The organism is Streptomyces sp. CNB091 (assembly GCF_000377965.1).
On the sequence record NZ_KB898994.1, the window covers coordinates 1 to 230,686 of the forward strand.

General features: G+C 72.0%; 185 protein-coding genes, 10 tRNA genes, 1 other RNA gene and 2 riboswitches (1 of these 198 cut by a window edge). Of the genes, 99 read left to right on the plus strand and 97 right to left on the minus strand.

Features of this window, described 5'->3' with window-relative positions:
* Positions 1-400: 400 nt before the first annotated feature.
* A complete protein-coding gene (locus tag D581_RS0109965) occupies positions 401-958 on the minus strand; it encodes a MarR family transcriptional regulator (protein WP_018957099.1) in 558 nt (185 codons plus the stop codon).
* Between the two features lie 165 nt (positions 959-1,123).
* On the opposite strand from D581_RS0109965, the gene D581_RS01000000137065 reads away from it, so the two are divergent.
* Positions 1,124-2,530, plus strand: a complete 1,407-nt coding sequence (locus D581_RS01000000137065) for an MFS transporter (RefSeq protein WP_018957100.1) — start codon at positions 1,124-1,126, stop codon at positions 2,528-2,530.
* A gap of 13 nt (positions 2,531-2,543) precedes the next feature.
* On the opposite strand, the gene D581_RS0109975 is transcribed toward D581_RS01000000137065, so the two are convergent.
* Together D581_RS0109975 and D581_RS0109980 are read right to left on the minus strand one after the other, a co-directional pair.
* Positions 2,544-4,331, minus strand: coding sequence for an ATP-binding SpoIIE family protein phosphatase (locus D581_RS0109975; RefSeq protein ID WP_026290375.1), 1,788 nt, complete (start codon positions 4,329-4,331; stop codon positions 2,544-2,546).
* A 359-nt stretch (positions 4,332-4,690) separates the two neighbouring features.
* On the minus strand, positions 4,691-6,076 hold the full coding sequence (locus tag D581_RS0109980; RefSeq protein WP_032752658.1) for an NAD(P)/FAD-dependent oxidoreductase: 1,386 nt from the start codon (positions 6,074-6,076) through the stop codon (positions 4,691-4,693).
* A gap of 497 nt (positions 6,077-6,573) precedes the next feature.
* On the opposite strand from D581_RS0109980, the gene D581_RS0109985 reads away from it, so the two are divergent.
* Both D581_RS0109985 and D581_RS0109990 read left to right on the plus strand, forming a co-directional pair.
* Positions 6,574-7,449, plus strand: coding sequence for a TetR/AcrR family transcriptional regulator (locus tag D581_RS0109985; protein WP_018957103.1), 876 nt, complete (start codon positions 6,574-6,576; stop codon positions 7,447-7,449).
* A gap of 411 nt (positions 7,450-7,860) precedes the next feature.
* The gene (locus tag D581_RS0109990) at positions 7,861-9,855 is read left to right on the plus strand and encodes a sigma-70 family RNA polymerase sigma factor (RefSeq protein WP_018957104.1); all 1,995 of its coding nucleotides are present in this window, start codon (positions 7,861-7,863) and stop codon (positions 9,853-9,855) included.
* A gap of 106 nt (positions 9,856-9,961) precedes the next feature.
* On the opposite strand, the gene D581_RS0109995 is transcribed toward D581_RS0109990, so the two are convergent.
* Positions 9,962-12,073, minus strand: a complete 2,112-nt coding sequence (locus D581_RS0109995; RefSeq protein ID WP_106434373.1) for an asparagine synthase-related protein — start codon at positions 12,071-12,073, stop codon at positions 9,962-9,964.
* An 853-nt stretch (positions 12,074-12,926) separates the two neighbouring features.
* Between D581_RS0109995 and D581_RS0110000 the strand changes: the two genes are divergently transcribed.
* The 4 genes from D581_RS0110000 to D581_RS0110015 all read left to right on the plus strand — a co-directional run bounded on the left by D581_RS0110000 (position 12,927) and on the right by D581_RS0110015 (position 18,640).
* Positions 12,927-14,516 (plus strand): NsdA family TPR-like regulatory protein, encoded by a 1,590-nt coding sequence (locus D581_RS0110000; RefSeq protein WP_018957106.1) that lies wholly within the window; start codon positions 12,927-12,929, stop codon positions 14,514-14,516.
* Positions 14,517-14,780: 264 nt separating this feature from the next.
* Positions 14,781-16,037, plus strand: a complete 1,257-nt coding sequence (gene lhgO / locus D581_RS0110005; protein ID WP_018957107.1) for an L-2-hydroxyglutarate oxidase — start codon at positions 14,781-14,783, stop codon at positions 16,035-16,037.
* Positions 16,030-17,028 carry a tRNA (guanosine(46)-N7)-methyltransferase TrmB gene (gene trmB, locus D581_RS0110010; protein ID WP_026290377.1) on the plus strand — a complete coding sequence of 333 codons (999 nt, stop codon included), beginning with the start codon at positions 16,030-16,032 and terminating at the stop codon, positions 17,026-17,028. Before lhgO ends, trmB begins: the two co-directional genes overlap by 8 nt.
* A 73-nt stretch (positions 17,029-17,101) precedes the next feature.
* Positions 17,102-18,640: a PrsW family intramembrane metalloprotease gene (locus D581_RS0110015; RefSeq protein ID WP_018957108.1), complete on the plus strand. Its 1,539-nt coding sequence runs from the start codon at positions 17,102-17,104 to the stop codon at positions 18,638-18,640.
* A gap of 90 nt (positions 18,641-18,730) precedes the next feature.
* On the opposite strand, the gene D581_RS0110020 is transcribed toward D581_RS0110015, so the two are convergent.
* The 5 genes from D581_RS0110020 to D581_RS0110040 all read right to left on the minus strand — a co-directional run bounded on the left by D581_RS0110020 (position 18,731) and on the right by D581_RS0110040 (position 23,614).
* On the minus strand, positions 18,731-19,675 hold the full coding sequence (locus D581_RS0110020; RefSeq protein WP_018957109.1) for an aldo/keto reductase: 945 nt from the start codon (positions 19,673-19,675) through the stop codon (positions 18,731-18,733).
* Positions 19,676-19,847: 172 nt separating this feature from the next.
* Complete coding sequence (locus D581_RS0110025; protein ID WP_018957110.1) at positions 19,848-20,879, minus strand: M23 family metallopeptidase; 1,032 nt, start codon at positions 20,877-20,879, stop codon at positions 19,848-19,850.
* A gap of 11 nt (positions 20,880-20,890) precedes the next feature.
* Positions 20,891-21,043: riboswitch (cyclic di-AMP (ydaO/yuaA leader) on the minus strand.
* Between the two features lie 279 nt (positions 21,044-21,322).
* Positions 21,323-22,543 (minus strand): PP2C family protein-serine/threonine phosphatase, encoded by a 1,221-nt coding sequence (locus D581_RS0110030; protein ID WP_018957111.1) that lies wholly within the window; start codon positions 22,541-22,543, stop codon positions 21,323-21,325.
* 141 nt (positions 22,544-22,684) lie between these two features.
* On the minus strand, positions 22,685-23,431 hold the full coding sequence (locus D581_RS0110035; RefSeq protein WP_018957112.1) for a MerR family transcriptional regulator: 747 nt from the start codon (positions 23,429-23,431) through the stop codon (positions 22,685-22,687).
* Between the two features lie 109 nt (positions 23,432-23,540).
* A tRNA-Met gene (locus tag D581_RS0110040) sits at positions 23,541-23,614 on the minus strand.
* 233 nt (positions 23,615-23,847) lie between these two features.
* Between D581_RS0110040 and D581_RS0110045 the strand changes: the two genes are divergently transcribed.
* The 3 genes from D581_RS0110045 to D581_RS0110055 all read left to right on the plus strand — a co-directional run bounded on the left by D581_RS0110045 (position 23,848) and on the right by D581_RS0110055 (position 26,472).
* The gene (locus tag D581_RS0110045; RefSeq protein WP_018957113.1) at positions 23,848-24,639 is read left to right on the plus strand and encodes a CPBP family glutamic-type intramembrane protease; all 792 of its coding nucleotides are present in this window, start codon (positions 23,848-23,850) and stop codon (positions 24,637-24,639) included.
* Between the two features lie 140 nt (positions 24,640-24,779).
* Positions 24,780-25,604 (plus strand): hypothetical protein, encoded by an 825-nt coding sequence (locus D581_RS0110050; protein WP_018957114.1) that lies wholly within the window; start codon positions 24,780-24,782, stop codon positions 25,602-25,604.
* Positions 25,605-25,740: 136 nt separating this feature from the next.
* Positions 25,741-26,472 (plus strand): class F sortase, encoded by a 732-nt coding sequence (locus D581_RS0110055; RefSeq protein ID WP_018957115.1) that lies wholly within the window; start codon positions 25,741-25,743, stop codon positions 26,470-26,472.
* Between the two features lie 60 nt (positions 26,473-26,532).
* Here the strand turns inward: D581_RS0110055 and D581_RS0110060 are convergent, their stop codons facing one another.
* Both D581_RS0110060 and D581_RS0110065 read right to left on the minus strand, forming a co-directional pair.
* The gene (locus D581_RS0110060) at positions 26,533-27,018 is read right to left on the minus strand and encodes a hypothetical protein (RefSeq protein ID WP_018957116.1); all 486 of its coding nucleotides are present in this window, start codon (positions 27,016-27,018) and stop codon (positions 26,533-26,535) included.
* 11 nt (positions 27,019-27,029) lie between these two features.
* On the minus strand, positions 27,030-28,487 hold the full coding sequence (locus D581_RS0110065) for an NsdA family TPR-like regulatory protein (protein ID WP_018957117.1): 1,458 nt from the start codon (positions 28,485-28,487) through the stop codon (positions 27,030-27,032).
* Between the two features lie 159 nt (positions 28,488-28,646).
* Here D581_RS0110065 and D581_RS1000000141600 point away from each other — a divergent pair, with 159 nt between their 5' ends.
* From D581_RS1000000141600 to D581_RS1000000141605, 3 genes are all read left to right on the plus strand, one after another.
* Complete coding sequence (locus D581_RS1000000141600; protein WP_018957118.1) at positions 28,647-28,799, plus strand: hypothetical protein; 153 nt, start codon at positions 28,647-28,649, stop codon at positions 28,797-28,799.
* Positions 28,800-28,986: 187 nt separating this feature from the next.
* The gene (locus D581_RS0110075; RefSeq protein ID WP_018957119.1) at positions 28,987-29,463 is read left to right on the plus strand and encodes a hypothetical protein; all 477 of its coding nucleotides are present in this window, start codon (positions 28,987-28,989) and stop codon (positions 29,461-29,463) included.
* 22 nt (positions 29,464-29,485) lie between these two features.
* Positions 29,486-29,623 carry a hypothetical protein gene (locus D581_RS1000000141605; protein WP_018957120.1) on the plus strand — a complete coding sequence of 46 codons (138 nt, stop codon included), beginning with the start codon at positions 29,486-29,488 and terminating at the stop codon, positions 29,621-29,623.
* A gap of 163 nt (positions 29,624-29,786) precedes the next feature.
* On the opposite strand, the gene D581_RS0110085 is transcribed toward D581_RS1000000141605, so the two are convergent.
* From D581_RS0110085 to D581_RS0110115, 7 genes are all read right to left on the minus strand, one after another.
* A tRNA-Lys gene (locus D581_RS0110085) sits at positions 29,787-29,860 on the minus strand.
* 170 nt (positions 29,861-30,030) lie between these two features.
* Positions 30,031-33,186: an FG-GAP repeat domain-containing protein gene (locus D581_RS0110090; protein ID WP_018957121.1), complete on the minus strand. Its 3,156-nt coding sequence runs from the start codon at positions 33,184-33,186 to the stop codon at positions 30,031-30,033.
* A gap of 319 nt (positions 33,187-33,505) precedes the next feature.
* On the minus strand, positions 33,506-35,758 hold the full coding sequence (locus D581_RS0110095) for a DEAD/DEAH box helicase (RefSeq protein WP_018957122.1): 2,253 nt from the start codon (positions 35,756-35,758) through the stop codon (positions 33,506-33,508).
* Positions 35,759-35,997: 239 nt separating this feature from the next.
* Positions 35,998-36,582 (minus strand): hypothetical protein, encoded by a 585-nt coding sequence (locus D581_RS0110100; protein WP_018957123.1) that lies wholly within the window; start codon positions 36,580-36,582, stop codon positions 35,998-36,000.
* A gap of 342 nt (positions 36,583-36,924) precedes the next feature.
* Positions 36,925-37,299, minus strand: coding sequence for a fluoride efflux transporter FluC (locus D581_RS0110105; RefSeq protein WP_018957124.1), 375 nt, complete (start codon positions 37,297-37,299; stop codon positions 36,925-36,927).
* Positions 37,296-37,841, minus strand: coding sequence for a FluC/FEX family fluoride channel (locus D581_RS0110110; protein WP_018957125.1), 546 nt, complete (start codon positions 37,839-37,841; stop codon positions 37,296-37,298). The genes D581_RS0110105 and D581_RS0110110 overlap by 4 nt, the downstream gene beginning before the upstream one ends.
* A complete protein-coding gene (locus D581_RS0110115) occupies positions 37,838-38,188 on the minus strand; it encodes a metallopeptidase family protein (protein ID WP_012380216.1) in 351 nt (116 codons plus the stop codon). The genes D581_RS0110110 and D581_RS0110115 overlap by 4 nt, the downstream gene beginning before the upstream one ends.
* 112 nt (positions 38,189-38,300) lie before the next feature.
* On the opposite strand from D581_RS0110115, the gene D581_RS0110120 reads away from it, so the two are divergent.
* The 4 genes from D581_RS0110120 to D581_RS0110135 all read left to right on the plus strand — a co-directional run bounded on the left by D581_RS0110120 (position 38,301) and on the right by D581_RS0110135 (position 40,333).
* Complete coding sequence (locus tag D581_RS0110120; RefSeq protein WP_018957126.1) at positions 38,301-39,968, plus strand: metallophosphoesterase; 1,668 nt, start codon at positions 38,301-38,303, stop codon at positions 39,966-39,968.
* Positions 39,969-40,048: 80 nt separating this feature from the next.
* A tRNA-Glu gene (locus D581_RS0110125) sits at positions 40,049-40,121 on the plus strand.
* A 38-nt stretch (positions 40,122-40,159) separates the two neighbouring features.
* Positions 40,160-40,234: transfer RNA gene (locus tag D581_RS0110130), tRNA-Asp, on the plus strand.
* Between the two features lie 22 nt (positions 40,235-40,256).
* A tRNA-Phe gene (locus tag D581_RS0110135) sits at positions 40,257-40,333 on the plus strand.
* 300 nt (positions 40,334-40,633) lie between these two features.
* Here D581_RS0110135 and D581_RS01000000137070 read toward each other — a convergent pair.
* The 3 genes from D581_RS01000000137070 to D581_RS0110150 form a co-directional block, all read right to left on the minus strand.
* Complete coding sequence (locus tag D581_RS01000000137070) at positions 40,634-41,605, minus strand: hypothetical protein (protein ID WP_018957127.1); 972 nt, start codon at positions 41,603-41,605, stop codon at positions 40,634-40,636.
* Positions 41,605-42,174, minus strand: a complete 570-nt coding sequence (locus tag D581_RS0110145; RefSeq protein WP_018957128.1) for a DUF6932 family protein — start codon at positions 42,172-42,174, stop codon at positions 41,605-41,607. Before D581_RS0110145 ends, D581_RS01000000137070 begins: the two co-directional genes overlap by 1 nt.
* A gap of 150 nt (positions 42,175-42,324) precedes the next feature.
* A complete protein-coding gene (locus tag D581_RS0110150) occupies positions 42,325-43,236 on the minus strand; it encodes an NmrA family NAD(P)-binding protein (protein ID WP_018957129.1) in 912 nt (303 codons plus the stop codon).
* A gap of 202 nt (positions 43,237-43,438) precedes the next feature.
* On the opposite strand from D581_RS0110150, the gene D581_RS0110155 reads away from it, so the two are divergent.
* Complete coding sequence (locus tag D581_RS0110155; protein WP_018957130.1) at positions 43,439-44,026, plus strand: TetR/AcrR family transcriptional regulator; 588 nt, start codon at positions 43,439-43,441, stop codon at positions 44,024-44,026.
* Positions 44,027-44,067: 41 nt separating this feature from the next.
* Here D581_RS0110155 and D581_RS0110160 read toward each other — a convergent pair whose 3' ends face one another.
* The 3 genes from D581_RS0110160 to D581_RS1000000142020 form a co-directional block, all read right to left on the minus strand.
* A complete protein-coding gene (locus tag D581_RS0110160) occupies positions 44,068-44,940 on the minus strand; it encodes a cytochrome c biogenesis CcdA family protein (RefSeq protein WP_018957131.1) in 873 nt (290 codons plus the stop codon).
* Positions 44,937-45,755 (minus strand): DsbA family protein, encoded by an 819-nt coding sequence (locus D581_RS0110165; protein WP_018957132.1) that lies wholly within the window; start codon positions 45,753-45,755, stop codon positions 44,937-44,939. Before D581_RS0110165 ends, D581_RS0110160 begins: the two co-directional genes overlap by 4 nt.
* A 65-nt stretch (positions 45,756-45,820) precedes the next feature.
* A complete protein-coding gene (locus D581_RS1000000142020) occupies positions 45,821-46,123 on the minus strand; it encodes a hypothetical protein (RefSeq protein WP_486585825.1) in 303 nt (100 codons plus the stop codon).
* 336 nt (positions 46,124-46,459) lie between these two features.
* Here D581_RS1000000142020 and hrpA point away from each other — a divergent pair, with 336 nt between their 5' ends.
* From hrpA to D581_RS0110185, 3 genes are all read left to right on the plus strand, one after another.
* Positions 46,460-50,416, plus strand: a complete 3,957-nt coding sequence (hrpA, locus tag D581_RS0110175) for an ATP-dependent RNA helicase HrpA (RefSeq protein ID WP_018957134.1) — start codon at positions 46,460-46,462, stop codon at positions 50,414-50,416.
* Between the two features lie 127 nt (positions 50,417-50,543).
* Positions 50,544-50,618 (plus strand) — tRNA-Asp (locus D581_RS0110180).
* A gap of 175 nt (positions 50,619-50,793) precedes the next feature.
* Positions 50,794-51,066 (plus strand): DUF6274 family protein, encoded by a 273-nt coding sequence (locus tag D581_RS0110185; RefSeq protein ID WP_018957135.1) that lies wholly within the window; start codon positions 50,794-50,796, stop codon positions 51,064-51,066.
* A 572-nt stretch (positions 51,067-51,638) separates the two neighbouring features.
* On the opposite strand, the gene bldC is transcribed toward D581_RS0110185, so the two are convergent.
* Both bldC and D581_RS0110195 read right to left on the minus strand, forming a co-directional pair.
* Positions 51,639-51,845 carry a developmental transcriptional regulator BldC gene (bldC, locus tag D581_RS0110190; RefSeq protein ID WP_003949541.1) on the minus strand — a complete coding sequence of 69 codons (207 nt, stop codon included), beginning with the start codon at positions 51,843-51,845 and terminating at the stop codon, positions 51,639-51,641.
* 677 nt (positions 51,846-52,522) lie between these two features.
* The gene (locus D581_RS0110195) at positions 52,523-53,368 is read right to left on the minus strand and encodes a DUF8083 family protein (RefSeq protein WP_026290381.1); all 846 of its coding nucleotides are present in this window, start codon (positions 53,366-53,368) and stop codon (positions 52,523-52,525) included.
* A 412-nt stretch (positions 53,369-53,780) separates the two neighbouring features.
* Here D581_RS0110195 and D581_RS0110200 point away from each other — a divergent pair, with 412 nt between their 5' ends.
* Positions 53,781-54,863 carry a Leu/Phe/Val dehydrogenase gene (locus tag D581_RS0110200; RefSeq protein WP_018957137.1) on the plus strand — a complete coding sequence of 361 codons (1,083 nt, stop codon included), beginning with the start codon at positions 53,781-53,783 and terminating at the stop codon, positions 54,861-54,863.
* 325 nt (positions 54,864-55,188) lie between these two features.
* Entirely contained in the window at positions 55,189-55,446 is a 258-nt protein-coding gene (locus D581_RS0110205) for a DUF3073 domain-containing protein (RefSeq protein ID WP_007447468.1), read from the plus strand.
* 136 nt (positions 55,447-55,582) lie between these two features.
* Here D581_RS0110205 and purM read toward each other — a convergent pair whose 3' ends face one another.
* Positions 55,583-56,656, minus strand: a complete 1,074-nt coding sequence (gene purM, locus D581_RS0110210; protein WP_018957138.1) for a phosphoribosylformylglycinamidine cyclo-ligase — start codon at positions 56,654-56,656, stop codon at positions 55,583-55,585.
* A 60-nt stretch (positions 56,657-56,716) separates the two neighbouring features.
* The gene (gene purF / locus D581_RS0110215) at positions 56,717-58,243 is read right to left on the minus strand and encodes an amidophosphoribosyltransferase (protein ID WP_026290382.1); all 1,527 of its coding nucleotides are present in this window, start codon (positions 58,241-58,243) and stop codon (positions 56,717-56,719) included.
* 542 nt (positions 58,244-58,785) lie between these two features.
* Here purF and D581_RS1000000142025 point away from each other — a divergent pair.
* Positions 58,786-58,878, plus strand: a complete 93-nt coding sequence (locus D581_RS1000000142025) for a putative leader peptide (protein WP_350797605.1) — start codon at positions 58,786-58,788, stop codon at positions 58,876-58,878.
* Between the two features lie 194 nt (positions 58,879-59,072).
* The gene (locus D581_RS0110220) at positions 59,073-60,536 is read left to right on the plus strand and encodes a sulfatase-like hydrolase/transferase (protein WP_018957140.1); all 1,464 of its coding nucleotides are present in this window, start codon (positions 59,073-59,075) and stop codon (positions 60,534-60,536) included.
* A 174-nt stretch (positions 60,537-60,710) separates the two neighbouring features.
* On the opposite strand, the gene D581_RS0110225 is transcribed toward D581_RS0110220, so the two are convergent.
* The 7 genes from D581_RS0110225 to purS all read right to left on the minus strand — a co-directional run bounded on the left by D581_RS0110225 (position 60,711) and on the right by purS (position 67,171).
* Positions 60,711-61,565: an META domain-containing protein gene (locus D581_RS0110225; RefSeq protein WP_018957141.1), complete on the minus strand. Its 855-nt coding sequence runs from the start codon at positions 61,563-61,565 to the stop codon at positions 60,711-60,713.
* Positions 61,566-61,627: 62 nt separating this feature from the next.
* Positions 61,628-62,431, minus strand: coding sequence for a maleylpyruvate isomerase family mycothiol-dependent enzyme (locus D581_RS0110230; RefSeq protein ID WP_026290383.1), 804 nt, complete (start codon positions 62,429-62,431; stop codon positions 61,628-61,630).
* Between the two features lie 10 nt (positions 62,432-62,441).
* The gene (locus D581_RS0110235; RefSeq protein WP_032752661.1) at positions 62,442-63,344 is read right to left on the minus strand and encodes a M23 family metallopeptidase; all 903 of its coding nucleotides are present in this window, start codon (positions 63,342-63,344) and stop codon (positions 62,442-62,444) included.
* Positions 63,345-63,376: 32 nt separating this feature from the next.
* Positions 63,377-63,883 carry an ArsR/SmtB family transcription factor gene (locus tag D581_RS0110240; protein WP_018957144.1) on the minus strand — a complete coding sequence of 169 codons (507 nt, stop codon included), beginning with the start codon at positions 63,881-63,883 and terminating at the stop codon, positions 63,377-63,379.
* Between the two features lie 113 nt (positions 63,884-63,996).
* Positions 63,997-66,246 (minus strand): phosphoribosylformylglycinamidine synthase subunit PurL, encoded by a 2,250-nt coding sequence (gene purL / locus D581_RS0110245; RefSeq protein WP_018957145.1) that lies wholly within the window; start codon positions 66,244-66,246, stop codon positions 63,997-63,999.
* On the minus strand, positions 66,243-66,923 hold the full coding sequence (gene purQ / locus D581_RS0110250) for a phosphoribosylformylglycinamidine synthase subunit PurQ (RefSeq protein ID WP_018957146.1): 681 nt from the start codon (positions 66,921-66,923) through the stop codon (positions 66,243-66,245). Before purQ ends, purL begins: the two co-directional genes overlap by 4 nt.
* Positions 66,920-67,171, minus strand: coding sequence for a phosphoribosylformylglycinamidine synthase subunit PurS (gene purS / locus D581_RS0110255; RefSeq protein ID WP_003968034.1), 252 nt, complete (start codon positions 67,169-67,171; stop codon positions 66,920-66,922). Before purS ends, purQ begins: the two co-directional genes overlap by 4 nt.
* A 420-nt stretch (positions 67,172-67,591) precedes the next feature.
* On the opposite strand from purS, the gene D581_RS0110260 reads away from it, so the two are divergent.
* The 8 genes from D581_RS0110260 to D581_RS0110295 all read left to right on the plus strand — a co-directional run bounded on the left by D581_RS0110260 (position 67,592) and on the right by D581_RS0110295 (position 72,496).
* Positions 67,592-67,927, plus strand: a complete 336-nt coding sequence (locus D581_RS0110260) for a histone-like nucleoid-structuring protein Lsr2 (RefSeq protein WP_026290384.1) — start codon at positions 67,592-67,594, stop codon at positions 67,925-67,927.
* Positions 67,928-68,195: 268 nt separating this feature from the next.
* Positions 68,196-68,267 (plus strand) — tRNA-Gly (locus D581_RS0110265).
* A 79-nt stretch (positions 68,268-68,346) separates the two neighbouring features.
* Positions 68,347-68,419 (plus strand) — tRNA-Gly (locus D581_RS0110270).
* A gap of 145 nt (positions 68,420-68,564) precedes the next feature.
* A complete protein-coding gene (locus tag D581_RS0110275) occupies positions 68,565-69,590 on the plus strand; it encodes an ABC transporter ATP-binding protein (protein ID WP_018957148.1) in 1,026 nt (341 codons plus the stop codon).
* Positions 69,587-70,408 carry an ABC transporter permease gene (locus tag D581_RS0110280; RefSeq protein WP_018957149.1) on the plus strand — a complete coding sequence of 274 codons (822 nt, stop codon included), beginning with the start codon at positions 69,587-69,589 and terminating at the stop codon, positions 70,406-70,408. The genes D581_RS0110275 and D581_RS0110280 overlap by 4 nt, the downstream gene beginning before the upstream one ends.
* Before the next feature lies 1 nt (position 70,409).
* Positions 70,410-71,783 carry a histidine kinase gene (locus D581_RS0110285; protein WP_026290385.1) on the plus strand — a complete coding sequence of 458 codons (1,374 nt, stop codon included), beginning with the start codon at positions 70,410-70,412 and terminating at the stop codon, positions 71,781-71,783.
* The gene (locus D581_RS0110290; RefSeq protein WP_018957151.1) at positions 71,780-72,400 is read left to right on the plus strand and encodes a response regulator transcription factor; all 621 of its coding nucleotides are present in this window, start codon (positions 71,780-71,782) and stop codon (positions 72,398-72,400) included. The genes D581_RS0110285 and D581_RS0110290 overlap by 4 nt, the downstream gene beginning before the upstream one ends.
* A gap of 23 nt (positions 72,401-72,423) precedes the next feature.
* A tRNA-Gly gene (locus D581_RS0110295) sits at positions 72,424-72,496 on the plus strand.
* Positions 72,497-72,656: 160 nt separating this feature from the next.
* On the opposite strand, the gene D581_RS0110300 is transcribed toward D581_RS0110295, so the two are convergent.
* The 6 genes from D581_RS0110300 to ffs all read right to left on the minus strand — a co-directional run bounded on the left by D581_RS0110300 (position 72,657) and on the right by ffs (position 81,579).
* The gene (locus D581_RS0110300) at positions 72,657-73,571 is read right to left on the minus strand and encodes a phosphoribosylaminoimidazolesuccinocarboxamide synthase (RefSeq protein ID WP_018957152.1); all 915 of its coding nucleotides are present in this window, start codon (positions 73,569-73,571) and stop codon (positions 72,657-72,659) included.
* 107 nt (positions 73,572-73,678) lie between these two features.
* Entirely contained in the window at positions 73,679-75,133 is a 1,455-nt protein-coding gene (locus D581_RS0110305; protein ID WP_018957153.1) for a N,N-dimethylformamidase beta subunit family domain-containing protein, read from the minus strand.
* Between the two features lie 442 nt (positions 75,134-75,575).
* The gene (locus tag D581_RS0110310) at positions 75,576-77,282 is read right to left on the minus strand and encodes a hypothetical protein (RefSeq protein WP_026290386.1); all 1,707 of its coding nucleotides are present in this window, start codon (positions 77,280-77,282) and stop codon (positions 75,576-75,578) included.
* A 341-nt stretch (positions 77,283-77,623) separates the two neighbouring features.
* On the minus strand, positions 77,624-78,874 hold the full coding sequence (gene purD, locus D581_RS0110315) for a phosphoribosylamine--glycine ligase (protein WP_018957155.1): 1,251 nt from the start codon (positions 78,872-78,874) through the stop codon (positions 77,624-77,626).
* 279 nt (positions 78,875-79,153) lie between these two features.
* Entirely contained in the window at positions 79,154-81,406 is a 2,253-nt protein-coding gene (locus tag D581_RS0110320) for a DNA polymerase III subunit gamma and tau (RefSeq protein ID WP_018957156.1), read from the minus strand.
* A gap of 78 nt (positions 81,407-81,484) precedes the next feature.
* An RNA gene (gene ffs / locus D581_RS1000000139115) (signal recognition particle sRNA small type) lies at positions 81,485-81,579 on the minus strand.
* A gap of 144 nt (positions 81,580-81,723) precedes the next feature.
* Here ffs and D581_RS0110325 point away from each other — a divergent pair.
* Positions 81,724-81,811, plus strand: a tRNA-Ser gene (locus D581_RS0110325).
* A gap of 63 nt (positions 81,812-81,874) precedes the next feature.
* On the opposite strand, the gene D581_RS01000000137075 is transcribed toward D581_RS0110325, so the two are convergent.
* From D581_RS01000000137075 to D581_RS0110340, 5 genes are all read right to left on the minus strand, one after another.
* On the minus strand, positions 81,875-83,062 hold the full coding sequence (locus D581_RS01000000137075) for a hypothetical protein (RefSeq protein WP_018957157.1): 1,188 nt from the start codon (positions 83,060-83,062) through the stop codon (positions 81,875-81,877).
* A complete protein-coding gene (locus tag D581_RS0110335) occupies positions 83,059-83,364 on the minus strand; it encodes a helix-turn-helix domain-containing protein (protein WP_018957158.1) in 306 nt (101 codons plus the stop codon). The genes D581_RS01000000137075 and D581_RS0110335 overlap by 4 nt, the downstream gene beginning before the upstream one ends.
* Positions 83,354-84,088: a hypothetical protein gene (locus tag D581_RS1000000141255; protein WP_158688592.1), complete on the minus strand. Its 735-nt coding sequence runs from the start codon at positions 84,086-84,088 to the stop codon at positions 83,354-83,356. The genes D581_RS0110335 and D581_RS1000000141255 overlap by 11 nt, the downstream gene beginning before the upstream one ends.
* A gap of 370 nt (positions 84,089-84,458) precedes the next feature.
* Positions 84,459-85,262, minus strand: a complete 804-nt coding sequence (locus tag D581_RS1000000141260; protein ID WP_158688593.1) for a hypothetical protein — start codon at positions 85,260-85,262, stop codon at positions 84,459-84,461.
* Between the two features lie 143 nt (positions 85,263-85,405).
* Positions 85,406-86,032, minus strand: coding sequence for a Crp/Fnr family transcriptional regulator (locus D581_RS0110340; RefSeq protein ID WP_018957159.1), 627 nt, complete (start codon positions 86,030-86,032; stop codon positions 85,406-85,408).
* A 440-nt stretch (positions 86,033-86,472) separates the two neighbouring features.
* On the opposite strand from D581_RS0110340, the gene D581_RS01000000137080 reads away from it, so the two are divergent.
* The gene (locus D581_RS01000000137080) at positions 86,473-87,432 is read left to right on the plus strand and encodes a HEPN domain-containing protein (protein ID WP_199787785.1); all 960 of its coding nucleotides are present in this window, start codon (positions 86,473-86,475) and stop codon (positions 87,430-87,432) included.
* A 90-nt stretch (positions 87,433-87,522) separates the two neighbouring features.
* On the opposite strand, the gene D581_RS1000000139530 is transcribed toward D581_RS01000000137080, so the two are convergent.
* Both D581_RS1000000139530 and D581_RS0110350 read right to left on the minus strand, forming a co-directional pair.
* Entirely contained in the window at positions 87,523-88,218 is a 696-nt protein-coding gene (locus D581_RS1000000139530; RefSeq protein ID WP_078625746.1) for a class I SAM-dependent methyltransferase, read from the minus strand.
* 203 nt (positions 88,219-88,421) lie between these two features.
* A complete protein-coding gene (locus D581_RS0110350) occupies positions 88,422-89,240 on the minus strand; it encodes a hypothetical protein (protein WP_018957161.1) in 819 nt (272 codons plus the stop codon).
* A 595-nt stretch (positions 89,241-89,835) separates the two neighbouring features.
* Here D581_RS0110350 and D581_RS0110355 point away from each other — a divergent pair.
* The 3 genes from D581_RS0110355 (at position 89,836) to D581_RS0110365 (ending at position 93,175) form a co-directional block, all read left to right on the plus strand.
* Positions 89,836-91,116, plus strand: a complete 1,281-nt coding sequence (locus D581_RS0110355) for a hypothetical protein (protein WP_051114576.1) — start codon at positions 89,836-89,838, stop codon at positions 91,114-91,116.
* Positions 91,113-92,426: a hypothetical protein gene (locus D581_RS0110360; RefSeq protein WP_018957163.1), complete on the plus strand. Its 1,314-nt coding sequence runs from the start codon at positions 91,113-91,115 to the stop codon at positions 92,424-92,426. The genes D581_RS0110355 and D581_RS0110360 overlap by 4 nt, the downstream gene beginning before the upstream one ends.
* Positions 92,427-92,620: 194 nt before the next feature.
* A complete protein-coding gene (locus D581_RS0110365; protein ID WP_018957164.1) occupies positions 92,621-93,175 on the plus strand; it encodes a hypothetical protein in 555 nt (184 codons plus the stop codon).
* 62 nt (positions 93,176-93,237) lie between these two features.
* Here D581_RS0110365 and D581_RS0110370 read toward each other — a convergent pair whose 3' ends face one another.
* On the minus strand, positions 93,238-94,344 hold the full coding sequence (locus D581_RS0110370) for a hypothetical protein (RefSeq protein ID WP_018957165.1): 1,107 nt from the start codon (positions 94,342-94,344) through the stop codon (positions 93,238-93,240).
* Positions 94,345-94,581: 237 nt separating this feature from the next.
* Here D581_RS0110370 and D581_RS0110375 point away from each other — a divergent pair, with 237 nt between their 5' ends.
* The 11 genes from D581_RS0110375 (at position 94,582) to D581_RS0110425 (ending at position 116,269) form a co-directional block, all read left to right on the plus strand.
* Positions 94,582-96,384, plus strand: coding sequence for a lysyl oxidase family protein (locus tag D581_RS0110375; protein ID WP_018957166.1), 1,803 nt, complete (start codon positions 94,582-94,584; stop codon positions 96,382-96,384).
* Between the two features lie 417 nt (positions 96,385-96,801).
* Entirely contained in the window at positions 96,802-97,512 is a 711-nt protein-coding gene (locus D581_RS0110380; RefSeq protein ID WP_018957167.1) for a Crp/Fnr family transcriptional regulator, read from the plus strand.
* 93 nt (positions 97,513-97,605) lie between these two features.
* A complete protein-coding gene (locus D581_RS0110385) occupies positions 97,606-98,514 on the plus strand; it encodes a hypothetical protein (protein WP_018957168.1) in 909 nt (302 codons plus the stop codon).
* Positions 98,515-98,516: 2 nt separating this feature from the next.
* The gene (locus D581_RS0110390; RefSeq protein ID WP_026290388.1) at positions 98,517-101,423 is read left to right on the plus strand and encodes a hypothetical protein; all 2,907 of its coding nucleotides are present in this window, start codon (positions 98,517-98,519) and stop codon (positions 101,421-101,423) included.
* A complete protein-coding gene (locus tag D581_RS0110395; protein ID WP_018957169.1) occupies positions 101,416-102,465 on the plus strand; it encodes a hypothetical protein in 1,050 nt (349 codons plus the stop codon). The genes D581_RS0110390 and D581_RS0110395 overlap by 8 nt, the downstream gene beginning before the upstream one ends.
* On the plus strand, positions 102,462-103,013 hold the full coding sequence (locus D581_RS0110400) for a Pycsar system effector family protein (protein WP_018957170.1): 552 nt from the start codon (positions 102,462-102,464) through the stop codon (positions 103,011-103,013). The genes D581_RS0110395 and D581_RS0110400 overlap by 4 nt, the downstream gene beginning before the upstream one ends.
* Before the next feature lie 86 nt (positions 103,014-103,099).
* Positions 103,100-105,373, plus strand: coding sequence for a VWA domain-containing protein (locus D581_RS0110405; protein WP_018957171.1), 2,274 nt, complete (start codon positions 103,100-103,102; stop codon positions 105,371-105,373).
* Positions 105,374-105,505: 132 nt separating this feature from the next.
* Positions 105,506-109,441: a tubulin-like doman-containing protein gene (locus tag D581_RS0110410; RefSeq protein WP_026290389.1), complete on the plus strand. Its 3,936-nt coding sequence runs from the start codon at positions 105,506-105,508 to the stop codon at positions 109,439-109,441.
* Positions 109,438-112,125, plus strand: a complete 2,688-nt coding sequence (locus D581_RS0110415; RefSeq protein ID WP_026290390.1) for a hypothetical protein — start codon at positions 109,438-109,440, stop codon at positions 112,123-112,125. The genes D581_RS0110410 and D581_RS0110415 overlap by 4 nt, the downstream gene beginning before the upstream one ends.
* A complete protein-coding gene (locus D581_RS0110420) occupies positions 112,119-114,176 on the plus strand; it encodes a hypothetical protein (RefSeq protein ID WP_026290391.1) in 2,058 nt (685 codons plus the stop codon). The genes D581_RS0110415 and D581_RS0110420 overlap by 7 nt, the downstream gene beginning before the upstream one ends.
* Positions 114,173-116,269 (plus strand): hypothetical protein, encoded by a 2,097-nt coding sequence (locus tag D581_RS0110425; protein ID WP_026290392.1) that lies wholly within the window; start codon positions 114,173-114,175, stop codon positions 116,267-116,269. The genes D581_RS0110420 and D581_RS0110425 overlap by 4 nt, the downstream gene beginning before the upstream one ends.
* Positions 116,270-116,295: 26 nt before the next feature.
* Here D581_RS0110425 and D581_RS0110430 read toward each other — a convergent pair whose 3' ends face one another.
* On the minus strand, positions 116,296-117,411 hold the full coding sequence (locus D581_RS0110430; protein ID WP_018957172.1) for a DUF4037 domain-containing protein: 1,116 nt from the start codon (positions 117,409-117,411) through the stop codon (positions 116,296-116,298).
* The gene (locus D581_RS01000000137085; protein ID WP_018957173.1) at positions 117,408-117,800 is read right to left on the minus strand and encodes a hypothetical protein; all 393 of its coding nucleotides are present in this window, start codon (positions 117,798-117,800) and stop codon (positions 117,408-117,410) included. The genes D581_RS0110430 and D581_RS01000000137085 overlap by 4 nt, the downstream gene beginning before the upstream one ends.
* Between D581_RS01000000137085 and D581_RS0110440 the strand changes: the two genes are divergently transcribed.
* Positions 117,793-118,992, plus strand: coding sequence for an ATP-binding protein (locus D581_RS0110440; protein WP_018957174.1), 1,200 nt, complete (start codon positions 117,793-117,795; stop codon positions 118,990-118,992). The two genes, D581_RS01000000137085 and D581_RS0110440, sit on opposite strands and share 8 nt — an antisense overlap.
* Positions 118,989-120,026, plus strand: coding sequence for an AAA family ATPase (locus tag D581_RS0110445; RefSeq protein ID WP_018957175.1), 1,038 nt, complete (start codon positions 118,989-118,991; stop codon positions 120,024-120,026). Before D581_RS0110440 ends, D581_RS0110445 begins: the two co-directional genes overlap by 4 nt.
* 157 nt (positions 120,027-120,183) lie before the next feature.
* Here D581_RS0110445 and D581_RS0110450 read toward each other — a convergent pair whose 3' ends face one another.
* Together D581_RS0110450 and cobN are read right to left on the minus strand one after the other, a co-directional pair.
* Complete coding sequence (locus D581_RS0110450; RefSeq protein ID WP_032752648.1) at positions 120,184-121,356, minus strand: hypothetical protein; 1,173 nt, start codon at positions 121,354-121,356, stop codon at positions 120,184-120,186.
* A gap of 63 nt (positions 121,357-121,419) precedes the next feature.
* On the minus strand, positions 121,420-125,025 hold the full coding sequence (gene cobN, locus D581_RS0110455) for a cobaltochelatase subunit CobN (RefSeq protein ID WP_018957177.1): 3,606 nt from the start codon (positions 125,023-125,025) through the stop codon (positions 121,420-121,422).
* Between the two features lie 117 nt (positions 125,026-125,142).
* A riboswitch (cobalamin riboswitch) is annotated at positions 125,143-125,222 on the minus strand.
* 406 nt (positions 125,223-125,628) lie between these two features.
* On the opposite strand from cobN, the gene D581_RS0110465 reads away from it, so the two are divergent.
* Genes D581_RS0110465 through D581_RS0110475 form a run of 3 tightly spaced genes read left to right on the plus strand, consistent with a single transcriptional unit; the run spans position 125,629 to position 129,243 of the window.
* Positions 125,629-127,041, plus strand: coding sequence for a cobalamin biosynthesis protein CobG (locus D581_RS0110465; protein WP_018957179.1), 1,413 nt, complete (start codon positions 125,629-125,631; stop codon positions 127,039-127,041).
* A 52-nt stretch (positions 127,042-127,093) separates the two neighbouring features.
* Positions 127,094-127,720 carry a precorrin-8X methylmutase gene (locus D581_RS0110470; protein WP_018957180.1) on the plus strand — a complete coding sequence of 209 codons (627 nt, stop codon included), beginning with the start codon at positions 127,094-127,096 and terminating at the stop codon, positions 127,718-127,720.
* Between the two features lie 11 nt (positions 127,721-127,731).
* Complete coding sequence (locus D581_RS0110475) at positions 127,732-129,243, plus strand: precorrin-2 C(20)-methyltransferase (RefSeq protein WP_018957181.1); 1,512 nt, start codon at positions 127,732-127,734, stop codon at positions 129,241-129,243.
* Here D581_RS0110475 and D581_RS0110480 read toward each other — a convergent pair.
* Complete coding sequence (locus D581_RS0110480; protein WP_051114569.1) at positions 129,228-130,013, minus strand: cobalt-precorrin-6A reductase; 786 nt, start codon at positions 130,011-130,013, stop codon at positions 129,228-129,230. The two genes, D581_RS0110475 and D581_RS0110480, sit on opposite strands and share 16 nt — an antisense overlap.
* Before the next feature lie 16 nt (positions 130,014-130,029).
* Between D581_RS0110480 and D581_RS0110485 the strand changes: the two genes are divergently transcribed.
* Positions 130,030-131,151: a cobalt-precorrin-5B (C(1))-methyltransferase gene (locus D581_RS0110485; RefSeq protein WP_018957183.1), complete on the plus strand. Its 1,122-nt coding sequence runs from the start codon at positions 130,030-130,032 to the stop codon at positions 131,149-131,151.
* 61 nt (positions 131,152-131,212) lie between these two features.
* On the opposite strand, the gene D581_RS0110490 is transcribed toward D581_RS0110485, so the two are convergent.
* The 6 genes from D581_RS0110490 to D581_RS0110520 form a co-directional block, all read right to left on the minus strand.
* Positions 131,213-131,572 (minus strand): hypothetical protein, encoded by a 360-nt coding sequence (locus D581_RS0110490; RefSeq protein WP_018957184.1) that lies wholly within the window; start codon positions 131,570-131,572, stop codon positions 131,213-131,215.
* Between the two features lie 753 nt (positions 131,573-132,325).
* A complete protein-coding gene (locus tag D581_RS0110500; RefSeq protein WP_018957185.1) occupies positions 132,326-132,733 on the minus strand; it encodes a hypothetical protein in 408 nt (135 codons plus the stop codon).
* Between the two features lie 50 nt (positions 132,734-132,783).
* Positions 132,784-132,942 carry a hypothetical protein gene (locus tag D581_RS1000000141610; protein WP_018957186.1) on the minus strand — a complete coding sequence of 53 codons (159 nt, stop codon included), beginning with the start codon at positions 132,940-132,942 and terminating at the stop codon, positions 132,784-132,786.
* Entirely contained in the window at positions 132,939-133,118 is a 180-nt protein-coding gene (locus D581_RS0110510) for a hypothetical protein (protein WP_158688595.1), read from the minus strand. Before D581_RS0110510 ends, D581_RS1000000141610 begins: the two co-directional genes overlap by 4 nt.
* Positions 133,119-133,427: 309 nt before the next feature.
* Positions 133,428-134,678: a helix-turn-helix domain-containing protein gene (locus D581_RS0110515; RefSeq protein ID WP_026290394.1), complete on the minus strand. Its 1,251-nt coding sequence runs from the start codon at positions 134,676-134,678 to the stop codon at positions 133,428-133,430.
* A gap of 142 nt (positions 134,679-134,820) precedes the next feature.
* Positions 134,821-135,912, minus strand: coding sequence for a hypothetical protein (locus D581_RS0110520; RefSeq protein ID WP_018957189.1), 1,092 nt, complete (start codon positions 135,910-135,912; stop codon positions 134,821-134,823).
* Between the two features lie 193 nt (positions 135,913-136,105).
* Here D581_RS0110520 and D581_RS0110525 point away from each other — a divergent pair, with 193 nt between their 5' ends.
* Positions 136,106-136,600, plus strand: coding sequence for an HAD domain-containing protein (locus D581_RS0110525; RefSeq protein WP_018957190.1), 495 nt, complete (start codon positions 136,106-136,108; stop codon positions 136,598-136,600).
* 70 nt (positions 136,601-136,670) lie between these two features.
* Positions 136,671-136,877 carry a hypothetical protein gene (locus D581_RS0110530; RefSeq protein ID WP_018957191.1) on the plus strand — a complete coding sequence of 69 codons (207 nt, stop codon included), beginning with the start codon at positions 136,671-136,673 and terminating at the stop codon, positions 136,875-136,877.
* 154 nt (positions 136,878-137,031) lie between these two features.
* On the opposite strand, the gene D581_RS0110535 is transcribed toward D581_RS0110530, so the two are convergent.
* A complete protein-coding gene (locus D581_RS0110535) occupies positions 137,032-137,517 on the minus strand; it encodes a hypothetical protein (RefSeq protein WP_018957192.1) in 486 nt (161 codons plus the stop codon).
* 238 nt (positions 137,518-137,755) lie between these two features.
* Positions 137,756-138,400, minus strand: a complete 645-nt coding sequence (locus D581_RS0110540) for a dihydrofolate reductase family protein (protein WP_026290396.1) — start codon at positions 138,398-138,400, stop codon at positions 137,756-137,758.
* A 159-nt stretch (positions 138,401-138,559) separates the two neighbouring features.
* Between D581_RS0110540 and D581_RS0110545 the strand changes: the two genes are divergently transcribed.
* From D581_RS0110545 to D581_RS0110570, 6 genes are all read left to right on the plus strand, one after another.
* Positions 138,560-139,114, plus strand: a complete 555-nt coding sequence (locus D581_RS0110545) for a flavoprotein (protein ID WP_018957194.1) — start codon at positions 138,560-138,562, stop codon at positions 139,112-139,114.
* Between the two features lie 126 nt (positions 139,115-139,240).
* On the plus strand, positions 139,241-139,816 hold the full coding sequence (locus D581_RS0110550; RefSeq protein WP_018957195.1) for a hypothetical protein: 576 nt from the start codon (positions 139,241-139,243) through the stop codon (positions 139,814-139,816).
* Positions 139,813-140,322 carry a winged helix-turn-helix domain-containing protein gene (locus tag D581_RS1000000142030; RefSeq protein WP_018957196.1) on the plus strand — a complete coding sequence of 170 codons (510 nt, stop codon included), beginning with the start codon at positions 139,813-139,815 and terminating at the stop codon, positions 140,320-140,322. The genes D581_RS0110550 and D581_RS1000000142030 overlap by 4 nt, the downstream gene beginning before the upstream one ends.
* A 218-nt stretch (positions 140,323-140,540) precedes the next feature.
* Positions 140,541-141,011 (plus strand): cation:proton antiporter regulatory subunit, encoded by a 471-nt coding sequence (locus D581_RS0110560; protein ID WP_026290397.1) that lies wholly within the window; start codon positions 140,541-140,543, stop codon positions 141,009-141,011.
* 2 nt (positions 141,012-141,013) lie between these two features.
* Positions 141,014-142,297: a cation:proton antiporter gene (locus D581_RS0110565; protein WP_026290398.1), complete on the plus strand. Its 1,284-nt coding sequence runs from the start codon at positions 141,014-141,016 to the stop codon at positions 142,295-142,297.
* A 191-nt stretch (positions 142,298-142,488) separates the two neighbouring features.
* Entirely contained in the window at positions 142,489-142,944 is a 456-nt protein-coding gene (locus D581_RS0110570) for a tellurite resistance TerB family protein (RefSeq protein WP_018957199.1), read from the plus strand.
* Positions 142,945-143,099: 155 nt separating this feature from the next.
* Here D581_RS0110570 and D581_RS0110575 read toward each other — a convergent pair whose 3' ends face one another.
* Positions 143,100-144,173, minus strand: coding sequence for a PucR family transcriptional regulator (locus D581_RS0110575; protein ID WP_018957200.1), 1,074 nt, complete (start codon positions 144,171-144,173; stop codon positions 143,100-143,102).
* 444 nt (positions 144,174-144,617) lie between these two features.
* Here D581_RS0110575 and D581_RS0110580 point away from each other — a divergent pair, with 444 nt between their 5' ends.
* From D581_RS0110580 to D581_RS0110595, 4 genes are all read left to right on the plus strand, one after another.
* Positions 144,618-145,304 (plus strand): hypothetical protein, encoded by a 687-nt coding sequence (locus D581_RS0110580; protein ID WP_026290399.1) that lies wholly within the window; start codon positions 144,618-144,620, stop codon positions 145,302-145,304.
* A gap of 201 nt (positions 145,305-145,505) precedes the next feature.
* Positions 145,506-147,653 carry a hypothetical protein gene (locus D581_RS0110585; RefSeq protein ID WP_018957202.1) on the plus strand — a complete coding sequence of 716 codons (2,148 nt, stop codon included), beginning with the start codon at positions 145,506-145,508 and terminating at the stop codon, positions 147,651-147,653.
* Between the two features lie 603 nt (positions 147,654-148,256).
* Positions 148,257-153,545 (plus strand): DNA repair ATPase, encoded by a 5,289-nt coding sequence (locus D581_RS0110590; protein WP_018957203.1) that lies wholly within the window; start codon positions 148,257-148,259, stop codon positions 153,543-153,545.
* Positions 153,546-153,575: 30 nt separating this feature from the next.
* A complete protein-coding gene (locus D581_RS0110595; RefSeq protein WP_018957204.1) occupies positions 153,576-155,645 on the plus strand; it encodes an NAD-binding protein in 2,070 nt (689 codons plus the stop codon).
* A 172-nt stretch (positions 155,646-155,817) separates the two neighbouring features.
* Here the strand turns inward: D581_RS0110595 and trpS are convergent, their stop codons facing one another.
* The gene (trpS, locus tag D581_RS0110600) at positions 155,818-156,903 is read right to left on the minus strand and encodes a tryptophan--tRNA ligase (protein WP_018957205.1); all 1,086 of its coding nucleotides are present in this window, start codon (positions 156,901-156,903) and stop codon (positions 155,818-155,820) included.
* A 371-nt stretch (positions 156,904-157,274) separates the two neighbouring features.
* On the opposite strand from trpS, the gene D581_RS0110605 reads away from it, so the two are divergent.
* From D581_RS0110605 to D581_RS0110620, 4 genes are all read left to right on the plus strand, one after another.
* Positions 157,275-158,366, plus strand: a complete 1,092-nt coding sequence (locus D581_RS0110605; RefSeq protein WP_018957206.1) for an LLM class flavin-dependent oxidoreductase — start codon at positions 157,275-157,277, stop codon at positions 158,364-158,366.
* A gap of 5 nt (positions 158,367-158,371) precedes the next feature.
* Entirely contained in the window at positions 158,372-159,031 is a 660-nt protein-coding gene (locus D581_RS0110610; RefSeq protein WP_018957207.1) for an FMN reductase, read from the plus strand.
* Positions 159,032-159,272: 241 nt separating this feature from the next.
* On the plus strand, positions 159,273-159,695 hold the full coding sequence (locus tag D581_RS0110615) for a universal stress protein (RefSeq protein ID WP_018957208.1): 423 nt from the start codon (positions 159,273-159,275) through the stop codon (positions 159,693-159,695).
* Between the two features lie 142 nt (positions 159,696-159,837).
* On the plus strand, positions 159,838-163,470 hold the full coding sequence (locus tag D581_RS0110620) for an AAA family ATPase (protein ID WP_032752668.1): 3,633 nt from the start codon (positions 159,838-159,840) through the stop codon (positions 163,468-163,470).
* Positions 163,471-163,479: 9 nt separating this feature from the next.
* Here the strand turns inward: D581_RS0110620 and D581_RS0110625 are convergent, their stop codons facing one another.
* The 5 genes from D581_RS0110625 to D581_RS0110645 form a co-directional block, all read right to left on the minus strand.
* Complete coding sequence (locus tag D581_RS0110625) at positions 163,480-164,754, minus strand: MerR family DNA-binding transcriptional regulator (protein WP_018957210.1); 1,275 nt, start codon at positions 164,752-164,754, stop codon at positions 163,480-163,482.
* 140 nt (positions 164,755-164,894) lie between these two features.
* Positions 164,895-165,752 (minus strand): ABC transporter permease, encoded by an 858-nt coding sequence (locus D581_RS0110630; protein ID WP_018957211.1) that lies wholly within the window; start codon positions 165,750-165,752, stop codon positions 164,895-164,897.
* The gene (locus D581_RS0110635; RefSeq protein ID WP_018957212.1) at positions 165,749-166,720 is read right to left on the minus strand and encodes a daunorubicin resistance protein DrrA family ABC transporter ATP-binding protein; all 972 of its coding nucleotides are present in this window, start codon (positions 166,718-166,720) and stop codon (positions 165,749-165,751) included. Before D581_RS0110635 ends, D581_RS0110630 begins: the two co-directional genes overlap by 4 nt.
* 58 nt (positions 166,721-166,778) lie before the next feature.
* A complete protein-coding gene (locus tag D581_RS0110640) occupies positions 166,779-167,405 on the minus strand; it encodes an NAD(P)H-dependent oxidoreductase (RefSeq protein ID WP_018957213.1) in 627 nt (208 codons plus the stop codon).
* A 183-nt stretch (positions 167,406-167,588) separates the two neighbouring features.
* Positions 167,589-167,996 (minus strand): hypothetical protein, encoded by a 408-nt coding sequence (locus tag D581_RS0110645; protein ID WP_018957214.1) that lies wholly within the window; start codon positions 167,994-167,996, stop codon positions 167,589-167,591.
* Between the two features lie 133 nt (positions 167,997-168,129).
* Between D581_RS0110645 and D581_RS0110650 the strand changes: the two genes are divergently transcribed.
* Positions 168,130-169,023, plus strand: a complete 894-nt coding sequence (locus D581_RS0110650; protein WP_018957215.1) for a hypothetical protein — start codon at positions 168,130-168,132, stop codon at positions 169,021-169,023.
* 167 nt (positions 169,024-169,190) lie between these two features.
* On the opposite strand, the gene D581_RS0110655 is transcribed toward D581_RS0110650, so the two are convergent.
* Complete coding sequence (locus tag D581_RS0110655) at positions 169,191-169,592, minus strand: RNA-binding S4 domain-containing protein (RefSeq protein ID WP_018957216.1); 402 nt, start codon at positions 169,590-169,592, stop codon at positions 169,191-169,193.
* Between the two features lie 64 nt (positions 169,593-169,656).
* On the minus strand, positions 169,657-171,726 hold the full coding sequence (locus D581_RS0110660; RefSeq protein ID WP_018957217.1) for a PhoX family protein: 2,070 nt from the start codon (positions 171,724-171,726) through the stop codon (positions 169,657-169,659).
* A gap of 293 nt (positions 171,727-172,019) precedes the next feature.
* On the opposite strand from D581_RS0110660, the gene D581_RS0110665 reads away from it, so the two are divergent.
* Positions 172,020-173,615, plus strand: coding sequence for a VWA domain-containing protein (locus D581_RS0110665; RefSeq protein ID WP_078625772.1), 1,596 nt, complete (start codon positions 172,020-172,022; stop codon positions 173,613-173,615).
* Here D581_RS0110665 and D581_RS0110670 read toward each other — a convergent pair.
* Both D581_RS0110670 and D581_RS0110675 read right to left on the minus strand, forming a co-directional pair.
* Positions 173,549-174,892, minus strand: coding sequence for an ATP-binding protein (locus D581_RS0110670; protein ID WP_018957219.1), 1,344 nt, complete (start codon positions 174,890-174,892; stop codon positions 173,549-173,551). The genes D581_RS0110665 and D581_RS0110670 overlap by 67 nt on opposite strands.
* The gene (locus D581_RS0110675; protein ID WP_032752670.1) at positions 174,889-175,542 is read right to left on the minus strand and encodes a response regulator transcription factor; all 654 of its coding nucleotides are present in this window, start codon (positions 175,540-175,542) and stop codon (positions 174,889-174,891) included. The genes D581_RS0110670 and D581_RS0110675 overlap by 4 nt, the downstream gene beginning before the upstream one ends.
* Positions 175,543-175,743: 201 nt before the next feature.
* Between D581_RS0110675 and metG the strand changes: the two genes are divergently transcribed.
* Positions 175,744-177,357 carry a methionine--tRNA ligase gene (gene metG / locus D581_RS0110680; protein WP_018957221.1) on the plus strand — a complete coding sequence of 538 codons (1,614 nt, stop codon included), beginning with the start codon at positions 175,744-175,746 and terminating at the stop codon, positions 177,355-177,357.
* A gap of 70 nt (positions 177,358-177,427) precedes the next feature.
* Here the strand turns inward: metG and D581_RS0110685 are convergent, their stop codons facing one another.
* The 3 genes from D581_RS0110685 to aspS form a co-directional block, all read right to left on the minus strand.
* Positions 177,428-178,003, minus strand: coding sequence for a Uma2 family endonuclease (locus tag D581_RS0110685; RefSeq protein WP_018957222.1), 576 nt, complete (start codon positions 178,001-178,003; stop codon positions 177,428-177,430).
* A gap of 96 nt (positions 178,004-178,099) precedes the next feature.
* Complete coding sequence (locus tag D581_RS0110690; protein ID WP_018957223.1) at positions 178,100-178,891, minus strand: L,D-transpeptidase family protein; 792 nt, start codon at positions 178,889-178,891, stop codon at positions 178,100-178,102.
* A 249-nt stretch (positions 178,892-179,140) separates the two neighbouring features.
* Positions 179,141-180,940 carry an aspartate--tRNA ligase gene (aspS, locus tag D581_RS0110695; protein ID WP_018957224.1) on the minus strand — a complete coding sequence of 600 codons (1,800 nt, stop codon included), beginning with the start codon at positions 180,938-180,940 and terminating at the stop codon, positions 179,141-179,143.
* Between the two features lie 166 nt (positions 180,941-181,106).
* Here aspS and D581_RS0110700 point away from each other — a divergent pair, with 166 nt between their 5' ends.
* Together D581_RS0110700 and D581_RS0110705 are read left to right on the plus strand one after the other, a co-directional pair.
* A complete protein-coding gene (locus tag D581_RS0110700; protein WP_018957225.1) occupies positions 181,107-183,221 on the plus strand; it encodes a SpoIIE family protein phosphatase in 2,115 nt (704 codons plus the stop codon).
* Positions 183,222-183,396: 175 nt separating this feature from the next.
* Positions 183,397-183,600, plus strand: coding sequence for a DUF5708 family protein (locus D581_RS0110705; protein WP_018957226.1), 204 nt, complete (start codon positions 183,397-183,399; stop codon positions 183,598-183,600).
* 127 nt (positions 183,601-183,727) lie between these two features.
* On the opposite strand, the gene D581_RS0110710 is transcribed toward D581_RS0110705, so the two are convergent.
* The 3 genes from D581_RS0110710 to D581_RS0110720 form a co-directional block, all read right to left on the minus strand.
* Positions 183,728-184,849 (minus strand): AI-2E family transporter, encoded by a 1,122-nt coding sequence (locus D581_RS0110710; RefSeq protein ID WP_018957227.1) that lies wholly within the window; start codon positions 184,847-184,849, stop codon positions 183,728-183,730.
* A gap of 91 nt (positions 184,850-184,940) precedes the next feature.
* Positions 184,941-185,897 carry a pirin family protein gene (locus tag D581_RS0110715; RefSeq protein ID WP_018957228.1) on the minus strand — a complete coding sequence of 319 codons (957 nt, stop codon included), beginning with the start codon at positions 185,895-185,897 and terminating at the stop codon, positions 184,941-184,943.
* 230 nt (positions 185,898-186,127) lie between these two features.
* Positions 186,128-186,604, minus strand: coding sequence for an SseB family protein (locus D581_RS0110720; protein ID WP_018957229.1), 477 nt, complete (start codon positions 186,602-186,604; stop codon positions 186,128-186,130).
* 167 nt (positions 186,605-186,771) lie between these two features.
* On the opposite strand from D581_RS0110720, the gene D581_RS0110725 reads away from it, so the two are divergent.
* From D581_RS0110725 to D581_RS0110750, 6 genes are all read left to right on the plus strand, one after another.
* Positions 186,772-188,598 carry an acyl-CoA dehydrogenase gene (locus tag D581_RS0110725; protein WP_018957230.1) on the plus strand — a complete coding sequence of 609 codons (1,827 nt, stop codon included), beginning with the start codon at positions 186,772-186,774 and terminating at the stop codon, positions 188,596-188,598.
* 109 nt (positions 188,599-188,707) lie between these two features.
* Positions 188,708-189,334, plus strand: coding sequence for a Uma2 family endonuclease (locus D581_RS0110730; protein ID WP_018957231.1), 627 nt, complete (start codon positions 188,708-188,710; stop codon positions 189,332-189,334).
* A gap of 60 nt (positions 189,335-189,394) precedes the next feature.
* A complete protein-coding gene (locus D581_RS0110735; protein ID WP_018957232.1) occupies positions 189,395-190,693 on the plus strand; it encodes a M18 family aminopeptidase in 1,299 nt (432 codons plus the stop codon).
* A 101-nt stretch (positions 190,694-190,794) separates the two neighbouring features.
* Positions 190,795-191,019 (plus strand): DUF6458 family protein, encoded by a 225-nt coding sequence (locus D581_RS0110740; RefSeq protein WP_018957233.1) that lies wholly within the window; start codon positions 190,795-190,797, stop codon positions 191,017-191,019.
* Between the two features lie 216 nt (positions 191,020-191,235).
* Positions 191,236-194,058, plus strand: coding sequence for a BTAD domain-containing putative transcriptional regulator (locus tag D581_RS0110745; protein WP_018957234.1), 2,823 nt, complete (start codon positions 191,236-191,238; stop codon positions 194,056-194,058).
* A 233-nt stretch (positions 194,059-194,291) separates the two neighbouring features.
* On the plus strand, positions 194,292-195,026 hold the full coding sequence (locus tag D581_RS0110750; RefSeq protein WP_018957235.1) for a DUF4232 domain-containing protein: 735 nt from the start codon (positions 194,292-194,294) through the stop codon (positions 195,024-195,026).
* 64 nt (positions 195,027-195,090) lie between these two features.
* On the opposite strand, the gene D581_RS0110755 is transcribed toward D581_RS0110750, so the two are convergent.
* The gene (locus D581_RS0110755) at positions 195,091-196,908 is read right to left on the minus strand and encodes an NHL domain-containing thioredoxin family protein (RefSeq protein ID WP_018957236.1); all 1,818 of its coding nucleotides are present in this window, start codon (positions 196,906-196,908) and stop codon (positions 195,091-195,093) included.
* Between the two features lie 64 nt (positions 196,909-196,972).
* Here D581_RS0110755 and D581_RS0110760 point away from each other — a divergent pair, with 64 nt between their 5' ends.
* Entirely contained in the window at positions 196,973-197,464 is a 492-nt protein-coding gene (locus tag D581_RS0110760; RefSeq protein ID WP_018957237.1) for an LURP-one-related/scramblase family protein, read from the plus strand.
* Between the two features lie 87 nt (positions 197,465-197,551).
* Here D581_RS0110760 and D581_RS0110765 read toward each other — a convergent pair whose 3' ends face one another.
* Positions 197,552-197,947: a hypothetical protein gene (locus D581_RS0110765; RefSeq protein WP_469223247.1), complete on the minus strand. Its 396-nt coding sequence runs from the start codon at positions 197,945-197,947 to the stop codon at positions 197,552-197,554.
* A 74-nt stretch (positions 197,948-198,021) separates the two neighbouring features.
* Positions 198,022-198,813: a carbon-nitrogen family hydrolase gene (locus D581_RS0110770; RefSeq protein WP_026290401.1), complete on the minus strand. Its 792-nt coding sequence runs from the start codon at positions 198,811-198,813 to the stop codon at positions 198,022-198,024.
* Between the two features lie 219 nt (positions 198,814-199,032).
* Here D581_RS0110770 and D581_RS0110775 point away from each other — a divergent pair, with 219 nt between their 5' ends.
* Entirely contained in the window at positions 199,033-199,857 is an 825-nt protein-coding gene (locus D581_RS0110775) for a maleylpyruvate isomerase family mycothiol-dependent enzyme (RefSeq protein ID WP_018957240.1), read from the plus strand.
* 131 nt (positions 199,858-199,988) lie between these two features.
* Here the strand turns inward: D581_RS0110775 and D581_RS0110780 are convergent, their stop codons facing one another.
* Both D581_RS0110780 and D581_RS0110785 read right to left on the minus strand, forming a co-directional pair.
* A complete protein-coding gene (locus D581_RS0110780; RefSeq protein ID WP_018957241.1) occupies positions 199,989-201,296 on the minus strand; it encodes an MFS transporter in 1,308 nt (435 codons plus the stop codon).
* Positions 201,293-201,976 (minus strand): GntR family transcriptional regulator, encoded by a 684-nt coding sequence (locus tag D581_RS0110785; protein ID WP_018957242.1) that lies wholly within the window; start codon positions 201,974-201,976, stop codon positions 201,293-201,295. Before D581_RS0110785 ends, D581_RS0110780 begins: the two co-directional genes overlap by 4 nt.
* 59 nt (positions 201,977-202,035) lie before the next feature.
* Between D581_RS0110785 and D581_RS1000000139555 the strand changes: the two genes are divergently transcribed.
* From D581_RS1000000139555 to D581_RS0110805, 4 genes are all read left to right on the plus strand, one after another.
* Positions 202,036-202,197, plus strand: coding sequence for a hypothetical protein (locus tag D581_RS1000000139555; protein WP_018957243.1), 162 nt, complete (start codon positions 202,036-202,038; stop codon positions 202,195-202,197).
* A gap of 162 nt (positions 202,198-202,359) precedes the next feature.
* The gene (locus tag D581_RS0110795) at positions 202,360-202,695 is read left to right on the plus strand and encodes an ArsR/SmtB family transcription factor (RefSeq protein ID WP_018957244.1); all 336 of its coding nucleotides are present in this window, start codon (positions 202,360-202,362) and stop codon (positions 202,693-202,695) included.
* Entirely contained in the window at positions 202,695-203,369 is a 675-nt protein-coding gene (locus tag D581_RS0110800) for a cation efflux transmembrane domain-containing protein (RefSeq protein WP_018957245.1), read from the plus strand. The genes D581_RS0110795 and D581_RS0110800 overlap by 1 nt, the downstream gene beginning before the upstream one ends.
* Positions 203,370-203,453: 84 nt before the next feature.
* Positions 203,454-204,353, plus strand: coding sequence for a D-alanyl-D-alanine carboxypeptidase family protein (locus D581_RS0110805; RefSeq protein WP_018957246.1), 900 nt, complete (start codon positions 203,454-203,456; stop codon positions 204,351-204,353).
* Positions 204,354-204,434: 81 nt separating this feature from the next.
* On the opposite strand, the gene D581_RS0110810 is transcribed toward D581_RS0110805, so the two are convergent.
* Both D581_RS0110810 and D581_RS1000000142035 read right to left on the minus strand, forming a co-directional pair.
* Entirely contained in the window at positions 204,435-204,620 is a 186-nt protein-coding gene (locus D581_RS0110810) for a DUF397 domain-containing protein (RefSeq protein WP_018957247.1), read from the minus strand.
* Positions 204,617-204,865, minus strand: a complete 249-nt coding sequence (locus D581_RS1000000142035; RefSeq protein WP_018957248.1) for a Scr1 family TA system antitoxin-like transcriptional regulator — start codon at positions 204,863-204,865, stop codon at positions 204,617-204,619. The genes D581_RS0110810 and D581_RS1000000142035 overlap by 4 nt, the downstream gene beginning before the upstream one ends.
* A 4-nt stretch (positions 204,866-204,869) precedes the next feature.
* Between D581_RS1000000142035 and D581_RS0110820 the strand changes: the two genes are divergently transcribed.
* Positions 204,870-205,259, plus strand: coding sequence for an ATP-binding protein (locus tag D581_RS0110820; RefSeq protein ID WP_018957249.1), 390 nt, complete (start codon positions 204,870-204,872; stop codon positions 205,257-205,259).
* A gap of 59 nt (positions 205,260-205,318) precedes the next feature.
* Here D581_RS0110820 and D581_RS0110825 read toward each other — a convergent pair whose 3' ends face one another.
* The 3 genes from D581_RS0110825 to pdhA (D581_RS0110835) are packed head-to-tail and all read right to left on the minus strand — an operon-like array spanning position 205,319 to position 208,934.
* On the minus strand, positions 205,319-206,779 hold the full coding sequence (locus tag D581_RS0110825) for a dihydrolipoamide acetyltransferase family protein (RefSeq protein WP_018957250.1): 1,461 nt from the start codon (positions 206,777-206,779) through the stop codon (positions 205,319-205,321).
* Between the two features lie 11 nt (positions 206,780-206,790).
* Positions 206,791-207,771 (minus strand): alpha-ketoacid dehydrogenase subunit beta, encoded by a 981-nt coding sequence (locus D581_RS0110830; RefSeq protein WP_018957251.1) that lies wholly within the window; start codon positions 207,769-207,771, stop codon positions 206,791-206,793.
* Positions 207,772-207,773: 2 nt separating this feature from the next.
* Complete coding sequence (gene pdhA / locus D581_RS0110835; RefSeq protein ID WP_018957252.1) at positions 207,774-208,934, minus strand: pyruvate dehydrogenase (acetyl-transferring) E1 component subunit alpha; 1,161 nt, start codon at positions 208,932-208,934, stop codon at positions 207,774-207,776.
* A gap of 347 nt (positions 208,935-209,281) precedes the next feature.
* Here pdhA (D581_RS0110835) and D581_RS0110840 point away from each other — a divergent pair, with 347 nt between their 5' ends.
* The 3 genes from D581_RS0110840 to D581_RS0110850 all read left to right on the plus strand — a co-directional run bounded on the left by D581_RS0110840 (position 209,282) and on the right by D581_RS0110850 (position 211,751).
* Complete coding sequence (locus D581_RS0110840) at positions 209,282-209,941, plus strand: response regulator (RefSeq protein WP_007447175.1); 660 nt, start codon at positions 209,282-209,284, stop codon at positions 209,939-209,941.
* 109 nt (positions 209,942-210,050) lie between these two features.
* Positions 210,051-210,542, plus strand: a complete 492-nt coding sequence (locus D581_RS0110845) for a pyridoxamine 5'-phosphate oxidase family protein (protein ID WP_018957254.1) — start codon at positions 210,051-210,053, stop codon at positions 210,540-210,542.
* 177 nt (positions 210,543-210,719) lie between these two features.
* Complete coding sequence (locus D581_RS0110850) at positions 210,720-211,751, plus strand: phosphotransferase (protein ID WP_018957255.1); 1,032 nt, start codon at positions 210,720-210,722, stop codon at positions 211,749-211,751.
* Positions 211,752-211,828: 77 nt separating this feature from the next.
* Here D581_RS0110850 and D581_RS0110855 read toward each other — a convergent pair whose 3' ends face one another.
* Positions 211,829-213,433 (minus strand): protein kinase domain-containing protein, encoded by a 1,605-nt coding sequence (locus D581_RS0110855; RefSeq protein WP_026290402.1) that lies wholly within the window; start codon positions 213,431-213,433, stop codon positions 211,829-211,831.
* A gap of 353 nt (positions 213,434-213,786) precedes the next feature.
* Here D581_RS0110855 and D581_RS0110860 point away from each other — a divergent pair, with 353 nt between their 5' ends.
* The 6 genes from D581_RS0110860 (at position 213,787) to D581_RS0110885 (ending at position 221,578) form a co-directional block, all read left to right on the plus strand.
* The gene (locus tag D581_RS0110860; RefSeq protein WP_018957257.1) at positions 213,787-215,430 is read left to right on the plus strand and encodes a protein kinase domain-containing protein; all 1,644 of its coding nucleotides are present in this window, start codon (positions 213,787-213,789) and stop codon (positions 215,428-215,430) included.
* A 189-nt stretch (positions 215,431-215,619) separates the two neighbouring features.
* Positions 215,620-216,351: a hypothetical protein gene (locus D581_RS0110865; RefSeq protein ID WP_106434375.1), complete on the plus strand. Its 732-nt coding sequence runs from the start codon at positions 215,620-215,622 to the stop codon at positions 216,349-216,351.
* Between the two features lie 83 nt (positions 216,352-216,434).
* Positions 216,435-217,058: a PadR family transcriptional regulator gene (locus D581_RS0110870; RefSeq protein ID WP_018957259.1), complete on the plus strand. Its 624-nt coding sequence runs from the start codon at positions 216,435-216,437 to the stop codon at positions 217,056-217,058.
* Positions 217,059-217,272: 214 nt separating this feature from the next.
* Entirely contained in the window at positions 217,273-218,061 is a 789-nt protein-coding gene (locus D581_RS0110875) for an ABC transporter ATP-binding protein (RefSeq protein ID WP_018957260.1), read from the plus strand.
* On the plus strand, positions 218,058-220,919 hold the full coding sequence (locus tag D581_RS0110880) for an FtsX-like permease family protein (RefSeq protein WP_018957261.1): 2,862 nt from the start codon (positions 218,058-218,060) through the stop codon (positions 220,917-220,919). The genes D581_RS0110875 and D581_RS0110880 overlap by 4 nt, the downstream gene beginning before the upstream one ends.
* 110 nt (positions 220,920-221,029) lie before the next feature.
* Positions 221,030-221,578 carry a bacterial proteasome activator family protein gene (locus D581_RS0110885; RefSeq protein ID WP_026290403.1) on the plus strand — a complete coding sequence of 183 codons (549 nt, stop codon included), beginning with the start codon at positions 221,030-221,032 and terminating at the stop codon, positions 221,576-221,578.
* A 237-nt stretch (positions 221,579-221,815) separates the two neighbouring features.
* On the opposite strand, the gene D581_RS0110890 is transcribed toward D581_RS0110885, so the two are convergent.
* From D581_RS0110890 to pdhA (D581_RS0110920), 7 genes are all read right to left on the minus strand, one after another.
* Positions 221,816-222,808 (minus strand): NAD(P)H-quinone oxidoreductase, encoded by a 993-nt coding sequence (locus D581_RS0110890; protein ID WP_018957263.1) that lies wholly within the window; start codon positions 222,806-222,808, stop codon positions 221,816-221,818.
* 31 nt (positions 222,809-222,839) lie between these two features.
* Positions 222,840-223,976 carry a potassium channel family protein gene (locus D581_RS0110895; protein ID WP_018957264.1) on the minus strand — a complete coding sequence of 379 codons (1,137 nt, stop codon included), beginning with the start codon at positions 223,974-223,976 and terminating at the stop codon, positions 222,840-222,842.
* Positions 223,934-225,523, minus strand: coding sequence for a molybdopterin molybdotransferase MoeA (locus D581_RS0110900; RefSeq protein WP_018957265.1), 1,590 nt, complete (start codon positions 225,521-225,523; stop codon positions 223,934-223,936). Before D581_RS0110900 ends, D581_RS0110895 begins: the two co-directional genes overlap by 43 nt.
* Positions 225,520-226,452, minus strand: a complete 933-nt coding sequence (locus tag D581_RS0110905; protein WP_018957266.1) for a molybdenum cofactor guanylyltransferase — start codon at positions 226,450-226,452, stop codon at positions 225,520-225,522. Before D581_RS0110905 ends, D581_RS0110900 begins: the two co-directional genes overlap by 4 nt.
* Before the next feature lie 99 nt (positions 226,453-226,551).
* Complete coding sequence (locus D581_RS0110910) at positions 226,552-228,078, minus strand: dihydrolipoamide acetyltransferase family protein (RefSeq protein WP_026290404.1); 1,527 nt, start codon at positions 228,076-228,078, stop codon at positions 226,552-226,554.
* On the minus strand, positions 228,078-229,109 hold the full coding sequence (locus tag D581_RS0110915; RefSeq protein ID WP_018957268.1) for an alpha-ketoacid dehydrogenase subunit beta: 1,032 nt from the start codon (positions 229,107-229,109) through the stop codon (positions 228,078-228,080). The genes D581_RS0110910 and D581_RS0110915 overlap by 1 nt, the downstream gene beginning before the upstream one ends.
* Entirely contained in the window at positions 229,106-230,266 is a 1,161-nt protein-coding gene (pdhA, locus tag D581_RS0110920; RefSeq protein ID WP_018957269.1) for a pyruvate dehydrogenase (acetyl-transferring) E1 component subunit alpha, read from the minus strand. Before pdhA (D581_RS0110920) ends, D581_RS0110915 begins: the two co-directional genes overlap by 4 nt.
* Before the next feature lie 222 nt (positions 230,267-230,488).
* Here pdhA (D581_RS0110920) and D581_RS0110925 point away from each other — a divergent pair, with 222 nt between their 5' ends.
* Positions 230,489-230,686, plus strand: partial view of an Lrp/AsnC family transcriptional regulator gene (locus D581_RS0110925; RefSeq protein ID WP_486585826.1) — the 5' end (the start) only. Its footprint extends 453 nt past the window's final position; 198 of the gene's 651 nt are visible here — the first part of the coding sequence; the start codon lies at positions 230,489-230,491; its stop codon lies off the right edge, out of view.

The following is a 230,686-nucleotide window of genomic DNA, read 5'->3' on the forward strand; positions in this document are numbered from 1 at the left end:
TGTCCGATTCCCGGTCGAAGCGGGTCTCACATCTCGCTTTCCAGGTCCTCCGCTTTCGCGTTCTCCCTTTCCGGCGAGTCCGACTCTATCAGATCCTTTCGGGCCTGATTCCCAGTCAGCGGGGTTTGTCTTCCCGGCTGTTGGGCCGTTCCGACGCTCAAACTCTAGCGGATTCTCCCGGCGGCTCATAATCGGGCCTTCGTCATGAATTCCGGCATGCCGAAATCATCCCGAGTGGGAGATCGTGCTGAAGTTTGGTTGCCGCGTTCGCGGCGGGATCGGCTGCCTCGGAACCGTCCGGCTCCGTGACAACTCGGAGAACTTTACGGATCCACCAGGGGTGTGTCAACCCGCCCCCGGTGGCCTCGGCAGGGCGTCTCCTGGCCGCCGTGCCGACCGTTCACTCCAGGTCGGTGAGCCGGCCGCCGGCGTCCGGCTGGGCGTGTTCCACCCGGCGCAGCAGGCGGACCAGCAGCTCGCCGAGGACACCGCGCTCATCGCCGGAGAGGTCCTGGAGGAGGTCTTCCTCGAAGTCGCTCGCCATGCGCATCGCCTCGAGCCACTTCGTTCGGCCCTCGTCGGTCAGCTCGACGATGACGCGGACCCGGTTGTTCTCGTCGCGGTCGCGGGTGACCAGGCCCTCGCCGGCCATCCGGTCGATGCGATGCGTCATGGCGGCCGGGGTGAGGCCGAGGCGCTTCGCCAGTTCGCCAGGGCCCAGACGGTAGGGAGCGCCTGCCAGGACCAGGGTCTTGAGGACCTCCCACTCGGCGTTGCTGATGCCGAGCGCGGCGACTTGTCTCCCGTACGCGACGTTCATCCGGCGGTTCAGTCGGCCCAGTGCGGAGACGACCTGTTCGACCTGCGGGTCGAGGTCGCGGAACTCGCGCTGGTAGGCGGCGATCTGTTCGTCGAGGCTCGGCTCGCTGGGGCCGGGCTCCTCGGTGCTCTCAGACATGGCGGGCAGTATGGCACGCCCCCATCGCCTGAAGTCCTTCACTCTGTAGTTTTCACCTTCTAAGTTTAGTGCTAAAGTCTTCGAGTCTGATTTCTTCGTGCCAGGTCTCGACGCTCCGCGATCGAGGCCTTCGAGTTCTTGAGGTAGGTGAGTGTGACCAGGGAGATGGGCGCAGCGCTGCGGCGGATCCAGCTGGGCAGCGCGCTGAGCGCGTTCGGGCTCGGGTTCACCGTCCCGTATCTGTACGTCTACGTGGCGCAGGTGCGGGATCTGGGCGCCGGGACGGCGGGAGTCGTCCTGGCAGCCTTCGCGATGGCAGCGCTGGCCGTTCTGCCGTTCACCGGGCGTGCCATCGACCGGCGGGGCCCGTTGCCCGTGCTGGCGGTGGCCTCCGTTCTGGCCTCCGTGGGCGCGGTGGCCCTGGGGTTCGCGAGCAGTGTTCCGGCGGCCGTGCTGTCCGCCGCTGTCCTGGGCGCGGGCACCGCCGTCATGCAGCCGGCCCTCGCCACGATGCTCGTGTGGTGCTCCAGCGCCGCGACCCGTACGCGGGCCTTCGCCACGCAGTTCTTCCTGCAGAACCTGGGTCTCGGCCTCGGCGGGCTCGTCGGCGGGCAGCTGGTGGACGTGGACCGTCCGGCGAGCTTCACGATGCTGTTCCTGATCGAGGCCGTGATGTTCGTGGTGCTCGGCGTCGTGGTGACGACCGTGCGTCTGCCCCGTCCGGCCTCGCTCGGCGGGGCCCGTCCGGCGGACGGGTCCGCGGCGAAGGGCGGGCTGCGGGCGCTGCTCTCGCATCGGGCCATGGTGCAGCTGTGTGTGCTGGGGTTCGTCCTGTTCTTCGCCTGCTACGGGCAGTTCGAGTCCGGCCTGGCCGCGTACGGCACGGAGGCCGCCGGGATCGAGCCCTCCACCCTCGGTTTCGCCCTGGCCGCCAACACCGCGGTCATCGTCGTGGCGCAGTTCGTCGTGCTGCGGCTGGTGGAGCGGCGGCGGCGCAGCCGGGTCATCGCCGCGGTCGGCCTGATCTGGGCGTTCGCCTGGATCGTGGCGGGGTACGCGGGGCTGGGCCACGGCAGCCAGACCATGGCGACGGCCGCGTTCATCTCGACGTACGCGCTGTTCGGGCTGGGTGAGGCGATGCTCTCGCCGACCGTCGCCCCGCTGGTCGCCGATCTGGCGCCGGAGTCGATGGTCGGGCAGTACAACTCTGCGTTCGCCCTGTGCAAGCAGCTCGCGCTCGCGGTCGGTCCGGCCGTCGGCGGGCCCATGGGGGCGTCGCTGCACGGCCCGTACATCGTGACGTTCGTGCTGTTCTCGCTGGGCATCACCTGGCTCGCCCTGCGGCTGGGACGCCGACTCACCCCCGTACAGGACCAGCCGTCGCTCGCAGGCGTCCCGTCGCGGGTGGTGGCGGTGTCACTGCCCGAGGGCGGAGCCGGTGCGGAGACCGCGACCAGTGGATCCGCCGGCACCGGATCCGCCGGCACCGGGCCCGGGACCACCGGGGCCGGGACCACCGGGTCCGGGTCGCCCTCGGTTTCCGCCCCGGTGTCCGCGCCCGCCGGTCGCTGAAGGAGCGATCTGCTCACCGCGGCAGGGCGAACTCGCACCAGACCGCCTTGCCGCCGCCCGGCGTTCGCCGACTGCCCCACGAGGTGGCGATCGAGGCGATGATCGAGATGCCGCGCCCCGCCTCGTCCGCAGGTTCGGCCTGGCGGCGGCGCGGCAGGTGGTCGTCGCCGTCGGTGACCTCGATGATCAGTCGGCGGTCCGTACGGCGCAGTCCCAGGCGCATCGGCGGGGTGCCGTGCTGGAGGGAGTTCGCGACCAGTTCGCTGGTGGCGAGGACGCCCAGGTCGCGGAGCTCGACGGGGAAGCGCCAGGAGGTCAGGACCCCGGTGGCGAACGCGCGGGCGCGCGGGGCGGCCTCGACGCCGCCGAGGAGATCGAGCGCGGCGTTGTGGAACAGCTCCGCGTTCGCTCCCGTACGGGAGGGGTGCTGGACCACCAGGACCGCCACGTCGTCGTCGTGCTCGGCGGTCACGCCGAGGGAGCGGATCAGCCGGTCGCAGACCACTTGCGGTGATCCCTTGGCGCCGGAGAGGGCGCGGGCCAGTGAGGCGACGCCCTCGTCGATGTCCTCGCTGCGCCGTTCGACCAGGCCGTCCGTATAGAGGGCCGCGGTGGAACCGGGCGGCAGCGCGATGGTGCCGGAGGTGTGGACCCAGCCGCCGGTGCCGAGCGGGGGGCCGGTGGGGTCGGCGGCGCGGTGGACGGTGCCGTTCTCGTCGCGGACGAGGATCGGGAGGTGTCCGGCGGAGGCGTAGACGAGCTGCCCCTCGTTCGGATCGTGAACGGCGTAGACGCAGGTCGCGATCTGGCTGGCGTCGATCTCGGCGGCGAGGCCGTCCAGCAGCTGGATCACCTCGTGCGGCGGGAGATCGAGCCGGGCGTACGCGCGGACAGCGGTGCGGAGCTGGCCCATCACGGCTGCGGCCCTGACCCCTCGGCCCATCACGTCGCCGATGACCAGGGCGGTGCGGCCCGCGCCGAGGGTGATGACGTCGTACCAGTCACCGCCCACTGCGGCGTCGGTTCCGCCGGGCTGGTAGGTGGCGGCGATACGGAGGTCGTCGGGCTGTTCCAGCTCCTGCGGGAGCAGGGAGCGCTGGAGGGTGACGGCCGTTTCGCGGTGGCGGCGCTCGCTGGTGCGCAGGCGTTCGGCGGCTTCGGCGTGGTCGGTGACGTCGGCGGCGTACACGAGGACGCCGCCCGCTCCCTTGCCGTCGGCCCGGCCGTCGCGCTTGTCGCCTCCCTTCTCCCCCTTCTCTCCCTTCTCTGCCTTGTCTGCCTTCTCTGCCTTGCTTCCCCTGCCTCCCTCGTCCTCCGCGTTGCCCCAGGCGGCGACGGGGGTGCAGGTCACCGTGTACGAACCGCCCTCGGCGGTCCTGCGGGACTTGACCGTACGGGCGGTGCCGCTGCGCAGGACCTGGTCGAGCAGCGGAACCACGCTGAGCTGGGCGAGCTCGGGCATGGCCTCGGCCGCGGGAACGCCGCACGGGCGGGGGCCGAACGCGGCCTCGTACGCGTCGTTGACGTAGGCGATGCGGTGGTCCGGGCCGTGCAGCAGGGCGACGGGGGCGGGGAGCCGGCCGAGGATCTCGCGGGCGGAGAGGTCGTCGAGGGCGGGCCCGGGGAGGGCCTCCGTCGAGGCGGGGCCGGAAGGCGCCGGGGAGGCGTCGTCCGGCGGGGCGGGCGAGCCGTCCGCCCGGGCGTACTCGGCTCGGGCCGCCGGCACGGAACTACGGTCGTCCCGTGCGGCGGCTCGGCGCTGCGTTCCGGGAAGGCGGGCGCTCCAACGCGTGAAGTTCACGGTATTTCTGGCCTCGTGTGTCGGTCTGGTCCGCTCGGGCGGGCTGCTTCTTCTGCCGTGTTCGGGGGCACCGGGGGCCGTACCCCCGGGCAGGCGCAGCCGGGCCTCGTCGTTCTGGTGGTGCGTCGCTGCTGGTCACTGTTGGTCACTGCCGACCGGGTCACTCTGTGCAGGTGTGGGCCCACCTATGGTCACACGTCCAGTGTGACCGACCGTACTGACAGTCGTCGTCCCATCGCCGTCCCGACCCTCGATCAGTCCGGTGCCGGCCTCGGCCGGAGGTGCGGCCGGAGCCTTCGTCGGCTGCCCCGGCGGGGCAGCGCGGGGGCCGTCCGGCCGGCTGGCCCGTCAGCTGTCCGTCAGTCGTCCGTCCGGGGGTCGTTGTCCGCCCGGCGGTCGTCCGGCGGTTCTCCGGGCCCCTTCCGGCGGCCGGGGCCCGGGAGCCCCGGGGTGCCGGAGCCGCCGCCCGCCGCGAGTTCGAACTCGGCGCGGGGGTGCTCCAGCGAACCGAGGGAGACGATCTCGCGTTTGAAGAGCCCGGACAGGGTCCATTCGGCAAGGACGCGCGCCTTCCGGTTGAACGTCGGGACCCGGCTGAGGTGGTACGCACGGTGCATCAGCCAGGCGGGGTAGCCCTTGAGCTTGCGGCCGTAGACGTGGGCGACGCCCTTGTGGAGGCCGAGGGAGGCGACCGATCCGACATACGCGTGCCGGTACTCCTCGAGCGGCCGGCCGTCGATCGAGGCGAGGACGTTGTCGGCGAGGACCTTCGCCTGGCGCACCGCGTGCTGGGCGTTGGGGGCGGTCTCGCGCCCCGGTTCGGACGCGGTCAGGTCGGGTACGGCCGCGGCGTCGCCGGCTGCCCAGGCGTGCGGCATGTCCTCGACGCCGAGGGTGGCGGTGCAGCGGAGCCGGCCGCGTTCGGTGAGGGGCAGGTCGGTGGCGGCCAGCAGCGGGGCCGGTTTGACCCCCGCGGTCCACACGAGGGTGCGGGTGGGGAAGCGGGAGCCGTCGCTGAGGACGGCGACGCGGTCCTCGCAGCTGTCGAGGCGGGTTTCGAGGCGTACGTCGATGTTCCGGCCGCGCAGCTCCCCGATCGCGTACGTGCCCATGGTCTCGCCGACCTCGGGGAGGATCCGCCCCGAGGCCTCGACCAGGATCCATCTCAGGTCGGCCGGCTTGATGTTGTGGTAGTACCGCGCCGTGTAGCGGGCCATGTCCTCCAGTTCGGCCAGCGCCTCCACGCCCGCGTAGCCGCCGCCGACGAAGACGAAGGTGAGAGCGGCGTCGCGGATCGCGGGGTCCCGGGTCGCGGAGGCGATGTCCATCTGCTCGATGACGTGGTTGCGCAGCCCGATGGCCTCCTCGACGGTCTTGAAACCGATGCCGAATGCGGCCAGGCCGGGGACGGGCAGGGTGCGCGAGACGGACCCGGGGGCGATGACGATCTCGTCGTACGCGATCTCCAGCGCTCCGGTGCCGTCCTCACCGGTGGCGAGGGTGGTGACGGTCGCGGTCCGTTTGGCGTGGTCGACGCGCTGGGCCTCGCCGATGACGATCGTGCAGTCCTTCAGGACCCGGCGCAGCGGCACGACCACGTGGCGCGGCGAGATCGAGCCGGCGGCCGCTTCGGGGAGGAAGGGCTGGTACGTCATGTACGGCTCGGGCGTGACGACCACGATCTCGGCCTCGCCGCTCCTCAGTCTCTGCTTCAACTTCCGTTGGAGACGCAGCGCTGTGTACATCCCGACGTAGCCACCGCCGACGACGAGAATGCGCACACCTGGCCGGGTGCCGGGGGTCGTCCCCGGGGAATCTGGAGCCATCACCACCCCATGACGCAACGGAGTCAGTGGTTTGTCCACAGGCCCGGCAAATTGTGTGACCGGAGGTTCCTCGACGGCACTGGGGGCGCGAGGTCGGTGAGGGGCGACAGCCGCGCAGGTCAGGCAGGGCGCACGGGGTGAGTGGAGGGGCGATGTTCCGGTGTGGATCGGATCTTGGTCCGATCGGGGGGCGCTCCATGCGGAACTACCCCCTTCTGAATTGACGCAGGCTCAACTATGTTCGTAACCCGTCGGGGTGTCGGGTGCGGATTTCGTTGTGCTCCGCTCCCCGACCGAAAACGGCGGGAAGTCTCCGGGGGGAGACGTCATAACCGGGGGAAGTTATGCATATTCAGGATAAGCATGGCCAGACTGCGCTCTCTCGCGCGTCCGAGGACCAAGGACGCCTCGGCTCCGTGGGCGCGCTCGGCGTCATGAGCTCGGCGGACGCCGTTCGTTCCGCGGCGGCGGTGAGTGCCGCGGCGATGGGTTCGACCGCCGCGGGACACGCCCCGAGCGGGGCGACGACGTCGGGAACGGCGACGGTCGGAGCCGCGGGGACCGGGGGCACGCCGCGCTCGGCTCCGCTGCGCGTCGACGCGCAGCGGAATCTGGAGCATGTGCTGCGGGCGGCTCGCGAGGTGTTCGGGGAGCTGGGTTACGGCGCTCCGATGGAGGACGTGGCGCGTCGCGCGCGCGTCGGCGTGGGCACCGTCTACCGGCGGTTCCCGAGCAAGGACGTGCTGGTGCGCCGGATAGCCGAGGAGGAGACCTCCCGGCTGACCGAGCAGGCGCGTACGGCGCTGGGGCAGGAGGAGAAGCCCTGGTCGGCGCTCTCCCGCTTTCTGCGTACGTCCGTGGCGTCGGGCGCGGGCAGGCTGCTGCCGCCGCACGTGCTGCGGGTCGGCGTCGACGGGGAGGAGCCGGGCGTGCCGGCGGCTTCCGGGGCGACGTCGGCTCCGGGCGCGGTGGACGAGACCCGCGTTCCGCAGCAGCGGCAGGGAGTGGGCCAGGACGAGTCCCGCGTCGTCGTCGGCGGGCGCTCCGGGGGCGCCGGCGGGTTCGACGGGCTCGGTGAGGACACCGGCGCGGTCGAGCTGCTGGAGGTCGTGGGGCGGCTGGTCGACCGGGCGCGGGAATCCGGTGAGCTGCGCCGGGACGTGACGGTGGCCGATGTGCTGCTGGTCATCGCGACGGCGGCTCCTTCACTGCCGGACGCCGCTCAGCAGGCCGCGGCTTCGGCCCGGTTGCTGGACATCCTGCTGGAGGGTCTGAGGTCGCGCCCGGCGTGACGGTCCGCCCGCCCGCGCGCCCGCAGCCCCACGCGTTCCGCATCGGTCGTCCCGAGCGACGGTCGTTCCGAGTAGCGGTCGTCCCGCTCGACTGTTCCGTCCGCTCCGCCCGCATGCCGGGCGAGGCGGACGGGCGCGGGCGGGCGCGCGGCTGGTGAGGGCGGGCGCGCGGGCGGCGCGGGCGGGCGCGCGGCTGATGAGGGCGGGCGCGCGGCCGGTGGGGGTGGCCGCTGAGCGGGTTGGGGGGACGGATCAGCGGAGCATCATTCCCCGAAAGCAGGGCCTCTAGTACTCGCGTGCGAGAAGACGCCCCGGATGAGTGGTTGGCGGGGCTGAGAGGCCAGCGCGATTGAGCCATGTGGCAGTCTTGGCCGGTATTCGAGTCCGAGGGTGTATACGGGGGCTTCCGCGATGAGCGGTAACGAGCAGCAGGAAGAGCCGCTCGGTGAGATCGCAGCGGCCGAAAGGGACACGAAAGCGGACGGGCTGTCCGTCGGCCAGCTGCCGGCCCAGTCCGTGCGCGGCTCGTCGGACGAGGCGGTCGAGGGCGGCACCGTACTGCCCGGACCGTGGCCCGCCGTCGCCGAGGAGGATGTCTCCGGCGCGGCCGGCGCCCACGCGGTTCCGCAACAGCGTGCGGGCCGCAGTGGGGCCCCCGAAGTCGGGCTGTCCGACGCCCGGTTGATCGAGGACATGCGCGGCGGCGACGACCAGGCCTACGAGGAGCTGTTCCGGCGGCACGCGGCCGCCGTCCTGCGCTACGCCCGCAGCTGCTGCCGGGACGCGCACACCGCCGACGACCTGACGGCCGAGGTGTTCGCCCGTACGCTCCAGGCCGTACGGGGCGGAAAAGGCCCGACGGAAGCGGTCCGGGCCTATCTGATGACCGCCGTCCGCCATGTCGCCGCCGCCTGGACGAAGAGCGCGAAGCGTGAGCATCTGGTCGACGACTTCGCGGTGTTCGCCGCCCAGGCGTCCCGTTCCTCCGAGTTCTCCGACGACGACACCCTCGACCTCGGCGCCGACGTCCTCGCGATGCACGAGGCCGAGCAGACGATGGCCATGCAGGCGTTCCGGAGCCTCCCGGAGCGCTGGCAGGCGGTCCTGTGGCACACCACCGTGGAGGAGGAGTCGCCGAGCGAGATCGCCCCGCTGTTCGGCCTCACCGCCAACGCCACCGCCGTCCTGGCGAGCCGGGCCCGCGAAGGGCTCAAGCAGGCCTACCTCCAGGCCCACGTCAGCCAGGCGCTCACCACCGGCGGGGAGTGCGCGCAGTACGCCGACCGGCTGGGCGCCCACGCCCGGGGCGGCCTGCGGACCCGGGCCGAGCGCGGACTGCGCAAGCACCTCGACACCTGCGCCAAGTGCCGGGTGGCCGCGGGTGAGCTGGACCACGTGAACGCCGGGATTCCGGCGCTGCTGCCCGTCGCGGTCATCGGATGGTTCGCCGCCGGGTATGCGCTCAAGGCCGCGGGCATCGTGGCCGGCGGCGCTGCCGGGGCCGCCGGAGCGGGAGCCGCCGCGGCGGCCACCGGGTCCGGTTCCGCCGGTGGGGCCGCCGGGGGCGCCGCGGCCTCCGAGGGGCTCGGCGCACCCGCCAAGGCGGGGATCGCCGCCGCCGTGGCGGTGGCCGCAGCGGCCGGTCTGGTGTGGGCGCTCGTCGGCGACGGCCGGCCGAAGCCGGAGCCCAAGCCGGTCGCGAAGCCGCCGGTCGTGGCACCCGCCGTGCCCACGCCGCCTCCCCCGCCGTCCCCGAAGCCGAAGCCGAAGCCTCCGGCTGCCCCCGCGCCGCCCGCGCCCCCGGCCCCGCCCCAGCCGGCCCCGAAGCCGACGCCGAGCCCCACGCCCTCCCCCGAGCCGCCGCCGAAGCCCGCGCCCCCGGTGCCGAGCCCGCCTCCTCCTCCGCCCCCGTCCCCGTCCCCGAAGCCGACGCCGAAGCCGCCGAACCCCACGCCGCCCCCGCCCGCCCCGGAGGTGTACCAGGTCAGCGAGCTGGCGTACTCCGTGTTCGGCGACCGGAGCGAGCCGGAGGTCGTGATGGGGCAGAGCAGTTGGATCTGGCAGCGTTCGAACGTGTCCATCGCCTCCACCCGTTACGCGCACGGCGTGACCGTGCACGCCCGCTCCTCGGTGACCATCCAGCTGAACCGGCCCTGCACGCGCTACGAGGCCATGGTCGGCGTGGACGACCTGACCATGGGGCTCGGCGCGGTGCGCTTCTCCGTGTTCGGCGGGGACGGGGCCCGGCTGTGGCGCTCCCCGGTGCTGGAGGGCGGCGATCCGGCCGTTCCGGTGAGCGTGAGCATCGCCGGCCAGTCCTCGATCCGCCTCGTGGTGGAGCCGGAGACGCCGTTCGGTGGGGTGGCTCTGGCCGACTGGGCGGAGTCCCGGATCAGCTGCGCCTGAGCCGTACGCACGCCCCGGCCGGGCTTCCCGGCGTCGCTGTCGGGCGTCGCCTCCCGGTGCCGCTTCCCAGCAATCGCTTTTCGGCCAGGACTGGAGCCTGTTCCGGTCAGGGCTGGAGCGTGCGCCGGGCGGGGGCCACTCCGCCCGCGACCGCGCGCTGGCGCGGAGCGGCGGCGCCCGTCCAGCAGGTGCCGCGTCGGGTCACCAGACGGCGCAGCCACAGTTCGGTGGAGGCCAGGTCAGCCAGGCCGTCCAGGGGCAGCGGCTCGCCCTCGGAGGCGGCCCGCAGGGCCTTGCGGACCACCCTGGCCTCGACCAGGCCCGCGTCGGCCAGCAGCGGAGCGTCGAAGAGGGCCATCAGCTCCGGCAACGCGATGCGCAGGCCGGTGCGGGTGACGGCGGTGGAGGTGGCCTGGGAGGGCGTGCCCCAGCCCGGCGGCAGATCGTGGATGCCCGCCCCGCCGAGCACCCGGCGCAGGATCGCGGCCCGGGCGCCGGGCTGGACACGCAGCGACTCGGGCAGGGCGCGGGCCGCCCGCACGACCTGGTTGTCGAGGAACGGGGCGTGCAGCCGCTGGCTGCGGATCTCCGCGGCCTGTTCCAGGATCCGGTGGTCGGCGGCCCCCCGGGCGAGGGCGGCGCGGGCCCGGGCCTCACCGGGGCGCTGCACGGAGGCGGGCCGGATCGCCGCCTCCTGGAGACGAACCGATACTTCGGCCAGCGCCTCCCCGGTCAGCCAGCGCGCCGCCGGCCCCGGGCGCGACCAGGCGAGGGCGGCGAGCGAGGCGTCGGCGGGGGTGGCGAGGTCGGGGGCGTAACGGTTGGCGTCGGGGAGGAGCCCGGCGGCGGACTCCAGGCCGGTGCGGTACGACGTACGGGCCAGGCGGCGGGCGGCGCGGTAGACGGTCAGCGGGACGAACAGGGAGTGTGCCGTGGGGCCTTCGGCCTTGGTGAGGGCGGCGACGGGGCGCAGCAGATGGCGTCTGCGCCGGTCCATCAGGAGGTCGGCGAGGCGGGCCGGGTGGGCGTCCAAAACCTGTCGGGCCCCGTGTCCGACGAGGTGGTCGGCGCTGCCCGCGGAGAGCCGGCGGCGGTGGCGTTCGGCGAGGACGAGCGAGGGGGCCGGTTCGTCGGTGAGCGCGCCGACCTCCAACGAGGCGTACGGCAGGGCCTCTTCGCCCGCCGCGACGACCACGTGGTGCAGGCGCGGGTTGGCGGCGATGGCGCGGGCCCGCTCCAGCTCGTCCTCGTCGCCACGGGTGGTGAGGTCGTTGAAGGTGACGGCGAGCAGCCGCTCCCCCGCGCCGGTGCCGTGGCCGAGGAGGGTGCCGGGGAGCCCGGGCAGTCCGGAGGCGAGCAGGGCGAGGGTGGCGGAGGCGCTGCCTCCGGAGAGGTCGGCGCCGATGCCCGCCACGGGTCCGCCCCGGGCCGCGCGCCGGTCGGCGGGGCCCATGCCGGGGACGGGCCCCGGGTCCGGCGGCTGGGATTCCGGCGCGTGGCGCGGGGCCGTGAGCCGGGCGCGTACGGCTTCGACGAGCGCGTCCCGTACGCCCTCCACGGCGTGCACCGGGTCGGCCTGGGGGGCGGCGACGGCGAGCGAGGCGACGGCCTCGTATCCGGTGATCTCCCGCGAGCCCTCCCGCAGGATGAGCGCGTGGCCCGGCGGGACCCGCTTCACGCCCACGTAGGGCGTGCCGTCGCCGAGGGCCTCGGGGGTCTCCGGGCAGGCGAGCAGGGCGGCGAGGTGCCCGATGTCGAGCTGGGCCTCGATGAGATCGGCGAGCGGCAGGGCGGCGGTGGCGAAGGCGGTGCCGTTGGCCCAGGGGGTGTGGAAGACGGGCCGGGCCCCCGCCAGGTCGCCCGCGACGGTGACGCGGCGGCCGATCTGCACGACGGCGGTGTAACTGCCGGGCCAGGCGGTGAGATGGCGCATCGCGCCGCCGCGTGCGGCGAGCAGCCCGACGCGCAGCTGCTCGTCGGTGGCGCCGCAGCAGCCGAGGACCGCGAGGCGGGCGGTGGGCGCCCCTTCGGGGGTCGCGACGCCGATGACGCGGATCTCGTCGGGCCGCCAGTCGCCGACCGCCCAGAGCGGATCCGGGTCTCCCCACAGGAGTTGGGAGCCCACGGGGTGAACCGTGCGCCCCTCTCCGCCGTTTCCGACGGCGCCGACGGTGCCGAAGCTCGCGGCGATACTGCTCCATCCCACCAACCAACGCATCGCCGCCTCCACAGGCTGTGGACAAACGGCGCACTTGACGAGCGAAACGCCGCTGCGGGACATGCTGCCACGACAATGCCGCAGGAGAGGGTGTACGGGCGGCGCACACCGGAAGAGCATGCGCCCCTGGCAAACGCCCGGCGCGGTCTTCACCGCGACGACAGCAACGGAATTGCGGGTTCCGGGAGTTGCGGAGACGGGGCCGTCCGGTCTCCGCGCCGCCCCGGCCCGCCCCCGCGGAGGGGGAGGGGCCGGCGCCGCCCGGAAACAGCGCCGATATCCGGCCATAGTCGGACCGTTGGCCAGACCCTCACCGGACCGTCGCTATTCGGCCATTCTCTCGAAGCGCCACCCTGCGCGCATGTCGTGCCGCGCCCCCTGGCGGACCCTTCCACGCACAGTCCGGGAGGTGGGCCTCACCTCCCGGACCGGTCCACCGCCCGCGGGGAATGGAACGGCGGTTTCCCCCAGCCCACTGAGTCCAGTGCAGCGGGCCGACCCACGCAGGTCCCAGACAAGCGTTCCGGCGATCGCCGGGCCAGAGCGCACGGCCGGGCGCACGGCCACACGCCGGGGGCACGCCGCACCCCGGCCCGCGCGCCGCCGCCCGGGCGGCCCGGACCGCCCGCACGGACAACAATCCCGCCATCCGGACGTCTGCCCCTTAACGGTAGGGATAGGGAGAACTACGCTGTGTTTACTGGTGTTCTCAGCAGGGGGGCATATTCCTCGGGGCTCGGCCACATGCGTGTGCAGGCGGAGTACGGAGGTTCGAACCTGGGGAGGCATCGGTACGAATGCCGCGCGCCGTCCTCGGTGACGCGGCGGCTGTCTGTGTGTCGAGGGGTGGCGCATGTCCAGGGAGCAACGCGGGCCGAACGAGAAGCTCGGCACGGTTCTCGCCCTCGCGGGAATCAGTAACGCCGGGCTCGCCCGGCGGGTCAACGACCTCGGAGCACAGCGCGGTCTGACACTTCGCTACGACAAGACCTCGGTGGCCCGGTGGGTCGCCAAGGGAATGGTGCCGCAGGGCGCGGCGCCGCATCTCATCGCCGCGGCGATCGGGGCCAAGCTCGGCCGGCCGGTCCCGCTGCACGAGATCGGTCTCGCCGACGCGGACCCGGCCCCGGAGGTCGGCCTGGCCTTCCCCCGGGACGTGGGTGAGGCGGTCCGGTCGGCGACCGAGCTGTACCGGCTGGATCTGGCCGGGCGGCGCGGCGGCGGCGGGATCTGGCAGTCCCTGGCGGGATCGTTCTCCGTGAGCGCCTACGCGACGCCCGCCTCGCGCTGGCTGATAACCCCCGCCGATCCGTCGGTGGCCCGGGACCCGACGGCGGCGCGGGCCGCCGTCCTCGTGGCGCGCGGCGGCGGACCTGGGAGCCCCGGCGGGGCCGGCGCCCGGGGGCCGGGAGCCGCCCCTGACGCCCGGGGCGCACAGATCCTCCACACCGGCGGCTCCGCGCCCGGCGCGGCGGGCTCCGTCCCGCTCCAGCCCGGCCCGGAGTCCGTGGCGGACGCCTCACCGCTGCGGGTCGGGCACAGCGATGTGTCGAAGCTGCGCGAGGCGGCGCAGGACGCCCGGCGCTGGGACTCCAAGTACGGCGGGGGCGACTGGCGCTCCTCCATGGTTCCCGAGTGTTTACGCGTCGACGCCGCACCGCTGCTCCTCGGCTCGTACACCGACGAGGTCGGACGGGCCCTGTTCGGCGCGTCCGCCGAGCTGACCCGGCTGGCCGGCTGGATGGCCTTCGACACCGGCCAGCAGGAGGCCGCCCAGCGCTACTACATCCAGGCCCTGCGCCTGGCCCGGGCCGCCGCGGACGTCCCGCTCGGCGGCTATGTCCTCGCCTCGATGTCCCTCCAGGCGACCTACCGGGGCTTCGCCGACGAGGGAGTCGACCTCGCCCAGGCCGCCGTCGAGCGCAACCGCGGTCTCGCCACCGCCCGGACCATGAGCTTCTTCCGGCTGGTGGAGGCCCGTGCCCATGCGAAGGCCGGCGACGCGGCGGCAGCGGGTGCCGCGCTCAAGGGCGCGGAGAGCTGGCTGGAGCGGTCCCGGGCGGGCGACTCCGATCCGCCCTGGCTCGGCTTCTACGGCTACGACCGGTTCGCCGCCGACGCCGCCGAGTGCTACCGCGACCTGAAGGCGCCCCGGCAGGTGCGGCGCTTCACCGAACAGGCGCTGTCCCGGCCGACCGAGGAGTTCGTCCGCAGCCACGGCCTGCGGCTCGTGGTCTCCGCCGTCGCCGAGCTGGAGTCGGGCAATCTGGACGCGGCCTGCGCGGCGGGCACCCGGGCGGTGGAGGTCGCCGGCCGGATCTCCTCGGCCCGCACCACGGAGTACGTGCGCGATCTGCTCCACCGCCTGGAGCCGTACGGGGACGAGCCCCGCGTCGCCGAGCTGCGGGAACGGGCCCGCCCGCTGCTGGTCACCCCGGGGTGACCAGCGCCCCGAGCCGGGCTGAACGGCGGGACCGGCGCAGAACCGGGGTGAGCAGGGCTCACCGGCGCAGAACCGGGCCGAACTGGGCTGAACCGGGCTGCCCAGCGTTGACCGGGCTGAACCGGGCCGAACCGGGCGACGGAGGCCGCCCGGCGGGACCCGCTCCGGGGGCCCGCCGGGCGGAGTGTGCGCCACGCCCTGCCCGGCTGGGGTTTGAGCCGGTTGTCAGTGGGTCAGTGCACTATCGGGGTGGGAGGTGGCGTGATGATGACGCACGCGGCGTACGACTGCGATGTGCTGGTGATCGGCGGCGGGATCGTCGGTCTGTCGACCGCGTACGCGCTTCTGCGGTCCGCGCCGGGCACCAGAGTGACGGTCCTGGAAAAGGAGCGCGGCCCGGCCCGCCACCAGACCGGCCGCAACAGCGGCGTGGTCCACAGCGGCATCTACTACCGCCCCGGTTCCCTCAAGGCCCGGTACGCGCTGCGCGGCTCAGCCGAGCTGGCGGACTTCTGCGCCGAGCACTCCATCGCCCACGCCACCACCGGCAAGCTCATCGTCGCCACCGAGCGCTCCGAGCTGCCCCGGCTGCACGGCCTGGTGCAGCGCGGCCGCGAGCACGGACTGCCCGTGCGGGAGCTGGGCCCCGCCCAGATCGCGGAGTACGAGCCGGAGATCCGGGGCCTCGCGGCGATCCGGGTCGGCACGACGGGCGTCTGCGACTTCACCGCCGTCGCCCGGCGCTTCGCCGCCGAGGTCACCGCCGCCGGCTCCATCGTGCGGTACGGCGCGGAGGTCACCGCGATAGACCGGCGCCCTTGGGGCGTCGCGGTGCGCACGGCGGACGGCACGGTCGTCCGGGCCAGGGTGCTGGTCAACTGCGCGGGCCTCCACAGCGACCGGGTGGCCGCTCTCGCCGGGGACGACCCGGGGGTGCGGATCGTGCCGTTCCGCGGCGAGTACTACACGCTGGCCCGCCCCGAGCTGGTGCGCGGCCTGGTCTACCCGGTGCCGGACCCGGCGTTCCCCTTCCTCGGCGTCCACCTCACCCGGGGCTTCGACGGCTCCGTCCACGTCGGGCCGAACGCGGTCCCCGCCCTGGCCCGGGAGGGATACACCTGGCCCCAGGTCCGCCCCGCCGAACTGCTGTCCACGCTGAGCTGGCCCGGCACCTGGCACATCGCCCGCAGACACTGGCGGTACGGGGCGGGCGAGGTGCACCGCTCGCTGTCCCGGTCCGCCTTCACCCGGGCCGTCCAGCGGCTGCTGCCCGCCGTCACCGAGGACGACCTGCGCCCGTCGCCCGCCGGGGTCCGCGCCCAGGCGGTGCTGAAGGACGGCACACTGGTCGACGACTTCCTGATCCGCGAGGCCCCGCACACCGTGCACGTGCTCAACGCTCCGTCGCCCGCCGCGACGGCGTGCCTGCCCATCGGCCGGGAGGTGGCACGGCTCGCGCTGCGCCGGGCTCAGGGGGCGGGGTGGAAGCCGCCCGCCGTAGAATCCGGTCATTGTGTCTGAGCAGCCCTTGAACCCCGCCCCCACCGAAGCGCCCGGCGACGACGCGCCCCACACGGCACCCACCGGCACCGTGCCGACCGGCTCCACGCGGGCCGGCTCCACGCGGGCCGGCTCCACGCGGGCCGGCTCCACGCGGGCCGGCTCCACCGCGGCCGACGCGCTCGCCGACGCCGCGACCGAAGCGCTCGCCGACGCCGCGACCGACGTCTCGGCCGACGAAGCCGCCGCGCTGCGGGCCGCCTCCTTCGAGCGCGCGCGCCGGCTGCGCCAGGAGCCCCGCTTCCCCGGCGGCCCCGCCGCCGACCCCGCCGGTTCGCACCACGAGCGCCGGATCCGCAGCTTCCAGCCGCGCCGCAGCCGCGTCACGACCGGCCAGCAGGACGCCCTGGAGCGGCTGTGGCCGCAGTGGGGCCTGGACATCGACGGGCAGCGCGTCCTGGACCTGGCCGAGATGTTCGACGGTCTGCCCGTCGTCCTGGAGATCGGCTTCGGCATGGGCGAGGCCACCGCGCAGATGGCGGCCGACGACCCGGGCACCGGCATCCTCGCGGTCGACGTCCACACCCCCGGCCAGGGCAATCTGCTGGGCCTCGCGGACAAGGCCGGCTCGACCAACGTACGGGTGGCCAACGGCGACGCGGTGATCCTGCTGCGCGAGATGCTGGCCCCCGAGTCGCTCGACGGCCTGCGGGTCTACTTCCCCGACCCCTGGCCCAAGGCCCGGCACCACAAGCGGCGCCTGATCCAGCCCGAGTTCCTGGACCTGGTGGCCCCGGTGCTGAAGCCCGGCGCCGTCGTCCACTGCGCGACCGACTGGGAGCCGTACGCCGAGCAGATGCTGGAGGTGCTCACCGCGCACCCCCGCTTCGCGAACACCGCGGCCGACGGCGGATACGCCCCGCGCCCCGCGTTCCGGCCGCTCACCCGCTTCGAGGGGCAGGGTCTGGACAAGGGGCACGTCGTCCACGACCTGCTGTTCGCCCGCGTCTGACACACCGTGTGCGGTCACGTCCTGGCCGGATGCGCCGTCGCCGGGTGTCAGTGCTCCTCGTTAGGGTCGAGAGGTGTCCGACCCCTCCGTGCAGCATCAGCAGGCGCGACCCGCCGTCCCGGTCCTCCATGAGCGGCGGCTCGACGAGGTCCTGGGCGCCGCACCGGAGCGCGGCCGAGCGCGCTATCGGCCGCGCCGCGTCGGCATGGTGTGGCGCAGCAAGGTGTTCCGCGCCGGGGCCGTGATCGTGGCGCTCGTGCTGTGCGGGCTGGTGATCCTCGCCCTCGTCCGCGAACAGACCGGCCCGGAGGGGTTCCTGGTCGGCCTCGGTCTGGCGGTGCTGCCGGTCCCGCTGCTGATGGCGGCGTTCCGCTGGCTGGACCGGGTCGAGCCGGGCCCCTGGCGGAATCTGATCTTCTCCTTCGCCTGGGGCGCCTGCGCCGCCGCACTCGTCGCGATCATCGCCAACTCGTTCGCCACGCGCTGGATAGCCACCGCGACGGCTGATCCGGCGAGCGCCGACACCCTGGGGGCGACGGTGATCGCCCCCGTGGTCGAGGAGAGCGCGAAGGCGGCGGCCGTGCTGCTGATCTTCCTGTTCCGCAGACGGGAGTTCAGCGGGGTGGTGGACGGCGTCGTCGTCGCCGGCTTCACCGCGACGGGCTTCGCGTTCACCGAGAACATCCTCTATCTGGGCAACGCCTTCGGCGAGGACCAGCAGCTGGGCAGCTCCGGGTTCGCCTCGGTGACGGCCGGGACGTTCTTCGTGCGGATCGTGATGTCGCCGTTCGCGCACCCCCTGTTCACGGTCCTCACCGGCCTCGGCTTCGGCTTCGCGGCCGTCAGCGCCCGCCGCCACCGGGTCCGCAGGATCGCCCTGCCGCTGCTCGGGCTGCTGCTGGCGATGGGTCTGCACGCCCTGTGGAACGGTTCGTCGTCCTTCGGCCCGTACGGCTTCTACGCGGTGTACGGGATCGTCATGGTCCCGGCGTTCGGCCTGGTGACCTGGCTGGCGATCTGGTCGCGCCAGCGGGAGCTGCGGGCTCTCGCGGCCGAGCTGCCCGCCTATGCGGCGGCCGGCTGGCTCACCCCCGCCGAGCCGTCGGCGCTCTCCTCCATGCGGGCCCGGGGCATGGCCCGCGACCTGGCCCGCCACTGGCAGCCGGACCGGACGCGGGGCCGGGCGGCGGCCCGCGCGGTCGCGGAGTACGAGTCGTTCGCGACCTCCCTGGCGGGGCTGCGCCGCCGGGCCCGCCACGGCGCGGTGGGCCCGGACTTCGGCGCTCGGGAGCGGGAGTTGCTCCACCACCTCTGGCAGCGCCGGGAGTTCGCGGCCCCGGCCCTCGCCCACGCGGCTCTCCTGACGGCCCGCCCGGGCGCCCACCGCGGCCACCACGGACACCCCATGCCGACGCCGTACGGAAACGGAAACGGAAACGGGTACGGGTACGGGTACGGGCACGGGCACGGGCACGGGCACGGGCACAGCCCCGGCCCCACGCCCGGATACGGGCAGCCGCACGGGCACACACCGGGATACGGCCCCGCCGCCTACCCGCCGCCCCAGCCGTACGGCAGCGCACCACCCAGCCACCGCCGCCCGCCGACGTAACCAGAGCCAGAGCCACGGCCACACCCACGGCTTCGGCCTCCGCGAACGGCGGCGGCGTCCGGCGGCGGCGTCCGGCGGCGGCCAGCTCCGTCAGGCCGACGCCTCGGTGAGCAGGGCGAGTTCGCCGTCGGTCAGCCGCAGGTCGGCGACCGCGACGAGGGCGGGAAGCTGCTCGACCGTACGGGCGGAGGCGATCGGGGCGGCGACGGTCGGCTGTGCGGCCAGCCAGGCGAGGGCGACCGTGGCGATCTCGGCGCCCCGTTCCCCGGCGACCCGGTCGAGAGCGGCGAGCACCTTGAGGCCCTGCTCCGACTCCAGATGGCCGCCCGCCTTTGCGGAGCGGGCGCTCTCCACGTTCGTGCCGGGGCGGTACTTGCCGGTGAGGAAGCCGGAGGCGAGCGCGTAGTACGGGACGGCGGCTAGGCCGGCGCGGGCCGCGGTGTCCTGGAGATCGCCCTCGTAGGTGTCGCGGGAGACCAGGTTGTAGTGCGGCTGGAGCGCGACGTACCGGGCGAGGCCCTCGCGCTCGGAGAAGTCGAGGGAGGCCCGCAGGCGCTCGGGGCTGATGTTGGAAGCGGCGATGTGCCGCACCTTGCCGTCCTTCACCAGTTGGTCGAGGGCGGCGATGATCTCCTCGACCGGGACGGTCTCGTCGTCGAAGTGCGTGTAGTAGAGGTCGATGTGGTCGGTCCCGAGGCGGCGCAGCGACGCCTCGGCCGCGCCCTTGAGGGTGCCGGCGGCCAGGCCGCGGTGGTCGGGGTGGGCGCCGGCCTTGGTGGCGACGACGATGTCGGACCGGTTGGAGCGGGAGGCGAGCCACTTGCCGATGACGGTCTCCGACTCCCCGCCCTCGTTGCCCTCGACCCAGGCCGAGTACGCGTCGGCGGTGTCGATGAAGTTGCCGCCGGCCGCGACGTACGCGTCCAGGACGGCGAAGGACTGGTCCTCGTCCGCCGTCCACCCGAAGACGTTGCCGCCGAGGGCGAGGGGGAAGACCTGGAGGTCGGAGGTGCCGAGAGTGCGCGGAGAAGTCATGTGGAGGTTCAACGGGCCGGGGCGGGGACGGTATTCCGTCGCCCGCCGGACCGTACCCTCCCCGGACCGTACGGTCCCGGACAGACCGGCAGCCCTGACGTCGGGGGGTGTGCGTCAGGGCTGCCGGGGTTGCGGGGCGGTGACGAAGGACGTCAGCCGCGGGGCCGGGAGGTCAGACGTTCAGGCCCTTGCTGTTGAGCCAGGCCATCGGGTCCATCGCGGAACCGCCCGCGGTGCGGACCTCCAGGTGGAGGTGGACACCGGTGACGTTGCCGCTGTCGCCCATGCGGCCGATGGTCTGGCCGGTGGTGACCTTCTGGCCGACGGAGACCTCGATCGAGGACTGGTGGGCGTACCAGATCTCCGTGCCGTCCTCGAGTTCGAGGACCGTGCGGTAGCCGTACGAGCCCGACCAGCCGGCCGACGTGATCGTGCCGCTGTGCACGGCCTTGAGCGGCGCACCGGCCGACCCGGCGAAGTCGAGGCCGGTGTGCTGGCCCGAGGACCAGAGCGCGCCGGACTGACCGTAGGTCGAGCTGATCGTGTACGAGGAGGTGGGGAGGGAGAAGCTGGCGGCGAGCTTGGCGAGCCGCTCGGCCTCCTTCTTCTTCTCCGCCGCTTCCTTCGCCGCCTTCTTCTTCGCGGCGGCCTCGGCCTCGGCCTCGTCCTGCTGCTTCTTGGCCTCGGCGGCGGCGCTCTCGGCCGCTGCCTTCTCGGCGGCGGCCTTGGCCTCGGCGTCGGCACTGGCCTGCTGCTGCTCGGCCTGCTGGAGGATCCGGGCGCGCAGCGCCTCGCCCGCGTCGGTGCCCTGCTCGGCCTCGGCGGTGGTGAGGCCGGCGGTGGTGAGCGGCGCGGAGGCGGCGACCGGGACGGGCTCCGCCTCGTCGGACATCAAAGACCCGACGCCGGGAAGGGACTTGGCGTCGGGGAGGTTGTCCACGATGGAATCGGGAAGAGAGATGGAGACCGGCGCCTTGTCCTGCGCGGTGGCCATGCCGCCGGCACCGACAGCCGCTATGACACCGACCCCGAGGACGGTGGAGCTACGGGCCAGACCACGCTGCTTGGCCACGCGGTGCTTGCCGCGCACGGGACGGATGGACTCCGCGGTGGGGTTCCATTCCTCCCAGGTGCGCTCCTCGCCACCGAAGGTGTCGGCACTGAAGGGTGACGGGGCCTCAGGGGCAGGCTTGTTGGACGCCACGTGGGCGCACTCCTTTCCTTCCTTCTCGCCTACCGGGTTAGCTGACGGGTTCGGAGCAGGAAGGTCTCCTACGGGCCCCTCCGTCTCTCACGAGACGCAGGCGTCCGATTCACCCCATGTAGGTGGTTCCCCGGTTCCCTTGCGGAATTCGGCGCTCGCGCGCGGCGCCGTCTCTGACGACGGCTGTGACGACCGCGCTGCGTTATCGAACGTTAATAGACGGACGGGCCCTATTCCAAGCTGTTCCTGTTGATCATTAACGAACATGGCGGGGATGTACGGGTGACAACCGGGCGCAATCGGGCGACTTGACCACCGCTCAGCCACACCACTTTTTCTGACGGTGTGTCAAATGTTATGCGGAGCGGTGCCCCTCGATTACGCACCGTGTCATCGCTCGGCGTCGTCGCCCGGCGTCATGATCCCGGCGTCATCGTCCGGCGTCATCGTCCGGCGTCGTCGACCCGGCCCACGATCTTCACCGTCGTCCGGGGCACGGGCTGCCCCTCCGCCGGCCGGCCGACCGCGATGAGCGCCATGTCGTCCGTGGTCCGCCCGCCGGTGTGCAGCCGTACGTCGTCCGTCAGCGCCGACAACAGCTCCTCCGGGCCGGGGAAGATCCGGCCGCGCAGCCGGGCCGCCGGATCGTAGAAGACCCCGTTCGGGTCCCGCGCCTCGGACAGGCCGTCCGTGAAGGCGAGGAGCGTCGCCCCGGCGGGCATCGCCCACTCGTCGGACCGGTCCGGCCACACCCCCAGGTCCATCCCCAGCGGCATGGCGGGCACCGAGGGCGCCAGCACCTCCAGGGCGCCGTCGGCGTGCAGCAGGATCGGCTCGGGGTGACCGCGGTTGACGATGCGCAACGAGGCCGAACCGGGCGGGATCTCGGCCAGCACGGCGGTGATGAACCCCTCCATCGCGTCCAGCCCGTACCGCCGCGTCCCCTCCCGGGCCAGCGCCCGCTCCAGCCGCTGCGCGACGCCCTCCAGCGAACGCTCCTGCTCGGCCGCCTCCCGGAACGCCCCGATGATCACCGCCACCGCCTCGACGGCGTCCAGCCCCTTGCCGCGTACGTCGCCGACGACCAGGCGCACTCCGTACGGGGTGTCCGCGACGGCGAACAGGTCGCCGCCCACGAACTCGTCCGCCTGGGCCGCCTCGTACCGCGCGGCCACCTGGAGTCCGCCGATCCGCTCGGCCGGGGTCGGCAGCACGGCCCGCATGGCGGTCTCCGCGATGACCCGGGCCGAGGCCAGCTGCTCGTTGCCGCGCCGCACGACGCCGTTGATGACGAGGGCCAGCACCGAGGCCGTGAGCACGGTGATCAGCTCGATGATCGGGACCACCTGGGTGGTCGTCCCGTCGGAGAGCCGCATCGCGATGACGGAGAGGACCGCGGCGATCCCCGTACGGACGGTCCGGGACTTCGAGAAGAACGGCGCGGCGATCAGCGGGGCCGCGACGAACAGCGGAACAGCGGTGAAGTTGGGCGGAGTCAGCGAGTCGAGCACCAGCCCGCCGAGGATCAGCAGGGCAGGCAGCAGCCGGACCAACCGCCCGGTGCGCCGCCCGTCGGACGTCAGCTGCCCCTCGCGGGACCCGAACACCACCCGGCCCACGGCGTCGAAACTCCCCGCCGTGGCACTGCGCCGTTCGTCGGCCATCCCCACCTGTGCACTCCTGCCCGGTCCACCCACGGCTGCGGACGGTACCGCGCCCCGCCCAGGCTTCCCGGAGCCGCGCCGAGCGGCTACTCCGCATCGGCCGAATAGGGGGAAGGCGGGCGGAGGTCCGGCCTTCCGTAGTCAGTCGGAGAGCCGGTGTTCCGCGTATACCGTCAGTGCGTCCCGTACGAAGGCGGCGGTGCCGTCCCCGTAGCGATCGTAGTTCTTTCCGAAGCGGGGGTCGGCGACATACATCTCGCCGAGCCCGATCACGTACGAACGGCTGGGCGCCTTGGCCGAGGACAGCCAGGCGCAGTGCCGCCGCGCGAGGTCCTGCGCCTCCGCCCCGTCGGCGGCGAGCCCCGACTCCCTGGCCCGGCCCCAGGCGCGCGCGATGGCCTCGTGCTCGTCCTGGAACGCCTTCTTCCGCTCGTCCCCGAGCGACCGCCACCAGCGGTCGCCCTCCTCGTACGCGTCCCGGCCCCAGCGCTCGGTGACTTCCTGCTCGTGGGCCTCGTGATCGAATCCGTCGAACACTTCATCGGCCATGAGTTCCATCCCCTCCTGTGTCTTGTGGAGAGTGGTCCGCACCGAGGCGATCTGCCGCCCGATGCGCGTCTGCTCCTGTTCGAGCAGCCGCAGATGCGCCCGCAGCGCCACCGCCGTGTCCCGCTGCCCCGCGAGCACGTCCTTGATGGCGGGCAGCGAGAGACCGAGCTCCCGCAGCAGCAGGATGCGCTGCAGCCGGACGAGGGCGTCCTGGTCGTAGTAGCGGTAGCCGTTGCTCCCGATCCGGCTCGGCGTGAGGAGACCGACGTCTCCGTAATGCCGGAGCGTGCGGCTCGTGGTGCCGGCCTGTCGGGCGATTTCCTGAATGGACCACTCCATGCCGGAAACGCTAGATCTTTACGCTGCGTCAAGGTCAAGCCGCACCATCACGGCGCCAGAAAAACGACTCGGGCCCGGCACGCTGTGCGTGCCGGGCCCGGGCCTTCAGTAGCGGGGACAGGATTTGAACCTGCGACCTCTGGGTTATGAGCCCAGCGAGCTACCGAGCTGCTCCACCCCGCGTCGGTAAACACAACTCTACGGCATTCCCGGCACGACTCTGACCAATTACGGCGGAGCTCCTCCGGGGTGGGGCCCGGGGCACCGCCCTCGGGGGGATCCACCATGGCTTTTGCCCTGTTCCGCATGGGATCTTTGCGTCAGTCCACAGCCGACCGGGTCGCTGGGACAGGCGGAGCGGCGGGGGTGCTCTCGCCATCGGAGAAGAGGGTGACGTGGTGCGGGACGGAACAGGCGTGACGGACGGGATACGGGGCGGTCGGCCGGGGCGAGGGCTGACGTGGCCGTGGTTCCTGGTGGTCGTCGTCGTGTACGCGGGCATCATTCAGGGCCTCGGATTGCTGATCGGCGTCGACACCAGCTCCTCCGACAGCACGTTCCCCACCACGGAGTCCTTGGTACGCAACGCGCTGATCCCGATCGGGGCGTCGATCGTGTTCGCCGCCGCCGTCGTGACCTGGCTCGGCTGGTGGGGCGAGGTGCTGCGCTACCGGGCACCCGTTCGCCGCTGGGTACGCTGGGTGCCGGTCTCCATGCTGGCCGTCGCCCTGCTCGGTCTGAACTACGGTCACCTCGGCGACCAGAGCGCCTCCCTGGTGGCTTCCCTGCTCCTGCTGGGCGTGTTCGTCGGCGTGGGCGAGGAGCTCATGTTCCGGGGCGTCGGCGTGCAGGTCCTCCGCCGGGCCGGGCTCACCGAGGGCAAGGTCGCCCTCTACTCCTCGCTCGTGTTCGGCCTCGTACACGTCAGCAACGCCATCGGGGCGGGGGCGCAGGCGATCCTCCAGGCCCTCGTCGTCTCCACGTCGGGCTACTTCTTCTACCTGTGCCTCCGCGTCGGCGGCGTCATCCTGCTGCCGATGCTCGTCCACGGGCTGTGGGACACCAGTCTCTTCTCCAACCTCGTCGGCGAGGAGCCCCAGGCGTCCCTGGGCATGGCGCTGATCATCGTCCTCCAGGTGGTCCTGATCGTCGTGCTGCTCGTCAAACGTCGCTCCATCGAGCCCAAGGCGGCGGAGGTCCCCGCCTGACCGGCCCCGCGGCGGACGGAGGCTGCGGATGTTTGTCGTGCCCGGGCCAATCCATCCGGGTCACGGCTCCGAATAGACGACATCAGCGACCGAACGTCGTTCCGGCCCGCGCCGGAACTTCCGGAAGGGGATGCGTCTTCGTGATAGCCCGCCGTACAACTCGCCTCGCCGCACTGCTCGTCCTGCCCACCGCGCTCACCCTCGGGGTGGCCGGGCCCGCCCTGGCGCACGAGGGGCACCCCGCCGGCACCACGAAGGCGGCCGAGGGCGACACGTACCAGATCGACCTGGAGCAGCTGAACGACTCCGGCGCCAGTGGCGCCGCCCTCGTCAGCCTGGAGGGCGACCAGCTGACCGTGAAGATCGACGCACAGGGGCTGGTCCCCGGTCAGCCGCACGCCCAGCACATCCACGGCTCCACCGACGGCCACGACTTCCGCTGCCCGGACAAGAGCGCGGACAAGGACGGCGACGGCATCGTCACCACCGCCGAGGGCCTGCCGATGTACGGGGACATCAACATCTCCCTGACGACGAAGGGCGATACGTCCAAGAAGAGCGGCCTCGCGGTGGACCGGATGCCCGTCGCCGACAAGGACGGCAAGCTGACCTACTCCCGCACGATCACCGTCCCGCAGGACGTGGCGGACCACCTCAAGGACCTGCACGTCGTGCAGCACGGCATCGACCGCAACGACGACGGGACGTACGACTTCGGCGCGGGCAAGAGCGAGCTCGACCCGAAGCTTCCCCAGGAGGCCACCGCTCCGGCCAACTGCGGCATGGTCAAGGGCGCGGCCGTCGGCTCCATGCCGGCCGGCGGCGTCGAGACCGGTGGCGGCAGCACGGAGGGCGTCGAGTCGCCGGGGCTCCTGGCTGCGGGCGGCGCCGCCATGCTCGCGGCCGGCGGACTGTTCGCCGTACGCCGCCGGACCCGTACGGCCGACGCCCGGCACGACGCCTGACCGGTCCGGCCCGGCCGACGCCCGGCACAACACCTGACCGGTCCGGCCCAGCCGACGGCGGGCGCCGCGACCGACCCCCGCCCCGCCCCGCCCGATCGGGCTCCGCCACGGCAGCGACCAGGAAGAGGTGACCCCGATGAACGCGACGGACCCGGGCGACGGGCCCACGCCACCCCCCGGGCGGCGGCGGACCTTCGGGCTCACCGCCGCCGTCGCGGCCCTTCTCCTGATCGGCGGGCTGCTGCTGGTCCTGGGAACCGGCCGCCAGCAGCCCGCCCCGCCCCCGGCGGCGGACAAGGAAAGCTCCGGGGCCCCGGCCGGCCGGACGCCCCCGCCCCACGCGGGGACGTCCGCGCCACCGGAGAAGGGGATCGGGGGCGGAGACCGGAACAGGCGGCCCGTAGCCGCCCTGCCCTCCTCGCGACCCGTCGGGATCACGATCCCGTCCTTGAAGCTCGACTCCACGCTGGAGGACCTGGGACTCGGTGAGAACCGGGCGATGGACACCCCGCGCGACCCGGACAAAGCCGGCTGGTACACGCCCGGCCCGACGCCCGGGGCCATGGGGCCGGCGGTGATCGCGGGCCACGTGACCTGGGACGGCGCACCGGCGGTCTTCTTCGAGCTCGCCGCGCTCGACCCCGGCGACCGCATCGCCGTCCGTCGCGCGGACGGCCGCACGGCCGAGTTCACCGTCGACCGGACCGCCGTGTATCCCAAGGACGCGTTCCCGACCGTCGAGGTCTACCGCAACCTCGACCACGCCGGGCTCCGTCTGATCACCTGCGGCGGCGACTACTCCGATGCGGACAGCAGCTACGCCGACAACGTCGTCGTCTACGCCACCCTCACCGGCAGCCGCGCCTGAGGCCCTCGGGCTGGCAGGTACGCGAGAGCCCACGCACAGCGAAGCGATGTGCGCCCGGATTCACACGCGTCGAGTGGCTCCCGCCGGCCAGATCACGTCCACGGGCAGACCAGCTTCCCGGGCCTGCTCCACGGTGTCGGCGGTGCCGCCTCCCTTGCCCGAAGGGGGCCTGCCGTCCCACACGGCTACGAGGCGGTCCGCCCGGCGCAGCAGCTCGGCGTTCGCCGACTCATAGGCAGCCCGGCCCGCAGTCGCATGCGGCAGAGTCACGACGTGCTCGGCTGTCTCGATAAGGTGGTCGAAGACAGCAGCGTGGGCCGGCTTCACCTTGGCAGCTCGGTAGTCCTCGGAAGGGATTACCGCGATCAGGCGCCCGCCGATGGCAGAGACCTCTTCCGCGAAGAGGCTGTCCGCACCCGCAGCAATGCACGACACCCCGGTCAGGTCCTCGCTGTACTCGGCGAGCAGCTCACGCAGCGCAGCGCGCACCAGCGGCACGCTCTCCTCGGTCAGGTCCATGTGCCCGGTCACGGCGAGTGTCGTCATGTGCCCGTTCCTCAGCTCGACAGCAGGTCGCGGATACTATCGCGCGCCTCGCGCACCGGCCTCGACGCGCTGTGTCCCACGGTGTAGGGGTACAGCTGCCCCAGCTGTGTGCGGACACGCCCTGACTGTGTGCCGCGCGCGGCCTGCACCGCCAAGGCCGTCTCTGTGGCCGCGCCTTGGATGTCCCCGGCGAGGAACTGGCATTCCGCCAGGCCGATCCGGTCGAGCGCGTGGGAGCGCCCTGCTTCTGCGCCGCGGGACGCTAAGGCGGCCCGGATCCTGGCCGCAGCCTGGTCGGCGTGGCGGCGCGGGTCGGCGCGCGCGAGGTCGAGGAGTCGCCCCCCGGTGACGCCCGCGAGCTCGGCCTCGTCGAAGTAGGCGATCCAGTACGGCTCGTCGGTGTGCCCGGCGGCGCCGGCCAGTTCCTCGGCCGCCTTGGCGGTGGCCCGGTGGAATCCGGCGATGCGCCCCTGCGCGGCATACGCCCAGGCCTCGCGGGTGTGGAGCATGGCACGAGCCCGGGGGCCGATCACGTCGCGGGCGCCCTCCTGGGCGAGGTGGATCAGCTGGAGTGCGTCGTCGGCACGATCGCGGTAGAGCATCTGCCGGGCCATCCCAGCCAGAACGTTGGCCCCGAAGACGACGTCGCCGCCAGCGTGGGCGGCTCGCAGGGCGAGGCGGTAGTAGTCCTGCGCGCGCCGGTGCAGTCCGGAGTCCCACGCCATGGTCGCTGCGGTGCCGGCCAGCTGCGCCATGACGCGGTACAGCCGGTTCGTCACGGCCGGGGCCTGGTGGTCGTCAAGGGCGCCGGAGACTTCCGCGAGCTGGCCGAGCACAGCTTTCCTTCGGAGGCCGCCGCCGTACTGGTGGTCCCAGTGGCGGAAGGCGCGCGCGGTGGTTTCCAGTTCCTCGACTTCTCGTATGCCGAGGCGGCCGGGGCGGCGCTGCGTTGGTACGTGGGCGGCCGGGGCGAGCCATCCTTCGAGGCTGTCGAGGAGCGCGGCGCCGGTTACCGCGGCACCGGCGAGGGCGAGGGTGAGGGCCCTTCGGTCCATCACAAGATCACTCCTGGTGAGGCGGGTGGCCAGACTCACGGTGGCGTCGGGCCGCCACGGGATCTCGTCTGTGTCTGGCCGGTCGCCTGGAGCTTCTGGCTGGTCGTGCGGTGCTGTGGTGTGGTCGCTCTCCCAGGGGCGCGGTGCGAGGCCGAGCAGGCCGCCGGGGATGTGGAGGCCGTCGGCGATTCGGCAGATGACGTCGAAGCTGGTGACGCGCTGGGACCCGCTGGTGATCGTGGACACCTTGCCGGGGGTGAGCTGGCAGGCAGACGCGATGCGGTTCTGGGAGAGCCCGCCCCACTTCTTGATCAGTGCGAAGACGGCGGCGAAGTCGTGCTCGATGAGTGCTGCCCGGACGTCTGCTCTGTCGAGCACATCAGGGCTGAGCAGGCCGGGGGTGGCGGCATCCATGGGCTGACTTCCGTTGCGATCCTATGCACGCGCAGGCGCCTTACTGGAGCGCCAACGAGTGTATTACCGCCTAGGTAACCCCCGCTGGTCATCCCGCGGTTACGTGCATCGGACGACTCTGTGATGGCGACGGAAGCCGCAAGCGACGCGGAGAGAGCCATGGCGATGACGATGAAGGTGTACGAGGTGGACCGCGAGGGCCACACCCGGATCGTGCGCGAGGAGACGGAGGTCGTGCCCCTCGAACAGCCGGAGGCCTCCCACCAGTTCCCCGCCTGCGAGTGCCCCGAGTGCAAGACGACCGCGCGGTGACGACGTGCTTCGCCGACGGCGGCGCGCACGAGTTCCCCGTCGAGGACGACACCGGCGTCCACTGCCCCGAGCACGGCATCACCCTGCTCTGGCACGCCGCACCGCCCACAGACTCCCGCCCGGCCGCGCATTCCCTGGAAGGACCGCGGCCGGGCGGGCGATCCCCAACCGACAGAAGGAGATCACCATGAGCGTAGGCCAGTTACCCGTCATCGCCCGCGGGCTCATCCCCGACGAGCGGTTCACCAGCTGCCGCAGCACCGTCATGGACGCCAACCCCGACATGTCCCAGGAGATGGCCGGCCGGATCGTCGAGGAGGGGCTGAAGTTCGTGGCCGCCTGCTCGCGCAACCCGGGCGTCGGCCTGGCCCCGTCGCGCATCGTGGATGAGGGATGGCACGCCCTGCTGCTCCACACCGCGATGTACGCGCAGCTGTGCGAGGAGCTCGACGGGAACTTCGTCCACCACTTTCCCGGGTACGACCCGACGAACTACGACCCGGAGATCCTGGACCGCACCCGCCAGGCCATCGCAGATCTGGGGTACGTCGCTGACGCGGAACTGTGGGGGCCGCCGTCGGACGAGACTCTCACGTCGGTGGCGGCGAAGTGCCAGCACGCCCCGGACTGCACGATCGTCATCATCCCGAAGCCGAAGGGCTAGCCTGCTGGGCAGGAGGTGCCTCATGGCGCAGGAGTGGATCGACCCGCGGTACGCGGACTTGGTGGCCGCGTGGAGGGCCGGGCAGGAACCGGACTCGCGTGACCCGCGGGAGCCCCGGCCGGCGCGGGGGTTCGTGATCCCCGCCGAGCCCGAGGCGTAGCCCGCCCAGATCGACCGCAGCCCCTGCCTCTCGCGCGAGGCGGGGGCTGCTTCGTGTGATCGTTTGCACTTCGATGGAGCTTGGGTGGAGCATCTGCCCGAAATGAACCCGAACTAGCAGTGGCCCCAGGCCAGAGAAAACGCTCTGACCTGGGGCCGAGAGGTAGGCCGTGTGGGACTCGAACCCACAACCAACGGATTAAAAGTCCGCTGCTCTGACCAATTGAGCTAACGGCCCCTGGGAGATCACTCCACGAGCATAGCCGCCCCCGGCCCGGCGGCCGAGGCGGTATCCGATTCGCGTCCCGGCACGGCGCCGCCGGACGCCGGGCCCCGGCGGATCCACTCGCCGGGACCCCGCCGCCGGGATCCACCCGCCGGGTGGCGACACCGGGGCCCGGCCCGCGGCTAGAACAGCGAGAGGTAGCCCTGCCAGCCGGGGCTGAGCTTCTCGCGGGGGGCGAACAGCCCGTCGCCCCTGCCCTCGTACCGCCACAGCACCCCGGCCTTGTCCCGGGCGAACAGGTCGTTCCTGCCGTCGCCCGTGATGTCGCCGACCGCCGCGATCGCGTTGTACGTGTTCCAGCCGGAGCCGATCCGCTGCTTGCCGGCCAGCTTTCCGGCGCCCGTGCCGGCGTACCGCCACAGCACCCCGGAGGAGTCACGGGCCAGGACGTCCCCGATGCCGTCGCCCGTCAGGTCCCCGGCTCCGACGACCGTGAGGCCCTTCCAGCCCGTGCCGATCAGGACACCGGCCTTGAGCTTGCCCGCCCGGTCCGACGCGTACAGGTAGAGGGAACCGGTGGACTTCTGACGGGCCAGCACGTCGGCCACGCCGTCTCCGTTGAGGTCGCCGGGCGAGTACACGTCGTACGCCTTCCAGCCCGTCCCGATCTTCGCCGGGTCGTGGAGGAAGCCGTACTGACCGTCGTCGTCGCACGTGCCGTCGAGCCGGTACAGGGCGCCGTCGCTGTTCACGACCAGGTAGTCGTTGCAGCGGTCGCCGCGCAGGTCGCCGGTGGGCACGATGCCGGTGGCGGGAGCGTCGAGGATGCCGAAGTAGCCGGTGTACGGGCCGACCGTGCCGGGAAGCTTGCCCCGGCGCATGCCCAGGCTCCGGTCCTCCACCACCACGAAGAGGTCGCCGAGGGCGTCCCGGCCGCCGAAGTCCCGCCAGGCGGGGGCCGCGTGGGTGAGCCTCACCTTGCCGGACCTGGTCAGGGCCGGGCCGTGGCCGTCGGCGGGCTGCGCCGTCAGCGTCCAGCCGTAGGTCCCGTTGACCACGAGCCGGCCGCTGCCGTCCCGGGCGTCCCAGTCGACCGTCAGGACGTCACGGGCCTCGCCGCCGGTGAGCGTACGGACCGTCCTGCCGGTCCGCCGGTCGACGAGCTGCGCCTTCCAGGAAGCCACGGGCCGGGAGAGCCGGGCGGAGTAGGCCCAGTGGCCGCTCTCCTCCGAGGGCCAGCTCTCCGAGCGCTCGTCATGGACCCCCAGCGCCTGCGCCGGCACACCGGTCGGCACCACGTGGACCCGCTGGCCGGCGTCCACGTACGCGACGTTCCCGCCGCGCTTGTCGACCGTCCACGCCACGCGCCGCTGCGCGTTCGCGGTCGCCGGCAGGTCACCGACGACCCGCTCCGGCGCCGTACCCGTGCCGATGCCGGTCACCAGGTCGCTCAGGACCAGCTTCCCGGCGGCCTTGTCATGACGCACCAGGTAGCCGTCGCCGAGCAGGGCCTCGTCGGCGGGGACGGGCAACGACCTCTTCGTCGTCCGGTCGTACACCCCGGCCGGGCCGGATGCTCCGCACGACCAGTAGAGCCAGCGGCCCAGCGCCTGGAGTTCGCTTGGTGCGCAGCCGGTGCCCAGGTCGACGGTCTGCCGTGTGCGGCCCGTCGCCAGGACCGTCTCCGTCACGGTGCCCGGCTTCTCCGCCGCGCTCCACAGGGTCTGCTCCCACAGGGCGGACGCGACCGGCTTGCGGGTGAGGATCTTCTCCGGCCCGTACGCCCGGTAGACGGTCTGTACGCCCGCCGCCTCGTTCGTGTAGACGGCATACTGCCCGTCGGCGTCCGTGAGGGTGCCGCCGGAGGCGCCGGTGACGAAGGAGCTGCCCTCGGAGGAGCGCACCTCGTCGCCGGAGGCGCTCTCCCGGCGGGCGAGGAAAGTGACACCGCCGTCGAGGGCGCCGAACATCGCGTGGCAGTCGGGGTCCTCCGGCCCGCACGCGGTGTGGAACGTGATCCGGGCCGGGACCTGCGGCCCGTAGGACGGCGTCCCCGACAGGCTCAGGGTGCGCACCGTGGCCCTCCGGACGTTGGAGACCTGGCTGTCCGCCACGGTGAGCCGCCCGCCGGACAGGCCGATCCCCTGGATCTTCTGCGGCAGCGGGGCGAGGTCGATCACGCGCTCCAGCAGGGGAACGCCGCCCGGGCCCTCGGTGATGCGGTGGGCGCCCCACGCGCGGTCGTCCCCCTGGCTGCTCGCCCCGCCGACGACGATCGCCGAGCCGTCCTCGGCGGCCGCGATGTCCTTCTTGGCGGCCTTCAGCAGCACGCGGGGCGCACCGCCGTCGAGCGGTGTGGCCATGAGGGGGAAGTTGTTGCCCCGGTTGTGGATCAGCCAGTCACCGACGACGCGCAGGGAGGAGAAGTAGCGGTCGGCGGGCGGCACCGAGGTGATCGTCCGCGGGGTGCCGCCGAGGTCGGACCGGGGCAGCACGCCGATGGTCGTCCCGGTGGTGCCCACCATGTAGAAAAGGAGGTGCCGGGGGGAGAGGACGAACGCGTTCCCCGAGGACTTGACCCCCGCGCCGAGCCGCTGGTCGACCCGCGCGCCCGCCACGTCGACGAGTGCCAGGGTGGCGGCGCCGCCGGTTGCGTAACGCAGGGCCACGGAGGTGCTGTCCCCGGCCACGGCCGAGTCGGCGTGCAGCAGGCGGGTGTCGGCCGGCAGGCCCTCGACCGTGCGGTCCCGTACGGTTCCGTCCTCGCGTACGTCCAGCAGATGCGCCTCGTCCGCCGCGCGGGGCGTGTCGCCCGTGGCGGCCGGCGCGATCCTGACCGCGACGACCGTACGGCCGAAGACGCCGGAGAAGAGCAGCCCGTCCGGGAGCGTGAGGGTGCGGGTGGTGCCGGCCGCCATGTCCCGCAGCTCGAAGGTGTTCCCCCGCTGGTACACGATCGTGTCCGTGCCCGTGCCGTGCACCTTGTCGACCGGTGCGGTTCCGGACGGGCCGGCGGGGAAGATCCGCCCGTCGGAGAAGCGGGTCCAGACATAGCCGCTCGGCGGCCCGGACACCCGGTGGAAGACGCCGGCCGCTCCGGCTCCGTCGGCGCCGCGCTGCCGGCCGACGGCCGCGAAGTTGAACGGCTGTACGAAGTTGCTCATCGCGGGCGGGATGACCACCGGGTCCGCCGTCGCGGCGGGCGCCGCGAGAGCCGCCGGGACGTTCGCGGGAGCCGGGGTCGCGGCCGCGGCCGCGGCCATCGGTCCCAGCCCCGCGGTGACCGACAGAACCAGTGCTGCGGCGACGACGCCGTTCGTGAGGGCACGCTGAGCCACTCGGGTTCCTCCCGTGGAAGACAGTGGGCGCGGGGGGACGCGATCGCTCGGCAACGGTCGGCGGAGGCCAGCGTGGAAGACCCGGGCTCGCTCCCCGGCGGTGCCCCCCACACGAGTGTGCGGATCTTAACAGGATCTCCACACCACGGGAACATCATACGAGCGCGGTGAAATCCGAGGCACCAGGACAGCAACAGGGCCCGTACGTCACCGAGTCGGTTCGGTGGCGTACGGGCCCTGCCGGTCTGTCAGGCGGACCTGCTCGGCCGGTTGTCGGCCGGGCGGGGGTCAGCCGGCCCGGTTGTCGGCCGGGCGGGGGTCAGCCGTTGCGCTTCCAGCGCGGCTTGTCGTCGCGGCGGCCGAAGGTGCCGGTGTTGGTGCCGGTGTTGGCGCCGCGGTGGTCGTCACGACGGCCGGTGGGGCGGTCGCCGGCGCCGCCGGAGCGGAAGCCGCCCGAGGGGCGGTCGTCGCGACGGTCACGGTTGAACGGGCGGTCGCTGCCGCCGGAGCGGAAGCCACCGGAGGGGCGCTCGTCACGACGGTCACGGTTGAACGCCGGACGGTCGTTGTCCCGACGCTCGAACGAACGGCCACCACGGTCGTCGCGACGGTCGCCGCCGCCACCGGAGCGGAAACCACCCGAGGGGCGCTCGTCACGACGGTCACGGTTGAACGCCGGACGGTCGTTGTCCCGACGCTCGAACGAACGGCCACCACGGTCGTCCCGACGGTCGCCGCCGCCACCGGAGCGGAAACCACCCGAGGGGCGCTCGTCACGACGGTCGTTGCCGCCGCGGTAGCCGCCACGGTCGCCACCGCGGTTGTCGCGGCGCTCGTAGTTGCCCCGCTCGTCGCGGCGCTGCTCGTCACGGGCGGCCGGCTGCTCCGGCACGGAGGCGGCTGCCGCGAGGGCGGCCTCGGCCTCGGCGGCGACCTCGGCCACCGCGGCCTCGGGGTCGTCGCCCCGCTCGCGCGCGGCGCGGGCGACCAGGCGGTCGGCCTCCTCGCGCAGCTCGACGGCGCGGCGCTGGACGCGCTCCAGCTGCTTCGTCAGGTCGGCGGCCTCGCGCTCGGCCTGCTTGGCGGCGTTGTTCGCGGAGTCGGCCTGGACCTCGGTGAGCGAACGGGCGCCGGTGATCTCGGCGACCTCGGGCTCGAAGACGCCCGCGCCCTGGACGATGTGGCGCGAGGCGTCGACGCCCGCGTCCTCCATCAGGCGGAAGATCTGGCGGCGCTGGTGCGGAAGCGCCAGCGAGACGACGACACCGGACTTGCCGGCGCGGGCGGTACGGCCCGAGCGGTGCAGGTAGTCCTTGTGGTCACCGGCCGGGTCCACGTTCAGGACCAGGTCGATGCCGTCGACGTGGATACCGCGGGCGGCGACGTCGGTCGCGACGAGCGCGTTGACGTAACCCTTCTTGAAGTCCTCCAGGACCCGCGTACGGGCGCCCTGGGTCATGCCGCCGTGCAGCGCGTCGGCCTTCACGCCGGACTCGATGAGCTGCTCGGCGATGCGGTCGGCGCCCAGCTGGGTGCGGACGAAGATGATCGTGCGGCCCTTGCGGGCGGCGATGGCGGCCGTGACCGGCGCCTTGTCCTTCGGCTTCACGACGAGGACGTGGTGCGACATGGTCGTGACGTTGCCCTGGGCGCTGTCGACCTCGTGCGTCACCGGGTTGGAGAGGTAGCGCTTGACCAGCGTGCCGATCTCGTTCTCCATGGTGGCGGAGAAGAGCATCCGCTGCCCCCCACCGGGGATCTGGTCGAGCAGCTCGGTGACCTCGGGCAGGAAGCCCAGGTCGGACATCTGGTCGGCCTCGTCGAGGACGGCGACCTGGACGCTCGCCAGGGAGCAGGCGCCGCGGTTGATGATGTCGCGCAGCCGGCCCGGGGTGGCGACGAGGACGTCGACACCGCGCTCCAGCGCGTAGATCTGGTTGCCCATCGACGTACCGCCGCAGACGACCTTCATCTTGAGGCCGAGCACGTCGCCGTACGGCTGCAGCGCGTCCGCGACCTGCATCGCGAGCTCACGGGTCGGGGTGAGGATGATGCCGCGCGGCTTCTTCTTCTCGGTGGTGCCACCGGAGAGCGAGGCCAGCAGCGGCAGACCGAAGGAGAGCGTCTTGCCGGAGCCCGTACGGCCGCGGCCGAGGATGTCCTTGCCGGCCAGGGCGTCCGGGATGGTCGCCGCCTGGATCGGGAAGGGGGCGGTCACACCGTTCTGCGCGAGCTTGCGGACGATGCCCTCGGGCAGACCCAGGGAGCCGAAGGTGATGGCCGGCTCGGCGTCGGCCTCGTCGGCGATCTCCTCGGCGGAGTCCGCGATCTCGGCCGCGGGAGCGGCGATCTGCTCGGCGGGGGCTTCGGCCTGCGGGTCGGCCTGCGTGTCGGCGGTCACGTCGGTGATGAAGTCGGCGACGGACTTCTCGACGACGACGGTCTCGACGGCCGGGGCCTGCTCGGCGACGACGGTCTTCTCGGCGGCCGGGGCGGTCGCGCCGGCGGGGGCCTCGGTCACAGCGGCCTCGACGAGCTCGACGAGCTCGGCGCTGTCGACGTTCTCGGGCATGACGGTGCGGTCAGAACTGGAAATTGACATGCGAAATGCGAAACCTTCCGGAGTCTCGGCACGCGCCCATAACTCCGTGATTCGCAATTTCGACCGCCTCAATGCGGTCCAGCCACGGCAAGGGAGAGTACGCGCCACACGGCGCTCTTCTGTGTCGGCGCCGGGCAATGGGATCAAACGATCTATAACCATACGCACTCTCACCCACTTTGCGCAAACCAGCCCCCGGAGACCCCCGGCTAAACCGGCCCCACCTGCGGCGATGCCTCCGGAGTCCGCAACGGCCGGGCGGCCTCCGGTCCGCTCATCGCATGGGCCCGCAGCTGCGCGGCGGGCGAGGCAGAGGGCTCCGGCTCCGGTGGATCGGTGGGCTCCGGCTCGGGCTCCGGGTCCGGGTCCGGCGTCGGCGAGGACGGCGGCTCCGGGGTGGTCGGCGGCGGCTCCCCCGGCCCCGGCGCCGAGGGCGTCGGCGAGGGCGGGGGGCCGCCCCGGGTGGGCAGGGGCGCGGCCGGTTCGGGGCGCGGGTCCTCGGGGGTGGCCGACGGCACGGCACCGGAGGCGTCCGGGCTCGGGCCGCTCCCGGGAACGGCCCGGTCCGAGTGGGGGTGGACGCCTCCGACGCGGCCCCCGACCCGCCCTCCGGTCCGTCCGGAGCCGGGAACCGTGTCCCCGGCCGGGTCGGCGGCGGAGCCCTTCGGGCCGACGGACCGTGAGGGCCCCGGCGCCCCGGCACCGTCCTCGCCGACGCTCATACAGCCGGTGGACGCGGCGATCGTCAGCGCGGTGACGGCTGCCCAGCGGACAGGGGCGGACAACTGGCGCACGAGTGGCACCTCCGGGGCGAGGGGGCGGAGAGCGGGGGCGCAGGGCGGTAGCGGAGAGCCCGGCGCGGGGGCGGAGCGGGAACAGCAGCGAGGAACGGGAACAGGAGCGAGCGGTACGGCGTCGCACCGTGCCCAACTCCCCCGACCCCGCCGGAGACACGCCCGAAACGCCACCCGCCCGCGCGACGACCGGCGAAGCGACCCCGGAACACCACGCCCGGCACCCGCCGGACGAGCGCGCTCGACGGCTGTCGAACGGCCCGGACACCAGGCCCGAGCACCCCGCCCGCCGGGGCCGGCGGGCCGGCCCTCAGGGCGTGTCCCGGCCCCCGAACCCACCCGTCAGTTCCGCCACCCACCCGTCAGTTCCGCCCCCAGGAACACCGCGCCCAGGCCCGCCAGCAGCGATGCCAGGACATGGGCCGCGGCCAGGAAGGTCCGGCCCGTCTCGGCCAGGCGGAGGGTCTCGTACGAGAACGTCGAGTACGTCGTCAGCGCCCCGCACAGGCCCGTCGCCAGCAGGGCGTGCGCCGGGGAGGACACCGCGGCGCCGGTCAGCAGCCCGAGCAGCAGACTGCCCGCCGTGTTCGCGGTGAAGGTGCCCCACGGGAAGACGTACGGGACGCCCGGCCCCTGGTGCGCCTGCACCGCCCGGTCCGTCAGATAGCGCAGCGGCGCGCCCACCGCCCCGCCGATCGCCACCAGCAGCCAGTTCACGCGGCCCGCCCCTCGCCCCGGGAGCCCCGGGAACCCCGGGAACCCCGGGAACCCCGGAAGCCATTGGAGCCCCGGAAGTCACGAGGGCCCCGGCGGCCCCGAGGCCCCCGGTCCAGCCAGGTTCTCGTCCCCGCGGCCGCCGCCCACACCGCCCCGAGCGCGGCCACCGCCGTCGCCGCCGCGTACGCCAGGGCGGTCAGGGCCTCCTGACGCACGAGAAGGTCCGAGACGCCGGCCGCGTACGTCGAGAAGGTCGTGAAGCCGCCGAGCACGCCGACGCCGAGGAAGGGCCGCACCAGGGGGTGGGTCACCCGGCCCCGCTCGACGGTCAGCACCATCAGCACGCCGATCAGGGCGCAGCCGCTCACGTTGACGGCGAACACCGTCCACGGGAAGCCGCCCGCGCCGGGCCACAGCACCAGGACCCCGTAGCGGGCGAGCGCGCCGAGCGCGCCGCCGGCCGCGACCGCCGCCAGCACCCGGCCCTGCGGGGCGGCGGGCGGGCCGGGCTCGGGCAGCTCCCGCGGGGCCCGCTCGCTCACCCGTAGCCCAGGGCGTGCAGCCGCTCGTCGTCGATGCCGAAGTGGTGGGCGATCTCGTGGACGACGGTGATCTCGGTCTCCGCGACGACGTCCTCCTGCGTCTCGCACATCCGCAGCGTCGGCCCCCGGTAGATGGTGATCCGGTCCGGCAGCACCCCGGCGTACCACTCGCCCCGGTCGGTGAGGGGGGTGCCCTCGTAGAGCCCGAGCAGATCGGGGTCGCCGGGCTCCGGTTCGTCCTCGACGAACACCGCCACGTTGTCCATCAGCCGTGTCAGCTCCGGCGGGATCCGGTCCAGAGCCTGGCTCACCAGCTCCTCGAACTGTTCGCGCGTCATCTCCAGCACCCGGCCATTGTCCCGTACGGGGGCGGGGCGCGGGCAGATGGCGACCGAACCGGACTCATGACCGGGCGGGCAGCCCGGCATGGCGGAGCCCGTACCGGGGCATACGGGCCCAATGGTCCGCGTCCCGTTCCGTGCCGCAGCCGACCGCGTCCGGCACCGCCTCAGCCAGCTCGTCGGCCCGAAGTCCCGGGGCCGCGACACCGCCGACCCCCGGCCCCGTACCCCCGCCGCCCCCCGGCCCCGTACCCCCGCCGGCACCGGCCCGGCGGCCTCCGGCGACCTGACGGGCCCCGCCCGCCACCCGTACCTCCGCGCCCTCGGCATGCTCGCCGTCGTCGTGCTGGGGGCCTGGCTGGGCCTGCTCGCCGTGGGCTCCATCCGTACTCCGGTCGGCCCCATGGACACCAGCATGACGCTGCGCCCCTCCCTGACCGGCGGCAGCAAGATCAACGTGTCCCCGCTCGGCGCCCTGGAGCTGGACTCGCACACCGCGCCGCTCCGGCTCGACGTGGACGTGGACCGCCTCGACCCCGAACGCTCCCAGGCCCTGGTCGACCAGCCGGAACGGTTCGCCGGCCTCCAGGACGAGGTCGCCCGGGACGTCGCCGCCGGCACCCGGGAGCTGGCCGTACGCTCCTGCGTCGCCGTCGTCTCCGGCGCGACCGCGCTCGGCCTCGTCGTCTACCGCCGCCCCCGCCGCGCCCTGGCCGCCGGCGGGCTCGCCCTGACCCTGCTGGCCGCGTCCGGCGCCAGCGCGTACGCCACCTGGAACCCGAAGTCCGTCCTGGAGCCGAAGTTCTCCGGGCTGCTCTCCAGCGCCCCGTCCCTGGTCGGCGACGCCCGCTCCATCGTCACCGAGTTCGACATCTACCAGCAGGAACTGGCCCGCCTGGTCACCAACGTCACCAAGCTGTACGACGCGACCTCCACGCTTCCCGTCTACCAGCCCGACCCGGGCACGATCCGGGTCCTGCACGTCTCCGACATCCACCTCAACCCGGCGGCCTGGCACATCATCGCCTCGCTGGTGGAGCAGTACGAGATCGACGTCATCGTCGACTCGGGCGACACGATGGACCACGGCTCCGCCCCCGAGAACGGCTTCCTCGACCCGATCCGCGACCTCGGCGCGCCCTACGTCTGGGTGCGCGGCAACCACGACTCCCCCATCACCCAGGCCTATCTGAAGAAGTTCAAGAACGTGAGCGTCCTCGACGACGGCAACGCGGTGAACGTCGGCGGGCTGCGGATCGCCGGCACCGGCGACGCCTCCTTCACCCCGGACCGGACCGCCCCGGTCGGCGGCAAGGAGGCCGCGCAGCTCGAAGGCGCGCGGCTGGCCTCCGCGCTGCGCGACCAGGAACGCGCGGGCACCCCGGTCGACATCGCCGTCGCCCACGACCCCAACACCGCCCGGGAGACCGACGGCACGGTCCCGCTGGTGCTCTCGGGCCACCTGCACCGCCGGATCAACGAGCAGCTGAAGCTCGGCACGCGGCTGAAGGTCGAGGGCTCCACGGGCGGCGGCGGGCTGCGCGCCGTACAGAACGACAAGCCGGAGAAGGTGCGCGCCTCGGTGCTCTACATGGACCGCTCGACCCGTCGGCTCCAGGCCTGGGACGAGATCACGCTGGGCGGTCTCGGACTGACGACCGCCGAGGTCAGTCGCCATCTTCCGGAGGAGAACCTGAAGAAGGACGCCCCCGTCTCCCCCACTCCGTCGCCACCCTCCTCGCCCTCCGCCACCCGCTCCCCGGCGCGCCCCGCCCCCTCGCCGTAAACCGTTTTGGCGATAGCTCCGCCCATCCCATATGCTTCTCACGTCCCCGACGCGCTGCGAAGCGAACAGGCGGGCCAATAGCCCTCATCGTCTAGTGGCCCAGGACGCCGCCCTTTCAAGGCGGTAGCACGGGTTCGAATCCCGTTGGGGGCACGTTTCACCGTGTGCGAGACTTGTTTCGCACACCGCTTGGTCCTGTGGAGCAGTTTGGAGTGCTCGCCACCCTGTCAAGGTGGAGGCCGCGGGTTCAAATCCCGTCAGGACCGCTTGCAGCCCCAGCGGCTGCGTGGCTGGGTAGCTCAGTTGGTACGAGCGATCGCCTGAAAAGCGATAGGTCGCCGGTTCGATCCCGGCCCCAGCCACCAGAAACAAAGTCCCGGACCGCTCACTGTCCGGGACTTTGTTGTTGTCTGCCCCGTTACATGTCCCCTGAACAAGCTCGGGCGGTCGAGGTCACCCCACGGAGCGATCTCTACGCGCTGGGCCGCATTGCTGCATCCCGGATCGCGTACGCGCGGCACTGAATCAGCTGCGCCGCCAGATGCGGCTCGGCTGACACAGCGGTCGGTCGCCGGGCCCGTCGGCACTGCCCCGACGCATCGCCGGGGTGGTACCGAGGCCGGTTGAAGGGGCACGCCCAGCCAACCAGCGGGGCCAACGGGAAGTCATGCCCGCCGAAGGTCGATGACGCTGTACAACGTACGCTCCCGACCCCCCGTGTACCGTACGCGGGCCACCTCCAGATCAGCTTCGACGCGCTCGTCGAAGTAGTCCCGTAGCTGGACAGTCATGTCCGCCGAGATGCTCGCCCGCAGCAGCTCGTTGCCGTCGGTCCGGATCTCCACACTGTTCCTGAACTGACTGGCCCCTCCCAGCCAGCCGACGACGTGCATCGTCTCGACTTCCGAGAAGTCACTGTGCCTGCACAGGTCGAATACGCGGCGTACACCACGGGCGCTCCACCGACTCTGCCTGACCACCCCGCGGCTTGTCCGCCACGTGGCGCGCAGGCCCAAGCCGCTGTCTGCCAGTCCGGATGTAAGGGCCTGCAGATGCTTGGTCGTGCGCGGCCCCAGAGGGAACAGGCGATCCGTCAACAGGTCCTCGACCACACCGCCGCTCTCAGACAAGTCAACCAAGTCGAGGACAGTCGAGATCGCCTCCTCGATCAAGGACTCAGACACGTCACCGAACTCGGGGAAGAGATTTTCCTGTGCAGGCTCCTCAACAGGTCCCAGAAGTGTCACACCGAAAGACGACGGGAAGACCGCCGACGCTTCCAGAGCGGTCTGCAGACGCAGCGCGCCGGGAATCGGTGCTCGGCTCGTAGCCTGCCCCGTCAGGGCTTGTGCCACAGATGACACCGATTCCTGCAGGTCCACCAGGAACTTCCCCAGGACGGAGGCCGCCACCGTGTGCTGCTCTGTGGCCGGTCCTGTCAAAGCGACGTCCAGCTGCTGCCGCGGCCTGTGGGCCCGCGGCTCTTCGTCGACAAGTCTCAGAAGCTTCTGCTGCTGGCTGGCAGCAAGGTCATCGGCGCTCACCTCGCCCGAGGAATGTCCGCCAGACGCGTTGTCCCGCAGCCACTGCCGGACAGCCTCGCGGTCCCGTCGGTCAGGGAAGGGGGTAGCGGCCATCACAGCAGCACCTCTACATATCCACGACGCAACGGTGAGGCATCGCTGTCCTCACAGCGCGTACGCTGCCAGATTTCGTCGAAGATCCCGATATCTCGGAACGAGTTCCCTGCCTTCTGACTGTAGCCGCCGGCCAGCTGCCAGAAGGGGATCTCGTCAGGAAGCCTGACCCCGTACGCGTCAATCCGCATCCCCGTGCGGTGACACCACTCCTTGTCGCACAGGTCCATCAGGAACCCACGATCCTCGGGCTCCAGCCGGTCGTAGTCCTGGGCGGGCAGCAGGTACACGACGTCGATGTCCTGCGGATCGAGCTTGCCGCTCACAAAGCTTCCCCCCAGCCAGACCCGCCCGAGGGAGCCCACCGCCGCCTCAACCGAGCATCGATGGTTCTCCCATTCGGTCCACAGTTCCCCGCGCGTCACTGACCCTGAGAAAACAGAGTCCTGCACATACTGCGCACAGACCTCATCGAGCGTCAGCGGAAAACGGCCGACCGGCAGCAAGCCTGTCACCGGATCCAGCTCCGGAAGATAGGCCACCTGTTGCACCCCCACCTCACGCCCCACACCCCGAACAGTTCCCATCGTAGATGGCTGGCTAACGGCAGGACGGGTAACAGCAGGGACAGGAGCTGAGCCCTACCGGAGCGTGAAGGGGCGTCGCCGGCGACGAGACCCCGATCCAGGGTGCGGAGCTGATGCCCCTGCCCAGCCGCTTCATTCCGTCTCTCGTTCGAGGAGAGCGTGGAATCCGCGCGGGGGCCGCCCCGTGAGGCGCTGGACGGTGTCGGTGACGCGGTCCTCCGCCCCCTCGGCGATGGCACGGTCCATGCCGGCCAGCAGCGCGGCGAACTCCGGCGGCACGTGCGCCGCGAGGCGGTCGCGCATCTGCTCGTAGGAGAGACGGCGGTGGTCCACGGGCCGGCCGGTGACGTGGGTGATGGTGGTGGCGATGTCGTCGTAGCTGAGCGCCTCCGGCCCGGTGAGGACGAGATCGGCGTTGGGGGCGTGCTCGTCGGTCAGGGCACGGACGGCGACGGCCGCGATGTCCTCGACGTCGACGAAGCCGACCCGGCCACTCCCGGCCGCGGTCCAGATGGCGCCCTCTTCACGGATGCTCACGGCGTGCGCGTGCGTGCCGGTGAAGTTCTGCATGAACCACGAGGGCCTCAGCACCGCCCACTGTTCGAACAGACCGGGCAGGGCCCGGTGCACGGTTCCCACCGCCGGGCCGCCCTCGGGGATGGCCGAGGAGCTGAGGAGCACCGCACGCCGCACGCCGGCGGCGCGGGCCCGGCGGAGAAAGGGCACCATGACCGCCGCCGGGTCGGCGTCGCCCACGGGCGGTATCAGGTAGACGCGGTCGGCTCCGTCGAGGGCGGCGGCATGGGTGGCGGGCTCGTACCAGTCGAACGCGACGGACTGTGCGCCGGGGACGTCGGCGGCGCGACGGCTGGCGGCTCTGACGCGGTGGCCGGAGGCCGACAGTCGTGCCGTGGTGCGGCTGCCGGTGGTGCCGGTGGCACCGATGACCAAGGTGGTGCCGGTGTCCGAGGTGGCGCCGGCGTCCGAGGTGGTGCCGGTGTCCGAGGTGGTGCCGGTGTCCGAGGTGGTGCCGGTGGTTGTCATCGGCTGCTCCTGGTGAGATCGGCGCCGGGTCCGAGGACGGCGAGGGGGGAACTACGAGCTGTGGCGGTAGCGATCCGCCGGAGAGGTCGGGGCGGACCTCGACGCGGACGTGGGTGGGTACCCTCGCCCCCAGGAGAATGTGGACCGCAGGTCCGCTTTTACGATACGGACCCACGGTCCGCTTTGCAATGGGAGGTACGGCATGCCCGAGCGCAAACCCCGCAAGGACGCCGCCCGCAACCGGCAGGCCGTCCTGGCGGCCGCCGACGCTCTCTTCGCCCGCTGCGAAAGCCCGGAAGGCGTCACCCTGGCCGCCGTCGCAGCGGCGGCCGGCGTCGGAAAGGGCACGCTCTTCCGGGCCTTCGGCGACCGCCCCGGACTGCTGCGCGCGCTGTACGAAGCACGACTGGAGCCAGTCAGGGAGGCCGTCGAAGCCGGACCTCCGCCCTTGGGCCCCGCGACTCCGCCGCAGCAGCGCGTACCCGCCCTGCTCGACACCCTCCTGTGCTTCAAACTCGACAACCGCCGCCTCATGCTGGCCCTGGAGGAAGGCGGGAGCAGCAGCCCGTACCAGGCCGATCATTACGAACGCTGGCACGGCCTGCTGGCCGCAATGCTGGAGCAGATCCCCGGCCTGACCGACAGCGATTTCACCGCTCACGCCCTGCTCGCAGCCGTCCGAGCCGATCTTGTCGAGCATCTGGCCGGACCTGAGTGCGGGTCACGCGAGAGGATGCGGGCGCAGTTGGCGAACTTCACTGCCAGGGTCCTGGGCTCCGCCTCTTCCTGAAGGCCCCCGACGGGGCCGGTGGGCGTGGCCTTCGCCGTGTGTCACACCTTCTCGGTCGCCTCGGTCTCCTCAGCCGTCTCCATCGGTACGTCCGTACCGCGCCGGCGCAGGGCCCTGGCTCCCAGGACCAGCAGAACCACCAGCACCACGGCGCCCAGCAGCACCCCGTCCGGCACCTGTTCGCCCAGGTTCCGCGCCCACTGCTCGACCTCGAACGACGCGTCGACCCCCAGCAGACCGGGCAGCGCGGTCGTCCCGTCGTACACGAGGAACAGCACGCCGAGTCCGATGAAGAACAGCCCCGACAGCAACGACGTGGTGTGCAGCTCGAACCGGCCGAGCCGGACGGCACGGCCGCGCAGCCAGGTCCGGCGGCCGAGGTCGAAGCGCTCCCAGAGCAGGGCGAGCAGGAAGAGCGGTACCGCCATCCCGAGCGCGTAGACCGCCAGCAGCAGACCGCCGTAGACCGGGCTGCCGCTGACCGCCGCGACGGTCAGGACGCTGCCGAGGATCGGTCCCGCACAGAATCCGGCCAGGCCGTAGACCGCGCCCAGGGCGTAGACGGAGAACGCCGTGGTGGGGCGGATCCGGCCGCTGAGGGCCGCGATCCGCCGGGACGCGAAGCCGAGCCCGACGATCTGCGCGACGCCGAGCACGATGATCAGCCAGCCCGCGCCCGTGACGAGGGCGTCCCGGTGTCCGTAGAACAGCCGCCCCGCGTAGCTGCCCGCCGCGCCGAGCGGGACGAGGGTCGTGGCGAGCCCGGCGTAGAAGATGCCGGTGCGGGCCAGCAGCCGGGAGGTGGAGTCGATGGAGTACGCGAAGAAGGCCGGCAGCAGCAGCGCGCTGCACGGGCTGACCAGGGCGAGCAGCCCGCCGAGGAAGGCCGCGAAGTAGCCGATGTCCGCCGTCACTTGGCGGGGCCCTCGGCGTCGTTGCCCGCGTTGCCGGTGTCCTTGCCCGCGTTGCCCGTGGCCTTCGCCTGCTCGGCGGCGGCCTCGATGGCCTGCGTGAACGTCTGGTCCGGCTGCGCTCCCGCGATCGGGCGGCCGTTGATCAGGAACGACGGGGTGGAGGTCGCGCCGATGCTGTACGCCTGCTCCTGGTCCTTCTTGACCGCCGCACGGGCCGCGTCGCCGTCGAGGTCCTTCATGAACCGGTTCAGGTCCTTCACCCCGGCCTCTTCGGCGAGCGCCTTGACCCGGTCCTTGCCGAAGCCCTTCTCCTTCGCCCCTTCGGCGTAGGCGGCGCCGTGGAACTCCCAGAAGCGGTTCTGCTGCCCGGCGGCCCAGGCGCCGCGCGCGGCGTTCTCGGACTCCTCGCCGAAGATCGGGAAGTTGCGCCACTCGATGCGCAACGTGCCGTCCTTCACGTACTTCTCGATCAGCTTCGGCTCGGTGTCCCGGGCGAACTTGCCGCAGTAGCCGCACTTGAAGTCGGCGTACTCGATCAGGACGACCGGGGCGTCGGCGCGGCCGACGGCCAGCTGGTCGTCGGCGTCCCGGCGGGCGAGCTTCGCCAGCTCCGGGTAGACGCCCTCGTTCGGGTCGGCGGAGACCTCGGCGGCCGGGGCGGACGAGGTGTCCGGGGCGGTGTCGTCGGGAGCGGTGGCCCGGTACGACGCGAAGCCGAGGAGACCGGCGGCCACGACGGTCACGGCGCCGTAGACCAGGGGCTTGCGGGAGGAGGACTTCTGACCCGTGGAGGCGGGCTTCTTGGGCGTGGGCATGCGGCACTCCGGGCTGGTGGGTGCGGGAGGGGAAGGGAAGGGCGCGGGTCGGGCCGGTGCCCGGCCTACACCCGCAGCACGGAGAGTTCTACGGGGGTCGGGGTGTACGGCGCCGGGGCGCGGGCCCGGGTGCCGGGCGGCGGCTCGGCCGGCAGCGCGCCCGTCGCGGCGGGCAGCCCCCAGGGGGCGAGGCCGGGCGCCTGGTCGTGCGCGGAGCGGGCGCGGGAGGGGACGGCGGGCTCGCCGTCCTGGTCGCGGAGCTTCCCGCAGCCGGGGACCGGGGTGCCCGCGTCGGCGGCCTCGTCGGCCGCCGGGGCGGACGGCGCGTCCCGCACTCCGGTGGCCCCCGGCACGGAAGCGGAAGGCACGGAAGCAAAGGGAGCCGAAGCGAAGGGAGCCGAAGGGGAAGGCGCAGAAGCCGAAGGCACGGAAGCAAAGGGAGCCGAAGCGAAGGGAGCCGGGGCGGAGGCAGCCGGAGCCCCGAGCGCGGCTGCCGGGAGCGCCGCCGGTCCGCACAGCAGCCCCACGACGACCGCGAGCAGCGCCGTCAGGCTCCACCACTGCGTACGGGACACGAAACCGGGCCTTTCCCCCTGGAAGCGGGGCTGAGCGTTCGACTGCCCGAAATGGTACGTGCCGCGTGACGCAGCCCGCGCGAAATGAGGTCGCCACTCCGTGCGCCCGGGTGAGATCCTTGGAGCCGTATGTCTACTTCCTTCGCCGATCTCCAGTCCCAGCTCGGACAGCTCTCGCTCCGTGACGCGAACCGGCTCGGCCGGCGCCTCGAAGGAGCGCGCCGCATCCGCAAGCCCGAGGCCCGCCAGTCCGTGCTGGACGAGATCGCGGCCGACGCGGGCAGGGCGGCCGAACGGCTCGCCGCGCGCGCGGCCCGGCTGCCGGCCCTGTCGTATCCCGAAGAGCTGCCCGTCAGCCAGAAGAAGGACGAGATCCTGGAGGCGATACGCGACCACCAGGTCGTGATCGTCGCCGGGGAGACCGGGTCCGGCAAGACCACGCAGATCCCCAAGATCTGTATGGAGCTGGGGCGCGGCGTCCGCGGCATGATCGGGCACACCCAGCCCCGGCGGATCGCCGCCCGTACGGTCGCCGAGCGGGTCGCGGACGAGCTGAAGACGCCGCTGGGCGAGACGGTCGGCTGGAAGGTCCGCTTCACCGACCAGGTGAACCCGGAGTCGACGTATCTGAAGCTGATGACGGACGGCATCCTGCTCGCCGAGATCCAGACGGACCGCGAGCTGCTGGCGTACGACACGATCATCATCGACGAGGCCCACGAGCGGTCCCTGAACATTGACTTCCTGCTCGGCTATCTGGCCCGGCTGCTGCCGAAGCGTCCCGACCTGAAGGTCGTCATCACCTCGGCGACCATCGACCCGGAGCGGTTCGCGCGCCACTTCGGCGAGGCGCCGATCGTGGAGGTCAGCGGGCGGACGTATCCGGTGGAGGTGCGGTATCGGCCACTACTCGAAGGGGCCGACGAGGATACGGCGGACTCCGACCGGGACCAGATCACCGCGATCTGCGACGCCGTCGACGAGCTGGGCCACGAAGCCCCGGGCGATGTCCTGGTCTTCCTCTCCGGTGAGCGCGAGATCCGGGACACGGCGGACGCGCTGAACAAGCGGAACCTCAGACACACCGAGGTGCTCCCCCTCTACGCACGCCTCTCCCACGCCGAGCAGCACCGCGTCTTCCAGCGCCATACGGGGCGCCGCATCGTGCTGGCGACCAACGTGGCCGAGACCTCGCTGACGGTCCCCGGCATCAAGTACGTGATCGACCCGGGCAACGCCCGTATCTCCCGCTACAGCCACCGCACCAAGGTCCAGCGGCTGCCGATCGAGCGGATCTCCCAGGCCAGCGCCAACCAGCGCAAGGGCCGCTGCGGCCGTACGTCGGACGGCATCTGCATCCGGCTGTACTCGGAGGACGACTTCGTCACCCGGCCGGAGTTCACCGACCCGGAGATCCTGCGGACCAACCTGGCCTCCGTCATCCTCCAGATGACCGCCGCCGGGCTCGGCGACATCGAGAAGTTCCCCTTCATCGACCCGCCGGACCACCGCAACATCCGCGACGGCGTGCAGCTCCTCCAGGAGCTGGGGGCGCTTGAGCAGGGCGAGAAGTCCTCCCAGGAGGGGAAGAAGGGGCAGCGTCTGACGCCCCTCGGGCGCAAGCTCTCCCAGCTGCCCGTCGACCCGCGCCTGGCCCGGATGGTCATCGAGGCCGACAAGAACGGCTGCGCCCGCGAGGTCATGGTCATCGCCGCCGCGCTCTCCATCCAGGACCCGCGCGAGCGGCCCGCGGAGAAGCAGACCCAGGCCGACCAGAACCACGCCCGGTTCAAGGACGAGACGTCCGACTTCCTGGCGTATCTGAACCTCTGGGCCTACGTCCGCGAGCAGCAGAAGGAGCGCGGCTCGTCCTCGTTCCGCCGGATGTGCAAGCAGGAGTACCTGAACTTCCTGCGCATCCGCGAATGGCAGGACATCTACGCGCAACTGCGTACGGTCGCCAAGCAGATGGGCATCGCCGTCGAGGAGCCCAAGGCGGAGGGGTCCATCCCGGAGCAGGCGGTGCACACCTCGCTGCTGGCCGGGCTGCTGTCGCACATCGGGCTGAAGGACACCGAGAAGAACGAGTACCTGGGCGCGCGCAGCGCCAAGTTCGCGATCTTCCCCGGGTCGGCGCTGTTCAAGAAGCAGCCCCGGTTCGTGATGTCGGCGGAGTTGGTGGAGACCTCCCGGCTGTGGGCACGGGTCAACGCCAGGGTCGAGCCCGAATGGATCGAGCCGCTGGCCGCGCATTTGCTGAAGCGCACCTACAGCGAGCCGCACTGGGAGAAGGACCAGGCCGCGGTGATGGCGTTCGAACGGGTCACCCTCTACGGGGTGCCGATCATCGCCCAGCGCAAGGTCAATTTCGGCCGTATCGACCAGGAGGCCTCGCGGGATCTGTTCATCCGCAACGCCCTGGTCGAGGGCGACTGGCGGACCCACCACCAGTTCTTCCATGACAATCGCAAACTCCTCGGCGAGGTCGAGGAGTTGGAGCACCGCGCCCGCCGCCGCGACATCCTCGTGGACGACGAGACGCTGTTCGACTTCTACGACCAGCGGATTCCCGAGCACGTCGTGTCCGGGGCGCACTTCGACTCCTGGTGGAAGAACAAGAAGCGCGAGGAGCCGGACGCGCTCGACTTCGAGCGCTCCATGCTCATCAACGAGAAGGCCGGGGCCGTCACCAAGGACGACTACCCGGACTCCTGGCGGCAGGGGAAGCTCAAGTTCAAGGTGACGTACCAGTTCGAGCCCGGCGCGGACGCGGACGGCGTGACCGTCCACGTACCGCTCCAGGTGCTCAACCAGGTCACGTCCGAGGGCTTCGACTGGCAGATTCCGGGGCTGCGCGAGGAGATCGTCACGGAGCTGATCCGCTCGCTGCCGAAGCCGATCCGCCGGCACTACGTCCCCGCGCCGAACTACGCGGACAAGTTCCTGGACCGGGCGGTCCCGCTCCAGGAGCCGCTGCCGTTCACCCTGGCGCGGGAGCTCCAGCGGATGGTCGGCGTGCCGGTCACGGCGGACGACTTCGACCTCTCCCGGGTCCCGGACCATCTGAAGATCACGTTCCGGATCGTCGACGAGCGGCGGCGGAAGGTCGCCGAGGACAAGGACCTGGAGGCGCTCAAGCTCCAGCTGCGGCCGAAGGCCCGTCAGGCGCTCTCCAAGGCGGCCGCGGCGACCGCCGGACCCTCCGGGGAGTCCATCGAGCGGTCCGGGCTCACCGACTGGACGATCGGCACGCTGGACAAGATCTTCGAGACGCGTCGTGCCGGGCAGCCGGTCAAGGCGTATCCGGCCCTCGTCGACCAGGGCGAGACCGTGGCCGTACGCCTCTTCGACACCGAGGCCGAGCAGCAGCAGGCGATGTGGCGCGGCACCCGGCGGCTGATCATGCTGAACATCCCGGTGCACCCGGCGAAGTTCGCCTCGGACCGGCTCTCCAACCAGCAGAAGCTGGCCCTGTCCCGTAATCCGCACGGCTCGGTCCAGGCCCTCTTCGAGGACTGCGCCACCGCCGCGGCCGACCGGCTGATCGCCGCGCACGGCGGACCGGCGTGGGACGAGAAGGCCTTCCGGACGCTGTACGACAAGGTGAGCGCCGATCTGGTGGACCTGACCGTCCGCACGATCGACCAGGTGCAGCAGATCCTGGCCGCGTGGCAGGCCTGCGAGCGCCGGCTGAAGTCGACGAACAGCCTGACGCTGGTGGCCAACGTCACGGACGTGCGCGAGCAGCTGGCCCGTCTCGTACCGCCCGGTTTCGTTACGGCCACCGGCCTGCGCAGGCTGCCGGACCTGATGCGCTATCTCGTGGCGGCCGACCGGCGGCTCCAGCAGATGCCGACGGCGGTGCAGCGGGACACGACGCGGATGGCGAAGGTCCACGAGATGCAGGACGAGTACGCCTGGCTGCTCGAACAGCTGCCGCAGGGAAGGCCGGTGCCGCAGGAGGTGCTGGACGTCCGCTGGATGATCGAGGAGCTGCGGGTCAGCTATTTCGCCCACGCGCTGGGCACCGCGTTCCCCGTCTCGGACAAGCGGATCGTGAAGGCGATCGACGCCCTCGCGCCCTGACGCGGGCGGCCGACGGGGGCTCGTGGGACGGTGACGGCGTCACCACCAGGAGTGAAGTCGACCTGGGCCTCCCACCTCCTGTACAGTCTGGTTTCGCAGCAAGCCGCAAGGCAAGCGGCGAAAACCTGGTCCTGTGGAGCAGTTTGGAGTGCTCGCCACCCTGTCAAGGTGGAGGCCGCGGGTTCAAATCCCGTCAGGACCGCAGCAGAAGAAAGCCCGGATCGTTTCGATCCGGGCTTTCTCGCGTTCTGCCGCACGTCTTGACGGCTCCATCCAGCGGGGGTACCCCGGAGGAGCAGAGGCCGGCCCTGCCCCTCGGCGTTCCTCGGCGCCGCACACGGCGGGGGGACGGCCGGGCTCATCGGGAGGTGGCTCGTATGTCCGCGTCCACGGCACGACATGAGACCCGCGCGCTGCTGCGTGCCCACCTGGCGGCCGCTTCCGCCTTTCGCCACCTCACCCGGCACTGCGCGGTCTGCCATCGCCTCCTGCGGCTCGCCATGGAGCCCGGGGGCGACGGGGAGCCGGGAGCCTCCGGGAGCCCCTTGGGCGCCCCGCAGGAAGCCGCCGGGGGCCATGCCTCCGCCGGACGGCCCGAGGGGAACGAGGCCGAGGCCGGGGCGGGGACCGAAAGACCCTCCGCGACATGACCATCGGCCGGGTGCTTTCGCGTTCGGCCAGTGGCAGTCTGGAAGTTGGCAAGCGTCGGGCGGTGTGACGGTAGTCACCGAAAGAGTTTTCAGACCGGGGGATTTTACGCCTCCCCTACAACTGGTGAATTTAATATGTGCAATTGCACGGGGGTGACGGACTCACGGGGACCGTTCCGTCCGGGGCTGTCCCCACGCGTTCGGGACGCTCACCCACACTCCCGCACAGACCCGCTCACAGACCCACGAAGGCCCCCGTCAGCGCCCTGAAGCCGACCGACCGCCCGGTTCTGATCCCCCGGCCGCGACGAGGGCCGGAAGAGGCCCGGAGCGACCGGGGAGGCCGTCCGGGGCACAAAAAAAGATCGCGCTGGACCCGGCGGAGTCCAGCGCGATCAATACGACGACACCCGTAGGACACAGGTATGACGCCCGTTGGGGCAGGCGTCCGTCGAGTGGAGCTATGGGTGGGCGGCTGGGGTTGGGGGACCTGGCAGCTGCCCGGATGGTGATGCTGTGTTGCTGTGCTGCTGTATTGCCGTGCTGCTGTATTGCTGCGGGGCAGGGGTGTGTCAGGCCTCGCTGCGCTGCTGCGGAATACCCGCAAGCAGTGCGCGGACCTCGGCCTCGCGGTACCGGCGATGTCCACCGAGCGTGCGGATGGACGTGAGCTTGCCAGCCTTGGCCCAACGGGTGACCGTCTTCGGGTCCACGCGGAACATCGTGGCAACCTCAGCCGGGGTCAGCAGCGGCTCGGCATCAGGGGTGCGAGCGGTCATGAGCGGCCTCCTCGGGAGAACCGAACCTTCTCGGTTCTTTCCTCTAAATTCTGCACCTTGACCCGCGTTGCCCGAAATGGCGGACGCGGGCCGAGTCGGTTATAGGACGAACGGCTTGTCCTCGGCACTACAACTACACCATCCGTCCAGCCACGTCGGCCAAACCGATGGAATTGCCCTCCCAGGTGTTCATCAGCGACGGAAGCCGATGGACCATGCCATAGCGGACAGTCACGCCCCAGTAACGATCAGTCACAGAGCGATCAGGAGTCGTCAGACCCCCCATAGAGTGCAATGTCGAGCATCCTGCCCTTACTTGGACAGAAGGAGCCCTCCCCGGACTCCTTGTCCTATTTTGGCATGAGGGGTAGGGATAGGCGCAAGGGCCCCGTTAGTGCTGTCCATCACGCTTGAGGCAAAGGCCCGGTTCAGGACGTAGGTCCTAGGCCCAGCGGAGTACGCTTCCGCCCCACACATCACACGCGCCACACGGGACGCAGGTTCACGGCCCGTCAACTGTTTGCCGAGCCCCGCTTCGTCGCCCTCCGTCGAGGCGACCCCGCTTCCTCCTCCTTCCGTACGCTCCGGCCTCGCGGCGTGCCCGTCGGCCCCTCGGCCGTCCTGGATGAAGGATGCCCCGGTTCCATCACCTTGATGCCACTGTGGGCCTTTTCACGTCAATTGATGAACTGGAGGTCCCGGACCGCCCGCCAGCGCTCCGCGAGCCGCGCGTACGCCTCCCCCGCGCCCTCGCCGTCGCCGTCCCGCAGCGCGGCGAGCCCCTCCGTCACATCCGCCGCCGACCGGTCCCCGGCGAGCCGCTCCGCCGACAACGCGTGCACCAGGCCCCCGTAGTCCAGCTCGACCAGGGAGCGCGGATGGAACTCCTCCAGCCAGCGCCCCACGTCCACCAGGCCCTCGGTCAGCGGGCCTTCGGGAACGTGTCCGCGCAGCGTCCGCAGCGCCCGCGCCAGTCGGCGCCGGGCCTCGACCATCGGGGTGCGGTAGCGCAGCACGGGCCCCGCCCCCTCGGCGTCCGCCACCGCGTACTCCCGCTCCTCGTCGCGGAAGAGGACGAACCAGCGCACCGGGACCTGCCACACCGTCGTGCGGATCCAGGGCCTCGCGTCCGGGTGGAGCCGCTGCCAGCGCTCGTGATCCGCCGCGGCCTGGCCGCGCACCACTGCGGGCAGCACGGCGTCGAGCACGTTGGCCGGAAACATGCCCTCCAGTTCCTCCAGGGCCAGCCAGCCCCGCAACCTGGTCCGCCATGGGCAGACGCACACCACCCCGTCCAGCTCCGCCACGAACGCGTCGCCGCTCTCGCGCACCGGCACCCCGACCGGCGGCGTCGACGCCAAGTCGGCCAGCGAGCGACGCAGTTCGTCCTGGGCCGTGGGAAGGTCCTCGCGCCGCGCGTAGCGCGCCCAGTGACTCCGTTCGGGCTCGGCGAACGCGGCGAGCGGCTCGTAGATCCGGAGGTAGGACGTGTAAGGGACGAGCACCGAAGACACCACCGACATGCAGCGCATCGTGTCACGGCAGTACACCCCGGGCCTCTCGTTCGGATCAGGTCGGATCAGGGAGCGGGGTCCGGTGCGTGCAGCTGCAAGGCGGAGGATTGAGGCAGATGGGGCCTCCCCTGCTCGAGCGGAGCCGAGAGCTTGGGGAAGGAGCCATGGTGATGGACGACAACGCCGGAGGGGGTCCCTCCCTGCTCGAGTGAAGCCGAGAGCTTGGGGGAGCGCGTGCCGGACCCCGCGAGCCCGACCTGATCCGAACGAGAGGCCCCAGAGGGTGATCCTCCGCACCGGGGCGGATCCGCGCCGCCGGAGGACTTACGCTCTTGCCCATCGGACCGGCCGTGCCGGTCGGTCCGGGGCCCTCCCCACCCCCAGGAGGGTCTCCGCCGCTTCGTACTTGGGAGTCACCACAGTGACCGATGTGACCGACGGCGTCCTGCACACCCTGTTCCACTCGGATCAGGGAGGTCACGAGCAAGTCGTGATCTGCCAGGACCGTGCCACCGGCCTCAAGGCCGTCATCGCCCTCCACTCCACCGCCCTGGGACCGGCCCTCGGCGGCACCCGCTTCTACCCGTACGCCACCGAGGCGGACGCCGTCGCCGACGCGCTGAACCTGTCGCGCGGGATGTCGTACAAGAACGCCCTTGCCGGTCTCGACCACGGTGGCGGCAAGGCCGTCATCATCGGCGACCCGGAGGAGATCAAGAGCGAGGAACTCCTCCTCGCCTACGGCCGGTTCGTCGCCTCGCTCGGCGGCCGCTACGTGACCGCCTGCGACGTCGGCACCTACGTCGCCGACATGGACGTCGTCGCCCGGGAGTGCCGCTGGACCACCGGCCGCTCCCCCGAGAACGGCGGCGCGGGCGACTCCTCGGTGCTCACCGCGTTCGGCGTCTTCCAGGGCATGCGGGCCTCGGCCCAGCACCTGTGGGGCGACCCGACGCTGCGCGGCCGCAAGGTCGGCGTCGCCGGGGTCGGCAAGGTGGGCCACCACCTCGTCGAGCACCTGCTCTCCGACGGGGCCGAGGTCGTGATCACCGACGTCCGCGAGGAGTCGCTGCGCCGGGTCACCGATCAGCACCCCGAGGTGACCGTGGTGGCGGACACCGACGCGCTGATCCGCACCGAGGGCCTGGACGTCTACGCGCCGTGTGCGCTCGGCGGCGCGCTGAACGACGACACCGTGCCCGTGCTCACCGCGAAGGTGGTGTGCGGCGCGGCCAACAACCAGCTGGCGCACCCGGGCGTCGAGAAGGACCTGGCCGACCGGTCGGTTCTCTACGCGCCCGACTACGTGGTCAACGCCGGCGGCGTCATCCAGGTGGCCGACGAGCTGCACGGGTTCGACTTCGACCGGTGCAAGGCGAAGGCGACGAGGATCTTCGACACCACGCTGGAGATATTCGCACGTGCGAAGGCGGATGGGATTCCGCCGGCCGCGGCGGCCGACCGGCTCGCCGAACAGCGGATGGCGGAGGCGCGCACCCGCTGACCGGGCAGCCCTCGGCCGCCCCTACGGCCCGCCGACCGCCGACCGCCGACCGGCGACCGGCGACCGGCGACCGGCGAGACAAGACTCACGCCGGTCGGCGGGTCGTACCTCCACAAGAGGTTAAAATCGCAGTTGACCAGGGAGGACGGGGCTCCTCGCTGGCCCTGTGTCGGGACCGGAATGCGGGCGGCGTACCGTATGGCCACGGAAGCAGGTACCGTTAAAGCTCTACGGGCGCGGCCTCTCTGTCGAGAGTCCGTCCCGAAACATGAACGCGTGTCAAGACTCTGGGGCCGTCGAGCCCCGTCACCGAGGGGGTCGAGCCATGGGGCGCGGCCGGGCAAAGGCCAAGCAGACCAAGGTCGCCCGCCAGCTGAAGTACAGCAGCGGCGGGACAGACCTGTCGCGTCTGGCCAATGAGCTGGGCGCATCGCCTTCGAGTCAGCCACCGAACGCAGAGCCGTTCGAGGACGACGACGAGGAAGATGACCCGTACGCACAGTACGCGGATCGCTACAACCAGGACGATGACGAGGATCAGGACGATCAGTCCGGTCCGTCGTCACAGCGCCGCGGCGCTTGACCTCGCGCTGACACATCAACCCGGTCCGGGCCTGCCCCGGGCCGGGTTCTGTGTGTCCCGGTCCGGATTCCCACGTGTCGTGCCGCCGTGGTGCGCCGGGCGGGCTGTCGCCCCGCGCACCACGGCGTGACGGTGCCTAGCGGGCGTAGTCGCCGGTCAGCTCGGCGCCCGTGGTGTGCTCACCGCGGTCGGTGATCTCGCCGGCGACCCAGGAGTCGACCCCGCGGTCGGCCAGCGTCGTGAGCGCGGCGTCCACCGAGTCGGCCGGGACGATCGCGATCATGCCGACGCCCATGTTGAGCGTCTTCTCCAGCTCCAGCCGCTCGACCTGACCGGCCTTGCCGACCAGGTCGAAGACCGCGCCGGGCGTCCACGTGGAGCGGTCCACGGTGGCGTGCAGGCCGTCCGGGACGACCCGGGCCAGGTTGTTCGCCAGGCCGCCGCCGGTGACGTGGCTGAAGCCGTGCACCTCGGTCGTCCGGGTGAGGGCCAGGCAGTCCAGGGAGTAGATCCGGGTGGGCTCCAGGAGCTCCTCGCCGAGCGTGCGGCCGAACTCCTCGACCTCGCGGTCCAGGGCCCAGCCGGCCCGGTCGAAGACCACGTGGCGGACGAGCGAGTACCCGTTGGAGTGAAGACCGGAGGACGCCATGGCGATCACCGCGTCACCCTTGCGGATACGGTCCGGGCCGAGCAGTCGGTCGGCCTCGACCACGCCCGTACCGGCTCCGGCGACGTCGAAGTCGTCCGGGCCGAGGAGACCCGGGTGCTCGGCCGTCTCGCCGCCGACCAGGGAGCAGCCCGCCAGGACACAGCCTTCGGCGATGCCCTTCACGATGGCCGCGACACGCTCGGGGTGCACCTTGCCGACGCAGATGTAGTCGGTCATGAACAGCGGCTCGGCGCCGCAGACGACGAGGTCGTCCACGACCATGCCGACGAGGTCGTGGCCGATGGTGTCGTACACGCCCATCCGACGCGCCAGGTCCACCTTGGTGCCGACGCCGTCCGTGGCGGAGGCCAGGAGCGGACGCTCGTAGCGCTTGAGCGCGGAGGCGTCGAAGAGGCCGGCGAATCCGCCGAGGCCGCCGAGGCCGGCGACCTCCGGGCGCTGCGTCTTCTTCACCCACTCCTTCATCAGCTCGACGGCACGGTCACCGGCTTCGATGTCGACGCCGGCCGCCGCGTAGGAAGCACCTGTTGTCTCAGACATGGCCTGGGATCTTTCGTGTGGAGATACGGGGCTGGTGGGGGATGCGGCGGCGCGTCCGGGTCACGGACGGCGCAGCGCGTCGGCCGCGGCGGTCGCCGCGGGGCCCGCCGCCAGCTCGGTCTCCAGCAGCTGCTTGCCGAGCAGCTCCGGGTCCGGGAGCTCCATCGGGTACTCACCGTCGAAGCAGGCGCGGCAGAGGTTCGGCTTGTCGATCGTCGTCGCCTCGATCATCGCGTCGATCGAGATGTACGAGAGGGAGTCGGCGCCCATGGAGGTGCAGATCTCGTCGACGGTCATGCCGTTGGCGATCAGTTCGGCGCGGGTCGCGAAGTCGATCCCGAAGAAGCAGGGCCACTTCACCGGCGGCGAGGAGATTCGGATGTGGATCTCGGCGGCGCCCGCCTCGCGGAGCATCCGGACCAGGGCGCGCTGGGTGTTGCCGCGGACGATCGAGTCGTCGACGACCACCAGGCGCTTGCCCTTGATGACTTCCTTCAGCGGATTCAGCTTGAGCCGGATGCCGAGCTGGCGGATGGTCTGCGAGGGCTGGATGAAGGTCCGGCCGACGTAGGCGTTCTTCACCAGTCCGACGCCGAACGGGATTCCGCTGGCTTCGGCGTAACCGACGGCCGCGGGGGTGCCGGATTCCGGGGTCGCTATGACGAGATCCGCCTCGACGGGGGCTTCGGCGGCCAGCCTGCGGCCCATCTCCACCCGGGAGAGGTAGACGTTGCGCCCGGCGATGTCGGTGTCGGGGCGGGCGAGGTAGACGTACTCGAAGACACAGCCCTTGGGCTTCGCTTCTGCGAAGCGCGAGGTGCGCAGGCCGTTCTCGTCGATGGCGATGAGCTCGCCCGGCTCGATCTCGCGTACGTAGCTGGCGCCGCAGATGTCGAGCGCGGCGGACTCGGAGGCGACGACCCAGCCGCGCTCAAGACGGCCGAGCACCAGCGGGCGGATGCCCTGCGGGTCGCGGGCGGCGTAGAGCGTGTGCTCGTCCATGAAGACGAGGGAGAACGCGCCCTTGACGTCGGGGAGCACCTTGGCGGCGGCTTCCTCGATGGTGAGCGGCTTGTCGTTCTCGTCGCGCTGCCCGGCGAGCAGCGCGGTCACCAGGTCGGTGTCGTTGGTCGCGGCGACCTGGGTGGCGCGGCCGTCCTTGCGCGGGAGGTCGGCGACCATCTCCGCGAGCTGGGCGGTGTTGACCAGGTTCCCGTTGTGGCCGAGGGCGATCGAGCCGTGCGCGGTGGCACGGAACGTCGGCTGCGCGTTCTCCCACACCGAGGCGCCGGTGGTGGAGTAGCGGGCATGACCGACCGCGATATGGCCCTGGAGGGAACCCAGAGACGTTTCGTCGAAGACCTGCGAGACCAGTCCCATGTCCTTGAAGACCAGGATCTGGGACCCGTTGCTCACTGCGATGCCCGCGGATTCCTGTCCGCGGTGCTGCAGGGCATACAGTCCGAAATAGGTGAGCTTGGCGACCTCTTCACCCGGAGCCCAGACACCGAAGACGCCACAAGCGTCCTGGGGGCCTTTCTCTCCGGGGAGCAGGTCGTGGTTGAGTCGTCCATCACCACGGGGCACGGCACCGAGTGTAGGCGAGATCGACCACTGGTCCGAATTGGGGACCGGTGGGCAAACCGTCGGCGGCCCATGGGGAACGGGCCCGTCCACCGCCCGGAGCGGGCGATTCGCGGGACTTCGGTCGGTGACGCTGTGTGACCGCCGCGCGGGCAGGGTGGGTCCCGCGAGGCGAGTGCGGGGCTCACTTGCGGGCCGGGAGCCCGGTTACCGACAGGTAGGGGCCGGTGGGGGCGGACGTGCGGGCGTGGCGCTCGGTGAACCTGCCCGATCGTCGCCCCGCCCGCTGGCCGAACGCTCGTTTCGTGGTGAGCCTCACACCCGGGGGCCCCGCCCGGCGAGGAGTGAGCCTCTCCCCGGGCGCCGACGAACCGCGGGAACGGGGCGCCCGTGCGGCGGGAAGCCCGTGCGGGGGGAAGCCCGTGCGGCGGGCTGGACGGCGCGGGCGGTGGAGGTGAAGGCCGCAGACCGCGGTCCGCAGTCCGCAGTCCGCAGTTCGAGACCACCGTTGACAGGCCCATGTCTCGTTGGCAGGCTCCTTCCCCATGCAGCCCCTCGGTGATCTCTCGATCACGCTCGTGGAGCGCCGGCACGTCGATCTGGGACGTGTAGCGAGCGCCATCTGTCGCCACGCCTGAGGCAGCCGCACCTCCAGAACCCCGCAGGGCTCCGCCCCGGGCTTCGACATGCGTGCACGCGTTCATCTCCCTCCCCCTTTCGCTACCCGCGGTCGGGTGCGCCCGTCCGCGGGCCCCCACCCGCCGGGGAGTCGCGCCCCACCGCCTCGCGCCTCGTCCTGCGACCGGCGCCCGAGGCCCTCCCAGGAGCCCTCATGACCTCTCGCGATGTACACGCACGTCCGGACAAGCGATCCGGGACGCCGCTGAGCCGGCGCGCCTTCACGACCGCGGTCGGCGCCACCGCCGTCACCGCGGCCGGAATACAGGCGGCCGGTCCGGCGGCCGCCACCGGACCGGCCACCGACGACGTGACACGGGAACGTCCGTTCCGTGCCGCCCGCGGCAGGCACGCGCGCCGTCCCAACATCCTCTTCGTCCTCGGCGACGATCTCGGCTGGGCAGACCTCTCCTCGTACGGGTCTACGCACATCCGCACGCCCCACCTGGACCGGCTGGCGCGGCAGGGCGTGCGCTTCACCGACGCTTACTCAGGGTCGGCGACCTGCTCCCCCACCCGGTTCAGCCTCTACACGGGGCGCTATCCGGGACGTACGAAGGGCGGGCTCGCCGAACCCATCGCCGACCGGTCGGTGGGGCTGGAGCCCACCCACCCGACACTGGCCTCCCTGCTGCGCGGCGTCGGCTACTCGACCGCGCTGATCGGCAAGTGGCACTGCGGGTACCTGCCGGACTACAGCCCGACCAGGTCGGGCTACGACGAGTTCTTCGGCAACTTCGGCGGAGCCCTGGAGTACTACTCCAAGCTCGGCCTGGCGGGTGAGTACGACCTGTACGAGGGCGACGCCGAGTACAAGGACCTGCGGTACTACACCCGGGTCCTCACGGAGCGCGCGAGTGAGTACGTGCAGCGTGACCACGGCGACAGGCCGTGGCTGCTCAACCTGAACTTCACCACTCCGCACTGGCCCTGGATCGCCGACGGCGACACGGAGGCGAGCGCCGAGATCGTCCGCCGGATCAAGGCCGGCGACCGGTCCGCCCTCCGGCACGGCGACGGCGGCTCGATCGAGAAGTACACGGAGATGGTCGAGGACCTGGACCGCTCGGTCGGCGAGGTGCTGAAGGCGCTGAAGCGGTCCGGGCAGGAGAAGGACACCCTGGTCTTCTTCGCCAGCGACAACGGCGGCGAGCGGTTCTCCTACAGCTGGCCGCTCGCCGGCGGCAAGAGCTCGCTCCAGGAAGGCGGCATCCGCGTCCCCTCGTTGCTGCGTTGGCCCGCGCGCGTCGAAGGCCGGCAGGTGAGCGACCTCCCGGTGTTCTCGCCCGACTGGACGGCCACCCTGCTGGAGCTGGGCGGGGCACGACCGGACCCCGCCCACCCGCTGGACGGCATCAGCCTCGCGGGATATCTGCTGCGGGGTGAGACGCCGAGGGAACGTGACCTGTTCTGGCGGGTGCGCGGCGAACGGGCGCTGCGGCGCGGCGACTGGAAGTACTACCGGGGGAGGAGCGGGACCGACCAGCTGTTCAACCTGGCCGACGACCGGCGCGAGCAGGCCGACCGCGCCAAGGCCGACCCGGAGCGGCTGGCCGAACTGCGGGCGTCGTGGGAGAGGACGGACTCCGGCCTGCTCCCCTATCCGACGCGTTCCTGACCCGCCTCCGTGGTGCCTGGCGGTCGAGCCCCGCCCCCCGGTCGGCCCCGGCCGGTCGGCCCCGGCCGGTCGGGGCGGGTCCGGTCGGGGCGGGGCCGACGTCCCGCCGGGGCGGGGCCGACGTCCGGCTGCTCGGCGTGGGCCGCGGGCTTCGGGCACGTCGGCCTTCCGGGTTCAGCCGTGCTGGGAGCTGTTCTCGGCCCCGGCGGGTGCGGCCGTGGCACCGATGCCCTTGCCGTCGGCGGCGGTGAGCGTGAGTGCCTTGCCCTTGATCGTGTACGTGACCTTGCCGTCCAGGGCGGCGAGCACGGCGCGCTCCGTCCCCATCTCGGCCTCCGGGCACATCTTGCGGGTGCCCGCCACCGGTCCCAACGTGATCGTGGAGCCCTTGACCGTCGCCCGGCCGCTGAAGGAGTTGCAGCCGGAGTTGCCCCGTACGGTGCCGTCGTCGGCGAAGGTCAGATGGGGCGCCCGTTCCTTCGGCAGGTCCGCCGGTACGGTCGTGGCGGTCTCGCCGCTGAGCAGCGTGGTCACGGCCCACCGGGTGCCGACCAGGTCGGCCGCCTTCTCCTCGCTGAGCTCCATGGTGTGGCCGCCTTCCTTGGTGAGGGTCAGCTTCTCGCCCGAGAGCTTCGCGGTGAGCTCGCCGCCCATCGCGTCGATGGCTGCCTTCTCGAACCTCTCGATGTCCTCGTCGCACGCCATCTGCGTGGTCACAGGCTTGCCCAGGGTGATCCGGTCGCCCTCCACCCGGGCGTCCACGCCGATGTGGTTGCAGCCGAAGTCGGCCGTGGCCCGGCCCTTCGGGTCGATCTCCAGCCGGGCCCCCTCCGGGGCCTCGGTCTTCTTCCCGCCTACGGTCACGGAGTCGACGCGCCACGCGACCCCGGTGACGGGGACGTCGCTCCGCACGCTGTCGCCGCCCTCCCCGGATCCCTTGCCGGAGCCGGAACCCGACTCCGTACCGCAGGCGGCGAGGGTGAGGAGGGCCAGGACACTGACGCTGAGGGTCATCCGTTGTGTGCGCATGGCGATGTGACGGAACGGGGGGCCGATCCGGTTCCGCCCCCTCCGCTTCCCCGGTGGCCGCCTCAGCCCATCAGCGGCAGCAGCGCGGCCAGGTCGGCGCGCTCCCCGCTGGCGCTGACCTCGGCGTCCGCCAGGGCCCGCGCCCACTCCGTACGCCCGGTGGCGAGCCGGACCCAGGTCAGCGGGCCGGTCTCCACGACATTCGGCGGGGTGCCCCGGGTGTGCTTGGGCCCGCCGATGCACTGGACCACCGCGAACGGCGGGACCCGCACCTCGACCGAGCCGCCGGGCGCCCGGTCCGCGAGGGCGTCGGCCAGCAGCCGGGTGCAGGCGGCCAGGGCCTGGCGGTCGTACGGGATCTCCGAGCCGAGCGCCTCGTTCAGGTCGTCCGTGTGGACGATCAGCTCGACGGTCCGGGAGACCAGGTAGTCCGTCAGCCGCATGGAGCCGACCCGGACGGACAGCAGCCGCCCCCCCGTGCCGGTGGCCGGGACGGCCCCGGTGAACCCCGCTTCCGCCTCCTCGAACAACGTGGCGAGGTCGGGGCGGGCGGCCGCCACCTCCTCGACGCCCTCGGCGATCCCGGCGGCGTGCGCGGCGGTGGCCGACGGCCACTCCAGCAGGGCGAGCTGAGGCTTGGGCCCGGGCGGCTCCGGCAGGGCAAGGGCCCGGGTGACGCTGCTCAGCCCGATCGCGATGTGCACGGCGAGCTCGCGCACCGTCCAGTCGCCGAGCCGGGTCGGCCGGGCGAGCTGGTCGGGCGTCAACCCAGCGACGGCGTCCCGCACATGCGCGAACTGGGCGAGGACCGCCGTCCGGGTCCTGAGGTGGTCGTAGGCGCGCGGGCGCTTCTTGGCCGGGGGCATGGGGCCGAGATTAGCGGGCCCCACCGACATCGCCCGGTCGGGCCGGTGCGACCTGTTCCTCGGTCTCCCTGATCTCCTCGGTCTCCTCGGTCTCCTCGACCGTGAACGTCTCGCCGTTGGCAGGGACGCCGACGCCCCGCCAGGTGAACGGGACACCATGCGCGGAGTCCGGGTCGGGGCCGTCCATCAGGTGGAAGTGGAGGTGCGGTTCGGTGGTGTTGCCGGAGTTGCCCACGCGCCCGAGCCGCTGCCCGGCGCGGACCGTGTCCCCGGCCTTCACCTGGAGCGAGTCGCGCTGGACGTGGGCGTAGACGGCGTACGTGCTGTCGCCGAGGTCGAGGATCACGTGGTTGCCGATGATCCGGCTCGCACCGAGCACGTCCCGTACGCCGCCCTCGATCAGCATCAAATAGAGCAGCGCCGGCAGCGAGTTGCGGCTCAGGTGGTCGCGCTGGCCGTCGCGCGCCCGGACGACCGTGGCGTCGGCCACCGCGAGCAGCGGGGCACCGAACGCCGGGAAGTCACGGTTGCGGCGGACGACCGGCCAGAAGAGGCGGAACGGCGGCCGGGCCGGTGACTCGCCCTCCCCTACCTCGGGCTCCGCCACGATGTCGATCGCGTACGTCTGCCCGTACACGTGGGTCCCATGGCTCGGCACCTTGTCCGCCGGGCTGTTCAGGGCGGACCAGCGGCCGGTCACCGGCGGGGCGACCTCGACGGCGGGGCGGCTCTTCGACGTCGCCCTCGGACCGGTACGGCTCATGACGAGGCCGATGAGCACAGCCGCACCCGCGGGCACGAAGGTCAGGCCGAAGGGCGACAGCGGTTCGGAGAAGACCCCGATGAGCACGAGCGCGAGAAAGACGAGCCAACTCACTCGGTAGAGCACCATCATGACTTTGCGGACAGGCATGATCACTTCCCCCTGGTCTCATGGTTCCGGTTTCAGGGCCGCGCCGCCGTCAGTACCACCAGCAGCGGTACGACCCGGGTGGGCGGCACCTCGTACCTGCCTCGCCCGGCCGCGTGCAGCCAGCCCGCGCCGGTCAGTTGACGCAGGTGGTGGTAGATCTGGCCGGTGGTGCCCAACGCGTCGAGCGCGGCCAGTTCGGCGGTCGTCCTCAGGCCGCCGAGGATCTCGCGGAGCAGGCGCAGCCGGACCGGGTGGCCCAGCGCGGCGAACGAATCGGCGGCGTCCGCCCAGTCCCCGTCGAACAGGGCCTCGGTGAGAGCGCCGTACTGCCACTCGTAGCTCTCGCCGGTGGGCAGCCGTACCGAGCCCGTGTAGAGCACGCCCCCGTCGGCCGCGGCCTCCCCGACCTCGGCGAGCTGCTGTTTCAGCCCGTCGAGCGCCCAGAAGTCGCCGTCGCCCAGGCGGGGGGACTCGGAGTCCCGCCGCTCCAGTGCCGTGAGCCGCCTCTCCAACTCGGCGACCCGCTGCTCCAGCTCCATGACACCAACCTTACGTAATTACGTAATCTCTTACAAGAGTGTGCGGGAAACGGCTGAAGCCCCCGCCCGGAGGACCCGGGCGGGGGCTTCGGCGGCGCCGGTCGGCGCGCGGCTCAGGCGAGCAGCGCGGGGATCGTCGCCTCGTGTGCCGTACGGAGCTCGCTCAGCGGGATGCTGAACTCGCCCTGGATCTCGATCTCCTCGCCGTCCACGACACCGATGCGGGTGACGGGCAGACCGCGCGCACCGCACATGTCGTTGAAGCGGAGCTCCTCGCTGCGCGGGATCGCGACGACCGCGCGCCCCGCCGACTCGGAGAACAGGAACGTGAACGCGTCCAGGCCGTCCGGCACGACCAGCCGGGCGCCCTTCCCGCCACGCAGGCAGGACTCGGTGACGGCCTGGATCAGGCCGCCGTCGCTCAGGTCGTGCGCGGCGTCGATCATGCCGTCGCGGGAGGCCGAGATGAGGATCTCGGCGAGCAGCTTCTCGCGGCCGAGGTCCACCTTGGGCGGCAGGCCGCCCAGGTGCTGGTGGACGACCTCGGACCAGGCCGAGCCGCCGAACTCCTCGGTCGTGTCGCCCAGCAGGTAGAGGAGCTGGCCCTCTTCCGCGAAGGCGATCGGCGTGCGCCGGTTGACGTCGTCGATCACGCCGAGCACGGCCACGACCGGCGTCGGGTGGATCGCCGTCTCACCGGTCTGGTTGTACAGCGAGACGTTGCCGCCGGTGACCGGGGTGCCCAGCTCCAGGCAGCCGTCCGCGAGACCGCGGGTGGCCTCGGCGAACTGCCACATGACGTCCGGGTCCTCGGGGGAGCCGAAGTTCAGGCAGTCCGAGATGGCCAGCGGCTTGGCGCCGGAGGCGGCGACGTTGCGGTACGACTCCGCCAGCGCGAGCTGCGCGCCGGTGTACGGGTCGAGCTTGGCGTACCGGCCGTTGCCGTCGGTCGCCATGGCCACGCCCAGGTTCGACTCGGCGTCGATGCGGACCATGCCCGCGTCCTCGGGCATCGCCAGGACGGTGTTGCCCTGCACGAAACGGTCGTACTGGTCGGTGATCCACGCCTTGGAGGCCTGGTTCGGGGAGGCGACCAGCTTCAGGACCTGCTCGCGCAGCTCGGCCGCGTTCGCCGGGCGGGCGAGCTTGCCGGCGTCGTCCGCCTGGAGCGCGTCCTGCCAGGACGGGCGGGCGAACGGGCGGTGGTAGACGGGGCCGTCGTGGGCGACCGAGCGCGGGGGTACGTCCACGATCTGCTCGCCGTGCCAGAAGATCTCCAGCTGCGAGCCCTCCGTCACCTCACCGATGACGGTGGCGATGACGTCCCACTTCTCGCAGATCTCCAGGAAGCGGTCCACGTGCTGCGGCTCGACGATCGCGCACATGCGCTCCTGCGACTCGCTCATGAGGATCTCCTCGGGCGAGAGGGAGGAGTCGCGCAGCGGGACGGTGTCCAGTTCGACGCGCATGCCGCCGGAACCGGCGGAGGCCAGCTCGCTGGTGGCGCAGGAGAGCCCGGCGCCGCCGAGGTCCTGGATGCCCGCGACGAGCTTCTCCTTGAAGATCTCCAGGGTGCACTCGATGAGGAGCTTCTCCTGGAACGGGTCGCCGACCTGGACGGCGGGGCGCTTGGCGGGGCCGGTGGACTCGAAGGTCTCGCTGGCCAGCACGGAGACGCCGCCGATGCCGTCGCCGCCGGTGCGGGCGCCGTACAGGATGACCTTGTTGCCGGGGCCCGACGCCTGCGCGAGGTGGATGTCCTCGTGCCTCATCACGCCGATGCAGCCGGCGTTGACCAGCGGGTTGCCCTGGTAGCAGGCGTCGAAGACGACCTCGCCGCCGATGTTGGGCAGGCCCAGGCAGTTGCCGTAGCCGCCGATGCCCGCGACGACGCCCGGCAGGACGCGCTTGGTGTCGGGGTGGTCGGCCGCGCCGAAGCGCAGCGGGTCCACGACCGCGATCGGGCGGGCGCCCATGGCGAGGATGTCGCGGACGATGCCGCCGATGCCGGTGGCCGCGCCCTGGTAGGGCTCGATGTACGAGGGGTGGTTGTGCGACTCGACCTTGAAGGTGACCGCGTACCCCTGGCCGACGTCGACGACGCCGGCGTTCTCGCCGATGCCGACGAGCATGGCGTCGTTGGCGGGGACCTTCTCGCCGAACTGCTTGAGGTGGACCTTGCTGCTCTTGTACGAGCAGTGCTCCGACCACATCACCGAGTACATGGCGAGCTCGGCGCCGGTGGGACGGCGGCCCAGGATCTCGCGGATCCGGGCGTACTCGTCCTTCTTGAGGCCGAGTTCCTTCCAGGGCTGTTCGGTGTCCGGGGTCTCGGCCGCGTGCTTGACCGTATCCAGGCTCATGCGTTGACCAGCTTCTTGATGATCGAGGTGAAGAAACCGAGGCCGTCGGTGCGGCCGGTGCCGATGAGCGGCTCCACGGCGTGCTCCGGGTGCGGCATCAGGCCGACGATGTTGCCCGCGGCGTTGGTGATGCCCGCGATGTCGCGGAGCGAGCCGTTGGGGTTGCCGTCCAGGTAGCGGAAGGCGACGCGGCCCTCGGCCTCCAGCTCGTCGAGCGTGCGCTCGTCGGCGGTGTACCGGCCGTCCACGTTCTTGAGCGGGACGCTGATCTCCTGGCCGGCGGTGTAGTCCGAGGTCCAGGCGGTCTCCGCGCTCTCCACCCGCAGCCTCTGGTCGCGACAGATGAAGTGGAGGTGGTTGTTGCGCAGCATCGCGCCGGGCAGCAGGTGCGCCTCGGTCAGGATCTGGAAGCCGTTGCAGATACCGAGGACCGGCATACCGGCCTTCGCCTGCTCGATGAGGGTCTCCATGACCGGCGAGAAGCGGGAGATCGCACCGGCGCGGAGGTAGTCCCCGTAGGAGAAACCGCCCGCCAGGACGACCGCGTCGACCTGGTGCAGGTCCTTGTCGCGGTGCCACAGGGATACGGGCTCGGCGCCCGCGATCCGGACGGCGCGCAGGGCGTCCTGATCGTCGAGGGTGCCGGGAAAAGTGACGACGCCGATACGGGTGGTCACTTCTCCTCCTCCACCTTCACGACGAAGTCCTCGATGACGGTGTTGGCGAGGAACGTCTCGGCCAGCTCGTTAATACGGGCGAGGGCGGCGTCGTCGACCGGTCCCTCGACCTCCAGCTCGAAACGCTTTCCCTGACGAACGTCCGCGATTCCCTCGAAGCCGAGACGGGGCAGTGCGCGCTGCACCGCCTGTCCCTGCGGGTCGAGGATCTCGGGCTTGAGCATGACGTCGACTACGACGCGTGCCACTGGCACTCCCGGTGTGGTGGTGTGGTGCGGCTGTCTCTCCGGGGGGTTCCCCAGACCCCCGCGGGTCCACTCAGCGTACCTGGCCAAAATTTCTACGCGGGTAGATATCGGGCGGGACGGACATCGCGGGGCCCTGCGCGGATCACACCGAGATATCGGGCGCGACACCGCACGGGAAAAGGTCTGGAAAAATCACGTCCGGATTGCACACGGATTGCACACGGACACGCGGATGCAATTGGCTGGGCTTCACAATGCGGTACCCACCGCTGTACAAATGATTACCGGGGAAAGCAACATTGACCCCGGGACAACGGAACAGTCGACATCTCGTCAATCCACATCCGCCCGCCTGGCAGCCGGAAGGCAGGCGCCCGCGCACGATGGACGCGCGGGCGCCGTAGGAAAGGACCGATATCCGTGGCTCAGCGCGTAGTGGTGACGCTCTCCGACGACATCGACGGGGGAGCAGCGGCGGAAACGGTGACCTTCGCCCTGGACGGGAAGACGTACGAGATCGATCTCAATCCCGCCAATGCGAAGAAACTACGGAAGACCCTGGCTCCTTACGTGGCCGCCGGTCGAAAGCAGACAAATGCCAGCAAGCACGGCAGGACGCCCACGACCTACCACCACACCTCCCTCGCGCCGGACCCCGCGGCCGTCCGCGCCTGGGCCCGCTCGCATCGGATGGAGGTGCCGGCCCGGGGCCGCATCCCGAAGAAGGTCTACGAGGCGTTCGACGCGGCGAGTTGAGCCGCGGTGGCGGTGGCGGTCGGCCGGACCGGACTCCGGATGCGCGGGCTGGACGGGCCGCGGTGGTTCCGGGCCCGACGGCCCGTCGGGCGCGATGGGTCCGGGGGCCGGACGCTCCGTCAGGCGTCCCCGGGCGCCCCGCCGGCCGGGGCCCCGGGGCCGTTCCGCAGGGTCCTGGGGGAGCCGACTTGCGCGACACCCCCGCAGGTCGGCTAGAGTCTGGAGCACGCCGAGGGGCGAGGCCGCAAAGCCGAATCCCACGCAGCGTGCGGGTGTAGTTCAGTAGTAGAACATCCCCCTTCCAGGGGGAAGGCGCAGTGTGCAATTCCTGTCACCCGCTCTGCACAACTCTTCGGACCACTTCGTTGGATCAGGTAGAGTGGTGCTCGCTCCACCGGTGAAAGCCGAGTGGCTGCACTGCGGACGTAGCTCAGTTGGTAGAGCGCAACCTTGCCAAGGTTGAGGTCGCCAGTTCGAACCTGGTCGTCCGCTCAGCATCAAAGGCCCTGACCTTCTCGGTCAGGGCCTTTGTCGTGCTCTCGCCTTTCTCCTCCCCCGCCGCCCTCATGACGTTTGTCATGAGCAGTGGTGACAGCGCGCACTGCTCGGGGGCCGGTTCCGGCGGAAACCTTGAAGCATGACCAGCGACGACATTCTCAGCGACCGCGCGGACGGTCCCGTGATCGAGGCGAACGAGGTCCGGCGGCGTTACGCCGGCGGCTTCGAGGCCGTGTCCGGGATCTCCTTCTCCGTGGCCCGCGGCGAACTGTTCGCCCTGCTCGGGACGAACGGCGCGGGCAAGACCTCCACCGTGGAGCTCCTCGAAGGCCTGGCGCCACCGACCGACGGAACGGTACGGGTCCTCGGCCACGACCCGTACCGCGAACGCGCCGCCGTCCGCCCCCGTACCGGGGTGATGCTCCAGGAAGGCGGCTTCCCCTCCGACCTCACGGTCATGGAGACCGTACGCATGTGGTCGGCCTGCACCACCGGCGCACGCCCGGCCGGCGAGGCCCTGGAGATGGTCGGCCTGACCGGCCGGGGAAGCGTGCGGGTCAAGCAGCTGTCCGGCGGTGAGAAGCGCCGCCTCGACCTGGCCCTGGCCCTGACGTCCCGGCCCGAGGTGCTCTTCCTCGACGAGCCGACGACCGGGCTGGACGCCGAGGGCCGGCAGGAGACCTGGGAGCTCGTCCGGGCGCTGCGGGACAACGGCACGACCGTGCTGCTGACCACGCACTACCTGGAGGAGGCCGAGGCGCTCGCGGACCGGCTGGCGATCATGCATCAGGGGAGGATCGTGACGACCGGGACCATCGCCGAGGTGACCGCGCAGCAGCCCGCCAGGATCCGGTTCGTGCTGCCCGAGGCCGTGCCGGCGGCGCGCCTCCCGCTCTCCCTGCGGGCGGCGGCGGAAGGGTCCCGGGTCGAGATCCGCACCCCCGCCCTCCAGGAGTCGCTGCACGAACTCCTGGAGTGGGCCCGCGAGTCCGGCGTACGGCTGCACGGCCTCGACGCCCGGTCCGCCTCCCTGGAGGAGGCGTTCCTCGACATCGCGAAGGCCCAGCACGCACCCCGGGACCAGGACCCGCGCCAGGTCCACGGCCGCTCCGCCCGCTCCGACCGAGCCGGCGGCACGAAGAACACGAAGAGGGTGACGGCATGACGACCACCACGACCCCCGCCCGTGACCGGGCGTCCGCCGGCTCCCCCACGGGCGCGGCGGCGGTGGCCCGGCGGCTGACCGCCCTCGGCCGCGCCGAGCTGATCCTCCTGCTGCGCAACCGGACCGCGATCGTCGTGGCCCTGCTGCTGCCCATCACGATGATCTTCGCGATGCGGTCCTCGCTCGAACAGATCGACCTCGGCGGCACCGGGCTCACCGTCGCGGGCGCCACCCTGACCGGCGGCATCGGCATGGTGCTCGTCCAGGTCGTCTACATGAACCTCGTCTCCGCGTACGTCGCCCGGCGCGAGGAGCTCGTCCTGAAGCGGCTGCGCACCGGCGAGATCTCCGACCGCGAGATCCTCATCGGCACCGCGCTGCCGTCCGTCGCGCTGGCGCTCGCCCAGTGCGTGCTGCTGGTGGTGGCGGGCGCCATCGCCTTCGACCTGAGCGCCCCGCACCGCCCCGACCTCCTGCTGGCCGGACTGCTGCTGGCCTTCGTCCTGATGTCCGCCCTGGCGGCGGCGACCACCGCTCTCACCCGGACGGTGCAGACCTCGCAGCTCACCACCCTGCCGCTGTTCTTCGTCTCGATGTTCGGCTCCGGGCTGTTCATCCCGCTGGCGATCTTCCCGGACAGGCTGGCCTCCGTCCTGGAACTGCTGCCGATGACGGGCGTGATGACCCTGATCCGGCACGGCTGGCTCGGCGGCGTGGAGGGCGGCGACCTGTTCACGGCCGGGGTGACCGCGCTGGCCTGGACCGCTTTCGGCGTGTTTGCTGTGCGACGGTGGTTCCGCTGGGACCCGCGCGGCTGACATGAAGGGGCTGAGGGGTGTGATCGGTCGGGTACGGGGCTGGCGGCGCGGCTGGCACGAGCGCAGCAAGCTTGAGCGCATCGACCTCTACACACGGGTGACGCTCTGCTCGATCACCTGGGGCTTCGCGGTGTCCTGGGGGCTGCTGCCGCTCGGCGAGACCCTGGACGAGGGGCCGGTGGCGATGGCCCTGGGAGGGGCCTTCCTCGCCGCCAACATCGCCCAGTCCGTGCTGAGCAACCGCAATCTTTCCCCCGCCTTCGACGCCTACCGGGGAACGGAGCCGTTCCCGCCGGGGCGGTTGCGCCTGCCCGCCGCGCTCCAGGTGCTGATGACCGGCCTTCTGGTGGCGCTCGCGGCGGTGGGCGGCGTGAACGACGAGGGACTCGTGCTGCTGGTGCTGGACCTGCCCGTGGCGTTCACCATCCCGTACGTCCTGCTCGTTCCCGTCCGGAGGTTCCTGCTCCACTCCGCCGCCTTCACGGTGGCCGTCGTGGCGCTCCTGGCGGCCGTGGGGGTGCCGGGCGGACTGCTGTTCGGGGCGGTCGTCTCGCTGGTCGTCGTCACCCTGCTGGTGCTCACCTCGGCCCGGCCGAGCGTCTGGAGCCTCTCCGTGATGTGGCAGGCGGAGGAGGCGCGGGACATGCAGGCCCGGCTGGCGGTGGCGGAGGAACGGCTGCGGTTCGGCCGGGACATGCACGACGTGCTCGGCCGGAACCTGTCGGTGATCGCCCTCAAGAGCGAGCTGGCCGTGGAGCTGGCCCAGCGCGGGAACCCTGCGGCGATGGACCAGATGGTCGAGGTGCAGCGGATCGCCCGTGCATCGCAGCAGGAGGTCCGCGATGTCGTACGCGGCTACCGGGAGGCCGACCTGCCCACCGAACTCATGGGCGCGCAAGGCGTGCTGCAGGCCGCGGGAATCACCTGCACCGTCGAGGGCGCGGACGGCCCGGCCGGCATCGGGGCTCCCGCCGCCGTCCAGGCCGCGCTCGGCTGGGTGGTCCGCGAGACCGCGACGAACGTCCTGCGCCACGGTGACCCGCGCCACTGCTGGATCCGGCTCGCGCGGACGCGGGACGCGGTGGTCCTGGAGGTCGAGAACGACGGGGCCGGCGCCACCCGCCCGCTCGGCGGCGCGGACGGCGACGGCGACGCGGACCGCGACGGCGGCGGCGGTTCGGGCCTGGCCGGGCTGCGGGTACGGCTCGGCGCGCTCGGCGGATCGCTCACCGCCGGATCCGCCGGGAACGACCTCTTCCGGGTGACGGCGACGGTGCCGCTCACGGCTCCCCGCCCGGATGCGAACGGCCCCCTCGCTCCGTCCTCCGAGCCCGGACCTTCCCCCGCCCCTTCCGCCCTCCCGGAGGAACGATGACCACCGCGCGGCCCCTGCGGGTCCTGCTGGCCGACGACGAGCACCTGATCCGGGGCGCGCTGGCCGCACTGCTCGCCCTGGAGGAGGACTTCGTCGTGGTCGCGGAGGCGGCGAGCGGCCCCGAGGCCCTGGCGATGGCCCTGGCGCACCGGCCCGACGTCGCCGTCCTGGACCTCCAGATGCCGGGCGCGGACGGTGTGAAGGTCGCCACATCGCTGCGGACCGAGCTGCCTCACTGCCGCACCATGATCGTGACCAGCCACGGCCGCCCCGGGCACCTCAAGCGGGCCCTGGCCGCCGGCGTACGGGGTTTCGTGCCGAAGACGGTCAGCGCCCGGCGGCTGGCGGAGATCATCCGTACCGTCCACGCCGGAAACCGTTACGTGGATCCCGAGTTGGCGGCCGACGCCATCTCCGCCGGGGACTCCCCGCTGACCGCCAGGGAGGCCGAGGTGCTCGAACTGGCGGCGGACGGAGCTCCGGTCGCGGAGATCGCGGAGCGGGCCTCGCTCTCGCAGGGGACGGTCCGCAACTACCTCTCCTCGGCCGCGACCAAGATCGGCGCGGAGAACCGGCACACGGCAGTGCGTCTCGCCCGCGAGCGGGGTTGGGTATAGTAGGCATCGCGCTTCGGCGCACTGCGGACGTAGCTCAGTTGGTAGAGCGCAACCTTGCCAAGGTTGAGGTCGCCAGTTCGAACCTGGTCGTCCGCTCCGGATGAAGAAGCCCCGGTCCTCTCGGACCGGGGCTTCTCGCGTACTCGCCGCCGTTACGACCTCGCGTATTCAGCTGGCGTTACGACTTCGCGTATCCGGCCGCCGTCACGACCTCGCGTACCCGGCTGCCGTCACGACCTCGCGTACCCGGCCGCCGTTACGACCAGTTGGTGCCGGTCAGTACTTCGTACGCCTCGATGTACTTGGCTCGGGTCGCCGCCACGATCTCCTGCGGCAGCGCCGGGGGCGGCTGCTCGCTCGCGCGGTCCCAGCCGGAGGCCGGCGAGGTGAGCCAGTCGCGCACGAACTGCTTGTCGTAGCTGGGCTGCGCCCGGCCGGGCTCCCAGGTGGCGGCGGGCCAGAAGCGGGAGGAGTCGGGGGTCAGCACCTCGTCGGCGATGATCAGCCGCTCGGTCCCGTCCTCGGTGGTCTCGAAGCCGAACTCGAACTTGGTGTCGGCCAGGATGATCCCGCGCCCGTGCGCGATGTCCCGGGCCCGGCGGTAGACGTCGAGCGTCGTGCGCCGCAGCTCGGCGGCGGTCTCCGCACCGACCTCGCGGGCTACGTTCTCGTAGCTGACGTTCTCGTCGTGGTCGCCGACGGCCGCCTTGGTGGCCGGGGTGAAGATCGGGCCGGGCAGCTCGGACCCGTTGACCAGGCCCTCGGGGAGACCGATGCCGCAGACCGTACGGGTGGCGTCGTACTCGACGAGTCCGGAACCGGTCAGATAGCCGCGGGCCACGCACTCGACCTCGACCATCCGCAGCGACTTGCAGATGAGGGTGCGGCCCGCCCAGTCGGCCGGGGCGCCCGGGGGCAGCTCGGTGGAGATGACGTGGTTGGGCACCAGGTCGGCGAGCTGGTCGAACCACCAGAGCGAGAGCCGGGTGAGGACACGGCCCTTGTCGGGGATCTCGGTGGGCAGGACCCAGTCGTACGCGGAGATACGGTCGCTGGCGACCATGACGAGGTCGCCCGCCTCGTTCCGGTACAGGTCACGCACCTTGCCGGTGTGCAGGTGGGTGAGGCCCGGTACCTGTACGGGCTCGGGCTTTTCTACAAAACCGGACACGGTGCCTCCGCGTAGATTGATCCAGGAGCGGTTCCGATTGTCCCGTACGCAGGGCATGCGGCGCGCGCCGGGCCCGGCGGGGCGTCGGCCGCGTTCTCCGGACCCGGTCAGCCCCGCTTGCAGATCCGGTCGAGGAGGTTGGCCGTGGCCCGCTGGATCCGGGGGTCCGTGTGCCCGGGCCGGTCCAGGGCCGGGGACCAGGCGAAGGTGCCGGAGGCGAAGACGTACGCGCCGGAGGGGGACTGGTAGAGCGAGGTCTCCTGGTGCCGGGTGGCGCCCTCGGAGTCCTCGTACGGGGAGTGGGCGAGCAGGATCCGGTTGTCGTGCTCGGGCAGGCTGGTGCGCGGGAAGTAGCGGTCGGCCTCACCGGCGACCAGGCCCGGGATCTCGTCGCCGTCGACCGCGCCCGTGGAGTCCCAGAGCCAGTGCTCGGCGTTGCGCACGACGAGCGGGCGGGGATCGGGCACCCGGCCCGCGTACTGGATGCCCAGAAGCTGCTGCTCGGGCCGGTCCACCTCGCGCCACAGGGCGGACTTGCCGGGCCCCCGGCGCTTGCGGCAGGTCAGCAACCGGTCCGCCTCGCCGGAGGCCGACGGGGCGAGGCCCACCTGCCAGTACATGGTGTTGGCGGAGAGGAAGACGAGCGAGGTGCCGGAGTCCCGGGCGCGCTCGGCGGCCCGGCGCATCGGCAGCGTCCAGTACTCGTCGTGGCCGGGGAAGACCAGGCCCCGGTAGCGGCTGGGGTCGACGCGGCCCGCGTGCAGGTCGCGGGCGTCGGCGTAGGCGAGGTCGTAGCCGTACCGCTCGGCCCAGCGGATGAAGTCGTACGCGTGCCCCACGTGCAGCGGCAGCCCGGCGCCGGCGTACGGGCGGTCGAAGGAGATCGTGACGGCGGCGTCCTCCTCGCCGAGCAGCCGCCCCCGCTCGTCCCACGCGTGGTAGAGGCTGGCGCCGGTGCGGCCGTCCTCCGGATAGAGGTTGTACGCCTGCCAGGTGATGTCGGGCAGCAGGAGCAGCAGGTCGGCGGGGTGGTCGTGGCGCACGGTGAAGGGGACGTGCGAGCGGTAGCCGTCGACGGTGGTCAGGACTGCCACGTACGCGCCGACGGACCAGTAGCTCGGGATCTGGAGCCGCCAGGACATCCACCAGTGGTGGCAGGAGACGGTCCGGTCGGCGGCGAGCGGCGGGGGCTGGACGATGCCGGAGAGCCGCGGACTCGTGGTGATCTTGGCCGCGCCGTCGCCGCCGTAATGACCGATCCGGTAGACGTCGACGGAGAACTGCTGGGGCGGGTCCACGGTGATGTGGAAGTCGATGGCCTCGCCGGGGGCCGCCGCGCCGGGCGAGACGAAGCCCTTGATCTGGCGGTGCACGTCGTCCGCCGTACGGGTGCCGCCGCCGGTGGAGCGGGCGAGGTCGGCGTACCAGGGAACCACCTGGCCGGTGTCGTCGAAGTAGTTCTCACTGCCGCGCAGCCAGGGCAGCGGGCCCTGCCCGAAGGGATCGCTCACCGCGTGCGCGAGGGCACCCGACTCCCACCGGCGAATCTGCTCCGCCCCCATGCCGCGCCCCTCCCTCGGATCCCCCGGACAGCTCTGGGGGATCCCCCGGACAACTCTGGTGCGCCGAATGTCAGCGCCGATCCCCAGCACATCACATAACGCACGCGGTTCGTCACCCTTCGTCGCTAATTGACGGGACCGGGAAGCCTCCGGGTCCTGTCGGTGGGCCTGTCGGTGGGCCTGTTGGTGGGCCTGTTGCACCTGGCCGTCCTGGTCGTCGGACCAGGCCGGAGCTCGTCGTCGGACCAGGCCCGAGCTCGTCGTCGGACCGGTCGGCCCTGTGGTCGGACCAGCCGGACGGGCTAGCGGCGGGATCAGCCGCCCGGCTTGTACTCGGACCTGTCGGACCTGTCGGACCGGCTCGTACGCGGACCACTCGGATCGGCTTCTACGCAGACCAGCCTTGGCCGGCTTGTAGCGGACCAGCCTCGGCCGACTTGTGTCAGACCAGTCGGACCGGCTTGTCGGAACGCACTCCCACCTCGGCGAGCCAGGACAGCAGCGGGTCCGGATCGCCGTCCTCGACGAGGCTGAGTACCGGGGCCGCGAGGTCCGCCCGGCGCTCGCCGCCGACGAGCAGGGCGGGGCCGTCCAGCCAGTCGAGGCCGGGGGCCGCGCCCGCCGTGTCCACGGCCGCGCAGCAGACCATGGCGGCGACGTGGTCGGCGAGCAACTCGGTGCCCGTACGCGGCGGCTGGAGCGGGAAGAGGGGCAGCGGCCCCGGCCCCCAGAGGTCGAGGGGGTCGTCGGCCGCGCCGGACCCCGTACCGCCGTGACCGGGGCCGCCGTGCTCCGGGCCACCATGCCCCGGGCCACCGTGCCCCGGGGTCTCGGCAGCCTCACGGGCGACCGCCGCGCCGATGCCCGCCGCGAGCTCCTCGCCCGGGCGGCCGGGTCCGCCGGAACCGGACAGATGCTCCATGACCCGGGCCAGCGTGGGGACGCCCGGGTCGGCGGCGGAGGCCCGGGGAACACCCAAGGTGTCCAGGACCCGGTGCAGCCGGCCCGCTTCCGTACGCCATGTGCGGTCGACGACCTCGTCGGGATACTGCTGCCAGTCCACCGGCGCCCAGTCCGGACCGCTCTCGGCGGGGCCGCCGTGGAAGAGCCGGGCGGCGAGCAGGGACGCCGCCTCGTCGGCCACCCCGGGCTCCTCCAGCAGGTCGCAGGCGGGCCGCTCGCCGAGGCGCAGGGCGAAGCCGTCGGCCAGCCGGTCCCGGCGGGACAGCTCGGTGAGCGCGGAGACGACCCCGGCGTCCAGCCGGGAGGGCCAGCGGCCCATCCGCCAAGCGGGCAGCGCCACCCGGGTCAGCAGCCGGTCCCAGCCGGCATAGGCGAGGCCGACCTGTTCCTGGGCGGCGATCCGCAGCCCGTGGTCGACCGTCTTGGCCCGCATGGACGCGGCGGCCGCCACACCGCGCTCCATCTCGGCGGCATGGTCACGGCAGGCCCGCAGCAGCAGCCGGGAGACCCAGCCGGCGAAGGCCAGCGGCGCCCCGCGCACCGCGCCCCGGCCGGAGGCGGCGGCATCGGCGATCGAGGCGTCCAGGCCGCGTACGAAGCGGCGGGCGGCGGCTATGTCGGGGTGCGCGGACGGGCCGGTGCCCGCCACCACGGGGGCGAGGACCGCCCGGAGCTCGGCAACCCGCATCCACCACAGGAACGGCGAGCCGATGACCAGGACGGGTGCGGCGTCCCCGGCCTCCGCCGCGGCCCCCGTGCCCCTCCGGAGCGCCCGGTGCGTCCGGTCCTCCAGCCAGCTGTCGCAGTCCGGGGTCAGCGCTATGGCCGAGGGCGCGGGCACGTCGAGCCGGTCGGCCAGGTCCCGGACCAGGCGGTAGAGGTCGGGGGCCCCTTCCTCCGGCACGGAGACGGTCGGACTCATGGCGGGCCGCGCGCGGGCCACCGAGAAGGCGACCAGGACGGTCACCAGCAGCACGACGACCGCGACGCCGAGCACCGCCCAGCGCACGGCGTCCCAGGGCGGACCGGCCAGATGCCCCTGCGCGCCCGCAGCGAACAGCACGACGGCGACGGCCGCTGGCAGGATCGCCACGGCCAGTGCCCTGCTGCGGATCCGCAGCAGGGAGAGCGCTCGGGCCTGTGCGGCCCGCGCCCCCAGCTCCTCACCCACATCGATACCGGACACGCCGGACGTCACCCCCTCTGCCACGCGACGGTGTTGCTCACTCCCCCACTGTGGCACCCGGCACCGACATCGCAATGCCGGTGGGCCAAGTGCCCGAACGCTTGCGCCGCACCCTAGTTGGGGCCCCGGCAGCCGTCATCCGGATGGCTCAACCGTCACCCGATGGAATGGCTTTGGGTAAAGCTGCTGACGTGTCCGCGTCCATGGGCAAGCGGCCCGGCCGACCGCTCGCCGCCGCGCCCGGACACGCGGCAGCCCCTCGCGCCTTCCGCGTACGCCGGTGGCGTACGGGGGCGGGCGGAGGGGCTGTGGTGCGCGGGGGAGCCGGTGACCGGGGCGGGTCAGCCCCGGGAGGCCTTCAGGGCGATGTCCGTACGGTGCTGGGAGCCGTCCAGCCGGATCCGGCCGAGCGCGGTGTAGGCACGCTCCCGGGCCGCCGTGAGGTCCTTGCCGGTCGCGGTCACCGAGAGGACCCGCCCGCCCGCGCTGAGCACCGCGCCGCCCTCGGCGCGGGTCCCGGCGTGCAGGACGTACGCGTCGGGGGCGTCCTGCGCCGCGACGTCCGCGAGCCCGTCGATCGGGTCGCCGGTGCGCGGGGTGTCCGGGTAGTTGTGCGAGGCGATGACCACGGTGACCGCGGCGTCGTCGCGCCAGTTCAGCGGGGGCAGGACGTCGAGCGTGCCGTTGGCGGAGGCGAGCAGGACACCGGCCAGCGGGGTCTTCAGCCGGGCCAGCACGACCTGGGTCTCCGGGTCGCCGAAGCGGGCGTTGAACTCGATGACCCGCACGCCGCGCGAGGTGATCGCGAGGCCCGCGTAGAGCAGCCCGGAGAAGGGCGTGCCGCGTCGGCGCAGCTCGTCGACGGTCGGCTGGAGCACGGACCGGAGGACCTCGTCGACCAGCTTGGGGTCCGCCCACGGGAGCGGGGAGTAGGCGCCCATGCCGCCGGTGTTCGGGCCCTCGTCGCCGTCGAGGGCGCGCTTGAAGTCCTGGGCGGGCTGGAGCGGCAGCACGGTGGTGCCGTCGGTGATCGCGAAGAGGCTGACCTCGGGGCCGTCGAGGAACTCCTCGATGACCACGCGGTCGCAGGACAGCGCGTGGGCGCGGGCGGCGGCCGGGTCGTCGGTGACGACGACGCCCTTGCCGGCCGCGAGGCCGTCGTCCTTGACGACGTACGGGGCGCCGAAGGCGTCGAGGGCCTCGTCGATCTCCTCGGGGGTGGTGCAGACGTAGCTGCGGGCGGTGGGAACGCCGGCGCCGGCCATGACGTCCTTGGCGAACGCCTTGGAGCCTTCCAGCCGCGCGGCTTCGCCGGAGGGGCCGAAACAGGGGATGCCGGCCGCGCGCACGGCGTCGGCGACCCCGGCGACGAGCGGCGCCTCCGGGCCGACGACCACCAGCCCGGCGCCCAGCTCGGTCGCGAGGCGCGCGACGGCGTCACCGTCGAGCGCGTCCACCGGGTGCAGTTCGGCCACCTCTGCGATGCCGGCGTTGCCGGGGGCGCAGTACAGAGCGGTGACATCGGGGTCGAGGGACAGAGAGCGGCACAGGGCGTGTTCGCGGGCGCCGCCGCCGATGACGAGGACCTTCACGGGTGCAGCCTAGCCGCCGGGCGCGGGGAGCTCGGACGGCCACCAGTCCGTGGACGGGCGGCCTCCCGTTCTCGCCGTTACCGCGCCGACGGGTCCTGCGCCCTTTCCTGACCGAGCGGGCAATGCGGCCTGCGCGGCAACGCGGCCAGTGCGGCCAGTGCGGCCTGCACGTCACTGTGCGCGGCAGTGCGGCCTGCGCGGCACTTGCGCGGCAGTGCGCCCTCCGTCGTCACCGCTCGCCACCACTCGCCACCACTCGCCACCACTCGTCACTGCTCGTCACTGCTCGTTGGTGAACTCCTCGACGACCGTGGCGCCCAGTTCGCGGACGATCAGCTCGTGGCCGGAGAGGGCGGAGTCGACGAGATCCGGATCGTCGGCCTCCGGGGTGTCGTCCTCGGGGGCGACGTTACGCGGCGGCTCCGCCCCGTAAGAGCTGTGGGAGGACTCGGGAGCGGGCACGGCCTCCCGGCCCTGCGGCGGCGCGGGGGGCGGTGGCTGCTGCTGGGGCGGCGGCGCGTGCTGCCCCTGCGGCGAGGGCGGGGGCTGCTGCGGAGCGGAGTGCTGGGGCCGGGGCTCGTACGCGACCGGGGCGGCGGGGGCTGCCGGGGCGGGCTGGTACTGCGGGGCGGGGCGTCCGGCGCCCGGGCCGGGGCCCGGGGGCGCCCCGCCGCCACCGGAGGTGTCGATGACCGCTTCGATACGCCACTGGGCGTTGAACCGCTCCACGAGGGCCTGCTTGAGGATCTCCTCGCTGCCGCTGCTCGCGAAGTTGTCCCGGGCTCCCGCGTTGAGGAAGCCGATCCGGAGCGTCGTCCCGTCGAACCCGGCGACCTGGGCGTTCTGGCTGAGCAGGATCCAGGTGAAGCGTCGGCGGCTCTTGACCGCCTCCAGGATGTCCGGCCACATGTTCCGCACCTGGGCAGCGCCCTGGGCCATGTCCTGGCCCCCCTCGGGCGCGACCGGAACGGCGGGGGCGGCCGGGGCGACGGCGGGCGGCGGGGAGGCGGCGGGGGCCGGACCGCTGCCGGGGGCGGACGCGGTGGGCCAGCCGCCGGGGCGACGGGCCTGGTCCCCGCCGGCCGCTGCGGGCCAGGAACCGGGCCGCTGGGCGGGCTCGGCGGCCTGCGGGGCGGCCGGGTGGGCCTCGGCGGGAGCCTGCGGGGCGGGCTGGGCGGCGGGCGGCGCGTAGGCGGGAGCGGCGGGCGGCGCCTCGCCCCGTACGGCTGCACGGGCCGCGTCCGGGCCCACGGCCTGGGGAGCGTGTGCCTGCGGGGCGTGGGCGTGGGGGGCGTGGGCGTCCGGGCCCGGTGTGTACCCCATCGGCGCCGCGGCGGCGGGCGGCGCGGCGAACCCGGCGGCAGCGGCGGCCGAGGCCCCGCGCTCCAGCCGGTCGAGGCGGGCCTGTAGCGACCGCTCGTCGTCGTAGGCGGCGGGCAGCAGGACCCGGGCGCAGATCAGCTCCACCTGGAGCCGCGGCGAGGTGGCCCCGCGCATCTCCGTGAGCCCGTCGTTGACCAGATCGGCGGCGCGGCTCAGCTCGGCGGCGCCGAAGACGGAGGCCTGGGCCTGCATGCGCTCGACGACATCGGCGGGCGCGTCGATGAGCCCCTTCTCGCCGGCGTCGGGCACGGCGGCGAGGATCACCAGGTCGCGCAGCCGCTCCAGGAGGTCCGCCACGAACCGACGAGGATCGTTGCCGCCCTCGATGACCCGGTCGACGACCTCGAAAGCGGCGGCCCCGTCGCCGGCGGCGAAGGCGTCGACGACCGAGTCGAGCAGGGAGCCGTCGGTGTACCCGAGGAGCGAGGTTGCCATGGCATACGTCACGCCGTCGTCGCCCGCACCGGCCAGCAGCTGGTCCATGACGGACATCGAGTCACGCACGGACCCGGCCCCGGCGCGCACGACGAGCGGGAGGACGCCGTCCTCGACGGGGCTGTTCTCCCGCCCGCAGACATCGGCGAGATAGCTGCGGAGGGTCCCCGGGGGCACCAGCCGGAACGGATAGTGGTGCGTACGCGACCGGATCGTCCCGATGACCTTCTCGGGCTCGGTCGTCGCGAAGATGAACTTGAGGTGCTCCGGCGGCTCCTCGACCACCTTCAGCAGGGCGTTGAAGCCCGCCGGGGTGACCATGTGCGCCTCGTCGATGATGTAGATCTTGTAACGACTGGAGGCGGGTCCGAAGAACGCCTTCTCGCGCAGATCACGGGCGTCGTCCACACCACCGTGCGAGGCGGCGTCGATCTCGATCACATCGATGGAACCCGGCCCGTTGCGCGCGAGGTCCTGACAGGACTGGCACTCCCCGCACGGGGTCGGCGTAGGCCCCTGCTCGCAGTTCAGACAGCGGGCGAGGATGCGCGCGCTGGTCGTCTTTCCACAGCCGCGCGGCCCGCTGAACAGGTACGCGTGATTGACCCGGTTGTTCCGCAGGGCCTGCTGGAGCGGGTCAGTGACATGCTCCTGACCGATGACCTCGGCGAACGACTCGGGGCGGTAGCGGCGGTACAGCGCAAGGGACGACACACCTACGAGGTTATCGGGGCCGACTGACAACCGGCCCCACGCCGCCCGATCGCCCACCCCACCAGGGCCTCTGGGAACGCAAGGGCCCCCCACGCACCCGCCAGAGCCGACCTACCCTTGCTGCCTTCCGGCCCTGGGGGAGTTCAGTCAGATAGCGCCACGTGAGGGGCTGACGCCCACCTTAGCGGATCCCCACCCCCTCCGGTCCACCCGCCCGCCCCACCGGACGACAGCCGAACCGCCCCCGACACCCTCTCCGGACGATCTTCGGCGAACGTGTTCGCGAGCACCCTCCAACGTCTTGTATTGTTTGCGGCGGAGGATTCGCCTAGTGGCCTAGGGCGCACGCTTGGAAAGCGTGTTGGGGGCAACCCCTCACGAGTTCGAATCTCGTATCCTCCGCCATTGCTCTCACCGGGCAATACGTCGAAGGCCCCCGCTGCTTGCAGCGGGGGCCTTCGACGTTCGTCATGAAGCCGTCAGCTGGGTGGCTGGGGCCGGGGAGGGACCCTGGTCTCCGCCCGGAGTGGTCGAGAGGTCAGCGAGGAGCGCCTTGGCGCGGCTTTCCAACGACTCGATCCTGGGCACGACCGAAGTGACCGTGCGCACCGCGACAGCGACATCTCGGCCAGGAGCACGCAGCAGACGTGAGTAGCCCACGACTGTCTTCATCACCGTTCCGAAATCGGCGACGTGAGTGGCCCCTTCCCTGGTGGACTCCGCCATCTCGATGATCTGCTGGAGGAAACGGGCACGGTCCTCGTCGCGCTCCTCCCGGGCTGAGGACTCGACGACGTCAAACAGCGCGTGCATGCCCGACTCGATGACCAACATGCGCTTGGAGAAGGCTTCGCTGTTCGACCGGAAGTCGGCGGCCGGCTCCGCGACGGCCTTCGAGAACCTTCCAACAAGCGCGAGGCGGGCGCTCGCCGGGGCACGTGCCCCAACGACCTCGTTCATCTCAGGCGTGTACTCCTCTGCCACAGAGGCAATCCTCATGAGCGCCTGTCCCATGCCTTCGATGTCCTGAACGACGGATTCCATCTGTTCCTCAGCTTCCGCCAACCGGTCAACGACGCCAAGGTCGTCGTCGCCGACCTCCGAGCCGTCTTCGCTGTCTTCCACCGCGGCCTCCGGCCGGGAGAGCCGCACCCCGCTGTGCGCGACGCCACGGAATCCCCGAGCGAGGCCCTCGCCGAGGACACGGCTCAGCCGGTCGCGTGCCTCGTGCAGGCTGGACTCGGTTCGTCGGAACCGAATGGTCCTCAACCGGGCGATATCGAAGGGCAGTCTGCCGCTCTCACCAATGAGGATCACCGGCTTGCCCGTCCCGTTGCGGTATCCCAGTTCGTACATCACGTTGGGGTTGCCTGCGCTGACATCGGCGATGACGATGTCGTCCGTCTGCAGGCGGTAGTGGATCTGATCCGTGATCTCGCCCGTGTCCGCGATGGCGTCGGCGCGCAGTGGGAGCATCCCGTGCTCCTGGCAGGCCGCACCGACGACCTCGTCGTAGACACGCAGTGACTCCTCGTACAGCCTCCGCTCCGCGGAACCACGCTCCGCGTGTTTGTCGCCGATGGGACCGATCACGAAACAGCTAGGCACGCCGACGGGCTGCGCATCGTCCGAGACTGCGTCGGTCGACGGGCTCACTGGCCGTCCTCCTGCTCGTCAATGTCGTACTGAGCAAGGGCGGCAGCCTCAGCGCCGGCCTCGATGTCTGCCGCGTACACAGGGAGGCTCTCCACTCCCAGGGCGCGCATAAGTGAGGCTGTGGGAATGCGGTACTGGCGCCCGAGACGCATCACCTGGCAAGGGAAGCGGCCCAGGCGGATCAGCCGGTACGCGGTGGCGGGACATACGGCGAAGGCCCGGGCAGCGGTCCTCAGGTCGACGCTCAACGGAAGTTCGAACGCCTCCGCGAAGGTGAGAGTTCGGGCGAGGTTACTGCTCATTTCGGACTCCTTCCGGGAGAAGGGTCAGGGTGCCAATACGGTGCCCTGAGCTTGACCGGCGGGTGCGGCAGACCACGTGCCCCAGCCCCATGCCTGCGGCCATCGCACCGAGGCGTTCTCCCTCAACCCGCTCCTTGGAGACGGAGAAGCGAATCGAGGCAGCAAGACCATCGGTACGGTCGGGTGGCGTGATATTCACAGCACAGGGGGCCTTGAACGCCTCCCAGGACGGCAGTGCACTGGGTAGAGGCCGTGTGGATGAGTCGTTGGCGGCGCGCAGTGGCAGCGCCTTGTGGGCGTATCGCCACGCGCGACTCGCGGCCGCTCGCATCAGAGCCTCGCCGACACCGGCGACCAGCGGGTCCACCGTGCGAACGTTTTCCAGTAGGCCCAATACCGATTCGGCTTCCAGGTCGAATCGGTCCACGGGCAGTCTGGCGGAGGCGCAGCGTACGACACCGCGGAGCCTAGGTGCAGCGAACCATACGAGCAGGAGGGCCGAGCGGCCACCGAAGTTCGGGGCTGTAGCCGCTTTGCTCACGACATCACCCCAGACCTGCTGGGCCTCGGTCTGGTGGCGCAACGGCCCATGGACCAGTGCCCTGGCTCCCCGCAGTGTGCGGGTCCCGGTAGGGCCACCCGTGCGGGTGCCGTGAGGGTCCACGTGCGTTTCTACGTGGAGGTCGATGTTGTCGAACAGGCTGTTGTACATCAGCACGGTCACGTACTCCACCTCGATCGTTTGGGATCCGGTAGACCGGATGAGCAGCAGAGGGGTGGCACGGGCGCGTCCTCGTCGGGCCGAAGGAGGAGCGCGAGACGGTCGGCTGTCGTCTGCGAACGTTCGCAGAGAACGGTGAGCCCGCCGATAAGTTCTTCCAGCCGTCCAAGCAGCTTGTACAGCCGAAGGGCCTGGGATGTTCGTGGGGCAGTGAACGCGCACGAAGGCGGTTCGGGCGGAACGAAAGACGTGTTGATCGTGATCTGCTGGGCCGTCGCCCCGTAAAGCGCGGTACCCCAGCCCACGTACTGCCCGATCGGAGCGGGTGGGCAGTCGCCTTCCTCAGGAAGGCCGGGAGGGTCCGACGCAGCGCTCACGGGCCGCGGTCCGGGCCCCGTCGGGGCGTCGCGTGATGGTGGAGGTCGCCGATGGTGCAGTCCATGACGGCTACACCCGACTCCACATACTGAGAGCGAATTCCATCCTGCTGGGGAAGCGGCGGAAGACATTCGGCAACTTCGCTCTCCAGTTCCGATACCCGAGCAGGCAGCGCGCAGGAACCGGACAGCAGCTCACCGGACGGTGACGGTACGTAGATCCAGGCGGTCCGGGCAAAGTCCTTCCCTGTGACCTCGGCACGAACCTTGGTGAACCGGGCTGGTGGAAGCGCACAGTATCCGCCGACGACTACCGTGCGGTAGACAGTCTCCGAGACAATCAAGACGAGTGGCGTGGCGTGTTCGTCGGCACGGGCCAACCAGTCTCGTGCGGGCACAGAGTCCAGGAGCCGGTGGGTTTCGCTGCGAGGAGCAGCATTGCCGTCACCTGGCAGTCCCGGAGTTCGGGGCACCGGGCCGATGTGGACACTCATACGCAGCCGGAGGCGTGGGCCCGAGCCGGCGTTATGTTCCTGCAGCGACGTGTTCAGCACGTCCGCGAAAGGGCTGAGGACGAACGGAACATGAGACGGGTCAAACCCAAAGGCGAGACCGTCTCCCGAATGATCCTCGAACTCACGGACCATCTCTTGCAGCCCGGCTCGCTCAAGGCCATGGTGAACGATGTCCGTGAGAGCCCTGCTGAGCCGCGCGTGCTGGAGCGACGGCAGGCGGGTCGAATCCTTCGCGTCCACGGCCATGAGACCGAAATGCGGCGGCAACGGGTGACTTTCGGGCAAGGCGGAGTTCCCCCTCCAAGACGGGTCTGTTGTGGTGCGGGCAGTCCCAGGATCGGTAATCGACGCCACTGCTGTGCGGAAGAATTTCCGCTACGGTCGGGGTCTTCGGTACAGGTAGTACGCCGCCGGAAGCACGCCTCTTCTCACTCCTCGCTGTGGGCGAGTTCCTTCAGCACGGACTCGTCAGTGATGTCGAGAACGGGCCAGCGGACCGACAGCGCGCGGCGTCGTTGCAGATCAGCGAAGGCGCTGTACAACGTCCGGGGGGTGACCCCCAAAGCATTCGCCAGCACCTTCTGCGGAATGCCTACCACCAGGGGCGCGCCGGCGGTGCGGGCCAGATCGAGCAGAAGTCGGCTTAGCCCGCTCACCACGCCGAAGCTCCGCAGGCCCGCCCGTAGATTGGCGGCCCGGTGCTGCTTCTGTGCGTCCAGGATCATGCCGACCCGGATTTCCTTGTGCTCCCTGACTTCTCCGAGGAACCGATCCCTGGCGACGAGCCGGACGACAGTGCGGCAGACTGCCGTCACATTTGCGTTGCACGGCTCGCCGGAGAGAACCGAGGTTTCGCCCAGAAGCTGCCCCCTGCCTCGGAGTTCGAGGAATGTTTCCGAGCCGTATTCGTGAGGGTCGGTTACCAGCACCCAGCCTTCGAGGACACGCATGACATACCCGTTACGGGCGCCCTTCAGGAGCATAGGCTGCCCGGCGTCGTAGGAACGGGTCGGTCCCGGAGCAAAGACTCTCTCCCAGTGGCGGCCCATATCCATCGGTGTCCCTCCGAACGTTCGCGTCCTCCGACGGAGCCAACCCGGTCGGCCCGTCGCCCTGGCGAATAATGAGGTGCTCTCAGCACACCGCAACAGGGCGCGCGGGAGCGAATATCACCTCTCGCGCACACCATGTCGGTTCCAATGCCTCCGCAAGCCCTCAGCTGGGGCGACGCAGAAGAAGCGTAGGGCGGTACCAGATACTTCAGCCGTGGATCCGAGATTCCTCCAGGCCAAAGACGATCACGTTCAGAAGCAAGCAGGCAAATGTAGTCACTACATGCCTGCAACTCATCAATCAAACGATCATTTAAGAGATCTTCCCTCACCCGTTCAGCCGAACCAGAAACCTGCCTCTAGCCTCTGAGAGGGGCACCACCGCAGCCGCGTGCCCTCAACCACTAGGAGCGGCGCAGCATGCGCGGGGAAAGGTGCGGTTCGTGACTGTCGAGATCCGGGAATATCCGCAGGTCTACACCGAGACCATCGAGGTAACACCCGACAAATGTGCCACCTGGATGGAGAACCGAACATGCAACCGAGTGCCGCTTAAGCGCTCAAATATCGACAAATTCAAAACTATTCTACGTGAGGGAAAATTCCGAACCACCCACCAGGGATTCGCACTCGACCGGCATGGCTGTCTCATCGACGGACAGCACAGGGCTGCTGCTCTCATCGAGACCAAGATGACCGTCACTGCGCAGGTCACCTACAACCTCGACCCCGAAGCCTTCGCCGCGATCGACGGCGGCCGGGTGCGCACGGCTGGAGACTTCGTCGCGCAGCTGACCGATATGAAGCAGAGCACGTCCACCGTCTACGGTGCCGCGTTGAAGATTCTCCACAACCGTGCGGCAGGCGCTCACTGGACGCGCTGGACAAACGGCCGTCTGACCGCTGAGCAGCTTCAGAGACTGGTCGAAAAGTGGCCGGTGGAAGAGGAGCTCGTCCTCCGCCTGGTGAGCAAGGGAAAGCAGTGCCACTCCAGCGCAACGGGATTGCTGGTCTCCTACAAGGTCATCACCGAGAGGTGGTCGACCGAAGTCGCTGACCTCTTCTTCCACGGTATCGGTGACGCCAGCCGGGAGTTCGTCGGAAAGGACCCCCGGGCCATGTACACAAACACGATGCTCAACGTGAACCGTGGAGTCGTCAGCCGAGACAGCGTCCAGCAGTCAGCACAGGCCATCAAGGCCTTCAACGCCCTCTTGACAGGCGAGTCCATCGGCACGCTCAAGAAGATGAAGATGGCAGGCGTGAAAACCATCGCGGACCGTCGGACCGGCGAGGAAGTTCAGCAGGAGTATCTGGCCGACCGCTATCCGGATGTTGCTCCGCCCACGATCCAGGTCAGCACCGCCTGGCTCAGGGAAGACGCCAGGTCGCTCTTCGGATAGTCATGGATCTCTACCGGGCCCTGGGGGCGTTAGTCCTTCTCACACCTGTTCATACTCTCCTGCCGCAGCACCCCCTCTCTGAACGGCAAGTCACGCCCTCCGGGCAGTGATCAGCAGAGTGGTCAGTGGCCGAGAGTCTCGCGGATCGGCGAATTCCTGGGCTCGGGAGAGCCGGAAACCGTGGCGGGCCAGGACTGTCGACCACTGCGCCACATCGAACTCCCACCGCACCAGCGGGTGACGGGTTCCGTCCGGAAGGGCGAGGTTACCCGCTCGGGGCCGGAGGTCAGAGCCGCTACGAGTGGCGCTTGCCTGGCGATGAGGGTGCGGAACGGAGAAGACAAGAGGTCGGTGCGGGTTGAGCCGGCGGGCAATGGCGGGAAGAAGCACTGCGGGGTCGATGAGGCCGACAGCGCCGAAAATCGAATAGACGGCGTCGAACCGTCTGCCGCTGTGGCGGAGGAACCACAGGGCTTCACAGGTGAAGTAGGTGGCATCCGGAAGGTGTCCGTAGTGCTCACGTGCCCGCCGAATCTGCAGGTCGACCATGTCGATAGCAGTGACATGGGCCCGCTCACGGCCTGCAAGGAAGGCAGCGCTGTGGCCGGGGCCGCAGCCGAGCTCCAAAACATGGCGTCCACGCACGCTGATGCCGAACGCGTCGGCACCCGGGCCGGTGGCCGGGTGAGTGGTCCACAGCAGACGTCGTGGCACGGTGAGGCGCCCGGATGGCTGGTCGGCGACTTGCGCCGCGTAAGCATGCCAGGGGGACGACTGGGTGATCAATTCACGTCTCCGTCGAGGTAAAAGTGGTGCTTACTCGCGCGAGTCCCCGCGAGGTGTCTGCACCGATCGGACGCCACCGCTGAGAAACCGCCGGCTCAGGACGAACGGCGGGGGCGGACGCACGCGGACGAGAGGTCCTTGCGCGCCGCCCCCGCAACTACAGGAGCGAGCTCAACACCCTGGCTGCGCCAGGCCGAGTCGTGTCATGCGCCTGTGCGATCGCGTCCGAGAACGCGACGCTCCTCGTATGCCGCAGTTGTCGAGCGGTAGGAGTAGACCCGGGCGAGCCAATCGGCCTTGAACGCACTCAGGTCCTCACGAAAGGCCGACATGCTCGCGCCGTAGGGGGCTACTACTCCTCCGGACTGGTCAGGCACCGATTGGCACCCGTGGACCAGGCGGCCGCCGAGCGCGACGTGCGCCTTGATGGACTCGATGCGCCGGTGCTCGTTGAACCAGCCACCGTGGTAGACCTCGTCGAGGAGTTCGCCCATACGTTCATCGAGGCCGAAAACGACAGAGGTCGCGGCGGGGAAGAACCAACACGGACCGACATTGGAAATGTGCCCGTCGACCTCCACCTTGTTGAGGGCCATCAGCGTGGCGGCTTCACGCAGCATCCGCAGGTGATCGCTGGTGATCTCCGCAATGCCCAGGCCATCCAGGTGTTCGTCCCGGAAGAGGTACGCGTAGACCTGGTACGCGGTGGAGATGACCCGAGCCGCATCCGAGGTCGGAGCGGCGTGGCACTTGATGTAGTCGAGCGCCAGCTGCTCGACGGCGCTCGTGGTCGTCTCCTCGGTCGGCAGCAGTTCCCTCTCCACTCGCTCCCAGTCGGCGACGAGCCAGGTGTGGGACTCGAAGCGGAAGAAGTACTTCTGCGGGTCGAGGGTGAGGCGCCGGCCCTCGACCCGAATACCCGGAAGACGGTTCCAGCCGATGTCGAAGCTCACCGGAAGGTCAACGGTGATGATTCCGTCGACATTCTCCTTCAGTGCCGTGCCCTTGCAGCCCATGGCCATTTTTTTCCTCTCGTACAGCTGGTTTCGGGCATGACTGTGCCCGGTTGACGGTTCTCGAATTGGTGGGTCGAAGGAAAACGAGCCCGTAAAACGTTGCGCCGTCCATGCTGTCGCCGCTCAGCCCCGAAAAAGGAGCAGCCAGGACAGCGGAGGCAACGAGCCGGCCGACCCGGCGGGGCTCGGCCGGCCCTTGTGTGGGCCTCTCAGCGACCGAACGCCAGGCAGGTCTGCGAAATCAGCTAAGAGCTTCTCTGGTTCACTTCCTTCGAACTTCTATCCACTTCCTCGGTGGTTCGTTCCCACCTCTGCTGCGGCGGGAAGCGGATTGGGGTGAACCTTAGGCAGGTAGCGCGCCCTTGCGAGCCAAAAAGCCCTGGTTGTGCCAATTTATTTTTCGCCGCCGCTGTCATCGACCATGAGAAAGATCGCCCTCACTCCGATGGGCCAGAGACGGCAGCCCTGCTCGCTCACGCGATCAAGAGAACGACACGTCCGAGGAGAGACCGCACATGCTCAGCACGCCGGTGCAGAGGAAAGACCACGGCCTGCTAGGCCACAAACCGCCCACGACGAGGGGATGCGAAGGTTCCGCCCCGTGAGCGTGGGTGGAGCCGGTATTCCGCGGCTCAACGAGTTGACCTATGTGGAGACAGCTGCGCTCGCCGTGGAAGCGGGCAAGAAGTTCGAGGAGATTCGACTGGCGATCGTCGACCGGGCAGCGCGGCATGCGCAGGAGAACGACAGCATCGGCGCTTTCGAAGGGGGGAAGTGGGAGAAGCTGCGCACGAACAGACAGAAATACGTCAACAACACGGTTGATGTGCTCAAGGAGTTGATGCGCCTCGGCTGGGTGGACCGTCATGTCCTGCCATCGACTCCACGATCCGCCTGGGCACATTCCGACACGACTTTCACGCTGACTCCCGCGGGTCAGGAATGGACCGCGCTCATGAACCGGCACCCTCTCGACGGATTCAACGCGCTGGCTGGGGCGTTGATCGACGCGCATCCTCAGTTCGAGGGGTTTCTGCGTGTGGTGGGAGCACGTCCGGACAGCTCTTCGAGCCACTTCACGATCCCCGTGATGCGGCCCGAGGCGTCAGCCCGACGTGACGATGCCGGATACCTCTCGGACTTCGTCGCGCATACGGTGAAACGGGTACACGAAGACGACCTGGGCTGGTCTGCCCCGCCCGATACCATCGAGCACACCCTCCGGTCCTATGTCGACCGCGCCGTCCGGCGCGCGGAGGCACGACCCGCCAAGCAACAAGGGAAACCACCCGGCTCACCTGCGGGAATGATCCGCAAACGTCTGACCACTCTCTGCGAAGAAGCGGCTGTGCGCCTGGCCTTCACTGCGGCGGGCTGTCCGATGGACTACATCAGCCACGAACTGCTGCGCCGGTGGACCCGGTTCCTGGGGCTCGCGAATTTCAGCTACTACGCGCCAGGCCTGCCCGCTTTGCGGCTGTGGGCCACTGCGGAGGTCACGGGCCGAGGCTCCTCTACTGAGTTTGTACGCAAGGTGGGCACCGGGGAACGCACAGCCGCCATGGAAGCGTTGCCCCGGATCTGGCACGCGGAGGACAGTGGCGCCGCCCAGGAGGTCTACCGCCCTATCTGGCGAATCAGGGCTGCCGCCTGCTGGGAGCGCCGAATCAGCGACAGTGAGTTCGACGCGGCCCTTACCGCGGCCGTCCGCGGCGAGATGCCCCGGCTCAGCTTCCGGATTCATCTGGACGAGGCGTCACACGTCAGAGCGCCGGCCTCCACAAGGCCGCTCATCCTCCCGGTCCGGCCCGGGCGCCCCCGGATCTACCACGTGATGCGGGTCTATGACGTGAACACCCACGAGGAGGCCATCACACCATGAGCGACGCACATCTGCGGCCGGGCACAATCTGGATCAAGACGGCCTGGCATCTGCGGGCCAACCCCTTTCCTTCGACGGGCATCGTACGTATCGGGGGCCGGGAGGCCAAGGACAACGGCCTGCTCTACGCACCCGAGGTTCACACGGAGGAACTGCGCCAGGTTGTCGAGAAGTTCGTCCTGCGTATGTCCTATTCGGGCCTCAAGTTCGGCTACCTGTGGTCGGAAGGGGTTACCGCCGGTGAGTCCGATGCCAGAGGCTTCGGCAAGTCTGTACTTATGCAGCACGTGGCAAGGAAGATCAACAAGGACTTCGGGAAAGAGGTGTACGAGTCCGCGGGCCTGGATACGGAGGACGCGACGGAAGTCCCGATCTGCTGTGTTGTGACAGGTTTCGACACCGCGCAGGTCAGGACACTGGGGGCAGCCCTGTTCGCAGCGGTCGAATATGCGATCAACACGGTCACCGACGGCGCGTCCCTCGCCACCCGGCTACAGGCATCGTTGGCAGAGAAGGCGGGAACCCAGGACGTGAAGGAACTCGCGTCGTTGGTCGCCAAGGGCCATTCGGGCCTGCGAGGACGAACCTTGGGCCGACCCGACGACAAGCTGATCGCCGCGCTGTGCGACAGTAACCCGTCCGTCGCCGTCGACTATCTCTCGCAGATCACTCCCACGACTCGCTCCCGTGCCGGAGCAGTGCACATGGCAACATTTCTTCTGTTCGCTGCCGCGGCCGGCATCGATCACGTGCTGGTCTTCTGCGACCAGCTCGAAGACCTGGCGAGCACGACAACCGCGAAGGCGAAGCGCGACCTTGAGGTGGAGCGCTTCCGCGACGTCATCGTGGAGACGCTTCCCATGGCGGACATGGTGACCATGATCCTGGCCATGCATCCCCGTACCGCGGTCACCATCGGACAGGCCTGGGACCTCGCCGACCTGCCAAGCTTCGCGCTCACGGAATCCAACGACGGGTGCACGGTGCGGCTGCGCCCGCTTCGTGACGCTGGGCAGGCCGCCCAGTTGCTCAAGCCCTACCTGAAGGAAGCGACGAACAACAGGGCCACCCAGCCAGGGGACGAGTTCTTCCCTTTCACTCACGACGCCATCACATGCCTCTTCGGACGCTCGAACCGACGTCCGCGCGACCTGCTCCGCAAGGCCCACGCCATTGTGGAGGCCTCAGCCACAAGGAACCTGCCTCGCATCACAGCAGACGACGTCATGCGGTTCCTCGACGCGACGGCCCCCGCGCCACGCGACAGTTTCGGCCGGACTCCCAGCGTCATCGACTGGAGCCAAGCGTGACGGGTACCCACCACACGAACCCTGCGGGGGCCGCTACGTCTCCGTTGCCCGGCATTGCCGACTGGAACCGCCCTCTTGCTGACACCTGGGCTGGATCGTGCCGCGCATGTAATGCACCACTGAGCCGTTGGGAAGAGAACGGATGCGCATGCCAAGGCCCTTCCGGGCGGCGGCAAGCGGACATCCTGTACGCCGTGGCCTGCACCAGCGCGTACCCGCTGACCGTCGTCAGCGCAGCCCGCCTTGCCGGGCTCGCGTACGGCAAGGACATCCCGGAGAAGTCGGCGACGACGATCATGGCAGGGGACAGCCGGTTCTGCTGGGCTGGAGCGGGCCGGTACTCCCTCTACCGCCACGGCCCGCTGCCCGGCCCCCGTACTCTGGCCGCAGCAAGCCGCCTGACCCTCCACTCATCCAACAGACCTCTGCGCCTGCCGGAGATCGATCACTGGCTCACCGGGCTCGGTTACACATACAGGACACGGTGGCTGGCACACGCCATCGGGAAGTCGCAGTGGATGGTGCTCGGCGGGGACGGATACGTACGCCTTGAATCCGCCGTGCTCGGTGAAGGCCAGCTGAGGCAGGAGATCGCTCCCATGGCGGACGGCGAACACTGGGCTGGGCTGCGGACCTCGGTGACCGTACGGATCGATGCCTGCCTGGCCGAACGGGAAACGTCCCGGAGATCGGCGTCGGTGCCGTCATGGGCATCCGCGGAGCCGGACTGGGGCACTCGGACGATCTGAACGGAACTCCCAGGGAGTACAGGTTGTCCGAGTGCCCCAGCCTAAGTCCGGCCTGAAAGCCCTCAGCTCACGAGCTTCTTCCACAGGGAGAGCTGAGGTGCCTTCTGGATGTACTTGTGCCGCCCCTTCTCCACGTCTTCATACCGACGGATCAGCCTGTCAGCGGCCTCCAGCGTCGCATAGCCCACGCGTGTCTCTACCGCGTCACCCCAACGGAACTCCGAAGCCGGATCATGGAGTTCACAAGGAGGGAGAAAGCGGCAGGCTTCCCAGCAAATGATGGCCGGTGCGTACGTGACCAGCTTGCCGTGTCCGGCGTTACGGCGGCTCAACGGCAGGCTCTCCAGCGCCTCGTTGGCTGCCCTCCACACCTTCACGGCGCGCATGATGCCGATCGGCTCCATGTACGAATGGAACAACGTTCGGTAGGAGTCCGACGCCCAATCACTCCACAGCGCTTGCAACCCCCCCTCGGTGGACGCCTCATGGGCGATCTCCGGCCCCGGACCGGAGAGAGAGGCGAGCGCCCGCGTGACCTCCGCCATGGTGTAGGTCTCCCTCGACAGGCCGGCCACCATGCCGCGGCGGGGGTCGAACTGCTCCTTCTCCCAGTCGGCCTTCATCAGCCGGGCAATGTTCGGGCAGTCCACCAACCTGTCCTGTTCGGTCCGGATCTCGGTGAACCGGTCGGCACCCGCGTACAGACGACGGGCTGCCTCCCGCTCGTCACCCAGCAGGATCTCCAGCCGAACCACCGCGCGGCTGAGCTCTGTGGGGTCCATCGTGGCGCACGCCTCTGCGATCGCCCGAAGCCGCTGCAGGCCGTCGATGCACTCCAGTCCGTCCACCTGGACAACGGTGGCGAACACCCCGTCCGCCCTCACCGGGGTCACGTGATCCGCGCCCAGCACAATCGCGCCGACCCGGCCGAAGTCTGTAGGTCTGGTCTCCAGAAGTCTCAAAAGTGCCGCCGCTCGACTGCTGTCGCGCAAGTAGCCCCGGCTCGCTCGCAGGTGCTGAGGCGCATCAGTGCTGGCGGCGACTGAGGCCAGCTCGATGACCGGGACATCGATCGCCCAGCCACGGGCCATTCTGGCACTGTACAGCGGCTTAAGGCGGATCGACGGGCCGCCGGGAACCATGGATTCGGAATGCAGGACGACTGTCACACCAGCTCAACGCCTGGCGGCTCGCCGCGTGACGGTTCAGTTTCCGCCCGACTCCGCCATGGGGACCCGGGCGGTACTTTTCGGACAACTGTGGGCCGTCCGGGTGAGTGCAGACAACCTGTGGGGGCCACTCCGCTTCTCACAGGACGGACACAGCGTCGCCACAGGGGAGTTGAAGTCGGGGCCGTGCTGCTCGTCCACGTTCCGTCACGCACCCGGAAGCCGGAAGTACGAGGAATGATGAACAGACCCCCGCAGGGCCGCACGAACCGTCTGACCCGCCCCTCGATCGCCGTCGCCGCGGCCGTCGCCGTGACCGCGGGCGTCGTCGCCGCCGCGCCCGGCGCCGAGACGGCGGAGCCGACGCCGAAGCTCAGCCTGATCGCCGCCTCCACCTCGGTGACGCTCGACTCCTGGAAGGAGGACCCGGGCGTCTACCTGGATCTCGGGACGTACCTCACCTCCGAGAACGGCGCCTTCGAGCTCAAGGTGACCCGGAAGTCCTACAAGGACCCGGTCGTCGCCTCGCAGGTCTTCCGGAACGGGAAGAAGACCACGACCAAGGCGCTCCCCGCCGGGCTCGTGAAGGACTTCTCCGGGCTGCCGGACTTCGCGCAGATCAAGCTCACCGACGCGGCGGGCAAGACGGTGCTCAGCCAGACCGAGGCGTTCTGCCCCAACAACGCCTCCGGGCGGGTCCGGCCCGACGCGCCCGCCAACTCCAAGTATCCGCAGAGCTGTCCGGTGAACCCCTTCACCCTCGGCTCGGTGTGGGGCGTCGAGAACGGCTGGGCGTCCAACACCTACGCCGGCTACTACTCCAAGCCGGTCCAGCTGGCCGCCGGTACGTACACCGCCAAGATCAACGTGACCAAGAAGTACCGCGACCTCTTCGGCATCGCCAACCAGACGCGCACCGTCAAGGTCACCGTGCGTGAGCGCAGCTGGGAGGAGCCGCCGCCGGTCCCCGCCGGCAGCCGCAGCGCCGCGTCCGCGCACCAGGGACACGGGGAGAACGCAGGACACGCAGGACACGCAGGGCACGAAGGGCACGGGAAGGCCGCCGCGCCCGCCGCGCCCTCCGCACACGCGCACGGCGCCCCGGCCCGCACCGAGGCCCCCGCCGCCCGGACGACCGGCGCCGGCTCCACGTTCAACGTCGGCCACGGGCCCTACCCGCCGGCCCCGGCCGCCCTGCCCTGGGCGCTGAAGAAGGAGTCGCTCCAGCGGGAGGCCTTCTCCGCGGCCAAGGCCGGCGACCGTGCCGGCCAGACCGACGGGTCGCGCCAGGCGCCGGGAGTCAAGCCCAACGCGAAGCGGCCCACCGGCAAGGCGGTCGTCCCCGACGTGCCCAAGCCCGACCTGCGCTCGCTGCCCGCGTACGGCATCACCGTCAGCGACGGCTACCAGGAGGTGCCCGGCAAGGACTACCTCGCCTTCAGCGCCAACGTGTGGAACGCGGGCCCGGCCAAGCTCGTCGTGGACGGCTTCCGCTCCCCGGGCAAGGAGCTGATGGACGCGTACCAGTACTTCTACGACGCCGCCGGAAAGCAGGTCGGCTACACCCCGACCGGCACCATGGAGTGGGACCCGCGCCCCGGCCACGAGCACTGGCACTTCACGGACTTCGCCAGCTACCGGCTGCTGAAGGCCGACCAGAAGGAGTCGGTGCGCAGCGGCAAGGAGGCGTTCTGCCTGGCCAACACCGACGCCGTCGACTACACGGTGAAGAACGCCAACTGGCACCCGGGCAACACCGACCTGTCCACCGCGTGCGGCCAGGAGAACTCGATCTCCGTCCGCGAGGTGCTCGACGTCGGCTCCGGTGACACCTACACCCAGGACCTGCCCGGCCAGTCCTTCGACATCACGGGCCTGCCGAACGGCACGTACTACATCCAGGTCCTCGCCAACCCGGAGAACCGGCTCAAGGAGACCAACCACAACAACAACAGCGCGCTGCGCAAGGTCGTCCTCGGAGGGAAGAAGGGCGCCCGCACCGTGAAGGTCCCCGCCCATCACCTGGTGAACGCCAACTAGCGCGTTCATGCGGCGCGTTGCGGCGCTCCGTACCGTACGTTCCGCCGGCCCCGGGAGGTGTTCCCGGGGCCGTCGGCATGCCGGGACGAAACCCGAGTTCTCGCCAACTCGCCCGTGCACCCGTAACCCCGGCCTCGCCCCACCGCGGCTCCGCGGCCGCACCCCCGCCGCACCACGACTCGGCCGGTCAGGGACACGACCAGGCGCACCGCCGGCGCCCGGAGCCCACCGACGGCTCCCTCGCGCAACGCGGAGGCGGAGAAGGCGCTTTCACCGGACACCGCAGCCGACCAGGCAACGCATCGGTTACTCATGCGTAGTGCATGTGTGGCGCGATTCGCTCCCCTCAAGGGGTGGTTCTGGAAACATCTACGCCAACGAGATCGGGCCATACATACCGCCGCGGGGGGAGTGGCCATGGGGCTGCTCGGCGATGAGCTGGCGTTCGGGCGGGCTCTGACCGCCCCGGAGTACGAGAGCGTCATGGCCCTGGGACACCGCAAGGAGTACGCGGCCGACACCCCGCTCCTGACCGAGGGCGACCGGACCGGCCATGTGGTCATCGTGCTGCGCGGCTGGGTGACCGTCTCCCAGGTCACCGACCGCGGCACCACCCGGCTCATCCTCGGGTTACGGGGGCCCGGGGAACTCCTGGGGGAGATGGCCGCGTTGGACCAGCACCCCCGCAGCGCCACCGTACGGGCCCTCGGGACCGTCGAGGCGGCCGTCATCGGCGGCGACGCGTTCCGCCGGTTCCTCGCCACCCACCCCCGGGTCAGCGGACTGGTGATCCGGCAGCTGACCTTCCGGCTGCGCAGCGCCGACCAGGAGCGCTCCGCCCTTGCCTCCCTGACCGTCCTCCAGCGCCTGGCGAGCCGGCTCACCGAGCTCTCCCGGACCGCCCCCACCGGCCCCTACACGCCGTCCGCGCCCGGCCCCGGGGCCACCGGCGCCGTCGTCCACCTCGCCCAGGACGAACTCGCCGCCACCGTCGGGGCGACCCGTGAAGCGGTCGCCAAGGCGCTGCGGCTGCTGCGCACCCAGAAGATCGTCCGCACCGGTACGCGCATGGTGGAGATCCTCGACCCCGCGCTGCTCGCTCTGCTCGCGGAGGGACATCGGGAGTAGGACCGCCCGCCGTGTGTAAACGGCTACAGACGGCCTTCGTCCCGGGCCGGAAGCTGTAGGGGACGGCAAGCGCAGAGAGAGCGGGGACTCGCGGTGGAGCACGACGCGTTGGATGCCGGAGAGGCACGTTACGAGCTGGTCATCAGCGTGGACGCCAGACGTTCCGGGCAGTACGGCGACGCGGACAAGCCGCGGATGCGGGAGCGGATCTACCGGGTCCTGGAGACCGCGTTCGACCAGGCCGGGGTGGGCCGGGACGCCGTCCACATGGAGGACCGCGGGGACGGCGTGCTGGTGTCGGTCCCCGGCCGGATCGCCGTGACGCGGCTGCTCGGCCTGTGGATGGTGGAGGTCCACGAGAACCTGCGTGAGGAGAACCGCTCCCTGCTCGTGCCGCTCGGGCTGCGGGTGGCCATGCACGTCGGTCCCGTACGCCATGACAGCCGGGGCATCAGCGGGCGTGCGGTCGATCTGACCTGCCGGCTCGCCGACTCGTCCGTCGCCCGGCAACTGCTCGACCGCGAACAGGCCGATCTGGTTCTCGCCGTCTCCGACTCCCTCTACGTCGACGTGGTCTCCGCCGGGGGCAAGTTCATCGAGCCCGCGCGTTTCTCCCGGGCGCGGCTCGCCCTGAAGGAGGGGGAGGTCTCCGCCTGGTTCCACCTGCCGGGACGGCCCGCGCCGGGCATCGGGCCGAGCGGCCCGGAGGAGCCGGGGCCGACGGCATCCGGCCCGACGGCATCCGGCACGGCCGGCGCTCCGTCTGCCGCTGCTCCGGCCGCGGGGACGGACGCCGCTCCGGCCGCCGCCGCTCCGGCCGCCGCCGCTCCGGAACGCGTACGGGACGACCGGGTCGACGAGGAGGACGAGGACGGGATCGAGGACGGGGACGCGTCCGCCCGGTACAGCGCGCAGGGCGACCTGTCCGTGCATCAGCACAACGTCTACCAGCAGCCCGTGCACATCGGCCGGGTCACCGGCGCCGGCCCCCGGAAGGACTGAGCATGGCCGACGAAGCAGTGGCCGAGCGCCCCGCCGAGCCCGCCGCCCCGAAGGCGAAGGACGCCCGCTCCCCCGAGGCCCCGCCGCGCGGTGGGGCGCGGGGGGACGACCGGGCCGGGGACGACCGGGCCGGGGGCGCCCCGGGCGGCGCGGACGCGCCCGGTTCCCCCGACGCCTCCGGCTCGTCCGAATCCGCCGACGACGAGGCCGCCGAGCGGGAGAAGGAGCGCGAACGCGCCGCGGACCGCTTCAAGGACCGGACCCGCGACCCGCTCGCCGAGGAGCAGGGGGAGGAGGAGCCGACCGACGCCGCCGCCGCCACGCGCGCCCGGCGGTCCGGACAGAAGCTCCTCGCCAGCGGCCGGGACCTCATCGGCTTCGACCGCTCCGACGTCGGCCGGCTCCACATCGGCGACATCAACATCGGGCTCGACGCCCGGCGTTCGGGCCTCATGACGCGCGACGGGCCGGTCCCCGAAGAGGAGTTGCTGCGCATTCGCCGGACCCACATCGAGCCGGAGGGGTACGTACGGCTGCGCCGGGCGCTGGAAGCCCGTCGGGTGCTGGTGCTCGGCGGGGCCCCCGGCACCGGCCGGGCCAGCACCGCGCTGGCGCTCCTGGAGGAGGTCACCCGCGACGGCGGGGGCGGGCAGAACAGCGAGCGGGTGCGCCGCGCCGACCCGGAGCGCGGAGTTCGCGGGCTGGCCGCGCAGGTGGCGGGCGGGGAGGGCGGCCACCTGCGCGGCACCGGGTATCTGCTGGAGGCGTCCCTGGACCGGCCGGGCACCCTGCCGCCCGACGGGATGGACCTGGACCAGCTGGCCTCGGCGCTGGCCGAGCAGGGCTCGTACGCGGTGGTCGTGGTGAGCGTCGGCTCGGCGGCCAACCCGCTGCTGGCCGGGCGGTACGGGGCGATCTGCCCGCCCGCCCCCACCCGTGAACTGGTCGCCGTCCGGCTGCGCCAGCGGCTGGAGGAGGAACACGGCGACCCGGCGCGGGACGGGGGCGGCGCCCGGGACGGGGGCGGCGCCCGGGACGGGGGCGGCGCCCGGAACGGGGGCCTGGGCGAGGACGGGCAGGCCGACCCGGACCGGGACGGCACCCGGGACCGCAGCCCCGACCGGGACGGGGACCCGAACGGGCACGCCGACCCGGACCGGGACGGGGACAGCGGCACAAACGGGCACGCCGACCCGGACCGGGACGGGGACAGCGGCACAAACGGGCACGCCGACCCGGACCGGGACGGCACCCGGGACCGCAGCCCGAGTCCGGACCGGGACCGCAGCCCCGACCGGGACCGGGACCGGGACCGGGATGGCAGCCTGGTTCCGGACCGGGATCGCAGCCCCGGCCCGGACCCGGGCCGCCGCCCCGACGGGGACGGTTCGCTCTCCCTGCTGTTGGAGCGTGCCGCGGAGCTCCGCGAGGACCCCGAGGTCACCGAGGCGGTGGGCCTCGATGACCTGCGGCCCGCCGAGGCCGAGCTGTTCGCCTCGCTGCTGGCCGGGCACCTCCTGGGTTCCGTCGGCCGTGCGGAGCTGCTGTCCGGCTGTCGCGGTCTCGCGGCCGTCCAGGCGTACGAGTGGTTCGCCGGGGTGGACCGGGCCCTGGCCGCCCCGCCGCCCGGCGACGGCCGGACGCCCGTGCGCTCCGGAACCGCCGCCCTGTTCCACCCGGTGGCGTTCCGGATCGCGCTCGCGGTCCTCGGTGGCGCGTCGCACAGCGCGGTGTCCGCCGCCGCCCACCTGCTGACCTGGGAACTGTCCGTACAGAGCGATCCGGACAGCACCCCCGCCCGCCCCCTGTTCTGCGACGATCCGGAATCCGACCTGGCGCTCTCGCGCGCCCGGCCGGCCGACGGGGCCGTCGACGTGGCGGGCGCCGAGGTGACGGGACGGCTGATCTTCTACCGGGGGACCGCGCTGCCCGCCGCCGTGCTGGCCGAGGTCTGGGACCGGCACTTCCCCGTCCGCGCCCCGGTCGTCCGCTGGCTGCGGCTGCTCGCCGACGACCCCCGGCCCCAGGTGTCGATGCGCGCCGCGGTGGCCGCAGGGGAGCTGTCCGTACGGGACTTCGAGCACGGGTACGCGGAGCTGATCCGGCCGCTCGCCGAAGCGCCCACCCCCCGCCGCAGGGTATTCGCCGCCACCGCGCTGGACCAGGCCGCCGGCCACGCCTCGCACCGCCGGGCGGTGCGCAAGGTGGTCGACAACTGGTCGCGGCACGGCACACCGGCCCTGCGCTGGACGGCGGCCATGGCGCTGGGCTACGGCCGGTCCGCCGACTCGATGGACGACACCCTGGACGCACTGGCCGGGATCGGGGTCCGCGACGACGGGGAGCAGCTGGCCGTGGCCTCGCTGAACGTGGTCCGGCTCCTGACGCTCCCGGAGTGCGTCACCGTGCTGCGGCGGCTGGCCGACTGGACCGGGCACCGCGGCGAGGAGTACCAGGACCTCGCGCTGGTGAGCATCGTCCGGCTGGCGCTGACCGATGTGGACGAGGTCCTCGACGACGAGCCCGGCACCCCGCTGGGCGACCGGGGCGACTGGCCGCTGCTGCTCGCGCTGGCCGCGACCCGGCCCGAACTGACCGGGAAGCTGGCCGACCTGTTCTGGACGGCGCTCAACACCGCGCGGTCCCGGGACGTCGCGCTCGACGCCCTGGAGACCCTGCTGCGCTCCGCCTGGCGCAAGAACGGCCGCGAGTGGGCGCGGGAGGGGCTGGCCGCGCTGCTGCCCGCCCTGACCGCCGAGGAGCAGGACCGGCGGCGGCTGGACTGGCTGCTGCGCCGAATGATGAGGGATCAGGACCGTCCGCTCGCCGAGGAACGGGCGCGCGCCCTGTGGCGGCTCGCCGTGCCCGCGCGGCAGCGGCGGTCCGAAGAGGAGGAGAGTCATGGCTGAGGAGAACGGCGTGGCGGGGAACGGGGCGGTGGACCCCTCGCGGCCCACGGGCCCGTTCCTGCGGGAGTACACGCCGACGGGTGCGTTCCGGCAGCGCGGCGCCCGCATCACGTCGGTGCTGTTCTACCGGCGGGGCTACAGCGTGGCCGGTGTCTCCGGCATCGAGCACTACGACAAGCCGCCGCTGGCCAGGCCGCACACCGTCTGCGAGATCGCCACCGGCACCTTCGTCACCACCCTGCGGATGGAGCTGCCCGCGTCCGGCGGCGCGACGTTCTTCAAGGCGGAGGTGGACATCCACTGGACCGTCGAGGACCCCCACCTGGTGGCGGTGCAGGTGGTCACCGACATCGCCCAGCGGCTCACCGCGCCGACCCTGGAGCGGCTGCGGGAGATCTCCGCACAGTTCCCGGTGCACCAGGCGGAGCAGGCCAACAACGCCATCACCCACGCCTGCGTCTCCGGCCGGTGGAACGACCTCGGCACCGACCTCGGGCTGCGGGTGCGTCTGTACGTACGGCTGCGGGTGGACGACCGGACGATCGGCCACGAGGAGAAGGTCCGCAGCCAGCGGAGCGCCGACGAGCTGGCGGGGATGCGGCAGCAGAACTACCTCAGGATGCTGCGCGGCGGTGAGCTGGAGCAGCTCAGCCACATGCTGGCCGCGGACCCCAAGGAGGCCAACAACTTCCTGGAGAAGATCCGCCAGGAGGGCCGGCAGGACGAGAGGGACCGGGTCGACCGGCTCTTCGCCATGATCGCCGACGGCCAGATCCACTCCGACGAGATCGAGACCCGCGTACTCGACGACCTCAGCAGGCAGCATCTCGGCATCCAGGGGCCCCTCGGCACCCGGCCCGCCCGCCGCGCCCCTCGGGAGCTGACGCCCGCCCGCGAGGAGCCGTTCATCCCCGACTGGGTGGCGGACGAGCCTCCCGTGCGGCAGCCCCGCCCGCCCGTCCGGGACGCCGAACCGGAAGCGCCCGCGCCGCGCGACCGCAACCGCGACGACGGCTGGGGCTGGGTGGAGGGCGACGGATGAGCGCCGACGGAACCACACGGACTTCCCCCGCCCCGACCGCGCCGGTGCCGGACGGGGGTCAGCACGGGCCGGACAGGGCGGGGGAACGCATCGCGGAGAGGCTTCTGGTCACCGTCCGGGAGGACCTCGGCAGGGCCGACTCGAAGGCGGCCGTGCTGCTCTCGGGGGCGCTCGCCCTGCCCGCCTTCCTCATCGGGCGGCACGGCTCGCCCGACTGGCGAGGCCCCGGCGACCTCGCGCTGGTGGTCGCGGGCGCGCTGTGGGTGGTCGCGGTGGCCGCCCTGGTCCGCGCGCTCCTGCCGCGTACGGGCACGGTCCGCGACCAGGAGGGGGTGACCTACTTCGGGGACCTGCTGGCCCCGTTCGACTACGACGTGCTGACCGCCCGCGTCAACGAGGCCGGCCGCGACCCGGTCGGCTGGCTGCTCGTCCAGGCCGTGGACGTCAGCGCCATCCTGTCCGCCAAGTACCGGGCGATCCGCTGGGCGGTCGCCACGCTCGCCCCGGCGGCCGCGCTGGCTCTCGCCTGGAGCCTGGCCGGACGCTGACCGCCCCGCCGACACGCCGCACAGACACAGCACGCAGACACGCAGACACCACGCAGACACGGCAACGACAGTAAAAGGGGACGGTCGTGCGAAATGACCGAAGAAGAGGCCCGGCCGGCACCGGCCGGGCCGGGCGGGCGGCGCTGGCCGTCCTGGCCGGTGCGGCCCTGCTCACCTCCCTGACGGCACCGGCCGCCGCCGATCCGGAGCCCGCCGCGGCCGCCGCGCCCGCCTTCGCCTCCGTCAACTACGCGGTGGCCGTCGACCAGTCCGCGAGCCTCGCGCCCGCGGACATCAAGGCGGAGAAGGCGGCTGCCGCCCGGATCGCGCTCGGCGACGTCTCGGCGACCTCCCACATCAGCGTGTTCGGCTTCGCCGCCGCCGAGTCCGCCGACCAGCGGGCGGTGGACCCCGTGTGCCCCCGTACCCGACTGGACGCGGCGGGACGGGAGTCGGTCGGGGGCTGCGTGGAGAAGCTGCGCGGCCGCAAGAAGAGCGAGGGCACCGGGACGGACTTCCCGAGCGCGATCCGCCAGGGCGTGCACGAACTGAGCTCGGGCACCGACCCGTCGGCCCCCCGGGTGCTGTTCCTGCTCACCGACGGGGAGATGGACGTCACCGGCAGCCCGCAGTACGGCGACCCGGCGCACCGCGAGGCCGAGGGGAAGCGGCAGCTGGAGCTGGAGCTGAAGAACGCCGCCGCCAAGAACGTACAGATCTGGCCGCTCGGCTTCGGTTCCGACCCGGACAAGGAGCAGCTCGACAAGATCGCCGCCGGCGGCTTCCAGAAGGGCTGCGTCGACCTGCCGTCCGCCCGCCCCACCGCCCGCAAGGTCTCCGGGGCCAAGGACGTCGGGCGGGCGCTGGAGAAGATCTTCGCCGCCGCGCACTGCCTGCGCTACGCGTCGGGTCCGAGCAAACGCCCGCCCGCCACCCTGCCCATCACCATCTCGCCGCTGGCGACCGTGGGCAGCATCGTCGTGGACAAGGGTTCCCCCGAGGTGACCGTCACCTACACCGACCCGCTCGGCAACAAGGTGCCCACCGCCGGGAAGTTCAAGGACTCCACCTTCGAACTCGCGGGCGGCGGCGGCACCGTGGAGGCGCTGAAGATCGTCGACCCGGTGCCCGGCCGGTGGAAGGTCGACGTGAAGGCCCCCGAGGGCCACCGCTCGCTGCCCGTCGGCGTCAGCGTCCTGTGGCAGGGGGAGCTGCGCGGCTCCATCACGATGGACCCGCCCTCCCCGCAGGCCGGGGAGAAGGCGACCGTCACCATGCGGCTCCAGACCCGCGAGGGCTACGAGATCAAGGACCCGGCCGACTACGCCGGCCTGAAGGTCAGCAGTCAGCTCACCGGCGACGGCTTCGCCCCGCTCCCGCTGCGGCTCGCCGACGACGGCAAGGGGCCCGATCCCACCGGGAGCGACGGCTCCTTCAGCGGTACGGTCACCGTCCCGAAGAGCGCCGACGGCGCCCTGAAGGTCAGCGGCACCCTCACCGCATCCGGGCTCAGCGCCGACACCCGCAGCGAGGGCGGCCAGGTCGCCCCCGGGGCCCTGCCCGTCACCACGGCGCTCGCCCCGGTCCGCGGCGACGGCCACCCCGGGGACACGGTCACCGCGAACCTCTCCGTCACCAACACCACGGACGCCCCGCACACCCTGAAGCTGTCCCTCGCGGACGTCCGGGCCGGGCTCCTCACCGTGAGCCCCGCCGAGATCGTGGTGAAGCCCGGCGCGTCCTCCACCCACGAGATCAGGCTCGGGATCGGGCCGGAGAAGTCCTTCGACGGGCGGCTCGACGACGGCCCCCTCGGCATCGGCGGCACCGTCACCGTCCAGGACGCCACCGACGGCGACCGCACCCTGGTGCGCACCCCGCTGTCCGTCCAGGTCACCCCCGAACCCAGCCTGCTGGACCGGTACTGGTGGGTGCTGGTCGGCGCCGTCGCGCTGGTCGTCGTCGGCGTCCTGGCGGCGCTGGCCTGGCTCCGGCAGCGCCGGGGCCGCCGCGACCCGCACGGGCTGACGCTCCACCTGCTCTCCGAGGACGGCGACGTGCTCGGCGTCCACACCGCCGGACACGGCCAGAAGCAGTGGTACGCGTTCGACATCGCCGAGGCGCACAGCAACCCGCGCATCGAACGGCGCACCAACGGCCGGTACGCCGTGCAGCGCAGCCCCGAGGGCGGCGCGGTGCTGCGCAAGAACGGCCGCGGCCGGGAGCGGCTCACGGCGACCGGGCGGGTCGATCTCACCGACCGGCTGAGCCTCGCCCTCGGCGAGGACTCCGTACGCACCACCGTCCCCGGGCGGCCCGACCCGGTGCCCACGACCGGTGGGAGCGACGACTACCTGTGAGGCGCGCGCCGCCCGCCACCCGGCGGGCGGCGCCGCAGGACCCGGCGTCACCGCACGGCCGCGAGACTCGCGGCCGTGCGGTGACGCCCATGGACGAACCGGCCCCACCGCGGCCGGAAGCGGGAGGAACCCATGAAGATCTTCCAGCCGATGCTCTTCGTCGGCCTGGGCGGCACCGGCGGCCTCGTCGGCGCCGAGCTGGAGCGCAAGCTGCGCGTGGACCTGTGCGGACCCGACGGCACCGCCCTCCAGCACATCGGCGGCCTCGCCCCCTACCAACTGCCCGACTGCCTGCAGTTCGTGTACGCGGACTTCAGCGAGTCCGACCTCCAGCGGCTGCCCCAGTTCAATGTGGACTCCTCGCTGCGCGCGGCGTACGCCCGCACCTCGCGGGCCACCCACAACCTCCTGCCGAACTTCGACAGTTCGCCGGAGGTGACGCAGATGCTGCGGGCCAGCCTGCGCGAGGAGGTCGCGGGCTGGCTGCCCCCGCGTGACGGCGAACCGCGCGTCACCCCGCTGCACAACGGCGCGGGCCAGCTCCCCACGGTGGGCCGCGCCGCGCTCTTCGCCACGCTGCGGCACTCCCTCCAGCCGGTCCTGGAACCCCTCCTCCAGGCCATCGACGCCATCGCCAGGGCCGCGGGCGAGCTGAGCGAACTGGGCGGCGGCCGGGTCGCCGGCTGCGACGTGTTCGTCGCGTTCTCCGTCGCCGGCGGCACCGGGGCCGGGATCTTCCTGGACTATCTTCACCTGATCAACCAGGCGTTCAAGATCCGCAACTTCAACGGCGTGAAGATCTACCCGCTGGTCGTCATGCCGTCCTCGTTCTCCGCCTCCACCGGCGGCGGGCGCGAGGCCGACCTCAACGCCGCCCGCGCGCTGGTCGACCTGTTCCGGCTGGTCGACGGGCAGAACGCGCCGACCGCCGGGGCGGAGATCGGCGAACTCGACCAGGAGACCGGCCTCGGCATCCGCTACCCGGGCATCACCCCGGTCCGGCTGCGCACCGGGATCCTGCCGACCGCGTTCCTCTTCAGCCCGACCGCGGGCATCCGCCAGGACGACCTGCGCCGCTCCATCGTCTCGCTGGTGATGTCGCTGATCGGCACCGAACTGGGCGACAGCCGGGCCCAGGGCCGGTCGATGGCCGGCGACGACGACTTCCAGACCTTCGCCGCGAGCTTCATCAACCGGGGCGTGCACCGCAGCGCCCTGTCCCCCACCGGCATCGGCCGCCAGGGGGTGTCCACCAGCCTGGTCGCCTCGATGACCGCCCCCATGGAGCAGCTGGCCGACCTGGTGGCCGGGCGGCTGCTGCGGGTCGCGGTCACCGAACTGGTGGAGCGGCCGCGCAACCCGGTGAAGGACGACACCGTGCCGCTGGTCCGGCAGCTGTTCGCGGACTCGCAGCTCGAAGAGCTGTGGGAGCGCAAGCAGTTGGCCGTCGAGGACCCGCAGCCGCTGCCGCGCGGCGGCAAGGCGATCGAGGAGGCGCTCAACAACCGGATCGGGGACATGCAGCGCCAGCTGTCCGAGCTCCAGTCCGTCGCCGACCGGCAGGCCGCCGCGATGGCCGCCCGGTTCAGCCCGCGCCCGGCGATCGAGAAACTCCTCCAGAGCGTCGACCCGTTCCTCGCCGAACGTCTCGTCCGGGGGGTCCCGGACAGCGAGGACGAGATCACCCGGCTCGGGTTCCTCGGCATGCTCACCGCCCGCTCCCGCTCCCCGAAGCGGCCCCCGGGCGTCACCGACCAGCCGCCGAAGACCCCCCGGATCAAGGGCAGCATGGCCGGGCTGTCCCCGGCCCGGTGGGGCGACGACGAGGTACGGGTCGTCCTCCAGGCCCAGGACAGCTGGTACCGCTGGCGCAGCCGGGCCGTGTGGCACGAGGCCTGGCGGGAGCAGCAGCAGCGCTGGCAGTCGCAGGCGGACACGGCGGGCACCGACCTGGCGCGGCTGGTGAACGCCTTCCGCAAACACGCCGACCAGGAGCCCAAGTCCTCGCAGCAGAAGGGCCTGGAGCTGTACGCGGAGCGCACTGGCATCTCCTACCTCCTGCCGCCGCAGCGCAGCCTCAACCACTTCTACGAGGACGTCGTGGCCCGGCTCGTCCGCGGCGAGGGCCTCCGCGAGAGCGACGACGAGGCGTCGCTGCTGCTGCGGCTCATTGACGGGGACACCTGGCGGGAGGTGCACGCCCGGAGCCACCGCGACCCAGACGGGGCGGTCGGGGCCGTCAAGGCGCGGCTGGAGGGGCGGATCACCCGGCTCTTCGCCGAGAGCGGCGCGCAGTTGGAGGAGCGGCCCCTGCTGCCCTCGATGAGCACCCTGCTGGCGGCCGCCGCCGGTGACGCGGACGCCACCGACCAGGTCAGCAAGGAAGCGCTCGACCTGTTCAGCCGCAAGCTCACCGGTCTGCTGCCGGTCGGTTTCACCCCGGAGGGCACCGGGCCGCTGCGGGTCCTGGTCACCCACCCGCGGGTCCAGGCGGCGGAGGAGGTGCAGGAGTACCTCTCCAAGGCGCTGCGGCTGCCGTCCGACGCGAAGAACTCCGTCGAGTACCGGGGCGTGGAGAGCGACTCGATCACCGTGGTCCTCTTCCGCAGCGAGATGAGCCTCACCCAGGTGCCCGAGGCCCGCAAGGTGCTGCGCCAGTGGGCCAGGGCCAAGGACGACGAGCAGGCCCACGACGTGCTGCGCTGGCGGCAGCGCCTCGGGTTCGAGGACGACTGGATGGTCAGCAGCGAGGAGGACCGGCGCACGATCCTGCACCGCCTGCTGTGCTGCATGTGGAACGGCCAGGTCGACGTCCTGGACGGCGACACCGCCTCGCCCTCCCGGGTGCGGCTGCGGCTGTTCCCGGAGAAGGGGGCGAGCGTCCCGGGCGTACGGCTGCGGCTCGGGGACTTCCCCGGCTCCATCTCCAGCTGGTCGGAGCTGCTGCGCTCCTACGAACGCTGGACGGTGCTGGACGACGAGCGGACCGTGGAGGACTACTGCAGCAAGCTGATGAGCGCCCAGCCCCTCGGGGTCGGGCGGGCGGGCACCGAACCGCACCCGATGTTCGTCGAGCTCGTCGAGCGCATCGCCCCGCGCCAGCTGGAGCTCCTGGAGGAGCGCCGGGAACTCGGCGGCCGGCGCGTGGACGGCTGGATCCGGCCGTTGTGGGAGTTCTGGGCGGAGACCCTGCCCGCGGCCCTGGACATGGAGTTCGGCGACAAGAAGGCGATCCAGCCCACGTTGCGCACGCTGCTGGAGTACGCGCGCGGCGGCGTCCCGAAGACGCCCCCCGCCCGGCCCGCGCCGGAGCGCCGGCGCGTCGTGGTGGACGACGAGGACTGGGGCACCTCGGCCCCGAGCACCGACGAACGGCCGGGCGACGACGCCCTGCCCGGTCCGCGCTCGGCTCCCCTCTCGGCCCCGTACGACGCGGAGGAGCGGTACGCCGGCGCGGACCGGCACACGGACGCCCGGCCCACGGACACCCGGCACCCAGGCGCCCGGTACGGGGAGGAGCGGTACGGGCCGGAGCGGTACGGGCCGGACGCCTCGCGCGAGGACCGGCCGAGCCGGGGCGAAGGACGCCGGGAGGAGCGGTTCGCGGACGAGCGGCCCCGCGACGAGCGGTTCACCGACTCGTCCCCGGAGTCGCGGGCGGGCGACGCCCGGTTCACCGACTCCCCCGGCGACGCCCGGTTCGACGACGACGACCGGTACACCGGCTCCCGGCCGGGCGACGACCGGTACCCCGATTCCCGGCCCGCCGACGACCGGTACACCGGCTCCCGGTCCGACGACGACCGGTTCGGCGGGGGCGAGCCCGCCGGCCCGCGGGACCTCGGTGCCAGGGACATCGGTGGCAGGGACGTCGGTGTCGGGCGTGACGGTGCCAGGCGTGACGGTGCCAGGGGCGGCATCGACGGCAGAGATGACGGCGCCGCCGACGGGTTCGGCGAACAGGACAGCCCGCCGGCCCGCCGGCCGGCCGCGGGCGGCTGGGACGCCGACGGCTGGGGCACGGACGACGAGGGCGACGCCGGGCGCCGGAACGGGGGCCCGCAGTGACCACTCCCGAGGACACCACCGCCGTGGTCCGTCTCGACTTGCGCGCCGGGGCAGCGGCCCTGGCGACCTCGCAGGCCGTACGCGACCGGGTGGCCGAGCAGCTGGGCCGGGCCGGACTGCCAGAACCGGACTACCCGTTGTTCCTGGTCACGGACACCCCGGCCGGACTGACCGACCACCAGCTCCAGTACGAACTGCTCTCCGGCTACCGGGCGGTGGGCGAGACCCGGATCCTGGTGCTGCTGGTGGGCAGCTCCCCCGGTTCGTACGCCGGCGGGGAGGAGGCGTACCTCCCCGACCGCCGGCTGGTGCGGCCCACGACCCTGCGGGCCGCCACGACCGGCCTGGTGTGGGCCGGTGATCTGCGTTCCGCCCGTACCGCCCTGGACCGGGTGGAGCCGGACGACCCCGCGGCGCTGGCCGTCCTGGTGGACCTCCTGTCGGTCCCGGACGTCTTCGTCCGGGTCCTGGAGGGGCTGCGGAAGCTGCCCGACTCCGTCGCCGCCCCCGGGGTACGGCTGCTGGAGCAGGACCTCCCGACGGAGGTCAGGGACCGGGCCTGGCGGGACGCGCTGACCCGGTTCGCGGGTGAGGACAGCGGGGCGGGCGACCCGGTCGACATCGTCCCGGACTCCCAGCTGCCCGAACCGCTGCGCGCGCTCGTGACGGGGCGGGACGGCCGGGGCCACGGGCACCGGCGGCCGGACGGCCGGGCGAACCTCGCGCACCGCACGTGCGCGGAGTCCCTGGACCGCGCGGACGAGGACCTCGTCGCACTGCGGTCCTTCCCCGGCCTGCTGCACCCGGCCCGGCGCAATGCCCTGGAGGCGGATCTGCACCAGGCCCGCGAGGACCTGGACGGGTTCCGCGCCCTGGTGGAACGGGCCCTCCAGGGCGGCGGCGGAGCGGCGGCGCCCACCGCGGAGGCCGCCGCCCGGCTCGGCGCGCTCGGACTGCGGGTGCCGCCGGCCGACAGTGCGGGGGAACGCGTCGGCGAGGGGCTCCGCGAGCTGGCGGGCAGGCTGCTGGGCGACGGGCTCGCGCTGCGTTCGGTGGCCCAGCACTTCACCGCGCTGGCCGGGCGGGTCGAGCCGGTGCCGGGCACCGCCCTGCTGCACCGGCTAGCCGACCACTCCGAGGAGTCGGTGACCCGCGGCTCCGCCACCGAGTACGCCGCGCCGCCCCGCACCCCGGGCGCGGTGCTGCTCATGGCGGGCGCGGCGGGGCTGCTGGGCGGCCTGTGGCAGTGGCCCGCCGTCCTGGCGGCGCTGCTGGTGCCGGTGCTGTTCGTCGTCGTCGCGCTGCTGGGCGCGAACCGGCTGCGCACGGGCCGGCGCGCCGCCCGGTGGCCGATGGGCCCCCGGATCGCCGCCGTCGCCGGCGCGGTGGCCGGGGCGGCGGTCGCGTACGCCGCCGACCCGCCGCTCTGGCTCGGCGGGACCGGGCTGCTGGTCGGTCTCGGTCTCACCGCCGAGGCGGTCCGCAGGCTCTGGCGGGACGCCGCCGACTCCTGGGCGGCCGGGCGCGGCACGACGGCGCTGCGCACCGCGCTGGACGGGCTCGACACCCTGCTGGCGGAGCTGGTGCGCGAGCACTGGGCGGCGGAGGAGCGCCTGTACTGCGCGGACGCCGCGCGTTCGGTCGCCGGGATGCTGCGGGCGACCGCCGCCGCCGCCGACGCCCAGGCCGCACCGGAGCCCCTCGCCCCGGCCGGGGCGGACGGTACCGGTCCGTACGGGGCCGAGGGCTGGCTCGACGAGCCCTCCGCGCTGGAGAGCCCGGAGCCCGACGCCGCCGACGGGGGCGCGGACGACGGCGACTGGGCCGCCGCCTACGCCTGGGACAACACCCCGGACCGGCACGGCGATCCGGAGGCCGACCGGGCCGGCGACCCGTACGGCACCCCTTACGGCGACCGGGACGGCGGGGACCCCGGACCGTACGGCACACCTTCCCCGGCCGCGTACCCGGCGGGTCCTGACGACGCCCCATGGGGGAGCGGCGAGGGCGACCGCGCACCGCGCTGGCTGGACCGGGAGATCGGTGAGGGCGGACCGGAGCTGGTCGCCACCCTCACCGGGGACCTCCGCAACACCGCGATGGCCGCCATGGCCCCCTACTGGGGCGCCGTCGAACGCGGCCAGGCCGGGGCGCTCGCGCTCGCGCGGACCGAGGAGCGGGTCCGTGAACTGCTGTCCGCCGCCCGCCACCACCTGTGGCGCTACGGGGTGCTGGCCCCGCCGCCGTACCCGGCCGACCACCGCGCCCGCACCACGGCCGCCGGGCTGCTGGGCACCGATTCGCTGCGGGTCGCCGAGCTGATGGGCCGGGAGACGGACCGGGGAGCCGTCGTCCAGCTGTCCTCGCCCGAACAGGGGGCCCTCCTCAGCCGCGACCCGGAGGCCGCCCTGTGGATCCGGTTCGCCCCGGCCACCCTCCAGGGCGAGATCGAGGCCGCCTGGCGGAAGAGCGGTTCGCCGCCGGCCGAGGAGGCTTTGTGGACCTCCTCCGGGCGGTACGCGGGGCTGATCCGGCTCACCCCGCTGCGGATGGGCGTCGTCGACACGGTCCTGCCCCGGCAGAGCACCGGCGGCAGCGCCCGGACCGACGCCGACCACGCCGAGCCCACCGACCACGACGAGCCATCCGACCACGACGAGTTCAGGGAGGACGACCGGTGGTGACCACCACCCCGCCGGGCCGGCCGGGGGCGCCGGGGGCCCCGCGCCCCCACCTGGTCCTCACCGACCCCACCGGGCGGCGACGCACCGCCCCGGCCCGCTTCGGCCCGGCCTCCCGGCGGGACCCGGCGCTACCCCAGCGCATCCGCAACGGGCTGCTCGACGACCGGGGACAGCGGTGCGTCCAGGTGTTCCTGTCGACGGCCGACGCCGCCAACCCGGCGGCCCGCACCCTGCTGGACACCGAGGCGGGCACCGCCCTGCGCCTCGACCGGACCCTGGAGAACACCCCGTACGCCCACCTGTTCCCCACCGTCATCGGCTACGAACTGGACACCGCCGAGCCGTTCCTGCTGTACGCCGCCCCGCGCGGCGCGCCCGTCGGACGCACCCATGTGATGTCCGCGTCCGACCAGCGGGTGTTCGCCCGGGACCTGACGCTGGCCCTGTGTCTGCTGGACGGCCAGGGTCTCGTGGCGCGCGGGATCTCCCCCGCGACGGTGTTCTGGGACGGTACGTCGGTGCAGCTCTGGGGCCTTGAGGGCGTCACCCGCGCCGGGCGGCCCCGGACGCCGTGGGGCCGGGCCCCGTTCGCCTCGCCCGAACAGCACCGGGGCGAGGGCCACGCCGACCCCCGGGACGCGGTGTGGAGCGCCGCCCAGGTGCTCTACCAGCTCGTGACCGGCCGGCCCGGCCCGGCCGACCGCGCCCCCGCCGACCTCGACCGGCATCGGGTGCTCGCCGGGACGCTGCCCCGCGCCTTCGCCCCCACGGCGGCCGGACGCCCCACGCCCGGGGCCCTGTTGGAGCTGCTGGCCCCCGAGGAGGCGCGGCGGCTGGGGTCCTCGACCCCGACGGACGGCTCCCGCCCGCACCAGGAGGCGTTCGACCGGGCGCTGGACGCCAAGCGGCGGACACCCGCTCCCCCGGAGGACCCGGCGGACGGCCCACCCGAGGACCGGCCCCCCGGGGAGGTGCTCTGCCCCTACTGCCTGGAAGGCATCCAGCTCGACCTCGGCAACCTGTTCGTGACGGACGACCAGATGCAGTACCGGCCCCTGGACCTCTCCCGTATCGGCAACCCGGTGCGGCGCGAGGACGTGATGCGGGGCGCGGTCCAGCAGTGCACGGCCGACCCGGACTTCCCGGAGCACCACATCCCGGTGCCCTACCTCACCCACGGCCGCCCGCTGACGGTCGCCATGATCGGCCAGTCCAGCACCGGGAAGAGCCATCTGCTGACCCAGATGATCGCCGAGATCACCGACGGCGGCCTGGAGCGGTACGGGGTGGGCTGGCAGTCCGTCAACCCGGAACAGCACGCCCGCTTCGTCCGTGAGCGGGTGCAGCCGCTGCGCAGCGGCAAGGTGCTCGACCACACGAGCGGGGTCGGCCTGGACGGCTTCGCCCGGTTCGTCGAGTCGCTGCTGCTCACCGACGCGCGCGGACGGGTGCGCCCGGTCGCCTTCTTCGACCTCGGCGGCGAGGACCTCGTCCGCACCGACGGGGCGCTGCGCTTCCTGCTCGGCATCGACGCCCTGGTCTTCGTCGTCGACCCGGCGCTCGCGCTGCCGCTGCCGCAGCTCGACGGCGTACGCGAGCGCTGGGGCACCGAGGTGGACCGGGACGGCGACGCGGCGTTCGGCACGGTCCTGGACCGGCTGCCGCGCCGGGGTCCCTATCTGGAGACCCCGGCGGCGATGGTGCTCGGCAAGTCCGACCTGCTCCGGTTCCAGCCGCCGGTGGACCGCTGGCTGGGCGAGCCGCCGCCCGCCGCGATCGGCCCGGACCAGTTCCGGGAGGAGAGCGGGGACGTCTACGCGCTGCTGCGGCAGCACGCCGGGCAGGCCTGGCTGCGTCCCTTCGACGCGTTCCGCCGCTGCACCCTGCACATCGCGTCCGCGACCGGGGGCCAGGAGAGCCAGGGCCGCTACCCGGCGGGCGCGGGACCGCGCCGGGTGCTGGAACCCCTGGTGTCGCTGCTGGCGATGCACGGGATCATCGAGGCGCCCGGGGGCGCCGCATCATTCGGCGTGGGAAGGGAAACCCAGTGAACGACGCTCTCGATCGGCGCGAGGAGAGCGGCCCGGGCGGCCGGCTCGACCAGGTGGTCTTCCGCTGGGACGGGAACCAGGGCCGCTCCAGTGCGGGGATGGCGGCGGTGGCCCACTCCTGCTCCGCCGAACGCGCGGAGTCCCTCCGCCGCGAGCTGGGCCCGCTGCTCTGGGTGCCCGGCCCCGCCCCGGCGTCCCGCCAGAGCAGCGTCCGGGTCTCCTCCCGGGCCGTCGGGACCGTGCTCCTCCAGCGGTGGCCCACCCTGGACCGGGGCGGCCGGCCCAGCACGGCCTGCCACGCGGTGTTCGGCGACGCGGACGCCCTGACGCCGCTGCGCTGCCTCGCTCTGGGCGGCACCGCCTGGAGCGACAGCGCCGTCGCGGAGACCGCCGCCGGGGGCCTGCCGACGCTGGACGGTGCCCGGCTGCGGGCCACGGCGGCCGAGCGGCTGCCCGACATGCTCGAAAAACTCCCCACGGTGAAGAAGCCGTTGATGGTGGTGACCGCCGAGTGGCTGCGCGACCCCTCCCGTCGGCTCTCCCTCCTCGCCAGGGAACACGAACTGCCCGGTTGGCCGCGCCAGAACAAGGCCTCCCTGCTGTACCTGGGGCTGCTGTCGGTGTTCGGCGACTGGTTCGGCACGGAGTGGAGCTACGCCACGTACGACACCGTGGACACCCACTCGTTGCGCCTGACCTGCGTGCCCGAGTGGTCGTCCCAGGCGACGGGGGCCCGGTCGCTGGCCCGCATCCGGCTGCGGCTGCCCGCCGAGAGGGACGTCGAGATGGCAGCGGCGAAGGAGATGGTCGAGTACGTGCTCGACCGCCCCGACGCACCCCCGGGGGTGCCCCATCTGACCGGTGAACTCCTCTCCGGGGCCCACCTGCCCCGGAGGGAACGGCGCGACGCCCTGCGCCGCATGCTGGACGCCCGGCACGCCCCGTCCCCCGCACCGGCACCGGCACCGGCACCGGAGGAGGAGGGCCGCCACCGCCGCGTACGGGAGGAGGGCCGGTTCGGGCGCGGGAGCCGGCAGGAGGACCGGTACGCGATCGAACCCCGGCGCGAAGACCTGTACGCGATCGAACCCCGGGAGAAGGACCGGCACGCACGCCAGGAACCGCAGGAAGACCGGCACGCACGCCAGGAACCGCAGGAAGACCGGCACGCACGCCAGGAACCGCAGGAGGACCGGCACGCACGCCAGGAACCGCAGGAAGACCGGTACGCACGCCAGGACCGGGCGGCGCGTCACGAGCTGGAACTTCAGCGCCTGCACCAGGAATTGCTGGTCCTCCAGCGCGTCGACACCGCCCGGTCCGCGCGGCTGGCCGCCCGGCTCCAGGGCCACCTGGACACCGCGCTGCTGACCCTCCTGTCCGCCGACGGGCTGCCGTGGGCCTCCCGCGATCTCGTCCTGGCCGAACTGGCCGACGAGGGGCGACAGCGGTCCCGCGACGAAGCGACCGCACACGCGCTCTGCACCGAAGTGCTGCGGCACAACCTGTACTTCCGGCCCGCCCGGTCCGGGGCGGACGGTCCGTCCGTCCCGGAGATGCGGGAGCGGGCGGCCGAGATCTTCACCTGGGCCGTCGCCCCACTCGTACGGGACCCCCTCCGGGCCTCCGATCTCCAACCGCTGTTCAACATCATCCTCAAGGACGGCCGTGACACGGGTATGGAGTGGCTGCGCCTCATCCTGGTCACGCCCCCGGGCGGCCGGGCCCCCGACCTGCCCCCGCAGCTGTGGCAGCGGGTCGTCTGGGACCTCCTCGACCGCCCCGCGTCCGTGCCGGCACCGGCACGGACGGAGGAACCCGTGCGGCCCGCCGCTATGCCGGCCCCCACCAGGCCGACGGTGCCCCTCCCGCCCTCGTTCGCATCGGCGTCGTCCACCACACCGTCGCCAAAGGTGGCGCCGATGCCGACGGCGCGGCCGGCCACGCCCGCGCCGAAGGCGGCTCAGCCGCCCCCCTCGGAGAAGGACGGAACATCCCAACGGTCGGATCGCGTGGAGAAGTTGTTCGTGGCCGCCCTCGTCGGGGTCGGGGTGGTCGTCATCGGCTTCCTCCTGCTGATCGTTCTCACCTGACCGCCCGTCCGGTGGTGCGGGCCCCGTCAGCCGCCGAGCGCGTCGACCGCGGCCCGCACGGGCCCCTGCCGCCCGAGGAAGTCCGTGCTGTCCGCCCACTGGTCCACGCTCCCGGTCAGCGGCAGGGCCCGCAGTTCCGGGTCGGTGATGGTCCGGGCCAGGGCGTGGGCGAAGCGCTCGGCGTGCAGCACCTGGAACGGGCGGCCGTGGTACGGGCGCCGCCCGGGGTCCACCGCCTCCGCGAGGCCCGAACCGTTCTGGAGCGCGGCCACGGCCTCGTACGCGTCGCCGAGGTGCCGTTCGCGTGCCGGGTGGTCCGTGGCCGTGACGGCCCCCCGCAGGGCGGGCAGCAGCTCGTCGGCCCCGGGCAGCCGGGCGAAGGCGCTGCCGAGCCACTTGCCGTACGGCGCGTACTCCCGGGCGAGGAGCAGGCACAGGCGCATCAGGTCCCGCACGAGCCGCCCCGCGACCACGGCGGACCCCAGCTCGTCCCCCACCTCGGCGCAGCGTCCGACGAACGCCTCCTCCTGGGAGATCCGCTGCCACTGGCAGGCCAGCAGATAGCGCCACACCTCGTCCGGGTACCAGGCCAGCTCCTGCCGCGCCCGGGTCAGCGTGCCGACCCCGTCGTGGAACACCGCGCCGCCCGTGGTCTCCGCCAGCCTCTGCTGCGGCATGGCCAGCCAGTCGGGGACCGCCGGCGCGGGCGGCTCCCCGCCGGGGCCGGGGCGGAGGCCGAGCCGATCGTGCAGCCACCCGCCGACGTCGGCGACGACGACGCGGTGGTGGACCGGGCCGTCCGTCAGCTCCATGTGCCCGACCGGGTCGTCCGGGTCGGCGTGCCGGAAGTGCGTCGGCCAGCCGCGCACCTGCTTGGGCAGCCGCTCGGCGAGCAGGCGGCGCAGCCGCTCCCCGTGCGCGGCGGCATCGGCCGGTTCCAGGAACAGGTCCAGGCGCGGGCCCCAATCATGGTCCGCCGACCGGGCGGTGTCGAAGCCGAGCACCTCGGAGCCGGAGCCGATCCGGGCGGCGGCGTACCGCAGGCCGGGGTACTCCGCGTCGAGGATCGGCCGCACGGCCTCCTCGTAGAGGATCCTGGACAGGGCGAGTCCGGGCAGGAACGCGCGGGCGGGGGTCGTCATCCGCCCACTCTGCCCGGCCGGGGCGTCTCTTTCCAGGCGATTTCCGGGTCGCGGAGCAACGGCTCACGTCGGCTCGGGGAGCCGGTCGGGAGCGAGAGGAGCGAGCACTGCACCAGGTGGTCGGCCTTCCCTGCCTCGGTGTCCCGGAGGAGGGTGCTCAGCGCCTCCCGGGTGCCCGTCAGGTAGGCCCTCGCCTGCCCGGCGACCGCTGTGCAGGCGTTGCCGTCGGCGTCGGTACCCAGGCGGAAGCAGGTGGAGCTCTCCGCGCAGAAGGGCTCCTCCTTCCGGCGGCCCGTCGCGCGCTTCGCCCGCTGTCCCCAGTCCGGGGCCTCCCGGCGGGCACCCGCGCTTCCACTGTCCGGCCCGCCGGGAACTGAGAGGATGCGCACTGTGAGCAACGATGATCTGGCCGAAGTTCTGGGCACCCGCGAGAGCACGACGCTGGAGTTCAAGCGCACGGCGAAGCGGGAAGGCAAGCGCGGTGACGCCATCGCCACGGCCGTGTGCGCCATGGCCAACGACCTCTGTGGCCATGGGGGCGGTGACATCCTTGTGGGCGTGAACGACGCCGGAGATCCGGTGGACGATGTCGACACGAGCGATCGCGCGCTGCTGGCCCTGACCGACCTCCGGGACGACGGCCGCATTCTCGACCGGCCGTCGCTCACCGTCCGCATAGCCCGCTACAAGGGCAAGCCGGTCGTGCACCTGCGCGTGGAAGCCTCGGCCGCGCCGCCCGTACGGTGCGACGGCGTGGTCTGGGTCCGGCCGGGACCCACCACCCGACGGGCCGGGCGGGAGGACGAACGCGTGCTGTCCGAGCGCCGCCGGTCGGGGGACGGGCCGTTCGACGTCCGGCCCGTGGCCCGCGCGACGCGCGACGATCTGGACCTCGATCTGTTCCAGCGTTCCTATCTGCCTTCCATGGTCGATCCCGAGGTGATCGAGGAGAACGGCCGCCCGCTCGATGTCCAGCTGGCCTCTTGCCATCTCGCCACGCCGGACGGCACACCCACCGCACTCGGCCTGCTGGCCCTCGGGCTCGACCCGTCCAGCAGCATCCCGGGGGCGTACGTCCAGTTCGTGCGGTACGAAGGGGTCGACCTCGACGCGCCCGTCGCCGACGAGCAGGAGTTGCGGCAGAATCTGATCGGCACGGCTGCCCGACTCGAACCTCTCCTGCGCAGCAATCTGAGGACCCGGATCGTCGGAGACGGCTTTCGGGAGACCCCGCAACCGGACTACCCGTTGGAAGCACTGCGGGAGATCTGCATGAACGCCCTGATGCACCGGAACTACGAGACCTCCTACGCCCCGACCCGCATCGTCTGGTTCGACGACCGCATCGAGGTCACCAATCCGGGCGGGCCGTTCGGCCAGGTACGGGACGACAACTTCGATCTGGTGACGGACTACCGCAACCCGTCGCTCGCAGCCGCCTTGAAGGGGCTCGGTTACGTCAACCGCTTCGGCCGTGGCATCGGCAGGGTGCGGGCGGCGCTGGAGCGCAACGGAAATCCGCCCGCCGAGTTCCAGGTGGACGACTCGTCCTGGGCCGTGACCCTCAGGAGGGTCGTATGACCGCGACGTCGATCGCGCTTTTCAACAACAAGGGGGGCGTCGGCAAGACCACCCTCGCCTATCACCTGGCGCACATGATGGGCCGCCTCGGCCGGAACGTCCTGGCCGTGGACCTCGATCCGCAGGCCAACCTGACGTCCGTGTGTCTGGACGAGAGCGAGATCGAAGACCTGTGGTCGAACCCTTCGGAACTGATCGCCCAGGGCCTCGTACCGGCGAAACCGAACGGCACGGGACGTATCCGTGAGGGCCGGACCGTCGCCGACGCGGTACGACCCATCCTGGAGGGCACGGGCGACGTCGCCTTGGTGGAGCCGGTCCTGCTGAAGCCCGGGCTGTGGCTGCTTCCCGGAAGCCTGGACCTGAGCCGGTTCGAGGACAAGCTCTCGAACGAGTGGTTCAAGTCGTTCGCCGGGGACATCGCCGCGATCCGGACCACCACCGCGTTCCACCGCATGATCGAGCACGCCGCCGCGTCCGTGGAGGCCGATATCGTGCTCATCGACGTCGGCCCCAACCTCGGTGCCATCAACCGCGCGGCGTTGATCGCCGCAGACAGCGTGCTGATGCCGCTCGCCGCCGATCTGTTCTCCCTCAAGGGACTCAGCAACCTGGGGCCGACGCTCCGGGAGTGGCGGCACAACTGGCGTCAGGTCGTCCTGCCCCAGGTGCCGGCGGGGATCTCGGCGCCCCCGGCGGAGATGACACCGCTGGGATACGTGATCATGCAGCCGGAAATGCGTCTGGACCGCCCCGTGAAAGCCTACGAGCGCTGGCTCGGACGCATTCCGCACGTCTACTCCTCCGCCGTGCTGAACACGAAGGACCCTTCGTCCCAAGACGCTCTCCATCACATCGCGACACTGCGCAACTACCGCAGCCTGATGCCTCTCGCACACGACGCGAGGAAGCCGATGTTCGAACTCAAAGCCGCGGACGGCGCGCTCGGCAGCACCCAGAAGTACGTACAGACCTGCTACCGGGAGTTCAAGGGGCTGGCCGAGAACGTCCTGGACCGCGTGGCCGACCGGTAGCGAGGCCAGGGCCACGGCCCGGTGCGGGAGAAGGTCAGCGGCAGGGCCCGCAGTTCCGGGTCGGTGCCGCTCCCGCCGGGTGGCGGCGGACGTCTTGAAATGTGGAGACGGGTCGAGCAGGAAACGGGGAAATGGGCCGCCCCCGTCGGCACCCGCGTCAGCCGCCCTTCTTCGCCTCCCCCACCGGACGCCGGTCCACGACCCGGGCCGTCGCGTCCGCGTCCAGGTGGGCGGTGCCCTCCTTCCCGGTCACCGTGACCCGGACCCGGGGGCCTTCTCCCAGACCGGCGCCGGGCGTCACGTCGATGCGCCAGCTCTTCGGTTCGCGGACGCCCAGGGTCGTGCGGGCCTCGTGGACCAGCGCGGGGAACAGCTCGTACGGGAGCATCTGGACGTGCATCGTCTCGCCGGCCGGGCGGGCGACGTCGCCACGGATCCTCATGCGGCGTTCCTCGATGGTGATCGCGGTGACCTCCGAAGTGCCCACGCGGGCCTCCAGCTCCGCGGCCGTCTCCCGCATCCGCCCGAGGACCAGCATCGAGGAGGAGGGCCCGGAGACGGTGGTGGTCGAGGTGAACGTCCGGGAGGAGGAGGCGGACGACGTGACGGAGGGCTGCTTCGACGAGGGCCCCGTGCCGTCCTCGGACGTGAACAGCTCGCCCCGGAAGAGGAACACCACCAGCGCCGCACCCGCCAGGAACATGATGAGCATCAGCCCGCACCAGGAGCTCTCGCTGGGCCCCGGCTTCTCCACCAGCGTGGACTCGGGCGCGGAGTCGATCTCCGCCTCATCGGCCCGGCGGCTCCACTCCGGGGTCGGGCGGGTGACGATCCGCACCTCCCAGGGCTCGTCCGGGCGGTACTCCACGACGGCGATGCCACGCGGCCGGTAGACGGGGAGATCAGCCAGGTTGATGCGCTCGTCGATGTTCACGCGGTACGCCGGCCTGCCGTCCTCCGGCTCCGGCGCCACGGTCAGCCGGAAGTCCACCGGTACGTCGGCGGATTCGCCGCTCGTGGCCCGCAGGTCCTCGATCCGGGCGAGGGCGGTCCGGGTCACCGGCGGCGTGCCGGGGCCCGGCGCCCACCGCCCGACGACGGCGGCGATCAGGACGACGAGGACCAGGCCCCCGACCCCGGTGAGGACGACGGGCAGCTCCTCCAGGATCGCGCCGACCACGACGGCCGCGATCGCCGCGCCGATCACTCCCGACACGACCGTCAGGCGCAGGGCTTCGAGAATCCTGCGCATCACCGAACTCCCGCGTACCGCATGCTCGTTGACATCAAGCGCGTCCTGTCCGGCCGGCCCCTGCCCCATGGTCCCCATGACCGTGATTGTGCCGGTCGGGGGCGATCCGGGGCAGGGGGCGGCGGAAGAAATACGCCAGGGTCAGTCCTCGCCCTCCAGGTTCCCTTCCGTCTCCAGGTACACCTGGCGCAGCGCGTCCAGCACCGCCGGGTCGGGCTTGGCCCACATACCGCGCGACTCGGCCTCCAGAAGGCGTTCCGCGATGCCGTGCAGGGCCCAGGGGTTGGCCTCCTGGAGGAACTGCCGGTTCTCCGGGTCCAGGACGTACGTCTCGGTGAGCTTGTCGTACATCCAGTCGGCGACGACGCCGGTCGTGGCGTCGTACCCGAAGAGATAGTCGACGGTGGCCGCCAGCTCGAACGCGCCCTTGTAGCCGTGGCGGCGCATCGCCTCGATCCACTTCGGGTTGACGACCCGGGCGCGGAAGACACGGGACGTCTCCTCGACGAGCGTCCGCGTGCGGACGGTCTCGGGACGGGTGGAGTCCCCGATGTAGGCCTCCGGGGCCTTGCCCTTGAGCGCGCGCACGGCGGCCACCATGCCGCCGTGGTACTGGAAGTAGTCGTCGGAGTCCGCGATGTCGTGCTCGCGGGTGTCGGTGTTCTTCGCGGCGACCTCGATGCGCCGGTAGGCGCTCTCCATCTCCTCGCGGGCCGGGCGGCCGTCCAGCTCACGGCCGTAGGCGTAACCGCCCCAGACCGTGTAGACCTCGGCGAGGTCGGCGTCGGTGCGCCAGTCGCGGGAGTCGATGAGCTGGAGGAGGCCCGCGCCGTAGGTGCCGGGGCGGGAGCCGAAGATCCGGGTGGTGGCCCGGCGTTCGTCGCCGTGGTCGGCCAGGTCGGCCTGGGTGTGCGCCCGTACGTGGTTCTGCTCGGCGGGCTCGTCCAGCGAGGCGGCCAGCCGTACGGCGTCGTCCAGCAGCCCGACCGTGTGGGGGAACGCGTCGCGGAAGAAGCCCGAGATGCGCAGCGTCACGTCGATCCGGGGGCGGCCCAGCTCCGCGTACGGGATGGGTTCCAGGCCCGTCACGCGGCGGGAGGCGTCGTCCCAGACGGGGCGGATGCCGAGCAGGGCGAACGCCTCGGCGATGTCGTCGCCCGCCGTGCGCATCGCGCTGGTGCCCCAGAGGGAGAGGCCGACCGAGGTGGGCCAGTCGCCGTTGTCGGTGCGGTAGCGGGTCAGGAGCGAGTCCGCCAGCGCCTGGCCGGTCTCCCAGGCCAGCTTGGAGGGGACGGCCTTCGGGTCCACGGAGTAGAAGTTACGGCCGGTGGGGAGGACGTTGACCAGGCCGCGCAGCGGGGAGCCGGACGGGCCGGCGGGGACGAAGCCGCCGTTCAACGCGTGGACGGCGTGCGTAAGTTCGTCGGTCGTGGCTGCCATGCGCGGGACGACCTCGGTGGCCGCGAAGGTGAGGATGTCGGCCACCGCGTCCGGCAGCCCGGCGGCGACGGACGCCACCGCGGCCGGGTCCCAGTCGGCGTCGTCCATCGCCTGGACGAGCGCGCGGGCCTGCTCCTCGATGGTGTCGGCGGCGGTGCGGGTGGCGGCCGACTCGTCGAGGCCGAGCGCCTCGCGCAGCCCCGGCAGCGAGGCCGTGCCGCCCCAGATCTGGCGGGCGCGGAGAACGGCGAGCACCAGGTTGACCCGGTCGTTCCCGGCGGGCGGGTTGCCCAGCACATGGAGCCCGTCGCGGATCTGGACGTCCTTGATCTCGCAGAGCCAGCCGTCGAGATGCATGATGAAGTCGTCGAAGCCCTCGTCCTCCGGCCGGTCCTCCAGGCCGAGGTCGTGGTCGAGCTTCGCGGCCTGGATCAGCGTCCAGATCTGCGCGCGGATCGCGGGCAGCTTCGCCGGGTCCATCGCGGCGATCTGGGCGTGCTCGTCGAGGAGTTGCTCAAGGCGGGCGATGTCGCCGTAGCTGTCGGCGCGGGCCATCGGCGGCACCAGGTGGTCGATCAGCGTGGCGTGGACGCGCCGCTTGGCCTGCGTGCCCTCGCCCGGGTCGTTGACGAGGAACGGGTAGATCAGCGGCAGGTCGCCGAGGGCCGCGTCCGGACCGCAGGCGGCGGAGAGCCCCGCGTTCTTGCCGGGCAGCCACTCCAGGTTCCCGTGCTTGCCGAGGTGGATCATGGCGTCCGCCCCGAAGCCGTTGTCGTCGGCGGAGGCGGCGATCCAGCGGTAGGCGGCCAGGTAGTGGTGCGAGGGCGGCAGATCGGGGTCGTGGTAGATCGCGATCGGGTTCTCGCCGAAGCCGCGCGGCGGCTGGATGAGGATGAGGAGGTTGCCGCGCCGCAGGGCCGCGAGGACGATGTCGCCCTCCGGGTTGGCCGACCGGTCGACGAACATCTCGCCGGGAGCCGGGCCCCAGTGCCGCTCCACGGCGAGGCGCAGCTCCTCGGGGAGGGTGGCGAACCAGCGGCGGTAGTCGGCGGCCGGGATACGGACCGGGTTCTTGGCCAACTGCTCGTCGGTCAGCCACTCCTGGTCGTGACCGCCCGCCTCGATCAGCGCGTAGATCAGCTCGTCGCCGTCGCCGGAGACCAGCCCCGGGATGTCGGCCTCCGGGCCGAAGTCGTACCCCTCGGCGCGCAGCCGCCGCAGCAGGGCGACGGCGCTGGCGGGGGTGTCGAGCCCGACCGCGTTACCGATCCGGGAGTGCTTGGTCGGGTAGGCGGAGAGCACGAGCGCGATGCGCTTCTCCGCGTTCGGGATGTGCCGCAGCTTCGCGTGCCGTACGGCGATCCCGGCGACCCGGGCCGCGCGCTCGGCGTCGGCGACGTACGCCGGGAGCCCGTCCTCGTCGATCTCCTTGAAGGAGAAGGGGACGGTGATCAGCCGGCCGTCGAACTCCGGCACCGCGATCTGGGTGGCCGCGTCCAGCGGGGAGACGCCCTCGTCGTTCTCCTCCCAGGCGCTGCGCGGGCTGGTGAGGCAGAGCGCCTGGAGGATCGGCACGTCGAGCCCGGTGAGCGCGCCCGCGTCCCACGACTCGTCGTCGCCGCCGGCCGACGCCTCGGCGGGCTTGGTGCCGCCCGCCGCGAGGACGGTGGTCACGATGGCGTCGGCGGCGCGGAGCGCGTCGATCAGTTCGGTCTCCGGCGTACGGAGGGAGGCGACGTACAGCGGGAGCGGCCGGGCGCCGGCGTCCTCCACCGCCGTGCACAGCGCGTCGATGAACGCGGTGTTCCCGCTCATGTGGTGGGCGCGGTAGTAGAGGACGGCGACCGTCGGCGCGCCCTCGGCCACCTCAAGGGCCTCCCGCTCCAGCGGCCCCCACGCGGGGGCCGGGGCGGGCGGCTCGAAGCCGTGGCCGGTCAGCAGCACGGTGTCGGAGAGGAACCGGGCCAGCTGCTCCAGGTTGGCGGGCCCGCCGTGCGCGAGGTAGGCGTGCGCCTCGGCGGCGATGCCGATCGGCACGGTGGAGGCGGCCATCAACTGGGCGTCGGGGGCCTGCTCACCGGTCAGCACGACGACGGGGCGGCCGGTGGCCAGCACCGCGTCGAGCCCTTCCTGCCAGGCCCGGACGCCGCCGAGGAGGCGTACGACGACGAGGTCGACGCCGTCCAGGAGGTCCGGCAGTCCGTCGAGGGAGACGCGGGAGGGGTTGGCGTACCGGTAGCTGACGGGCCCCTCGGAAGCGCGGGCGCTCAGGAGGTCGGTGTCGGACGTCGACAGGAGCAGAATCATGCTGCGTCAGGCCTTCCTCGGGGTGTCCACGCCCCGGGCGGTGTCGGAGGGTCTCCCCACGTCCGGCTCGGAAGCCGGGCGCTGCGTCCGGCTCGGGAACCGGGCGCTCGGGGAAGGGAGTTCCTGACTCGCCCGGCCGGTGGTGGCGGCCGTGCTCACAGTGGCGGGACCGCGCCGGAATCTCACCGGGCTTCCTCCCCTGTCGCCGTCTGGCGATGGCGGCCTGAACGGACCACCGCCTGCATCCTAAGCGGCGGAGCGGGACAGGGGCAGGGGGCGGGGGTGCGGCGGTGATCACCGCACACGGGCACGGCGGCTGCCCGTACCCCGCTGACCAGCGGGTCGAGCCTGCCCGTGTCTGTCCCGCGGGTCTGTCCCGCGGGACAGACCCGCAGGGCGGCCCCCAGGTCTGTCCCCCATGGTCTGCCCCCCATGGTCTGCCCCGCAGGCCGGTCCCGCAGGCCGGTCCCCCTGGTCTGCCCGCATATCTGCCCCCGCAGGTCTGTCCCACTGGCCGGTCCCACCCCGTTGCCACGGTTCGGCCTCACCCGCTGTCCCGGAGGTCACAGGAGCGGACCCGTCGACGGGACCGGCCCGGTCGGTATGCTCGCCGCCATGCCCGATCCCGCCCCCTCGCCCCTTTCCGTGGGCGGCGCATCCCCCCGCGACGGCGGCGACGCCTGCCCGGGGACGCTGCGGCTGCACCGGGCCGACGACGGTGCGCTGGCCCGGGTACGCGTCCCCGGCGGGGTGCTGAGCGCGGACCGGGCGGACGCGCTGCTCGCGGTGGCCGGCCGGTTCGGGGACGGTGAGCTGCATCTCACCTCGCGGGGCAACGTACAGCTGCGCGGCCTCGACGCGGAGTGCGGCGGCGGGCCGGCCGAACTGCTCGGCGCCGCCGGGCTGCTGCCGTCGGCCGCGCACGAGCGGGCCCGCAACATCGTGGCCTCGCCGCTCGCCGGACTCGACGGATCGCCCTCGCTCGGCGGCTGGTTGTCCGAGCTGGACGGCCTGGTGTGCGGGTCGGCCGCCGCCGCCGCGCTCTCCGGCCGCTTCCTCTTCGCCCTCGACGCGGGCCGCGGTGACGTGGACGCGCTGGGCGCGGACGTGACGCTGATCGCGGAGGGCGGCGACTGCCTCCTGCGGGTCGGGGCCGCCGACGAGGTGTTCCGGCTGCCGGCGGCGGACGGCCCGCGCGCCGCGCTCCTGGCCGCCGAGGCATTCCTCCGCGCCGCCCGGGACTCCGGCGCGTGGCGCGTGAAGGACCTGCCCGAGGACGTACGCGCCGCGCTGGTCCGCACCATCGGGGCGACGGCGGGCCCGGCTGTTCACCGCCCCCGCCCGGGGGCGCCGAAGGTTCCGGCCCCGGGCCCGGTCACCGCACCGGACACCAGCACGCCCACGACAACGACAGCGCCCCCGTCAGCGGCAGCGACCCCGGAAGCGACCGTGACCGCGATCAGCGTCGGCGTACCGCTGGGCCGCCTGGCCCCCGCCCAGTGGAGGCTGCTCACCGAAACGGCCCGGCGGTACGGGAACGAGCGGTCCGGTTACGAGCTGCGGCTCACCCCGTGGCGCGGGATCGTCATCCCCGGCCCCTTCGGGCAGTCCGGACCCTCCGGGCGGTCCGGACCCTCCAGACCCTCCGGGCGGTCCGGGCGGTCCGGGCCCGCGGCCGAGACGCTGGACACGCTGGCGGCGGCAGGGCTGATCACCGGCCCGGACTCCCCGTGGACCGGCGTCGGCGCCTGCATCGGCCACCCCGGCTGCGCGAAGTCGCTGTCCGACGTGCGGGCCGAAGCGGGGGCCGCTGTCGGGCCGGTCGGACGGCTCCCTGTGTACTGGTCCGGGTGCGAACGCCGCTGCGGCCACCCCCACGGGGAGTGGATCGACGTGGTCGTCACGCCCGACGGACACCGGATCTCGCACGTACGGGGCGAACACCGTGCCCCCCGGGCGGCGGTCCGGAACGACCCGGCGGCACTCGCCGCGGCGGTGGCCGCGGCCCGCACCTGAGCCCACTCCCCTCCCCATACCGGCTACACCGGCAGAAGAAAGCGACAGCACTGTGCACCAGTACGAGAAGGACGGACCGGCGATCTACCGCCAGTCCTTCGCCACCATCCGCGCGGAGGCGGATCTGGCCGGGCTGCCCGCCGACGTGAGCCAGGTCGCCGTCCGGATGATCCACGCCTGCGGCATGGTCGACCTCGTAACGGACCTCGCCTTCTCGCCGAACGCCGTGGCCGACGCCCGCGCGGCCCTGCGGTCCGGCGCGCCGATCCTCTGCGACGTGGCGATGGTGGCCAGCGGGGTCACCCGCAAGCGGCTGCCCGCGGACAACGACGTGGTGTGCACGCTGTCGGACCCGTCCGTGCCGGAGCTGGCCGCGAAGATGGGGACCACGCGCAGCGCGGCGGCCCTGGAGCTGTGGCGGGACCGGATGGAGGGGGCGGTGGTCGCGGTCGGCAACGCCCCTACCGCCCTGTTCCGGCTGCTGGAGATGATCGAGGAGGGCGCCCCGCGCCCGGCCGCCGTCATCGGCGTCCCGGTCGGCTTCGTCGGCGCGATGGAGTCCAAGGAGGCCCTGGCCGAGCACCCGTCGGGCCTGGAGCACCTGATCGTGCGCGGCCGGCGCGGCGGCAGCGCGATAGCGGCGGCGGCGATCAACGCCATCGCGAGCGAGGAGGAGTAGTGACTTCTCCGGTGAAAGACACCAGTACCGGCAGGCTCTACGGTGTCGGGCTCGGCCCCGGCGACCCGAACCTGATGACGCTGCGGGCCGTCCAGGCCATCGGTGAGGCCGACGTCGTCGCGTACCACAGCGCCCGGCACGGCCGCTCGATCGCCCGGTCCATCGCGGCGGCGCACCTGCGGCCCGACCACATCGAGGAGGCCCTGGTCTACCCCGTCACGACGGAGACCACGGACCACCCGGGCGGCTACCGGGGCGCGCTGGAGGAGTTCTACGAGAAGGCCGCGGCCCGCCTCGCGGCGCACCTGGACGCGGGTCTGACCGTCGCGGTGCTCGCCGAGGGCGACCCGATGTTCTACGGCTCGTACATGCACATGCACAAGCGCCTGGCCGACCGCTACACCACCGAGGTCATCCCGGGCGTCACGTCCGTCAGCGCGGCGGCGGCCCGCCTCGGCACCCCCCTGGTCGAGGGCGAGGAGATCCTCACGATCCTTCCCGGCACCCTCCCGGAGGAGGAGCTGACGGCCCGTCTCGCCGCCACGGACACGGCCGTGGTGATGAAGCTGGGGCGTACGTTCCCGGCGGTGCGCGGGGCGTTCGAGGCGTCGGGGAGGCTGGCGGAGGCCCGGTACGTGGAGCGGGCGACGATGGCCGGGGAGCGCACGGGGGACCTGGCGGACATCGACCCGGCGTCCGTCCCATACTTCTCGGTGGCGGTGCTGCCGAGCCGCGTCGACGTGCCGCGCCCGTCCGGAGAGGCCGACGGCGGGGTCGTGGTCGTGGGCACGGGACCGGCGGGCCCGCTGTGGCTGACGCCGGAGACGCGGGGGGCGCTCGCCGCCGCCGACGCCGTGGTCGGCTACACGACCTATCTGGACCGGGTGCCGGTCCGTCCCGGTCAGGCGCGGCACGGCTCGGACAACAAGGTGGAGTCGGAGCGCGCCGAGTTCGCCCTGGACCTGGCCCGGCGGGGCCACCGGGTCGCGGTGGTCTCCGGCGGCGACCCCGGGGTCTTCGCGATGGCGACGGCGGTGCTGGAGGTGGCCTCGCAGGACACGTACGCGGACATCCCCGTACGGGTCCTCCCCGGGGTCACCGCGGCCAACGCGGCGGCGGCCCGCGCGGGTGCGCCCCTGGGCCACGACTACGCCACGATCTCCCTCTCGGACCGGCTCAAGCCGTGGGAGGTCATCGCGGAGCGCCTGCGCGCGGCGGCCTCGGCGGACCTGGTGCTGGCGCTGTACAACCCGGGCTCCAAGTCCCGTACGTGGCAGGTCGGCAAGGCCCGCGACCTGCTCCTGGAGCACCGCTCGCCGGACACCCCGGTGGTGCTGGCGCGCGATGTGGGCGGCCCGGCGGAGAGCGTACGGACGGTGCGGCTGGCCGACGTCGACCCGGCGGAGGTGGACATGCGGACGCTGCTGATCGTGGGCTCGTCGCAGACCCGGTGGGTGCGGAGGGGCGGTGCCGGCGCGGACCGGTCCATCGTGTGGACGCCGCGCCGCTACCCGGAGGCGTAGAGCTTCCGCACCCACTGGAGGGCCTCGTCGGGCGTCGCGGCCACCGGCACCCCTTCCGGTACCGGTGGCCGCCGGACGACGACGACGGGAATCCCGGCTTCACGGGCGGCGGTGAGCTTGGGGGCGGTGGCGTCCCCGCCGCTGTCCTTGGTGACGAGCACATCGATCCGATGGCGGCGGATGAGATCGAGCTCCCCCCGGAGTTCGAACGGTCCCCGGTCGAGCAGGACCTCCATCCGGGCCGGACAGGGCGGTTCCGGCGCGTCGACGGACCGCGCGAGGAACCACAGATCGTCCAGGTCGGCGAAGGCGGCGAGCCCCATCCGCCCGGTGGTGAGGAAGACCCGCTCGCCGAGTGCGGGCAGCAGCCCGGCGGCCTCGGCGAGCGTTCCGGCGGTGTGCCAGCAGTCACTGTCCTGGGCGACCCAGCCGGGCCGGCGGAGGGCGAGGAGAGGAACATGGGCCTGTGCGGCGGCCTCGGCCGCGTTCCGGCTCATGGTCGCGGCGAAGGGGTGGGTGGCATCGACGACGGCGTCCACACCGTGCTCACGCACCCAGGCGGCGAGCCCCTCGGGCCCTCCGAACCCGCCGACGCGCACGTCACCCGGCGGCAGCCGGGGAGCGGAGACCCGCCCGGCGAGCGAGGTGGTGACCCGGACCCCCGGGTCATGGGCGACCAGGTGCTCGGCCAGCCTGCGCGCCTCGGTCGTACCCCCCAGAACAAGCACATGCACAGGCGGAACAGGCAGAGCAGGCAGAACAGGCAGCATCGGAACGGACTCTCTCATGAACGCTGAGGCGCGGGGCGGTCGCAGTGCCCAACTCAAACACACGGGCCTGCGCCCCGGCTGGACGACCGGGGCCTGTGCGACGGCGGCGACGACGGCCGCGTACACGGCGCTGCTGACCGGCGACTTCCCGGACCCGGTGACCATCACCCTGCCGAAGGGCCAGACACCGGCGTTCGCGCTGGCGGTGGAGGAGCTGACGGCCGGGCCGGGTGAGGCGGTGGCGACGGCGGGAGTGGTGAAGGACGCGGGCGACGACCCGGACGTGACGCACGGGGCGCTGGTCCGGTCGACCGTACGGAGACTGCCGCCGGGTTCCGGCGTGGTGTTCCGGGCGGGCCCGGGCGTGGGCACGGTCACCCTCCCCGGCCTGCCCCTCGACGTCGGTGAGCCCGCGGTGAACCCGGTCCCACGCCGGCTGATGCGCGAGCACGTGGAGCGGGTGGCGGCGGAGCACGGCGGGACGGGGGACGTGGAGATCACGGTCTCGGTCGACCACGGCGAGGAGATCGCCCGCTCGACGTGGAACGGCCGGCTCGGCATCCTGGGCGGCCTGTCGATCCTGGGCACCACGGGAGTCGTCGTCCCCTACTCGTGCTCGGCGTGGATCGACTCGATCCGCCGGGGCGTGGACGTGGCGCGGGCGGCGGGCCTGGCCCATGTGGCGGGCTGCACGGGCTCGACGTCGGAGAAGACGGTGGTGTCGGAGTACGGCCTGCCGGACATCGCGCTGCTGGACATGGGCGACTTCGCGGGCGCGGTCCTGAAATACGTACGCCGGCACCCCGTCGCCCGCCTCACGATCTGCGGCGGCTTCGCCAAGCTCTCCAAACTGGCGGCGGGCCACCTGGACCTCCACTCGGCCCGCTCCCAGGTCGACAAGCCCTTCCTGGCCGACCTGGCCCGGACGGGCGGGGCGGACGAGGAGCTGGCTTCCCGGATCACCACCGCCAACACGGGCCTGGAGGCCCTGCGCCTCTGCGAAGCGGCGGGCGTCCCCCTCGGCGACCTGGTCGCCGCCCGAGCCCGCGACGAGGCGCTGTCCGTCCTGCGGGGTGCGCCGGTGGAGGTGGACGTGATCTGCATCGACCGGGCGGGGGTGGTGGTGGGGCGGGGGTAGGGGCCCGGTACAAAGCGCTGGGCCTTCGGTCCCCCCGACTCCCCCGCCCCGGCGGCGGCAGCTACCCCTTCTCGATGGCGTCGAAAATGTCGGCGTCGGTTTCCTGCTGCCAGGCCGGGAGGTCGGGCCAGTCCGCGACGTAGCCCGGCTTGGGATCATCGAAGTGCTTGAACATCTGGGCCGTCCAGCAGGTAGCGACGAAGCGCCCGCGCTGTTCACGCGAGAGCCGGGAAACATGCCCGCCGCTGATCTCGACGAACTGGCGCACCTGCTCGTACACAGCCCCGGCCGCCTCTCGCTCCCACTGCGGGGTGTCCTCCCACGGGGTGACGTAACCGGCCTTCGGCTCACCGGGGAAATGGCGGCGCACTCCCGCGATCCAGGCTTCCCGGAACAGTCGTGCACCCTCGGTCTGCGACATGCCATTCCCTCTCGTCACGGTGTACCCAGCGCGGCGATGTCCGCCCCCAGCCGCGCTACGCGGTGGTCACGGTGCAGGGGACCGAACTCGCCGTACAGCTTTCGGAGTCTACGGACGACGTATCCGGATCCGGAGGATCGCGCCAGGGCGACGGCCTCCCTGCCGTACGCCACGACCTGCTCGGGGTCTCGACGCCTCGCCCCGATCGCCCGCCAAGTCCGGCAGCACTGCGCCCCTGCGCCCCTGCGCCCCTGCGCCCCTGCGCCCCTGCGCCGATAATGCTCGTGGCCGCCTTCGACGCGGCAGCGGAAGACCAGGGCGACGATGCCCCGGACGGTGTACTTGTAGACGCCGGTCAGCCGGTCCACCTCGACCTCGATGCCGGTCTCCTGGGACCAGCGGGAGATCGACGACCAGTAGGTCGACGCATGGTGCAGCCCCTGCCGCGCGAGAGGCAGCGGCTGTATGACGTCCAGCCCACGGGGGCAGGCCGGACGAGAGTGCTACAGCGCGGGGGCGCCGCTACCGGGGCACATCTCGGTTCCCGTGCCGCCGGCCTGGTGGCTGGTCGTCGGGGTGCCGGGTTCGCTGCCGACGCCCGCGCCGCACACCGGGCAGTTACCCTCGGTAAGGCCCGGGTCGAACCGGTGGCCCGGAGTTGCGTGACTGCACATATCAGTTCCTCCTCGTCTGGGGGTGGTGCTGACAGGTGGTGCACTTGCGCCCCGAACCGGTCGCCCGGACGGGGAGTCGTCAGACCTTCCGCACGAAGGCCTTCGCTCCGTTGTGGAAAGCCACGGTCATGCCGAGGCTGTCCGGCCGCTCGCCTTCACGGGTCGACCAGCGGGTGACGCCGGCGATCTCCCGGGACTCGGACCGCCCGATCACCGCAGCCATCCACGCCTCTGGGTTGCCACCGGGCTGGGGCTCGGGGCCGGCCGGAAGCGGGTCGTACTCAACGGGGGTGTCGGCGTGCTCGTGCTTCTCGCCGTCGGCGAGCTGCCCGATGATCTGCCAGCGGGACTCGCCTGCGGCGGTGACGATGACGAGACCGAAGGGGAAGCCGGCCTCTCCGGCCTCTGCGACCGTCTGGACGCGGGTCACGCCGGGGCTGTTCTTGGCTAGGTCGAGAACGAAGTCCTGGAATCGCGCGGGTCGCATTTGTGATCATTCCTTCCGTGGCGGCCGAGCCAGTCTAGGCGGGCTGGAGCTCAGCGACGCTTCGCCGGATACGTCGTCGGATGGGAGCGGGCGACCCGGCAGCCGCCACGGTGCGGCACCACCGTCGCCCCGGCCCCGGGTCCGCTGGCGAGGGGGACGTGCTCGCCCTCCCCCTCGGCGATCGACTTGTCGCAACGGCCACAGATCATCGGCGGGCCTCCTGGTGGCAGGTGCAGGCGCAGCGCAGCCGCTCGGCCACGGCGGTGCCCACGAGGGTCTGCTGATTGCCCGAGCACAGCCGGTGCCCCTCGGGCCAGTCGACGGCGGCGCGGCACTCCGGCGACGTGTACCCGGCGCGCGGCCGGACTGGAGCTTGCTCGCCCACCGGCGTCATCCGGCAGACCGCCAGGTGCACACGCCCCGGTCCAGGCACTCGCGGGGAAACCACAGGTACGCGGCGCCGCCGGTAGGGGTGACGCGCTGCTCCCCGAGGTCGACACCCAGCCCGGTGCCGAGCGGTGTCCGGCACCAGACGCACGCCCAACCTCGCTGCTGCTGCTCGCTGATGGTGTGGACTGCCGGTAGCCGGCGCGTGGCCACGGTGCCCCCTCGGTCGTCGGAGTAGTCCTCAGACCGTAGGAGCGGGAGCAGCGAGCGAGGGGCAGGATTCCTGCCCCTCGCCCATCCGTTCGATCTATGCGGCCAGCAGGCCCAGCTGCTCAGCCAGCACCGCAGCGCGCTGCCGTCGTGCCGGAACCCGAGACTCGGTTTCCTCCAGCACGATCCGGCGGGCGTAGCCGTTGTAGCGGATCGTCTCCGGGGCCGCCTTGTGCGCGCGTTCCAGCGCCGCGAGCGCCGTTTCGGGCTGCCCGTCCAGCTGGTACGCGCGGGCCTCCTCGATCCGATGCCGGGCCAGGCGCGGCCGGGACGGGATCGTCGTGGTGTCCGAGGCAACCGCCTGCCGCACGGACTCCCCGCCGGCCCGGAGCTCCACCGCGATGGTGACCGCGTGCGCGCCCATGATGGCCTGGGAGAACGAGGTCACCGGGTGGTAGTAGGCCGGGGGTAGACGGTCGGCCGTGGCGCGCGCCTTGTCCCACCACCCCCACGCAGTGCCCCTCTCTCCCCGCCGGGCGGCCGTGTATCCGGCCTCGTGTTGCAGGGCGCCAGTGATTGCCGCCGTACGGTTGTCCGCGTCGGGCAGGGTCGGTTCCAGGTAGGCCAGTGCCTCGCGGGTCAGGGCGTCCGCAGCGTCGAAGTGCGCCGGGCCCGAGTCACGGTGCGCCTGTGCGGCCAGCCAGGCGGCGACCCCGATCGTGTGCGGGTCCTCGGACTCCTGCGCCGCGACCATGCCCCGCTCGGCCACCCGCCACAGCAAGGAACTGTCAGGCTGATACGCGATGAAGAACTGCGACAGCGAGTAGACCTCGGACAGCACGGCCTGCGCCGCCCGGCGGTCGGCCCCCGTGTCCGCCTGCCGCACCGCGAGTTGGGCGTCACGGATCAGGCCGGGCAGCAGCTCGCCGATGACCTCCCGGTGGTTGGGTGCCTCATGCCGCGCCGTCCACGCCTTCGTCAGCCGGGCCGCGAGGTGCACCGCCGACGGTGCCTGCTGGTCCCCGTCCAGTGTCAGGGCGTTCACCGCGTCCCGCACCGCGGGCAGCCGGGAGTGACCCGGCCCGATGAACAGATCGATCGGCGCCGACTGGTCCCCGGTCAGGTCCGACAGGTCCCGCACCCGCAGCAGCTCAGCGATCCGCAGCACCACCGGGAGTTTCGGCATGCCGATCTCTCCTCGCTCCAGCTGTTTCACCCACGAGGGGGACATGCCGAGCAGCCCCGCCGTGACCGGCCGGCTCATCCCGCGTCGGGTCCGGAGCATCTGCATCCGCTGACCGAATCCCATCGGGTCGGTGTACGGGCCCGGGGTAGCATCTTTACGCATGGCCTCGCCCCTCTCTGCACAGCTCGTCACTGTCAGGGTATGAGGCAAGGCCCTTCTTGTGGGCCAGGTCACCTGACGTTGGCGTGACGAAAGGCCCCCACCGCGCGAGGCCTTGAGTTCCTGCCGGTTGCGGCAGCACCCGCTACAGAGCCCCGGGCCCCCCGGGCACTCCCGCGGCAGCCGCCGCGGCGGCGAGCCGTCCCCGCCACCCGTCCGGGTCACGCCCGGCCTCCACGGCGGCCGCCGCGTCGTCGGCGAGGTCGACGCCGAGGTCCGCGGCCCGGCGCTCGGCCCAGCGGGCCCAGGCGGCGGCCTGCTGGCAGTCGGGGCACTCGGTCTCCTCGGCCATGGCCCGGAAGACGTGCTCGGTCCCGGGCCCCGCGCAGGTGACGAGGGGCGCGACGTACGGGGGAACGGCAGGCGGGGACGGGGGCGGCGGGTCCGAGGGCGGAGGCACCGGTTCGGCGTCGGGTACGGAGACGACGGCCTCGGGCATCTTCTGCTCCAGCCGGTGCCGCAGGAACCCCACGGCGCACCGGACCCCGTCCGGCGGCAGATTGCTGCTCAGCACAAGGCGCAACTCACCCCCGGAGACCCCGCGCCGCAGCCACTCCACCGTCTGCGCGAGGAGCGAACGAGCCTCGGCGACACCGAGGCGGAGCCCGTGGCTCGCGTGCCGCAACGACAGCAACATCCGTTCGGCTTCGACTTCTTCGTCGGTCAGCGGTTCCGACACCTCCGACACCTGTGCCGCGTTCGCGTCCGGGGCTTCGGTGGGTGGGTGGGAAGAGTTCTTCTCCCGTTCTTCGTCCACCGGTAGTTGATGACCGACGGTCCGACCCCTCGGCTGACCGACGGTCGGAAACCGCGCACCCGGAGACGAGGCGTCACCGGCATGGATACCCGCGTCACACCACAGCCCCAGGACCTCGGCCTCGGCCAACGGCACGTTGGCGAACAACTGCTGCGTCGCCCAACGCCCCCGCTCTCCGCAGACCCGCCGCTCATGCACGAACCCGCACATGACCAACTGCTCCTTGACCCGCTGGAACGCCCGCCCCTTGATGCCCAGCTTCCGGGCGTGCTCGGACAACGCCAGATCCGTACAGCCGTCCGGCAACCCCTGAACGTAGAGAATCAGAACCTTCGCGTCACTGCACAGACGCGGATGACGCACGACATCGTGCGAAGCCTTCGTGTAGCGCCGAGACGGCGCGATAGCATGCCAAAGCATCCCGGTGGACCTGCACTTCCACTAGTTGGGTGAAGGCCCTCGGCTCGGTGCTACGAACACCACCGGGGGCCGCCCCATGTGCGGGTACACACAGAGCGTGATGACGCGATCACGGTACCGCAGCCGCAGAGGCGCGAGGACCAAAAGGCGGAACACCCCACCCGACCAGGTGACTTACTGGTTCCGTGGACGCATGCGCGACGACGACCACACGCACGCGACGCACCCCCCACGCCCGCTGCTCCTCCTGGACGTGGACGGCGTACTGAACCCCTTCGCCGCCCCGGCCTGCCCACCCGGCTACCGCGAGCACGGCTTCTTCCCCGACGACGACCCCCCGGTCCGCCTGAACGACGCGCACGCCCCCTGGCTGGCGCTCCTCGCCGACCGCTTCGACCTGGCGTGGGCCACCGGCTGGGAGGACGAGGCGAACACGTACCTGTCCCCGTTCCTCGGCCTCCCGCCGCTACCGGTGATCCGCTTCCCCCCGACCCCCTTCGCCCCGGCGGAGAAGGTGCCGCCGATCGCGGCCTTCGCGGGGGACCGCCCGACGGCCTGGGTGGACGACGCGCACACGGCGGAAGGCCGGGCGTGGGCGGAATCCCGCGCGGTACGAACGCTGTTGGTGGCCACGGACCCGGCGCGGGGACTGACGGAGGAGACGATGAGAACGCTGCTGAGCTGGTGAGGGAGGGGCATCGGGGACGCCGCCCGCCGCCCCAACTCCGTCTCTTTGCACGCCCGTTACTGTGAACTTCATGTCACACGACACGACGCGTCTCCACGGCGAGGAACCGCCCGCACTCCCGGCTCTGGTGGCGTACACCGTAACGGTGCGCGATCTCCCCCTGGCCCGGGACCTGCTCCACCGCAACGGCATCCCGCTGCGGGAAACACCGACCGGCGACTTCTTCGTACCGGCGAAGGCGGCACTCGGCACGGCGGTCGTCTTCCGCGCGGGGTGAGGCGGCCCGCTCGACCACCGCTGAGGGGCGAGCCCAGGCGGAGTCGTGGACGGCCCGCCGCTCCGGCTGGTGTCGGTATGCGCGACGGCCGGAGCTGCGAAGCCCGGACTGTCTTCCTCCAGGCCCCGCAGCGGCCAATCCTCGCCCACCCCTCCTACTCCGCCCCCGACTCCACCTGCGTCAGCGCCTCCGTGATCATGCAGGTCGCGAAGTTCTGGTCGCCCGTCATACGGTTGATGTGTTCGGCTAGCAGGAACGCCGTCGCCTCCAGCGGGGTCAGTTCTGCTTCCGTCCAGTCGCCGTACTGCTTGCGCCAGAGGGTGGGGCTCAGGCCGGTGGCAGCCGCGATGGCCAGGCCCGCCATCGTGGGTACGGCCTCGGGCGGGACACTCTTCGGCAGCATCTTCAGGGAGGTGACGAGAGTCGGCACCACGTATTCGACGACATCCTTCTCGTGCGCCTCGTGGGCCTCCCGGAGCCACTTCATGTACAGGTAGATGAGCGTGCATGTTCCGTCCCGCACGTCGTCGATGCCCTCCGGGCCGAGTGACGAGAGCAGTTGCTGGATCAGCTGCTCCTGTTCGGGGTCGGTCCCGCTCTTGCCCGCGTGGACGGTCCTGAGCCGGGAATCGATCAGCATAAGCGCCGCGCCCACATCGCCGGCGGGAGCGTGTCGAGGTTCGAAGAGCGACATGACAGAAGTCCTTTTCGGGGTGGCTGCGAGTGGGCAGCGCGCGGTTTCCGGACGCTGCGGGTGGGCAGCGCGCGGTGTCCGAATGCACTCCGTACCTCTGCGCACTCGGATGACTACGCAAACGACTCTCCACGATCCCCGGCGGCTCCGCCCCGCACTTCGTGGATTCGGCCGACCCTCGCCGTCACTTCCGCCAGAACAGGTGATGTGTCATGCCACTCGGGCTCGGGACGACGTCCAGGTGGTAGCGGTCGCGCAGGTCGTCCGGTGAGTCCCACAGCCGCAGGCCGGTGCCCAGCTTCACCGGGGCGACCGCCACGTGCAGGGTGTCGATCAGGTCGGCGTCGAGGAACTCGCGGATCGTGGTGACGCCGCCACCGAGCCGGACGTCCTTGCCGCCCGCCGCTTCCCGCGCCCGGCCGAGGACCGATGCCGGGTCTCCGTCCACGAAGTGGAACGTGGTGTCGGAGAGCGTGAACGAAGGGCGCGTGTGGTGGGTCATCACGAACACCGGGGTGTGGAACGGGGGTTCCTCGCCCCACCAGCCCTGCCACTCGTGGTTCTCCCAAGGTCCGCGCTGGGGGCCGAACTTGTTGCGGCCCATGATCTCCGCCCCGATGTTGTGGGCGAAGTCCCGGGTGAGGTAGTCGTCCAGGCCCCGGCTGCCGCCCGGTTCCGTGCGGTTCGGCCAGCTCGCCGTGGCCCCGGCCCAGGAGAAGAGCCGCTCGGGGTCGACGTGACCGAACGGCCGCTCCAGTGTCTGGTCCTCACCGGCCGCGATGCCGTCGCTGGAGACGGTGAAGTTCTGGACTTTCAGCAGCTGAGTCACGCGTTTCTCCTGCTTCAGTGCGGTCAACGACGGGGGTGAGACCCCACGGAGAGGGGAAACTCATCGGTCGGGGAGGGCAGAGATCACCTCACGTCGCCTCGCGTCACCTCACCTCACCACACCACACCGCACGCGCATCAGCGATCCAGGGGAGTCCTCGTGAGCGATCAGTCCGGCCGGCCGGCCCGCAAGCCGTTCCTGTACGTCGTCGTCTGCGCGGCCGGGGTCGCCCGTGACGCCGACCGGCTGTTCGCCGCCGCGCAGGACGCCGGGTGGGAGGTGGGCGTCGTCGCCACCCCGCAGGGGCTCGGGTTCCTCGACGTGGCGGCGGTCGAGGCGCGGACCGGGTATCCGATCCGCTCCGGCTGGCGCGCCCCGGGCGACCCCCGCCCGCTGCCGGACCCGGATGCCATCGCGGTCGCGCCCGCCACGTTCAACACCATCAACAAGTGGGCGGCCGGGATCTCGGACACCCTGGCCCTCGGCATCCTCTGCGAGGCGTACGGGCTCGGCGTCCCCACCGCCGTCCTCCCGGCCGTGAACTCCTCCCTCGCCGCGCACCCCGCGTACGCCGAGAGCCTGCGGAGGCTGCGCGGCATGGGCGTCCTCGTCAGCCCCCGCACCCCGCACACGCCCAAGTCCGGCGAGGCGGCCCCTTTCCCCTGGGAGGACGCCCTGGAGCTGCTCGCGCCCGTGCTCTCCGCTCGGACCTGAGCGGCTGCTGCGGCCAGGCGGCCCCCGCAGGAGCGCCGCGTCACCGAAGAAAGTACTTTCCTTGGTGGAAAGTGAATGTCATCATGAACATCCGCAGGTCACCCGCACCCCCGGGAAGGTCCCCGTATGTCCATGTCCACGCCCTCCTCACCGTCGCCGTCGCCGTCGCCGTCGCCGTCGCCGTCGCCGTCGCCGTCGCCGTCGCGGGAGAACGAAGGCGCGGCCCTCGACGCCTCGGCCGAGTACGCGGCCGGTGCGCTGAGCGACGTACGGCTGGCGCAAGAGCGGGCCGGGCTCCGGGCGGGGCTGACGCCTGCCTGGTACGGGCCGGCCGCCGCGGTCGCCCTGGTGGGGCCGAGCGTGGTGCGGGCCTGGAGCGACGGGCGGGGCGGGGTCGCGACGGTGATCGCGCTGCTCGTGTCGGTGCTCGGGCTCGGCGTCGTCGTCGCACTCGCGCGGGCCGCCCGACGAGGAGCCGGGGTTCTGGTGGCGCGGTCCTGGCCCCAGCGCCTGCGGCGGAGCCGGGTCGTGCTGCCCGCCGTCTTCGCGGCCGGAGCGATCGCGGGGCTCGTCTGCTGGGTGGCCGGCGTGAGTCAATCCGCCACCCAGATCGGTGTGTTCACCGTATGGGGCATCGGCGTCTGGGGGGCTTGCCTCGCCCGTAACGCCGCCGTCCGGCGGGCCCTGCGGACGCTCGCGTGAGCGACAGAGCCGACCGGGGCGACCAGGGCGACCAGGGCGACCAGGGCGACCAGGGCGACCAGTGCGATTGTCCCGTACGCGGAGACGGGCCGGCCCCCGGCGACAGACCCGCCCCGGGCGAGAGCCCTCCGCGAGACGCCAGGGCCGCACAGGAAGAGGCCCCCGCGCAGGACGAGGCCCCCGCACTGGACGGCGTCATCCACCATCCGACCCGGCTGACCCTCGTCGCCTTCCTCTCCGCCTGCGACGAGGCCGAGTTCGCCGCCGTACGCGACGGGTGCCGGGTCTCCGACTCGGTCCTCAGCAAGAACGCCTCCGCGCTGGAGGCCGCGGGCTACCTCCACGTACGCAAGGGGCACGTCGGCAAGCGCCCCCGGACCTGGCTGTCCCTCACCCCCGCCGGGCGCCAGGCGCTGGCCCGGCACCTCGCGGCGCTCCAGGGTCTGGTGGACACCGCCCGCCGGGCGGCGGGCTCGGGATCGGGCTCGGGATCGGGCGGCACGTAGCCCCCATCCCCTCCGCGTACGCGAACCGAACGACCAGGGCGCTTTTCGGCCACGCGGCGAGTCGGCCACGGCGGTGGATCGTGGGATCACCCGGCCGTACCTGCCCGCACGGCTTCCGGCCTCGGCCCCCCGGCGGATTTTCGCCGCCCGATAAGGTCATGGCCGGATAAAGAGATCGCCAAGTGCGCGCGCACCGCCGCACGTCTCGGGAGGAAGTCATGGGAACCCGCCGCACGTCACTGCCCGGAGTGGGCGCTCAGTACGACTTCACGACCGAGACGGGCCAGCACATTTCGGTCGTCGTCCACCACGACGGTCGCCGGTTCATCGGGTTCTACGAACAGGACGACCCTGATTCGTGCCAACTCTCCGTCCCCCTGACGACGTCCGAGGCCACCGCGCTCGCGCACCTCATCGATCCGGCGCCCATCGACGCCGTACGGACCGATGGCATCGACCTCGTCACCGAGCACATCCCGCTCGGGTCCCGCTCCCCGTACGGCGGGCGGCTGCTGGGGGAGACGCGGGCACGGACACGGACCGGGGCGTCCATCGTGGCGGTACTGCGCACCCACAGCGCGCACCCGTCGCCGGAACCGGATTTTCGACTGGCCATCGGGGACACACTCGTCGCCGTCGGTACGCGTGAGGGCGTCGACGCGCTCACCGACATCATTGCGGAGGGCTGACCGTGCATGACACGACTGCGTTGCTGGTGGAGCTGGGAGCCGTCATCCTCGGGCTGGGGCTCGTGGGACGGTTCGCCGGGCGGATAGGCCTCTCCCCGATCCCGCTCTACCTCCTCGCCGGGCTGGCGTTCGGACACGGCGGGCTGATTCCGCTCAAGGCCAGCGAAGAGTTCACCATGGTGGGCGCCGAGATCGGCGTCATCCTGCTGCTTCTCCTGCTGGGGCTCGAATACAGCGCGTCCGAGCTGGTCACCAGTCTCAAGACGCAGTACCCATCCGGCGCCGTGGACTTCGTGCTCAACGCGACCCCCGGCGCCGTCGCGGCCCTGATCCTCGGCTGGGGCCCCGTGGGCGCGGTCGCGCTCGCCGGTGTCACCTGGATCTCGTCGTCCGGGGTGATCGCCAAGGTCATGACCGATCTCGGCCGGCTCGGCAACCGCGAGACACCCGTCGTCCTCGGCGTCCTCGTCATGGAGGACCTGGCGATGGCGGTGTACCTGCCGCTGCTCACCGCCATGCTCGCCGGGGTCAGCCTGGCCGGCGGCAGCCTCGCGCTCGTGATCGCGCTCGGGGCCGTCGGATTCGTCCTCTACCTGGCGCTCCGCCACGGCCGCCTGATCAGCCGCGCGGTCTCCTCCGACAACCCGGAGATGCTGCTCCTGGTCGTCCTCGGCCTCACCGTCCTGGTCGCCGGAGTCGCCCAGCAGCTCCAGGTGTCCGCGGCCGTCGGCGCGTTCCTCGTCGGCATCGCGCTCTCCGGCGAGGTCGCCGAGGGCGCCCGCAAGCTGCTCACCCCGCTGCGCGACCTGTTCGCCGCCGTGTTCTTCGTCTTCTTCGGGCTCTCCACGAACCCGGCCGACATCCCGCCGGTCCTGCTGCCCGCGGCCCTGCTGGCCATCGTCACCACCTTCACCAAGATCGCCACCGGCTACTACGCGGCCCGGCGCGCCGGGATCGGCTCGCGCGGCCGCTGGCGGGCGGGCGGCACCCTCGTGGCGCGCGGTGAGTTCTCCATCGTCATCGCCGGACTGGCCGTGGCCACCGAGCCGCGCATCGGCCCCATCGCCACCGCGTACGTCCTGATCCTCGTCATCCTCGGCCCGCTCACCGCCCGGTGGACGCAGCCCCTCGCGGCGAAGATCGAGGCCCGGCGCGGCGGCGGAGACGGGAAGAGCAAGGGCGCGAGCGGCGCGGAGAAGGAGCCCGTCGCGAAGTCCGCTCCCGAGCGCCGGCTGCCGTCGCACGACGACCTCACCCCCGAACCGGCGGGCGAGACGCGCGAGTAGCCGCCTCGCGGCCCACGACGAAGCCCCCGGACACCCTCACCGTGCCCGGGGGCTTCGCCGTGCCCGGGGGCTTCGTGATGAAGGCACCCCCGCGCCCCATCGTCGACATCTACACGCCTGTAGAGTTACATCGGCTCCGGCTCCGGCTCCGGTTCCGGCTCCGGGTTCGCACCGCAACGTAGGGAGACGTCATGGCTCTGTGGGATCGCATCAAAGAATCCGCGTCGTCGATGCAGACGCAGCTGGAGGCGAAGAAGAACGACCTGAAGTCGGGGTCGTTCAGGGACGCGAGCATGGCCATGTGCGCCCTCGTCGCCGCCGCCGACGGTTCCATCGACCCGTCGGAGCGTCAGCGCGTCGCGACACTCATCTCGACCAACGACGTCCTGCGGAACTTCCCCGCGGACGACCTCCAGCGCCGCTTCAACGGCTACGTCGACCAGCTCACCGCCGACTTCGCGTTCGGCAAGGTCAGCGTTCTCCAGGAGATCGCCAAGGCGAAGAAGAAGCCGACCGAGGCCCGTGCCGTGGTCCAGATCGGCATCGTCATCGGCGGCGCCGACGGTGACTTCGACCCGTCCGAGCAGGCCGTCGTGCGGGAGGCGTGCTTCGCGCTCGACCTGCCGCCGCACGAGTTCGACCTGTAGGGCCCACCAGGACCGCCGGTGCGGTCGCGCGGGCCGGCAGACCACGGTCCACGGTCCACGTCCCCTCCCCACCGGCAGGCCGGGGGTGCGTCGCCCCTGAGCACCCCCGGCCACATCTTCCGTCCCCCGACCCCGCGCCCCTCCGCGGGCGGCCGTCACAGCTCCTTGGCCGGCCAGTCCAGCAGCCGGGCTCCGATGACCGCCGTCTGCAGGCTGTAACGGTGCACCGGGTCCGAAGGATCGGACCCGGTCAACTGGTGGATACGCTCCAGGCGGTACGTCAGCGCCCGTACGCTCAGCGCCAGTCGGCGGGCGGTCTCGGCCGCGACACAACCCGCGTCGAAGTAGACCGCCAGCGTGTTCAGCAGCGGTTCCGCGCCGCCCCGCGCCTTCTGGAGCGGGCCCAGCGCGCTGCGCACCAGGTCGGCCATCGCCTGCCGGTCCCGGGTCAGCACCGGGTAGACCATGAGGTCCGCGGCGTACAGCACGGGGTCGTCCATCCCCATCCGGTCCGCCAGGTCGAGGGCTTGTAGCGCCTCGTCGTACGAGTGGACCACCCCGCCGGGGCCCTTGTGCGGGCGGCCCACCGCGACCTGACCGCCGTCCGTCGCCGCGTGCGCCTGCTTGGCGAAGTAGCGCAGGACGTCGGGCTGACTGCCCGGTGCGATGCAGACGATCCGGCCGTCCTTCGTCGTCAGCAGGATCTTGCGGCCGCCGAACCGCGCCAGCAGCGCCGCCTCCACACTGCGCGGCACCGCGTCCGTCTCCGTGTACGCCTCCGGGCCGGACGCCACCGCCACCGCGTGCGCCCGGGAAAGCCGCAGGCCGAAGCGGGTCGCCCGCTCCGCGAGGCGCACCAGATCGCTGCGCCCGTAGAGCAGGTCGTCGATGAACTCCCGGCGCGCCGCCTCCTCCCGTCGCACGGTGAGCCGCTGGGCACGCTCGAAGCCCTCGGCGAACGCGTCGACCGCCTGCTCCACGGCGGCCAGGACGGCGTCGGTCGCGGCAGGTGAGTTTCCGGCAGCTGCACGCGGCCAGGCCGCTCGGGTCTGCGCCAGATGCATCGTCACCAGAGCGCGGAGCTGATGCCCCGCGTCCGCCGCAGCACGGCCGAGCGCACGACGGGCTTCCAGTTCGTCACGGGTCAAACGGCGGCCGGTGAGGGCGACTTCGCCCAGAATGTGGGCATAATCGCCCAGCATTTCCTCGGGAATCCTCAGCTCGGCCACGCGCTCTCCTTCAGCCTTGCAACAGTCTTGTCATTTCCCCAACGCACACGGGGCGGTGCCGGTGCCCGGCATGAGTGAAGCGTAAAGATTGCCGGGTTCCGGCAGTGCGCTGTGCCGGTCCCGGATGACACGATCAGGTCAGCAACAACACGGGGGAAGCACGGGGGAGCAGGGGAAACGGGGGCGGAAGCCCCTCCCGGATCCCGGATCCGGGGGTTCCGGACCGTCCACGGGGGATTGGGGACGGTCCGGACCCCCCGGATCCGGGATCCGGGGGGAGAAGTCCCGAGAGGGGCGTCCCGGCCGCCGCGGCAGGCTCGGACAACGCCGCGGCGCCGGGCCCCGTCACCCGCCCGCCGAACGGCCGCTCGCCACCCCCGTACCGAATGACACGGACGCGCACCGCCTCAGGGCCCGTGCGCAGAACCGCAGGGGGTGGGACCGATCGACGAGTTCCTGAGCGCGACAGTCGGATTCCCCGCCGTCGTCTTCGGCGCCGCTCTGGTGGTCGTCGTCTGCTTCTGGCTGCTGGTGCTCGCCGGGGCCGCCGGCCACGATTCCTTCGACGCGGACCTCGACACCGGCCCGGCCGGTCTCGGCGGCGTCCCTGTCTCCGTCTCCGTCTCCCTGCTGGTCGTCTTCGCCTGGTTCGGCAGCGTGACCGGCACGGTCCTGCTGCACCGGAGCGACACCGGCAGCACCACCCGCGCCGTGCTCGCCGTCGCCGTACTCGCCGGGTCGCTGTTCCTCGCCTGGGCTGCCGTCCGCCTCCTCGTCCACCGCTTCCGCCGGTACTTCCCGGCGGAACCTCCGCCATCGCGGCTGGACTTCGTCGGGAGCGTCTGCACGGTCCGCACCGGCTCCGTCACCGCGACGTTCGGCCAGGCCGAGGTCGTGTCGCACGACGGATCGACGGCCATCGTGCAGGTCCGCACGGCCGGGCCGTTCCCGTCCGCCTCCCGGCTCTCCGGGCCGGCCGCCGTGGAAGCACCGCTCGTCATGGGCGGCTCCGGACTCCTCTACGCGTACGACGAGGACGGCGAGTTCTTCTGGGTCTCGCCCTACGACGCGGCGCTCGATCCGGGACCGAACACCAGGCCGCACGAGCTGCCGGGCGGGACGGCCGGCTGACCCGGAAACGGGCCACCGGACCTCCCGGCCACCGACCACCTGGCCACCTGGCCACCTGGCCACCGGGACTTCACGCCTCCCTCCGGTCACCACCGTCGTCGTCGCCCACCGGCCGCCCTCCCCCGTGGCGGGCGGGCCGCCTCTGCCTCGCTTACCTCACTTGTGCCTCTTCCGTACCGACAAGCCGCCAAGGACTCTTCTATGGATGCCATCTCCTGGGGCATCGGCGTGCTCATCGCCGTTGTCCTGCTCATCGTCATCGCCATCGCCTTCGTCATCACCCGGCTGTTCCGCAAGGTCGAGCAGGGCAAGGCGCTGATCATCTCCAAGACCAAGAAGGTCGACGTCACCTTCACCGGAGCCGTCGTCCTGCCCGTGCTCCACAAGGCCGAGACGATGGACATCTCGGTGAAGACGATCGAGATCCGCCGCGCCGGGCGCGAGGGTCTGATCTGCCAGGACAACATCCGCGCCGACATCCAGATCACCTTCTTCGTCCGGGTCAACAAGACCGTCGAGGACGTCATCAAGGTCGCGCAGTCCATCGGCACGGCACGGGCCAGCGACAAGGTCGCCATCCAGGAGTTCTTCGCCGCGAAGTTCTCCGAGGCGCTCAAGACCGTCGGCAAGCAGCTCGACTTCGTCGACCTGTACACCAAGCGCGAGGAGTTCCGGGACCGGATCATCCAGGTCATCGGCACCGACCTGAACGGCTACCACCTCGACGACGCCGCGATCGACTTCCTTGAGCAGACCCCGATGGCCCAGCTCGACGGGGCCAACATCCTGGACGCCCAGGGCATCCGGAAGATCACCGAGCTGACCGCGATCGAGCACGTGCGGACCAACGAGTTCCAGCGAACCGAGCAGAAGGAGATCACCCGGCAGGACGTCGACGCCCGCGAGACGATCCTGGAGCTGGAGCGCCGGCAGGCCGAGGCGGAGATCAAGCAGCGCCGCGAGGTCGAGGTCCTGCGGGCCCGCGAGGAGGCGGCCACCGCCCGGGTGCAGGAGGAGGAGCGGCTCGGTTCGCAGACCGCGTTCATCAAGACCGAGGAGCAGCTCGGCATCCAGCGCGAGAACCAGGCGCGGGAGATCGCCGTCGCGCAGAAGAACCGCGAGCGCGTCATCGCCGTCGAGAGCGAGCGCATCGAGAAGGACCGGATGCTGGAGGTCATCGGGCGCGAGCGCGAGACCGAGCTGAACCGGATCGCCGCCACGAAGGAGGTCGAGGCCGAGCGCCGCGAGGTCGCCGACGTCATCCGGGAGCGGATCGCCGTGGACCGCACGGTCGCCGAGCAGGAGGAGTCGATCCTCACCCTGCGCGCCGTCGAGGACGCCGAGCGGTCCCGCAGGTCGGTCATCATCGCGGCCGAGGCGGAGGCCCAGGAGAAGCTGGTCAAGGACATCAAGGCGGCCGAGGCGGCGGAGGCGGCCTCCACCCACCTGGCGGCCGAGCAGCTCACGCTCGCCGAGGCCCGGCTCAAGACCGCGGACCTCGACGCGCAGGCCAAGCTGCGGCTCGCCGAGGGCATCCAGGCCGAGACGGCCGCTCCCGGGCTCGCCGCCGTACAGGTGGCGGACGCGGAGGCGGACGTCACCGAGAAGGCCGGTCTCGCGGAGGCCGGGGCGACGGCGGCCCGGCTCAAGGCCGAGGCGGAGGGCTCGCGGCTCAAGGCGCTCGCCACGGCGGAGGGCACCGCGGCCCAGGCGACCGCCGACGCGGCGGTCATCGGCGAGAAGCTGAAGGCGGAGGCCGCGGGGCTCACGGAGAAGGCGGCCGCGATGGCGGCGCTGGACGAGGCGTCGCGCGGGCACGAGGAGTACCGGCTGCGGCTCGACGCGGAGAAGGAGATCCGGCTGGCCGGTCTCGACGTGCAGCGGCAGGTCGCCGAGGCACAGGCGACGATCCTGGCGACGGGCCTGGAGAACGCCGACATCGACATCGTCGGCGGCGACTCGGTCTTCTTCGACCGGCTCGTCTCGTCGATCTCGCTCGGCAAGGCGGTGGACGGGTTCGTCGACAACTCGCAGACCGCGCAGGCCTTGGCGGGGCCGTGGCTGAACGGCTCGTCGTCCTTCACCGACGACATCAGCCGGGTGCTGGGCTCGTTCTCCACGGGCGATGTGCAGAACCTGACGGTGTCGGCGCTGCTGATGCGGCTGATGGGGCCGGGGGCGTCGGGGGCGGCGTCCGGGCAGGTGCAGCAGTTGCTGGCGGCGGCGAAGGAGCTGGGGCTGGCGGATCTGCCGGTGTCGGCGCTGACGAACGGTACGCCGGTGGCTCCGCCGACTCCGACCGCCGCCTCCCGGAACGGGGCGGGGGCGGGGGCCGGGGCACACGGCTAGCACCCTCCACCCGGCCCGCCACTTGAGGACGAGCCCCCGGCCACACTCACCCGGCCCGCCGCCTGAGGACGAACCCCCGGCCACACTCACCCGGCCCGCCACTTGAGGACGAACCCCCGGCCACTCTCAGCCCGTCCGGCGCTTGAGGACGGAACCCTCGGGCCGGGGGGCCAGGACCGGACGTGGGCGGCCACTCTCAGCCCGTCCGGCGCTTGAGGACGGAACCTTCGGACCGGGGGCCGGCGGTCTACGTGTGGGTCCCGCTGGGCGGGCGGCGGGCACCAGGGGCCGGCCTGCCCGTGAGGACCGGTCCACCAAGCCCAGGGTTCCGTCCTCAAGCGCCGGACAGGCTGGATTTCGGGCCGCCCCCCGCACGCCAGGAGGCGGGCCTACCAGGCCCGGGGTTCCGTCCTCAAACGCCGGACGGGCTGGGTGAAGCCGGACCGACCGGGTGGAGACGAACGGACCAGCTGGCTGGAGCCGGGCCGACCAGGTGGAGCCGGACGGGCCAGGTGGAGCCGGACGGGCCAGGTGGAGCCGGACAGGCTGACTGGGGCCGGACGGGCCGGGCGAAGACGATGCACTACGTAGGGAGCCGTACGCATGGACAGCGACACCACCGCCACCGCCACCGCGCCACAGAACGCCCCGAGCGCCGCAGGCGACGTGGACGCCGGCGCCTACGAGGTGCTGCGGCGGCGGCTCTCGGCGCAGGCCGGCGAGCTGGTGCGGCGGGCCGAGGCGCTCAACGTACGGCGGACCGAGGAGTTCGGCTCGACCGGGCTGCGGCTGCTCGCCACCGAGCAGGTGCGCACCGAACGTGCCTCTGTGCCGCGTGACCTCGTCGCGGTGGGCGGCCGGCTGCTCTTCGGTTTCCAGCGCGGGCCGGGCGCACGCGGCGAGGCCGGGGTCGAGGACGTCCTCCTCGTACGGGACTCGCCACCGGCGGACGACGCCCCGGCAGGGGAGTCCGGTGGCGAGTCCGGTGCCGAGTCCGGTGCCGAATCCGCCGCGGAGCCCACCCCCCTCGACGACGACGGTTTCCGGCGCGAGTTCTCCTCCCTCCACCGCTACTTCCGCGACGCCCGCCTGCTGCGGCTGCGCCGCGTCGACGGCAGGCTCCTCGCCGTCTTCCGGACCGGCGAGAACGCCGAGGACATCCGGGTGCTGCGCTGGGCGCTGGGCCCGGACGGGTCGCCGGGGGCGTTCCTCGACGCCCAGGGCGAGCGCGACCACGTCTTCCCGCCCTCCCACGACTTCGCGTGGACCGTGGCGGGGCGCGAGGCCCACGTCCCGGGACGCCATCCGCACATCGCCGTCGGCAAGGGCGGCGGGCTCTTCGTCGACACGCTCGGCGGCACCCTCACCGTCAAGGTCACCGACGACACGGAATCCCCGGACGGGATCTACGAGGAACCCGTCGACGAGCCGTTGCAGTCGCTGGCCGACGCCGACGTCGAGTACGCGGAGGTCGGGCCGCTGGTGCTGCTGCGCGTCCGCCCGTACAAGGAGGACGCCTGGCGGCACCTCGTCTTCAACTCGCTGCTCGCGACCGTCCAGCGGCTCGACGGCATCGGCCCGTCCTGCCACCGGCTCCCCGAGGACCAGGGGATCATCTTCCCCGGCGGCTACTACCTCACCACCGGCACCGCGAAGACCTTCGACACCGCCGAGGAGCTGACCGAGCCGGTCTTCGAGGGCGCGGTCCGCTCGCCCAACGGGGAGGACGTGCTCTACGTCTTCCGCTCCCGCGACGGGCTCCGCAGCCTCCTGCTCCCCTACAACCTGATCCGTCAGGAGGTCGCCACCCCGCTCACCGGACGGGGGCACGCCCTGCTGGACGACGGGACGCTGATCCTGCTCCGGGACAGCCCGGACGGCCCCGCGCGCGTGCACCCCTTGCAGCGCTGGGAGACCCCGTACGTCTCCGACACCTACGCCGCAGGCCGCCCCGCCGGGACCGGCCCGCTCGCCCGGACCGGCAACGCCGACCTGGTACGCGGGATCTCCGACTGTCTCGCCCTCGCCCACGGCGTACGGGACATGACGCCGACGACCGCCGTCTACGGGCAGCTCGCCGCCGACTGCGCCCGCGCCCAGGACCGCTACCACTGGCTGTCTGACCCCGAACTGGGCGCGCTCGACGAGCCGTTGCGCGAGCTGGGGGCCACCGCGCGGCAGGTGCTGGCCGAGTTCACCGCCGTACAGGAACTGACCCGGCGGGCCGCGGACGCGCTGGAGGAGACCGCAGCCCGCATCACCGCACTGGTGCGCCGGGTGCGCGGAGAAGCTCCCGGGTCGGCGTCCGCCTGGGTCGAGCGGCTGACCGAACTCCGCCAGGCGCACGGCCACTTGTCGACGGTCGGCGACATGCGGTACGCCGACGTCGAGCGCGTCGCGGAGCTGTCGGCCAGGACCGAGGGCGACATCGCCTCGGCCGCCCAGAGGGCCGTGTCGTTCCTGGCGCGCGAGGACGCGTTCGACAGGTATCACGCGGACATCGCGGGGCTCGTGGCCGACGCGGGCGCGCTGGAGACCGTCCGGGACGCGTCCGCCGTGACCGACCGGCTGTCCGCGATGACGGAGGGGCTGGCCACCGTCACGGACGTCGTCGCCGGTCTCGACATCGGCGACGCCACCGTGCGTACGTCGATCCTGGAGCGGATCGCGGAGGTGCTGGGCGGCGCGAACCGGGCCCGCGCCACGCTCGACGCACGCCGCCGGGAGCTGCTGTCGAAGGAGGGGCGGGCCGAGTTCGCCGCCGAGTTCGCGCTGCTCGGGCAGGCCGTCACGGGCGCGCTGGCCGCCGCCGGCACCCCGGAGACGTGCGACGACCAACTGGCCCGGCTGCTGCTCCAGTTGGAGAACCTGGAGTCACGGTTCGCGGAGTTCGACGACTTCCTCGCCGAACTGGCCGAGCGCCGCACCGAGGTGTACGAGGCGTTCTCGGCACGCAAGCAGACGCTCCAGGACGAGCGGGCGCGCCGCGCGGAGCGGCTGGCCGGGTCCGCGGGCCGGGTGCTGGAGACCATCGCCCGGCGGGTCGCCTCGCTGGAGGATCTCGACGCCGTCCACACCTACTTCGCCTCCGATCCGATGGTCGCCAAGATCCGCCGGACCGCCGACGAGCTGCGCGAACTGGGCGATCCCGTACGGGCGGAGGAGCTGGACGGGCGGCTGAAGGCGGCCCGCCAGGAGGCAGGCCGCGCCCTGCGCGACCGTACCGAGCTGTACGCGGACGGCGGGTCCGTGATCAGGCTGGGCCGCCACCGGTTCGCCGTGAACACCCAGCCGTTCGACCTGACGCTCGTGCCGGCAGGGGGCCGGAACGGTCAGGGGGAGGGGCAGGGGCAGGGAGAGGGGCAGGGCCTCGCTTTCGCGCTGACCGGGACGGACTACCGGGCCCCGGTCACCGACCCGGCGTTCGCGGCGGCCCGGCCGTACTGGGAGCAGCTGCTCCCCTCCGAGAACGCCTCCGTCTACCGCGCCGAACACCTCGCCGCCCGCCTCCTCGACGAGCACGGGGCCCGGCATCTCGCCGCCCTCACCGATGCCGAACTGGCGCGGTTGGTGCGGGAGTCGGCCGCCGAGGCGTACGACGAGGGGTACACGCGGGGCGTCCACGACGAGGACGCCACCGCGATCCTGGCCGCACTGCTGCGTCTGCACGCGGACGCGGGGCTGCTGCGCCACGAGCCCGCCGTCCGCGCGGCGGCCCAGCTCTTCTGGGCGTACGGCTCCGATGAAGCGCTACGCACGTCCTGGACCAGGCGTGCGGTCTCCCTGGCGCGTGCCCGCGACACCTTCGGCCTGGCCCCGGCCATCGCGGTGCTCCAGGAGGAGTGGGCGGCGGCGGTCGGCTCCGCGTCCTCGCCCTCGTCCCCGTCCTCATCCCCGCCCCCGTCCGCGTCCTCGTCCTCGTCCCCACCCTCATCCCCGCCCCCGCCCTCGTCCCCGTCCCCGTCCCCGTCCGCGCCGGGTCATGCCGTCGCCGCGTACCTCTTCGAGGAGCTGACCACCGGGCCCGCCGGTTTCGTCGTGGGCTCCTCGGTACGTGCCTTCCTGGAGGCCTTCCACCGGGCGGTCGGCCCCGACGCGTACACCGAGGACCTGGCAGCCCTGGGCGACGACCTGGCCGCCCGCCGGCAGCTCGTGGAGGGCTGGCTCGCCCCGTACGCCGAGACGGCGGGGGCCTGCGGCGGAGCCGGCCTCGACGGCGGCGACCTGGCGGAGGCGGTGGCGGTGGAGCTCTGCCCGGAGCTGGAGCGGTACGCGTGCGACGCCCCGCTCACCGAGCGGCTGGAGGGCCTCCTCGGCGACCACCCGCGCATCGCGGGCGGCGGGTCCCTCACCGTACGGATCGACGAACTCCTCGCCCGTACGGCCGACTTCCGTGCGCACACCGTGCCCGGCTTCCGCGCCTACCAGCGGCTGCGCACCTCCCTGGTGACCGCCGAGCGCGGGCGGCTGCGGCTGGACGACCACCGGCCGCGCGTGATGTCGGCGTTCGTCCGCAACCGGCTGCTCGACGAGGTGTATCTGCCGCTGATCGGCGACAGCCTGGCCAAGCAGCTCGGCACCGCCGACGCCGACCGGCGCACCGACTCGCAGGGGCTGCTGCTGCTCGTCTCGCCGCCCGGCTACGGCAAGACGACGCTGATGGAGTACGTCGCGGACCGGCTCGGCATGGTGCTCGTCAAGATCAGCGGGCCGAACCTGGGCCACGACGTGACCTCCCTTGACCCGGACCGGGCCCCGAGCGCCACCGCCCGGCAGGAGATCGAGAAGATCAACTTCGCGCTGGAGGCGGGCAACAACACCCTGCTCTACCTCGACGACATCCAGCACACCTCGCCCGAACTGCTACAGAAGTTCATCCCGTTGTGTGACGCCACGCGCCGTATCGAGGGCGTGCGGGACGGCGAGCCGCGCAGCTACGACCTGCGCGGCAAGCGGTTCGCGGTGTGCATGGCGGGCAACCCGTACACCGAGTCCGGCGAGCGGTTCCGGATCCCCGACATGCTCGCCAACCGGGCCGACGTCTGGAACCTCGGCGAGGTCCTCAGCGGCCGGGACGACGTCTTCGCGCTGAGCTTCGTGGAGAACGCCCTGACCGCCAACCCGGTCCTCGCCCCGCTGGCCGCCCGGTCCCGGGACGACCTGGCGCTGCTGGTACGGCTGGCGGGCGGCAGCGACCCGGCCGCCCGCGCCGAGCACCTGGAACACCCGTACAGCGCTGCCGAGTTGGGCGCCGTCCTAGCCGTGCTGCGCCATCTGCTCACCGCCCGGGACACCGTGCTCGCGGTGAACGCGGCGTACATCGCCTCGGCCGCGCGGACGGACGCCACGCGCACCGAGCCGCCGTTCCGGCTCCAGGGCTCCTACCGGAACATGAACAAGATCGCCGAGCGGATCGTGCCCGTCATGAACGACGACGAGCTGTCCGCCGTCGTCGACGACCACTACGCCGGCGAGGCCCAGACGCTCACGACGGGGGCCGAGGCGAACCTCCTCAAGCTGGCCGCCCTGCGCTGGACGCTCACCGCCGAACAGGCCGAGCGGTGGGCGGCGATCACCGCGTCCTACGTCCGCACGCAGGCGCTCGGCGGCCCGGACGGCGACCCCATGACGAGGGCGGTGGCCGCGCTCGGGCTGCTCGCGGACCGGATCGCGGCGGTCGAGACGGCGATCCAGCGCGCGGCGGACCCCCGCCACCTGCTGGCGGGCGGACCGCAGGGGGCGGTGGGTGGACCGCAGGAACTGGTGGGCGGACCCCAGGGCCCAGCAGGCGAACACCAGGGCCCGGCGGGCGGCCCCCGGGGTCCGGTGGGCGCGCTCAACGACCGGGCCGTTCCGGACCACCATGCGAAGATCGCCAACACTCCACACTGAACGGGAAGACCGAGCCGGAAGGAGCACGGCATGCTGGGTTTCGTGCCTCCACTTCCTCAGCAGCCGGGACGCCCGCCGTCGGCCGGCCACATGATCGTCTGCGGTGACGACGCCCTGGCGCGCCGGCTCGCCGTGGAGCTGCGCTACGTCTACGGGGAGAGGGTCACCCTGCTCCTGCCCCCGGGCCGGGACGCGAACAGCCCGGAGACGCCGCTGACCCAACGGGGGCGCGCGGCGGCCCTGTTCGGGCGAATGTCGGCGGCGATGAACCGCGCGGGCAACGGCAACGGGGCTGCCGGGAGCAGCAGCGGAGCGGCCGGGGGCGGCAACGCGGCGGCCGGCGGCGGCAGCGGGGCGGCCGGCGGCGGCAGCCTCGACACCAACGCCGGGGTCGAGGCCGTCCGCATCATGGAGGCCCCCGAACCGTCCGACGACGTACTGGAGGAGGCGGGCGTCGACCGGGCCGCCGCCCTTGCGCTCGTCTACGACGACGACGAGCGCAACATCCGCGCCGCCCTGACCGCCCGCCGCCTCAACCCCCGTCTGCGGCTGGTGATCCGGCTCTACAACCGCAAGCTCGGGCTCCACCTGGAGGAGCTGCTCGACCAGGCGGCGGCCGTCGCCATGCCCGGCATCGACCCGGCGCTGCTGGACGCCTCCACCACCGTCCTGTCCGACGCCGACACCGCCGCCCCGGCCCTCGCCGCCACCGCCCTCACCGGCAGCAGCAAGATCATCCAGGCCGAGGGGCTGCTCCTGCGCGCCGCCGAACGCCCGCCGCCGCGCCCCGGCGAGACGGCCGACCCCGGCCTGTGCACCCTCGCACTGCTCTCCTCCACCACCAACGACCCGGCGGGCGCGGAGGGTTCGGACAGCAGCGGCGACGAGGCCCCGCAGCTGCTGCCCGACGAGAGCGCCGTCGCCGCCGCGACCGGCCGGGGCACGGTGGTCCTCGAAGCGGTCAGCCGGGCCGACCCGGCCCGTCGGGCCACCCGGATGGGCGGCAGGGGCGCCCCGCTCTCGCAGGTCTTCTCCCGCAGGCTGCGCTGGTCGGCCCTCGGCGTCGCGGCCTCCGTGGTCGCCCTGGTGATCGCCTCGGTCGTGACCACCGAGGACAGCGTGGTGCACTCCACCCACCTGACCCTGCTCGACCTGCTGGCGATGGGCGACCCGGCCGAGGGCGAGAAGGACGCCCGGCAGATCATCCAGCTCCTCTCCGGCGTCGCCGGCCTCCTCCTGCTCCCCCTGCTGGTCGCCGCCGTACTGGAGGCGTTCGGCACCCTGCGCACCGCCTCCTCGCTGCGCCGCCCACCGCGCGGTCTGTCGGGGCACGTGGTGCTGCTGGGGCTCGGCAAGATCGGCACGCGTGTCCTCGTACAGCTCCGCGAACTCGACGTCCCCGTGGTCGTCGTCGAGGAGGACCCCGACGCGCGAGGCATCCCGCTGGCGCGCTCCTTGCACGTGCCGACCGTCATCGGCGACGTCACCCAGGAAGGCGTCCTGGAGGCGGCCAAGATCCGCCGTGCCCGCGCCCTGCTCGCCCTCACCAGCATCGACACCACGAACCTGGAAGCGGCGCTGTACGCCCGCTCGGTGAAGCCCGACCTCAGGGTCGCGCTGCGGCTGTACGACGACGAGTTCGCCACCGCCGTCTACCGCACCCTGCGCACCGCGCACCCCGGGGCCCTGACCCGCTCCCGCTCCGTCTCCCACCTGGCCGCCCCGGCCTTCGCCGGCGCCATGATGGGCCGCCAGATCCTCGGCGCGATCCCGGTCGAGCGCAAGGTCATGCTGTTCGCGGCCCTGGAGGTGGCGGCGCACCCGCAACTGGCGGGCCACACGGTCGAGCAGGCCTTCCGCGCGGGCGCCTGGCGGGTCCTGGCCATCGACGCCACCCCGCCGGCCGACCGGACCCCGGACCTCGCCGCCATACCGCCGTACGACCCGGACGGCGACGCGGAGCCGCCGCCGTCCGGACTGGTCTGGGACCTGCACCCCGGCTACGTCCTGCGCGCCACCGACCGGGTGGTGATCGCCGCCACCCGCCGGGGACTCGCGGAGCTGCTGCGGCGGCAGCGGACGGTGGCGCCGAGACGGTAGGGGGGCGGGGCGGCAAGGGCCCGGGGCGGCAGGGGGGCACCGGACCGGCAGGGGCCCGAGCCAGCAGGGGCCCGAGCCAGCAGAGCCCGACGGCACCCGGCTAAGGGAACCTGGCACCGGTCACCGGCACCCCGGCACCGGCACCCGCACCCGCACCCGCTACCGGAACCCGCTACCGGAACGCGCCCATCGCCTCCCGTACCTCGTCCAGCGTGGCCTCCGCCAGTGCGTTCGCCCGCTCGTTGCCCGCGCGGAGCACCGACCGTACGTACGTCAGGTCCTTCGCGTACTCCGCCCGCCGGGCCCGGAAGGGGGCCAGGTGGCTGTTGACCGCGTCGGTCACCGTCCGCTTGAGAGCGGCGGCTCCGCCGTCGCCGATTCCCGCCGCGACCTCGTGCGGGTCCCGCTCCAGGCAGAGGGCGGCCAGCAGCACCAGGGACGAGACGTTGGGGCGGGCGTCGGGGTCGTAGGTGATGTGCCGGTCGGCGTCCGTGGTCGCGCCCTTGATGAGGCGGGCCGTCTCGTCGGCGGTGGCGCCGAGCGGCACGGAGTTGGCCCGGCTCTTGCTCATCTTCGTGCCGTCCGTGCCGAGCAGCAGGGGCGCGGCGGAGAACATGATGTCTGGCTCCTGGAAGACGGCGCCGTACCGCTCGTTGAAGCGGCGGGCGATCGTCCGGGTGACTTCCAGGTGGGGCGCCTGGTCCCGGCCGACCGGAACCAGGTTTCCCTTGCAGGACAGGATGTCGGCGGCCTGGTGGACCGGGTAGGTGAGCATCAGCCCGCTGACCGCGGACTGCCGTGAGTGCGCGATCTCGTCCTTGACCGTGGGGTTGCGGTTCAGCTCCGCGACGGAGACGAGGCTGAGGAAGGGCAGCATGAGCTGGTTGAGCGCGGGGACGGCGCTGTGGCAGAAGACGGTGGCCCGGGCGGGGTCGATACCGAGGGCCAGGTAGTCCAGGAGCAGCCCGTCGGTGTACTCCCCCAGCCGCTCGGCCGTGTCCCGGTCGGTGATCACCTGGTAGTCGGGGATGAGGACCATGACGTCCACGCCGAGGTTCTGGAGGCGGACCCGGTTGAGCAGGGAGCCGAAGTAGTGGCCGAGGTGGAGAGGGCCGGTGGGGCGGTCCCCGGTGAGGACCCGGAAGCTGCCGGGGTCCTGGGCGATGCGGCGCTCCAGCTCGGCGCTGTGGAACTCGGTGCTGTGGACGTCGGCGCTGTGGGGCTCGGTGCTGTGGGGCTCGGCGGTGGTCGTGGTCATGGTGGGTGTCTCTCCTCGCGCGAGTGATACGTGAGGGACGGCCCCGCCGACGAGCGCCGCTGCGCTCCGTCTCCGTGTCCGCGCCGTGCGAGGGCAGCGAAAAGGGCCGTCCATGTCGAACGGCCCTGGTTCCGTGCAGATGCGGTGGCCGCTCCTAGGAGGAGCGCCACCAGTTTCGGCACAGGACGGAGGTCACGGGCCGAGTGTAGCGGCCACAGGGCGCCGGGCCGCAGGGAAACAGGCAGGAATAGGCAGGAGGGGGGTCCCGTTGTAGGGTGTAGTTCAACATTCAACCAAATCGGCCAGGACTTCGAACAGCGCTTCGGAACGGAGCTTCGGAACCACGGCCGGCACTCAGGAAGGCGGACGCCATGCAGTTCGGGATCTTCACCGTCGGGGACGTCACGACCGACCCGACCACCGGCCGGACCCCCACCGAGAACGAGCGGATCAAGGCGACCCTGGCCATCGCGCAGAAGGCCGAGGAGGTCGGCCTGGACGTCTTCGCGACCGGCGAGCACCACAACCCGCCGTTCGTCCCGTCCTCGCCCACGACCACCCTCGGCTACATCGCCGCCCGCACCGAGAACCTGATCCTGTCCACGTCCACCACGCTGATCACCACCAACGACCCGGTGAAGATCGCCGAGGACTACGCCACCCTCCAGCACCTCGCGGACGGCCGCGTCGACCTGATGATGGGCCGGGGCAACACCGGGCCGGTCTACCCCTGGTTCGGCAAGGACATCCGCCAGGGCATCCCGATGGCGATCGAGAACTACGCCCTGCTGCACAAGCTGTGGCGCGAGGACGTCGTGGACTGGGAGGGCAAGTTCCGTACCCCGCTCCAGTCCTTCACCGCCACCCCGCGCCCGCTGGACGGCGTCCCGCCGTTCGTCTGGCACGGCTCCATCCGCTCCCCCGAGATCGCCGAGCAGGCCGCGTACTACGGCGACGGCTTCTTCCACAACAACATCTTCTGGCCCATGGAGCACACGAGGAAGATGGTCGACCTCTACCGGCGCCGCTACGCCCACTACGGGCACGGCACCGCCGACCAGGCGATCGTCGGACTCGGCGGCCAGGTGTTCATGCGCAAGAACTCGCAGGACGCGGTACGGGAGTTCCGACCGTACTTCGACAACGCGCCGGTCTACGGCCACGGCCCGTCCCTGGAGGACTTCACTCGCGAGACCCCGCTGACCGTGGGCTCCCCGCAGGAGGTCATCGAGCGGACGCTGGGGTTCCGGGACGCGGTCGGCGACTACCAGCGCCAGCTGTTCCTGATGGACCACGCGGGGCTCCCGCTGAAGACGGTCCTGGAGCAGCTCGACATCCTCGGCGAGGAGGTCGTACCGGTGCTGCGCAAGGAGTTCGCCAACCTGCGGCCGGCCGGAGTGCCGAAGTCCGCGCCCCTCCACCCGGCGGTCGCCGCCGCCCGAGCCTCTGGAAAGGAGGCCTGACCCCGATGTTCGCCACCACCCCCCTGCGCATCGTCGCCGTCTCGGCCGGGCTCAGCCAGCCGTCCTCCACCCGGCTGCTGGCCGACCGGCTGGCCGCCGCCGCCCGCGAGCGCCTCGCGGCCGAGCAGGACCGGAACGTCGAGGTCCAGGTCATCGAGGTCCGCGACCTCGCCGTGGACATCGCCCACCACCTGCTCAGCGGCTTCCCCTCGGCCACGCTGCGGGAAGCGATCGACGCGGTGACGGAGGCCGACGGGCTGATCGCCGTGACGCCGGTGTTCACCGCCTCGTACAGCGGTCTGTTCAAGTCGTTCTTCGACCTGATCGACAACACCGCGCTGACCGGCAAGCCCGTGGTGATCGCCGCGACGGGCGGGACGGCCCGGCACTCGCTGGTCCTGGAGCACGCGCTGCGCCCGCTCTTCGCCTACCTGCGGGCCGTCACCGTGCCCACCTCCGTCTACGCGGCCTCGGAGGACTGGGGCTCCTCGGGCGACGAGTACACCGAGGGCCTGCCGTCCCGGATCCGGCGCGCCGGCGGCGAGCTGGCCTCCGCGGTCCTGGGCCGTACGGTCTCCGGCGCCTCCCGGCCCCCGGGCCTGGACGACGGGGAGGACGCGGTCGTCCCGTTCGAGCAGCAGCTCGCGGACCTGCGGCTGGACTGATGCCGTGCGGCTGGACCGATGCCGTGGGGGCGGACCGATGCCGTGCGGCTGGACCGATGCCGTGGGGGCGGACCGATGCCGTGGGGCTGGACCGATGCCGTGGGGGCGGTTCACCCCGAACCGCCCACACTTGTCCGATGTGACTACAGTGAGATCGAACGCTGTACAAGCGGGACAGAACAGACCGCGCTGTACGGATCTACCGGGCTGTACCGCGAGCTGTACCGAGCTGGAGGCAGATATGGGCAGGATCGTTGTGGGCGTCGACGGCTCCGACTCCTCGATCAAGGCGCTGCACTGGGCGGTGCGTCAGGCCGAGCTGACCGGCGCCTCGGTGGAGGCCGTGAACAGCTGGGAGTACCCCGCCACCAGCTGGGCGTCGATGATGCCGGGCATGCCGGAGGACTTCGACCCGCAGGCCCTGGCCACCGTCTCCCTCACCGAGGCGCTGGAGGAGGCCCTCGGCGCCGAGGGGGCCGCCGCAGTCACCAAGGTCGTGGTCATCGGCAATCCGGCCCAGGCCCTGCTCGACCGCGCCCAGGGCGCCGAGCTGCTCGTCGTGGGAGCCCGCGGCCACACCGGCCTGAAGGCCACCCTGCTCGGCTCGGTCAGCCTCCACGTCACCCAGCACGCCCCGTGCCCGGTGACGGTCGTACGCGACTGAGCCGTCTCCCCGGCCGTACGCGACCGCGCCGCACCTCCGGCCGTACGCGACCGCGCCGTCTCCCCGGTCCCACGCGACCCCTCCGTTTCCCCGGTCAGGAAACGGAGGGGCCGTTGTCAGTGGCTACTCCTATCGTGTGGTCATGACCCCTGCTCTCTTCGGGCGCGACCACCCCGCAGGCGTTCTCCGCTCGGAGATCGCCCGGGCCACGGACAGCCACGGCGGTCTCGTGCTGGTCACCGGCGAGGCCGGAATCGGCAAGAGCACGCTCGTCACCGACGCCGCCCACGAGGCACGGCGGCGCGGGGCGCTGGTGGTCGGAGGCTCCTGCTGGGACTCGGACAATACCCCCGGCTACTGGCCCTGGGTCCAGATCCTGCGCGGCCTGCACCGGTCCGCCACCGCGGCCGAGTGGGCAGCGGCCCAGGAGGCGTCGGGCGGCCGGCTCGCCGTGCTCCTGGGCGCCCCGGTCAGGGGAGCCATGGGCGGTACGGACGGCCCGGGGCCCGCCACGTTGCCGGCCCCCGGCACCGCCGGTGGTCCGGGCCCCGACGGGGCGCACGGCGGCGGGCCCGGCACGGAAACGGGCACGAGCCCACCGGGCGACGGTTCACCGGAGGGGGCCGAGGCCTTCGGGCTCTTCGACGCGGTGACCACGGCCCTCGTCACGGTCTCCCAGAGCCGGCCGCTGGTGGTCGTCCTCGACGATCTGCACAGCGCCGACCCGGCCTCCCTGCGCCTGCTCGAATTCGCCGCCCAGCACGCCTGGTTCGAGCGGCTGCTGCTGATCGGCACCTACCGGGACGTCGAGGTGGAGGCCCCCGGGCACCCGCTCCAGCAGCTGATCCTGCCGTTGGTCTCGCGCGCCGCCGCGACCCTCACCCTGACCGGCCTCGGCCGGGACGAAGTGGGGGCGCTGATGACGGTGACGACGGGCCGCGAGCCCACACCGCGGCTGGTCGACGAGGTCCACCGGCGCACCGGCGGCAACCCCTTCTTCGTCGAGCAGACCGCCCGGCTCTGGCACAGCGGGAGCCCGGTCTCCACCATTCCGCCCGGCGTGCGGGAAGCGGTCCGCCGACGGCTCGCCCTGCTGCCCGAGCCCGTCGTCTCCCTGCTGACCAGCGCCGCCCTGCTCGGCCGGGAGTTCGGCCGTCAGGTCCTGGCCGTCGTGCACGGCGCGCCGGTCCCCCACGTGGACCGGCTGCTGGAGCCCGCCGTCGTCGCCCGTGTCGTCGTCCCCCGCTCCTCCGGGCAGTACGCCTTCACCCACGACCTGCTGCGCGAGACGCTGTACGCCTCGCTGGACGACGCCGAGGCCCGTGAGCGCCATGCCGCCGCCGTACGGTCCCTGGACGCGCACGGCGGCCTCGGCGAAGCGGTACGGCCCGGCGACCTCGCCCGGCACGCCCACCTGGCCGGCGAGGCCCTGGACCGCGACCGCCGGATCGACCTGCTGCTGGCGGCCGCCCGGGACGCCTCGGGACGCCTGGCCGACGAGGAGGCCGTCGGCCACTACCGTCGCGCCCTCGCGGTGGCCGGGGCGGGCCCGGCGGGTGCGGAGGGCCCGGCGGGTGCGGAGGGCCGGGCTCCGGACCTCCGGCGTGCCGCGCTGATCGGTCTCGACCTCGCCGGACAGCTCCGGCACGCCGGGGAGACGGCCGAGGCGGAGCGGCTGCTGGACCGGTCGGTCGCCCAGGCCCGCGAGCTGGACGAACCGGAGCTGCTGGCCCGGGTCGCGATCACCATCCACCGGGACGGGTCCTTCGGCGGTCGCGGCGGGGCCACGATGGGCCTCCTCGCCGAGGCGCACCGCAGGATCACCGGCAAGGAGGGCCAAGAAGGGCTCTCCGACGACCGGCTCGCCCAGGAACTGGCCATCCACATCATGGCGCTGGCCCGGAGCGGCTCGGACGACGAGGCGCTCGCCTTCTCGCTCTGGGCGCGTCACGACTCCGTGTGGGGTCTCGGCTCGGCGGTGGAGCGGCTCGCGCTGACCGACGAGATGACCGTCGTCGGCCGGCGTACCCAGCACCAGGACATGGAACTGAACGCGACGTCCATGCGCTGGGTGACCCTGCTGGAGCTGGGCGACCCGGCCTTCCTCGACCAGTTCCGGGCGTTCGTCCGGCTCGCCGAGCTGACCGGGCTGCCCCGGTTCGCCCTGGGGGTCGCCGTCGACGCCAGCCTGATCGCCTCCCTCCAGGGCCGGTTCGCCGAGGCGTCCACCGCACTGGAGGACGACGCACTCAGCCAGGAGAACGGCGACCACGACTCCTTCGGCTTCATGGGGTACCACCTGCGCTGGGCGATGCACCTGCTCCAGGGCCACTTCGCCGAGGCCGAGGAGACCCTCGGCGAGCTTCCGGGCTCCGGGTATCCCTATCCCGGGCTGCTGGAAGCGGTCACCGCGGCGGAGCAGGGCGACGCCGCTCCCGCGCTGCGCCTGATCGCCGAGCACGCGGACCGCGCCGCACCCTATCCGCGGACGTTCACGCCGCTGTGGCTCCGGCTGCTGGCCCAGACAGCCGCGATCACGCGCGACCCGCGGCTCATCACCCGCGCGGAGGACGAGCTGACGCCCTACACGGGCCAGTGGGTCGTCTCGCTGTACGGGTGCGACATCGCCGGCCCCGTCGACCTCTGGCTCGGAATGCTCGCCGCCGCGCGCGACGACCACGACGCGGCGGTGGCGGCGCTCACCGAGGCCGCCGCCTCCTCGGACCGCCTCGGCGCCCGCCCCTGGGCCGTACGCGCCCGGCTGTGCCTGGCCCGCTCCCTGCTCGCCCGCGCCGACGCGGACGGGGCCGGGGCCGGGGCAGCCGGTGACAGGGCAACCGGTGACGGAACAGCCGGTGACGGGACAGCCGGTGACGCCGGGCAGGCTCGTCGGCTCCTCGGTGAAGTGGAGCGGGAGGCGGGCGAGTTGGCCCTGTCCCACATCGAGACCGAGGCCGCGGCCCTCCGCACGGCCCCGCCCACCACGGCACCCCTTGCTGCCACCGCTACCGCGATCGACGAAGCCTCCACCGGCCCCCGCCCAGCCACCATCACCACCACCACCGCTTCCGGTCCCGCTGTCCCGCAGGACCAGGCCCAGGCCCAGAACCAGGACCAGGACCAGGACCAGGACCAGGACCAAGGCCAAGGCCAAGGCCAGGATCAAGGCCCGGACGCGGCCCCGGGCCGGGGCACGGCCGGCTCGTCGGCGGGGGCCCGGGCCGTGCCGTCCGCCGAGTTCCGGCGGAACGGGCCGGTGTGGCAGCTGCGTTGGGCCGGGATGACCGTGCACGTCCCGGACGCCAAGGGCCTGCGGGACCTGCACAGCCTGCTGGGGCTGCCCGGCGCCGACGTCCCTGCCGTCCGGCTCCTCGCACCCGAGGGCGGGGACCTCGTGATCGCCGCCGGGCAGCTCGGCGGCGATCCGGTGCTCGACGAGGAGGCCAAGCGCCGCTACAAGGAACACCTGGCCCGGCTGGACGCCGAGATAGACCGAGCCGCCGCCCGGGACGACGCCCGGGGGGTCGAGAAATACGACCGGGAGCGGCAGGCCCTCCTCGACGAGCTCCGCACCGCGGCCGGGCTCGGCGGCCGGTCCCGCCGGCTGGGCGACCAGACCGAGCGGGCCCGCAAGACGGTCACCGCCCGGATCCGCGACACCCTGCGGAAGCTGGACACCCTGCACCCCGCGCTGGCAGCCCATCTGAAGGCCTCCGTGACGACCGGGACCACCTGCGCCTACCGTCCCGAACACACCCCCGACTGGCGACTCTGACCCGAGCCGCTACGCCTCTTCGCGGCTACTCCTCCGCTCCTCGACGACGTCGGCGACGACGCACGCCACGTTGTCGGGTCCGCCCGCCTCGCGGGCCAGGCCGACCAACCGGCGTACGGCCTCCTCCGGGTCCTCCGCCGCGATGACCGCGGCCCTCAGCTCCGCCACGTCCACCACTGCTGACAGCCCGTCCGAACAGAGCAGATAGCGGTCCCCGGCCATCACCTCCCGCAAGCTGACGTCGGGGCGGCTCGCCACGGCCACGGGGGCGGACCGCGCCTCCCCGACCAGCGCCTTCAACAGCAGGGCGGGCCCCGGGTGGGAAGCGGCCTCCTCCCTGCTCAGCGAACCGTCGTCGATCATCGACTGGACAAGGCTGTGGTCATGCGTGATCCGGAACAGCTCCCCGCCCCGCAGCAGATAGGCCCGCGAGTCCCCGATGTGCACGAGGCCGAGCCGCGATCCGGTCCACAGCATCGCGGTGAGGGTGGTCCCCGAACCGTCCGGGGCCGCACAGGACGCGACCGCGTCCCGGACCGCCCGCGAAGCGGAATCCGCCGTGTCCTCCAGCGCGTTCAGCAGATCCGCCGCGGACAGCGCACCCTCCCGGACGCCCCACGCGGAGGGCTTGAGCGCCTCGATCGCCGCCGTACTCGCCTCGGCCCCGCCCTCCCCGAAACCGTCGGCGACCGCCAGCAGCCGTGGCCCCGCGAACGCCGCGTCCTGGTTCGCCGTACGCACCGCCCCGATATCGGTCAGCGCCGCACACCGGATCACGAGCGGTGCCGCCCCCACACCGCTACCTGTGTCTCCCGTGTTGCCCGTACTCCCCCTACTCCCTGTACTCCACGTACTCCACGTGTTGCCCGTGTTGCCCGTGTTGCCCGTGTTATCCGGTATCCGCGACATGACCCTGCCCTCCGCTGACAGATGGTCGACGAGGTACATCGCCAGATCGCGCCGGGCCGCCGTCTCGGCCTCCACCCGCGCCCAGTAGGCCCGGATCTCCACGGCCGCGGCGCCCGCGTCGAGCGCCACGACCCGGCCGATCCGGCTCAGGGGCATGCCGATCCTGCGCAGCCACGCCACGAGCCGGGCCCCCTCCGCCTGCACCGGGTCGTAGTACCGGTAACCGTTCACCGGGTCGACCAGGGCGGGCCGGAGCAGCCCCAGCTCGTCGTAGCGCCGGAGCGCCTTGGCGGAGAGCCGGGACAACCGGGCGAACTCCCCGATCGTCACCAGCTCTCCGCTCGCGGCACCCACCGCGCGGCCTTCGCGTTCCACCCCGTACCTCCTCGTACCGGGCGCCTTCCGCCCGGCCCGACCGATCCTGGGGCTTCCCCTGCGGGGAAGGTCAAGGACGCACGCGGCGGACCCGTCCGCGACGCACGGGCGGGCGGGCGAACCTGCCCGTGCGCCGCGGGTCACTTCCGGTTGTAGAGCCGCATCGTCACCGCGCCGAAGACCACCAGGAGCACCCCGGACCAGCCCAGCGTCCAGGCGATGTCGGAGGCCGGCCAATTGCCCTGCATCAGCTCACGCACCGCCGTGCCGAGGTGGGTGACCGGGCTGTTGTTCACGAAGACCTGGAGCCAGCCCGGCATCGTCTTCGGGTCGACGAAGACATTGCTGAGGAACGTCAGCGGGAAGATCACCATCATGCTGACGCCCATCACCGACTTCTCGGAGCGCAGCAGCAGCCCGAACATGGTCCAGATCCAGGAGAACGAGAACGAGAACACGACCAGCAGAACGACACCGGCCAGCACACCGAGCACACCGCCGTCCGGACGGAACCCGATGATCATGCCGACGGCGAGCATCACCACCGACGCCAGCAGATAGCGCAGGACGTCGCCGAGCAGATAACCGACCATCGGAGCGGGCCGCCAGATCGGCAGCGTGCGGAACCGGTCGAAGACGCCCTTGGCGATGTCCGTGTTCACCGCGATACCCGTGTACATCGTGATCATCACGACGCTCATCACCATGATGCCGGGCAGCAGGAACTGGATGTACTCCTCCGTGGAGCCGGCCAGCGCCCCTCCGAAGAGGTACGTGTACATCAGGACCAGCATGATCGGGAAAGCCGTCACATCGAAGAGCTGTTCCGGCACGTGCTTGATCTTCAGCATGGCGCGCCAGCCGAAGGTCATCGATGCCGACAGGGCGCTGGGCCTCGGTGGGCGCTCCTGGCCCACCAGGAGCGCCGAGAGGCGTTCCTTGTCCGGTGCGGCGAGCTCGACGCCCTCCAGCTCCGTCTTGGCGGTCGCGGTGCTCATGCCGCCACTCCCTTCTTGTCCGTGAGTGCGAGGAAGACCTCGTCGAGGCTGGGCTGTCCCAGCGAGAAGTTGTCGACCGTGATGCCGCGACGGGCCAGCTCGGCCAGGGCACGCCCCGCCTGCTCCGCGGCCCCCTGCTCAGTGCTCTGCCCGTCGACCCGGGCGGTCAGCGCCACCGGGTCCGGGTCCAGCTGGACCTCCGCGTCCAGCGCGAGCGCCAGCACCTGCTGCGCCTCAGCCCGCTGGTCGGCGTCCCGCAGCCGCAGATGGACGGTGCCGGCGCCGACGGACGCCTTGAGCTCGCCCTTCGTTCCCTCGGCGATGACCTTGCCGTGGTCGATCACCGCGATACGGGAGGCCAGCTGGTCGGCCTCGTCCAGATACTGGGTGGTCAGCAGGACCGTGGTGCCGTGGGCGACGACCGCCCGCACGATGTCCCACACCTGGTTGCGGCTGCGGGGGTCGAGTCCGGTGGTCGGCTCGTCCAGGAACAGCACGTCCGGGGTGTTCAGGATGGACGCGGCGATGTCGATGCGCCGCCGCATGCCTCCCGAGTAGTTCTTCACCTGCTTGCCCGCCGCCTCGCTCAGCCCGAATCCATCGAGCAGCTGGGCCGCCCGGTCGCGGGCCGCCGGCTTGGAGTGGCCGAGCAGCCGGGCGAGCAGGACGAGGTTCTCCGCCCCGGTCAGGTCCTCGTCCACCGAGGCGTACTGCCCGGTCAGGCTGACCCGGCTGCGGACCGCGTCGGCTTCCTTCACGACGTCCTTGCCGAACACCCGGGCCGTGCCGCCGTCGGGGCGCAGCAGGGTCGCGAGCATGCGGACGGCGGTGGTCTTCCCGGCGCCGTTGGGTCCGAGGACCCCGTAGACGGTGCCGGTGGGGACGGCGAGGTCGATGCCGTCCACCGCACGGTTGTCGCCGAAGACCTTCACCAGCCCCGTGGTCTCGATGGCCAGTTCAGTGCTCATGATCCATTCCTTGTGGGTCGTCGGAGGAGGTCGGTGATCCGCGTCTGGTTCCGGGAGCTCATGAGACGTACGGGCGGACGGCGCGCGCCTCGCGCAGGGCCCAGCCCCACCAGCCGAGCTGGTCGAGCATCAGCCCCACGGACCGGTCCCGGCCGGTGTCACCAGGGTGCCCCTCCAGCGGCTGCCGGAGGAAGTCGAGCGCGACCCCGTTCCTCAGGGTCACCGTGTGCAGCTCGGTGAAGACCGTCCTCAGCTGCTCCACGGCGTACAGCCCGGCGGAACCGTGTCCGTAGCTCACGAAGGCGACCGGCTTGGTCTGCCACTCCTCGTACGCGAAGTCGATGGCCTGCTTCAGGGAGGCGGGGAACGAGCGGTTGTACTCGGGGGTGACCACGACGAAGGCCTCGGCCCTGGCGATCTCCTCGGTGAAATCCGTCATCTGCTCGGTCGCCCGCCCGGGATAGTGCACGGGGAAGTCGTAATCGGCGAGATCCAGCACGGCGAGGTCCAGCTCGCTCCGGTCCTGGGCCCGCTCCATGAACCAGCGGCCGACCGCATCGCCGATGCGGCCCTCGCGGGTGCTGCCGATGATCACCGCCACGCGCAGGGGGAGGCCGCTCCCCGCGCCCCGGCGCCCGCCGACGCTCTCGTCCGCGCTCGCACCGGTGCTCCCGTCCGTCGTCATCACTCGCTCCTCCTCCCGCGACCTCCGCCGCCGCCTCCCGGGCCTCCGGGGCCTCCGGCCCGGCCCGTTCCGCTCCCTCACCTCTTGGGCGCCAGACGCCGGGGCGCGGCCGCCAGATTGAATCTGGCGGCCGCGCACACGGTCGGAAAGGACCGGAACCCGGCCCCGGACGGCGGACGGGATTCAGGTCTCCCGCGTGTAGAAGACGTAGAACGAGACGCAGAGGACGCCCGCCCCGACCACCAGACCCAGAATGGTCGACCTCAGCACGCTGGTGTCGGTGAGGCTCACCAGGAAGCCGATGGCGCACGCGGTCAGCGCGCCGTACGCGGCTGCCCGCAGTTCGCGCGGCAGCGAGCGCTGGATCCGGCCCAGCGCGAAGCAGAGCACCGCCAGAGCCACACCGGAGACGAGCCCCAGCAGGACCTGCCCGCCGGTGCTGGGACCGCCGTCGCGACGGATGAACGCCGCGTAGAAGCCGTAGGCCACGCCGAGCGCCAGGGGCAGCGCCCAGGCGAGGGGGGTGTGGTGGCGGAGCCGCGCATGGGCGCGGGAACCACTTCGGCCGGGCATGGCTGCGTGTGTGGCCATCTCGGACAGCTCCTTCCGTCGCCCCCGTCGCACGCCCCCCCGTTCCTCCAGAGCACACCCGACCGCGCCGCCCGGCAACTCGAATGGCGCACGGCTGGGAGCGGCCCGGCCCCGTACGGGATTCCCTGGAGGGGTGCGGACCTCTCCCTCGGCGATCCCGGCGTCCACCGCGGCCTTCTCGGCGCTCCTGCTCGTTCTGCTCGCCGTCCTCGTGCCGCTGAGCGCGCTCTCCGCCTGGGTCGACCTGGAGATCGACGACACCGACCGGTACGTCGCCGCCGTGTCGCCGCTCTCCTCCGACCCAGCGGTGCGGAGCACCGTCGCGGACCTGGTCACCGACGAGGCGATGCGGCAGATCGACCTCGGTCCGCTCCAGGACACGGTCCGGGAGTTCCTGCACGAGACCGTGCGGTCGTTCACCACCACCGAGGCCTTCGGGAACGCCTGGGACACCGCGAACCGGACCGCCCACAAGGCCGTGGCAGCCGCCCTGGACGGCGACAGCGGGGAGGCCGTGACGATCGATCTGGCTCCGGTGATCGATCAGGTCAAACAGGATCTGGTCCGTGACGGCGTGCCGTTCGCCGACCAGATCCCGGTCGAGCGGACGGAGATCACCGTGCTCGGCCCCGGTCAGGCCGACGACCTCAGGAGCTCGTTCCGCTGGCTCCGCTACTGCAGCATCTGGCCGGCCGTCGCCACGTTGGTGTTCCTCGTCCTGGTGGTGGGCATCGCCACCGTACGGCGTGGGCCGCGGGCCGGGCTGTGGGCCACCGCGACCGTGGGAGCCGGGTTCGTGCTCGGTGCGATCGTGCTCCGGGTGCTGGTCGCGGTCGGCCGGAGCCGGGTGCTGGACGAGGTGCCGGACAGCGACCGGGACGCGGCCGCCGCCGTGGTCGACGCTCTGGCCGCCTCCCTGCGGACCACGGTGTGGGCGGTGCTGGCGGTCGGTGCGGCCCTGCTGGTGGGTGCGGTGCTGGCCCGGGTGCTCCTGCGGAGCAGGCGGGCCGCGGCCGACGTGCGATGAGACGGCGTCGGCTACCAGAGCTGACCAGGGCCGGCCCCGGGGCACTCCTGGGCAGAGGGCCGGGGCACTCCTGGGCAGAGGGTCCGGGATGCGCGTGGGCAGAGGTCCCCCGGCATGCGCGTGGGGCGGCCGGCCCGGTGTTTCACGTGAAACACCGGGTGGCGGCCTCAGCGCTCCGGCGGCTGTCCCTGGAGGCGTTCCATCTCCCGGCGGTCGCGCTTGGTCGGACGGCCCGTGCCCCGGTCCCGTACGGGGACCTGGATCGCGATCTCGCGGGGCGGCGGGGGCGGACTGTTGTCGACGAAGCACTCCACGGCCACCGGCGGGCCGACCCGCTTCTTCACGATCTTCGAGACGACGACCACCCTGTCCCGCCCCGCGTGCCGGAGCCGCACCTCGTCACCGACGCGTACGGCCTGGGCGGGCTTGGCCCGCTCGCCGCCGACCTTCACATGTCCCGCCCGGCAGGCGGCGGCCGCCTGGGCACGGGTCTTCGTCAGCCGGACCGACCAGATCCACACGTCGACCCGGACGCTTCCCTCCGCCTGCGGCGCGTCACCGGAAACCATGGGTCCGACTGTAATGCGGACCGGCGGTGGGCGGGCGGCAATAAGGCCGCCCGCCCACCGGACCTCACACGCCGATGTCGCGCCCGTCCCTGCGCCAGACGGCGACGACCGAGGGGCGGACGATCTTGCCCGGGCCGTCGGGCCAGACGCTCGCCGGCTTCTCGACCGAAGCCCCGTCGATCTCGCCCGGGTGCTGGACGGCGACCAGGACCCGGCGGTCCTGGATGACCGGACCGCAGGTCTCGGCCCCGGCCGGGACGGTCAGGAACTGCTTCAGCTCGCCACGCCGGTCACCCTGGGTCGCCACGCCGAACAGGCCGTCGTGCGAGTCCAGCTTGTTGCCGTCCGTGGAGATCCACAGGTTGCCGTGGTCGTCGAACGCCACGTTGTCCGGGCAGGAGATGGGGCTGACGTTCTCCTTGGGGAAGCCGGCGAAGTACGTCGACGGGTCGTCCGGGTCGCCCGCCACGAGGAACAGCCGCCAGGCGAACCCGTCACCCGCCGGGTCGTCCCAGTTCTCCGCGAGCTCCAGGATCTGCCCGTGCTTGTTGTTGTTGCGCGGGTTGGCCTCGTCCGCACCGGCCTTGCCCGCCTTGCCGCGGTCCGTGTTGTTGGTGAGCGCCACGTACACCCGGCCGGTGCGCGGCGAGGGCTCGACGTCCTCGGGGCGGTCCATCTTGGTCGCGCCGACCTTGTCACCGGCGAGGCGCGTGTAGACGTACACCTCGTCGGCGGTCATGCCGGGCACGTGCGACGTGGTGCCGGTGGCCAGCGGGATCCAGACGCCGCTGCCGTCGAACTCCCCGTCGCTGGGGAGCTTTCCGGTGCCGTCGATCTCGGTGACCGGCGAGTCGCCGCTCAGCTTGGCGACGTACAGGGTGCCCTCGTCCAGCAGCGTCAGGTTGTGCTCGCGGGCCGCCCGCGAGTTGCCCTTCTTCATCCGCTTGCTGGAGACGAACTTGTAGAGGTAGTCGAACTTCTCGTCGTCGCCCATGTAGACGACCGGACGGCCGTCGGAGGTGAGCCGGGGCTCTGCCGCCTCGTGCTTGAACCGGCCCAGCGCGGTCCGCTTGCGCGGGGTGGAGTCCGGGTCGTACGGGTCGAGTTCGACGACCCAGCCGAAGCGGTTGGCCTCGTTGGGCTCCTTCGCCAGGTCGAACCGGCGGTCGAACTGCTCCCACTTGCGCTCGGTGGCGCTCGTGCCGATCCCGTACCGCTTGTGCATGTCGGTGTTGCCGTTGGCGAAGTACTGGTTGAAGTTCTCCTCGCCGTGCAGCGTGGTGCCCCACGGAGTGGTGCCGCCCGCACAGTTGTTGAGGGTCCCGAGCACCTTGCGGCCGGACCGGTCCGCCGAGGTGCGCAGCAGGGTGCTGCCTGCGGCCGGGCCCGTCATACGGAACTCGCTGGTCGCGGTCAGACGGCGGTTCAACGGGTGCCGGTTGACCGGCCCCAGCCTGCCGGTGCGGTGCTCCTCCTGGACGACGACCACGGAGAGTCCGTGCGCCGCCCAGGCGATCTCCACCTGCTCCCGGGTCGGGTTGGCCGGATCGTAACCGCGGAACATGAGGATCTCGTCCGTGTACTCATGGTTCGCGACCATGACCTGCCGGCCGCGCTCGCCGCGCAGCGGGAGCAGGGAGAGGAAGTCGTTGTTGTAGCCGAACTGGCCGGCCTGGGCCTTCGCCGTCTGCTTGTCCGGGTTGAAGGCGGGCGCGCCGCGCAGGATCGGCTCGCCCCAGCGGATCACCACGTTCTGGGCGTATCCGTCGGGGATGGTGACCTTGTCGTCCTTGTTGGGCGCGACCGGCGAGAACCGCAGGCCACGCGCACCGGACGGGGCCGGTTTGTGGGGGTGGCCCGGTTTCTGCCCGTGTCCGACGAGCGCGGCGGCCTCGGCCTGCGGGGCGCTCGGGCCGTTCAGGACCGCGGTGCCGGCGGCGGTGGCGACGGTGACCACGGCGGCGGCGCGCATCATCGAGCGGCGCGACACGGCACCGGCGATGATGTCGCCGGCGTACTCGTTGTCGCTGTTGTTGGGCGTCTCCTTGAAGCAGGCGTCCCCGCAGCGGAAGCGGCAGGTCAGCGCGGAACGCCCACCGGGATGCGAGCTGATGAACGGCAGCAGGTTGCGCACGTGGATTCCCTCCGTCTGGTGTCGTGCGTGACGGTATGTGTGCCCCCACGCGGTCCGAGGGACTCCCGGTGAACGGCGGGTGAAGTCCGGGCCACCGCTGTTCCCTTGGGGGCCGGTGGTGGGCACCGTCGTGGACTCGGTCCGGGAACGGTTTCGGCTCGGTTGACGCAGGGGTGGGCCGCACCGACGAACGGCCGGATCCGGCCGCTAACCTTACGTATCCGTCCTGGCCAGGGATGAATTCACCCAGGTCGGACATTCACCGCACCCAACTCATGCGAAAGGCCTCGCCCATGGGCATTCGGAGCTTGCTGCGTAAGGTGTTCGGCCGCACGGAGCAGGACGAGCCGACCACGGCCACCGTCCCGCCCCAGGCCGAGCGCGTTCAGCCCAAGGAGTCGGAGCCGGAGACCACTTCGGCGGCCGAGCCCGCGGCGGAGCCGAAGGCGTCGATCCCGGCCCCGGCCTCGCCCTCGTCCCCCACCTCGTCCTCCACACCCTCCGCGGCCTCCGCGTCCGCCACGGAGACGCCGTCCACCACGTCCACGGCTGCCCCCACCGCCGATGCCACGGAGCGTGACGGCTCGCTGGCCGCCGACCTGGTGGCGGAGGCCTTCGACAAGGCGGCCGCCGCGCCGACGTCGCCGACCGTCCCCGCGCAGAAGTCGGCCCCGGAAGATGGTCCGAAGGCGGAGAAGCCCGAGGCACCGGTGGCCGCCGAGGAAGCCGTGAAGGCCGAGGAGCCGGTGGCCGCCGAGGAGCCCGTCAAGGCCGAGAAGCCGGTGGCCGCCGAGGAGCCCGTCAAGGCCGAGGAGCCCGAGTCGACGCCGGAGCCGATCACGATCGACCTCGACCTCGACGAAACCCCGGAGCCCGCACCGGAGCCGCAGGCCAAGCCGACACGGGCAGCGGAGGCGGAGACGGCAGCAGAAGCGGAAGCGGAAGCCACCCCCGAAGCAGCGGAGGCCAAGGCCCCTGAGACCGCCCCCGAGGCGCCCCAGGCCGCCCCTGAGGCCCCCCAGGCCCCCGAAACCTCAGTGGCACCGGCAGCCACGGAGGCCTCCGAGACCGCAGAGACGCCGGCCGTCGCAGAGACCCCGGCGGCCCCCGAGGCACCGGAGCCGGTCGCCACCACCCCCGAGCCCGTCCTCGCCGCCCCGGAGCCGGTCGTCGCCACCGCGCCGGAAGCCGCCCCCGGCAAGCCCGCCACCACGCTCGCGCGGGTCAAGTCGCGTGCTCCGCAGCTCGTCGCCCCGTACAAGGCGGCGCAGACGGCGCTCAAGGCGCACGGGCTGACCGGGCTCCGCGCCCGTGTCTATCTGGTGCTCGACCGCTCCGGCTCGATGCGGCCGTTCTACAAGGACGGCAGCGCCCAGCACCTGGGCGACCGGACGCTCGCGCTCGCCGCGCACCTGGACGAGGACCCCACCGTGCCGGTCGTCTTCTTCTCGACGGACATCGACGGCACCGGGTCCATCGAGCTCTCCGGCCACGAGGGCCGCGTCGACGAGCTGCACGCGCGCCTCGGCCGCCTGGGCCGGACGCACTACCACCGTGCGGTCGAGGAGATCGTCGCGCACTACGAGAAGACCGAGGCCACCGGCCCGGCTCTCGTGATCTTCCAGACGGACGGCCCGCCGGACGCCAAGCAGGCCGCCCGGCAGGCCCTCACGGAGGCGGCGCGGCTGCCGCTGTTCTTCCAGTTCGTCGCCTTCGGCGAGCAGGACGCGAAGGGCTTCGACTTCCTGCGGAAGCTCGACGCCCCGAACACCGGCTTCTTCCACGCGGGCCCCGCGCCCCGCAAGGTCGCGGACGCCGAGCTCTACCGCGAGATCCTCGCCGGGCTGCCGGCCTGGACCGCCGCGCGCGCGGGCGGCTCCGACGCCTGATCGACCGGCAGCCGTACGGTCACGGCGAGACCGCCGCCCTCCGGGCCCGGTACCGCCGTGACCGTACCGCCGTGGGCCACCGCGATCGACCGGACGATCGAAAGACCGAGGCCCGACCCCGGGCCCATCCGGTCCCGGCCCTCGCCCCGTCGGAACGGTTCGAAGAACCCCGCGATATCGGCCTCCGCGACCACCGGCCCGGTATTGCGCACCAGCAGGGCCCCCTTCCCGGTCAGCGAGACCTCCACCGAGCCGCCCGGCACGTTGTACGTGACCGCGTTGGCGAGCAGATTCGCCACCATCTGGGCGAGCAGCAGCCGGTTGCCGCGCACGGAGCAGGCGGCCACCACGACGTTCACGGCCGGCCCGCCGCCCGGCACCGGGCCCTCCGGCCCTCCGCCCGCCGCTCCCCGCCCCTCCGGTCCTCCGCCCGCCGCTCCCCGACCCTCCGGGCCGCCGTTCGCGCCCCGTACCGCCGGACGGCGGGCCGCCTCCTCCTTGACCACGTGGTCGAGACGGACCGCCTCGCGCTCGTCCGCGGCCAGTCCCCGTTCGCTGCGGGCCAGCACGAGCAGCCCTTCGATGAGCCGCTCGCTGCGCCGGTTGGTGTCCAGCAGGGTCTGCCGGGTGCGTGCGAGGTCCTCGGGGGACGGATCGTCCAGGCCGATCTGGATCGCGGCGCGCTGGGTGGCCAGCGGGGTCCTCAGCTCGTGCGAGGCGTTCGCGATGAATCTCTGCTGGCTGTCGAACGCCTTCTCCAGCCGGGCCAGCAGGGCGTCCAGCGTCTCGCCCAGCTCCTTGAGCTCGTCGTCGGGCCCGGTGGGCGCCATGCGCTCGTGCAGGGTGTGCGCGGAGAGCCGGCGAGCCTTCTCGGTCATGTCGTGGACGGGTCGCAGCACCCGCCCGGCGGTCCACCAGCCCACCGCGACCGCGCAGCCCGTCATCACGAGCAGGGCGGCGACCGACCAGTACAGGAGCTGTTGCCCCGCCGCGTTGCTGACGTTGTCGGTGAGGTCGTAGACGGTGGGCGGCCCCAGGTGCCGACGGGAGATCAGCGGACCGTTCACCGCGTAGCCGGGCTGGGCGACGGCGGCGGACGAGGCGATGGAGCGCGCCTCGGTCTCCGTGCCGGCGCGGGAGGCCAGGTTGACGGTGGCCAGCAGGGCGGTGCCGAGCACCAGGAAGACGCCGCCGTACACGAGGGCGATCCGGGTCCGGATCGTCGAGTGCGGCAGCTTCGAGGCGTCCACCAGCCGCCGCAGGGACGGCCGCTTCACAGGGCGTACCCGACGCCCTGCACGGTACGGATCAGGGCGGGCTCGCCGAGCTTGGCGCGGAGCTTGCTCATACAGACGCGCACGGCGCCCGTGAACGGGTCGGCATTGGCGTCCCAGGCCCGCTCCAGCAGCTCTTCCGCGCTGACCGTGCCGCCGTCGGCCTCCAGGAGCAGTTGCAGCACGGTGAACTCCTTCGGTGAGAGGTCCAGATCCCGGCCGTCGCGGAGCGCGGAGCGCCGTACGGTGTCGAGCCTGATGCCGTGGCGCTCCAGCTGGGGCGGTACGGGTCTGGCGCTGCGGCGGCGCAGGGCGCGCACCCGGGAGACCAGCTCGGGGAACTCGAACGGCTTGGCCACGTAGTCGTCGGCCCCCAGATCGAGCCCGGCGACCCGGTCCTCCATGGTGCCGGAGGCGGTGAGCATCAGGATCCGGGTGCGGGAGCCGGAGGCGACCAGCCGGCGGGCCACGTCGTCGCCGTGCACCCGGGGGAGGTCGCGGTCGAGCACGACGACGTCGTAGTCGTGCAGGCCGAGGTAGGCGAGGGCCGCGTCCCCGCTGTACACCGTGTCGACCGCGAAGCCGGCCCGGCGCAGTCCGGTGGCGACCAGCTCCGCGAGGATCTCCTCGTCCTCGGCGACCAGTACCCGCATGGTGATGTCCCCTGCCTCGTGCACGCTTGTCCGCTCCCTCCCAGGATGCGACTTTCCTACGGGAACCATTACGGGAACGGATGTTTCGCAAAGCTCTCCACCGAATGCGCCGGGCTCTCCACCGGAGGCAGCCGCTCCGCCCGCACGGCCCCCGGTTTATCGATGTGAGTGGATCTTGATCTGGCCGTTAGGATTTCGACCATGGCGGCCACTGGATCCGAGAAGCAGGGGGCGACGGCGTACTACGTCTCGACCCCCATCTACTACGTCAACGACGCTCCTCACCTGGGCCACGCCTACACGACCGTCGCAGGCGACGTGCTCACGCGCTGGCATCGCCAGCGCGGCGAGAAGGTGTGGTACCTCACCGGCACGGACGAGCACGGTCAGAAGATCATGCGCACGGCCGAGGCGAACAACGTCACGCCGCAGGCCTGGTGCGACAAGCTCGTCGAGGAGGCGTGGAAGCCCCTCTGGGAGCATCTGAACATCGCACACGACGACTTCATCCGGACGACGGAGAAGCGGCACACCGACCGTGTGCAGGAGTTCGTGCAGGACCTGTACGACAAGGGCGAGATCTACAAGGGCGGGTACGAGGGCCCGTACTGCGTGGGCTGCGAGGAGTACAAGCTCCCCGGCGATCTGATCGACGGCGAGGGCGAGTTCGCCGGTCAGAAGCTCTGCCCGATCCACAAGAAGCCGGTGGAGCTCCTCAAGGAGGAGAACTACTTCTTCAAGCTGAGCGAGTACGGCCCGAAGCTGCTGGAGTTCTACGCGGCGAACCCCGGCTTCATCCAGCCCGAGTCGGCGCGCAACGAGGTCGTGAACTTCGTCGAGCAGGGTCTCCAGGATCTGTCGATCTCTCGCTCGACGTTCGACTGGGGCGTCCCGGTGCCGTGGGACGACAAGCACGTCATCTACGTGTGGGTCGACGCGCTGCTCAACTACGCGACCGCCGTGGGCTACGGCGCGAACCAGGAGAAGTTCGACGGTACGTTCCCGGCGAACGTGCACCTGATCGGCAAGGACATCCTCCGCTTCCACTCGGTGATCTGGCCCGCGATGCTGATGGCGCAGGGCCTGCCGCTGCCCGGCAAGGTCGTCGCCAACGGCTGGCTGATGGTCGGCGGCGAGAAGATGTCCAAGTCCAACCTGACCGGCATCAAGCCGCAGGACCTGACCTCGCACTTCGGCGTGGACGCGTACCGCTGGTACTTCCTGCGGGCCATCGCGTACGGCAGCGACGGGTCGTTCTCCTGGGAGGACTTCACCGCCCGCTACACCTCCGAGCTGGCCAACGACTACGGCAACCTCGCCTCGCGGGTCGCGGCGATGGTCGGCAAGTACTTCGGCGGTGCGCTGCCGGAGGCGACGGCCGCCGGTGACGCCGAGCGGGCCGTGCGGGAGGGCCTGGCGAAGGCCGTGGCGACCGCTGACCGGAACATCGGTGAGGAGCTGGACTTCCAGTCCGGCATCCTGGCGGTGTTCGACTTCGTGAAGCAGGTCAACGGCTACATCACCGAGCAGGAGCCGTGGAAGGTGGCCAAGGACACCAGCCCGGAGGGCCAGGCTCGTCTGGCGACCGTTCTGTACACGGCCGCCGAGTCCCTGCGCGGGGTCGCGGTCCTGCTCAACCCGGTGATGCCGGAGACCTCGCAGAGGCTCTGGGAGTCCCTGGGCGCCGAGGAGTCCCTGGGCGCGCTGGCCGACCAGAGGGTCCAGGACGCGGGTGCCTGGGGCGTACTGCCCGTAGGCGCGACGGTGACGAAGGGCGCGGTGCTGTTCCCGCGCCTGGAGGAGAAGCCGGCGTAGCGCGTTCGTACGCGCGAGGAGCCCGGGACCGTGAACAGCGGTCCCGGGCTCCTCGCGTTCCGGCTTCGGGTCAGCGCGTCCAGTTCTTGAGCGGCTCGGTGTCCAGCTCGATCCCGACCGGGTCGGGAAGGGTGACGGTCTTGCCGTACGGAACCGTCACGACCTGCTCGTAACGCACGCCGTCGGGCTCCGAGTGGACCTTCACCTCGCAGCTGTCCCGGTCGATCAGCAGATAGACGGGGATGCCGGTCTCGGCGTACGCACGCGGCTTCTCGACGCGGTCGCGACGGTCGGTGTCCTCGTCGTACGAGGTGACCTCGACGACCATGAGGACGTCGTCGGGGCTGGCCCATTCGCCCTGGCCGACAAACGTGTCGATGGGGGCGAGCACAGCGTCGGGGCGGGCGTTGCCCTCGCCGTCGGTCTCGGTCCGTAGCCCCTGGTACGCGTGGAGCCATCGGTCCGGATACCCCTGCAGGCACAAGCGCGTCAACCAAGCGATGATCTGCCCGCGGTTCCCTTCGGGCCGGGCCTTGACCTTCAGTTTCCCGTGCACGAACTCCAGCCACGGCGCCTCCTCGACCCGCCTGGCGTGACGGGCCAGGTCCTCGAAGACGTCCTGTGTCAGGACGCGGCTCTCGATCACGTTCGCTACGACCTCTTCCTGTGCGGGATCACCGAGTCGCCAGGCCACCTGGAAACACCGCCAGCGTACGGATGCACTCCCCGCCCGTACGCCCAATCACCGCGCCAAAGTCGCCGCGTCCCCCATCACGATCACCGGGTTCATCGCCGGGTCCAGCGTGCGCAGCAGCTCCGCCATACGCTCCTCCGGGATGGAGACACAGCCCTGGGTGGGACCGCCGTGGTCGACGTGGATCCAGATGCCGCCGCCGCGTTCGAGGCCGAGCGGGCGGGTGCGGTCCAGGGGGCTGACGCCCGCCGTGCGGTTGTAGTTGATCGCGACGACGTAGTCGAAGGAGCCTTCCAGCGGTTCTCCGAAGAACCCCTCGCCGTCCACCGCGAACCGGGGGTGCTCGTCGTACGGCAGCAGCGCTCCCGGGTCGGGGAGCCGCCCGCCCGCGTCGGTGAGCGCGTAGACGCCCGTGGGGGACCTCCGGTCGCCCGCCACATGGTGGTCCGTCCAGCCCTCCATGCCGTTGTGCGCCGGCCAGGGCCCCAGGACCGGCTGCCAGCTCTTCGCCGGGCCCTCTCGGCTGTACAGGACCGCGTCTGCCTGGTGGGAGTCGGCCTCCTCGCCGGTCACGACGAACACCTGCCGTGCCTCGGCGGGGACCTGGGCCAGGGTCTCCGGTCCCAGACCGGGGATCTCGGCGGGGCTCGGCGTGGGCTCCGGGCCGGGCGATGCCCGGCGTACGGAGGCGGCATCGGACTCCGGGCCTGCGGCGCCCTGCCCCGGAGCCCCTACGGGAGCCTTCGCGGGAGCGGAGCCGGAGGCGCAGCCGGCGAGCAGCAGGGCCAGGACGAGGAGCGGTGCGGCGAGCAGGGCGGGCGGGCGACGTGGGACGGACACGGTGGCGGGCTCCTCGGGTGGCGGCGGACGGCGCGACGCGGCAAGGGGGTGTGAGAGGGGTGTCTCGGTGCCAGTCTTTGCCCGGCCCGGCCCGGCCGAACCCGAACCGGGGCCATCCGGCTGTACCGCGTCGCCCTGACCGCGTAGCCCTGCCGTGACCGGCACTCCGCCGCTTGCGACGAAACAGCCCCCGATCAGGTGATCGGGGGCTGTTTCACGTGAAACATCCGTGGAGCGGGGCCGTGCGGGCTACTTCTCCGTGGGCTTCTCCGACGCGCCCGCGCCCTTCGCGGCGACCGGCTTGCGCAGCTGGATGTTCAGCTCGCGCAGGCGGGTCTCGTCCAGCTCGGTCGGGGCGCCCATCATCAGGTCCTGGGCGTTGCCGTTGAGCGGGAAGGCGATCGTCTCGCGGATGTTGGGCTCGTCGGCGAGGAGCATCACGATGCGGTCGACGCCCGGGGCGATGCCGCCGTGCGGCGGGGCGCCGAGACGGAACGCGCGGAGCATGCCCGCGAACTCGTGCTCGACGGTCTCGCGGTCGTAACCGGCGATCTCGAAGGCCTTGAGCATCAGCTCGGGCTCGTGGTTACGGATGGCTCCCGAGGACAGCTCGATGCCGTTGCAGACGATGTCGTACTGCCAGGCGAGAATGTCGAGCGGGTCCTTCTCCTCCAGGTCGGCGAGGCCGCCCTGGGGCATCGAGAAGGGGTTGTGCGAGAAGTCGATCTTCCCGGTCTCCTCGTCCTTCTCGTACATCGGGAAGTCGACGATCCAGCAGAACCGGAAGACGCCCTCCTCGAAGTGGCCGGCGCGCTTGGCGGCCTCGACCCGGACCGCCGACATGATCTTGGAGACCTCGTCGAACTCGCCCGCGCCGAAGAAGATCGCGTGGCCCGGGACCAGAGAGAGGCGCTCGGTGAGCGTCTTGACGTCGGTCTCGGTGAGGAACTTGGCGATCGGTCCGGCCAGCGTCCCGTCCTCGCCCACACGCACCCAGGCCAGGCCCTTGGCGCCGTGCTCGACGGCGTACTCGCCGAGGCCGTCGAAGAACTTCCGGGACTGGCCAGCGGTGTCCGGGACCGGCAGCGCGCGGACGTGCTTGCCGGCGAACGCCTTGAACCCGGAGTCGGCGAAGACGTCCGAGATGTCGACGAGCTCCAGCTTGGCGCGCAGGTCCGGCTTGTCGTTGCCGTACTTCAGCATCGACTCACGGAACGGGATGCGCGGGAACGGCGAGGTGACCTCGCGGCCGTTGCCGAACTCGGTGAAGAGCTCGGTCATCAGCTTCTCGATCGGCTGGAAGACATCCTCCTGCTCGACGAAGGACATCTCGACGTCGAGCTGGTAGAACTCGCCCGGGGAGCGGTCCGCGCGGGCGTCCTCGTCGCGGAAGCAGGGCGCGATCTGGAAGTAGCGGTCGAAGCCCGAGATCATCAGCAGCTGCTTGAACTGCTGCGGGGCCTGCGGCAGCGCGTAGAACTTGCCGGGGTTCAGCCGGGACGGGACGACGAAGTCACGGGCGCCCTCGGGGGAGGTCGCGGTGAGGATCGGGGTCGCCATCTCGTTGAAGCCGAGGGCCACCATCTTGGAGCGGATGGAGGCGATCACGGCCGAGCGCAGCATGATGTTGCGGTGCATGCGCTCGCGGCGCAGGTCGAGGAAGCGGTACTCCAGGCGCCGCTCCTCGTTGACGCCGTCCTCGGTGTTGATCGTGAAGGGCAGCGGGCCGGCCTCGCCGAGCACCTCGACCTCGGTGACCTCGATCTCGATCTCGCCGGTCGGCAGCTCCGGGTTGACGTTGTCGGCTCCGCGCGCGGAGACCTTGCCGTCGATCCGGACGACGGTCTCCTTGGTGAGCTTCGCCAGGGCCTCGTTGCCGGGGGTGCCGGGGCGGGCGACGAGCTGCACCAGACCGTAGTGGTCGCGCAGATCGATGAAGAGGATGCCACCCAGGTCTCGGCGATTGTGCAGCCAGCCGCTCAGCCGGACGTCGGTGCCGACGTCAGAGGCGCGGAGCTCGCCGCAGGTGTGGGACCTGTACCGATGCATCGTCGTTCATCCAGTCTTCGCGGTTGGGGGTGGATTGAGCTTCCCCAGGCTACCGCCCGGGGGCCGGACGCTTCATTTCCCTTTACGCCGCCGTATCCGTCGGCCCCCGGGGCAGGTGGCGGCCCCTCGGTGGCGTCCGCCGAGCACATCTTCCTAAAGTGGGGCAATGCGCACCGAGGAAGTCCTGGCCGCGATCGCGACGGGCCTGTGGCGCTGGGACAACGCAGCCGGCACGGTCACCCTCGACGCGGAGGCGGCCCGGCTGCTCGGGCTGCCCGCCGAGCCGGGCAGCTACCGGGAGTCCACGGTGCGCTCCCGCTTCCACCCGGTCGACTGGAACGAGATCTACGCGGTGGTGAACCTCGCGGTCGCCGAGGGCACTCTCGCCGAGGCGCGGCTGCGGATCGTGGACGAGCGCGGCCGGGTGCTCCGTATCGTGCGCAGCCGGTCCAAACCGGTCGTGCCGCCGGACCGGGACGCCGACAGCTACGTCCTCTTCGGCACGCTCCAGGAGGTCGCCGAGGCGCGGCCCGGCTCCACCGACGCCGCCCACACGCCGATCACCGGGGACTGGCGCCGGTCCCGGGAGGCGTTCCTGCTGGACGCCGGGCGGGCGCTGGCCGAGGCCCGGTCCACCGCGGAGGTGCTGCGGGTCGCCGGTTCGCTCTCCATGCCCGGCTTCACCCCGGACGGCCTCGCGGTCTTCGGCTCCGCCGGGGAGCGGCTGACGATCATCGGGCACCACGGGCACAGCTCGGAGGACGAGGAGCCCTTCACCGACATGCCCCTGGAGACGGACTACCCGGCCGCCGAGGTCGTCCGCACGGGCCGGGCGATCTATCTCCCCTCCCCCGACGAGTACCGCCGCCGCTACCCGGCCACCTGGCCGCTCGCCCGGCGCTTCGGACGGCAGTCCTGGGCCTTTCTGCCCCTGGTCTCCTCCGGCCGCACGATGGGCGCCTGGATGGCGGGGTTCCGGCATCCGGTGGCGTTCTCCCCGGATGAGCGCGCGGTGCTCTCGACGGTCGCCCGCATGCTCGCCCAGGCCCTGGCCCGCGCCGGGGTGGCCGAGACGGAACGCGAGCTGTCACTGGGGCTCCAGCGCTCGATGATGCCGACCCTGGGCCCGCGGATCCCCGGCATGACGGTGGCCGCGCGGTACGTGCCGACCGGCGGCGGGCTCCAGGTGGGCGGCGACTGGTACGACATGATCCCGCTGCCCAACGGCCGCATCGCCCTGGTCATCGGCGACGTCCAGGGTCATGACGTGCGGGCCGCCGGGCTGATGGGCCAGCTCCGCATCGCGCTGCGCGCCTACGCCTCCGAGGGGCACCGCCCGGACGCGGTGCTCGCCCGGGCCTCGCGCTTCCTGTCCGGGCTCACCGACGCGTACGAGAGCGTCGAGGAGCCGACGACGCCGCGCTTCGCGACCTGCCTGTACGCGGAGGTGGACCCGGAGGCCGGGACCCTGGACATCGCCCGCGCGGGCCACCCCGACCCGGTGGTGATCAGCGCCGACGGGACCGCGGTGATCCGGCAGACGGCCGGCGGGCTGCCGCTCGGGATCGAGACGGACTCCGACTACCCCACCACCCGGGTGGTCCTGGAGCCCGGCGAGACGATCATGTTCTGCACGGACGGTCTCATCGAGACCGGCGGGCACGACATGGCCACCGGCTGGGACCGGCTGCGCCCGGTCCTGGAGGAGCCCGTCGAGGACCTGGAAGAGCTGGCCGACGCCCTGGTCCAGGCCGTGCACGGGCCGACCTCGCACTACACGACGGGGCCGCTCGCGGACCGGCGGGAGGACGACATCGCGGTCCTGGTGCTGCGGCGCGAGAGCATCTCCGCCCGGGAGACGCCGCCGCGCCGCAGCGTCATGACCATCGCGCAGGCCGAGCCCGAGCGGGTCTCGGTCGGCCGGCAGCTCGTGCGCGAACTGCTCCACGACTGGCGCGATCCCGAGCAGGTCGACTCGGCGGTGCTGATGGTCTCCGAGATGGCCACCAACGTGCTCGTCCACACCGACGGGGACGCGCTGATGGTGGCGGAGATCTCCGGTGAGCACGGGAAGCGGCGGCTGCGCGTCGAGGTCGCCGACGCCAGCGACGAACTGCCGCACAAGAGGCGACCGGGCGAGATGGCGTCCAGCGGGCGGGGGCTGGTGCTGATGGAGATGCTGGCGGACGCGTGGGGGGTGGATCCGCGCGGGGAGGGGAAGTCGATCTGGTTCGAGCTGTACGAGGCGCCGGCGGAGAACGCGCGACGGCCCGACGCATAGGGCGCCCCGCACAGCCCGGCGGCGCGCGTCGGCCCGCCCTCCGGGGAATCCGGTCCGTCGAACGGTGTACCCCTGTTTCGTCCTGCGGGGCGAGGACGGGCGCACGCTCCGTTCCTACGCTGGTCAAGACCCGTCAACGGCGCCCCGGCGCACGTTCGAAGGAGAGTGGCCGCGCATGAAGAAGGCGTCGAGGAATCTGCTGGAAGGTGTCATCACCTTCGCTGTGGGTCTGGCCCTACGGCTGTTCACGGAGGGCGTGGAGACCCCCGTCGTCACCCTGACGAAGGTCGGCGTCGTCCTGATGGTCGTCGGCGGGGTGTTCATCGGGCTGAGCCTGTTCCAGTCGGTGCGCGGGGCGAACGCCGTCAAGCGCTACTAGCTAGGCCCTGTCGGCCTAGCGCCTCCGGCCGACGAGGACCGCCCGCCGTGGCCGGACCCGGATCGGGACGGGCCCCGTGCCCCCGGCCTCCGGAGCACTCGGGCTCACCCCCGTAACGGTTCCGTCCTCAAACGCCGGACGGGCTGGGGTGGCTGCCCGAAGGGCCGGGATCGCCGCCGGACGGGCCGGCACCGCCCGGACCCGGACCGGCCCCGTACCCTCTGCGCAGCTCCCCCAGGACGCCGAAGGCCGCCGCGCACAGCGGCACGGCCAGCAGCATGCCGAGCAGGCCCGCCACGCTCGCGCCCGCCGTCAGCGCGATCATGACCATGGCGGGGTGCATCTGGACCGTACGGCTCTGGATCATCGGCTGGAGCACATGGCCCTCCAGCACCTGGACCGCGAGGACCACCCCCAGGACCCACAGGGCGATCACGAACCCCCGGTCGGCCAGCGCGACCAGCACCGCCACCGCGCCGGAGAGGAACGCCCCGAGGTACGGGATGTACGCGCCGACGAACACCAGCGCGCCGAGCCCCACCGCCCCGGGGACGTCCAGGATCAGCAGGCCCACCGTGATGCACACGGCGTCGATCAGGGCGATGAACGTGGTGCCGCGCATGAAGCCCTCGACGGCCTCGAACGCCCGGCGCCCCATGGCCTCGACCAGGTCCCCGGTGCCGCGCGGGGCCACCGAGTGGGCCAGATCGACCGCCCGGTCCGAATCGCGCAGGAAGAAGAAGGTCAGCAGCAGGGCCAGCACACTGGTCGCCACCAGCGAACCGACCAGGCTGATGCCGCTGAGCAGACCGCCCGCCGCGCTCGCCCCGAACTTCTCGACCAGGTTCTTCGCGTTGTCGGCCAGGTCGTCGATGTCCGTGGCCCCCGCGATGTCCAGATGGTCCACGACCCACTGGCCGGCGTCCTTCAGCGAGTCGACGATCTGGGCGCCGGAGTCGACGAGAGCGGTGGCGACGATGTACCCGGCGCCCCCGACCACCGCGATCAGGGCCGCACAGGTCAGCCCCGCGGCCAGCGACCGGTTGAGCCTGCGGTCGATGAGCCACCGGTGGACGGGGCCGAGCAGCGCGGTGCCGAGCAGGGCGAGCAGCACCGGGGTGACCGCGGTCTTGAGGACGACGACCAGCCAGATCGCGACGGCGGCGACGCCCACGACGAGCAGGACGACACCGCACCAGGCGGCCGCGCGGCGGGCGCTCTCGGGGAGGAGGGGCTTGGGTGCGGGCACCCTCCCACCCGATCACGGGGCACGGCGGTCGGCCCGTCCGCCGCCCCCGTACGGGTGACGGGGAGTCACCTGACGGGAGCGGCGGGAGGTGTCACATGCCGTGGACCGCGGGGACCGTGCCCAGGCGGCCGGCCTGGAAGTCCTCGAAGGCCTGCTTCAGCTCGGCCTGACTGTTCATCACGAACGGCCCGTAGTGCGCCATCGGCTCCCGGATCGGGCGGCCGCCGAGGAGGACGACCTCCAGGTCCGGGGTGTTGCCGTCCTGCCGCTCGTCCGCGCGGACGGTCAGCGAGCCGCCGGCGCCGAACACCGCGGTCTGGCCCATCGCGACGGGGCGGCGCTCCGCGCCGGCCGTGCCGCGCCCGGCCAGGACGTAGGCGAGGCCGTTGAAGTCCTCGCGCCACGGCAGGGTCACCTCGGCGCCGGGCCGGACGGTGGCGTGGATCATCGTGATCGGGGTGTGGGTGATGCCGGGGCCCTCGTGGCCGTCGAGCTCACCGGCGATGACCCGGAGCAGCGCACCGCCGTCGGGGGAGGCGAGGAGCTGGACCTCGCCGCCGCGGATGTCCTGGTAGCGCGGGGCCATCATCTTGTCGGCCTTGGGCAGGTTCACCCAGAGCTGGAGGCCGTGGAAGAGCCCGCCGGACATGACGAGCGACTCCGGCGGGGCCTCGATGTGCAGCAGGCCGGACCCGGCGGTCATCCACTGGGTGTCGCCGTTCTCGATGGTGCCGCCGCCACCGTTGGAGTCCTGGTGGATGAAGGTCCCGTCGATCAGGTACGTGACCGTCTCGAAGCCGCGGTGCGGGTGCCAGGGGGTGCCCTTCGGCTCGCCCGCGCCGTACTCCACCTCACCCATCTGGTCCATCATGATGAACGGGTCGAGGTGCCGGTAGTTGATCCCCGCGAACGCGCGGCGGACAGGGAATCCCTCGCCCTCGAAGCCGCTCGGCGCGGTCGTGACGGTGAGCACGGGACGGGCCGCGGCGTCACCCGAAGCGGTCACCTTGGGCAGGGTCAGCGGATTGTCGACGGTCACTGCGGGCATGGAAGCCACCTCCGGGCGAGTGTTCTGCGATCAATTTAGTTGAATGGTGAACATCCCGCAAGGCGTCGCCCATTCCCGGGCGGCCACACCGATGGGCCCGCCCGTGACCCCGACAGCGAAAAGGGCCCGCGCCGCTTTCGGCACGGACCCACGTCCGAACAACGAAACAGCAGGTCAGCGACCCACTTGAAGGTCACCCCGCCACGGAGGTCACCCCGCCACGTAGGCGCCTACCCGTACATACGGCGCATCGCGAAGTCGACCATCTGCTCGACGGCCTTGGCGTCGAAGACCATCCGGTGATCACCCTCCATGTCCAGGACGAAGCCGTACCCCGTCGGCAGCAGGTCGATCACCTCGGCCCCGGTGATCACGAAGTACTTGGACTCCTTGCCCGCGTACAGTCGCAGCTCCTTCAGCGTGGTGAACATCGGGATCACCGGCTGCTGCGTGTTGTGGAGCGCGAGGAAGCCCGGGTTGTCGCCGCGCGGGCAGTAGACCTTCGACGTGGCGAAGATCTGCTGGAAGTCCTCGGCGGAGAGGGAGCCGGTGGTGAAGGCCCGTACCGCGTCGGCCAGGGAGGGCGGCGACGGTTCGGGATACAGCGGCTGCTCCCCGTAGCCGCCGCCCATCTGACCCATCTGGCCCATCTGGCCCATCTGACCCATCTGCTGCTGAGCACCAGGGTTCTGGTCGTAGCCGTACATGCTGCAAAGAGTAATCGGACACATCTACGGCTTGAGGGGTTGCGCCTTATTACTGACGGGTAGCATCATCGGAGAGGTCAGCTGATGGACCTACGCCTGCCTGTCGCCCGACCCGCATCACTCCCCGGGGCGCTGTGCGCCACTGCTATTGATTACGGAGCCTTCCCATGGGGCACTACAAGTCGAATCTCCGCGACATCGAGTTCAACCTCTTCGAGGTCCTCGGGCGCGACAAGGTGTACGGCACCGGTCCGTTCGGTGAGATGGACGTCGACACCGCGAAGAGCATCCTGGACGAGGTCGCGCGCCTCGCGGAGAACGAGCTCGCCGAGTCCTACGCGGACGCCGACCGCAACCCGCCGGTCTTCGACCCGGAGACGAAGACCGCCCCGGTCCCGGCGAGCTTCAAGAAGTCGTACCAGGCCTTCATGGACTCCGAGTACTGGCGCCTGGGCCTCCCCGAGGAGATCGGCGGCACCACCTCGCCCCGCTCCCTGATCTGGGGCTACGCGGAGCTGCTGCTCGGCTCGAACCCGGCCGTGTGGATGTACTCCTCCGGCCCGGCGTTCGCCGGCATCCTCTTCGACGAGGGCAACGACGAGCAGAAGAAGATCGCGGAGATCGCCGTCGAGAAGCAGTGGGGCTCGACGATGGTGCTGACCGAGCCGGACGCCGGCTCCGACGTCGGCGCCGGCCGGACGAAGGCCGTGCGGCAGGAGGACGGCTCCTGGCACATCGAGGGTGTGAAGCGCTTCATCACCTCGGGCGAGCACGACATGTCCGAGAACATCATCCACTACGTGCTGGCCCGCCCCGAGGGCGCCGGACCCGGCACCAAGGGCCTCTCGCTCTTCATGGTCCCGAAGTTCCACTTCGACTGGACCACCGGCGAGCTGGGCGAGCGCAACGGCGTCTACGCGACGAACGTCGAGCACAAGATGGGCCTCAAGGCCTCCAACACCTGCGAGATGACCTTCGGCGACCAGCACCCCGCCAAGGGCTGGCTGATCGGCGACAAGCACGACGGCATCCGCCAGATGTTCCGCATCATCGAGTTCGCCCGCATGATGGTCGGCACGAAGGCCATCGCCGCCCTCTCCGCGGGCTACCTGAACGCGCTGGAGTACGCCAAGGAGCGCGTCCAGGGTCCCGACCTGGCGAACTTCATGGACAAGACGGCGCCCAAGGTCACCATCACGCACCACCCCGACGTGCGCCGCTCGCTCATGACGCAGAAGGCGTACGCCGAGGGCATGCGTTCCCTCGTGCTGTACACCGCCTCCGTCCAGGACGCGATCCAGGAGCAGGAGGCCGCGGGCGAGGACGCCAAGGCGCTCAACGGCCTCAACGACCTGCTGCTGCCGATCGTGAAGGGCTACGGCTCCGAGAAGTCCTACGAGCAGCTCGCGCAGTCGCTCCAGACCTTCGGCGGCTCCGGCTACCTCCAGGAGTACCCGGTCGAGCAGTACATCCGGGACGCCAAGATCGACACCCTCTACGAGGGCACCACGGCGATCCAGGGCCAGGACTTCTTCTTCCGGAAGATCGTCCGCGACCAGGGCGCCTCGCTCAACACGCTCTCCGAGGAGATCAAGAAGTTCCTGGCGGGCGCCCACGGCAACGAGGAGCTGGCCCCGGCGCTGGACTCGCTCGCCAAGGCCGCCGTGGACCTGGAGGCGATCGTCGGCACGATGATCACCGACCTCACCGCGACCGGCGAGGACGTCAAGAACATCTACAAGGTCGGGCTCAACACGACCCGCCTGCTGATGGCCTCCGGCGATGTCGTCGTCGGCTACCTGCTGCTCAAGGGCGCGGCCGTGGCGGCCGAGAAGCTGCCGACCGCCTCCGCCAAGGACGTCCCCTTCTACCAGGGCAAGATCGCCGCCGCGAAGTTCTTCGCCGCGAACGTCCTGCCGGGCGTCTCGACCGAGCGCGCGCTCGCCGAGTCGATCGACAACTCGCTGATGGAGCTGGACGAGGCCGCGTTCTAAGGAATCGCTCGCCTGTTTCGTCAACACGCGCCGCCACCCGGAATTCGTTCGGGTGGCGGCGCTGTCGTATCAGCTGGGTACGCTGAGTGCACGGGCCAGGATGCCTTTCATGGGAGAAACCGTGGTCGCCGGCGAGGCACTGTCCGACTCGCCGCACCGCCAGCCGGACGGCTCCAAGTGGCCGGTCCCGCCTGCGGACGGCTACACCGTGGACGAATTCTTCACGCTCGACCTCCCACCGCACACACAGCTGATCGACGGGAGTCTGGTTTTCAGGAGTCCGCAGCGCGCCTTTCACACGTTGGCGATGTATCTGCTGGAGCAGGGGCTCCGCGTCCATGTCCCCGGCCATCTGCGCGTGCGCCGGGAGATGGCGGTCGTCCTGGGCAGGCGAAACGCCCCTGAACCGGACCTCGTGGTGGTGTCGGCGGAGGCGGACGGCGACCAGCTCCAGACGCGCTACCGGGCCGCAGACGTCCTGCTCGCCGTCGAGGTCGTCTCCCCCGATTCCGAGGACCGCGACCGGGACACCAAGCCGCACAAGTACGCGGCGGCCGGCATCCAGCACTTCTGGCTCGTCGAGATGGCCGGCGAGAACGACCGCCCCATGGTCATCACCTACGAGCTCGACCCGGTCAACAAGACGTACGTCTCCACCGGCGTCCACCACGACCGGCTCAAGCTCTCCGCCCCGTACGACATCGACATCGACCTGACCGCGATCGACGAGCTGTAGGGCTACGGATCTCCCCGGTCACCGGATACCGGACCCCGAGTCCTCGTTACAGTGAAGAACATGAGTTCCCCTCTCCGGTTCGACCGCGCGCACACCGATGACCTGATGTCCTTCCTGGCGGCCAGTCCGTCCCCGTACCACGCCGTGGCGAACGCCGCCTCGCGGCTGGAGGAGGCCGGCTTCCGGCAGGTCGAGGAGACCGCCGCCTGGGACGCGTCGGCCGGCGGGAAGTACGTGCTGCGGGGCGGGGCGATCGTCGCCTGGTACGTGCCGGAGGGTGCCGAGGCGCACACCCCGTTCCGGATCGCCGGGGCGCACACCGACTCCCCGAACCTGCGGGTGAAGCCGCTGCCCGACACCGGTGCGCACGGCTGGCGCCAGATCGCCGTCGAGGTCTACGGCGGCACCCTGCTGAACACCTGGCTCGACCGGGACCTCGGCCTGGCCGGGCGGATCTCGCTGCGGGACGGCACCCACCGGCTGGTCAACATCGACCGAGCGCTGCTGCGGGTGCCGCAGCTGGCCGTGCACCTGGACCGGTCGGCCAACACCGAGGGGCTCAAGCTCGACCGGCAGAAGCACATGCAGCCGATCTGGGGGCTCGGCGAGGTCGAGGAGGGCGACCTGATCCGTTTCGTCGCCGAGGAGGCGGGCGTCGACGCGGCGGACGTCACCGGCTGGGACCTGATGCCGCACGCCATCGAGCCGCCCTCGTACCTGGGCCGGGACCGGGAGCTGGTGGCCGGGCCCCGGATGGACAACCTCCTCTCGGTGCACGCGGCGACCGCCGCCCTGGCCGCCGTCGCCGGGCAGGACGACGCCGACATCCCGTACATCCCGGTGCTCGCCGCCTTCGACCACGAGGAGAACGGCTCCCAGTCGGACACCGGGGCCGACGGGCCGCTGCTGGGCTCGGTGCTGGAGCGCTCGGTGTTCGCGCGCGGCGGCACGTACGAGGACCGCGCCCGCGCCTTCGCCGGCACGGTCTGCCTCTCCTCCGACACCGGTCACGCCGTGCACCCCAACTACGCGGAGCGGCACGACCCGACGCACCACCCGGTAGCCAACGGCGGGCCGATCCTCAAGGTCAACGTCAACATGCGCTACGCCACCGACGGCAGCGGCCGTGCGGTGTTCGCCGCGGCCTGCGAGAAGGCGGGCGTGCCGTGGCAGAGCTTCGTGTCCAACAACGCGATGCCCTGCGGCACCACGATCGGACCGATCACCGCGGCCCGGCACGGCATCCAGACCGTGGACATCGGCGTGGCGATCCTCTCGATGCACAGCGCGCGTGAGCTGTGCGGCGCCGACGACCCGTATCTGCTGGCGAACGCGCTCACCTCGTTCCTCGCGGGCTGACCCGCCCACCCAACCGCCCTCGCACACATGGTTGTTGCCGGGCCGGGTACGCGACCCGTACACCGGCCCGGACTGACCGGGCGGTCGAGGAGGCGTGATTCATGGGACTCGGAGGATGCATTCTGCTGATCGGCGCGGGCGCGATCCTGGCGTTCGCCACCGACTGGCAGATGGACACCGTCAACGTCGACCTGGTCGGCTGGATCATGATGCTCGTCGGCCTCGTGGGGGTCTTCGTCTACATGAGCATCGCGCGGCGCCGCCGTATGGTCGTGCCGCCCACCACCACCACCGTCGTATCGGACGACGAACAGCGCTACCGCTGAGGGCCCGCCCGACGGCCGGCCCGTACCACCGCTGACGGCCCGCACGAAGCTCGGCCCGTACCACCGCTGACGGCCCGCACGACGGCCGGCCCGGGAGACGGCCGAAAGCCGTCACCGGCTCGGCCGGCTCTGCGCGGGACCTGCGGAATCCCCGATATTCTGGGTCGGATCCGCGCCCCCACCGTGGGCGCGTCGCGCCGGGAAGGGGAGCCGCCCGTGGAGTTCCGGCTGCTCGGCACGGTCTCCGTCGAAACGCTCACCGGGCCCCTGCCGCTGGGGCCGGCCAAACGGCGCAGTCTGCTCGCCGCTCTGCTGCTGTCCGCCAACACGCCCGTCTCCATCGGGCGGTTGACGGAATGCCTGTGGGACGACGAGCCGCCGTCCCAGGCCCGTGGCGTCATCCAGGGGCACGTCTCCCGGCTGCGCGCCCTGCTGGCGGGCGCGGACGCGGAGGCGTACGGAGTGGAGCTGGCCACCCTCGGCGACGCGTACGTGCTGCGGGCACCGGAGACGCTGCTGGACTCGCAGCGGTTCGAGGAACTGCTGATGCTGGCACGGGAGCAGCGCGGCCCCGCCGACGCCGTGCTGATGCTCAAGGAGGCCCTGTCCCTGTGGCAGGGCCCCGCGCTCAGCGGGGCGTTCGCCGGGCCGCCGCTCCGGGTGGCCGCGCACGCCCTGGAGGAATCGCGGCTGGCGACGGTCGAGCACCTGTCCCGCGCGTACGGGGCGCTCGGGGAGCACCACCGGGCCGCCGCCCTGTTGACGGCGGAGACGGCGGCGCACCCGCTGCGCGAGTCGCTGGCCGCGGAGCTGATGCTGGCGCTGTTCCGGGCGGGGCGTCAGTCGGAGGCGCTGGACCGTTTCCACCGTACGAGGCGGCTCCTCGCCGACGAGCTGGGCATCGACCCGGGGCACGAGCTCGCCGACGCCTACGCGCTGATCCTGCGCGGCGCCCCCGGGCCGCCCCCGGCCACCGCTCCCCCGGAGGCCGTCGGCCCCTCACCCGGCACCGGTCACTCACCTGCCGTCGGTTCCTCCCCCGCCGCCGGTTCCTCCCCTGTCGCCGGGCCACCCGTTGACGGGGGCCGGACCGGCGCCGGGGGGCCGCCCGGCGGCGAACCGCACCCCGTCGATCTGCTGCCGCGCGCGCCCCGCGGCTTCCACGGGCGCGCCGCCGAACTGGCCGCGCTCAGCCGGTCGGCGGCGGGCGAGGCGCCCGTCTGTCTGGTCACCGGTCCTGCCGGGGTCGGCAAGACCGCGCTGGCCCTCCAGTGGGCGCACCGCAACCCCGCGCTCTTCCCGGACGGGCGGCTCTTCGCCGATCTGCGCGGGTTCAGCACGGCCGGGGAGCCCGCGCTCATCGACGTCCTGCGGGAGTTCCTGCTCGCGCTCGGCGTCTCCCCGCGCCGCGTTCCGGAGTCCGTGCCGGCCGCCGCCGCCCTGTTCCGGTCGCTGACCGCCCGGCGCGGGCTGCTGGTGGTCCTGGACAACGCGCGCGACTCCGCCACCGTCAGGACCCTGCTGCCGGGCGGTGCCGACTGCGTCACGCTGGTCACCAGCCGCCACCGGCTGGAGGGGCTCATCGCCTCGGACGCCGCCCGGCCGGTCCCGCTCGACACCCTGGAGACCGACGACGGCACGGCGCTGCTCGCCGGCGTGCTGGGGGAGGAGCGGGTCCTCGCCGAACCGGTGGCGGCCCGTCGGCTCTCCGAGCTGTGCGGCGGACTGCCCCTCGCCCTGCGCGTCACCGCGGCCCGCCTGGCGGGACGGCCCGGCTGGACGCTGGCCACGCTCGCCGGGGAACTGGCCGACGAGCGCGGTCGGCTGGCGTATCTCGACGTGGACGACACCGGGGTCGCCGCCGCGCTGCGGCTCACCGTCCAGCAGCTGCCGCCCGGGGCCGTCCACCAGCTCGCGCGGCTCGGCCACCACCCGGGCGGCCATTACGATCCGTACGCGGCGGCCGCGCTCGCGGGGACGGACCCGGTCACCGCGCGGGCGGCGCTGGAGCGACTGGCCGCCGCCCACCTCGTCACCGAGACCGCCCCCGGGCGCTGGGTCCTGCACGACCTGGTGCGCCTCTACGCCCGGAGCCTGGACCCGGCGTCCGCGCGCGAGGCCCTGATCGGGGTGCTCGACCACTGCATCGCCACCGCCCTGGCCGCCGCCGACACGGCGGAGCCCGGCGGCGAGCCCTGTTTCGTGCTCCCGGAGGACTACCGCCGGCCCAGCGCCGTACAGGACTTCGCCGACCGTGCGGAGGCGATGCGCTGGCTGGCCACCGAGCGCGAGGACCTGGCGCTGACCGCCGTCGCGGCCCGGGAGGCGGGGCTCGACGACCGGGCCTGGCGGATCATTCTGCTCCAGTGGCCGCAGATGGTGTGGCGGGCGCGGGACGGCTGGTCGCCGCTGCTGGAACTGGCCCTGGAGTCGGCACGCGCGGAGAAGGACGCGTATGCGGAGTCGAGGGTGCGCACCCTGCTGGGCTGGGTGCTGACGGAGGAGGGCCGCACCGCCGAGGCCGCCGCGCTGCTGGAGCGCTCGCCCGCGCTCGCCCGGGAGGCCGACGACCCGCTGGGCGAGGCGACGGCGCTGATCAACCTGGCCGTCGTCCAGGCCGAACTGGGCGAACTGCCCACCGCGCTGGAGAACTGCGCGCGCGCCGCCGAACTGGCCCGCCGGGAGGGCGACCGGCACACAGAGACGCTCGCGCTCCAGCACCTCGCCCGGATGCACCTCACCGCGCACCGCCCCGAGGAGGCCCTCTCCTGTGCCCGGGCCGCGCTCGATCTGGGACCCGAGCACGAGGAGGCGGCGCGCCGCTCCCTGCTGCTGGCCGTCTGCGGCGAGGCCCGACTGGCGCTGGGCGACGAGGAGGACGGCGTACGGCTGCTGGACCGGGCCGCACAGGAGGCGGAGCGGGACGGCTACGACGAGGGGGCCGTACGGGCCCTGGAGGCGCTGCTGCGGGTGTCCGGGCGGGCGGAGTTCCGGCGGCGGCACGACGAGGCGCTGCGACGGCTGGCCGAGGAGAACTGAGCGGAGTTCCGGCCCTGGGGGGCCCGAGCTGGAGTCCGGCCCTGGGGGCCCGAGCTGGAGTTCCGGCCCCGGGGCCCGAGCTGGAGTTCCGGCCCCGGGGCCCGACGTCAGCAGGACGTCAGTGGGACAGCAGCGCTACGTGAGCGGCGGCGGGCAGAGTCGTTGCCGTAAGCCGCTCACGGGCGGGCGTCTTGACCGGTCGTCCGCCTCACCGTCACCTCGGGGGAACCTCCATGCGCACCTTCCGCGACCGCACCACCGTCCTGGCCGCCGCGACCACGGCCGCTCTCGCTCTCACGCTCACCGCCTGCGGTGACGACGGCACCGGCACCCGGTCGGAGGGCCCGGCGACCAGCGACTCCGCGACCGTCGCCGCGTCGGCCGCCGAGTCCGGGAAGACCGGCGACGACGCGGCGGAGTCCGGCACCACGGGCTCCACCGGCGGCGGCACCGGTACCGCGCAGGCCGCGGGCACCACCCAGAGCTCCGACGGCTCCGGAACCACCGGCGGCACGTCCGCCAAGGACTCCGCCCCCAAGGCCTCCGCCCCCCTCTGCACGGCGAAGGGTCTGACGATCACCGCCGAGCGCCAGGACGGCCCGCCGTACACCCACCTCACACTGAGCGCGAAGAACACCTCCGGCGCCGGCTGCGAGATGAAGGGGTACCCGCACATCCACTTCCTGGACAACGCGCGGGGCATCGTCCCGCCCGTCGCCAAGAGCAAGCCGGAGGCCCCGGTGATCCTGGAGCCCGGCCAGTCGGCCCATGTCGCGGTGCGCATGTCCGAGGGCGGCCGGAAGGAGAGCACCGAGACGGTGAAGGAGTTCACGGTCACGCTGAAGGCCAACGGCGGCGGCATGGCGGTCGTGCGGTCCCCCGCCGCCGAGGGCCTCTCCGTCAACCCGCAGAAGTGGGCCACGGGCTACTGGACCACCGAGCTGCGCAACGGCGCCGACGACTTCTAGGCAGAGCGGGCGGGCCGCCCGGACCCCAGAGGCGGCCGGAATGGCGGCCGCCTGGGGGACTGCCTCAGCCCTGCTCGTCCATGCCCGCCAGCACCAGCGGCAGCCGGGGCGTTCCCTCGGCGGTCACGCGGACGGGGACGCCCCAGTCCTGTTGGTGCACATGGCAGGCCGGGTACTCGTTGGCCGGGTCGTCGTCGCAGGACGCCGCCATCGCGGAGACGTGCAGCACGCCCTCGGTGACCCCGTCCGCGAGGACCAGGTCGCGCCCGAGGTCCGCCCCCGTGCCGGAGCCCTCCGCCAGCAGCTCGGGCGGGGTCGCGGAGACCAGCAGCCGGGTCGAGGGGCCGTAGCGGGTGTCCAGCTTCTGGCCCGCGGGCGCCTGGAAGACGACGTCGAGGCGGAGGGTGCCCGGGGCGATCTCGGTCGCGGCCCGCTGGGTGCGGTGCGCCTGGTCGGTGACCCGGACCGCCTCCTCCGGCAGCCGGAGCCGGGTCAGCCGGTGGCGGGCCGACTCGACGACGACCAGATCGCCGTCGACCAGCACCGCGTCGCTGGGCTCGCGGACGTCGGTGGCCAGGGTGGTGACCTCGCCGGAGGCCGGGTCGTACCGGCGCAGGGCGTGGTTGTACGTGTCGCTGATCGCGACGGACCCGTCGGGCAGCGCGGTCACGCCGAGCGGATGCTGGAGGAGCGCCTGGTCGGCGGCCCCGTCGCGGTGGCCGAAGTCGAAGAGGCCGGTGCCGACGGCGGTGCGGACGTGCTGGTCGCGGTCGACCCAGCGCAGCGAGGAGGTCTCCGAGTCGGCGACCCAGAGCCGCTCCCCGTCGGCGGAGACGGCGAGTCCGGACGGCTGGGCGAACCAGGCCTCGGCGGCCGGCCCGTCGACCAGGCCCTCGTTGGTGGTCCCGGCGGCGACGCGTACGGTCGCGCTCTCCGGGTCGTACGTCCACAGCTGGTGCACGCCCGCCATGGCGATCCACAGCCGGTCGCCGAACCAGGCGACGTCCCACGGCGAGGAGAGGTCCACCTCGCGCGCCGGACCGCTGGTCGCCGTCCCCTGCCACCACTGGCGGCCGGTCCCGGCGAGGGTGCTGGTCACGCCGGTCGCGAGGTCCAGGGCGCGGAGGGCGTGGTTGACCGTGTCCGCGACGGCGACCCGGCCGTCGGGGAGCACGGCGAGCCCCTGCGGTTCGCTGAACCGGGCCTCGTCCGGGCCGCCGTCGCGCAGACCGCGTTCGCCCGTGCCGAAGTGGCGGCGCACGGTCTCGCCGTCGGCGTCCAGCTCGACGAGGCGGTGCCGGGTGGTGTCGGAGACCAGGAAGCCCCCGTCCGGCAGGAGCAGCGCCTTGCCGGGGAAGCGCAGATGCGTGGCGACGGGCTCGGGTGCCACGTAGGGGCCGTCACCGCGGCGGAGCGTGCCCTTGGCCCCGTGCTCGGCCTCCAGCTCCTCGACGAGCTTCTCGATGGCGTGCGCGTGGCCCTCGCCCGCGTGCTGGGCGACGACGTAGCCCTCGGGGTCGATCACGACGAGCGTCGGCCAGGCGCGTACGGCGTACTGCTTCCAGGTGGCCAGCTCGGGGTCGTCGAGGACGGGGTGGTGGACCTCGTAGCGCTCGACGGCGTCGACGACGGCCCGGTGCTCGGCCTCGTGGACGAACTTCGGCGAGTGGACGCCGATGATCACCACGGTGTCGCGGTGCTTCTCCTCCAGCTCGCGCAGCTCGTCCAGGACGTGCAGACAGTTCACACAGCAGAACGTCCAGAAGTCGAGGATGACGATGCGTCCCCGCAGGTCAGCGAGGGTGTACTGCCGGTCGCCTGTATTGAGCCAGCCGCCCTTGCCGATGAGTTCGGGAGCGCGGACGCGTGCACGTGATGCCATGCCACCAGTCAACACCTTGACCGCCTGCACGCATTCCGCAGGACCCCGGGGGAACCTGTGACGCATGAGACTTCTCGTACGTGAGCGGCTGTTCGCCATCGGCGACGACTACTGGATCGAGGACGACGGGGGCCGCAAGGTCTTCCTGGTCGACGGCAAGGCGATGCGGCTGCGCGACACCTTCGAGCTGAAGGACGCCGACGGCCGGGTCCTGGTCGAACTGCGGCAGAAGCTGGTCAGCCTGCGCGACACGATGCTCATCGAGCGGGGCGGCGAGGAGCTGGCCAAGGTCAGGCGCAAGCGGCTGTCACTGCTCCGCAACCACTACCGGGTGACGCTGGTGGACGGCACGGAGCTGGACGTCAGCGGCAGGATCCTGGACCGCGAGTTCGCCATCGAGTACGACGGCGAGCTGCTGGCCCAGATCTCGCGCCGCTGGCTGACCCTCCGGGACACGTACGGCATCGACGTCGTCCGGGACGACGCCGACACCGCGCTGCTCATCGCGGTGTCAATGTGCGTGATCGTGCTGTCGGACAAGGAGAACGAGGACTGAGCGCCCGCCCGCGCACGGGTGTTCGTTGTTTCACGTGAAACGTCGGGCACGGGCCGTAAGGTCCCCGAGAGCCGGGGGCGGGGGTGCTCATCCCGCCTGTCGCGCGGCGGCCCGCCGGTCCGCCTGGACGAAGGCGGCCGCCGTGAGGACGACGGTGGCCGCGAAGAAGACCGCGAGCGTCGGGTTGAGCCAGGAAGGGACCACCCCGCTGTTGAACACCCGGCCGTCGGTCGTGTGGCACAGGATCTGCACCGGGAGGTAACTCACCTCGTGCGTCTCCACGTGAGCGCCTTCCGGCACGTTGGGCGCGTACACGCACTGGTGCATGGGCGTCGAGTTCGTTCCCGACCCGACCTCGCTGACCGTGAAGCCCACGAGGAGGAGGCCGAGGAGGTAAAGGACGACCGTGACCGAGGCGGCGAAGATCGCCGTCCCACGGAGCAACGTCGGTTCGGCGGTGCCCTGTTCAGCCATGGAGCTCATGGCGCTCACTGTAGACAGGGCTTCCCCGCCGCCCGCGTCGGCCGCCCGCGTCGGGCACCCGCACCGGGCAGCCCTCAGAGCGGCGGCGCGAGCCCCAGTCGGCGGTCCTTCAGCGCCGGGAACTGCTCCCGGGTCTCGTGCACCTTCGCCGGGTCCAGCTCGACGGTCAGGACCTCCTCGTCCGCGCCCGCCTGGGCCAGCACCTCGCCCCACGGGTCGACGACGATGCTGTGCCCGGCCTGCTGGATGTCGCCGTGGGTGCCCGCCGTCCCGACGGCGAGCACGTACGCCTGGTTCTCCACGGCCCGGGCCTGCGCCAGGAGCGTCCAGTGGGAGCGCCGGCGCTCGGGCCAGCCCGCCGCGACGACCAGCGTCTCGGCGCCCGCGTCGACGAGCCCCCGGAACTGCTCGGGGAAGCGCAGGTCGTAACAGGTGGCGAGGCCCAGGGTGGTGTCGGGCAGGGCGACGGTCACCAACTCCTCGCCCGCGCCCATCATGACCGCCTCGCCCTTGTCGAAGCCGAAGCGGTGGATCTTGCGGTAGACGGCCGTGCGCTCACCCTGGGGCGAGAAGACCAGGCTGGTGTTGTAAAGCGTGCCGTCGTCCGCCCGTTCGACGAAGGAGCCGGCGTGCAGCCAGGTCCCGGCCTCGGCGGCGGCCTTCGCCATCACCTCGTGCGTGGGGCCCTCCAGGGGCTCGGCCTCCGCCTCGAAGGCGGTGTAGGCGAACGCCCCGACCGGCCATAGTTCAGGGAGAACCACCAGGTCAGCGCCCCGCTGAGCGACGACCAAAGAGGCCGCTCGCGCTCTGCGGGCATCGACGGATTCGTCCGGGTCCACTGCGATCTGGATGAGAGAGGCGCGCACACTACCACCGTCCTGGCATTCGAGCCGTCAACACAGGCCTACGATCGTCACACCAAAGCACTGCCGGGGTGCCTGCTCGCAGCGTAACTTGGACCCACCGCCGGTGGGTCCGGCGGTCGAACCTCCCACGCAGCTCGCCGACAGCGCCGTCAGTGCCAGCCCGCCCGCCAGCACTCCTGCTCTCCAGCCCATGCACCGCAGAACCGCACGAGGGGTCCCGTGACCGTCCATCCCAGCCTCCAGCCCTACACCGACGCCGCGACCCACTCCATCGAGGCGATAGCCGAGCTGGTGAAGCCCCTCCCCGAGGGCGAGTGGAACCGCCGAACGCCCTGCCCGGGATGGTCGGTGCGCGACATCGTGTCGCACGTCATCGGCATGGAGTGCGAGATGCTCGGTGATCCCCGGCCGATCCACACCCTGCCGCGCGACCTCTACCACGTGCAGAGCGACTTCGCCCGCTACATGGAGATGCAGGTCGACGTCCGGCGGCACCACACCTCCCCGGAGATCACCTCCGAGCTGGAGTACGTCCTCATCCGCCGGGCCCGCCAGATCCGCAACGAGTCGCGCAGCCCCGAGACCAAGGTCCGCGCGCCGCTGGGCACCGAGCAGACCCTCGAAACCGCGCTGAACCTGCGGGCCTTCGACGTCTGGGTGCACGAGCAGGACCTGCGCGCCACGCTCGGGCAGCCCGGCAACCTGGACTCCCCCGGCGCCCTGATCACCCGCGACATGCTGCTCGCCGGACTGCCGAAGGTGGTCGCCAAGAAGGCCGGCGCCCCCGCGAACTCGGCGGTCGTCTTCGACGTGCACGGGCCGGTGGAGTTCCTGCGGACGGTACGGGTCGACGCGGAGGGCCGCGGTTCCGTGGACGGCGCGCCCTCGCTCGGCCCCGCCGTGACGCTGTCGGTGGACTGGGAGACGTACGTCCGGCTCGCCTGCGGCCGGGTCCGCCACACGGCCGTCGCCGACCGGATCAAGGTCGAGGGCGACCAGGAGCTGGCCACCGCGATCCTGGAAAACTTCGCCGTGACCCCGTGATCTCGTGACTACCTGACCTCGTAACGCCGTGACTACCTGACCCCGTGACCTCGTAACACCGCCCCGGCGCCCCGGCGGCGCCCGTCCCGGACCATGGGCGACGGGCGCGCCGCCGAGCACGAAGGAGACGGCTAAGCCGGTACGTGCACGGCCTCGACGCGGCTCACCACGTGGTGCTCGCGTTCCCTGAGCGCCGCCCGGCGGCGCAGCCGCAGGATCTGGGTGACGCCGAGCGCCTCCAGGACGAAGACCGAGGCGAACGCGGCGCGGTAGTTGTCGCCCGTGGCGTCCAGCAGGACCCCGACCGCGAACAGGGTGGTCATCGAGGCGATGAACCCGCCCATGTTGACGATTCCGGAGGCGGTGCCCTGCCGCTCGGACGGATTGGCCGGCCGGGCGAAGTCGAAGCCGACCATCGAGGCCGGTCCGCAGGCGCCGAGCACCACGCACAGGACGACCAGCAGCCACATCGGCGTGTGGTCGGCCGGGTAGAAGATCGCGGACGCCCAGAGCAGGGCCGTCGTGGCCACCGTGCCCAGCGCGATGGGGACCCGTGCCTCGTGGTGGCGGGCGATGATCTGCCCGTAGACGAGCCCCACCACCATGTTGGACAGCACCACCAGGGTGAGCAGCGTGCCCGCCGTGGCCCGGCTCAGCCCCTGCGCCTCGACCAGGAACGGCATCCCCCACAGCAGCAGGAACACCATCGCCGGGAACTGGGTGGTGAAGTGCACCCACATCCCGAGCCGGGTCCCCGGCTCCCGCCAGGCAGCGGCGATCTGCCGGCGGACGTACGCGGCCCCGGCGTGCTCGGCGGGCGGCGGCTCGTGGCCCTCGGGGTGGTCCCTGAGGAACAGCAGGAGCGGCACCAGCACCAGGACACCGGCCAGCGAGCTGCCGACGAACGTCGCGGTCCAGCCGTAGCTGTGCAGCGCCCGCGCGATGAACAGCGTCGAGACGAGGTTGCCCGCCATCCCGAACAGCGCCGCGACCTGACCGATCAGCGGTCCGCGCCGGGCCGGGAACCAGCGGCTGCCGAGCCGCAGCACGCTGATGAACGTCATCGCGTCGCCGCAGCCGAGCAGCGCGCGGGCCGCCAGCGCCATGCCGTACGACGGGGAGAGCGCGAAGCTCAGCTGCCCGACGGTGAAGAGAACGGCCCCGATGGTGAGGACCTTCTTGGTGCCGAGCCGGTCGACCATCAGGCCGACGGGTATCTGCATGCCCGCGTAGACGAGGAGCTGGAGGATCGAGAACGTGGAGAGCGCGGAGGCGTTGACCTCGAACCGGTCGGCGGCGTCGAGTCCGGCGACGCCCAGGCTCGTACGGAAGATGATCGCGACGAAGTAGACGGCGACACCGATGCCCCAGATCCAGCCGGCACGCCGGCCGCCGGGCGGGTCACCGGGCAGCGAGAGCGTGGGGGCGGCCGAACTCACCGGTCCTCACCCCGCACCAGCACCCGCACCCGGCCGACATGACGGCGCACGACCAGGGCCGCCCCTTCGGCGTCCCCGGCGCGGATCGCGTCCAGCAGCTCACCGTGCTCGGTGATGTTGGCCTCGATCCTGCCCGGGTGGGCCTCCATCACCGCGACGCCCATCCGCAGCTGGCGGTCGCGCAGCTGGTCGTAGAGGCGGGAGAGGATCTCGTTGCCGGCGTTCTTCACGATCTCGGCGTGGAAACAGCGGTCCTTGACCGCCACGGCGGCCAGGTCCCCGGCCTCCGCCAACTGCCGCTGCTCCTCCAGGAGCTGTTCCAGCCGGGCGATCAACTGCGGCGAAGCGGGCACCACCTTGCGCGCGGCGAACTCCTCGACCAGCAGCCGGGTCTCCACCACGTCCTTGATCTCCTGCGCGGAGACGGCGAGCACGAGGGCGCCCTTCTTCGGGTAGAGCTTGATCAGCCCCTCGACCTCCAGCCGCAGCAGCGCCTCGCGCACCGGCGTCCGCGAGACGCCGACCGCGTCCGCGAGATCCCCTTCGGTGAGCAGGGTCCCGCCCTCGTAGCGGCGGTCGAGGACGGCTTCCTTGATGTGCGTGTAGACGCGCTCGGCGGCGGGCGGGCGCTTGAGGGAGGCGGTCGGCGGCTGTACGGGGGCGGAGGGTGCGGCAGGCATGCGCACATCATAGATACAACATGCACGCATGAGGAGCGGCGTCCGGATTCTGGACCGGCGTGCGGCTGCCCGCGCCGCGCGTGCTCAACGAGGTCGAGTGGGACGCTGCCCATCTCCGGGCCCCGGTGGACGGCGGCAGCACCGGAAGCAGCCTGATCGAGCACGCCTGCAACAAGCTCGGCTGCGGTGACCTCAACATCCTCATCGAGCGGGACCGGTAGCTCGCCCGTACGTCCGGAACACGGGCCACGATCTGGACGCTCGACGAACTCCTCTCCTCCTACGCCTGACGGAGGGTATCCGGCTGTGCCGTGCAGGAACTCCACCAGCCAGGCCAACAGTTCACACTTCCCTGAATTCAGAGATCGCTGTACTGTCAGCCCATGCTGACCGCCGCTTCCGACATCGAGGTGCTCGCGCGGTTCGGCCGCGCGCTCGCCGATCCGATCCGCTGCCGCCTGCTGCTCGCGCTCCGCGAGGCGCCGGCGTACCCCTCCGACCTCGCCGACGCCCTGGGCATCTCGCGTACCCGGCTCTCCAACCACCTGGCCTGCCTGCGCGACTGCGGCCTCGTCGTCACCGTGCCGGACGGCCGCCGGACGCGCTACGAACTGGCCGACGAACGCCTCGGCAGCGCCCTGGACGACCTGCGTTCCGCAGTGGTGGCCGTCGAGTCGGACCGCACCTGCCCGGACGCGGAGACGAAGGGCTGCTGCTGATGACCACGCTCTCCCTCGGCCCCTCCCCGGCCCGCCGGGACGCGCTCGCCCGCCGGATACGGCTCCTGGTCGCGGTCACCATCGCCTACAACGTCATCGAGGCGGCGGTGGCCCTCACCGCCGGAACGATGGCCTCCTCCAGCGCCCTGATCGGCTTCGGCCTGGACTCCGTCATCGAGGTCTCCTCCGCCGCCGCCGTGGCCTGGCAGTTCTCCGCCCGGGAGCACGCGGTGCGCGAGAGCAGGGAAAGGACCACCCTCCGGATCATCTCCGTATCTTTCTTCGCGCTCGCCGCGTACGTAGCCGTCGACGCGGTCCGGACGCTGGCCGGGACCGGCGAGGCCGAACCGTCCCCCCTTGGCATCGTCATCGCCGCGCTCTCGCTGGCGGTCATGCCGTTCCTGTCGGCCGCCCAGCGGCGGGCGGGACGCGAGATCGGATCCGCCTCCGCCGTCGCGGACTCCAAGCAGACCCTGCTGTGCACGTACCTGTCGGCCGTCCTGCTGGTCGGACTGCTCCTCAACGCCACGCTCGGCTGGACCTGGGCCGACCCGGTCGCCGCCCTCGCCATCGCCGGCCTCGCCGTCAAGGAGGGGAGCGAGGCCTGGCGAGGCAAGGGCTGCTGCGCCCCGACAGCTCATGGTCAAGCCTGCGCAAATTCACCCGATCAGTAACACATCCATTGCCCGCTCTCAGGAGTCTCACCTCCGAGCGGCACCCTTATGTGGCCGCATATCAGGGGCATTTGGAGCGTTCAGTTGAATATCGGCATCAAGCGCATCAATCGCGTCACCGTCACGGCCACCGTGACGCTCACCGCCGGTGCGGTGCTCGCGGGCAGCGCCTTCGCCTCCACGGCGCACGCCGCCACGCCGCCGACTCCGAAGATCGTCGCCAAGGGCGGCTTCGTGATGAACAACGGCACCGGCAAGACCCTCTTCACCAAGTCCGCGGACACCCGGCGTGCCACGGGCTCCACCACCAAGATCATGACGGCGCTGGTGGTCCTGTCGCAGAAGAACGTGAACCTGAAATCCAAGGTCACGGTCCAGAAGGCGTACAGCGACTACATCGTCAAGAAGAACGCCTCGTCCGCCCGGCTCATCGTCGGCGACAAGCCCACCGTGGGCCAGCTCCTCTACGGCCTGATGCTCCCCTCCGGCTGCGACGCCGCGTACGCGCTTGCCGACAAGTTCGGCTCCGGCAAGACCCGTGCGGCCCGCGTGAAGTCGTTCATCGGCAAGATGAACGCCACGGCGAAGAGCCTCAAGCTGAAGAACACCCGCTTCGACTCGTTCGACGGCATAGGGGGCGGCAACAACTACTCGACCCCGCGTGACCTGACGAAGATCGCCAGCAAGGCGATGAAGAACTCCACGTTCCGCTCGATCGTCAAGACCAAGTCGACGAAGCAGAAGGTGACCACGAAGAGCGGTGGCTACCGCTACATGTCGTGGAGCAACACCAACAAGCTGCTCAGCAGCTACAGCGGTGCCGTCGGCGTCAAGACCGGGTCGGGCCCGACCGCCAAGTACTGCCTGGTCTTCGCCGCGACCCGCAAGGGCAAGACGGTCATCGGCACGGTGCTGACGTCGTCCTCCGAGGCGAACCGCACCGCCGACGCGAAGAAGCTGATGGACTACGGCTTCAAGAAGTAGCCCGCACGCACGCGTTGTACGGCGAAGGGGCCCGGCCCGCACGGTGTGTGCGGGCCGGGCCCCTTCGCCCGTTCCTACGGCTTACGGCTGCCGGCGGCACAGGTCGGCCGTGAAGGCGTCCCAGGAGGCGGGGGCGAGGGTGAGGACGGGGCCGCCGAAGCGCTTGGAGTCGCGGACGGCGACGGTACGGGGGATGTTGCGGGCGACCTCGACGCACTCGCCGTTCGGCTCGCTGTAGCTGGACTTCTCGAAGCGGAACTCGCTCACTCGTTCATCCCCTTGGCGATGCTTTCCATGAATCGCGATGAGTCGTACGGCGACAGACTCGTAGTGCACGTTCGCGCGAACAGATCAGTGTAGGCCGCGCTCTCTTCAGCACCCTCGACCCAATTGGTCGAGCGCAGAGCATCCATGTGCACCACGTCGAGTGCGCCCGACTCGGCAAACGAGAGGATGTTGAAGGGCCCGCCACCGCACGAGTGCACTCCCGCCCGAAACGGCAGGACCTGCACGTCGATGTTGGGCCGCGTCGACTACCCGCCCACCGCGCACAGCATCGTCCGCAGCCGGCACCGCGCCGCCCGGCTCCTCCTCCAGTGGGGGCACCCCGCGCTCGCCGGTGACGCGGCGCTCCTGGTCAGTGAGTTGGCCACCAACGCGTTGCTGCACGGGGCGATCCGGGGGCGGCTCTTCCGGGTCCATCTCGCCCTCACCGCGAGCGCACTCCGTATCGCGGTCAGCGATCCGCGCGGGGAGCGGCTGCCCAGCGTCCGGCGGCCCGACGCCGACGACTGCTACGGGCGCGGGCTCCTGGTCGTCGCGCAGCTCGCCGACGACTGGGGCGTCGAGCCGCGCACGGTGGGGAAGACCGTGTACGCCGAACTCGCCGTGCGAGCCGTGCGATGAGGGCCGGACATGCCGGTGGGCCCGTACGGAGAAACGTACGGGCCCACCGAGAACAGGAGTTACGCCCAGGTGATCAGGCGCTTCGGCTGCTCCAGGATCGCCGCCACATCGGCCAGCACCTTGGAGCCCAGCTCGCCGTCGACCAGGCGGTGGTCGAACGACAGGGCCAGCGTGGTGACCTGACGCGGCTTCACCTTGCCCTTGTGGACCCAGGGCTGGAGCTTGATCGCGCCGACCGCCAGGATCGCGGACTCGCCCGGGTTGAGGATCGGCGTACCGGTGTCGACGCCGAAGACGCCGACGTTGGTGATGGTCACCGTGCCGCCCGCCATCGCCGCCGGGGACGTCTTGCCGTCCCGGGCCGTGGTGACCAGCTCGCCCAGGGCCTCGGCGAGCTGCGGCAGCGTCTTGTCGTGCGCGTCCTTGATGTTCGGCACGATCAGACCGCGCGGGGTGGCCGCCGCGATGCCCAGGTTGACGTAGTGCTTCTGCACGATCTCCTGGTTGGCCTCGTCCCAGGCGGCGTTGACCTCGGGGTTCCGCTTGATCGCGACGAGGAGGGCCTTGGCGATGATCAGGAGCGGGTTGACCCGCACCCCCGCCATGTCCTTGTCCTCCTTGAGCTCGGCCACGAGCTTCATCGTGCGCGTCACGTCGACCGTGACGAACTCGGTGACGTGCGGCGCGGTGAACGCGCTGCCCACCATCGCCTGCGCGATGGCCTTGCGGACGCCCTTGACCGGGATACGGGTCTCCCGGGCGGAGGCGGGGACGTCGGCTGCTGCCGGAGCCTCGGCGGTCACCGGCGCGGGCTTCGGCGGAACCGAGGCCGTCTCGGAAGCCACCGCCGGAGCCGCCGCCGCGTGGACGTCCTCGCGGGTGATGACGCCGTCCCTGCCGGTCGGCACCACCGTCGCCAGGTCGATGCCCAGGTCCTTGGCGAGCTTGCGGACCGGCGGCTTGGCGAGCGGACGGCCGCCGGCCGGAGCATCGGCCACCGGCGCGGGAGCGGGAGCGGGAGTGGGAGCAGCGGCCGGCGCCGCGTGGCCGTTCAGCTCGGCCTGCACCGCTGCCGCGACGGCGGCCTCCGGAGCGGCCGTCGCCCCCTTGCGCGGGCGGCGCTTGGTGGAGGACTCGGCGACGCCGTAGCCCACCAGGACCGGCGTACGGCCCTTCGGCTCGGCTTCCGCCTCGGGCTCCTCCACGGGCTCCTGGGCCGGGGCGGCGGCCGGGGCGGGCGCGTCGCCGCTGCCCGGGGCCACGTCGATCGCGATGATCACCTGGCCGACATCGACGGTCGTGCCCTCGGGGAAGCGCAGCTCGTGCACCACCCCGTCGAACGGGATCGGCAGCTCGACGGCCGCCTTCGCGGTCTCGACCTCGCACACGACCTGGCCGTCGGTGACGGTGTCGCCGGTCTGGACGAACCACTTGAGGATCTCGGCCTCGGTCAGTCCCTCGCCCACGTCGGGCATCTTGAACTCACGGAAACGAGCGTACGTTCCGGTCATCGTCGTCACGAACCCTCTCCTCAGAACGCCAGCGAGCGGTCGACGGCGTCGAGCACCCGGTCGAGGCCGGGCAGATACTCGTCCTCCAGCCGGGCCGGCGGGTAGGGGACGTGGTAGCCGCCGACCCGCAGCACGGGCGCTTCGAGGTGGTAGAAGCAGCGCTCGGTGATCCGGGCGGCGATCTCCGCGCCGGAGCCGTAGAAGACGGGCGCCTCGTGGACGACCACGACCCGGCCGGTCTTCTCCGCCGACCTCTGGATGGCGTCGAAGTCGATCGGGGACATCGAGCGCAGGTCCAGGACCTCGATCGACTTGCCCTCCTCCTGGGCGGCGGCGGCCGCTTCCACGCAGACCTTCACCATCGGCCCGTACGCGACGAGCGTGAGGTCGCTGCCCTCGCGGACGGTCACGGCCTTGTGGAGCGGGCCGGGGATGGACTCGGTGTCGACCTCGCCCTTGTCCCAGTAACGCCGCTTGGGCTCGAAGAAGATGATCGGGTCGTCACTCTGGACGGCCTGCTGCATCATCCAGTAGGCGTCGCTCGCGTTGGACGGCGAGACCACCTTCAACCCCGCGACGTGCGCGAAGAGCGCCTCGGGGGACTCGCTGTGGTGCTCGACCGCGCCGATGCCACCACCGTACGGAATGCGCACGACGACCGGCAGCTTGATCTTGCCGAGCGCGCGGGCGTGCATCTTGGCGAGCTGCGTGACGATCTGGTCGTACGCGGGGAAGACGAAGCCGTCGAACTGGATCTCGACGATCGGGCGGTAGCCGCGCAGGGCCAGGCCGATCGCCGTGCCGACGATGCCGGACTCGGCGAGCGGGGTGTCGATCACCCGGTCCTCGCCGAAGTCCTTCTGGAGTCCGTCGGTGATACGGAAGACGCCGCCGAGCTTGCCGACGTCCTCCCCCATGATGAGGACCTTGGGGTCGTTGTCGAGGGCGAGGCGGAGCGACTCGTTGAGCGCTTTCGCGATGGACATCTTCTCCACGGCCATGGCTACTTGCCCTCCTCGGCGGAATCGGCGAACGATGCCTGGTAGGCGGCGAACTGGGCGCGCTCCTCGTCCACGAGGGAGTTGCCGTCGGCGTAGCCGTGCTCGAACAGGGCCATCGGGTCCGGGTCGGGCATCGCGCGCACCGCTTCCCGTACCCGCTTGCCGAGAGTCTCGCTCTCCTCGTCCAGCGCGGTGAAGAAGGCCTCGTCCGCGAGCTTGTCCTTCTCCAGGTACGCGCGCAGCCGCAGGATCGGGTCCTTGGCCTCCCACGCGGCCCGCTCCTCGTCCGCCCGGTACTTCGTCGGGTCGTCGGAGGTGGTGTGGGCGCCCATGCGGTAAGTGAACGCCTCGACGAGGGTCGGGCCCTCGCCCCGGCGCGCGCGCTCCAGCGCGGAGCGGGTGACGGCCAGGCAGGCGAGGACGTCGTTGCCGTCGACCCGGACGCCGGGGAAGCCGTAGCCCTGGGCGCGCTGGTAGAGCGGCACGCGGGTCTGACGCTCGGTGGGCTCGGAGATGGCCCACTGGTTGTTCTGGCAGAAGAAGACGACCGGGGCGTTGTAGACCGCGGAGAAGGTGAACGACTCGGCGACGTCGCCCTGGCTGGAGGCCCCGTCACCGAAGTACGCGATCACGGCGGAGTCCGCGCCGTCCTTGGCGACGCCCATGGCGTAGCCGGTGGCGTGCAGCGTCTGCGAGCCGATGACGATCGTGTACAGGTGGAAGTTGTTGCTGTTCGGGTCCCAGCCGCCGTGGTTCACCCCGCGGAACATGCCGAGCAGATTGGTCGGGTCGACGCCGCGACACCAGGCGACCCCGTGCTCCCGGTAGGTCGGGAAGACGTAGTCGTCGTCGCGCAGGGCCCGGCCGCTGCCGATCTGGGCGGCCTCCTGGCCGAGCAGCGAGGCCCACAGGCCCAGCTCGCCCTGGCGCTGGAGGGCGGTCGCCTCGGCGTCGAAGCGGCGGGTGAGGACCATGTCCCGGTACAGGCCGCGCAGCTCGTCGGCGCTCAGGTCGATGCTGTAGTCCGGGTGCTCGACGCGCTCGCCCTCGGGCGTCAACAGCTGTACGAGCTGGGGCTCGGCACTCTGCGGCTTCTTCGCGGCGCTGGTCCGCTTACTGGCGCGTCGCGGTTTACGCGCGGCGGCAGTGCTCTCCACGGTCACGTGCGTGCTCCTCCGTCGGTCCGGCCCCCGGGGTCTGCCGGGAACCAGTGCGGCTCGCCTGGATCCGGAGCCGTGCACGGGGTGGGTGCCGGTCGGCCGGAGTCAGGCGTGACAGGTGCCCCGGCGAGTGCCCTGTCATAGGCACGTTACCCACAGCGTCGCAGAACTGCGAAACCCTATCTGACCTGCGATTTTGCTTGGATTTCCAAGTAAATCGAAAAAATCGCGAACCTCTGCTGGTCAGGGCGCTGAAAGCAGCCTTGCGGGCCGCCGGAACAACGGCACGTTATCCCGCGGATCAGCGCCAGGGAAGAGCGGAGGAGAGGCGAGTGTGTGAGACTGCGATCGTGCGCGAAGATGGAAAAATCACGGTATTTCTGCTCGATGATCACGAGGTCGTCCGGCGCGGCGTCCATGAGCTGCTCTCCGTCGAGGCGGACATCGAGGTGGTCGGCGAGGCCGGTACGGCCGCGGACGCCCTGGTGCGGATCCCGGCGACGCGTCCCGACGTGGCGGTGCTCGACGTGCGGCTGCCGGACGGCAGCGGGGTGGAGGTGTGCCGGGAAGTCCGTTCCCAGGACGAGAACATCAAATGCCTGATGCTCACCTCGTACGCCGATGACGAGGCGCTTTTCGACGCGATCATGGCGGGCGCATCGGGATATGTACTGAAGGCGATCCGCGGCAATGAACTGCTGAATGCCGTACGGGACGTGGCGGCCGGAAAGTCCCTGCTGGATCCGGTGGCGACCGCCCGGGTGCTGGAGCGGCTGCGCGACGGCGGCAGCGGCAAGGGCGACGACAAGCTCGCCGGCCTCACCGAACAGGAACGCAAGATTCTGGACCTGATCGGCGAGGGCCTGACCAACCGGGTCATCGGGGAGCGTCTGCACCTCGCCGAGAAGACCATCAAGAACTACGTCTCCAGCCTGCTGTCCAAGCTGGGCATGGAGCGCCGCTCGCAGGCCGCCGCCTACGTCGCGCGGCTCCAGGCCGAGCGCCGCTGAGTCTGCCGAGCGCCGCTGGGTCTCCCCGCTCCGCAGGGACTTTGGTCCCGGGCCGCCCGGGGCAGGCGACTCTTACGCGGCCCCTACGGCCGGGGGGACAGTGGAATCCATGTCCTTCGACGAACTCCCCGCGACCGGGACGATCCGGCGGGCCCCGGCCGGCACGCTCTGCTCTCCCGCGACCGGCACGGTCGAGCGGGCCGAGCCGATCCGGAGGGCGGAGCCCATCGAACTGCTCCGCCGCGTCCCGTACGGCCGCCTCGCGACCAGCATGCGGGCCCTGCCGTTCCTGACGGTGGCCCGGCACATCGTCTGCGACGGCCGCATCCTGCTGCGGATGCACAGCGGCTTCGGCCACCACGAGGCGTGCGACGGGAGCGTCGTCGCGTACGGCGCGGACAACTACAACGACACGGCCTCCGGCGACGGCGGCGACCTGTGGTCGGTGCAGTTCACCGGACCCGCCGAGATCGTGCACCCCTGCCCCGAGCAGGAGCGGCTGTTCGGCGTCGCGCCCGTCTCCGTCAACGGTGAGCCCTTCGCTCCGGCCTACCTCCGGGTCGATCCGCACTTCGTCACGGAGCACGCGCTGAAGTTCTGAGGCATCTCGTCACGGAGCACACCCTGAAGTTCTGAGGCATCCCAGGCCTTCGCGACGGCCTTAGCGCACCTTCGGGCGTGACCGCAACTCCGCCGAGCCGGCCACGCAGAGTGATCTAACATCTGGTAAGTGCCGCGCTCATATGTCACTCGTCCACCTGTTCCCCCGGTCGGCGAGGTGCTGCGCCGTTACCCGGACGTGGGCCAGCCGCTCGCCTGCGAACCGATCACCAAGGGCCTGCTGAACCACGGATACCGCGTCTCCACCACGAGCGGGTCCTACTTCCTCAAGCACCATCTCGACAAGAAGCACCTGGGCGACCCCAGCGGCGAACGCGCCGCGATCGTGCGCCAGCACCGCGCCACCCAGCGCCTGAAGTCGCTCGGCGTGCCCGTCGTCCCGCCCCTGACGGACGCCCGGGGCGACACCCTCACCGTGATCGGCGAACGGTGCTACGCCCTGCACCCCTGGGTCGACGGCCTCCACCGGATCGGTTCCGAGCTGACCGTCTCCCAGTCGCGCCGGCTCGGTGCGCTCCTGGGGGCCGTGCACACCGGCCTGGAACAGGTGATGGCACCGCGCGACGGCCCGCATCCGGCGAGCCCGCCCGCCCTGCCGGTCCACCGCAGCCCGGACGCCGCCGACACCTTCGCGCTGATCGACGACCTGCTGGCCGCCGCGCGCGGGCAGGACGGCCGGGACGCCCCCCGCGACGCCTTCGACGAACTCGCCGTGCACCGGCTCGTGGAACGCCGCGCCCTGCTCGAACAGCACTCCCACCGCCGGCCGCCCACTCCGGACGGGCCCGCCACCGGCTGGGTGCACGGGGACTTCCACCCGCTGAACCTGCTCTACCGGGGCGCCGACCCGGTCGCGATCGTGGACTGGGACCGGCTGGCCGTGCAGCCGCGCGCCGAGGAGGCGGTACGGGCGGCGGCGATCTTCTTCGTCCGCCCGGCCGGAGAGCTGGACCTCGCCAAGGTACGGGCGTACGCCCGCGCGTACCGGCGGGCCGCGGGGGCGGGGGCCGCGGAACTGGCGGCCGCCGTGCACCGGGTGTGGTGGGAGCGGCTCAACGACTTCTGGATACTCCGCTGGCGCTACCGCCTCCACGACCGCAGGGCCGACCCGCAGTTCCCCGCGGTGTCGGCCCTGGCGGTGTGGTGGACGCGGGAGTACGAGGCGGTGTGCGCGGCCTTCACGGAGTGACGCGGTTGCCCCACCGCGTGAGCCCGGCGCGCGCCACAAGGGCGCACGCCGGGCTCAGGGGGTGATGCGGCGGTGCGTTATCCCGTCGTGGTGGCGCCGAGCACCGTCTCGCCGGGCGTCGTACCCGTACCGCCGTCGTCGCCGCCGGCCCCGCCGTCGTCGCCGCCGGCCCCGCCCGGGGTGCCGGGGTCGGTGGTCGGCTCGGTCGGCTCACCGGTGGGCTCGCCGCTGTTGCCCTCGTTGGTGTTGCCGTCCGAGGTCCCGGGGTCCGTGCCGGTCGGGTCCGGGGACGGGGTGAACGAGGGCTCGCTCGGGGTCGGGTCCGGGTTGTACGGCGGCGGATTCGGCTGCGTCTGACCGCCGGTGGAGGAGGTGCCCGGGTCGTCCGGCTCGTCGCTCTCCTCCTCCTCCTCGGACGGCGACTCCGAGGGCTTCTCCTTCTCGGACTGGCTGACCGAGGGGGACGGCGTGACCGGGCCCTTCTTCCCCCCGCCGTCGTCCTTCGCGGCGTTGACGGCGAAGGCGACCCCCGCGCCGATCGCGATCAGCGCGAGCAGGACGAAGAGCCACATCTTGCCGCGCCCGCCGGAGCGCCGGCCGCCGCCGTCGTACCCCCCGTCGTCCGGGTTGTACGGCGGCAGGATCGGGCCCTGCGAGGTGTCCCCGTGCATCGGGTGGCCCATCGCGCGGGTGGAGCCGGACATCCCGTGCGGCGGGGTCTGGCCCCCCTCGTGCAGGGCGACCGGGCCGGTGTTCCACGTGCCCGTGTGGCCGCCCTGCACCTGGAGCATCTGGAGGCTGTACTGGACGAGCCCGCGCATCTCCTCGGCGCTCTGGAACCGGTCGTCCGGGTCCTTCGCCAGCGCGCGCATCGCCATCCCGTCCAGCTCCGGCGGCACCACGTCCGAGACCTCGGACGGCGGCACCGGGATGTCCTGGACGTGCTGGTAGACCACCGAGAGCGGGGTCTCGCCGGTGAACGGGGGCCGCAGCGCCAGCAGTTCGTAGAGCAGGCAGCCGGTGGCGTACAGGTCGGACCGGTGGTCGACGGCCTTGCCGAGCGCCTGCTCGGGGGAGAGGTACTGCGGGGTGCCCATGACCATGCCGGTCTGGGTCATCGTCGACTGCGCGCCGTGCAGCGCGCGGGCGATGCCGAAGTCCATCACCTTGACCGCGCCCGATTCCGTGATGATCACGTTGGCGGGCTTGATGTCGCGGTGCACGATGCCGTGCTGGTGGGAGTACGCGAGGGCTTCGAGCACCCCCGAGACGATGATCAGCGCCTGCTCGGGCGGCGGGGCCTCCGCCGTCAGGAGCAGGTCGCGGATGGTGCGGCCCTCGACCAGCTCCATCACGATGTACGGGACGGTCTGGCCGCCCACGACGTCCTCGCCGGAGTCGTAGACGGCGACGATCGCGTGGTGGTTGAGGCCCGCGACGGACTGTGCCTCGCGGGTGAAGCGCGCCTTGGAGACCGGGTCCTCGGCCAGGTCGGAACGGAGCAGCTTCACCGCGACCGTACGTCCGAGCCGGACGTCCTCCGCCGCGTAGACCTCTGCCATGCCGCCCCGGCCGAGCCGGTAGGTCATCCGGTAGCGTCCGTCACCGACCACGCCGCCGATACCCCAGGCGTCGGAACCATCCGAAACTCCGCCGCCGTTTGCTTCGGAATCGGGTGCCATCAGTCCTCGCCGTCGTATCTGTCCGCGCGTCCGCGGGTTCTCACGGTGCCTTGCTGCATTGCAGCGTCACGCTACAGCCTCCACCGGACACCACGGTTCCGCTGCGGCAGGATCATCAGACCGCCCGGCGCGTCCTACACAGGGATTTGATGCGTTTCCTGTAACGCTTCCGAGACGCTTCTTGTGCGGAGGGTCACGGAACGGGCACCCCGCTTGACGTGTCGTACCCCTACGGCAGACTTGGCGCGTAATCGCGTTGTACGGAACCGCGTCGCACGCAACCACGTCAGACAGAAACGACGTCAGACAGACACACCGCGTGCGACCGCGCGCCGCCGAGGGGGAAGCAAGTCATGAGCCAGGACGGCGCACAGGGCCGCTACGCGGGCGGGGCGGTCGCGGGCGGCCGCTACCAGCTGCGCGACCTGCTCGGCGAGGGCGGGATGGCGTCCGTGTACCTGGCCTACGACTCCGCCCTCGACCGCCAGGTCGCGATCAAGACCCTGCACACGGAGCTCGGCCGCGAGCAGTCCTTCCGCGAGCGCTTCCGGCGTGAGGCGCAGGCGGTCGCCAAGCTCCAGCACACCAACATCGTCTCCGTCTTCGACACCGGCGAGGACGAGCTCGGCGGTGCGCTGATGCCGTACATCGTCATGGAGTACGTCGAGGGGCAGCCGCTCGGCTCGGTGCTGGCCGCCGACATCCGCAGTCACGGCGCGATGCCCGCCGACAAGGCGCTCAAGGTGACGGCGGACGTGCTCGCCGCGCTGGAGACCAGCCACGAGATGGGCCTGGTCCACCGGGACATCAAGCCCGGCAACGTGATGATGACCAAGCGCGGCATCGTCAAGGTCATGGACTTCGGCATCGCCCGTGCCATGCAGTCCGGTGTCACCTCGATGACGCAGACCGGCATGGTCGTCGGCACCCCGCAGTACCTCTCCCCCGAGCAGGCCCTCGGCCGCGGCGTCGACGCCCGGTCCGACCTGTATTCGGTGGGCATCATGCTCTTCCAGCTGCTCACCGGCCGGATCCCGTTCGACGCGGACTCACCGCTGGCCATCGCGTACGCGCATGTGCAGGAGGAGCCGGTCGCGCCGTCCAGCATCAACCGGTCGGTCACCCCGGCGATGGACGCCCTCGTCGCCCGCGCGCTCAAGAAGAACCCGAACGAGCGCTTCCCCAGCGCCGCCGCGATGCGCGACGAGATCGCCCGCGTGCTGAACGCCTCCGGCGGCCAGACCGGCGCCCCGGTGATCGTGGCCGGCGGCGGGCCCGCCAACAGCGGCTCCGGTGTCGGCTCGGCGGTGTTCCCGCCGGTCGACCAGAGCACCCCGGCACCCCAGAGCGTCCAGACGCCGTACCAGCCGCACCCGCAGCAGCAGCCCCACCAGCCGGGCCCGTACAGCCAGCCGGCCCCGGCGCCCACGCCGGGCTACGGCTACCCGCAGGCGGCCCAGAGCTATCCGACCCCGGGACCGCTGGCCCACCAGACCCCGCCGCCGTACTCGATCAGCCCGCAGCACTCGACGGCCGTGGGCACCACCGCCGCCGGCGGCTCCAAGCGGAACATGCCGGTCGTCGTCGGTTCGATCGTCGTCGCGCTGCTGGCCATCGGCGGCCTGATCACCGCGATCGCCCTCCAGGACGGCAGCAAGGACGACGAGGCGGGCAAGGACGGCGACCCGGGCACCGCCGAGGTGGAGGGATACCGCCCGCCGGAGCGCAACCGGACGATGAAGAGCACGGAGTGCTCGGACGCCTCCGAGGACTCCAACGACCCGGCGAAGGTCCAGGCGCCGAACTTCGTCTACAAGGACATCCGCTCCGCGAAGGCGTGCGCGGCCGCCGCGGGATGGACGATCAAGGAGATCGAGGAGAAGGGCAACACCTACGCCGACGGCCAGGTCGTCGGCCAGTTCCCGTCCCCCGGCGCGGCCGTCTCCGAGCGCGGCGCCCACTTCGAGCTCCAGGTCTCCACCGGCAAGCCCTCCTGATCCGCCGGTCATCCGTGGACACCGTCCGGGCGGGTGGGCGGGTGGGTGGTGTCGACAGATGACCGTTACGGGCCCACGGATCTCCGTCCTGGACCGCTATCAGGGCACCATCAGGCCACTATCAGGGCCCGTATTTCCGGATACCGCGTCCGGGATGCCGGATGAGGGGGCCCGTGTGACGCTGATCTCATGGCTCCAGGACTTCCGGCCGCGTGGTCGTCGAGGTGCGCGGTCTGTCTGATGGCGGCGGCCGGAGCGGCGCTGGGGCCGCTGGGCGGCTCCGCCCACGGTTCACCGGCGCCCGAGGGCCCGTCCCGCACCGCCACGACCTCCGCCCCGGGGACGTCGACCCCCGCCGCCACCGCTTCCGCCGACCCTGCCCGTCCGGCCGCGCCACGGCCCGTACGGTCGGGCTCGGCGTCCCCCTCGGCGCTCCCCTCCGCCCTGCCCCTGTCGTCCGGCGTCCCGGTCCCCGGAGCGCCGGGAACCGGCCCGGCCCCGTCCTCCCCGGCAGCGACCGGGCAGGGCGCGCAGGCACCCGCCGGGCCCGGAGCCGACTCGCCGGACTCCGCCTCCTCCCCTTCCGCTTCCCCCGACGTATCCGGGTCGACCGCCCCGCTGGCCGGGCGCGAGGCCGGGGCCGGCAAGGCGCGTCCGGGGCGTTCGCTGTCGCCGCTGGAGCTGACGCGGGCCGAGGAGCAGGTGCCTGAGGACGAGCCCGATACGGACCTCGTGGACCCGGTCGACCTGCCCGTTTCCACTCCGCCGCCCAGCGCCTTCACCGATCCGGGGCCCCGGTCAGGACAGGCTCTGGACGCCGCGTCCGTACGCCGGGTGCAGCAGGTCTCGCTCGGGACGGGCATCGCGCTGGTCGGGCTGGGGCTCGGCTTCCTCGCCTTCCGTATGCGCCGGGTGAACTGAGCGTCGCGACCCCCTGGTCGCGCTCTCCCGGACCGCGCCGACGAGACTTGCCAGGACGAACATACTCGGTATACATACTCAGTATGTCCATTCGCCACGGCCTCCTGGCCCTGCTGGAGCGGGGCCCTCGTTACGGGTCCCAGCTCCGCACCGAGTTCGAGTCACGCACCGGCTCCACCTGGCCCCTGAACGTCGGGCAGGTCTACACGACGCTCAGCCGGCTGGAGCGCGACCGCATGATCGTCCAAGAGGGCTCGGACGACGCCGGGCACGACCTCTACGCGATCACCGACGACGGCCGCACGGAGCTGCGCACCTGGTTCGAGACGCCCGTGGACCGCACCAGCCCGCCCCGCGACGAACTGGCCATCAAGCTCGCCATGGCCGTGGGCGCGCCCGGCGTCGACATCCGGGACGTCATCCAGGCCCAGCGCCACCACACGCTCAAGGCCATGCAGGACTACACCCGGCTCAAGGCCCAGGCCCTGGCCGACGTTCCGGCCAACCGGGACGAGGTCGCCTGGCTCCTCGTCGTGGAGCAGCTGATCTTCCAGGCGGAGGCCGAGGCCCGCTGGCTCGACCACTGCGAGTCCCGGCTCGTCCGCCTCGCCGAGGCCGCCGCGACCGAACCCTCCGCCGGGCCCGGCCCCGCAGCCACCCGCGGTCCGGCCCGCTCGCTGGCCGGCCGGACCCGGTCCCGGCGCTGACGCCGACTCCCGCGGGTAGCGGCGGGCGCCCGTCCCGGCACCGCCGCCCACATCCCGGGCCCCGCAGGTATCGGCGGGCGCCCGCCCCGGCACCGCCGCCCACATCCCGCCCCGGCGCCGCCGCCCATATCCCGGGTCCCACCATCACCCACGTCCCGGGCCCCACGGCCGCCCACACCTGACCCCGTCCGTTCCCAGGGGGGAACCACCCGCCATGCCTTCGTCCGCCACACCCCCGCCCCCGCACCCGCCGTCCTCCGGGACGCCCGGCGGCAGCCCCGTACTCGAACTGCGGGCGCTGACCCGTACCCATGGCTCCGGCATCGCCGAGGTGCACGCCCTGCGCGGGATCCAGCTCGCCGTGTACCCGGGCGAGCTGGTCGCCGTGATGGGCCCCTCCGGCTCCGGCAAGTCCACCCTGCTGACCCTGGCCGGCGGGCTCGACACCGCCACCAGCGGCCAGGTGGTCATCGAGGGCCAGGACATCGCCGCCCTCGGCCCCAAGGGGATGGCCGCCCTGCGCCGCCGCAGCGTCGGTTACGTCTTCCAGGACTACAACCTCATCCCCGCCCTCACCGCCGCCGAGAACATCGCGCTGCCCCGCGAACTCGACGGCGTCTCCGTGCGCAAGGCCCGTAAGGAGGCCCTCGCCGCGCTGGCCGAGCTGAAACTGGCGGAGATCGCCGACCGCTTCCCCGACGAGATGTCCGGCGGCCAGCAGCAGCGCGTCGCCATCGCCCGCGCCCTCGTCGGCGACCGGCGCCTCGTACTCGCCGACGAGCCGACCGGAGCGCTCGACTCCGAGACCGGCGAGGCCGTCCTCGCCCTGCTGCGCACCCGCTGCGACCAGGGCGCGGCCGGCGTCATGGTGACCCATGAGCCCCGGTACGCGGCCTGGGCCGACCGGGTCGTGTTCCTCCGGGACGGCTCGATCGTCGACCAGACGCTGACCACCGGGGCCGACTCCCTGCTCTCCGCCGGATCCGCCGAGGCCGCCAAGTGAACCCGCTCCCCGGCTGGCGCGCCGCCTTCCGCATAGCCCGGCGCGACGCCGTACGGGCCAAGGGCCGCAGCGTCCTGGTCGTCGCGATGATCGCCCTGCCGGTCCTCGGCGTGACCGCCGCCGACCTCACCTACCGCAGCGCGCTGCCCACCAGGGCCGAGGAGCTGACCGGTGAGCTGGGGGCGGCCGACGCCCGGTTCTCCGCCACGAGCATGGGGCCGGTGAAGCTCCAGCAGATGCCCGACGGCGTCAACTGGAACCCGCCCGAGGGCGCCCCGGACCCGACTCCCGAGGAGCAGGCGAAGCCCGTCGACGTGCCCGCCACCTTCCCCGAGGGGTCGCGGCACCTCACCGAGCGGAGCGTTCCCGCGTCGGTGACCACCCGGCACGGCATCGCGGACACCCGGATCACCGAACTGTCCATCGCCGACCCGATGCTGCGCGGCCGGATCGAGCTGACCGACGGCGCCTACCCCCGGGCCGAGGACGAGATCGCGGCGACCGACAAGTTCATCGAGGCGTCCGGCCTGTCCATCGGCGACCGCGTCACCGTGCGCGGCCCCGACCGGACCTACACCCTCACCGGAGCGGTCGAACTCCCCGCCGACCTGCGGGCGGACTCCCTGTACGCGGTCCCCGGCTCGGTCATCGCCCCGTGGCAGAAGACGGCCGATCGAGACAAGAACATCCTGCCGCCCCAGGCGAGCGACCCGAAGTGGCTGGTCCAGGGACCAGCCGGAGCCGGCGTGACCTGGCAGGACATCCTCGCCGCCAACGAGAAGGGCGTGGTGGTCAAGTCCCGCCAGGTCGCCCTGAACCCGCCGCCGGACTCCGAGGTCCCGATGGCGGCGACGACCGGCGCCTACGACACGGACACGGAGCTGACCGCGGCGGTGCTCACAGTGGCCGCCATGGCGGTCCTGGAGATCGTGCTGCTGGCCGGCCCCGCGTTCGCCGTGGGCGCCCGTCGTTCACGCCGTCAGCTCGGCCTGGTCGGCTCGTGCGGCGGCAGCCGGGGCCAGGTCCGGGCCGTGGTGCTCGCCGGAGGCGCGGTGCTCGGAGCGGTCGGCGCGGTGGCCGGCGTCGCCGCCGGATTCGGCCTGACCGCCCTGTTCCGCCCGATGATCGAGGACTACACGGGCAGCCGCTTCGGCGAACTGACCGTACGTCCCTGGGAGATCCTCGGCATCGCCCTGCTCGGTCTGGTCACCGGCGTCCTCGCCGCGCTCGCTCCGGCGATCGTCGCGGGCCGCCAGTCCGTCCTGGAGTCGCTCACCGGCCGGCGCGGTACCCGCCGCAGCTCCCGCGTCCTGCCCGTCGTCGGCGTCGTCGCGCTCACGACCGGCGTCGCCGTCGCGGTCTACGGCGGGGTGGCCGGCGACACCGCCCTCGTCGCCGGGGGATCCGTCCTCGCCGAACTGGGCGTCCTCGGCTGCATCCCGGTGATCGTCGGCTTCCTCGGCCGGCTCGGCCGACGGCTCCCGTTGACGCCCCGCATCGCCCTGCGCGACGCGGCCCGCAACCGGGGCCGTACCGCACCCGCCGTCGCCGCCGTGATGGCGGCCGTGGCGGGCAGCGTGGCCATCGCCACGTACACCAGCAGCAACGCCGCCGAGCAGGCGTACGACTACGAGCCCAATCTGACCCCGGGCACCGTCGCGCTGGTGGCCGCCGACACCGGCGACAGCGCCGACCTGCCCCGCTCCCGGGCCGCCGTCGAGCAGAGTTTCCCGGTCAGCGGCGCGCGCGCCGACATCAGCCGGGTCTGGGCCGGCAGCGACTGCATGGTCTATTACGACGAGGAGAACGGCTGCGGCACCCTCGAACTCGTCAAGCCCACCGGCAAGGACCACTCCTGCCCGCTGAAGGGCAGGGGCGCCAAGGAGCTCGCCCTGCGGATCTCGGCCGACGAACACAAGCGGCTGATGAACTCCCCGGCCTGCATGGACGAGCACTACACGATGGTCGCGTTCGGCACCGGCAGCGACAAAATCGTCGTCGGGGGCGCGGACGTGCTCGACTCGTACGTGAAACTGGAGGACCCGGCGGCGGCGAAAGCCCTGGCCAAGGGCACGCCCGTCCTGCTCAACTCGGCGTACGCGAAGAACGGCGAGGTCGCCCTGAAGGCCACCCACGCCTACAACGACCGCGACAAGAAGAACCGGGCCCTGCACCCCGGCAAGACCCGCGTCACCAACGACCGGCTGAAGGTCCACGTCGCACCGGACCGCTACGCGGCGACGCCGGGCATCCGGATGGTCATGCCGGAGAAGACCGCACAACGGCTCGGTCTGCACGTCGAGGAGCACGGCAGTTTCTACCCGCTCGACCGCGATGCCACGGACGCCGAGAGCCAGGCGACCCACGCCGCGCTCGACCAGGCCGGGAACCGCGCCTACCTGATGACGTCGAACGAGACGCTCCGCAGGCACGACGACACCGACACGGTCCTGCTGCTCCTCGCCCTCTTCGCCGGAGTGGTGACCCTGGGCGCGGCGGCCATCACGACCGGGCTGTCCAAGGCCGACGCGGAGGCCGACCTCACCACGCTCAGCGCGGTGGGCGCGCCCCCGGGGGTACGGCGTTCGCTGTCCGGCTTCCAGTGCCTGGTCGTCGCCCTGACCGGGGTGCTCCTGGGGACGGCGGCGGGGCTCGTGCCCGCGGTCGCGCTACGGCTGACCGACCTGCGCGCGGCGCTGGCGGACATGCGGGAGGATCCGATGGAGTCGGCCTACACGCCGATCGTGATGCCGTGGGAGACCGTCGGGCTGCTGGCCCTGGTCGTCCCGGTGCTCGCCGGACTCCTGGCCGCCGGCCTCACCAGCTCCCGGCTGACCCTGGCCCGGCGCGCGGGGTGACGGGCACTTCCGGCACTCCCGGAAGGGTTCCGGTGCCCCCGAAGACGGTGGATCTTCCGTTTTCGGGGGCACCAACGTGGGGTACGGCGCGTGTGCGAGACAATGACGGCATGGAAATGCCGAGGAATGACCGGTCGCAGGAGCACCCGCAGGTCCTTGTCGTGGGCCAGGACGGAATGGCTATCGGCGGCGGTGCCAGTGACGACGAGTCGCGCGAGGTCCCGGTGACGGAAATGGTGGAACAGCCCGCGAAGGTCATGCGCATCGGCAGCATGATCAAGCAGCTCCTGGAGGAGGTCAGGGCGGCCCCTCTCGACGAGGCGAGCCGGGTCAGGCTCAAGGAGATCCACGCCAGCTCCGTGAAGGAGCTGGAGGACGGCCTGGCGCCCGAGCTGGTCGAGGAGCTGGAGCGGCTCTCCCTGCCGTTCACCGAGGAGTCGGTGCCCTCCGAGGCCGAGCTGCGGATCGCCCAGGCACAGCTCGTGGGCTGGCTGGAGGGCCTGTTCCACGGCATCCAGACGGCGCTGTTCGCGCAGCAGATGGCGGCCCGCGCCCAGCTGGAGCAGATGCGCCGCGCCCTGCCGCCCGGCACAGGACACGAGGACGAGGAAGGCGGCGCGGACCCGCACGGCCCGATCCGTTCGGGCCCGTATCTGTAGACCCCGTCTCCGCCTTATCCGCCTCATCCGCATCCGCCTCCTGAAGTCCGAGGACCGACCACGAGGGGCCCGGCGCGCACATCACGGTGTGCGCCGGGCTCCTCGTCGTGTGTGCGGCCCGTTCACGGAGTCAGGTATCCGCGTTGCGGGGCAGGGTCAGGCGTCGGCCGACGGCCGCTTTACGGGGCAGGCGCCGGCCGACGGCTTGTCCGCTCAACTGGTCAACTGGTCAACCGGTCAGGCGTCGGCCGACGGCGCGACCAGAAGCACCTTCCCGATGTGCGCGCTGGACTCCAGCACGCGGTGCGCCTCGGCGGCGTCCGCCATCGGCAGCGTCCGGTCCACCACCGGCCGGACCACCCCGTCCGCGATCAGCGGCCACACGTGCTCGCGTACGGCGGCGACGATGGCGGCCTTCTCGTGGAGCGGGCGGCCCCGCAGGGAGGTCGCGGTGACGGCGGCCCGCTTGGTCAGCAGGGCGCCGAGATTCAGCTCGCCCTTGGCCCCGCCCTGGAGCCCGATGATCGCGAGGCGGCCGTTGACGGCGAGTGCCGCGACGTTCCGGTCCAGGTACTTGGCGCCGATGAGGTCCAGGATGACGTCGGCCCCCGACCCGGCGGTGTTCTCCCGCAGCTCCTCGACGAAGTCCTGCTCGCGGTAGTTGACGAGGATGTCCGCCCCCAGCTCGGCGCACCGGGCGAGCTTCTCCGGGCTGCCCGCCGTGACCGCGACCCGGGCCCCGACCGCCTTCGCCAGCTGGATCGCCATCGTGCCGATGCCGCTGGAGCCGCCGTGCACCAGGAAGGTCTCGCCGGGGCGGAGGTGGGCCACCATGAAGACGTTGGACCACACCGTCGCGGTGACCTCGGGGAGCGCCGCGGCCTCCACCAGGCCGACGCCCTCCGGTACGGGGAGGAGCTGGCCCGCCGGCACGGCGACCTTCTCCGCGTAGCCGCCGCCCGCCAGCAGCGCGCACACCGCGTCGCCGACCGCCCAGCCGGTCACCCCGGGACCGAGCGCCAGGATCCGGCCCGCGCACTCCAGGCCGGGGTAGGGGGACGCGCCGGGCGGCGAATTGTAGAAGCCCTGCCGCTGGAGCACGTCCGCACGGTTCACGGCGGAGGCGACGACCTCGACGAGGACCTCGCCGTCGCCGGGGACGGGATCGGGCACCTCGGCCCACACGAGCGCCTCGGGGCCGCCTGGTTCGGGAATCGTGATCGCATGCATGGCCGCGAGGCTACTCCGGCACGGCGCGCGTTCAGGGGCGCGGCGGCATCGAGTTGTTCTGCGCCGAGACGGAGCTGGGGCTCTTCCGCACGATGGTGATGACCCGGTCCGTCAGCTGCAACGGGCTGGCCGCCGGGTCGTCGTAACCGAGCAGCCGGTGCCCGCGCAGGACGCTGACGACGAGGTCGTCCGTCTCCCGTACGTTCTTGCCCACCTCGGCCTTTATGACCGGCCGTTCCACCAGGTCGAGGCCGCTGCCCTGCTGGATCAGGTCCTCCATCACCGTGCCCGCGCTGGGGCTGAGGACGGAGAGGCCGAGCAGCCGCCCGGCGGCACTGGCGCTGGTGATGACGGCGTCGGCGCCGGACTGCCGCAGCAGGGGAGCGTTCTCCTCCTCGCGCACCGCCGCCACGATCTTCGCCCCGCGGTTCAGTTGACGTGCGGTCAGGGCCACCAGTACGGCGGTGTCGTCGCGCTGGGTGGCGATGATGATCTGCCGGGCCTTCTGGAGCTCCGCGCGCAGCAGGACATCGCTGCGGGTGGCGTCGCCGAGCACGCCGGTGAATCCCTCGGCGTTGGCGGCCTCGATCACCTTGGAAGCCGGGTCGACGACGACGATCTGGTCCTTCCGCAGGCCGGTGGTGCAGAGAGTCAGGATCGCCGAGCGGCCCTTCGTACCGAAGCCGACGACGACGGTGTGGTCACGCAAGTTGGATCTCCAACGCTTCAGCCGGAAGTCCTCGCGGGTCCGTTCCGTGAGGACTTCGAGAGTGGTACCGACCAGGATGATCAGGAAGAGCACGCGCAGCGGTGTCACGAGCACCACGTTGATCAGCCTGGCCCCGTCGCTGAACGGCGTGATGTCGCCGTACCCGGTGGTGGAGAGGGTGACCGTCGCGTAGTAGATCGCGTCGAGCAGATCGACCTTGCCGTCGGCGTTGTCGTTGTAGCCGCCGCGGTCGAGCCAGACGATCAGCACGGTCGCGGTCAGTACGAGCAGCGCCATCAGCAGGCGTTTGCCGACCTGGCGGGCCGGGCCGTCGACGACCCGGCGGGGCAGCATCACCCGGGTCGGCACGACCACTTCTTCGGCTCGCCTGGCCATCGCGTCGTGGCCGGGAAGTTTCACGTGAAACACCCTTCCGTCCACGGCGTCGCCGGGGCCCATGGGAGATCCAGAATCTCCACCTCGGTGCCGGACCGTACCCCGCCCGGCACCACCACGGCCAGCCCGTCCGCCGCGGCGATTCCCCGCAGCATCGCGGGCCCGTTGTAGCGCAGCGGCGCGACATGGTCCCGGCCACCCGCCCGGCCCGCGCGGTGGACCACGGGGACGAGGCGGGTGTCGTGCGGATGCCCGTGCACCTCGGCATGGACGAGAGCCCGGTACGCGTCCTGGGCGGGGCGGCCCGCGATCCCCGCGAGCAGCGGCTCCACGAGCGTCAGGAGGCCTGATACGGCCGCGAGCGGATTGCCGGGCAGCCCGACCAGGTAGGGCCCGTCCGGCGGGCCCTGCGGCTGTCCGTTCGATGCTTCCTGCGGCGGTCGCTTCGGCTGTGCCGAAGCCGGCAGCCGTGCCAGCAGCATGGGGTGGCCGGGGCGGACCGCGACACCGTCCACCAGGAGTTCGGCCCCGAGGGAATCGAGGACCGGATGCACATGGTCGACCGGGCCGGAGGCGGTGCCGCCGGTGGTGACGATCAGGTCGGCGTCGGAGGCGGTGAGGGCGTCGCTCAGCGCTTCCGCGGCGTCGCCGAGGCGGCGGGGCCCGGAGACCTCGGCGCCCAGGGCCCGCAGCCAGGGGCCGAGCATGGGGCCGAGGGCGTCCCGGATGAGCCCGTCGTGCGGCAGGCCGGAGGCGAGCAGTTCGTCGCCGAGGACGAGGATGTCGACGCGCGGACGGGGCACGGCGGGCAGCGCGTCGTACCCGGCGGCCGCGGCGAGACCGAGCACGGCCGGGGTCACGACCGTCCCGGCCGGGACGAGCTGCTCGCCCGAGCGGCACTCCTGGCCCCGGGGTCTGATGTCCTGCCCGGCGACCACCGGCCGCCTGGCGTGCAGCAGCCCCTTGGCCTCGTCGGCGTGCGCGTGCTCGCTGCGGATGACCGCTGTGGTGTCGGGCGGGACGCGGGCGCCGGTGGCGATCCGTACGGCGGTGCCGTCGGGAAGCGCGGTGCCGGGGCCGCGTCCGGCGAGGAGCCCCGCCCCGGCCCCGAACACCCAGGGCCCCGGCCCGGCGACCGCCCAGCCGTCCATGGCCGAGGTGTCGAAGGACGGCAGATCGGTGAGCGCGCCGAGCGGCTCGGCCAGCACATGCCCGAGCGCGCGGTCGAGAGGCAAACGGATCGCCGCGAGCGGAGCCGCCCGCCCCGCCCGCGCCGCGACCGCCCGCGCCCGGTCCCAGGAGAGGGGCGGGCGCGGGGGCGGAGGCGGGGCACCGGTCGGCGTGGGGCCGCCCGCGGCGGCGCTGTTGGCGCTGTTGGCGCTGTTCAGGGTGGAGTGGGGGCTGCCGATGGGGGCATCGTTCGCGTCACCGTGCGGGCCGCCGGCGGAGGCGTCCCGTCGGCGGTCGGGGTCCCGGCCCGGGCCCGATCGCGCCCCGCCGACCAGGGCGAGCGCCTGCTCGACGGCCCGCTCCGCCTCCGCCTCCGCATGTGCGAGTTCGTCCGGGTCAGGGCGGGAGCGACCGGGTCCGACCGGGTCGGGGCCGGTCATGGGGTCCCGGTCCCTTCGCGCCCCGCGTCGGGCTTCGTCTCCGCGTCCGCTTCCGCTTTCGTCTCCGCGTTCGTCTCCGCGTTCGCTTCTGCTTCCCAGCTCAGGGCCAGGGCGGTGGCCTTGCGAGCGGCCTCCGTGACCGCTGCCGCGGCCTCGTCGGGACCCGCGCCCGCGCTCGCCCTGGCCGCCGCGTACCCGACCAGGAAGGTCGTGAGCGGTGCGGCGGGGCGGGCCACTCCGTGCGCGGCGTCACGGGCGAGGTCGAGCAGGACACCGGTGTCGACGTCGAGTTCGATTCCCAGTTCGTTCTTGACCGAGGTGATCCATTCGTCCAGCACGGCCCCATGCTCCCTGATCCGGGCTCTGGCGGCCGCGATGTCGCCCCAAGTGTCGCAATCGAACGCGGCGTCGGGGCCCGCGTCGAGCCGGGCGAGGTCGAGCTCCGCCGTCAGGAGCCGGAGCGGCAGCCCGGCGAGCCCCCCGTACTCGGTGGCGAGCAGGGCCAGCTCCCGGCGGAGCGGCTCGGCGCGGTAGGCGGCCACCAGCGGCTGGTCACGCCCGCCGGGGTCGGTGCACAGGGCCCCTTCCCGGCCGGGCTGTCCGGCCGCGGCGAGCAGCGCGTCGACCGTCCCCGCGCCGAGGAACGGAAGGTCGGCGGAGAGGACGAGGACGCGCTCGGCCGTCGTCAGCCGCAGCCCCGCCCCCAGCGCCGCCAACGGGCCGCCGCCGCGCGGCACTTCCCGGGTCCAGAGCACCGGTCTGGCGGTGGCGCGACGACCGCCCACCACGACGGTGAGCGCCGCGCCGGCGCAGGCCGCGAGCACCCGGTCGAGCAGCGCCCGGCCGCCCACCCGGACTCCTGGCTTGTCGGCACCGCCGAGCCGCTTCGCGGCCCCGCCGGCAAGGACGATCACGTCATAGGCGGTCATACGTCGAGTATGGGCGGCGGCCCGGAGCGACGCCCCCGCCGGGGTGGCCGGAGGGCCCGGCCCCGGAAGGGCGCGTCAGGCGGGGCGCCGGCCGGTCGGCTACAGGGCGCGCAGCAGCACCGCCGGCTGCTCCACGCAGTCCGCCACATACCGGAGGAAGCCGCCCGCGGTTCCGCCGTCGCACACCCGGTGGTCGAAGGTGAGGGACAGCTGGACGACCTGACGTACGGCCAGTTCGCCCTGGTGTACCCACGGCTTGGGCATGATCCGGCCGACGCCGAGCATCGCCGCTTCCGGGTGGTTGATGATCGGCGTCGAACCGTCGACCCCGAACACCCCGTAGTTGTTCAGCGTGAACGTGCCTCCGGTCAGCTGGGCCGGGCTCAGCTTCCCGGTCCGCGCCAGCTCGGTCAGCCGGGCGATCTCGGCCCCGATCGACTCGACGTTGCGGGTGTGCGCGTCCCGGACGACCGGAACGACGAGGCCCCGCTCGGTCTGGGCCGCGAACCCGAGGTGCACGCCGGGCAGCCGGACGATCTCCCGGGCCTCCGTGTCCACGGTGGAGTTGAGCTCGGGGAACCGGGCCAGCGCCGCCGTGCAGATCCTCGCCAGCAGGGCCAGGACCGACACCTTCGGCCCGGCGGACGGGCCCGTGGCCGCGTTCATCGCGGCCCTGACCGCCATCAGCTCGGTGGCGTCCGCGTCGACCCAGCAGGTGGCGTCCGGGATCTCGGTCCGGCTCCGCGACAGCTTGTCGGCGACCGCTCCGCGCACCCCGCGCAGCGGGATCCGTACGACGGCCGGAGCAGCCGGGGGAGCGGGAGCCGCAGACGCCCGGGCCGGTGCCTGCTCCGGTGCCTGCTCCGGTGCCTTGGCCGGTGCCTGGGCCACACGTGCCGTCGCCGCCGCGGTCTCCTCCGCCTGCCGGATCGCGCCGTCGACGTCGGCGCGCAGGATCAGCCCGTCGGGACCCGAACCCGCCAGCCGCCGCAGATCGATGGCGTGCTGCCGGGCCAGCCGGCGTACCAGCGGAGAGACCACCGGCACGGGCTCCTGCCCGTTCATCACAGCGACAGCCGCGGCCGCGGGAGCGGTCTCGGTGGCAGCGGACGCGGGAGCCGTGGCGGACGCCGCCGGGGCGAGCGCGAGCTCGTCGGCCCCCGAAGCGTCGGGCACCGGGGTCTGGGCGACCGTCCGGTCGAGTCGGTCCGGCCGGATGCGCCGACGCCTCGCGGCGGGAGCGCCCGTCCCGTACCCCACGAGCACGTTCCCCGAGCCGCCGGAGGACGCCGTGGCGGAGGTGGAGCCGGTGGAGGATGCGGAGGCGGTGGAGGATGCGGCGGAGGACGGGGAAGCCCCGGAGAGATCCAGCTCCTCCGGCGCTCCGACGGCGACCGTCAGCAGCGGTGCGCCCACGGGGAGTTCCGTGCCCTCCTCGCCGAACCGCGCCGTCACCACGCCCCCGTAGGGGCAGGGCACCTCCACCATGGCCTTGGCAGTCTCGACCTCGACGACGGGCTGGTCGATGGCGACGACATCGCCGACCTCCACCAGCCAACGGACGATCTGCGCCTCGGTCAGTCCCTCACCGAGGTCCGGCAGTTTGAATTCGAGCACCCTGGCCATCAGCTGTCCGCCTCCCACTGCAACCGGGCCACCGCGTCGAGCACCCGGTCCACTCCCGGCAGATGGTGCCGCTCCAGCATGGGCGGCGGGTAGGGGATGTCGAACCCGGCCACCCGCAGCACCGGAGCCTCCAGATGGTGGAAGCACCGCTCGGTGATCCGGGCCGCGATCTCACCGCCGGGCCCGCCGAATCCGGGGGACTCATGGACGACTACCGCTCGCCCGGTGCGCCGCACCGACGCGGCCACCGTCTCGTCGTCGAACGGCACCAGCGAGCGCAGATCCACCACTTCGAGGTCCCAGCCCTCGGCGACCGCCGCCTCGGCGGCCTCCATGCAGACCGGCAGGGAGGGCCCGTACGTGATCAGCGTGGCGCTGCGCCCGGGACGGCGCACCACGGCCTTGCCGATCGGCTCGACCGCGGCGGGAGCCTCGGGCGACCAGTCGGCCTTGGACCAGTAGAGCCGCTTGGGCTCCAGGAAGATCACCGGGTCGTCCGAGGCGATCGACTCGCGCAGCAGCCCGTACGCGTCGTCGACCGTGGCCGGTGTGACGACGTGCAGGCCGGGGGTGGCCATGTAGTACGCCTCGGAGGAGTCGCTGTGGTGCTCGACCCCGCCGATCCCGCCCCCGTACGGCACCCGCACGGTGATGGGCAGCGGCATGGCCCCGCCGGTGCGGTTGCGCATCTTCGCGACATGGCTCATCAACTGCTCGAACGCGGGGTAGGCGAACGCGTCGAACTGCATCTCCACCACGGGCCGCAGCCCGTACATCGCCATGCCGACGGCCGCGCCGAGGATGCCCGCCTCGGCCAGCGGGGTGTCGGTGCAACGGTCGTCGCCGAACTCCTTCGCCAGCCCGTCGGTGATCCGGAAGACCCCGCCGAGCGTGCCCACGTCCTCACCGAGCACGTGAACGGTGGGGTCCTCTGCCATCGAGTCGCGGAGCGCGCGCCCGAGGGCCTGCGCCATCGTGGCCGGCTTCGCCTTCGTCCGACGTCCGTCGGCCGTCACTGCCGCGGTCGTCATCGTCCCGCCTCCGCGTCGTGCTCGTCGTGGTCCTGCTCGGCGTCCAGCTCGGCACGCAGGGCGGCGGCCTGCTCCCGGAGCTGGCTGGTCTGTTCGGCGTAGACATGGGTGAACAGGTCCATCGGGGCCAGCTCCGGATCCGCGTTCATCCGGTCGCGCAGGGCGGCGGCCATGCGTTCCGCGGCCTCCTTCGCCTGCGCGATGCCCGCGTCGTCCAGCAGCCCGCGCCCCGTCAGCTCACGCTCCAGCAGCCGCACCGGGTCGTGCGCCTTCCAGGCCTCGACCTCGCTGTCGACCCGGTAGCGGGTGGCGTCGTCGGCGTTCGTGTGGGCTTCCATGCGGTAGGTGACGGCCTCGACGAGGGTCGGGCCCTCGCCGCGCCGGGCCCGCGCCACGGCCTCGCCGAGGACCTGGTGCACCGCGGCGGCGTCGTTGCCGTCGACGAGGCGGCCCGGCATCCCGTATCCGACGGCCTTGTGGGCGAGGGAGGGGGCGGCGGTCTGCTTGGCCAGCGGAACGGAGATCGCGAAGCCGTTGTTCTGGACGAAGAAGACCACCGGGGCCTTCCAGACGGCCGCGAAATTCAGCGCCTCGTGGAAGTCGCCCTCGCTGGTACCGCCGTCGCCGACCATGGCGAGCGCCACCACGTCGTCGCCCTTGAGCCGGGCGGCATGCGCCAGCCCCACGGCGTGCGGGAGCTGAGTGGCCAGGGGCGTGCACAGCGGGGCGATGCGATGCTCGCGCGGGTCGTAGCCGGTGTGCCGGTCTCCCCGCAGCAGGGTCAGCGCCTCCACGGGGTCCAGGCCGCGCGCGACAGCGGCCAGCGTGTCGCGATAGCTGGGGAAGAGCCAGTCGCGCTCCTCCAGGACCAGGGCCGCGGCGATCTCGCACGCCTCCTGGCCGGTGCTCGACGGGTAGACCGCCAGCCGGCCCTGTTTCGTCAGCGCGGTGGCCTGGGCGTTGTAGCGGCGTCCGCGGACCAGCTCGGCGTGGAGCCGGAGCAACAGCTGGGGGTCGACGTCGGCGACCGCGTCCGTACCGATCACCCGGTAGGGCTCCGGGTCCGGGAGCAGCGGGGCGGGGTCGGTGATCGGCTTCCAGGCCGGGGGCGGCGTGGGCCGGTAGGCGGCCGCGCCGGGCAGCTCTTGGACCGTCATGAGAAGCACCTCCTGGCATCGAGGGAGATCGGGGGTGGTCGATCGGGGGTCGACAGGGAGCGAGACGTCGACGGGTGGGCGGGGCACGGATGTGGTGTGCCTCACCTACCGATTGTTCGGTCGCGGGGGCATTTTGGCTACAGGCACCGCCAGCCTGTGGACAAACGGTTCTCCACAGCCTGGGATAGGAACAGGTCGTCCACAACAGGGAGGCGCGGGCCGATGGCAGCTGAACAAATGGCCGACAGGGGCGAGGAGCCGCGCCAGGCGGCGCCCGCGGCCGCACCGCCGACCGCGCCCTCCGCCACGCCGCCGACCGCGTCCGCGGCCGTACCGGGGGCCTCGTCCGCGGTCGTCCCGTCGACCGCACCTGCCGGCCCGGTGGCGGAGCCCCCGGTTCCGCCCGCGCGGCCGCTGGAC

Coding starts and splice junctions, on each gene's coding strand:
- D581_RS0110165 (WP_018957132.1), bottom strand. CDS start 45,755: ATGCCCACGCCCAAGAAGCCCGCCTCCACGGGTCAGAAGTCCTCCTCC.
- trpS (WP_018957205.1), bottom strand. CDS start 156,903: ATGACCACGACCACCGCCGAGCCCCACAGCACCGAGCCCCACAGCGCC.
- D581_RS0110380 (WP_018957167.1), top strand. CDS start 96,802: ATGGGGCTGCTCGGCGATGAGCTGGCGTTCGGGCGGGCTCTGACCGCC.
- D581_RS0110450 (WP_032752648.1), bottom strand. CDS start 121,356: ATGGGGACCATGGGGCAGGGGCCGGCCGGACAGGACGCGCTTGATGTC.
- D581_RS01000000137070 (WP_018957127.1), bottom strand. CDS start 41,605: ATGGCCGCTACCCCCTTCCCTGACCGACGGGACCGCGAGGCTGTCCGG.
- D581_RS0110485 (WP_018957183.1), top strand. CDS start 130,030: ATGAACGCTGAGGCGCGGGGCGGTCGCAGTGCCCAACTCAAACACACG.
- D581_RS0110185 (WP_018957135.1), top strand. CDS start 50,794: ATGTCCGCGTCCACGGCACGACATGAGACCCGCGCGCTGCTGCGTGCC.
- D581_RS0110630 (WP_018957211.1), bottom strand. CDS start 165,752: ATGAGCACCGCGACCGCCAAGACGGAGCTGGAGGGCGTCGAGCTCGCC.
- D581_RS0110120 (WP_018957126.1), top strand. CDS start 38,301: ATGGTCCGCGTCCCGTTCCGTGCCGCAGCCGACCGCGTCCGGCACCGC.
- D581_RS0110860 (WP_018957257.1), top strand. CDS start 213,787: ATGAGCCAGGACGGCGCACAGGGCCGCTACGCGGGCGGGGCGGTCGCG.
- hrpA (WP_018957134.1), top strand. CDS start 46,460: ATGTCTACTTCCTTCGCCGATCTCCAGTCCCAGCTCGGACAGCTCTCG.
- D581_RS0110905 (WP_018957266.1), bottom strand. CDS start 226,452: ATGACCGCCTATGACGTGATCGTCCTTGCCGGCGGGGCCGCGAAGCGG.
- D581_RS0110230 (WP_026290383.1), bottom strand. CDS start 62,431: ATGCCCCCGGCCAAGAAGCGCCCGCGCGCCTACGACCACCTCAGGACC.
- D581_RS0110290 (WP_018957151.1), top strand. CDS start 71,780: ATGACCACCGCGCGGCCCCTGCGGGTCCTGCTGGCCGACGACGAGCAC.
- D581_RS1000000142025 (WP_350797605.1), top strand. CDS start 58,786: ATGCAGCCCCTCGGTGATCTCTCGATCACGCTCGTGGAGCGCCGGCAC.
- D581_RS0110570 (WP_018957199.1), top strand. CDS start 142,489: ATGGCTCTGTGGGATCGCATCAAAGAATCCGCGTCGTCGATGCAGACG.
- aspS (WP_018957224.1), bottom strand. CDS start 180,940: ATGCATCGGTACAGGTCCCACACCTGCGGCGAGCTCCGCGCCTCTGAC.
- D581_RS0110635 (WP_018957212.1), bottom strand. CDS start 166,720: ATGAGCACTGAACTGGCCATCGAGACCACGGGGCTGGTGAAGGTCTTC.
- pdhA (WP_018957269.1), bottom strand. CDS start 230,266: ATGACGGTCCAAGAGCTGCCCGGCGCGGCCGCCTACCGGCCCACGCCG.
- D581_RS0110765 (WP_469223247.1), bottom strand. CDS start 197,947: ATGAGCTCCATGGCTGAACAGGGCACCGCCGAACCGACGTTGCTCCGT.
- D581_RS1000000141610 (WP_018957186.1), bottom strand. CDS start 132,942: ATGATCTGTGGCCGTTGCGACAAGTCGATCGCCGAGGGGGAGGGCGAG.
- D581_RS0110440 (WP_018957174.1), top strand. CDS start 117,793: ATGCGCACTGTGAGCAACGATGATCTGGCCGAAGTTCTGGGCACCCGC.
- D581_RS0110225 (WP_018957141.1), bottom strand. CDS start 61,565: ATGCGCACACAACGGATGACCCTCAGCGTCAGTGTCCTGGCCCTCCTC.
- D581_RS0110610 (WP_018957207.1), top strand. CDS start 158,372: ATGTTCGCCACCACCCCCCTGCGCATCGTCGCCGTCTCGGCCGGGCTC.
- D581_RS0110400 (WP_018957170.1), top strand. CDS start 102,462: ATGAGCGCCGACGGAACCACACGGACTTCCCCCGCCCCGACCGCGCCG.
- D581_RS0110480 (WP_051114569.1), bottom strand. CDS start 130,013: ATGCTGCCTGTTCTGCCTGCTCTGCCTGTTCCGCCTGTGCATGTGCTT.
- D581_RS0110375 (WP_018957166.1), top strand. CDS start 94,582: ATGATGAACAGACCCCCGCAGGGCCGCACGAACCGTCTGACCCGCCCC.
- D581_RS0110895 (WP_018957264.1), bottom strand. CDS start 223,976: ATGGGCCCCGGCGACGCCGTGGACGGAAGGGTGTTTCACGTGAAACTT.
- D581_RS0110700 (WP_018957225.1), top strand. CDS start 181,107: ATGCGCACCGAGGAAGTCCTGGCCGCGATCGCGACGGGCCTGTGGCGC.
- D581_RS0110785 (WP_018957242.1), bottom strand. CDS start 201,976: ATGCCTGCCGCACCCTCCGCCCCCGTACAGCCGCCGACCGCCTCCCTC.
- D581_RS0110890 (WP_018957263.1), bottom strand. CDS start 222,808: ATGCATGCGATCACGATTCCCGAACCAGGCGGCCCCGAGGCGCTCGTG.
- D581_RS0110280 (WP_018957149.1), top strand. CDS start 69,587: ATGACGACCACCACGACCCCCGCCCGTGACCGGGCGTCCGCCGGCTCC.
- D581_RS0110020 (WP_018957109.1), bottom strand. CDS start 19,675: ATGACTTCTCCGCGCACTCTCGGCACCTCCGACCTCCAGGTCTTCCCC.
- D581_RS0110830 (WP_018957251.1), bottom strand. CDS start 207,771: ATGGCCGTGGAGAAGATGTCCATCGCGAAAGCGCTCAACGAGTCGCTC.
- lhgO (WP_018957107.1), top strand. CDS start 14,781: ATGATGACGCACGCGGCGTACGACTGCGATGTGCTGGTGATCGGCGGC.
- D581_RS1000000141605 (WP_018957120.1), top strand. CDS start 29,486: ATGGCGCAGGAGTGGATCGACCCGCGGTACGCGGACTTGGTGGCCGCG.
- D581_RS0110205 (WP_007447468.1), top strand. CDS start 55,189: ATGGGGCGCGGCCGGGCAAAGGCCAAGCAGACCAAGGTCGCCCGCCAG.
- D581_RS0110500 (WP_018957185.1), bottom strand. CDS start 132,733: ATGCGACCCGCGCGATTCCAGGACTTCGTTCTCGACCTAGCCAAGAAC.
- D581_RS0110560 (WP_026290397.1), top strand. CDS start 140,541: ATGGGAACCCGCCGCACGTCACTGCCCGGAGTGGGCGCTCAGTACGAC.
- D581_RS0110095 (WP_018957122.1), bottom strand. CDS start 35,758: ATGCCCGAGAACGTCGACAGCGCCGAGCTCGTCGAGCTCGTCGAGGCC.
- D581_RS0110285 (WP_026290385.1), top strand. CDS start 70,410: ATGAAGGGGCTGAGGGGTGTGATCGGTCGGGTACGGGGCTGGCGGCGC.
- D581_RS0110800 (WP_018957245.1), top strand. CDS start 202,695: ATGACCACGCTCTCCCTCGGCCCCTCCCCGGCCCGCCGGGACGCGCTC.
- D581_RS0110520 (WP_018957189.1), bottom strand. CDS start 135,912: ATGCTTTGGCATGCTATCGCGCCGTCTCGGCGCTACACGAAGGCTTCG.
- D581_RS0110155 (WP_018957130.1), top strand. CDS start 43,439: ATGCCCGAGCGCAAACCCCGCAAGGACGCCGCCCGCAACCGGCAGGCC.
- purM (WP_018957138.1), bottom strand. CDS start 56,656: ATGTCTGAGACAACAGGTGCTTCCTACGCGGCGGCCGGCGTCGACATC.
- D581_RS0110820 (WP_018957249.1), top strand. CDS start 204,870: ATGTTGGGCCGCGTCGACTACCCGCCCACCGCGCACAGCATCGTCCGC.
- D581_RS0110900 (WP_018957265.1), bottom strand. CDS start 225,523: ATGACCGGCCCCGACCCGGTCGGACCCGGTCGCTCCCGCCCTGACCCG.
- D581_RS0110350 (WP_018957161.1), bottom strand. CDS start 89,240: ATGGCCATGGGCTGCAAGGGCACGGCACTGAAGGAGAATGTCGACGGA.
- D581_RS0110865 (WP_106434375.1), top strand. CDS start 215,620: ATGGCTCCAGGACTTCCGGCCGCGTGGTCGTCGAGGTGCGCGGTCTGT.
- D581_RS0110535 (WP_018957192.1), bottom strand. CDS start 137,517: ATGCTGATCGATTCCCGGCTCAGGACCGTCCACGCGGGCAAGAGCGGG.
- D581_RS0110735 (WP_018957232.1), top strand. CDS start 189,395: ATGAGTTCCCCTCTCCGGTTCGACCGCGCGCACACCGATGACCTGATG.
- D581_RS01000000137065 (WP_018957100.1), top strand. CDS start 1,124: ATGGGCGCAGCGCTGCGGCGGATCCAGCTGGGCAGCGCGCTGAGCGCG.
- D581_RS0110030 (WP_018957111.1), bottom strand. CDS start 22,543: ATGGCCGACGAACGGCGCAGTGCCACGGCGGGGAGTTTCGACGCCGTG.
- D581_RS0110875 (WP_018957260.1), top strand. CDS start 217,273: ATGCCTTCGTCCGCCACACCCCCGCCCCCGCACCCGCCGTCCTCCGGG.
- D581_RS0110615 (WP_018957208.1), top strand. CDS start 159,273: ATGGGCAGGATCGTTGTGGGCGTCGACGGCTCCGACTCCTCGATCAAG.
- D581_RS0110595 (WP_018957204.1), top strand. CDS start 153,576: ATGCTGGGTTTCGTGCCTCCACTTCCTCAGCAGCCGGGACGCCCGCCG.
- D581_RS0109990 (WP_018957104.1), top strand. CDS start 7,861: ATGAGCGGTAACGAGCAGCAGGAAGAGCCGCTCGGTGAGATCGCAGCG.
- D581_RS0110515 (WP_026290394.1), bottom strand. CDS start 134,678: ATGCGTAAAGATGCTACCCCGGGCCCGTACACCGACCCGATGGGATTC.
- D581_RS0110885 (WP_026290403.1), top strand. CDS start 221,030: ATGGAAATGCCGAGGAATGACCGGTCGCAGGAGCACCCGCAGGTCCTT.
- D581_RS0109965 (WP_018957099.1), bottom strand. CDS start 958: ATGTCTGAGAGCACCGAGGAGCCCGGCCCCAGCGAGCCGAGCCTCGAC.
- D581_RS0110035 (WP_018957112.1), bottom strand. CDS start 23,431: ATGGAGTGGTCCATTCAGGAAATCGCCCGACAGGCCGGCACCACGAGC.
- D581_RS0110590 (WP_018957203.1), top strand. CDS start 148,257: ATGGACAGCGACACCACCGCCACCGCCACCGCGCCACAGAACGCCCCG.
- D581_RS0110340 (WP_018957159.1), bottom strand. CDS start 86,032: ATGGATATGGGCCGCCACTGGGAGAGAGTCTTTGCTCCGGGACCGACC.
- D581_RS0110645 (WP_018957214.1), bottom strand. CDS start 167,996: ATGGCCACACACGCAGCCATGCCCGGCCGAAGTGGTTCCCGCGCCCAT.
- D581_RS0110410 (WP_026290389.1), top strand. CDS start 105,506: ATGAAGATCTTCCAGCCGATGCTCTTCGTCGGCCTGGGCGGCACCGGC.
- D581_RS0110430 (WP_018957172.1), bottom strand. CDS start 117,411: ATGACGACCCCCGCCCGCGCGTTCCTGCCCGGACTCGCCCTGTCCAGG.
- D581_RS0110465 (WP_018957179.1), top strand. CDS start 125,629: ATGCTCGCCGCCATGCCCGATCCCGCCCCCTCGCCCCTTTCCGTGGGC.
- D581_RS0110220 (WP_018957140.1), top strand. CDS start 59,073: ATGACCTCTCGCGATGTACACGCACGTCCGGACAAGCGATCCGGGACG.
- D581_RS0110855 (WP_026290402.1), bottom strand. CDS start 213,433: ATGGCACCCGATTCCGAAGCAAACGGCGGCGGAGTTTCGGATGGTTCC.
- D581_RS0110275 (WP_018957148.1), top strand. CDS start 68,565: ATGACCAGCGACGACATTCTCAGCGACCGCGCGGACGGTCCCGTGATC.
- D581_RS0110750 (WP_018957235.1), top strand. CDS start 194,292: ATGCGCACCTTCCGCGACCGCACCACCGTCCTGGCCGCCGCGACCACG.
- D581_RS0110000 (WP_018957106.1), top strand. CDS start 12,927: ATGTCCAGGGAGCAACGCGGGCCGAACGAGAAGCTCGGCACGGTTCTC.
- D581_RS0110445 (WP_018957175.1), top strand. CDS start 118,989: ATGACCGCGACGTCGATCGCGCTTTTCAACAACAAGGGGGGCGTCGGC.
- D581_RS0110240 (WP_018957144.1), bottom strand. CDS start 63,883: ATGGAGCTGGAGCAGCGGGTCGCCGAGTTGGAGAGGCGGCTCACGGCA.
- D581_RS0110605 (WP_018957206.1), top strand. CDS start 157,275: ATGCAGTTCGGGATCTTCACCGTCGGGGACGTCACGACCGACCCGACC.
- purL (WP_018957145.1), bottom strand. CDS start 66,246: ATGAGCCTGGATACGGTCAAGCACGCGGCCGAGACCCCGGACACCGAA.
- D581_RS0110755 (WP_018957236.1), bottom strand. CDS start 196,908: ATGGCATCACGTGCACGCGTCCGCGCTCCCGAACTCATCGGCAAGGGC.
- D581_RS0110490 (WP_018957184.1), bottom strand. CDS start 131,572: ATGTCGCAGACCGAGGGTGCACGACTGTTCCGGGAAGCCTGGATCGCG.
- metG (WP_018957221.1), top strand. CDS start 175,744: ATGGCGGCCACTGGATCCGAGAAGCAGGGGGCGACGGCGTACTACGTC.
- cobN (WP_018957177.1), bottom strand. CDS start 125,025: ATGATTCTGCTCCTGTCGACGTCCGACACCGACCTCCTGAGCGCCCGC.
- D581_RS0110335 (WP_018957158.1), bottom strand. CDS start 83,364: ATGAGCAGTAACCTCGCCCGAACTCTCACCTTCGCGGAGGCGTTCGAA.
- D581_RS0110235 (WP_032752661.1), bottom strand. CDS start 63,344: ATGCCTGTCCGCAAAGTCATGATGGTGCTCTACCGAGTGAGTTGGCTC.
- D581_RS0110530 (WP_018957191.1), top strand. CDS start 136,671: ATGTCACACGACACGACGCGTCTCCACGGCGAGGAACCGCCCGCACTC.
- D581_RS0110060 (WP_018957116.1), bottom strand. CDS start 27,018: ATGACGACACTCGCCGTGACCGGGCACATGGACCTGACCGAGGAGAGC.
- D581_RS0110795 (WP_018957244.1), top strand. CDS start 202,360: ATGCTGACCGCCGCTTCCGACATCGAGGTGCTCGCGCGGTTCGGCCGC.
- D581_RS0110065 (WP_018957117.1), bottom strand. CDS start 28,487: ATGGATGCCGCCACCCCCGGCCTGCTCAGCCCTGATGTGCTCGACAGA.
- D581_RS0110525 (WP_018957190.1), top strand. CDS start 136,106: ATGCGCGACGACGACCACACGCACGCGACGCACCCCCCACGCCCGCTG.
- D581_RS0110760 (WP_018957237.1), top strand. CDS start 196,973: ATGAGACTTCTCGTACGTGAGCGGCTGTTCGCCATCGGCGACGACTAC.
- D581_RS0110675 (WP_032752670.1), bottom strand. CDS start 175,542: ATGCGGGTACTGGTCGCCGAGGACGAGGAGATCCTCGCGGAGCTGGTC.
- D581_RS1000000141600 (WP_018957118.1), top strand. CDS start 28,647: ATGGCGATGACGATGAAGGTGTACGAGGTGGACCGCGAGGGCCACACC.
- bldC (WP_003949541.1), bottom strand. CDS start 51,845: ATGACCGCTCGCACCCCTGATGCCGAGCCGCTGCTGACCCCGGCTGAG.
- D581_RS0109995 (WP_106434373.1), bottom strand. CDS start 12,073: ATGCGTTGGTTGGTGGGATGGAGCAGTATCGCCGCGAGCTTCGGCACC.
- D581_RS0110620 (WP_032752668.1), top strand. CDS start 159,838: ATGACCCCTGCTCTCTTCGGGCGCGACCACCCCGCAGGCGTTCTCCGC.
- D581_RS0110055 (WP_018957115.1), top strand. CDS start 25,741: ATGAACGCGACGGACCCGGGCGACGGGCCCACGCCACCCCCCGGGCGG.
- D581_RS0110730 (WP_018957231.1), top strand. CDS start 188,708: ATGGGAGAAACCGTGGTCGCCGGCGAGGCACTGTCCGACTCGCCGCAC.
- D581_RS0110845 (WP_018957254.1), top strand. CDS start 210,051: ATGTCCTTCGACGAACTCCCCGCGACCGGGACGATCCGGCGGGCCCCG.
- D581_RS0110195 (WP_026290381.1), bottom strand. CDS start 53,368: ATGTCGGTGGTGTCTTCGGTGCTCGTCCCTTACACGTCCTACCTCCGG.
- D581_RS0110870 (WP_018957259.1), top strand. CDS start 216,435: ATGTCCATTCGCCACGGCCTCCTGGCCCTGCTGGAGCGGGGCCCTCGT.
- D581_RS0110715 (WP_018957228.1), bottom strand. CDS start 185,897: ATGCCCGCAGTGACCGTCGACAATCCGCTGACCCTGCCCAAGGTGACC.
- D581_RS0110665 (WP_078625772.1), top strand. CDS start 172,020: ATGGGCATTCGGAGCTTGCTGCGTAAGGTGTTCGGCCGCACGGAGCAG.
- D581_RS0110910 (WP_026290404.1), bottom strand. CDS start 228,078: ATGGCCAGGGTGCTCGAATTCAAACTGCCGGACCTCGGTGAGGGACTG.
- D581_RS0110075 (WP_018957119.1), top strand. CDS start 28,987: ATGAGCGTAGGCCAGTTACCCGTCATCGCCCGCGGGCTCATCCCCGAC.
- D581_RS0110305 (WP_018957153.1), bottom strand. CDS start 75,133: ATGGGGGCGGAGCAGATTCGCCGGTGGGAGTCGGGTGCCCTCGCGCAC.
- D581_RS0110725 (WP_018957230.1), top strand. CDS start 186,772: ATGGGGCACTACAAGTCGAATCTCCGCGACATCGAGTTCAACCTCTTC.
- D581_RS0110150 (WP_018957129.1), bottom strand. CDS start 43,236: ATGACAACCACCGGCACCACCTCGGACACCGGCACCACCTCGGACACC.
- D581_RS0110915 (WP_018957268.1), bottom strand. CDS start 229,109: ATGACGACCGCGGCAGTGACGGCCGACGGACGTCGGACGAAGGCGAAG.
- D581_RS0110550 (WP_018957195.1), top strand. CDS start 139,241: ATGTCCATGTCCACGCCCTCCTCACCGTCGCCGTCGCCGTCGCCGTCG.
- D581_RS0110585 (WP_018957202.1), top strand. CDS start 145,506: ATGGATGCCATCTCCTGGGGCATCGGCGTGCTCATCGCCGTTGTCCTG.
- D581_RS0110360 (WP_018957163.1), top strand. CDS start 91,113: ATGAGCGACGCACATCTGCGGCCGGGCACAATCTGGATCAAGACGGCC.
- D581_RS0110640 (WP_018957213.1), bottom strand. CDS start 167,405: ATGACGACGGACGGGAGCACCGGTGCGAGCGCGGACGAGAGCGTCGGC.
- D581_RS0110395 (WP_018957169.1), top strand. CDS start 101,416: ATGGCTGAGGAGAACGGCGTGGCGGGGAACGGGGCGGTGGACCCCTCG.
- D581_RS0110655 (WP_018957216.1), bottom strand. CDS start 169,592: ATGGTTTCCGGTGACGCGCCGCAGGCGGAGGGAAGCGTCCGGGTCGAC.
- D581_RS0110705 (WP_018957226.1), top strand. CDS start 183,397: ATGAAGAAGGCGTCGAGGAATCTGCTGGAAGGTGTCATCACCTTCGCT.
- D581_RS0110390 (WP_026290388.1), top strand. CDS start 98,517: ATGGCCGACGAAGCAGTGGCCGAGCGCCCCGCCGAGCCCGCCGCCCCG.
- D581_RS0109980 (WP_032752658.1), bottom strand. CDS start 6,076: ATGTACACAGCGCTGCGTCTCCAACGGAAGTTGAAGCAGAGACTGAGG.
- D581_RS0110740 (WP_018957233.1), top strand. CDS start 190,795: ATGGGACTCGGAGGATGCATTCTGCTGATCGGCGCGGGCGCGATCCTG.
- D581_RS0110720 (WP_018957229.1), bottom strand. CDS start 186,604: ATGTACGGCTACGACCAGAACCCTGGTGCTCAGCAGCAGATGGGTCAG.